163 protein-coding genes, 1 tRNA gene and 1 pseudogene (2 of these 165 cut by a window edge) are annotated in these 230,686 nt (G+C 54.3%); 83 read left to right on the plus strand and 82 right to left on the minus strand.

Annotation, left to right across the window (positions count from 1 at the left end; all coding sequences use genetic code 11):
* Positions 1-1,182, plus strand: partial view of a hypothetical protein gene (locus tag FHS27_RS08515; protein WP_184304147.1) — the 3' portion only. It extends 51 nt beyond the left edge of the window; only the last 1,182 of its 1,233 coding nucleotides appear in the window; its start codon lies beyond the left edge, outside the window; it ends in the stop codon at positions 1,180-1,182.
* A gap of 106 nt (positions 1,183-1,288) precedes the next feature.
* Here the strand turns inward: FHS27_RS08515 and FHS27_RS08520 are convergent, their stop codons facing one another.
* Both FHS27_RS08520 and FHS27_RS08525 read right to left on the minus strand, forming a co-directional pair.
* A complete protein-coding gene (locus tag FHS27_RS08520; protein ID WP_184304149.1) occupies positions 1,289-1,939 on the minus strand; it encodes a hypothetical protein in 651 nt (216 codons plus the stop codon).
* On the minus strand, positions 1,932-2,222 hold the full coding sequence (locus FHS27_RS08525) for a hypothetical protein (RefSeq protein WP_009093957.1): 291 nt from the start codon (positions 2,220-2,222) through the stop codon (positions 1,932-1,934). Before FHS27_RS08525 ends, FHS27_RS08520 begins: the two co-directional genes overlap by 8 nt.
* Before the next feature lie 102 nt (positions 2,223-2,324).
* Between FHS27_RS08525 and FHS27_RS08530 the strand changes: the two genes are divergently transcribed.
* The gene (locus FHS27_RS08530; RefSeq protein WP_184304151.1) at positions 2,325-3,011 is read left to right on the plus strand and encodes an NYN domain-containing protein; all 687 of its coding nucleotides are present in this window, start codon (positions 2,325-2,327) and stop codon (positions 3,009-3,011) included.
* Between the two features lie 139 nt (positions 3,012-3,150).
* Here the strand turns inward: FHS27_RS08530 and FHS27_RS08535 are convergent, their stop codons facing one another.
* Both FHS27_RS08535 and tatC read right to left on the minus strand, forming a co-directional pair.
* Positions 3,151-3,624, minus strand: coding sequence for a hypothetical protein (locus tag FHS27_RS08535; RefSeq protein WP_184304153.1), 474 nt, complete (start codon positions 3,622-3,624; stop codon positions 3,151-3,153).
* Between the two features lie 14 nt (positions 3,625-3,638).
* Positions 3,639-4,811 carry a twin-arginine translocase subunit TatC gene (gene tatC, locus FHS27_RS08540; protein ID WP_184304155.1) on the minus strand — a complete coding sequence of 391 codons (1,173 nt, stop codon included), beginning with the start codon at positions 4,809-4,811 and terminating at the stop codon, positions 3,639-3,641.
* A 157-nt stretch (positions 4,812-4,968) separates the two neighbouring features.
* Between tatC and FHS27_RS08545 the strand changes: the two genes are divergently transcribed.
* Together FHS27_RS08545 and FHS27_RS08550 are read left to right on the plus strand one after the other, a co-directional pair.
* Positions 4,969-5,532, plus strand: a complete 564-nt coding sequence (locus FHS27_RS08545) for a type 1 glutamine amidotransferase domain-containing protein (protein WP_184304157.1) — start codon at positions 4,969-4,971, stop codon at positions 5,530-5,532.
* 94 nt (positions 5,533-5,626) lie between these two features.
* Positions 5,627-6,568, plus strand: a complete 942-nt coding sequence (locus FHS27_RS08550; protein WP_184304159.1) for a hypothetical protein — start codon at positions 5,627-5,629, stop codon at positions 6,566-6,568.
* Between the two features lie 7 nt (positions 6,569-6,575).
* Here the strand turns inward: FHS27_RS08550 and FHS27_RS08555 are convergent, their stop codons facing one another.
* A complete protein-coding gene (locus FHS27_RS08555; RefSeq protein ID WP_184304161.1) occupies positions 6,576-7,397 on the minus strand; it encodes a hypothetical protein in 822 nt (273 codons plus the stop codon).
* Positions 7,398-7,782: 385 nt separating this feature from the next.
* Here FHS27_RS08555 and FHS27_RS08560 point away from each other — a divergent pair, with 385 nt between their 5' ends.
* On the plus strand, positions 7,783-9,927 hold the full coding sequence (locus tag FHS27_RS08560) for a sialate O-acetylesterase (RefSeq protein WP_246419304.1): 2,145 nt from the start codon (positions 7,783-7,785) through the stop codon (positions 9,925-9,927).
* Positions 9,928-9,990: 63 nt separating this feature from the next.
* On the opposite strand, the gene FHS27_RS08565 is transcribed toward FHS27_RS08560, so the two are convergent.
* The 3 genes from FHS27_RS08565 to FHS27_RS08575 all read right to left on the minus strand — a co-directional run bounded on the left by FHS27_RS08565 (position 9,991) and on the right by FHS27_RS08575 (position 16,633).
* The gene (locus tag FHS27_RS08565) at positions 9,991-13,287 is read right to left on the minus strand and encodes an FAD-dependent oxidoreductase (RefSeq protein WP_184304165.1); all 3,297 of its coding nucleotides are present in this window, start codon (positions 13,285-13,287) and stop codon (positions 9,991-9,993) included.
* Between the two features lie 190 nt (positions 13,288-13,477).
* Complete coding sequence (locus FHS27_RS08570; RefSeq protein WP_184304167.1) at positions 13,478-16,099, minus strand: LamG-like jellyroll fold domain-containing protein; 2,622 nt, start codon at positions 16,097-16,099, stop codon at positions 13,478-13,480.
* 3 nt (positions 16,100-16,102) lie between these two features.
* A complete protein-coding gene (locus FHS27_RS08575) occupies positions 16,103-16,633 on the minus strand; it encodes a sigma-70 family RNA polymerase sigma factor (RefSeq protein ID WP_246419307.1) in 531 nt (176 codons plus the stop codon).
* A gap of 450 nt (positions 16,634-17,083) precedes the next feature.
* Between FHS27_RS08575 and FHS27_RS08580 the strand changes: the two genes are divergently transcribed.
* The 7 genes from FHS27_RS08580 to FHS27_RS08610 all read left to right on the plus strand — a co-directional run bounded on the left by FHS27_RS08580 (position 17,084) and on the right by FHS27_RS08610 (position 25,452).
* Positions 17,084-18,343, plus strand: a complete 1,260-nt coding sequence (locus FHS27_RS08580; protein ID WP_184304171.1) for a DUF1559 domain-containing protein — start codon at positions 17,084-17,086, stop codon at positions 18,341-18,343.
* Between the two features lie 135 nt (positions 18,344-18,478).
* Positions 18,479-18,670 carry a hypothetical protein gene (locus tag FHS27_RS08585; RefSeq protein WP_184304173.1) on the plus strand — a complete coding sequence of 64 codons (192 nt, stop codon included), beginning with the start codon at positions 18,479-18,481 and terminating at the stop codon, positions 18,668-18,670.
* A gap of 180 nt (positions 18,671-18,850) precedes the next feature.
* Positions 18,851-20,080 (plus strand): DUF1559 domain-containing protein, encoded by a 1,230-nt coding sequence (locus FHS27_RS08590; protein ID WP_184304175.1) that lies wholly within the window; start codon positions 18,851-18,853, stop codon positions 20,078-20,080.
* Positions 20,081-20,164: 84 nt separating this feature from the next.
* Positions 20,165-20,335 carry a hypothetical protein gene (locus FHS27_RS08595; RefSeq protein ID WP_184304177.1) on the plus strand — a complete coding sequence of 57 codons (171 nt, stop codon included), beginning with the start codon at positions 20,165-20,167 and terminating at the stop codon, positions 20,333-20,335.
* 794 nt (positions 20,336-21,129) lie between these two features.
* Positions 21,130-22,779 (plus strand): cytochrome c3 family protein, encoded by a 1,650-nt coding sequence (locus FHS27_RS08600; RefSeq protein WP_184304179.1) that lies wholly within the window; start codon positions 21,130-21,132, stop codon positions 22,777-22,779.
* Between the two features lie 730 nt (positions 22,780-23,509).
* A complete protein-coding gene (locus tag FHS27_RS08605; protein WP_184304181.1) occupies positions 23,510-24,109 on the plus strand; it encodes a peroxiredoxin-like family protein in 600 nt (199 codons plus the stop codon).
* A 119-nt stretch (positions 24,110-24,228) separates the two neighbouring features.
* Positions 24,229-25,452: an alginate lyase family protein gene (locus FHS27_RS08610; protein WP_246419309.1), complete on the plus strand. Its 1,224-nt coding sequence runs from the start codon at positions 24,229-24,231 to the stop codon at positions 25,450-25,452.
* Between the two features lie 94 nt (positions 25,453-25,546).
* Here FHS27_RS08610 and FHS27_RS08615 read toward each other — a convergent pair whose 3' ends face one another.
* On the minus strand, positions 25,547-26,917 hold the full coding sequence (locus FHS27_RS08615) for an META domain-containing protein (RefSeq protein WP_246419311.1): 1,371 nt from the start codon (positions 26,915-26,917) through the stop codon (positions 25,547-25,549).
* A gap of 182 nt (positions 26,918-27,099) precedes the next feature.
* Between FHS27_RS08615 and FHS27_RS08620 the strand changes: the two genes are divergently transcribed.
* Positions 27,100-27,432, plus strand: coding sequence for a TfoX/Sxy family protein (locus FHS27_RS08620; RefSeq protein ID WP_221224961.1), 333 nt, complete (start codon positions 27,100-27,102; stop codon positions 27,430-27,432).
* Positions 27,433-27,542: 110 nt separating this feature from the next.
* On the opposite strand, the gene FHS27_RS30760 is transcribed toward FHS27_RS08620, so the two are convergent.
* From FHS27_RS30760 to FHS27_RS08660, 10 genes are all read right to left on the minus strand, one after another.
* The gene (locus tag FHS27_RS30760) at positions 27,543-28,466 is read right to left on the minus strand and encodes a sulfatase/phosphatase domain-containing protein (protein WP_221224962.1); all 924 of its coding nucleotides are present in this window, start codon (positions 28,464-28,466) and stop codon (positions 27,543-27,545) included.
* 60 nt (positions 28,467-28,526) lie between these two features.
* Entirely contained in the window at positions 28,527-28,865 is a 339-nt protein-coding gene (locus FHS27_RS30765) for a sulfatase-like hydrolase/transferase (protein ID WP_221224963.1), read from the minus strand.
* A 1-nt stretch (position 28,866) separates the two neighbouring features.
* Entirely contained in the window at positions 28,867-29,034 is a 168-nt protein-coding gene (locus FHS27_RS30770) for a hypothetical protein (protein ID WP_221224964.1), read from the minus strand.
* Between the two features lie 111 nt (positions 29,035-29,145).
* Positions 29,146-29,808, minus strand: a complete 663-nt coding sequence (locus FHS27_RS08630) for a hypothetical protein (protein ID WP_184304187.1) — start codon at positions 29,806-29,808, stop codon at positions 29,146-29,148.
* Between the two features lie 48 nt (positions 29,809-29,856).
* The gene (locus tag FHS27_RS08635) at positions 29,857-31,380 is read right to left on the minus strand and encodes a sulfatase family protein (RefSeq protein WP_184304189.1); all 1,524 of its coding nucleotides are present in this window, start codon (positions 31,378-31,380) and stop codon (positions 29,857-29,859) included.
* Positions 31,381-31,508: 128 nt separating this feature from the next.
* Positions 31,509-32,681 carry a S1 family peptidase gene (locus tag FHS27_RS08640; RefSeq protein WP_184304191.1) on the minus strand — a complete coding sequence of 391 codons (1,173 nt, stop codon included), beginning with the start codon at positions 32,679-32,681 and terminating at the stop codon, positions 31,509-31,511.
* Between the two features lie 153 nt (positions 32,682-32,834).
* On the minus strand, positions 32,835-35,327 hold the full coding sequence (locus tag FHS27_RS08645; protein ID WP_184304193.1) for a beta-propeller fold lactonase family protein: 2,493 nt from the start codon (positions 35,325-35,327) through the stop codon (positions 32,835-32,837).
* Between the two features lies 1 nt (position 35,328).
* Complete coding sequence (locus tag FHS27_RS08650; RefSeq protein WP_184304195.1) at positions 35,329-36,912, minus strand: sulfatase family protein; 1,584 nt, start codon at positions 36,910-36,912, stop codon at positions 35,329-35,331.
* A 174-nt stretch (positions 36,913-37,086) separates the two neighbouring features.
* A complete protein-coding gene (locus FHS27_RS08655) occupies positions 37,087-39,594 on the minus strand; it encodes a DUF1588 domain-containing protein (protein ID WP_246419314.1) in 2,508 nt (835 codons plus the stop codon).
* The gene (locus tag FHS27_RS08660) at positions 39,587-40,870 is read right to left on the minus strand and encodes a DUF1552 domain-containing protein (RefSeq protein ID WP_184304197.1); all 1,284 of its coding nucleotides are present in this window, start codon (positions 40,868-40,870) and stop codon (positions 39,587-39,589) included. The genes FHS27_RS08655 and FHS27_RS08660 overlap by 8 nt, the downstream gene beginning before the upstream one ends.
* A gap of 329 nt (positions 40,871-41,199) precedes the next feature.
* On the opposite strand from FHS27_RS08660, the gene FHS27_RS08665 reads away from it, so the two are divergent.
* From FHS27_RS08665 to FHS27_RS08690, 6 genes are all read left to right on the plus strand, one after another.
* The gene (locus tag FHS27_RS08665) at positions 41,200-41,745 is read left to right on the plus strand and encodes a sigma factor (RefSeq protein WP_184304199.1); all 546 of its coding nucleotides are present in this window, start codon (positions 41,200-41,202) and stop codon (positions 41,743-41,745) included.
* 1 nt (position 41,746) lies between these two features.
* Positions 41,747-43,102 carry a FecR domain-containing protein gene (locus FHS27_RS08670; protein ID WP_184304201.1) on the plus strand — a complete coding sequence of 452 codons (1,356 nt, stop codon included), beginning with the start codon at positions 41,747-41,749 and terminating at the stop codon, positions 43,100-43,102.
* Between the two features lie 201 nt (positions 43,103-43,303).
* Positions 43,304-44,755 (plus strand): sulfatase family protein, encoded by a 1,452-nt coding sequence (locus FHS27_RS08675; protein WP_184304203.1) that lies wholly within the window; start codon positions 43,304-43,306, stop codon positions 44,753-44,755.
* Positions 44,756-44,948: 193 nt separating this feature from the next.
* Entirely contained in the window at positions 44,949-46,085 is a 1,137-nt protein-coding gene (locus FHS27_RS08680; protein WP_184304205.1) for an HlyD family secretion protein, read from the plus strand.
* Positions 46,082-48,343: an ABC transporter permease gene (locus FHS27_RS08685; protein ID WP_184304207.1), complete on the plus strand. Its 2,262-nt coding sequence runs from the start codon at positions 46,082-46,084 to the stop codon at positions 48,341-48,343. Before FHS27_RS08680 ends, FHS27_RS08685 begins: the two co-directional genes overlap by 4 nt.
* A 369-nt stretch (positions 48,344-48,712) precedes the next feature.
* Positions 48,713-49,723: an Acg family FMN-binding oxidoreductase gene (locus FHS27_RS08690; RefSeq protein WP_246419315.1), complete on the plus strand. Its 1,011-nt coding sequence runs from the start codon at positions 48,713-48,715 to the stop codon at positions 49,721-49,723.
* A gap of 219 nt (positions 49,724-49,942) precedes the next feature.
* Here the strand turns inward: FHS27_RS08690 and ppsA are convergent, their stop codons facing one another.
* Both ppsA and FHS27_RS08700 read right to left on the minus strand, forming a co-directional pair.
* Positions 49,943-52,372: a phosphoenolpyruvate synthase gene (ppsA, locus tag FHS27_RS08695; RefSeq protein WP_184304209.1), complete on the minus strand. Its 2,430-nt coding sequence runs from the start codon at positions 52,370-52,372 to the stop codon at positions 49,943-49,945.
* Between the two features lie 377 nt (positions 52,373-52,749).
* Complete coding sequence (locus FHS27_RS08700) at positions 52,750-53,217, minus strand: hypothetical protein (protein ID WP_184304211.1); 468 nt, start codon at positions 53,215-53,217, stop codon at positions 52,750-52,752.
* Between the two features lie 241 nt (positions 53,218-53,458).
* On the opposite strand from FHS27_RS08700, the gene FHS27_RS08705 reads away from it, so the two are divergent.
* From FHS27_RS08705 to FHS27_RS08715, 3 genes are all read left to right on the plus strand, one after another.
* Positions 53,459-53,938: a Crp/Fnr family transcriptional regulator gene (locus FHS27_RS08705; protein WP_184304214.1), complete on the plus strand. Its 480-nt coding sequence runs from the start codon at positions 53,459-53,461 to the stop codon at positions 53,936-53,938.
* On the plus strand, positions 53,935-55,053 hold the full coding sequence (locus FHS27_RS08710) for a 4Fe-4S dicluster domain-containing protein (protein ID WP_315854499.1): 1,119 nt from the start codon (positions 53,935-53,937) through the stop codon (positions 55,051-55,053). Before FHS27_RS08705 ends, FHS27_RS08710 begins: the two co-directional genes overlap by 4 nt.
* A gap of 90 nt (positions 55,054-55,143) precedes the next feature.
* Positions 55,144-55,731, plus strand: a complete 588-nt coding sequence (locus FHS27_RS08715) for a hypothetical protein (protein WP_184304217.1) — start codon at positions 55,144-55,146, stop codon at positions 55,729-55,731.
* Positions 55,732-55,792: 61 nt separating this feature from the next.
* On the opposite strand, the gene FHS27_RS08720 is transcribed toward FHS27_RS08715, so the two are convergent.
* From FHS27_RS08720 to FHS27_RS08730, 3 genes are all read right to left on the minus strand, one after another.
* Entirely contained in the window at positions 55,793-56,824 is a 1,032-nt protein-coding gene (locus FHS27_RS08720) for a potassium channel family protein (RefSeq protein WP_184304219.1), read from the minus strand.
* A gap of 27 nt (positions 56,825-56,851) precedes the next feature.
* A complete protein-coding gene (locus FHS27_RS08725; RefSeq protein ID WP_184304221.1) occupies positions 56,852-58,315 on the minus strand; it encodes a sigma-54-dependent transcriptional regulator in 1,464 nt (487 codons plus the stop codon).
* 425 nt (positions 58,316-58,740) lie between these two features.
* Entirely contained in the window at positions 58,741-59,763 is a 1,023-nt protein-coding gene (locus tag FHS27_RS08730; RefSeq protein ID WP_315854500.1) for a two-component system sensor histidine kinase NtrB, read from the minus strand.
* Positions 59,764-60,208: 445 nt separating this feature from the next.
* Between FHS27_RS08730 and FHS27_RS08735 the strand changes: the two genes are divergently transcribed.
* Positions 60,209-60,901: a flavodoxin domain-containing protein gene (locus FHS27_RS08735; RefSeq protein WP_184304225.1), complete on the plus strand. Its 693-nt coding sequence runs from the start codon at positions 60,209-60,211 to the stop codon at positions 60,899-60,901.
* A 13-nt stretch (positions 60,902-60,914) separates the two neighbouring features.
* On the opposite strand, the gene FHS27_RS08740 is transcribed toward FHS27_RS08735, so the two are convergent.
* Complete coding sequence (locus tag FHS27_RS08740; protein WP_184304227.1) at positions 60,915-62,408, minus strand: ATP-binding protein; 1,494 nt, start codon at positions 62,406-62,408, stop codon at positions 60,915-60,917.
* 335 nt (positions 62,409-62,743) lie between these two features.
* Here FHS27_RS08740 and FHS27_RS08745 point away from each other — a divergent pair, with 335 nt between their 5' ends.
* From FHS27_RS08745 to FHS27_RS08810, 14 genes are all read left to right on the plus strand, one after another.
* The gene (locus FHS27_RS08745; protein ID WP_184304229.1) at positions 62,744-63,664 is read left to right on the plus strand and encodes a universal stress protein; all 921 of its coding nucleotides are present in this window, start codon (positions 62,744-62,746) and stop codon (positions 63,662-63,664) included.
* Positions 63,645-64,490, plus strand: coding sequence for an FAD/NAD(P)-binding protein (locus FHS27_RS08750; RefSeq protein ID WP_184304231.1), 846 nt, complete (start codon positions 63,645-63,647; stop codon positions 64,488-64,490). The genes FHS27_RS08745 and FHS27_RS08750 overlap by 20 nt, the downstream gene beginning before the upstream one ends.
* On the plus strand, positions 64,487-65,281 hold the full coding sequence (locus FHS27_RS08755; protein WP_184304233.1) for an NADH-quinone oxidoreductase subunit B family protein: 795 nt from the start codon (positions 64,487-64,489) through the stop codon (positions 65,279-65,281). The genes FHS27_RS08750 and FHS27_RS08755 overlap by 4 nt, the downstream gene beginning before the upstream one ends.
* The gene (locus tag FHS27_RS08760) at positions 65,278-66,573 is read left to right on the plus strand and encodes a Ni/Fe hydrogenase subunit alpha (RefSeq protein WP_184304235.1); all 1,296 of its coding nucleotides are present in this window, start codon (positions 65,278-65,280) and stop codon (positions 66,571-66,573) included. Before FHS27_RS08755 ends, FHS27_RS08760 begins: the two co-directional genes overlap by 4 nt.
* On the plus strand, positions 66,570-67,031 hold the full coding sequence (locus tag FHS27_RS08765) for a hypothetical protein (RefSeq protein WP_184304237.1): 462 nt from the start codon (positions 66,570-66,572) through the stop codon (positions 67,029-67,031). The genes FHS27_RS08760 and FHS27_RS08765 overlap by 4 nt, the downstream gene beginning before the upstream one ends.
* Positions 67,024-67,389: a hydrogenase maturation nickel metallochaperone HypA/HybF gene (locus FHS27_RS08770; protein ID WP_184304239.1), complete on the plus strand. Its 366-nt coding sequence runs from the start codon at positions 67,024-67,026 to the stop codon at positions 67,387-67,389. Before FHS27_RS08765 ends, FHS27_RS08770 begins: the two co-directional genes overlap by 8 nt.
* A complete protein-coding gene (gene hypB / locus FHS27_RS08775) occupies positions 67,373-68,059 on the plus strand; it encodes a hydrogenase nickel incorporation protein HypB (RefSeq protein WP_184304241.1) in 687 nt (228 codons plus the stop codon). The genes FHS27_RS08770 and hypB overlap by 17 nt, the downstream gene beginning before the upstream one ends.
* A complete protein-coding gene (hypF, locus tag FHS27_RS08780) occupies positions 68,056-70,350 on the plus strand; it encodes a carbamoyltransferase HypF (RefSeq protein ID WP_184304243.1) in 2,295 nt (764 codons plus the stop codon). Before hypB ends, hypF begins: the two co-directional genes overlap by 4 nt.
* Positions 70,341-70,586 carry a HypC/HybG/HupF family hydrogenase formation chaperone gene (locus FHS27_RS08785; RefSeq protein WP_184304245.1) on the plus strand — a complete coding sequence of 82 codons (246 nt, stop codon included), beginning with the start codon at positions 70,341-70,343 and terminating at the stop codon, positions 70,584-70,586. The genes hypF and FHS27_RS08785 overlap by 10 nt, the downstream gene beginning before the upstream one ends.
* Positions 70,573-71,679: a hydrogenase formation protein HypD gene (gene hypD, locus FHS27_RS08790; protein WP_184304247.1), complete on the plus strand. Its 1,107-nt coding sequence runs from the start codon at positions 70,573-70,575 to the stop codon at positions 71,677-71,679. Before FHS27_RS08785 ends, hypD begins: the two co-directional genes overlap by 14 nt.
* Positions 71,676-72,731: a hydrogenase expression/formation protein HypE gene (gene hypE, locus FHS27_RS08795; protein ID WP_184304249.1), complete on the plus strand. Its 1,056-nt coding sequence runs from the start codon at positions 71,676-71,678 to the stop codon at positions 72,729-72,731. The genes hypD and hypE overlap by 4 nt, the downstream gene beginning before the upstream one ends.
* A 278-nt stretch (positions 72,732-73,009) precedes the next feature.
* A complete protein-coding gene (locus FHS27_RS08800; protein WP_221224966.1) occupies positions 73,010-76,888 on the plus strand; it encodes an FG-GAP-like repeat-containing protein in 3,879 nt (1,292 codons plus the stop codon).
* A 256-nt stretch (positions 76,889-77,144) separates the two neighbouring features.
* On the plus strand, positions 77,145-79,913 hold the full coding sequence (locus FHS27_RS08805) for a tetratricopeptide repeat protein (RefSeq protein WP_221224967.1): 2,769 nt from the start codon (positions 77,145-77,147) through the stop codon (positions 79,911-79,913).
* A gap of 65 nt (positions 79,914-79,978) precedes the next feature.
* A complete protein-coding gene (locus tag FHS27_RS08810; protein ID WP_246419317.1) occupies positions 79,979-81,859 on the plus strand; it encodes a CRTAC1 family protein in 1,881 nt (626 codons plus the stop codon).
* 12 nt (positions 81,860-81,871) lie between these two features.
* Here FHS27_RS08810 and FHS27_RS08815 read toward each other — a convergent pair whose 3' ends face one another.
* From FHS27_RS08815 to FHS27_RS08830, 4 genes are all read right to left on the minus strand, one after another.
* On the minus strand, positions 81,872-82,762 hold the full coding sequence (locus FHS27_RS08815; protein WP_246419318.1) for a hypothetical protein: 891 nt from the start codon (positions 82,760-82,762) through the stop codon (positions 81,872-81,874).
* Between the two features lie 316 nt (positions 82,763-83,078).
* Positions 83,079-84,620, minus strand: coding sequence for an NAD(P)/FAD-dependent oxidoreductase (locus FHS27_RS08820; protein WP_184304257.1), 1,542 nt, complete (start codon positions 84,618-84,620; stop codon positions 83,079-83,081).
* Positions 84,620-85,573 (minus strand): radical SAM protein, encoded by a 954-nt coding sequence (locus FHS27_RS08825; protein ID WP_246419319.1) that lies wholly within the window; start codon positions 85,571-85,573, stop codon positions 84,620-84,622. Before FHS27_RS08825 ends, FHS27_RS08820 begins: the two co-directional genes overlap by 1 nt.
* Positions 85,574-85,618: 45 nt before the next feature.
* Entirely contained in the window at positions 85,619-86,956 is a 1,338-nt protein-coding gene (locus tag FHS27_RS08830; RefSeq protein WP_184304261.1) for an asparagine synthase-related protein, read from the minus strand.
* Positions 86,957-87,234: 278 nt separating this feature from the next.
* Between FHS27_RS08830 and FHS27_RS08835 the strand changes: the two genes are divergently transcribed.
* Positions 87,235-88,602: a hypothetical protein gene (locus tag FHS27_RS08835; RefSeq protein WP_246419320.1), complete on the plus strand. Its 1,368-nt coding sequence runs from the start codon at positions 87,235-87,237 to the stop codon at positions 88,600-88,602.
* A 68-nt stretch (positions 88,603-88,670) separates the two neighbouring features.
* On the opposite strand, the gene FHS27_RS08840 is transcribed toward FHS27_RS08835, so the two are convergent.
* Together FHS27_RS08840 and FHS27_RS08845 are read right to left on the minus strand one after the other, a co-directional pair.
* On the minus strand, positions 88,671-89,999 hold the full coding sequence (locus tag FHS27_RS08840; RefSeq protein WP_184304263.1) for a basic secretory protein-like protein: 1,329 nt from the start codon (positions 89,997-89,999) through the stop codon (positions 88,671-88,673).
* A gap of 78 nt (positions 90,000-90,077) precedes the next feature.
* On the minus strand, positions 90,078-93,476 hold the full coding sequence (locus tag FHS27_RS08845) for a beta-L-arabinofuranosidase domain-containing protein (protein ID WP_221224968.1): 3,399 nt from the start codon (positions 93,474-93,476) through the stop codon (positions 90,078-90,080).
* Between the two features lie 485 nt (positions 93,477-93,961).
* On the opposite strand from FHS27_RS08845, the gene FHS27_RS31540 reads away from it, so the two are divergent.
* Positions 93,962-95,518: an FG-GAP repeat domain-containing protein gene (locus FHS27_RS31540; RefSeq protein ID WP_184304267.1), complete on the plus strand. Its 1,557-nt coding sequence runs from the start codon at positions 93,962-93,964 to the stop codon at positions 95,516-95,518.
* Positions 95,519-95,847: 329 nt separating this feature from the next.
* On the opposite strand, the gene FHS27_RS08855 is transcribed toward FHS27_RS31540, so the two are convergent.
* The 4 genes from FHS27_RS08855 to FHS27_RS08870 form a co-directional block, all read right to left on the minus strand.
* Positions 95,848-96,420 (minus strand): hypothetical protein, encoded by a 573-nt coding sequence (locus FHS27_RS08855; RefSeq protein ID WP_184304269.1) that lies wholly within the window; start codon positions 96,418-96,420, stop codon positions 95,848-95,850.
* Positions 96,421-96,951 (minus strand): hypothetical protein, encoded by a 531-nt coding sequence (locus FHS27_RS08860; protein WP_221224969.1) that lies wholly within the window; start codon positions 96,949-96,951, stop codon positions 96,421-96,423.
* Positions 96,952-97,149: 198 nt separating this feature from the next.
* Positions 97,150-97,232: transfer RNA gene (locus FHS27_RS08865), tRNA-Ser, on the minus strand.
* A 92-nt stretch (positions 97,233-97,324) separates the two neighbouring features.
* Positions 97,325-98,566 carry an ATP-binding cassette domain-containing protein gene (locus FHS27_RS08870; RefSeq protein ID WP_390853012.1) on the minus strand — a complete coding sequence of 414 codons (1,242 nt, stop codon included), beginning with the start codon at positions 98,564-98,566 and terminating at the stop codon, positions 97,325-97,327.
* A 182-nt stretch (positions 98,567-98,748) separates the two neighbouring features.
* Between FHS27_RS08870 and FHS27_RS08875 the strand changes: the two genes are divergently transcribed.
* Both FHS27_RS08875 and FHS27_RS08880 read left to right on the plus strand, forming a co-directional pair.
* The gene (locus FHS27_RS08875) at positions 98,749-100,011 is read left to right on the plus strand and encodes an HlyD family efflux transporter periplasmic adaptor subunit (protein WP_184304283.1); all 1,263 of its coding nucleotides are present in this window, start codon (positions 98,749-98,751) and stop codon (positions 100,009-100,011) included.
* 179 nt (positions 100,012-100,190) lie between these two features.
* Positions 100,191-101,276 carry an FtsX-like permease family protein gene (locus tag FHS27_RS08880; RefSeq protein WP_246419321.1) on the plus strand — a complete coding sequence of 362 codons (1,086 nt, stop codon included), beginning with the start codon at positions 100,191-100,193 and terminating at the stop codon, positions 101,274-101,276.
* A 140-nt stretch (positions 101,277-101,416) separates the two neighbouring features.
* On the opposite strand, the gene FHS27_RS08885 is transcribed toward FHS27_RS08880, so the two are convergent.
* From FHS27_RS08885 to FHS27_RS08905, 5 genes are all read right to left on the minus strand, one after another.
* Entirely contained in the window at positions 101,417-102,736 is a 1,320-nt protein-coding gene (locus tag FHS27_RS08885; protein ID WP_184304287.1) for a DUF1501 domain-containing protein, read from the minus strand.
* A gap of 36 nt (positions 102,737-102,772) precedes the next feature.
* Entirely contained in the window at positions 102,773-105,595 is a 2,823-nt protein-coding gene (locus FHS27_RS08890; RefSeq protein ID WP_184304289.1) for a DUF1549 and DUF1553 domain-containing protein, read from the minus strand.
* Between the two features lie 422 nt (positions 105,596-106,017).
* Positions 106,018-106,893 (minus strand): SDR family NAD(P)-dependent oxidoreductase, encoded by an 876-nt coding sequence (locus tag FHS27_RS08895; RefSeq protein ID WP_184304292.1) that lies wholly within the window; start codon positions 106,891-106,893, stop codon positions 106,018-106,020.
* 5 nt (positions 106,894-106,898) lie between these two features.
* Positions 106,899-108,305 (minus strand): GTPase HflX, encoded by a 1,407-nt coding sequence (gene hflX, locus FHS27_RS08900; protein ID WP_184304294.1) that lies wholly within the window; start codon positions 108,303-108,305, stop codon positions 106,899-106,901.
* Between the two features lie 109 nt (positions 108,306-108,414).
* Complete coding sequence (locus FHS27_RS08905) at positions 108,415-109,695, minus strand: excinuclease ABC subunit UvrC (RefSeq protein WP_184304296.1); 1,281 nt, start codon at positions 109,693-109,695, stop codon at positions 108,415-108,417.
* A gap of 583 nt (positions 109,696-110,278) precedes the next feature.
* Here FHS27_RS08905 and FHS27_RS08910 point away from each other — a divergent pair.
* The gene (locus FHS27_RS08910) at positions 110,279-112,924 is read left to right on the plus strand and encodes a diguanylate cyclase (protein WP_184304541.1); all 2,646 of its coding nucleotides are present in this window, start codon (positions 110,279-110,281) and stop codon (positions 112,922-112,924) included.
* A 56-nt stretch (positions 112,925-112,980) separates the two neighbouring features.
* On the opposite strand, the gene FHS27_RS08915 is transcribed toward FHS27_RS08910, so the two are convergent.
* Together FHS27_RS08915 and FHS27_RS08920 are read right to left on the minus strand one after the other, a co-directional pair.
* Positions 112,981-115,119, minus strand: coding sequence for an aspartate aminotransferase family protein (locus tag FHS27_RS08915; protein WP_184304298.1), 2,139 nt, complete (start codon positions 115,117-115,119; stop codon positions 112,981-112,983).
* 41 nt (positions 115,120-115,160) lie between these two features.
* Entirely contained in the window at positions 115,161-116,432 is a 1,272-nt protein-coding gene (locus tag FHS27_RS08920; protein ID WP_184304300.1) for a hypothetical protein, read from the minus strand.
* 77 nt (positions 116,433-116,509) lie between these two features.
* On the opposite strand from FHS27_RS08920, the gene FHS27_RS08925 reads away from it, so the two are divergent.
* Entirely contained in the window at positions 116,510-117,076 is a 567-nt protein-coding gene (locus FHS27_RS08925; protein WP_184304301.1) for a TVP38/TMEM64 family protein, read from the plus strand.
* 63 nt (positions 117,077-117,139) lie between these two features.
* On the opposite strand, the gene FHS27_RS08930 is transcribed toward FHS27_RS08925, so the two are convergent.
* The gene (locus FHS27_RS08930; protein ID WP_184304303.1) at positions 117,140-118,825 is read right to left on the minus strand and encodes a GH3 auxin-responsive promoter family protein; all 1,686 of its coding nucleotides are present in this window, start codon (positions 118,823-118,825) and stop codon (positions 117,140-117,142) included.
* Between the two features lie 197 nt (positions 118,826-119,022).
* Between FHS27_RS08930 and FHS27_RS08935 the strand changes: the two genes are divergently transcribed.
* The 4 genes from FHS27_RS08935 to FHS27_RS08950 are packed head-to-tail and all read left to right on the plus strand — an operon-like array spanning position 119,023 to position 124,550.
* On the plus strand, positions 119,023-121,386 hold the full coding sequence (locus FHS27_RS08935; protein WP_246419323.1) for an efflux RND transporter permease subunit: 2,364 nt from the start codon (positions 119,023-119,025) through the stop codon (positions 121,384-121,386).
* Positions 121,383-122,510, plus strand: a complete 1,128-nt coding sequence (locus FHS27_RS08940) for a ketopantoate reductase family protein (RefSeq protein WP_184304307.1) — start codon at positions 121,383-121,385, stop codon at positions 122,508-122,510. The genes FHS27_RS08935 and FHS27_RS08940 overlap by 4 nt, the downstream gene beginning before the upstream one ends.
* Positions 122,511-122,512: 2 nt before the next feature.
* Positions 122,513-123,694, plus strand: coding sequence for a dipeptide epimerase (locus FHS27_RS08945; RefSeq protein ID WP_246419325.1), 1,182 nt, complete (start codon positions 122,513-122,515; stop codon positions 123,692-123,694).
* A gap of 10 nt (positions 123,695-123,704) precedes the next feature.
* On the plus strand, positions 123,705-124,550 hold the full coding sequence (locus tag FHS27_RS08950) for an alpha/beta fold hydrolase (protein WP_009094091.1): 846 nt from the start codon (positions 123,705-123,707) through the stop codon (positions 124,548-124,550).
* Between the two features lie 49 nt (positions 124,551-124,599).
* Here FHS27_RS08950 and FHS27_RS08955 read toward each other — a convergent pair whose 3' ends face one another.
* From FHS27_RS08955 to FHS27_RS09030, 16 genes are all read right to left on the minus strand, one after another.
* Positions 124,600-126,264, minus strand: coding sequence for a GH3 auxin-responsive promoter family protein (locus FHS27_RS08955; RefSeq protein WP_184304309.1), 1,665 nt, complete (start codon positions 126,262-126,264; stop codon positions 124,600-124,602).
* A 61-nt stretch (positions 126,265-126,325) separates the two neighbouring features.
* On the minus strand, positions 126,326-133,861 hold the full coding sequence (locus FHS27_RS08960; RefSeq protein WP_184304311.1) for a type I polyketide synthase: 7,536 nt from the start codon (positions 133,859-133,861) through the stop codon (positions 126,326-126,328).
* Positions 133,858-136,176, minus strand: a complete 2,319-nt coding sequence (locus tag FHS27_RS08965) for an AMP-binding protein (protein WP_184304312.1) — start codon at positions 136,174-136,176, stop codon at positions 133,858-133,860. Before FHS27_RS08965 ends, FHS27_RS08960 begins: the two co-directional genes overlap by 4 nt.
* A 727-nt stretch (positions 136,177-136,903) precedes the next feature.
* A complete protein-coding gene (locus tag FHS27_RS08970) occupies positions 136,904-138,598 on the minus strand; it encodes a cation:proton antiporter (protein ID WP_184304314.1) in 1,695 nt (564 codons plus the stop codon).
* Positions 138,599-138,949: 351 nt separating this feature from the next.
* Positions 138,950-141,427, minus strand: coding sequence for a sulfatase-like hydrolase/transferase (locus FHS27_RS31030; protein WP_246419327.1), 2,478 nt, complete (start codon positions 141,425-141,427; stop codon positions 138,950-138,952).
* Positions 141,428-141,620: 193 nt separating this feature from the next.
* The gene (locus FHS27_RS31035) at positions 141,621-144,578 is read right to left on the minus strand and encodes a sulfatase-like hydrolase/transferase (RefSeq protein ID WP_246419330.1); all 2,958 of its coding nucleotides are present in this window, start codon (positions 144,576-144,578) and stop codon (positions 141,621-141,623) included.
* The gene (locus tag FHS27_RS08985; RefSeq protein ID WP_184304316.1) at positions 144,575-146,905 is read right to left on the minus strand and encodes a sulfatase-like hydrolase/transferase; all 2,331 of its coding nucleotides are present in this window, start codon (positions 146,903-146,905) and stop codon (positions 144,575-144,577) included. The genes FHS27_RS31035 and FHS27_RS08985 overlap by 4 nt, the downstream gene beginning before the upstream one ends.
* A gap of 55 nt (positions 146,906-146,960) precedes the next feature.
* Positions 146,961-148,634 (minus strand): sulfatase-like hydrolase/transferase, encoded by a 1,674-nt coding sequence (locus FHS27_RS08990; RefSeq protein ID WP_184304318.1) that lies wholly within the window; start codon positions 148,632-148,634, stop codon positions 146,961-146,963.
* A gap of 8 nt (positions 148,635-148,642) precedes the next feature.
* The gene (locus FHS27_RS08995) at positions 148,643-150,277 is read right to left on the minus strand and encodes a DUF5060 domain-containing protein (RefSeq protein ID WP_184304320.1); all 1,635 of its coding nucleotides are present in this window, start codon (positions 150,275-150,277) and stop codon (positions 148,643-148,645) included.
* 186 nt (positions 150,278-150,463) lie between these two features.
* Positions 150,464-152,917 (minus strand): glycoside hydrolase family 2 TIM barrel-domain containing protein, encoded by a 2,454-nt coding sequence (locus tag FHS27_RS09000; protein WP_246419331.1) that lies wholly within the window; start codon positions 152,915-152,917, stop codon positions 150,464-150,466.
* A gap of 194 nt (positions 152,918-153,111) precedes the next feature.
* The gene (locus FHS27_RS09005; protein ID WP_184304324.1) at positions 153,112-155,109 is read right to left on the minus strand and encodes a beta-agarase; all 1,998 of its coding nucleotides are present in this window, start codon (positions 155,107-155,109) and stop codon (positions 153,112-153,114) included.
* A 44-nt stretch (positions 155,110-155,153) separates the two neighbouring features.
* Positions 155,154-156,422 (minus strand): glycoside hydrolase family 117 protein, encoded by a 1,269-nt coding sequence (locus FHS27_RS09010; protein ID WP_184304326.1) that lies wholly within the window; start codon positions 156,420-156,422, stop codon positions 155,154-155,156.
* 223 nt (positions 156,423-156,645) lie between these two features.
* Positions 156,646-158,004 (minus strand): Gfo/Idh/MocA family protein, encoded by a 1,359-nt coding sequence (locus FHS27_RS09015; protein ID WP_184304328.1) that lies wholly within the window; start codon positions 158,002-158,004, stop codon positions 156,646-156,648.
* Between the two features lie 34 nt (positions 158,005-158,038).
* Positions 158,039-159,730 carry a LamG-like jellyroll fold domain-containing protein gene (locus tag FHS27_RS09020; protein ID WP_184304330.1) on the minus strand — a complete coding sequence of 564 codons (1,692 nt, stop codon included), beginning with the start codon at positions 159,728-159,730 and terminating at the stop codon, positions 158,039-158,041.
* A complete protein-coding gene (locus FHS27_RS09025; RefSeq protein ID WP_184304332.1) occupies positions 159,727-160,257 on the minus strand; it encodes a sigma-70 family RNA polymerase sigma factor in 531 nt (176 codons plus the stop codon). Before FHS27_RS09025 ends, FHS27_RS09020 begins: the two co-directional genes overlap by 4 nt.
* Before the next feature lie 307 nt (positions 160,258-160,564).
* The gene (locus tag FHS27_RS09030; protein WP_221224970.1) at positions 160,565-162,118 is read right to left on the minus strand and encodes a sulfatase; all 1,554 of its coding nucleotides are present in this window, start codon (positions 162,116-162,118) and stop codon (positions 160,565-160,567) included.
* Positions 162,119-162,453: 335 nt separating this feature from the next.
* Here FHS27_RS09030 and FHS27_RS09035 point away from each other — a divergent pair, with 335 nt between their 5' ends.
* Entirely contained in the window at positions 162,454-163,821 is a 1,368-nt protein-coding gene (locus FHS27_RS09035) for a GntP family permease (protein WP_315854502.1), read from the plus strand.
* Between the two features lie 31 nt (positions 163,822-163,852).
* On the opposite strand, the gene FHS27_RS09040 is transcribed toward FHS27_RS09035, so the two are convergent.
* From FHS27_RS09040 to FHS27_RS09070, 7 genes are all read right to left on the minus strand, one after another.
* Positions 163,853-164,986, minus strand: a complete 1,134-nt coding sequence (locus tag FHS27_RS09040) for an ABC transporter permease (protein WP_184304334.1) — start codon at positions 164,984-164,986, stop codon at positions 163,853-163,855.
* Between the two features lie 14 nt (positions 164,987-165,000).
* Entirely contained in the window at positions 165,001-165,717 is a 717-nt protein-coding gene (locus FHS27_RS09045) for an ABC transporter ATP-binding protein (protein WP_009094116.1), read from the minus strand.
* On the minus strand, positions 165,717-167,273 hold the full coding sequence (locus FHS27_RS09050) for an efflux RND transporter periplasmic adaptor subunit (protein ID WP_221224971.1): 1,557 nt from the start codon (positions 167,271-167,273) through the stop codon (positions 165,717-165,719). Before FHS27_RS09050 ends, FHS27_RS09045 begins: the two co-directional genes overlap by 1 nt.
* 104 nt (positions 167,274-167,377) lie before the next feature.
* Entirely contained in the window at positions 167,378-167,896 is a 519-nt protein-coding gene (locus FHS27_RS09055; RefSeq protein ID WP_184304336.1) for a hypothetical protein, read from the minus strand.
* 70 nt (positions 167,897-167,966) lie between these two features.
* Positions 167,967-169,121 (minus strand): ABC transporter permease, encoded by a 1,155-nt coding sequence (locus FHS27_RS09060; protein WP_184304339.1) that lies wholly within the window; start codon positions 169,119-169,121, stop codon positions 167,967-167,969.
* A gap of 99 nt (positions 169,122-169,220) precedes the next feature.
* On the minus strand, positions 169,221-169,514 hold the full coding sequence (locus FHS27_RS09065) for a heavy-metal-associated domain-containing protein (RefSeq protein WP_390853071.1): 294 nt from the start codon (positions 169,512-169,514) through the stop codon (positions 169,221-169,223).
* A gap of 249 nt (positions 169,515-169,763) precedes the next feature.
* The gene (locus FHS27_RS09070) at positions 169,764-170,162 is read right to left on the minus strand and encodes a hypothetical protein (RefSeq protein ID WP_184304343.1); all 399 of its coding nucleotides are present in this window, start codon (positions 170,160-170,162) and stop codon (positions 169,764-169,766) included.
* Positions 170,163-170,694: 532 nt separating this feature from the next.
* On the opposite strand from FHS27_RS09070, the gene sbnA reads away from it, so the two are divergent.
* Genes sbnA through FHS27_RS09085 form a run of 3 tightly spaced genes read left to right on the plus strand, consistent with a single transcriptional unit; the run spans position 170,695 to position 175,102 of the window.
* Positions 170,695-171,783: a 2,3-diaminopropionate biosynthesis protein SbnA gene (gene sbnA, locus FHS27_RS09075; protein WP_221224972.1), complete on the plus strand. Its 1,089-nt coding sequence runs from the start codon at positions 170,695-170,697 to the stop codon at positions 171,781-171,783.
* Entirely contained in the window at positions 171,780-173,588 is a 1,809-nt protein-coding gene (locus FHS27_RS09080) for an FAD/NAD(P)-binding protein (RefSeq protein ID WP_246419332.1), read from the plus strand. The genes sbnA and FHS27_RS09080 overlap by 4 nt, the downstream gene beginning before the upstream one ends.
* The gene (locus tag FHS27_RS09085; RefSeq protein ID WP_184304345.1) at positions 173,585-175,102 is read left to right on the plus strand and encodes a Y4yA family PLP-dependent enzyme; all 1,518 of its coding nucleotides are present in this window, start codon (positions 173,585-173,587) and stop codon (positions 175,100-175,102) included. The genes FHS27_RS09080 and FHS27_RS09085 overlap by 4 nt, the downstream gene beginning before the upstream one ends.
* Before the next feature lie 51 nt (positions 175,103-175,153).
* On the opposite strand, the gene FHS27_RS09090 is transcribed toward FHS27_RS09085, so the two are convergent.
* The gene (locus FHS27_RS09090) at positions 175,154-175,732 is read right to left on the minus strand and encodes a DUF421 domain-containing protein (protein ID WP_184304347.1); all 579 of its coding nucleotides are present in this window, start codon (positions 175,730-175,732) and stop codon (positions 175,154-175,156) included.
* 417 nt (positions 175,733-176,149) lie between these two features.
* Here FHS27_RS09090 and FHS27_RS09095 point away from each other — a divergent pair, with 417 nt between their 5' ends.
* Positions 176,150-177,073, plus strand: a complete 924-nt coding sequence (locus FHS27_RS09095) for a sugar phosphate isomerase/epimerase family protein (protein ID WP_184304350.1) — start codon at positions 176,150-176,152, stop codon at positions 177,071-177,073.
* Positions 177,074-177,162: 89 nt separating this feature from the next.
* Here FHS27_RS09095 and FHS27_RS09100 read toward each other — a convergent pair whose 3' ends face one another.
* From FHS27_RS09100 to ylqF, 3 genes are all read right to left on the minus strand, one after another.
* The gene (locus FHS27_RS09100) at positions 177,163-177,705 is read right to left on the minus strand and encodes an AlkZ-related protein (RefSeq protein ID WP_184304352.1); all 543 of its coding nucleotides are present in this window, start codon (positions 177,703-177,705) and stop codon (positions 177,163-177,165) included.
* Positions 177,706-177,818: 113 nt separating this feature from the next.
* Entirely contained in the window at positions 177,819-178,100 is a 282-nt protein-coding gene (locus FHS27_RS09105) for a peptidylprolyl isomerase (RefSeq protein ID WP_009094129.1), read from the minus strand.
* A gap of 227 nt (positions 178,101-178,327) precedes the next feature.
* Positions 178,328-179,287: a ribosome biogenesis GTPase YlqF gene (gene ylqF, locus FHS27_RS09110; RefSeq protein WP_184304354.1), complete on the minus strand. Its 960-nt coding sequence runs from the start codon at positions 179,285-179,287 to the stop codon at positions 178,328-178,330.
* 317 nt (positions 179,288-179,604) lie between these two features.
* On the opposite strand from ylqF, the gene FHS27_RS09115 reads away from it, so the two are divergent.
* Positions 179,605-180,447, plus strand: coding sequence for a transglutaminase-like domain-containing protein (locus FHS27_RS09115; protein WP_184304356.1), 843 nt, complete (start codon positions 179,605-179,607; stop codon positions 180,445-180,447).
* A 406-nt stretch (positions 180,448-180,853) separates the two neighbouring features.
* On the opposite strand, the gene FHS27_RS09120 is transcribed toward FHS27_RS09115, so the two are convergent.
* On the minus strand, positions 180,854-181,159 hold the full coding sequence (locus tag FHS27_RS09120; RefSeq protein WP_184304358.1) for a VF530 family protein: 306 nt from the start codon (positions 181,157-181,159) through the stop codon (positions 180,854-180,856).
* Between the two features lie 489 nt (positions 181,160-181,648).
* Between FHS27_RS09120 and FHS27_RS09125 the strand changes: the two genes are divergently transcribed.
* The 8 genes from FHS27_RS09125 to FHS27_RS09160 all read left to right on the plus strand — a co-directional run bounded on the left by FHS27_RS09125 (position 181,649) and on the right by FHS27_RS09160 (position 192,968).
* Positions 181,649-185,149 (plus strand): PSD1 and planctomycete cytochrome C domain-containing protein, encoded by a 3,501-nt coding sequence (locus tag FHS27_RS09125; RefSeq protein WP_184304360.1) that lies wholly within the window; start codon positions 181,649-181,651, stop codon positions 185,147-185,149.
* Between the two features lie 132 nt (positions 185,150-185,281).
* Positions 185,282-186,733, plus strand: coding sequence for a DUF1501 domain-containing protein (locus FHS27_RS09130; protein WP_184304363.1), 1,452 nt, complete (start codon positions 185,282-185,284; stop codon positions 186,731-186,733).
* A 376-nt stretch (positions 186,734-187,109) separates the two neighbouring features.
* Entirely contained in the window at positions 187,110-187,640 is a 531-nt protein-coding gene (locus FHS27_RS09135; protein ID WP_184304365.1) for a nucleotide exchange factor GrpE, read from the plus strand.
* Positions 187,641-187,655: 15 nt separating this feature from the next.
* Positions 187,656-187,850, plus strand: coding sequence for a hypothetical protein (locus FHS27_RS09140; RefSeq protein WP_184304367.1), 195 nt, complete (start codon positions 187,656-187,658; stop codon positions 187,848-187,850).
* Between the two features lie 343 nt (positions 187,851-188,193).
* Positions 188,194-189,294: a glycosyltransferase family 4 protein gene (locus FHS27_RS09145; RefSeq protein ID WP_184304369.1), complete on the plus strand. Its 1,101-nt coding sequence runs from the start codon at positions 188,194-188,196 to the stop codon at positions 189,292-189,294.
* 231 nt (positions 189,295-189,525) lie between these two features.
* Positions 189,526-191,721: an amylo-alpha-1,6-glucosidase gene (locus FHS27_RS09150; RefSeq protein ID WP_184304371.1), complete on the plus strand. Its 2,196-nt coding sequence runs from the start codon at positions 189,526-189,528 to the stop codon at positions 191,719-191,721.
* 243 nt (positions 191,722-191,964) lie between these two features.
* Positions 191,965-192,399, plus strand: a complete 435-nt coding sequence (locus FHS27_RS09155) for an Hsp20/alpha crystallin family protein (RefSeq protein ID WP_184304373.1) — start codon at positions 191,965-191,967, stop codon at positions 192,397-192,399.
* Between the two features lie 155 nt (positions 192,400-192,554).
* A complete protein-coding gene (locus FHS27_RS09160; RefSeq protein WP_246419333.1) occupies positions 192,555-192,968 on the plus strand; it encodes an Hsp20/alpha crystallin family protein in 414 nt (137 codons plus the stop codon).
* Positions 192,969-193,198: 230 nt separating this feature from the next.
* Here the strand turns inward: FHS27_RS09160 and FHS27_RS09165 are convergent, their stop codons facing one another.
* Positions 193,199-194,860, minus strand: a complete 1,662-nt coding sequence (locus tag FHS27_RS09165) for a sigma 54-interacting transcriptional regulator (protein WP_184304375.1) — start codon at positions 194,858-194,860, stop codon at positions 193,199-193,201.
* Between the two features lie 149 nt (positions 194,861-195,009).
* Here FHS27_RS09165 and FHS27_RS09170 point away from each other — a divergent pair, with 149 nt between their 5' ends.
* From FHS27_RS09170 to FHS27_RS09200, 7 genes are all read left to right on the plus strand, one after another.
* Complete coding sequence (locus FHS27_RS09170; RefSeq protein WP_246419334.1) at positions 195,010-197,517, plus strand: response regulator; 2,508 nt, start codon at positions 195,010-195,012, stop codon at positions 197,515-197,517.
* A 147-nt stretch (positions 197,518-197,664) separates the two neighbouring features.
* The gene (locus FHS27_RS09175) at positions 197,665-198,042 is read left to right on the plus strand and encodes a hypothetical protein (RefSeq protein WP_184304378.1); all 378 of its coding nucleotides are present in this window, start codon (positions 197,665-197,667) and stop codon (positions 198,040-198,042) included.
* 157 nt (positions 198,043-198,199) lie between these two features.
* A complete protein-coding gene (locus FHS27_RS09180; RefSeq protein ID WP_184304380.1) occupies positions 198,200-198,646 on the plus strand; it encodes a hypothetical protein in 447 nt (148 codons plus the stop codon).
* A gap of 30 nt (positions 198,647-198,676) precedes the next feature.
* Positions 198,677-199,498, plus strand: coding sequence for a S1C family serine protease (locus tag FHS27_RS09185; protein WP_184304382.1), 822 nt, complete (start codon positions 198,677-198,679; stop codon positions 199,496-199,498).
* 13 nt (positions 199,499-199,511) lie between these two features.
* The gene (locus FHS27_RS09190) at positions 199,512-199,823 is read left to right on the plus strand and encodes a PF20097 family protein (protein WP_221224973.1); all 312 of its coding nucleotides are present in this window, start codon (positions 199,512-199,514) and stop codon (positions 199,821-199,823) included.
* A gap of 540 nt (positions 199,824-200,363) precedes the next feature.
* Positions 200,364-201,842, plus strand: a complete 1,479-nt coding sequence (locus FHS27_RS09195; protein ID WP_184304384.1) for a sulfatase — start codon at positions 200,364-200,366, stop codon at positions 201,840-201,842.
* Between the two features lie 41 nt (positions 201,843-201,883).
* On the plus strand, positions 201,884-203,302 hold the full coding sequence (locus FHS27_RS09200; protein ID WP_184304386.1) for a sulfatase-like hydrolase/transferase: 1,419 nt from the start codon (positions 201,884-201,886) through the stop codon (positions 203,300-203,302).
* A gap of 119 nt (positions 203,303-203,421) precedes the next feature.
* Here FHS27_RS09200 and FHS27_RS09205 read toward each other — a convergent pair whose 3' ends face one another.
* Complete coding sequence (locus FHS27_RS09205; RefSeq protein WP_390853040.1) at positions 203,422-204,852, minus strand: MATE family efflux transporter; 1,431 nt, start codon at positions 204,850-204,852, stop codon at positions 203,422-203,424.
* A gap of 104 nt (positions 204,853-204,956) precedes the next feature.
* On the opposite strand from FHS27_RS09205, the gene FHS27_RS09210 reads away from it, so the two are divergent.
* The 5 genes from FHS27_RS09210 (at position 204,957) to FHS27_RS09230 (ending at position 209,376) form a co-directional block, all read left to right on the plus strand.
* Positions 204,957-205,142 (plus strand): hypothetical protein, encoded by a 186-nt coding sequence (locus FHS27_RS09210; RefSeq protein WP_184304391.1) that lies wholly within the window; start codon positions 204,957-204,959, stop codon positions 205,140-205,142.
* On the plus strand, positions 205,143-205,844 hold the full coding sequence (locus FHS27_RS09215) for a hypothetical protein (RefSeq protein ID WP_184304393.1): 702 nt from the start codon (positions 205,143-205,145) through the stop codon (positions 205,842-205,844). It abuts the gene before it with no gap.
* A 501-nt stretch (positions 205,845-206,345) separates the two neighbouring features.
* Positions 206,346-207,416, plus strand: coding sequence for a glycosyltransferase family 4 protein (locus FHS27_RS09220; RefSeq protein ID WP_184304395.1), 1,071 nt, complete (start codon positions 206,346-206,348; stop codon positions 207,414-207,416).
* Positions 207,413-208,516 (plus strand): glycosyltransferase, encoded by a 1,104-nt coding sequence (locus tag FHS27_RS09225; RefSeq protein ID WP_184304397.1) that lies wholly within the window; start codon positions 207,413-207,415, stop codon positions 208,514-208,516. The genes FHS27_RS09220 and FHS27_RS09225 overlap by 4 nt, the downstream gene beginning before the upstream one ends.
* 68 nt (positions 208,517-208,584) lie before the next feature.
* Positions 208,585-209,376: a glycosyltransferase family 2 protein gene (locus FHS27_RS09230; protein ID WP_315854505.1), complete on the plus strand. Its 792-nt coding sequence runs from the start codon at positions 208,585-208,587 to the stop codon at positions 209,374-209,376.
* Between the two features lie 242 nt (positions 209,377-209,618).
* On the opposite strand, the gene FHS27_RS09235 is transcribed toward FHS27_RS09230, so the two are convergent.
* From FHS27_RS09235 to FHS27_RS09260, 6 genes are all read right to left on the minus strand, one after another.
* Positions 209,619-210,257: a class I SAM-dependent methyltransferase gene (locus FHS27_RS09235; RefSeq protein ID WP_246419335.1), complete on the minus strand. Its 639-nt coding sequence runs from the start codon at positions 210,255-210,257 to the stop codon at positions 209,619-209,621.
* A 12-nt stretch (positions 210,258-210,269) separates the two neighbouring features.
* On the minus strand, positions 210,270-211,181 hold the full coding sequence (locus FHS27_RS09240) for a YihY/virulence factor BrkB family protein (RefSeq protein ID WP_184304401.1): 912 nt from the start codon (positions 211,179-211,181) through the stop codon (positions 210,270-210,272).
* Positions 211,182-211,467: 286 nt separating this feature from the next.
* Positions 211,468-212,331 carry a DUF1206 domain-containing protein gene (locus FHS27_RS09245; protein WP_184304403.1) on the minus strand — a complete coding sequence of 288 codons (864 nt, stop codon included), beginning with the start codon at positions 212,329-212,331 and terminating at the stop codon, positions 211,468-211,470.
* A gap of 93 nt (positions 212,332-212,424) precedes the next feature.
* On the minus strand, positions 212,425-213,234 hold the full coding sequence (locus tag FHS27_RS09250) for a CDP-alcohol phosphatidyltransferase family protein (RefSeq protein ID WP_184304405.1): 810 nt from the start codon (positions 213,232-213,234) through the stop codon (positions 212,425-212,427).
* Positions 213,235-213,244: 10 nt separating this feature from the next.
* Positions 213,245-214,972: a DUF11 domain-containing protein gene (locus FHS27_RS09255; RefSeq protein ID WP_184304407.1), complete on the minus strand. Its 1,728-nt coding sequence runs from the start codon at positions 214,970-214,972 to the stop codon at positions 213,245-213,247.
* A gap of 108 nt (positions 214,973-215,080) precedes the next feature.
* On the minus strand, positions 215,081-216,295 hold the full coding sequence (locus FHS27_RS09260; RefSeq protein WP_246419336.1) for an AI-2E family transporter: 1,215 nt from the start codon (positions 216,293-216,295) through the stop codon (positions 215,081-215,083).
* A 151-nt stretch (positions 216,296-216,446) separates the two neighbouring features.
* Here FHS27_RS09260 and FHS27_RS09265 point away from each other — a divergent pair, with 151 nt between their 5' ends.
* The 3 genes from FHS27_RS09265 (at position 216,447) to FHS27_RS09275 (ending at position 219,778) form a co-directional block, all read left to right on the plus strand.
* Positions 216,447-217,598: an endonuclease/exonuclease/phosphatase family protein gene (locus FHS27_RS09265; protein WP_184304409.1), complete on the plus strand. Its 1,152-nt coding sequence runs from the start codon at positions 216,447-216,449 to the stop codon at positions 217,596-217,598.
* A 532-nt stretch (positions 217,599-218,130) separates the two neighbouring features.
* Entirely contained in the window at positions 218,131-218,463 is a 333-nt protein-coding gene (locus tag FHS27_RS09270; RefSeq protein WP_184304411.1) for a hypothetical protein, read from the plus strand.
* A 145-nt stretch (positions 218,464-218,608) separates the two neighbouring features.
* Positions 218,609-219,778 (plus strand): App1 family protein, encoded by a 1,170-nt coding sequence (locus FHS27_RS09275; RefSeq protein WP_184304413.1) that lies wholly within the window; start codon positions 218,609-218,611, stop codon positions 219,776-219,778.
* 245 nt (positions 219,779-220,023) lie between these two features.
* Here FHS27_RS09275 and FHS27_RS09280 read toward each other — a convergent pair whose 3' ends face one another.
* A complete protein-coding gene (locus tag FHS27_RS09280) occupies positions 220,024-221,457 on the minus strand; it encodes a vitamin K epoxide reductase family protein (protein WP_246419337.1) in 1,434 nt (477 codons plus the stop codon).
* 449 nt (positions 221,458-221,906) lie between these two features.
* On the opposite strand from FHS27_RS09280, the gene FHS27_RS09285 reads away from it, so the two are divergent.
* The 6 genes and pseudogenes from FHS27_RS09285 to FHS27_RS09310 all read left to right on the plus strand — a co-directional run bounded on the left by FHS27_RS09285 (position 221,907) and on the right by FHS27_RS09310 (position 227,829).
* The gene (locus FHS27_RS09285; protein ID WP_221224975.1) at positions 221,907-223,592 is read left to right on the plus strand and encodes a hypothetical protein; all 1,686 of its coding nucleotides are present in this window, start codon (positions 221,907-221,909) and stop codon (positions 223,590-223,592) included.
* A gap of 204 nt (positions 223,593-223,796) precedes the next feature.
* Complete coding sequence (locus FHS27_RS09290; protein ID WP_184304415.1) at positions 223,797-224,375, plus strand: histidine phosphatase family protein; 579 nt, start codon at positions 223,797-223,799, stop codon at positions 224,373-224,375.
* 496 nt (positions 224,376-224,871) lie between these two features.
* A complete protein-coding gene (locus tag FHS27_RS09295; RefSeq protein WP_184304570.1) occupies positions 224,872-225,858 on the plus strand; it encodes a zinc-dependent alcohol dehydrogenase family protein in 987 nt (328 codons plus the stop codon).
* Between the two features lie 118 nt (positions 225,859-225,976).
* Entirely contained in the window at positions 225,977-226,951 is a 975-nt protein-coding gene (locus tag FHS27_RS09300) for an LLM class oxidoreductase (RefSeq protein ID WP_184304417.1), read from the plus strand.
* A 70-nt stretch (positions 226,952-227,021) separates the two neighbouring features.
* Positions 227,022-227,176, plus strand: a pseudogene (locus tag FHS27_RS09305) (IS256 family transposase); the annotation flags it as partial.
* A 182-nt stretch (positions 227,177-227,358) separates the two neighbouring features.
* Positions 227,359-227,829 carry a transposase family protein gene (locus FHS27_RS09310; RefSeq protein ID WP_184304419.1) on the plus strand — a complete coding sequence of 157 codons (471 nt, stop codon included), beginning with the start codon at positions 227,359-227,361 and terminating at the stop codon, positions 227,827-227,829.
* Positions 227,830-227,980: 151 nt separating this feature from the next.
* Here the strand turns inward: FHS27_RS09310 and FHS27_RS09315 are convergent, their stop codons facing one another.
* Together FHS27_RS09315 and FHS27_RS09320 are read right to left on the minus strand one after the other, a co-directional pair.
* Positions 227,981-229,390 carry a FecR domain-containing protein gene (locus FHS27_RS09315; protein ID WP_184304421.1) on the minus strand — a complete coding sequence of 470 codons (1,410 nt, stop codon included), beginning with the start codon at positions 229,388-229,390 and terminating at the stop codon, positions 227,981-227,983.
* Positions 229,387-229,968: a sigma-70 family RNA polymerase sigma factor gene (locus FHS27_RS09320; RefSeq protein ID WP_184304423.1), complete on the minus strand. Its 582-nt coding sequence runs from the start codon at positions 229,966-229,968 to the stop codon at positions 229,387-229,389. The genes FHS27_RS09315 and FHS27_RS09320 overlap by 4 nt, the downstream gene beginning before the upstream one ends.
* 311 nt (positions 229,969-230,279) lie before the next feature.
* On the opposite strand from FHS27_RS09320, the gene FHS27_RS09325 reads away from it, so the two are divergent.
* Positions 230,280-230,686, plus strand: partial view of a DUF1559 domain-containing protein gene (locus FHS27_RS09325; protein ID WP_184304425.1) — the beginning only. The gene runs 823 nt beyond the window's last position; only the first 407 of its 1,230 coding nucleotides appear in the window; it begins with the start codon at positions 230,280-230,282; its stop codon lies beyond the right edge, outside the window.

Genomic DNA, 230,686 nt, shown 5'->3' on the forward strand with positions numbered 1-230,686 from the left:
ACCGGAGGCGTCAACGCATCGGCGAAAGATCACGATCTGCCGCCCGCAGACCCGTTCGCGTTTGATCCAGATTTTAATTGGTTCGAGCCGATCTATGATGCGGACATCCTGGACATGAAGCCTAAAAAGCGGGCTCATACCGGGTGGTTCTCTACGTACGACCGGATCCATCTTTATGGATCACGGCCCGAACAGATAGACGACATCAACGACAGCAACAAGCTCGACGCTGGCGGTGGTCACCGTTACGAAATCGGCTACATGCGTCCCGATGAAGACACGGGTATGCTGTTCACCTTCCTCGAAAACTCGGCGGTCGGCCGGGACGGTTTGCGAGTCGATGCTCTCAACCGGATTAACGATGAGGATTTGGACGGAGAGCCCGCCTTTGCACTCGGCGATAACCGCTTCGGCCTTCCCGTGTTCCCCGAAGACGGTAACGTCATCGGCTATTCGCGGCGATTCTATGAGGTCGGTTTGACTCTCAATGACATGAGCATGCGTAGCTATGAGTTGAGCAAAACTTGGCGTATGGAACCGTACCATTATGGCGGTATTCTCGAACCGATGCTCGGCCTGCGTGTTATCACTGCGGACGACTCCGGCTCGCTAAGCGTACTCAATCGACCACTCCAGGACGGTGTCGGTTTCGGTACCTCTCCGTATGTCGTTCCACTGCTCGGCGTCGAGTTTGAGAACACTGAAATCCTCGAACAAAGCATTGCCGAAATCGAGAACAACATTTACACCTTGCAAGCCGGCTTCCGCTACTTCAAGTATCAAGAGCGTTTTTGCTACTCAGCAGAGTTCCGCGGCTTCACCGGTATCAACTTGCAATGCTACCGCAGCCAACGACGTGAAACCACGGTTGTCTACGACGGCAACACCACTGGATCCGACGTTCTCTCGAACATCACCGTGACCAACGCGGCACAGTTCCTCGAGAACGAAGAGTTCATGATCGGCTTCGACGCTCGTGCAGAGATCGGTTACCAACTCACCAAGATGATTAACGTACGCTGTGGTATGCAGTTGATCGACCTGGCAACCGGCGTGTGGCGTTCGAGCCGAAACTTGACCGAGCAAACCGGTGGGCTCTTGCAGCCAACGATCGACACCGGCGACCGAAATCAACACTACGTCGCCGTCGGCTACACGTTCGGTATCGAACTGAATCGTTAAGAATATTGGGCGGAGGAAATCCATCGTCCGACCACGAAATGGGTCGGACGATGGAGACTCGATTTAGAACAGAATACAATCGGTTTCGGAAAAACCATTCCACCGATCAGCGATTGCTTCTCGCTCGCTTCGCCGTCAACAACAACAGACGGTTCTCATCTTGAAATTCGGTTACCGTCGCGGTGATCATCCAGTAGTCGTCTTCCGGGTCCTCTTCAATCGCCCGGGAAATTCGATCGAGCATCAAGTTCTCGATGACGACCATCGAATCAAATGCCGGTGCTGTCACAACCGCACGTGACATTTCAGCGCTGGGTTGGCCGAGCCCAGGTGCGACGGCTTCTCCATCGGTATCAGCCGGATTCGCATTTCGATGTCGTCCCAGCAGAGTGTCCTGATCGGGAAGAATCTCACGAGCGATCCCACCCTCGACCCATTCTGACTTACCCAGCTCAGTCGACCGGGTTTGGGATTCAACCAAAAAACTCCATCGTTGCCCACGAACGACAAACCGACCTCGCAGCGGACCGACAAACGTTCCCTCTCGAAGAACGATCTGAATCGCACGTTTGGTCGGGGGTTTGCGTTCGCCGTCGGTTTCGCGTTCCCCGCGCAGCGAATCCCCACGCGAGGATTCCACGGCGCCCGCGAATTGCGCCATTGCTGTCCTGGTGCAGGCAAACGTTCCCACTGCCACACCGCCCGTCACGATACTCGCCGCGAGGACGAGACGCCGTAGAGTCTTGGACTTAACCATTGCGAGGAATCGCCAGTGCATGGAGACTGACGACACTGCCGACTGCAATCATTGCCAGCCCCAACCAACGCGGTGGATGCACCCGTTTGGTCGGCTTCGGATGCACCTGCATCAAGAAAGTGCTAAACGAATCACTCGGCGTTGGCGTGGCGTTGCGAGACATGTTCGCCAGAGCCCGCGTTGTCGGTTCATTCAAAACGAACGAATCGATCATGCGAAACTGTGACCCCAGCAATACCAACAGCACTCCGATCAGAAAGTAGCGGTTGCGATTCATTTCCATTTTGAGAGTTCCAGCAAACATGACGGGCGGTGGTCGACTGCTTCACACACACGATTCTCATCGTCACCGCAGTGCAACGCTCCCCAATTTCGCATTACGAAGATGCTTTGTCACGATTCTTTGGATTGCTGTTATTATGGCGGTTTCACCACAACGCTCGTTCGCAACACTTATTCGCCCTGGAGTCCGCGCGGCATGTCGGTCGTCCTGCTGATCGACGGATACAACGTCATCGCGCCTGTTGCTGCGCCGGGGCGAGGCGGAACAAATGATTGGCTCGCGATCGAACGCCAACGATTGCTCGATCGACTCGTTGAGCATCTCGACGAAATCGTTCGACTTCGCACGACCGTCATCTTTGACGCCAAAGACGCACCGAACAATCTGCCCAGCCGCTACGACTATCACGGAATCGACGTGCAATTCGCGGTCGAACACACCGAAGCGGACGACCTGCTCGAACGTATCATCGGCGACCACCCCAACCCCAAGAGCCTGACCGTGGTGTCATCGGATCATCGCGTCCAGGCCGCCGCGCGCCGCCGACGAGCGGGAGCCTATGACTCAGACATTTGGCTCGATCGGCTGCTCGACGGCCACACCCTGCTGCAGCGATACCCCAAACCCAAACGGAACGCCACATCATCGCCACCTACCCAAATCCCCTCGACCGAACTCCCTCGAAACACACCGCAAAGCAACCGAGAACGAGATCCTATCGACGATGAAATCAAAAACCTGATCAGCGACGAGGCACTCGACGAGATGATTCGCCGACATCAGAAGTAAACGTTCTTTCGGTTGAGCCTCGATCAAATCAGAAAATTGATGCCGTGACGAGGTCCTGCGTTTCCGCGAAGTGCTGCATGACGGCATGTACCTCGACGAGGCTCAACACTCGGTGCACCCAATGGACCTCAACGGAAAACTATTCCGGTGTCACAATCCAGAGGTTCACCGCCCCCGTGAGTCTTGGCAACAATCCGTCGCCGTGAATTTGAATTTCGAGTTCATTGTGATTTGACAACCGATCCGTCACATCGAATCTCATTGACTTCACGTGGTGGTCCGCATCATCAAAGAGAGACTGCGAATTCACTCGCACGTCCTCCAAGCGACCTGTCACCTCGCCCAGTTCCAATTCAACGCGTTCCCCCGATTCAATTCCGCTGGGACGATTGAATCGTCGGACGTAGCTAACACGCTGGACAATCGTCTCAGCAATCTCGCCAGACGATGAAGAGCCATCGAGCGATCCCGCATCGTCACCGGAAAGATCCGGCACGTCGACCTGACTCGTGTTCTCTTCGTTCGGTCCCATCGACGACGCAGAGGTTACTGGCGCCGCAGACGAGTGATCGAGTCGAGTCCAGGGTTTCCGCAGTCGGATACGGTGTGCCATCTTTTCAAATCCGTTTACGCGGGGTCGTATGCACCACTGCCCAAACCGCGTCCGCGCGGCATGTAGAGACACAACCCAATTCCGAGGAAATACAACAGCATCAATGGAATCGCCAACGCGACCATACTCGTCACGTCCGCCGGCGTAACCACCATGGAAATGACAAAGATCACCAACGTCGCAATCCGCCAACTGCTGATGTAATCATTCGTTTGAATCAGATCGATGCGTTGCAGGAACAACATCACCAACGGCAACTGAAATGCGATTCCGAAGCCCAGCGGCAACATCAAAACGAAGTTCACGTAGTAAGACAACCGTGGTTCGATGGCGACGTCCATGCTGCTGTTGAACGCGAGCAAGAAACTCAAAACGTATTGCAACACCAGGAAGAACGCCAGCGAAACCCCCGAAACAAACAACACCACACTGAACGGCAGATAAACGTACACATACCGTCGCTCATGCGAATGCAGTCCCGCCGCCACAAAACTCCACAAATGGTAAAAAATCATCGGAGACGCCAACACTGCTCCGACGATCAGGCCGGCCTTCACCCAAATCATGAAAGTCTCTTCGACTTTCAACGAGCTGACGCCTCGTTCGCTCCGCCGGAACTGAACTGTCGGAACCATCGCATTGGGATCTGGAACCGCTCCGATCGCTGCGATCAAATCCGCCGTATGAATCCGCTGAGTACCGTCGAGGACATCAACTCCGCCCGGCGCTGACTCCTTCTCGGGGTCGGGTGTCGGTTTATCGCTCGTCTTGCTGGGCGTCTCGGTCTCTTTTTTCCCCGACACTTTTTCATCGGCCGGCTCAACGTCAGTTCCCAGCAAAGCTTCCGCCGCCGAGGGCGACAGGGGCGTGGGAAGCGCGTACACCAATTCGGCCACCAGGGCATTTTGTGTCAGAAAGCGGTGGAACTTCTGCGTATCCGGGTCATCCGTATTCGAAATCCCCATCAAGACGAGGTCCCGGTCCGCGTTGTACTTAATGATCGCCTGCTTGAGCGGTTCTTGGACGTATCGCACCACCCGGTTGGCGACCAGCAGCCCGAACGCTAATCCGATGGCGAGCCATATGATCGCCTTTACCAACGCTCCACGGAGTTCCTCGAGGTGTTCCCCCACAGTCATCGTGGAGTTGTCAAACAGATCGTCTTTCGGGCGAGCCAGGGCGTCCACAGCGGTCTTTGTCGAAAAAAGGGGAGGGGAGGGAGGGCGTCAGGGAACGAAACGTGAAATTTCTGAATCGCTCACCTAGATCGTTGTCTAACGAATCTACTAGTTTAACTGTTCCCATCAAAGCCGCACGATCTCTTTGCGAATCAAAAACAATCCGATGAAACCACTGCCGAACACCGATCACGTTTCCCCGATCACGCTCGCCGGATGCCGTGTGCTCGCCTTTGTTGGCGAGATTTATGAGGATTTAGAGCTCTGGTATCCCCGTTTCCGCTTGATCGAGGCCGGCGCAGAGGTCGTGGTGGCAGGCCCCGCAGCGGCAAAGACCTACCAAGGAAAACTCGGTTATCCGTGCGAAAGCGACGCCGCCATCTCAGAAATGAAGAGTGATGAGTTCGACGCACTGCTCGTCCCCGGCGGTTTTATGCCAGACAAGCTTCGCCGTGACCCCGATGTCCTGAGGTTAGTTCAAGAGTTTGACGCTGCGAAAAAGCCGATCGCCGCAATTTGCCACGGTGGATGGATCCCCATCTCCGCAGGCGTCTATCGCGGCGTCCGAGTCACCGGTTCACCGGGCATCAAGGATGATTTGGTCAATGCCGGAGCGATCTTTGAAGACGCCGCCGTGGTGGTGGACGGACATCACGTCTCAAGTCGTCGACCGGACGATTTGCCTGATTTTTGTCGCCAATTCCTGGCCTTGATCGCCGCCGGACGTTGACACGCGGCATCGCGAATTCGTATAGGGACGTTGGTCAATCCCGGTATTTCCGGTCTACATACATTCCGTCGTTGCGAATCACGAAGCCCCCACGATGAAAACCGCGAAAATCGAGAGGCAGAATCGGCAACGATCGCTCTTCCGAATCTCCGCGTTCGTGACGCTCGCAATCCTGCTCGCCGTTCCCGGCTGCGCGATCTGGAATGCCGGCGTGTGGACCGAATCGGTCAATCTGCTTGATTCCACCGATGATAATTCCAAAACAGGCAATAATTCCGCCGTCACGTCGCATCATTCGGTTTCCACGCTGACACATCAGTCACGCGACACGATCTCTTTAGCGGTGGAATTTCGGCACATCCCTTCGTCCGCTCTAGGCGAAACGATGTGGCAATACATTGACGAAACCGCCTTCGATGCTCGCGTTCGAAAGGCCTGGATGGCAAACGGCCTCCGGATCGGTCTTCTCAATTCGATCGAAGACGCTCCCGAAGGAGACGCACAATCCGATGGCAAAATGCGTGACCCGATCAACGAGCTCCTCGCGGGCGCTGAGGTATTGGGCTCTCAATCTGACGGCCGAGAAATCATCCCGTTGCGGCCATCGCGACGACATGAATTGCCGCTCGCGCCCGCCTTGGAAGGTTCACACACCGTTCTGCTGCGGCAGAATACCGGATTAACGGGTCGAGATTTACACTCCCCGCAATTCCTGCTCGCCGTTACGGCAGAAACAGGATCGAGGCGAGGCCAATCGAAACTCGAAATCCGCCCCGAAATTCATCACGGTGCCGTGCGTCAAAAATTTGTCAGCAGTGATACCGCTGTTCGGATTCAGGCAGGCCGCGATCGCTGGGAGTTAGCCGAGTTCGACCTCTCCTGGACGACTCGCCCTGGTGCAACCTTGGTCATCGCACCGGTCGTTCAATCGACCGAAAGTGAACCGACATTCGGGCTCGGCCGACAAATGATGCGTGACCCTGAACATCTCGTCGACGATCAACATATCGTCGCCTTCTTGCAGATCGAAAATTAGGCTGCGGTCATTTCGCGAACGGGTTCGACTGCAACCCGCTCGTCACTGGCTCAGATTTCTTCGGCAGCGATGGATTGTTTTTTGAACAACCGCTCCTGCATCCGCTCGCCGCTGGAACCGGATACGGACTTGATTTCTCTTCCTTGAAAAAGCTGTTGAAGATCCCGTTGGATGAATCGTCCGCGGGCACCAAACTCGGCAACTGTTTCGGGAGACTGGCCGGTTGAGCATCGCCGGCAATGGCAAAACCGTCATCGAACCCGGTGCCTGAAACTTGGGTGATGTCGAATCCTCCAAAGGCGTTCTCCAATCCTTCGCCTTCTTCACCGACGGGCAGGTTCCCTTGCGCCATTGCCAAATCTTTTCGCAGACTCTCAAAGTCAATTTGGTCGAGGTCGCTCGTCTTCGCGATCGCAAAACCTCCCAAAAACAGCACCGTGGCCAACGGCACCGTTCCGACAAGGTTGAATATCCCGTTCAAAAAATACGTCATCAAACCGCGACCAATCCCACACTGACCAACCAACGAAACGATGACCGCATAGGAGCCGATCGATGCCACACCCGCGATCAACCCCGCGACCGGTTCACCGGGCATCGCGAATACGATCGAGAAAGTAACGAACATGCTCATCAGCCCGGTGACCAGCACAACACCGATCGATTTCCAAAACCCGAACCGTCCCACACCCGCGACCAACAGGGCAAACTTCATGGAATAGCCCGCCACTAAAAAGGAGCCAACGCATAAAACAAGTACGAGAAGTGCGATAGGAATTGCTGCCGTTGAAAGCGATTCTTGGACAGCCTGGAGGTTGGATTCATTCATTTTGGTCGTGCAAATTGGAGGCAATAAGGTCGGGGTGGCTATCGCAGGGGAGGGTGCCCCCCGTCGGAAACATAGGTCACCATTGCAACGGATCGAAATTTTTTTGACTCCCGTTTTCTGGTGTCGTCAAATGTCGCTTTTCATCGCAGCGGCCGCGAACACAGTGATTTTTCCCATTCCGCGTTGATTCCACCGCGTCGAGCAAAACCTGGAAACGCAGTCGGAGCAATTGCGAACTCGTCATCGCCACACACCCTATCCCGCTTTGAATCCTCTATACTGCGACCCCATCCGGACGATCACACCGTCCGCCCCACCTACCTTCCTTCCACCCCCAATTGCTATGACACATCTACGATTCCGGCCCCTTTGCTTCCAACTAGCGATGGCTTTTCTCTCTGCGTCATGCGTGTCGGTCGCGTTTGCTGACGTTCGTTTGCCCAGTGTTTTCAGCGACCACATGGTCCTGCAACAACAACAGAAACTTCGCATCTGGGGCTGGGCCGCCCCCGGTGAATCAGTGAACGTTCGCTTCGGTGAAAATTCTGCCACCACACAACCCGATGAATCGGGGCGTTGGCAAGTCGAATTACCCGCCGTCGATGCCAACGCGGAACCACAATCTCTTATCGTCCAAGGAAACAACACCGTCGAAGTCAGTGATGTTCTCGTTGGCGAAGTCTGGCTCTGCTCGGGACAATCCAACATGGAATGGACCGTCGCACGGTCCAGCAATGCAGACGCGGAGATCGCAGCGGCCAACTATCCGCTGATTCGCCACATCGCGATTCCCAAGACACCTGAGTTCCGAGCGCGAAACGATGTGCCCGCCCAATGGCAGGTTTGTTCGCCCGAGACCGCCGGACGATTCACTGCATGCGGCTACTTCATGGCGCGAGAACTGTTTCAAGAACTGAACGTTCCAATCGGCTTGGTTAATTCCTCCTGGGGCGGAACGCGAGTCGAACCGTGGACGCCACCAGTCGGATTCCAACGAGTCGACGCCTTGCAAGACATCTACCAATCGATCGTCGGTCGCACTCCCGGCACCGATGCTTACAATTCAAAACTGTCCGCTCACATTAGCGCGACTCAAATGTGGATTGATGACGCCAAACAATCCCTGCGATCGGAAGACGTACTGAATCCTAATCCGACCTACCCATCCGAACTGACACCGTTCACCAGCCATCAAGATCCCACGATGCTGTTCAATGGAATGATTCATCCTGTTCTGGGTTTCCCGATCCGCGGAGCCATTTGGTACCAAGGCGAATCCAATCACGGTGAAGGGATGCTGTACACGGAAAAGAAAAAAGCCCTGATTGGCGGTTGGCGTGAACGTTGGCAACAAGGCGATTTCCCATTCTATTACGTCCAAATTGCTCCGTACCAATATGGAAACGAAGACCCCGCAATCCTTGCTCGTTTCTGGGAAGCCCAAGCCGCTGTTCAAGAAGAAGTCGACCACACCGGCATGGTCGTGATTAATGACATCGCAACAATCGGCGACATCCATCCTCCAGGCAAACAGGAGGTCGGCAAACGTCTCGCAATGCTCGCTCTCAAGAACGATTACGGTCGATCTGAACTCGTTGCGAACAGCCCCGAGTTTGAATCGCTGGAAGTAGTCGGTCGTCAATTGAAAGTCGTCTTCAACAACACCGCCGGTGGACTCAAGACACGCGACGCGAAAGCACCAACCCACTTCGAGATCATCGGTCCTGGATCCGCTGGCTTCCAAACCGCGACCGCGACAATCGATGGCGATGCCGTGTTACTCTCATCGGATAAAGTAGATACCCCCGTCGCGTTTCGATTCGCGTGGCACAAGCTAGCCGAACCCAATTTGATGGGCAGCACGGGACTTCCAGTCGGCGCGACACGCGGTGGTGAAGTCCCCGCATTCGTTGACACTCTTCCGATCGGCGACGGCTACGAAATCGTCTACGACCTCGACCTTTCCAAACTCGGCGAAGACATCCACTACGATGTCGACAACAGCGACTCGATCGAATCATTCGATCGAATCGGCTATCTGCTCGAATTGGCGAGCGACGATGGAGCCCAACGCACACTGTTTGTATCGATGGACGCATTCACCAATGAAGTCGAAAAGATCGGTATCCCAACGTTCGCTTCCGGTGCTCACTTTCAATGCAGCGTCGGATCACTCGACATTTACTCAAACGTCGATGGCATCACGACCGGCACCGGACTCGAAACCGGCAATATTGAGTTTTGGCCGAACAACTACGGCCCCTCCAATGACTCCAAGATAAAAGGAGCCAGTAACCAACTCTACGATACCGGCGACGCACCAAGCGCCCCTGTCGATGGATACGGAAGCATGCAGGTCCATAACTTTGGAGCGAAACAGACTCTCTTCGCAATCAATAAATGGAACGCAGGTAACAAGGCCGATATCGGAATCGGAAACAGCAACGGCGACACTCGCGACTGGACCTTCACGGGCAACGCGAGTTCCTACGACAGCAAACGATTGCGAGTCTACGTGCGAACGAAGTAGACATCGTCTTTTCATGTTCCGTCGCTCGGCACCATCCGATATGGTGTCGATGCGACCGGACCTTCAGTCCGCGATCAAACGAGTAATGCTGTCTTCAGGCAGCGTGTGCTTGACGCGTGCCGTGATCCGAAGCGTGTCCTCAGTTCCCGACGCATCGGTATCCACAAACTCGAATGCCCAAACGTCGGAATCAACGCCAGATGCCAAACGCAATCCGTGATCGATGAGCGTTCCCGCCCAACTCATCACGTCCCACGATCCCGACCGAATCGTGCCGTGAAAACCCGGTTCGAGGAACGCGTTTTTCTCGAACGTGACGTCTCCTCCCTCGCCACGATACGCGTTCACCTTAATCGATCCGATACCTCGCTGATCAACGATTAGTTTCAGCGTGCTGATCGAGTTCTGGTGCCAAAACCCAGCCCCACGATTGTGCGAACCAATCTCAATCAACGCCGGGCCTGAACCGTCGACCGTAAAGCGTCCCTCTCCATCGGCATGCCCCAGTGTGACTCCCGATTGAGTCTCCAACCCGCCTCCTGAGATGACGAACTCGGCGGTGCCCTCATAATTGGTATTCCCAATATCAAGACTACCGAGCGTCGGCTTGACAGATCGTTTCAGCCTCAGCTTTCCTCCGCTGAGACGAAAAATGCCTTTTGACTGAGCATCCAAACCGATCTGCAACGAATTGAGCGTCACGTCGCCACCACTCTGTTCGACCGTGCCGTGCCCACCGGAAAGCCCCACGCGTGTGTGCCGTGTCGATCGTGCCGTTGCCTCGAGTCTCCCTCCCGTGATCTCCAGTTCCCCCGCCCTGCCAAATTCGGATCCGACATAGATCGCGTTGAGGTTGGGCGAAACTCCTTGCCCGTATTTCACCTTGTTGTCGCCAGTGAGATTGATGAACGCAGAGTCCTGGCTGCTCGGAAGCGAGTTCACAGTCCAGTTTTTTTGGTTGTTCCAATCGTTGTCGCCATCACGATTGCTCCACTCAACATCACGATAGACAGACGTCTGAATCGTGTGTTTCTTCGTATCGCTGCCCCGAGTGAGGACTTGCCCACTCGCCCACAGCAGTTCTCGTAGATCGGAATAGTAGACTTGCTGCACCGAGACATCTGCGTCGATGGCCGAGACGGCCGCGACCGCTGCCGATTGACCGAGAACCATAAATACCGGTTCCATCCGGATGGATCCAAACGCGATGTGCGTCGCCGAAACGCAAACGGGGACCAGCAAGTTCTCACACTCATCCGCCTTCGGAACAATGCTCCGATAGGAGATCGGATACGGTCGCAATCCGTGTTCTTGAACATCACCTTCGTTTCGCGCCGCCCCGCCTTGAACGATGCGTTGGCAGTTGTGTGAATCCATCCCGTACGCCGCCATACCAACCGAGTCGTTGGCGACAACGTTGCCGCGACAGTTGTGCTCGGTCATCACGTAGTCTGATTTCATTCGCCGTGCCTCACGCACATACAACTGATTCGAAAACCCCTGCGTGTCCAAGAACTCATCACGACACGGACCGAATGCTCGAAATTGCGATCGCAGGCTTTCTTGCACACGCGGACTCGTCGACATGAAATACCAGAAACCACGAACGTAATTCTCATGCGTTTGCCAAATTTTCTCCCGCGTGGCGTAATCAGCATCAGGGTATTCGTAGTTTCCGCCGATGAAGTCCGTCGAAATGCCCTGCGAGTTATTGATGTCCGTTTTGAAGTTGGGCATCCAGACTGGATTGCAGAAGTTCTTCATCTTTGGCTCCATGCCCTTCGCAACGATTCTTTCAACCCGCCGGGCCGCCAACTCATAGCGTCCGGGATCGTAGTCATCCGGGGGCAACAACTCCCGCCGGTTCGCAGCAACGTTGGTAAAACAGAGACGAAAGTTGTACGCCTGCACTCGATGATCGGCTTCCCCGGGCGTTCCACCATCCCCGTTTTGAACCAACGGAATCAATCCACTCGACCGGTCGCCAGGAATGACGTACGGATCAACACTATCGTAAATCTGATTCTTAGGCGTTCGATCACGGATGCCGTTGAGTGTCTCGTCGTACTCCGAGTTGGCCTCGCGACCAACGCGATAACTCACACCCGCCATCGCCATCAAATCGCCTTCGTAGGTAGCATCGATAAACATCTTGGCGTGATAAGTTTCGCCAGCATCCGTCTGCAGCGAAAGTATCCTTGTCGCGTCCATCGTGACACGTTCAATACGTTGCTCGCGTTGCACCTCAACACCCGATTCTTGCAATAGCTCTCCGAAAATTTTGTCCGCAACATGAGGCTCGAATGTCCACATCGTTGCACCTGGCCCGCTCACTTCCTGGAGCGTGGTTCGCTTTGACCGAAGCGAGAAAAACTCCTCTCGTGTTTCATGAACCCACGCGGAATCGTCCGCGTAGTGCTCCGCCACACGACGGTAAAACTCTCGACTGAGCCCACCGATCACATCCTTGTTACCAATGTCGGTCGCCCCTAAACCGCCTGATGTCATCCCACCGATATACTTCCCAGGTTCCAAAAGCACAACCGATCGATTCATACGAGCGACTTGCACGGACGCGATCACGCCAGCACTCGTTCCGCCATACACCACAACATCGGCATGGGTTGCACCCTCTTCATGCTCTGGTTTTCGACCATGGTTCAGCAGGAGAGGCCGAACCGCTGAGGCCACATGTTTTGCAATGATCGCGCTGCCTTGCTCGCGTGGATGCACCCCGTCAGGCGACATCCAAATCGGCTCCAACGGGAGCAACGAATTCAGATCAACGACGGGAACCTTCGCATCGCGAGCAACTTCCATCGCGGTCGCTCGATATTCCGTCATCAACTTTGCTAACCCGCCGACCTGATCGAACGTCGCCTTCTCGTGACGTTTGAAATAGGCCGCGTGATCAATAGGAGGCAAAGTACAGATAACGACACGACTGTCATGAGAGCGACACTTTTCGATCATCGTTCGAAGATTCGCCGCATAGTCACTCACCGGGACATGTTTCTTACTGTCCACACGGATATCGTTGGTCCCAAAGAAAATCACCACCACATCGGGATTCTTCTCGATCACATCCCGATTCATTCGGCGAAGCCCTTCCTGCGATGTATGACCAGCAACGCCAGCATTCATCGCCTTCACCCCTAACAACCGTCCCAAAATCTCAGGGAACCCACGTCGCGTAATACTGTCGCCAAAACAAACAACGGTCGTCTTATTTCGCTCGGCTCCCACAGCCTGCCCGACCTGAGATTGCGTCGAGAAACCGAGACCGCACGCCACGATAGCGAGATAGCGAATCCAAAGAAATCGCCCCAAAGCAGAACGAGCCTCCAACGAACAAATCATATGGTTGATCAGAATATGCAGGTAAACGAAACAGCAAAACGCGCAGGGAACCCTCGCGTGCTAGAAACAGAACGAGCCCTCGCCACGCAACAAACGCTTAGATTGCTCGGATCGCTACAGGCAAAACGGGGCGAATTCGATCCGTCATAATGACGCTCGATTCGCAGAAGGCTTTGCTCAAAGAATTGACTTAAGGCTGCGCCGTGATACGCAGCGTATCGGGACTCCCCGACGAATCGGTGTCAACGAAGCTGAAACTCCAAACATCGGTGTCGACGTGAGAAGCAAACTGCAAGCCTTCATCGACTAAATCACCATCCCATTTCAGGATGTCCCATTCTCCGGCACTCGGTGTTGCCTCAAATCCAACATCGAGCAACGCACCATTGGAAAAGTGAACATTGGCTCCGTCGTCGGCAGTCGTTTCATGCACACGAATTTGAGAAACGCCTTCGTCGTCGACGCGCACCTTGAGAGTGCTTCCGGTATTCTGTACCCAAAAGCCGTCGAAGTCTCGGAACGATCCGATGTCAATCCGCGATGCTTTCGACCCGCGGACAAAGAACACGCCCGTGCCGCCGTCTCGGCCGAGAGTCACACCGCGACGCGTCATCAGCGTCCCGCCTGATATTTCCAAGAGGCCACGTCCAAGCTGAGGACCAATTTCCAGGCTACTCATCGTAGCACTGACACCGCGGGACAACAGGAGGTTCCCACCACTCAACTGGTAGGTCCCCTGCGACGACGGATCGAGACCGATTTGAAGTGTGTTGAGGTCGACCTCTCCACCGCTTTGCGTCACGATCCCAACTCCACCTGCAACCCCAACGCGGGTATGACGGTCGGAATTTCGGGTTGCAAACAGACTTCCTCCGGAGATTTCCAATTCTCCAAACCGACCTGTCTTCGATCCAACGATGACCCTGCTGAGAACCTCAGTCGCGCCACTGTCGAAAACGGCTTTTTGCTCGTCCGATGCATCGATGTAAACGTCGTCAGACCGCGTTGGCACGACACCTGCGAACCAATTGCTCGGGTCACTCCAGTTGTTGGCCTTCTGCCCCTTCCAATACGCTGCTTTCAGATCATGGAAAGCGAGAACTTCCGATTGAGAAAATGCCCGGTTGAACATCACGAACTCATCCATCCGGCCATTGAAATTACGCACCGGTGACATCACCTCGTCGCTGCCGCGAGGCGTCCAGTTACCCAACTCCAACTGGCCCGTTCTCAGAAAAGAAGAATCAGGCAATGTTTGAATGAAGTCGTGACTGACCAACTCCCCGTCAATGTACTGACTGCACGTTCGATTGATTCCGTCCCATACAAACGCTAGTTGCATCCATGTTCCCAGGCGTTGAGGACCGATGACCGGGTCGCTTAAGAAATCGCTCACCGAATTATCCCACTCGGCCGAACGACGCGCCAATCGCAATCGCCCCATCGGATTATCAGCGCCTGTTCGCGAAATTTTCCACTGCAACTCGCCTTCTACCGCATCGCCCGACATCAGCAGTGAACTGAACGTTCGGTCAATCGACCCGACACGGATGGAAGTGATGCAAGTCAAAGATTCGTGCTCCCCGTCGACCGAAAACAGCACTCGATCGGAAACATTTTTGAAATCCAACGCACGCTTGCCCGTCCAACGCCCACTCGTCCAATCGCAGCCTACGATAATTCCATTCCCGTTACCTTCTGCATCGCGAGCGTGATTGCGGACAATCGTATCCTGATTCCCTCTCAGCCCGTCGTTCGTTCTTTCAAAGTCAAAATAAACGAGACACGAGGGGTCATTGGAAATGGCCTTACGACGTTGCTTCCACGATTGACGCATTTCATTGATAACAGCCCGCGTTCTTGAGTTGATCTCGGCTGTCGAAGGGAATGATTCCGAGGCCGCGGGAATGTTATTGAAGATACCGTCTGTCGCGACGCCGACTGCTTCCCCTTCGCGAAGCTCTCGCATCGGCAAGTCAACCACTTGAGAACTTAACTCCACCAGCCCATCGATGACGTGGACTTCCGCCGTCGTGTCGCCACGGACATCCATCGCAAATGCCGTCCCACGATCAACGACTTTCACCAAAGGCGTGTGCACGAGGAACCCTTGCGCCGGCGGTGGAACATCGACGCTCAGCCGGCCTTTCTCACAGCGTATTTCCATATCGCTGATCACTTCTAAATCGGCCGGACCCTTCAGAACAATCCGAGCGCCGCGGTTGGTCTGAATTTCAATCAAGCCGTTTTCAAACTGAATTCGCCGAGCTTTCATCGGCTCTCCCACGCTCGGTGCGTTCAATGGATTCTTCCATTCGACGTCAACTGCTTTCCTCAGCACAGCGACCCAAACGTCACGCAGTCCGTCGACAGGACGCTCATCATCCACCGACGACGATTGCCCTCCATCGAGAGAACTCTCATTGGACGCGTTCATGTCGGAAGAATTCAGTGCGACCTGATCACGCGTGCCAACGCGTCCGCCATCACGCAGAATCCAACTTCCGACCATCGCCAACATCAAACTTGCCGCGAGCCCAGCGACAATCCATTTCAATATCGGTTTGGCCTGACGCGACTCCGACACCGTCGGCAACTTGTCTCCACCTTCGCCGTCCTGCCCCAACACTTTAACGCCCCAGGCCTCCTGCCCGTGCTGACGCAAATGAGCATTTAGTTCGGCACGCTGCCAGAAAAACTCTCGAGCCTTCGGATTTGCGAGCAGCATCTCTTCCAATTCGCGTTTCGTCTCCGAATCGAGCCCTTCGTCGAGGTAGAGGTCGAGCAGTCTTGCAAGTCGATCAATATCCATCTCTTAGCCCACCGCCTTCAAATGAGTGGTGATGCATTTTTGAAGCGCAGTCCTCGCCCGGGACAACACAACGTAAACCGAGTCAGTGGACCATCCCAGCAATTTGGCAATTTCCGCGGCGCTGTGGGCACGGGAATAACGCAACTCAACAGCACGTCGAGTGTGAGGAGCGAGCGCGTCCATACAGTCTTTTAACGCGGCCAGACGTCCTTCTTCTTCATCCGGCGTCATCGGCGAGTGCGACACACAAACCGCCTCGATCACATCAGGGGACAACATCAACGATGTTTTTTGATTTCGGTTGCACTCTTCAAGCACCTTGTATCGAGCGATCGTGCACGCCCAAGCGACGAAGTTCGTTTCCCTCTCGTAATCCTCCGCCTTTGCGGTAATCGTCAGAAAGGTTTCCTGCATCACATCGTCGGCCCGGCTCATATTCGGCAACAGACTGAGAATGAACCCTCGAATACGAGGCGAGTGCAACACGAAAAGTGCGTTCACGTGATCGCGATGGGTCGGGGCGGTCGAATTCAAATCATTGGCTCCAAACAACATATCAATACGCGGGCACGTGCCTCTTATACCTCGGAGCAATGAGCGACGCAGCTCATTCCTTAACAACAAAACCACGCCTTCAAGGTGTTTTTTGCGATCTAAATGACGAAACCGCTCAGACTTCCCGCCACACGAATCTTCGGCAACAAAGCATGGGCAACCTGCGTCCGCAATGCGAACTCATCCGCTTCGTTTACGGCCAAACAAGCCCCCCCCCATATTAGCCAAAACCCACTGGCCTGGCAACGACGCGGTAAACCCATCGAAGCTCCCGAAGTTTCGCGCTTCAAAATGAATTTTAAAAAGAAATTCGGCGAAAGATTGTTAAGAACCCAACTCAGTTCTCCATAGATCCACGGGCAGTGGTCCCCAAGCGTCCGTTAACCGGTTCCACGGATGCTTTATTAAGCAATCTTTAACGAGGGAAAAATGATTAAGCCACAGAAAAAACTGGGGTTCACGCTAGTTGAGCTCCTCGTCGTGATCGCCATCATTGGTGTTTTAGTGGGGTTGCTACTCCCCGCTGTGCAGGCAGCTCGCGAAGCAGCTCGCCGCATGAGCTGCAGCAACAATTTCAAGCAAATCGGCTTGGCGATTCACAATTACCACTCTTCGTACAACCAAATCCCGACTTGGTGTGCAGGAACATTCGAAAATGGTGGCGACTCAAGGAACCCGCCGACGGCGAACAACCTTTTCAACTTGAGCCACATTCCTGCGATCATGCCGTTCATGGAACAGCAGGCCCTTTGGGAGCTGATTTCCAACCCGTATGACACGGGAGGCTCCGGCAATCCCAATGAAATGATCCAGCCATTTGGGCCTTACCCCGATTTGACTCTCGCACATCACGCCGCCTTCGGTGGGTATGAGCCGTTCCTGACCAACATTCCGACATTGCGTTGCCCGAGCGATCCAGGCGTAGGCCTTCCTGCTCAGGGACGCACGAACTATGGCGCGTCGTTGGGTGACTCGTTCCTGCGGGCGGACGGTAGCGGACTGGATCGTAAGGGCGAGGTTCCCTTCTCCGGCGGCAGATCCCGCGAGTCATGGACGAGGCAGCAAGAGGGTGCCGGTCGAGGTTTCTTTAACGCTCGATTTACCGGAAGAGCGTTCCGGGATATTACCGACGGCTTGGCCAACACGATCTGCATGGCCGAGATCATCACCGACCTGGGCGATAACGATAAGCGATCGACACCGGCAGGCGACTCCGCCGGCCCCGGCTCGCGACGCAGTGGTGCCAACGTACTCGGCGGCAACCACAACAAGTGCAAGTCTCTGATTGATCCCGAACGTCCACAATTTTACGACTTCTCACTTTCGAGTGGCACGATCGGCCGCGTCGGCGGTGCTGAACACGGGCGTGGTTACAAATGGGCCGCAGGCATCAGCCTCTACACCGGCGTGATCGAAATGTTCCCGCCCAACAGTGAGCTTTGCATTTCCAAAGATGCTCTCGGTACCGGACTGTTGCCTGCTGCCAGCCGTCACCAAGGTGGCTGCCACATTCTCATGGCTGATGGTGCTGTGAAGTTTGTCACTGATTCAATCGACACCGGCAACTCGCAGGACCCCAACGCTCGCGTTGTTGGAAACGGCGTGGATATCGGATCTGAAAGCCCCTTCGGTATCTGGGGCGCCATGGGCTCCTGCAAAGGTGCTGAAGTTATCGACGAAGAGTTCTAATCAAACCCGGACCGGCCGATACCAAACGCTCTCTCGCGATTCAGCGAGAGGGCTCTGTGGGCAGCGTCTTTACAACGTTCCTCACACCACTCTCCCGACAAATATCCATTCCTCTTTTATAAGTGTTAAACGAACATGACGCGTTTTTTCATTTTGTTTTCAGCTGTGCTATGCGTCGCGAGCCTCTCAATTTCAGGATGCGGCGGTAGTGGTGCAACCGCTCCATCAGGCGACGAAATCTCGAACTTTGTTGCCGACAATCCAGAGATGATGGAAGAGACCAAGCGGTATCAAGCAGATCCCCTTGATGACACAACCGACGATTAACCAATCAGGCGATGGATTTCCATCGCTCAAAGAATTTGAGACGCGAGCGTCTCAGACGCTCGCGTTAACGACACGATTCTGAAGAACATTTTCATTCGGCAACCCCGAACGATGTCTCACATTGCCGGAACCTCACCCCGGTTCCGCTTTTTCAATTTTAAATTTTCTGAAGGTAATTTGATGAAAGCTTCTAGAACGAAGAAAGGTTTCACACTGGTGGAACTATTAGTGGTCATCGCCATCATTGGTGTATTGGTAGGGCTTCTCCTGCCGGCTGTTCAAGCAGCCCGCGAGGCGGCACGCCGGATGAGCTGCAGCAACAATTTCAAACAAATCGGTTTGGCAATCCACAACTACCACTCCGCATACAAGCAACTTCCCACGCACGGTGGCGGCACCATGGGAACGACAGAATCGTCGCCCATTAACTATGTCCACCGCTACCAGACCGTCAGCGCTGGTAACGGGACTGCTCACAATAATTCTCAGTTGAGCATGCTCGTTGGGATTACGCCATTCATCGAACAACAAGCGATTTGGGAGCAAATCTCGAACCCAAGCAACGTTGGAGGCACTTGGCCTGCCATGGATCCAACGCCTGACACGCCCGCATACGAACCTTGGGCCACGACCATTCCAGCGTTTCGATGCCCGAGCGACCCCGGTAAATCTCTTCCTGGACGCGGAACAACGAACTTTGCTTTAGGAAGAACCAACTACGCGGCATGCCTGGGTGATTCGACTTGGATGTGTTCAATGTTTGCCCATGCAGACATCACCGGCGGAACGGCCAGCGAAGCGGCTCAGCACAACCGAGCCGCACAACGAGGCTTTTTCAAAATGTTCAATAACAAAGGCAGGTTCCGCGATTGCTTGGACGGCCTCTCAAACACCATCGCGATGGGCGAGATCATCACCTATCTGCGAGACAAGGACATCCGAGGCAGCATCCGTCGAAGCTCAGGTGGTAACGATGATAGCATCTCGAGCCTTCGCGATAATCCTCAGCTGTGCCGCGGAAACATCAACCCCAACAAACCGCAGTTCTGGAGTGCAAACCCAGACAGAGACACTCGCTCACGCGGATTCCGTTGGGCCGACGTCAGCGTGATGTTCAGCGGTGCTCACACGATCCTGCCGCCGAACAAAGAACTCTGTGGCCGCTCGAACTTTGATGACTTGGTCGCGATGGGCACCATGTCCAGCCAACACCAAGGTGGTTGTCACGTCTTGATGGGTGACGGCGCTGTCAAGTTCATCACCGATTCGATTGAAGCGGGCAATTCACAAGCTGGCAACGTATGGCTCAACGGCACCGGCGCTCAAGCTCCAGGGTCGAAAAGCCCCTATGGTCTCTGGGGATCCCTCGGAACTTGTGCTAGCAAAGAAACCATTGAAGAAGACTTTTAGTTTCTGACGCGCCGTCGGATCAATCATCGCAGGGCGCTATAACGCCCTGCGATATTTTTTTACGTATCTTAAATCGAGTTTAGCATGAAAATTTTGACAGTTCTGTTTCTGGTGTCCTTGGGCTGTTCAGTCATCACTGGTTGTGGAGGCGGAGGAGAACCGACCGTGGCAACGGAAAACCTAACCGATGCTGATCTTGCAGCGTATGAAGCAGAGAACAGAAGACTGGAAGAAGAAACGACGGCTGGTGAATAACGCTAGGTAGCGTCTTCCAAATTGAACTCTTTTGACATGCCAGCAAACCGCTGGCTGTCTCGTTCGTCCCTTCTGCCGTCAAATACAATCGTCTTGAAGCGGCGTCGTTCTTTGGCTTGATCACGTTGCCTCATTCAAGGCAGCCCTGCAAACGCAACGCCACTCTCAGTAAACCTGATTTCTGCACACATCAGAATGCGACGCATTGGAGTTGGAGATCTCAAAATTCCGGAGTGTTTGCAGCACGGGCTTTGTGCGACCCGCTAGCCCCTCGAAGTACACCGTAGCTTCCTCGGAATGCACTGCTTGCAGAGACCGACACACCTTTGGTTGCCTGCATCGCAAGCAATCGTCGGTGTTACCAATGGGCCAAATTGATCGCGTCAGGAAAGCTCATGCGCCAAGCGGAAAACCGTTGCGATGCACCTAACGTCAGCAGACGGGGCGTCGGGCCCAGGGCAACGAGTCGAAGGCTTATGCTGCGAGGCATCATCGCGGCAATCGTCATCGTAGTGACGTTGAACCTCATTGCTGCGGCGAGCGTGAGAATGGCAACAGACCCAATTGAATCGCACCGATTTTCGAAGCCACGGGCTCAGGCGTTTTCTTACAAGTCTGGATCTTTGACTGCATGGTGGACCCCGGTGACAGAACCGCCCGGCCCCTCTGTCAAACCCGTAAACTCATCGCCACGAGACAGCAACATCCATCCCGGCGATTATGTGGGACCGGACTCCTGCAAGGAATGCCATGCTCGAAACCATGAGTCCTGGTCCACGCACTCACACCGATTCATGAACGCCTACGCGAACGAGTCAACTGTTAAAGGTGACTTCTCAGGCAACGCGTCGATCAACTACTTCGGAGGACTTGGTGAATTTCAACTGGTAGGTAGTGAATATCGGATGAAGCTGACTCGTGGCAACATCACGCGTGTCTATCGCATCAACCAAACAATCGGCTCACGATTCACTCAGTACTATGTGGGAAAAATGATCAAAGGGCCCGAACACGCTGGTCATGACTTTTACAAAACGGATCATGTGTTGCCATTCGGCTACTGGCTTGACGAACAACAATGGATCCCAATTGTGCACGTGCATCAAATTGTCGATGAAGATGCACAGACGCAAAAGGATGAAGACGAATGGCCTTCGGACCAGCGACTCGATCCGTTCTCGAATCCTGGATTCGTGCCATACAGTGTGTGCAATGACTGCCATACGACGTTCCCACTCGCTGACTTATTCGTTAAGAGCCCTGACATTCTTGGCATGCATTTCCCGCACAAAGCCAACTTCTCCGTTTCTGATTACTTAAGAAGCGAGCGTCCCACGTTTCGTAGACGGGACCAGCGCCCATCGGTTCATTCGCGAAAGGAAATCATGAACCTGATCGAAACAACAAGAGAATGGGAAGCTCCAGACATGGCAGTGAATCTAGGCATCAGTTGCGAAGCCTGTCATATGGGTAGCAAAGCACATGCGGAAGACAAACACCAAAAGCTGGACTTTTTCGCGAAGAGTCCGCACCTGCGTCTGGAAGGATTGAAAGAAAAGGACTTTGGTCGCAATCAAACCAACGTCAATTACATGTGCGGTCGGTGCCATGCCGGAGGCCGCCCCGTGTATGCGAACGAGATTTCAACCTGGAATTCGACCGAATACACCGACGCAACACTGGGAAGTTGTTACTCTGAATTGAAATGCATCGATTGCCATGATCCGCATTCCGGCATCGGCAAAAAGTGGGCCGCGACTCCGACGCAAGACGATCAATCGTGTATCCGCTGCCACGATCAATTTACTGAACCTGCTGCGATTCAAGCACACACACATCACAAACCGAACACCGCCGGATCACGCTGCATGAATTGCCACATGCCGCGGATCAATGAAGGGCTACAGGACATCGTACGTACGCACGCGATTTTTTCTCCCACCGACCGCAACATGATCGAGAAAAACCATCCGAACGCATGCAACATGTGCCACACCGAAAAGCCGATCGACTGGACGTTGACTCACCTGAATGAATGGTACGGGAAAACCTATTCAGAAAACCTGCTGGCCAAGTCCTATCCCAATCGCAGTGCCCCGGTTGCCCAAAATTGGCTTGCGAGCCGAAAATCTTCCGTTCGTTTGATCGGAGCGGATTCGCTAATGAGAACCGAATCTCACTGGGCGATTGACGATCTACTCGATTCGTTAGACGACCCGTTTCTAATCAATCGACAATTCGCCAGCAGAGGTTTAGAACAGATGCTGGATATTGACCTCGAGAACTTTGGATATCAGTTTTATATGACAATTGACGAGCGAAAAGAACCACTCAAAAAGTTACGTCAGAAAGTTGGAGCCCCCGCCTCAATGAACGGGACGACAGATAGGCATCGTGGATCCAACAAAAATAACGCCCTGAATTCCAAAAAACCTGTTAATTGATGCTAAGACATAGGCGTTCTCCTACATCACATTTCAGATGAACGTTTCAGTCCAAAGTCTGGCAGTATTCCACAGGTAAGTTACCAGCGACTGAATCCGAATGAATTTTGGTTGGCAATAAGCAAGACCAGGAGTGATCACTGCGGATAGCAGCACGACAAATACCAACATCTACACCGAAAAACACATCTAGTTCAGTGCACAAAGTGCCAGAAATTCCTAAGCGTAACGCCTGACTTTGAGCAGAAGCAGCCTCGTGCGATAGTCATACAAAAGCACCATTCATTATCAGCGTCTTTCATCAATCAGCATCTTGCTAGTCAGACAAACTATCCAATCATGCCGCGTTCACACATCACGTATCGTTAGCGACGTCCAAAACTCAGTTCTAGACGCTTTCGCAAAAAGCAATCATTCCCTTTCGATTTCTCACGCTAGAAAAAAGCTCAGCCGATCGCTTCTTCTATCAAGCTTTTATTGCCACATAGAAAATGAGAAGAGAACACACCAAATTACAATGACTCGTTCCGTTCCACTTTTCAAATTAGTATGCGAGATAAACTGGCTGCATATCGCGCAGTTCATCGCGTTTCCTAAATCGCAGTTCAACGCCACCCCTAAATTTTGCAATCGTCAGTAATAACAATCTGAACAGAACGCGTAAGGAACAGCGGGGTTGAAATCTAGCCTCCACCCAATGTTCCGAGACAAAAAGAAAAACAGAGCCCCCATGCGAATTCGAACTGAAACCGTCGGCATCTTCTTGTTGCTTTCAATCGCAACATTCTCCACGCCCGCCTTCGCCCAAGGCCGTCGTCAAGCACAGCCCGGGAAGGAACCGCCTCATCCACCGAAGGTCGGCGAACAAGCTCCCGATTTTGAACTGAAAACGCTTGGCGGAGATATCGTTTCGCTAGAGAAATTGACGGAAGACTCTCCGGTGGTGATTCTGGTGCTGCGTGGTTGGCCTGGGTATCAATGCCCCATTTGCAATCGTCAGGTCGGAGAGTTCCTTAACAAGCAATCTGACTTCGCCGACGTTCAACTGGTCATGATCTATCCCGGGCCTGCAGACCTCCTCGCGGAACACGCAAAAGAGTTCCAAGGTGCCAAATCGTTCCCCGACAACTTTCACTACGTCATCGACCCAGACTACAAGTTCACCAACGCTTGGGGATTACGATGGGAAGCCACCCGGGAAACCGCGTATCCCTCGACTTTCGTCATTGGAAGAGATCGTAAGATTCTCTTTGGACAGACCGTCGTGTCTCATCGAGACCGTGTGAACGCGAGCACCGTGCTGGAAGTTTTAGCGAAGCCTGAGCCGTAACATCCGCCCCCCCCTGTGTACCGGCGACCATGTTTTCAAATGTTCGAAAGACATGGCATGAAACAACCCATTGGTCCGCTCGACGGATCCCGATTCACATCCTCAGACATCTAGCCCCCATGAAAAGCCTTCTTCTCATTCTGCTGACCTTTGGTTCGTCGATTACCGTTCTCGCTGAGGAAAACCTAAATCCTCAGGAAGCAGAAAAAGCATTCGTCCATCCCGGGGTGCTTCACAGTCGAGCAGAATTGGAATTCATCAAGCAGAAACTCGAGGCGGGCGAGGAACCCTGGATCACCGCATGGAAAGAACTCCAGTCACCCACGACGCAAAAATCGAGATCGAGAAGGCGGTCGAGGTCAGACAGACGCTCTTCTCGATTCGTGAACGTTTCAAGTCTCGATTACAAGCCCAGTCCCCTCGCCGACGTGGTTCGCGGAGCCAGCAACAACCCCAACATCGGCAGCTCCGATTTTTCAAACGACTCCACTGCAGCCTACTCACATGCACTGCAGTGGTGCATGACGGGACAGCCCGCTCATGCGGAGAAGGCGATTGAGATTTTGAATGCATGGTCTGAAACACTCGAAACGGTTTCAGGACACGACGCAAGATTGTTGATTGGGATGGCGGGGATGGGCTACTGCAACGCAGCAGAGCTTCTTCGCCACACCGACGCCGGATGGAAAGCGAACGACCAAGATCAATTCACTCGAATGCTTCGAGAGATCTTTTATCCCGTGATCGAGGATTTCTATCCGTCCGCCAACGGCAATTGGGACGCATCGATGATCCAAACGATGATGGCAATGGGGGTCTATTTGGACGACCGCGAAATGTTCGACCGTGCCGTTAACTACTTCCGAAACGGCGAAGGCAACGGTGCGATCGAAAACTATTTCAACGAATTTGGTGAGTGCCAAGAAAGCGGACGCGACCAAGCACACACTCAAATGGGAATAGGGTTCTTAGCCTGCGCATGTGAAATCGCGTGGAAACAAGGCGTCGACCTTTACAGTGCAGCCGACAATCGTCTTGCCTTAGGGTTTGAGTACACGGCCAAATTCAACCTTGGCAACGATGTTCCATACGAACCCTACACGAGTTTTGAAAGCCGGTACCACTACCCGAAAATTTCGACAAACTCACGAGGGCGGTTCTCCCCGATCTACGAACGAATCGTTCATCACTACCGCGACAGAATGGGCCTCGAAATGCCATATAGCTTTCAGGTCGCAGAAGAACGCCGCCCGGAAGGCTTTTCAACGACGCATATCCCGTGGGGCACTCTGATGTTTTACGGCTTGCCTCGCGGTTTGAATCCGATCGAGATCAAACCGTAGACCACACTGTTGCACTGCGTCCGACTTTCCGTTTCCGCAACAGGGACCGGCCCGCCGGTTTAAAAACCGCAAAACGATTCGGTGCGTCGCATCGCTATTCTCCTAACCTCGAAAATCGCAACACGTCGTTGCCGTCACCATCGGTCAGATACAGCAAATCATGTTCGTCAATTCGAAAACTAGTGACGCGAGAGAAGGCCTCGGTGAATCGCGACTCCTGCTCCATCATCGCGGGAGGGCCTGCGCGTCGGGTTGTAATCAACGGTCCAAAACTGATCGCGTTACCGTCAATGGTTGCCTGACCACGGTAACGATTGACTGAGGTACTGCCCCCGACGGCCCCATCGGGTTCAATCTCCAGCGTTGATTGCGCTCGATCAAGAACGCCTTTTCCTGCGATGTCCTCCGCCAGCCATTTTCCGAACAACCCACGCGGATCATCGGCATTGCTGGCCGCATCAGGGTTCGACCAAATCTGATTCCAGTCCCTCTTCATATCAACAACCGTCCACCCACGCGCTGCCGCGGCCTCAAGAGCGGTGGTCAACTTTCCGGACGCTGGCGGTTTTTCGTCGTAGGCGTACTCGCGTTCCGCATCCGTGTGATGCACAATCAGCCCAAAGCTCGGGTGCGGATTCCCAATCGTGGTGTACTCCAACATCGCTTGGTCACCGTCGCTGTTTCCAAAACATGCGATCGGGCGGCGGCCGATAAATTGGTGGATCCCCACCGGTTTTCCCTCCTTGTCATCGACGAAAAGCTGATCGAGCGTTTTGATGAGAACGGGTTTGCCGTCGCGCATCTCGTACCTCACCTGCGCTGTTGAACCTACGACGTTCTGCGGCGGGATTTCGTAAACACGCTCCGACCAAACTCGCATGAAGTCAGCTCCTCCGCCCGATACGATGAAGCACTCGAATTGGTGGGACCGTAAGTAGTCCAGCAACTCTTGCATTGGTTGATACGTCAACTCCAGGTACGGTCGTTTGAATCGCGGATGTGACGCAGATTCAGCCCATTGATTTACACGCCGATCAAATTCATCAGTGGTCATGCCGGCGTGAGTTAACGCCAATATTCTCATCAGTCCGTCATGGTGTTTTCCCTCAAGTAATTTCCCGATGTCGCCGTCGAGCATCGCTTTAACCATGGGATCAGCTGCAAGTGCCGGCTCGGTAGGCACACGGCGTTTGACTTCATCGAATGCGAAGGCCGCCTGAAAAGGAAGCGGTGCTTCGCTCCACAACGTCCCGTCATTATCGAAAACGGCGATGCGTTCACTCGGGGGCACAAAGCCCGGTGAACCTTCCTCAGTAACGTTCTCAACGAATTCGATAATCGCACGTTTCGTGGCTCCCTCATTCCACGAGGGCAAATGATCGGCGGCAACCGACGACAGTGTCATCGCCATCATTCCGATGATGGTCAAACTGAGAACGACTAACATCTTTACTCGTTTTTTCATATCCAGACTCCAGCCTGATGTGCGTGAGGAAGCTCGCTACCAGGATAGTGAGTTCGTTCGCGCGTACAATGACCGACAGGAGATCCGCTCGATTCGTGGATCGTCGACGCACTTCTACGAACCGAGAATCTGCCACGCCCCCAAAATCGTCTGCCATTTAACATCGGCAATGAGGAAATGCAATGACTGAAGAAGATGAGCTATTGGCCTCCCGGATTCGGCCACTCATGAAGCGACGGAAAGGATGCACCGAACAAAAAATGTTCGGCGGCGTGTGCTTCATGATCAACGGAAACATGTGCGTTGGTCCATGGAAAGGCTCACTCATCGTTCGCTTGGCAAAAGAAGATCACGAGAAAACCCATTCGCTTCCGCACGCCAAACCGATGGATCTCACCGGAAGAGTGATGAAGGGTTGGGCAAGAATCGACCCCGCCGGAATCTCCAACGACGATGATCTTAAGACTTGGATTGACCGAGCCGCCAAGCACGCACGCTCGCTTCCTGCCAAGTAAACATCCCACCAAGTAAACACGGCTCGGAGGTCCGAGTCCGCGCATGTGGTCTGCGTGTCAGGCAATAAAAAATCAGCAAACGTAGGCGGCAAATTCGAGTTACCGACCAACTACCGCGATGGCATTTCCTGCGAGAACTTAGCATTCGTTCGTTTTAACTCGGCAAGCGATTTCGCACGCATGGTTTTCAACAACTCCAGATATCTGGGGTCAACAGCCAAATTCTGCAACTCCTCGGGATCGGACTCCAGGTCATCGATTTCTTCGGGTTCCCCCGCAATCAAAGTGCGAGTGTAATTGTAGCGGCCGTCGCGGAGTAAGACATACCAAGGAATTCCACCGACTTCGTACATCGGGCCGTCTGTTGGAATCGGGTAGGTATCATCACCATCTTTTCGTCCCGTATGCGTCATCAACATGGGCAAATCCCAATCGATCGTCTCCGGGTTCTGCATGAGAGGTTGAATATCCCGGCCATCGGTTCGCCACGGCAGAGTCACTTCCGCGACGTTGCAAAACCAACGAACTAAATCTGGCGCATTGACGGGGTGCCGGCAGACTTTGCCTTGTGCCAGCACACCTGGATGCGAAACAATCAACGGCGATGCGATCGCGGCATCGTAGGCGGCAACTTTCTTATTGAGCCCGTGTTCACCCAAACTGAACTCTTGATCCGCAGTAAACACGACCAACGTGTTTTCGAGTTGCCCGGACTCACGGAGGGCAGCCATCACGCGGCCTACGCCTTCATCGATTGCCATCACGCATTCGTTGGTTTGTTGCACCCAATCGTCCAACGATTGACCGACCGTGTTCGTGTTGAAGTTTGTCGCATCTGCTTTCCTCTTTCGCCGCCGAATCGTCCCGTTCTGATCACGGCCCCACGCTGCGACGTTTGGCAAATAAGAGGGTTTGTCTGGCCACCGTCCCGTAATATCAGCGGGCACATCCGCTTTGTTTCCAGCAAGTTTCCCGTCGTGTCGATCGGCCGGTGTGGTAGGCCCGTGCACGGCTCCGTACACAGCCACAAACACCAAGGCTTTTCCGCGTCGCGATGTTTCCCCTTCACATATTCGACGGCCCAGTTGGTGTAGTTATCCGTTGAAACTGATTATCTGATCGTAGAAATAGTTTCTCGCGTTCTCAGGATGCGCAGGTCGATTCCAAACGATTTGATGATCCCAATCGCGTCCATGACCGGTATCGGTTCCCGTGTGCCACTTGCCAATATGTGCAGTGTGATACCCCTGTTCGCGAAACACCGATGGCCAGAAGCGACATTCCTGCGGATCGTATGCAATGCCTGGATACTCGCCCTCCATCCGCATCGATTGCACGCCATGCTGAAGATGCCCGGTAAGAAAACTGGCGCGGTAAGGCATGCACCAAGCACCAAAATAGCCACGTCGAAATCGAATCCCACGCTTCGCCAAATCATCGATGTGAGGGGTACTTACCCAAATCAGGCGACTCGGGGTAACAAGACAGCGTTTTGTAGTTCAGGTCATCGGTAAAGATGAACAGAATATTCGGACGATCAGCGGCAGCGGACTTCATTGCCGCCACGATCAAGAACAAAACGATCACTCGGTAGGTTTTCACGTACATCTCTGCCAAGGGAGTGCCGAAAGAAAAAGAAAACAATCGCTTCGCCCGGCGCGGATTTCCGCATCATCAGTCGATCAAAGCGATCACCAAACGTCCGTGAATCAACTATCGCACCGACATTCGATAATCCCGAACAGCGAGTTTTCCGTGTGCGAATGTCAGCGTGATCGCCGATTTGTCGCGTACGAACGCTGCATGCTGAACACGGTGTTCAAAATCACCAATTGCCAGAACCGCGTTCTCACCACGAATGTCTAAACTCAGTCGCACCCATTGGTCCTGAATCGCAGGCAAATCAGGAAGCCCTTCCGGCTTGATCGTGTCGCCCTTGTTCTGCTTGGACGACTTTGTTTTCCATGCGATCAACCTAGTCGGAACGCGTGACGGGCCTGCTTTGCACGCGTCGGTCTCATCCGCCAATGTGACTCGAAAGATGTGGCCATCGCCGTTTAACGTGAAAACAACACGCTGACAGTCGGTCGCTTTCATTTCGAATTCGACATGACCTTCTTTAAACGTTACGGGCCAACTCAAAATCGGTCCGTGGTTGTGGTGCTCCACATACCGTTCCGGATCACATACCACCGTTGCGACATTATCACGATACATCCACTGACCTCGATCAGCATTGTCGACGCGCCCGTCGAGATGCGACGACGAAAAGTCGTCAATAAACACGCCGTCGTCGAACGCATTTTCATTGTCCGCGAAACACGGTGTAACCAGAATCGCCCCAAAAGCGACCATTAAAATGCATCTGCTAACCATGATCATGTGCCTTCCAAAATCAATATGATCTGTCTATTCGGATGAGAATCAATACTTTCCGTTCGTACCGAACATTTCTTTCTTTGACGGTCGAGGTCGAACACGAACACGATGGTCAGGCTCGCCGGTGATCCGGTCAAATTCATCTGGAGTCCGTTTGCTCGGGAGATAGTCACCGGTCGTCGACGTCCAATCGTCCAATGCTGACTTCAGACGCTTCGTGACTGACGCATAAGCAGGATCGTCAATTCGATTATTCAATTCGCCTGGATCCCGTTGCAAATCGTATAACTCCCATCGAGGTCGCGGCGAACGGAAACACGTTTGCTGCTCCTCGGTCAGACTTCCTTTCTCTTGCAGCCTCAACATCGCCTGCCAACTCAATCCGCGCCCCGCATCAGCCGACGGTGTCGAAGGCAAATCAACGTAGTCATTTCGAACCAATTTGAACCGGCCATCGACGACGCAACGAGCATGGTCTTCGTAGTCGTGCCAGTGATCTTCGCCGAACGCGAATTCACGATGCGCGAGTGTCGGATCGCGCAACACCTCTGCAAAACTGCGGCCTTCGGACGCAATGGCATCTGCCTCGCCACCGGCCAACTGCAGGAACGTGGGCGCTATATCCACTGCGCTGACCAACGCGTCCGTCGTCACACCGGCGGCAATTTGAGCAGGCCAACGAACAATCCACGGCGTACGAATTCCACCATCGTACAGAGTCGTCTTATCCCTCGGGAACGGACGCCCATTGTCGCTGATGAATAACACAATCGTGTTTTCGGCCACGCCCTGTGATTCCAGTTTCGACAATACTTTGCCCACATAGGTGTCCAGTCGCCCAATCTCGTCATAGTAAAGTCGCAGGTCCTCTCGAACCGCAGGGGTGTCCGGCAGGTGCGGCGGCACGATGACGTCGGCGGTATGATGAGGTGGATCGAGAGCCCCGTCGGTGTACTCACGGTGTGGATCTAATGCCGCCAACCAAAGGAAGAACGGCTTATCGAGATCACGCTCTCCGAGCGCACGTTCCCAATCCTCGCAACCACTGGGTTGTTTGGCGACCATTTTGGGCGGCTCGCCGTCTTTCCCCGAAGGCAAGACAAAACCTGCCGTGGACGCTTCGTAGATTTTGTCGAACGAATCGCGAACCGCATCGCCCATATGCCATTTCCCCGCGGCGGCCGTGTAATATCCCAGCTTCTTAAGCTCCTGTGGAAACGTGGGCATCTCCGATGGTATGGGCCAATGCAGTTGTTCGGCACCGGTGTTATGCGGGTACCTTCCCGTGATCATGCTCGCCCGCGAAGGGCTACATGAATTCGTCGTCAAATACGCGTGTTGGAACTTCAGCCCATCCCGGGCGAGGCTATCAATGTGCGGCGTCCGAATGGCGGGATGACCATACGCACCACAATCATCCCAGTTCATGTCATCAGCGATCATTAACACGATGTTGGGAGGTGCCGATTGGCGACTTAGCGATTGGGCAAACGCGGACTGTGACACTAACGTGCCGACAATGATGGCCACCGACCATCGCAAACAATTGTCAAAAGTAGCTGAGTTCATTTTAGATAACATCTCTGCGAATAAAGTGGCAACTGAGTGCCTACTCAGCACTGTTACGGATAGAAACCAATCTGCAATCGTGTGCAATCTACCCCGACTCGGGAAATCTTCATCAAACGACCACACCCTCACGGTGCGTATTTTGATGGAAACAACGATCGGATGGCGGGTAATGGAACGGCGTGCCTGACGACGAGTTCAAACCCATCGGCGCCAAAATCCTCCGATTCATCCCACAGAAGTGATTCGGCTTCGCTTTCAACCTCCGGCTCAAGCTCGCCCAAACCATGTCCTAACTTAGCCAACGAGGGACCGTCTCCCAGCATCACGATCGAAACCAAACCAACTAATTCGTGATCTTGATTGAAGATGCCACAACCGCTGCCACCGGGACCAAACTTCAACGAAACCTCCATCCATTGCTTCCCTTCAATCCATGGATTCCGCATCAGGTAGCCTCGGTCATAGGTGTAAAAACGATTCTCGGTGTGATGAATCATCACAAGATCGTCACCAACCTTAGGCGGAGTTTTGGCTACCGCGACAAACGGAAACTCATCCCCATGGAGACGTAACAATGCGATATCTTTGAGACGATCTCCGGCAAGAAATTCAACGACGCGATAGTTTCGTCCGTCGCTCGTCAATGCCGTCAGTCCGAGCTCAAACGCTTCGGCGACATGAAAGTTCGTCAACAACAGACCATTCGAACTGATCAAGACGCCGCCACTGGTGAAGTAGTCGTCACCCTGACCGCCGGCAATGATCACCGTCGCCTGCATCAGGTCTTCGACGGTCGCCTTCGCTGACTCCGCACTCGAAAGATGCAGCGAACACGTTTCAGGCACGTTTTCAATTTGAACCGACTTAACGGTTCGCATGTCATTGAGTGCATCAAGGTGCCGATGATAAACCGCTCCGTCGATCAAGGCATCGTCAATTCCATCGGTCAGCGAACGCAGCGGCACGTACGTCTCTCCTGGATCTTCCGGCTCGTCAACGAGTTCGGAGTCGAGTTGCTCAATCACTTCGCCCAATTCCTTCAGTTCGTCGACATCGAGCAATTGGTCTTCGTTCGCATCGAGAAATCGGAAAAGTCGACGTGCCGGCAACTGATATTCCGGATACGAATCACGCAGAAAGCGTCTCAGTGCCTTTTGATCACACGTTCCATCCGGCGCCAGTATCTTCAAACGCTCGTCCCATTCGGCATTCGCCACTCCCGCATCTTCTGGTGGGTCATCCGCATGACCACCCCCACTGATCAAGACGCAGACAGCCGCCATCAAGGGAAGCGCCATCCAAGATTGCCGTCTCGTGGGACAAGACTTCGTTTCGCAAGCACACATCAAAACACTTTCCTCTCGTTTCCTCATTGCATCACATCGTCGATGCGCTATCGCACGTGAGCGATCATATTCTCTCCGCGACACCCCGCCAACGTCGCCACACGATTACTCACTCTCAGGAAACGAGACACGATGGAGTTCCATCCCCCGGTCGTCAAAGAACGTCACCTCCATCATGTCTCCCGCTTTCACCTGCAAAAAACCACCACTCGGTGTCGCGGACGTGTATGGTTGCCGGACCAACGAATCAGGATCCGATCCAAAATCAGCCCCGGGTGGGACACCCATTCTCGAATTTTCATCGTTCAACGCACCACACGAAAATTCGTGTATTCCTGACGCGTGAATGCTGTGATACTGCCAATGTCGATCACCACAGACGAGGAAGAGATTGTCCATTTGGTTTGTCTCAACCCATTCGAAAAATGAATCGGCCTCGTGTCGAAAGCCATCCAGATTTGCGTGGTTGTCTTTTTTATAGGCGTCATCGGGGCCAACCATCGGAGTTGGGCTGATCAGCAACTTCCACTTCGCGTCACTCGCCGCGAGGGTCTTTTTCAACCAGTCGCGTTGCTCGACACCCCACAACGTTTTCTCAGGGCCATCGGGTGCGTTGTTTTTGGAACGATAGTCGCGTCCCTCCGTCAGCCAAATCTGCACATCACGACTCACCCGGATCGTGCGATACGTTCGGGGATCAGAGTCCTCAAATGACGCGATGGGCAGTTGTTCGCGAAAAAGGTGAATCCCCGTCGCCGCAGACGGTTCCTTCGTTGAATGCGGATCCGAATCATTGAATCGAAAATCATGATCGTCCTTTGACCAATACGCGGGAACGTCACGAAAAAACTCGATCATTCGCGGGAAGCGAAACTGTTCATGCCAGCAGCGTCTGAGTTCTTCGACCGTTTTGGCAACCCGGAACGGGTTGTCATAGTAAACAACATCACCCGTGCCAACGAAAAACTCAGGATCTAGCTGCCTCATTGCCTCGAAGGCGGGAAAGCCCAAACGCTTGTCCTCCTTCGTCGCGGTTAATGGTCCACTTGCGTTTCCCGCTCTGCCGTGCATGAATTTGACATAGTTCATGCAACTGCCAATGATGAACCTCACCGGACGATCGATCTCCTTGCCGGGCACGGTCTGAAACGAACAAACGGGTCCTCCGCTGAGTTGATCGCTCGACTCACCAAAGAGCGTGCGATAGTAGTACTTGGTGTCGGGCGTTAAACCGGACAGCAACGACCGCACGATATGATCGCGTTCAGGTGTGGCCAACTGGAGCGGCGACCGGAACCCTGCCGTGAAATCCTCGCTAGCTGACCATTCGAAACAAGCGATACCGGGATAGCCGAGCAAGTCTCCGTGGGAGTTCAGCGTCGTGCCTTGCGTAAGCCGAGTTTGCAGTAAAACCGAAGACTCGGTCACCTCCCCCGACATCGTTCCTTGCCCCAACGAGAGACCACGATGCTGCGATACCGATGTGTTCGGCTCGTTCGATTGTTCATGCATCGGCGAGAAAGAAACCCACCATGGCGTTTTCCCCGTGTCGACTGAATCCGTCTCGATCAACTTTCCATCCTGCCTGATCGCATAGCAGACCAGTTTATTTGAGCGTTGTCCCGCAACCACCGCATACCGCCCACCCGGCGACAAACTAAAGGATCGAGGAACCGTAACCGTTGACTTCCGCTGTAAAAGCGAAAGTTCACCCGTCGTATCGGAAATCGCAAAGACCGCGATGCTGCCGTGCCCTCGATTGCCGACGTACACAAAATCCCCCGATGGATGCACTTCCACATGCGAGGTTGACGCCTTACCGTCGACATCTCCAGAGGTAGTGTTGATCGTCAGTCGAAGAGAGAGTGTCCCCGAGTCCGAATCGAAGCCATAGGCACTCACACTTCTCCCTTTCTCATTACTGCCATAAACCAAATCAGCGGTTGGGTGAAACCATACGTGCCTCGGCCCGACATCATCATCCCGCTGCAACTTTGCCGGCGCGTTCGGCGTCAACTGTCCGGTCTGCGTATCCATCCGAAATTGCGAGATACAGTTGGGACGCGTGTGCGAGACGAATACAAACTCACCGCTGCGATCGATTGCGATCCCATGTGTCCTTTCATCGAGTTGCAATGTCTGCACAGGTTGATCCGACAATCGACCTTCGCCAACGATACGATGGACCGTGACTTGTCCAGTCGAGTAATAACATGCGATCAGAAAATTGCCTGACGGCGTTATCAACAAATAACTAGGGCTGGCAGGCACCCTGACATTCTGCAGTGGGCTCAATGAAGCGGATTCAACACGGAACACCGACACAGAATTCGGTTCTCCACCGCCAACATAGAGATGGCGACCGACATGATCAAAACACGATGCCCCTGGTTTCGAATCCACGGGCGTTTGCGACTCGCGGGTCAACTTCCCGCCGGTTTCGATCGCGTAGATGTCCAACCGCCGTTCGTTGCGGACAGAGACGACCGCACGCGGTCCATCGGCCGTCACGGACGTGGCAACGCACACGCAGGATAGGCAAAGCAATATGAGCGTGAGAGCACGAACGCTGCCTCCAAACATTGAAAGAGACGACATTTTAACGTGCGGCCTTTGCGGGTGCTTTCTTCTTTTTTGGTTTCTCATTCGCGATAACAGGACGTTCCATCTTCGAATCAGTCGAACGAAACACCCATGGTTCCCAGGCCGCGCGTGCCTTCTGCCACTCAACGAGTGTTCGAGTCGGATACCAGGATGGCCATCCGACCACATTGAAATCATACTCTGTTTGATTCGCCGTGACCCAATCATCAACAGTCGACATCGGGCAGTGACCGGGGAACACGCCGACGGCACGAAATTCGTCACTGATACCTTCATCATCAATCACTTCCTTCCGCCAATTTTCTAATTCAGCGAGCATCGACTCTTTGACAGCGGCATATTCCGGTTCATCGGCGACGTTATGAACCTCATGCGGATCACGACGCAGGTCAAACAACTCAACGGGCGGCTTGCTAGACGCAAAGAACAGTGCCTGCTCGGGGGTTAGTTTCCCCAACAGATTGAGCACGTTCATTTCCGCCAGCGCCGGATACGCACCCTCTTTGTATCGGTTGTACTGGCACCATGGGCGTTCGGGCATGAGGTTCAGGATTAGCTTGTAATCCTTCGACCGAATGGAACGCATCGCGTCATGGGTTTCATCCATCTTGTCTCGCGCCGCGAAGACATATTCGCGTTTGCTCACTTCGTCACCGAGCAGACTTGAACCGTGCAATGGAACCGGAGAAGCAATCCCAGCGGCATCCAAAATCGTTGCACAGATATCGATCGACATTACCATCGAATCGTTCACTTGCCCCGGATCGACGCGTCCTGGCCAACGCATGATCATCGGGATGCGAATGCCACCGTCGTAAAGAAACTGTTTGCCGCGAATATGGCACCGACCATGGTCCCCGATGAAAAACACGATCGTGTTCTTGGCCAACCCTTCGTCCTCTAGTCTTTTCAATAGAGCCCCAACCTCGCGATCCACCAACTGCATTTGCTCGAGACCGTTGGCCCAATCGCGACGGATGAACGGAGTGTCGGCGTAGTAGGGTGGTAACTCGACGTCAGCAATATCGACCGGCCGCTCGGGATCACGATTCCATGTTCTGTGCGTCCCGCCGAACGTGATTCGTGCAAAAAAAGGTTGACCGGGCTTTCGCTCGCTCCAGTCTTCGCCTTCGAACAATTCGTTTTTCTTTGTTGGCAAAAAATTGCAATCCGTTTTCCAACTCATCAACGCCGTAAAATAGCCAGCCTCCTTGAGCAAATGCGGAATCGGCTTGATGCCATGTGGCAAAGGTTGCTTGTTGTGTTCGCGGTGTTGATTGGCCCGAATGTAGTTCTGATGAAACCCGGTCATCATTGCCGAACGAGACGTCGAACAAACCGGCGACGTCGTGAACGCACGTTCGTACCGAATTCCCTCCGATGCGAGCTGATCGACATGCGGTGTTTGCAAGCCCTTGGTGCCATAGCACGAGAGGTCCGGCGACCAATCCTCAATCGTGATCCACAGGACATTGGGCCGGACGTCTTTTCCATCAGCCCCGACACACGAAACGGTTGCGAAAACCGAAATGATCAAAGTCGTGGTGCTGCAGATTTTTCGAACGATAGGATTCAGCATATTCTCGTTGCGTTAAAAAGGCGTAAGAGCAATAAAATGAAAGAGGAAATCTCCACCAAGGCCGGGACATTTCTTCGTCCGAACCTTGGGCGAGTAAAACAGAAAAAACGCGACAGATGACTCACTCCAAACGGCGTCGAAACGCATTGAGTGGGATCGTCAACGAGCCCCGTATCAGGGCTCCCGAAACAGAGGGCTGTCGACCACCACGGCGATCGTGTCAACGATCCGGTAATCGTTCTCGGCCGACTTCAAAACGATTTCCTCAACGGCAGCGGTATCTTCGGGCTCAACTCCGTTGGCATAGACCAGCAGTTTCTTAACGAAGCACCGTACAAATTGCTTCTGATTCGCTTCGTCCCTCATCAGGCCACGGAAACCAACGATATCGTCATAGCTGTTCCCATTCCGAAACGTCGCTGAGGCATCGATCGGAAGTTCGAACTGCTTTTCGACCGATTTCTTTCGCTTCGGCACCTTGGCCTCTGAAACGGGTTCACTGACGCTGACCTGCACGTACGCGTCGCGCCACGCCCCCATGGGGTCAAAGTTCTCGAACGCATATCCATACGGATCGATGCTTCGATGACACGACGCACACGTTTCTTCAGCAATGTGAGCGGCTAGGATTTCCTTGATCGTTTTGGCTTGGCGAACATCGGGTTCCTGTATCTCGACATCGCCCGGAGGTGGCGAGGGCTTGATTCCCATAAAATTCTCTAACACGTAGACCGCGCGGTGAATCGGTGAGGTTCCCAAACTGTCAGCGGTGAGCGTCAGGAAAGCCCCCATTCCCAACATTCCCCCGCGACGCTGGTCAGTGAACTCGTATCGCCGCAAGATCGAATCTTCCGGCACATCGTCGACGCCGTACACCTCCGCCAAATCGGCATTGATGAACGAGAAGTTCGCGGTCAACATTTCGGGTAACGGCATGTTCGTTTCGATAGCATGACGAAAAAAGCGTTTCGCTTCGGCAATCATGTCATCACTGACACCTTTTCGGTGATAGTGCGCAAAGTGATCTGGATCCGGAGCCATGAAATTGATCCGATCTAACTGCAACCACCCCTGCGGAAATTCATCGAGGAACTCATCGCCGCGATTGCTGGTGAAGTATTCCACGATGGCATTGCGAACCGATGGATAGTCATCGAGTTTTCCCGCCCGAACAAAATCACGCAACGCGTCGCTGGGCAGAGTGCTTTGCAAAAAGAAGGACAGCTTTGTTGCGAACCGGTCCGGATGTGAGGCCCCTTCTGGATTGATCAATAGAAAGGAAGGCGACACGAAAATCGCAACAATCCCTTCCTTGATCGCTTCCAAATCACCGAGTTCTTTCTGACGCATCGATACTAAACGCACCAACGGATCGAGTTCACCGTCACGCACCTCGCGTCGCCATGCTCGCTCAGCAATCGGTTTGAGTATTTCCTCCGCGTTGTGAGCGTTCGGCGACTCACCGACAAGGGCAACCTGCCGTTCGGGTGGCCAGGACTTGTAGATCGGGCCTTCGACATCTGCACTGAAAACGCGTGGACGTGGACCGCGCCAATAATCCACCCAATAACTCCAGTGATTGACACGCAAGTTCCTTCCACCGGCCTTCTTAGGACGAATTTTGGAAACGACTTTCTCGTACAACTCGGGATCATTTTCCTTGATATGGTCATGGGCGATTGATTGTTGAAACTTGAAGTTCCCGTTGCCTCTTTTTCGAAGACCATCGGTAGGATAGGAAAGCTCGATGCGGGTTCCCTTTGCCAACCATTCCGTCAATTCAATTTCCTTCACCTCATTGTCTGGCAATTCGTACGTGCGGACGCGATCGCCAAAGTGAATCGACAATCGGATCGGGTCCCCATCGTAGACACCGGTCTGCTCCGAATCGTAGTAACCACGGTCAACACCAGTGGCTCGGATCTTGATGCGATAATATCCCGTAGTGGGCACTTCCTTGAAGTTCTCGAACGACATTTGCAAACGCATGTCGCGAAATTCCAAACTGTCGCTATTCCGGCCCGCGGATTGACGACGTGTCGTTCGCTGATTCAGTGACGACATTTGCAGCAACGCCGAAGGGACCTCGTAGCGTTGGGAAGGCGTTCGCTCACCCGTCAGAACAATCGCGTCAACGATTTCCCGCACCGTATCGACATATTGCTCGAGGTGATATTCACTGATGCCGAGCACGTCACCGTTGGTATCGAACCCATCATGCAACGTATCACCGAGAAGATTGCCGAGCGGAAAATGCGTCCCGGGATCTTCAATCCCCAACGCGTCGCTGATGCTGTTGGCAAACTCCCGATTGTTCAGGCGACGGGTCGGAATTTGGTAGTCGGCTGCCACATCGGCATCACGAGCCAAGACAACGTCGCGAATGTATTCTGCGATCTGTTGACGTTCCGTTTCCGTAACTTTCGAATCTTCGCTCGGCGGCATGTCGCCGAGCGAAACATATTCCATACTCGACTGCCAATATTCTCGGCTGTCACGGGTAACACCACCACCGAGCATGTCAAGATGAAAGCCTCCCTCGGGTTCATCACCCGTGTGACATTTAGAACAATGCCGCTGCAAAATAGCGTGCTCCACCGCATGCGATGCGGGACAGAGCAAGACTGATGTCGATGCCACCAATAAAACAGCAATACCGAACAGACGATGAAGGCTACGCATGATCAAGCGAGAAACTCCCGGTGCTGAGATTGAAGCTATCCCGTTCGATTCCGAATCGCTGCATCAAAGTGACGTAGAGATTGCACAACGGCATATTTTTGCCTGCCGCACTGCGGGTGTCGACGTGACCGAGGTGTTTGAACCCGCCACCGGCAACGAGAATGGGAAGATTGCGGTTTGAGTGAGTTCCCCCATACCCCATTCCGCTACCGAACAAGATCACCGTGTGATCCAGCATCGATCCGTTCGCATTGGGCTCGTCGATTTCATCGAGTCGCTTCATGAACCTCGACAACTGCTCGATCTGGAACGACTCAATCGCAACCAACTCCGACACGACCTGTTCGTCCTTGCCGTTGTGTGTGCAAGCGTGATACCCACGATTAACGCCATTGACGTCGGTGTACCCCAACTCGTTGGGAAACGCGATAGTGGCGACGCGTGTGAGGTCGGTCTGAAACGCGTAGGCGACCATATCAAACATCGCGTTGTAGCGATTAATAATGCTGGCCTCGCCTTCGAGGTGATGCGAGATATCGAATTCCGGTTTATCACGACCGACCCATTCTTCACGCGTTTTAAGACGATTTTCTAATTCGCGAATCGACGTGCCGAATTGATCCAATCGCTCTCGGTCGGCCACCCCGGCCTTCGCCTTCACTCCAGCAAATTGTTCACGGACGGCATCGAGAATACTGCCGTTACGTTGGATCGTCGTCAATTGATGGCGTTTTTCCTGCTCACTCAGATTCAAGAACAGATGTTCGAACAATCGTTGCGGGTCGGTGAACGGCTTCAGCTCGACACCGTTCGCATTCCACACCATCCGTATGCCGGTTTGCAGTGAAGCATGAATGGAAGGGTACCGAACGTCACTTCCGATATGCCTGGCGATCAGTTGATCGATCGACATGTTCTTTTCCGGGAACGCGTGGCTCGTCTCGGGCAACACTCCGCTGAGAAAAGCGAGTTCGCGACCATGGCCGCTTTTCATTCCATGATCGGTGTGCGAGAAAACGGTAAACCGATCCTTCGCCCACTCCAAAGGCTGTAGCGTTCGCGACATCGTGTAATCACGACCGAAATCCTTTGGAAAAAAATTCGGCGGGTGCATCCCCAGTGGATTGCCGACCACCAAGAATCGAAGCGTTCCTGCTGGCCGATGCGATTGGCTACCTGCAGACGGCTTTTCTGCCGCTTGGGCAATCGATTCGAGTTTTGGCAAAGCGATGGCTCCGCCGAAACCTTGCAAAATAGAGCGACGCGAAAAGGGCATGGGGACTTACTCTTGATACGATCAGGTGGGGCGGGCGGGACATCGATTTTAACGCCTTTGCGTGGTCAACTGTGAACTTATCTATCGTGTCCCCTCGACCTGCCTCTCGTTTTACATTTTTCTCGAAAGTCCGCCTCGCTCCTTCCGTTGACCAATGCGATGACTGGCCCCGAATCAACCGCGACGAACGTTAAACCGTAACGCCGGCCGCAGCATACTTTCACACGACCGAGCAAAATCCATAGACGAGTGACCGTTTTTTTCTCCGAAAGTATGCTTCCTTTCCCACAAACCGTGGCAGGTTCCGGCAACTGATCAGATAAGACACCATGGAACATTCCGAACCCTCACCGGCATCACCGACCTTAGCTGATTTCATGCCGCTGTTTCTTAGCCACGAAACCGCCCTTCGAACGTACGCACGGGCCATCCTTCCCGATTGGGGATCGGTCGACGACGCCCTGCAAGAAGCCAGTGTGACAATGCTGGAAAAGTTTGACCAACTTCATACCGTGGACGGTTTCCTCCCGTGGGCCAAAGTGATCTTACGTTTTAAGTGCTTCGCGGTCGCGGCGGCCAACCGACGTCATCGCCCGATCCTCAGCGAGGAGGTTCTCAGGTTGATTGCCGACGAAGCGGAACCGTTGTCTCAGCAAACGCTCCTTGACTCGAGAGCCGCGCTGGATGCTTGCATGCAACGATTCTCTGACTCGCACCAAACACTGCTTCTCGCACCCTATGCCGGTGACGGCGAAGTGAAACGGACTGCCGAACAAGCGGGCAAAACGGCAAACGCCTTGTACAAACTGATTGGGCGTCTCCGAGAGAAATTGAGCGAATGCGTTGAAGTCAAACTGCAGCAGGAGATGACCTAAGATGGATCCATCCACACTCATGCATCGCTATCTTCTCGGACGTGTCAATGCCGACGAGGTCCGAGAACTCGATCAGCGACTGACGAACGATCCGGAATTCCGTGCTCGGTTCGTGAAGGCCGCCACGCTCGATGCTGGGCTGCGAGAGATCGCGATCGAACGTGGCACCGAACCACAATCGTTCGGCGTCGGGCAGTCACCACAAGTCAATCGGAACAATTCTCATTGGTTAGTTCCCATGGCGCTAGCAGCATTAGCGGCGATCCTCCTCGTCGTCATTGGGTTGCAGCCAAGCACTACGGGGACAGCCACAATTGCCACGCTGGTGTCGAGCGAAGCCGCGGCGTGGGAGAGCACTCTGCCGACCACACCAGGCTCGCATCTCGCAGCGGGCACCATGAACTTGCGAGCCGGCGTTGCCACCATCCGATTTCGCTCCGGTGCTGAAGTCCTGCTGGAAGCCCCGGCAGAATTGCTCTTGGTTACGCCAATGCGAGGTAAGCTTGCTTCTGGCGCCGCAGTCGTCGATGTGCCTGAATCGGCATATGGATTCATATTGGAAACCCCCGATGGTTACGCCGTGGACTACGGCACCCGTTTTGCCGTCCGAGTGGATCCGACGAAACAGCAATCCGACTTTGAACTCGTCGAAGGTGAAATCGCGGTCCATCAACCGACGACCGGCCGGGAGATTCGGTTGGTCGATGAAGGAGAGGTTGCAACCATTCAGGACAGTTCGTTCGTAACGGGAACACAGGAGGTTATCGATACGGGCATGCCGAGCAGTCCTCTCATCACTCGCGTGGGAACAAACGGACGATCCGATTCGGTACTTCCTAACAACAAGCGGCACAAGTTTATCGACCGCGAGATACTGAGCGTCAAACATCATCGACGTGAAAAGTGGGACTATCGATCGTTTTTCGCATTCGATCTCTCAACCGTCAATCTGGATTCTGCCAAAGAAGCTCGCCTCCGATTGAATCTCGTTCCGAGTGTTCGCGGCTTTGCATCGCGTCTACCAGAAATCAATCGGTTCGGTGTTTATGGGATGACGAATGACGCGAAACAAAATTGGCAAATCGGTGGTACCTGGGAAGATGCCCCCGCTCCCGACGACGGCGTGTTGCTAGGCACCTTCGAAATCCCTCGCAGCACCCAGCGTGGAACATTTGGAATCGCGAACGAGGAGCTCTTGAATTTTGTGAAAGAGCGATCCGACCGGTCGGTGACGTTTCTCTTGATCCGTCTCACTTCACAAATCGAAGGCAACGTTGCCGGCCTGACTCACGCCTTCGCAAGCGACTATCACCCCGAATCGGTCGGCCCGTTGCTGGAGTTTACTTTTGACGAGTAGCCCAATCGCCCCGACTCACTTACGTTTCAACAGCCTGACCGCCAGCGATGACATAAGACCTCCCGATCAACGCGCCAACTTCGACCCGTTTTCACGGTCAATCTCCCTCCAAAGGCCGCTTTGGTAAAGCAACTCCCGATCGGGTTTCTGATAAGATGAGTTGTTTTCAGCAGCGTGTCTTCTCACCCTTGAAATTCGATCATGCGACAAGTCCTCACACTGACTCTTCTGGTTTTATCGAGCCTAACCTCAACAGGCACACTCGCCGCTGCTGACACCAAACCAACACGCCCCAATGTGGTACTTTTCGTTACCGATGACCACGGTCTCGATGCGTTGGGATGCTATGGCAATCCGGTAATCCAGACACCGCATATGGACCAATTGGCGACGGACGGTGTTCGTTTTACTCGGGCCTATTGCACGAGTGCGAGCTGCGCCGCGAGTCGGAGCGTCATCCTGACCGGACAGTACGGACACGCGACCGGATCGTACGGCCACGTCCACGACTACCATCACTTCAGTACGTTTGACTCGGTTGAGTCACTCCCGGTACTGTTGGAAAACGAGGGTTATCAAACGACGCGCATTGGCAAGTATCATCTCGCTCCTGATTCGGTTTACCGGTTCAACACCGTCCTCGATGTCGACCCTCGCAGCACCGTCGAGATGGCGGACGCTTGTAAAGAGACGATCACCTCGAAAAAGCCGTTCTTTCTCTACTTCTGCCCCGATGACCCTCATCGTGGTCACCCCTTCACGCCAGCAGTTTGGAGCGATCCCAATTCATTCGGCAATCGTCCAGAGGGCTACCCCGGTGTCGAGACCGTCACCTACCCTCCATCTGACGTGCGGGTGCCTGCATTCTTACCAGACTCCGAGGAGTGTCGTGAAGAGTTGGCTCAATACTACCAGTCGGTTTCACGAATCGATCAGGGATTGGGACGACTACTGGACTTGATCGCGGACGCGGGCAAGTCCGACGACACCATCGTCATCTATCTGTCCGATAACGGCATCGCCTTTCCGGGTGCGAAAACAACGGTATACGAACCCGGCATCCATCTTCCACTCATCGTAAAGGACCCTCGTTCGAAAACATCCGGAACGGTCAACGATGCCCTGGTTACATGGGCAGATCTCACACCGACAATCCTCGACATGACGGGGACCATCGTCGACTCGAAACGATTCCAAGGTCGCAGCTTTGCCGGTATTCTCGGTCAAACATCTCCGAAGGGATGGAATGAAATCTACGCCGCTCACAACTTTCACGAATTGACGATGTACTACCCCATGCGAGTCATACGGGAAGGCGATCACAAATTGATCTGGAACATCGCGTACGGATTGAGCTACCCGTTTGCCTCGGACCTGTGGGCGTCCTCCACATGGCAAGGAATCCATCGTGCGGAAGAAACGCATTTCGGCAACCGGTTGGTGAAGGACTATCTCTTTCGGCCTGAGTTCGAACTCTACGATCTCAAAATGGATCCGCACGAACTTAAAAACCTAGCTACGGACGATGCCCATTTAAAACTGCTCGACCGGCTAAAAGAGAAGTTAAAAGCGTTTCAAATCGAAACCAAAGATCCATGGCAGATCATGTGGGACAATGAAAGTCAGGTTCAGGGAACCGGAGTAGGGCTCTGACGCTGCACACACTTCCGTAACATTTTTAATAACGTGATGACGCGTCTTCCTATCCATCGTCCCCGTCGATCGAGGAATTGCGATCGAGTATTCTGAAATGAACGTGTGACAGCCATATGGGCTGCGTACCGGCCTCGATTCAGCAGCCAATTCAAGAAACTTAGACTCAAAGCCTCGTTCGAGATGCAAGCTCATGACGACGCGAATCGTTCCTCTAACTGCATTTGTCTGCTTGTTGCTAGGACTGACCGCGTACAGCAAGTGGCATCGCGATCCGATCCATGTCTCCGGTTTTATCGAAGCCGACGAGGTTCGTCTCGGATCGCGTATCGGTGGCAGGGTCGCCCGGGTGAACGTTCAGGAAGGGCAATCCGTTGACGCAGGCATGGTTCTCGTCGAACTCGAACCGTACGACCTGATTGAACGCGAGTCGGAACTCGAGTTGACACTCGCAGCTCATGAAGCCGACTACCAACGCGTGATCGCTGGCTATCGCCCCGAGGAGATCGGTCAAGCCCAAGCAAAGCTCGACCAACTCCAAGCACGCCTCGATCTCCTACGCGCCGGACCTCGCCAACAGGAAATCGAAGCCGCTCGAGCACGTCTCTCGCTCGCCAAGGCGGAACAAACACTCGCCGAGGAAACAACACAACGCCTGAGCCGACTCGCCCAATCAAACGCGACGTCGGAACAAGAACTCGATGCCGCCCGAGAACGTTACGAAGCGTCGTTGGCCAATGTTGCCGTCCGTCAACAGGAACTCGCATTGTTGGAAGCAGGTACCCGAGAAGAAGAACTGCGTGAAGCAATCGCTCGAGCCAAGGAAGCCGAGCAGGCTTTGCTGTTGATGCAGAACGGTAATCGCGCCGAGGAAATCGAACGAACCAAAGCGTCTCGGGACGCCGCCCAAGCGGCACTCGATGCGATTCGAAAACAAAAGGAGGAACTGCAAATTAAGTGCCCTACCGACGGCACGGTCGAAGCCCTCGATCTGCAACCCGGTGACATGATCGCACCAGGAGCCCCCGTTCTTTCGATTTTAGATCGCGAAAATCTCTGGGTACGCACCTACCTACCGCAAAATCGCGTTGGCATGAACGTCGGTCAAACATTGCCGCTGCGTGTGGACAGCTTTCCCAACGAAATCTTCGAAGGAACGATTGCCTTCATCGCCAGGCAATCTGAATTCACCCCTAGTAACGTGCAAACGCCTGAAGAAAGATCCCAACAGGTTTTCCGAACCAAAATCACGATTCACGACGACCAAAACCGATTGCGGCCGGGAATGACTGTGGACGTGTGGTTGGATCAAACCGGCACGGCTGAATGAACTCGCCCATCATCGACGTCCGATCACTCTCACGTTCGTTCGGTCCGTTGACTGCGGTCCAAGACGTCTCGTTCCAAGTCCATCGCGGATCGATATTTGGATTACTGGGCCCCAACGGCAGCGGCAAGTCGACCATCATCCGCATGCTGCTCGGCATCCTGCCGCCGAGCAATGGCGATGCTAGCGTTTTGGGGATGAACGTTCGCACGGATGCCGAATGGATCAAACCACGCATCGGCTACATGTCGCAGCAGTTCAGCTTGTACGCGGACCTCTCCGTCCAGGAAAACATTGACTTCTACGGGCGCATCTATGGGCTTGAACGCCAACGTTTGTCTCAGCGAAGAGCGACCGTGCTCACCCTCACCGGACTCAGCGATCGAACGGGACAACTCGCGGGAACGTTATCGGGCGGATGGAAACAACGGCTCGCTCTCGCGTGTTCTTTAATCCATGAGCCCGACGTCCTATTTCTTGATGAGCCCACCGCTGGCATTGATCCGGTCGCCCGTCGAGATCTATGGGACCTGCTGTTCGAGTTATCTGGACGCGGTGTGACGTTGTTTGTCACCACGCACTACATGGATGAAGCGGAACGTTGTAGTGATGTGGGCTATCTTTTCGAGTCTCGTCTGTTGGTCCTCGGCAAACCACATCAACTGAAAGAGCTTCCCGAGGTCAATCCAAACGGCACCAAGCGTTACGAAATTCGAATCCCGAATCCCGCTCGCCATATCTCGGCGATGAGGACACTTCCCGCAGTTCGCGATGCGACGCTGTTTGGTGAAACGATTCATTTGCTGCTCGACTCGACACGCTCGCCCGCCGGTGTGCTCGACGATCTCGGACTCTCACTCCAAACCAACGTGCGCGAGATCGCCCCCAGTCTCGAAGACGTGTTCGTCACGCTCACCCGCAACGCAGAGGAACGCGACAAAGATTCGGCGCCGATCCAATGTTCGAACGTTGTTGAAACGGAGGCTAGCGAAACAACGGAGGCTGATGCCCCAAAGAAGGACTCTCCCCGCGACACCGCATCTGATTCAGTTCAACCTGAATCACTCATCGCATCGTCTTTGTCCCGGAAAAAGAAACCGAGACGTGGCACCTGGAGTGGACTCGGAGCGATTCTGATCAAAGAACTGGTGCACATCCGCCGGCAACCCACGACGCTCTTTTTCATGCTTGTGGTACCCGTGATCCAAACCATTATTTTCGGTTACGCGATTGATACCCAAATCGAGCATATTCCAACGGTGGTTTTCAATATGGACGGGCGACAGTTGTCCCGCGAATTGACTGCTGCGTTTGAAAACACACGACGATTCCAACTGATTGGGCACGTGTGGGACGAAGAATCCTTTCAGCGTGCCCTGTCATCCGGACGGGCGAAAGTTGGCGTGAGGATACCACCCAATTATGCCGATCGAATTTTGAGGAGCGAGCAAACCACGCTCCAAGTACTAATCGACGGCAGTGACTCGCAAGTCGCGACCACGGCACAAAGCACCGCTCAACTGCTCGGGACCAACCTATCGATTCAAATGGCGACCACCAAAGGTGAATCATTACAACTCGCGCCCGCGCGAACCGCCTCGGGCGCCGCGTCGCTGCCGATCGAGGTGCGTACGCGAATGCTTTACAATCCCGATCTGGATAGTTCGCACTTCTTCGTACCGGGTCTCGTCGGAATCATCCTGCAATTGGTCACCCTTTTCTTAACTTCGTTTGCCGTCGTGCGTGAACGAGAACTGGGGACGCTCGAGCAGTTGTTTGTCACGCCGGTCGGACGCACCGGATTGCTACTCGGCAAACTCTTGCCCTACGCACTCGTCGGCTTCATTGCATTGTTGACGGTCCTTGTGGTCATGATTTACATCTTCCATGTTGAGATCCGGGGGAGTGTCACGTTGCTGTTTGCATTATCAATGCTTTTCATGGTTTGTTCGCTCGGACTGGGATTATTCGTCTCCACACTCGCAAAAACACAACTCGAGGCAGTGCAATTTGCATTTGTGATCATGCTGCCATCGGTGTTGTTGTCCGGCTTCGTCTTCCCTCGCAGTGAAATGCCGTTGCCGATTTATCTGGTCACGTTCAGCATCCCTGCCACCTACTACATCGAAATCCTCCGTGGTGTCGTTTTGCGTGGTGCCGACACGATCGATCTTATCCCATGGATCACCGGACTAACGATTTGCGGCATCCTTGTCATCGCACTGAGCGTCTTCCGATTTCAGAAACGTCTCCACGTGTAGCCGGCAGAACCGTGTAGCCGGCTGAACACAGCGAGAAAAGACCACCGGTTGAGTGGACGCTGCGAGAAAAACTTCGCCGCTCCGTTCTCACCGGCAGTTAATCGGAACGTTCCCGCACAACGTGGACAAACCACGGCAACGTATGATTTGCTGGCATTGAGGTAGTTTGCATCGAATGGGCCCAATACGCCACAGCTCCTCCTGCTCCGCACGCACGTAATAACACACATCGTGCGTTGGTGCCCGCTCTGCGACCTCGATCGCATGCTCTCTTCGCACTTTTAGGCTCAATTTGCGATCGGCATGATCATTGCAACTCTTCGCATCAAACTTCCGATTTGAGCACACAAACGTAAAGGGAGTCATGCGATGACACTCACCTATAACAGCGCTGCCATGCAGCAACGCACCAGCGGTCTGAAGAAACGACTGCGATTGGCGATCGAGTTCGCCGTGATGGCTCCTTCAGGACACAACGCACAACCATGGAAGTTTCATATTGTCCGAGATGGCGTTGAACTATTCGCCGACCGGACTCGTGCCTTACATGTCGTCGATCCCACCGATCGAGAATTGACAATCAGTTGCGGCGCGGCTCTTTATCAATTGCGTCTCGCACTCAACTGCGACGCTCTGGCAACGCTCGTCCATATTTTGCCAGATCCAGCTCGTCCCGATCTGCTAGCAAAACTCCGGATCAGTGGTCCTCACACTCCCGGCGAGGAAGAACTGGAGCAGTTTCGCGCGATCTCGCAGCGCCGAACGAACCGCAAACCTTTCGATACCAAGCCCGTCCCCGCATCCATTTTTGACGAGTGGTACTTGGATTCGAAATCCGAGAACTGTTGGTTGCAACTGATTGACGAGTTTACTCAAAAACACCTGATCGCCGATCTCGTGATTGAAGGCGACCGAATCCAAGGCAGTGACAAGGCATTCCGACGTGAACTCGCGAAATGGGTACACGCAAATCGAAGCACCCGTCGCGATGGCATGCCAGGATATGCCCACGGCGTTGGCAACATAGCCTCCTACCTGGGACCGCTTCTCGTCCGCACGTTTGACTGGGGTGAAGGTCAGGCAGCGAAAGACAAGCAGTTGGCGGAGGGTTCTCCGTTGCTGGCGATTCTTGGCACCGAAGAGGATACCCCTGCAGCCTGGATCGCATGCGGACAAGCACTCGCGAAGTTGTTGCTCCTCGGCACCGCGAGAGGCTTATCAGCATCGTTCCTTAACCAACCCATCGAAGTCTCGTCACTACGTCCGCAATTAGGCGAATATTGCGATAACGAAGGTTTTCCGCAAATCCTGTTGCGTTGGGGCTATGGTCGTGAAGTCCAACCGACACCTCGCCGTGCGATCGAAGATGTTCTGATTTAGTCAGACAGGAACAGCAGTCGCCGTCTTCGGTTGGCGTGTCATCAAGCTCCATAACTGCACGTCAAAACCGCAACCATACCGCCATACTCGCTTTTCAGTGCGCGACGTCCTTTCGAGGGTGGCGTCACTATTGCCTTCCGAATTGCCATTGAACAAAACGTTCCCCCGTTCGTTGACGGAGGAACGCTTTTAGCGTTTGCGTTCACTAACCGACTCGCCCTAAGACGATGACGCCACCAGATCGTCTTCCACATGCAACACGTGCATGGTGGTTTTCAAAACGGCATCCGGTGTCAGCGAAATGCTATCGATGCCTTCTTCGACGAGAAACTGTGCAAAGTCAGGGTAGTCACTCGGGGCTTGGCCACAGATACCAATTTTGGTTCCGCTTGCTTTTGCGGATCGAATAACGCTGCGGATCATTCGCTTCACCGCTTCGTCGCGCTCGTTGAACACATGAGCAACGATTTCGGAGTCGCGATCGACACCCAACGTTAACTGAGTCAGGTCATTCGATCCGATCGAAAATCCATCGAAGATTTCCGCAAACTGATCCGCGAGAATGACGTTGCTCGGGATCTCACACATGACATAAATCTCAAGTCCATCTTGACCGCGAACGAGTCCATATTTCGCCATTTCCTGTTGCACCAATTGTCCTTCTTCGATCGTACGACAGAACGGGATCATCAGTTTCAAATTCACCAGCCCCATTTCCTGCCGAACCTTCTGAACCGCCCGACATTCGAGGCCAAACGCCTCTTGATAACGAGGGTGATAGTAGCGTGACGCCCCGCGAAATCCGATCATTGGGTTGGCCTCTGTCGGTTCAAAACCTCTCCCTCCGATCAACCCTGCGTACTCATTCGTCTTGAAATCACTCAAACGGACGATCACTTCCTTCGGATAGAACGCCGCACAGATCATCGCGATCCCTTCGGCGAGCTTGTCGACATAGAATTGAGGTTTGTCGCCGTAACCGCGAGTGACCTTTTCGATCTCGGCACGAGTCACTTCGTCGAGGTCATCGAAACAAAGCAATGCTTGCGGATGAATCTTGACGTAGTTGCTGATAATGAACTCTTCCCGTGCTAGTCCGACACCGTCTTGAGGAATCATCGAAAACGCGAATGCTTCATCGGGCGATGCGACGTTCATCATGATTTTTGTCTTCGGGCGCCGGAGCGTGCCCAAATCAATCGTTTCGACCTCGAAGGGAAGGATCCCTTCATAAACATTTCCGGCATCCCCTTCGGCGCAACTGATCGTGACCAGATCACCGCACCTGAGTTCATCGGTCGCGTTGCCAGTTCCGACGATCGCCGGCACTCCGAGTTCACGACTGACGATTGCCGCGTGACAAGTGCGACCGCCACGATTGGTAACGATTCCGGCGGCCCTTTTCATAATCGGTTCCCAATCAGGGTCGGTTTTGTCCGTGACCAAGATTTCACCCGATTGAAACATTGCCAATTCATGCACGTCTCGAATCAGTCGAACTGGACCGGACGCGATCTTCTCACCGATCGAGCGTCCCGTCAGCAACAACTTCCCACGTTCCTTCAGATGGAACCTTTCGAGTGTGCTAACGGATCGGCGTGACTGAACCGTTTCCGGCCTCGCCTGCACGATAAACAACTCGCCGGTGTTACCATCCTTTGCCCATTCCATGTCCATAGGACAATGGGAGCCTTTACGCGTGCTGTAGTGCTCTTCGATTGCGCACGCCCATCGAGCGAGCTGCAAAATATCGTCATCCGAGATCGCGTACTTCGCCGATTGTTCAGGTGTCACGGGGATATTTTTGGTCATCTTGCTTCCGCCAACATCGTAAACCAGTTTCATTGATTTCGAACCGAGACTCTTTTTGAGAATCGGGCGACGTCCTTGCCGCAACGTTGGCTTGAACACGTAGTACTCATCTGGGTTGACGCTCCCTTGCACCACATTTTCGCCCAATCCATAGGCGGCGTTGATTAGCACTGCGTCGCGAAAACCGCTCTCGGTATCAATCGAGAACATCACCCCCGACGTTGCCAAATCAGATCGAACCATTTTCTGCACACCAATCGACAGCGCGACTTGCATATGGTCGTACCCGTGCTGATACCGATAGGAGATGGCACGATCCGTGAAGAGCGATGCGTAACACCGTCGGCAGGCGTCGAGCAAGAATGCTTGGCCTCGAACATTCAGATACGTTTCCTGCTGTCCGGCAAAACTGGCATCTGGTAAGTCTTCCGCCGTCGCGCTGCTTCGGACAGCAACATCTGCCAACTGATGATTGTGCGCATCGCACAGATGGTGATAGGCCGTCACGATCGAGTGACTCAGCGAATCAGGCAACGGCGCATCAAGAATCATGTGCCGAATAATCATCGCATGATGCTGCAGATTCCCAACATCCTCCACGTCGATCCCGCTGAGTATCTCAGGAATTTCCTTATCCAAACCTGACTCGCGTAGGAAGACGCGATAACCATGCGCGGTGGTTGCGAAGCCGTTGGGAACACGAATTCCCTGGGGCGTCAGTTCGCGGTACATTTCGCCCAGCGACGCGTTCTTACCGCCAACGACGGCCACATCGTCCATACTGATTTGGTCGAACCAGCGTACGAGATCCAAGGTGTTTTCTGTCGCAACGCTCATCGCTAGAACTCCCGTGAAAGTAACTAAACCCAATCTAAACTTCAGAACGCCCGATGGTGCTCTTTACCTAATTCACACCAGTGAGTGAACGCCGGAAATCATCAATCACTCAATCCTATGAGAGTATTCGCTGGCACCAAAACTCTCTCTAAGGACCAACTGCATTCTGCATCAACACAATGAAGAGGATGAACGCAAGAATGCCTGCAGCAATCCAAAACAGCGTTTCGTGACGCGAACGCGGCAAACGTTGATCAGACATGTCAAATCTCCCCTTACGAATTTGCTTTTCGACAATCGTAGAAAAGGCACGTTTCGTGAACTACCAAAGGCACCGCGAAAATCGGTGCCCCCTCGCGACGTCGCCACCGCGAACGCTAGCGGATTGCGGCGTTTTTTCCCTCCGACGAAACTGCCCGTTGTTCGTCGAAGTCAGATTCCCGGATTGATTGATGACACCGAACACAACTGACCGTGAGTTGGTGATAGGCCAACGTCACACCATCGATGTTCTCCTTCCGTGCTTGTCGCATTAACTCTTCGGTGACGCGTTCGAACGCCCGAACGTGTCCGCGGTATCCCTCGTGCCGACTGCGAACAAACCCTTCGATCTTGTTCAGCAATCGCATTTGATTCGCATTCATCTCAATCAGGTCAAAGTCGCCCATCGAGAGCCCACGCAAAATGCCTCCGGAATAGTCGAGTTTCTTTTGCATCCAGAAGTCGAGCGGTTGCTCCGCCGTTTCGCTCGGAACAATCTCACCGTCAGGAAACTCGCCCTCATCCTGAGCAGCCAACGGTGACGCAAGAAACACCACCATTAAAACCAATTGAATTTGACGCATGACAATTCTCCCGGGCAGATATCAGACGATTGGAAACTCTGACATGAATGGGATGGCAAAGCCTGTGCCACCAATCAAACGAGCCAAACCTATCCGTCTGAATGCGCATAAAAGCACGACGTGCGTATTCGCTCGCACGCTCACGTCCCAAACGGACCATTTACCGAGCGTTTTAGCCTTCGCGGTGACCAACGGATGATGGAACGACGATTGCGACGCAAAGGTGTGGAGGGTTCTACTGATGCATGACAAAGCCACGCCACAGATGCTTCGAGAGTTGCAAGTCGGAAACGATCTACCCGAAACCGACCAGATCGAATTGGCTAGTATCGCCAACGTTGTCAGTTTCAATGCTGACGAGCGCGTATTCCGCGAAGGCGACAAACACTCGTTCATCTACTGGCTGCTCGACGGGAGCATTTCACTCGAAATGAGTTCCGGCGTCCCCGCCGCGAAGGCTCTGTTGACGCTCGGCCACGGCGACATCCTGGCATGGTCGGCATTCCTGGCAGGCGGACGCATGACCGCGACAGCGCGAGTCGCGGAACCGACACGATTGGTGCGGTTGGACATCCAGGAACTGCGGAACTTGTGTCAAGCAAACCACGAAATCGGCTTTCGCGTGATGGAACACCTGGCATCACAACTCGCTCAAAGACTACTGGCAACGCGTTTGCAATTGTTAGATCTCTTTCATTCCCCTAACGGGAGCAACGAGTGAATACGAACGTGAACCAACCTGAAGGCTTTATGCAACGCGATGAACTTCAAACACTGCTCGATCTGCTAGGGCAGCAGGGGTACGAAACCATCGGCCCCACCATCCAACAGGACGCGATCGTTTACAGAAGCATTCAGTCAACCAAAGAATTACCGCTGGGATGGACTGACGAACAAACCCCGGCCGTCTATGAACTTCACCGTGATGACCATCAATCCGTCTTTCGGTTCAACTCGAGCCCCGACTCTTGGAAACGTTTCCTATTTCCTGCGTCTCTCGAGATCGGAACGGCAAAGTTGACCGACAACGGTTGGGAATTTGACGCGCCGAACGAACCAACGCCCCGCTATGCATTGTTCGGCGTTCGCGCATGCGACCTCGCCGCGATCGCCGTTCAAGATCGTGTTTTTCAAGAGAACGCGTACGTCGATCCCGCCTATCAACGACGACGGAAGGCTGCCTTCATTGTGGCCGTCAATTGTGTGACGGCCGCATCGACATGTTTTTGTCGTGCGATGAATACGGGGCCCGAATGCGATTCCGGATTCGACCTCCTGCTGACCGAGATTACCGACGGATTCATCGTCCGCTCCGGATCCGCCTCCGGTCAAGCGATACTGGCCGAACTCAACCTCGAACCGCCAACCTCCCTCCAGATCAACGAGGCCGAATCCGAAGTTGCCAACGCGAGCGACCAACAAACCAAACGTTTCGATAAAGAGGGCGTTCACGATCTTCTAGCGAAGAATCTCGAAAATGCTCACTGGACCGACGTAGCGGAACGATGCCTGTCCTGTGGAAATTGCACCATGGTTTGCCCCACCTGCTTCTGTTCCACCGTAGGAGACGAATCCAACCTTGCCAACACCGAAGTCAAAAGAGTTCGCCGGTGGGACAGTTGCTTCAACATTGACTTCAGTCATACCGCCGGTGGCGTGGTGCGCAACGACATTCGCAGTCGATACCGACAATGGCTCGTTCACAAATTGGCGACCTGGGAAGACCAATTTTCGGTAACAGGCTGCGTCGGCTGCGGACGCTGCATCACATGGTGTCCCGTCGGCATTGATCTCACCGAAGAAGTGGCCGCAATACGCAAAACGAATGCAACGTAAAACGATTGCGACGAGACCGAACAAACATTGAAACCGCTCACCAACGCAGTGATCTGCCCGCCCATCCCCCTCCACTCGGAGACGAATACCATGACGAAATACAACGAGAATTCGACATTAGCTCGCCGCGCCCAACTGGGTTCGTTCTTTGAAGAACTGGAGGATCGAATCGTTCAAAAGCTGCGAACCGAAGCCAGCAGTGAGGAAGGTCGAGCCGAATTGTTGCGAAGCACCGGTCTGCATGACGAAGTGTTGCTGAATGAGTTGAGTAGTCTAGGAATCCCCGCTGATGGCTTGATGGCACTGCGTTTATTCCCACTGATTCTCGTCGCGTGGGCCGAAGACGATGCAGATGCGAAGGAACGCACCGAGGTGCTCTCCCAAGCACTGAAGATCGGTATTCGCCAAGACACCACGGCGTGGATTTTGCTCACCCAGTGGCTCTCGAAGAAGCCACCGGGGCTCGGCGTGGACGCTTGGAAGCGTTACGTACACGAGATCTTTGCATCAATGTCGGATGTTGCGAAATCGCGGCTTATTCAACTCACTGAATCCCAAATGCTACACGTTGCCAAAGCATCGGGCGGTCACTTCGGGTTCGGAAAGGTATCGAAAAAAGAAGCCGCAATCATTCGTCAGATCACCACGGCAATGCGGCAGCAAACGTTGATGCGATAGAGGATCATGCGATCGACACCGCTCCACGGGGCTTTGATCTGCGAGTTCCCTGTCGGTCTCTTCACACGGACTCAACCGGTTGGTTGAATTTCTCTCGAAACGCTTGAATGTCTCCGATGTGCCCCATTAGGATCAATGTGTCGCCGACCTGGATCACCTGAGACGCGTTCGGGTTGAATAGCAATTTCCCCTCTCGAGATTGAATCGCAACGATAAGCAGTTTGTGGCCACGATGAGCATCGGTCGCACCAACGGACATCCCGGTCAATAGGCTCGATTCGGCGACACGCAATTCATCCAGTTCCAAGTCGGAGAATTCACGTTGCGAGACCAATTCCATCAAATCCGCCGTCGTTGGACGTGTGATCACGCGAGCCATCTGTCGCGATCCAACCACTGTCGGCATCACGACACGGTCGGCTCCCGCTTGGCGCAATTTCTTCTCGGTGCTGCGTAGTTCCGCTCGCGCGACAATCTGAATTTTGGAATTGAGATTACGTGCCGTGAGTGTCAAGAATACGTTTTCGGCGTCTCCGGAAAGCGCCGCCACGAGAGTTCGTGCCCGAACGATCCCGACTGACTCCAGCGTGTTTTCTTCGGTCGCGTCTCCCGTCAAACACGCGAAGCCAAGAACATCCGCCTCGCGGATTCGGTCTGCGTTCAATTCAATAATGACGACAACGCGTCCCTGCGACCGCAAGTCTTCTGCCAAACTCTGGCCCATCCGTCCAAAGCCACAGATAATGACGTGATCCTTCATGTTTGCAATTTCAGCGGTCATTCGACGTAATCCGATAAGGCGATCGATCTCTCCCGCCAAGAGTAACTGAATCAACCCGCCGAATGTATACGCAGCCGCAGACATTCCGATAAGGATCACCAACACCGTATACAGTTGCAGCCCTGGTGAAAGCGAACTCGATTCGCTGTAGCCAACCGTGGAGATCGTGATCACTACCATCCAAACGGATTCTAGCCATCCATAGTCACCAAGATAGCGATAACCCGCAACCGCGATGGCAAACACAAACAGCAGCAACACACCGCCACTGGCGATGCGTTGGACCGGCGTCCTCGAAGCATGCGTCCTCACTCGCGGCCCACCCGAACAAAAGGACGATCAAACGGCTGATCCACACGACGATACGAATTCACGACATTCGCCGTTCGTCTCCTTGTTTGCGTTCGCGTTGTTTTGGAATCGATCGAGCAAACGATACAATTTTCGTCGATGAATCCCCAATCGCCGGGCCGTACTGGCTTTGTTTCCATGTTCCTTCGCCAAGACCTCTTCGACGTGAACACGGACAACATCATCGAGTTTAAATCTCGCGTCGCCGAGCATCTCACTGTATGGGGAAGCATTGGACGGGGCATGAAGGCTATCGGTACTTTCGGTTCTGGAACGCCCTGGCAAAGCCTGATTGTAGTTCACGATCTCGCACGGCAAATCGTCCAACATAATATCAAAATTCTCCGCCAGGATCGTGGCTCGTTCGATGACATTAATGAGTTGCCGGATGTTGCCCGGCCATGGATATCGGTTCAGAGCGTCTCGGGCGTCCTGTTCAATTCGGAACGAGCGTGGCAGAAAGTGATCGATCAATCGGTCGACGTCGCCTTCGCGTTCACGCAACGTCGGCAACTGAATCGAGAAAACGTTGATTCGATAGAATAGATCTTCTCGGAAACGTCCCGCATCGACTTCCTGTTGCAGGTCACGATTCGTGGCCGCGATGATTCGCACTTTCACTCGACGTTCTCGATGGCACCCCACCCGGCGCATGGTTCCGTCTTCGAGGACGCGCAACAGTTTGGGCTGCAACGAGAGCGGCAATTCGCCAACCTCGTCGATGAACAACGTGCCTTCATCTGCAATCTCAAACAACCCTGGCTTGTCGGCCGTTGCTCCGGTAAACGATCCCTTCAAATGACCAAACAATTCACTCTCAACGAGGTTCTCAGGGAACGCAGCGCAGTTAACGGTCACAAACGGATTTTCCGCGAAGTGACTCGCCTGTTGAATCGCCTGTGCGACGACCTCTTTACCGGTTCCACTCTCGCCTTGCAAAAGCACGGGCTTATTCGTCGGCCCGACTTTTTCGATCATTTTGACAACTTGCATGAGCGACGGCGATTCACCGATCAGGGACGCCGCCGGGCGTGCGCGTGAGATCACCGCCTTGAGTTGCTTGTTTTCCTTCTTGAGCTGGCGTCGCTCGCGTGCGCGGAAACAATGATGTTCGAGATCGCCCAAAGAGCACGGCTTCCTCAAATAGTCACACGCTCCCATCTTCATAGCCGAGACTGCGGTTTCCACCGTTCCCTGTCCCGTCAACATGATCACTTCAATGTCCAATTTCTCTTGATGGACGCGTTGCAACAACTCGAGACCAGACATTCCCGGCATGTTCATGTCAAAGATGCCGACATCGAAAGTCTCTCGCTGAATCAGACTGAGAGCCTCGGCCGCGTTGGATACATCGGTAACCTCGTGTCCCTTGCGTTGCATCCACTTCGCCGCCGAACGGCGCGAATCCTCTTCGTCGTCAACGAGCAACAGCTTAATAGGAGTTTCGGACATCACGTTTCCTCACGGGAGTGATTTGGAGGTCAAAGTCTCCCCGCCGCAAAGTCGATCCACGATCATGTATCCCCGCAGCACGGTGGTCGAACCTGCTGCGAATGACGTTCCGCAGCCCACGACAGCACAAACCGCTACACAATGCCCCAATCTCACGTGCATCGCCGCACAGATGGTCGCCGATGCACGCTTTTGACGTGTCTCACTTTTGCCTACGGTGGCGGACCGAATTCACTCGGTGCGATGTCGAATTAGCCGGTAAAAGCGTTGGCTAGCTTCGGTTTTCGTTTCGTTTCATGAGGCAGTTCGCAGTCAATTCATGTGAGAGCATTTCAAATGATGACGTATCCAATACCGCAACCGGACTCACAAAATCCAGTCTCACGAAGTCTGGCGACATCGGCTGTATCTCCTTGGAAATTGCTTTAGTTTGCATAAAGCTGCGGAAAACGAATCCGAACCACGGTTCCGCCGCCGGGATGGTTCGACGCGTCAATATTCCCTTCGTGTGCCTCGATGATGCGACGGCACACCGCTAATCCCAGACCCGTGCCCTGTTGCTTGGTCGTAAAGAACGGTTCGAACAAACACCGCTTCACGGCTTCATCGAGGCCAGAACCGTGATCTCGCACGCAGATCTGTAGCATTCCCGTTCCAGAGTCCAAACGCCGGCATCGAATCTCGATCGTTTGATAGACAGAACTCGCCTGTAACGCGTTTTCAAGAAGGTGACGTAGCACGACACCAAACCGGTCAACATCAAGACTCACCGAATCACAGAAGGCGTCGCACTCGATATGTAATTTCGGCGTTTCGCCCCTACGTTCCCGCGACCATTGGTCGGTCACCGCCCTTATCAGCCAACGCAGGTCGACGGAAGAACGCTTCAGGATAATCGGTGCGGCGTACTCGCGGACGTCTTCGTATGTCCGATGAATACTGTGCAAGGCCTCTCGAATACGGTTCGTCAATTGATGCGTCTCAGAATCCTCGACGAGATCCATTTCCAGCAAATCGAGACAGGATTCTGCTCGTTGCATCGCATTGCGAGATTCATGCGAGAGCCCCGATACCATTTGCGATACCGCGGCCAAACGTTCACGCTGAACATGCTTCTCCGTGCGAGACTCGTGATCAGAAAGCTTGACAACATTCGCCAATCGCATCTCACCGTCTATCGTGGTTATCGGATGCAGCGTGACTTTTGCAAGAAAGTCTGTTCCGTTTCGACGTCGGGCCGACAACCACCACTCCTTGCCGGGTTCTGGGGCGCGCAGATGTGACAAGAAGCACAGATACTGTGACATATTGTCACTGGAGGCGTCCTCGGGAAAGAGTTGCTCCAGCTGCCTCCCTGCTAATTCTGATTCCTCGTATCCGAACCATCGTTCGGCGACAGGATTCACCACATGGATAATCCCGGCTGGACTCGAAACAAAAATTGCCACCGGAGAGGTTTCAAGGAGGAAGTTTGCCAACCTATTGTTTCGTACCGTGGGAATAGTCTGCATGGTGCTTCTGACGCTCAAGAGTTCTTTCAAACCAGCGTCACCGAATACGCAACCGGGATGCCACATCCCAATCGAGCACGCACAAATTTGCTCCGACTTCGGCACAACGTTCGCTCCGAATGAAACCGCCAACCAGAAGTCGTGTTAGAAATAACGATCATTTTGATGGTCGTCACCGTTACGGGCATCATGAACGATCCGGATTCCTTTCCTCACCCCACTTTCAGACCCCACATCGCGTCCCAAACCACTAGGGTGCTATGAACGCAATTGTTAAAAACAATTTTCGGATCTGAACATTAGCCAGGAGGAATCGGATAGGATCGAAAGTAGGCGATCTCTACAAAACTGCCGTGACTGTCCTTCAATCGGAGTCAATACCATGCGTGCGATCGTCATCTTTGCTTCCTGTGAAGGCCAAACCCTTCGCATCGCACATCGGATTGCACAGACGATGGGCAAACACGGCGTGCCCACGGATACGTTCGACGTCGCCAAACAATCCGTCACCGAAATCGCATTAAAGACTTACGACGCCGTTGTGTTGGGTTCGTCATTACACTACGGAGAACATGATCGTCGGATTGAGTGGTGCATCCGAGAACACCAGCGATACTTAGCGAAAATTCCGACGGCTTTCTTTTCGGTTTGTCTCGGCATCCTTAGCAAAAATGAACAAGACCGACATGCAGCTGAAGACGTGACCGACGAACTTCTTTCACGCAACATCTTTAACCCGTCACGGCGGACGGCATTCGCCGGAGCGCTGCGCTACTCAGAGTACGGCTGGCTCAAGAAACGCATCATGCGTCACTTCGCTGAGATTTCAGGGTACGCCACCGAGTTAGCGCAAGACTATGAATACACGGACTGGCAAGCCGTTGAGGCATTCGCAGTCGATTTCGCCGAATATGTACTGAGGTGCCGCCACCCCGATCCGATTGGACCATGGCCAGCCGATGCGACTCGGCGTCATCAATGTCATCGCCAATGCGTCAAGGAGAGATCCACGCAACTTGGCAACGATACAGTCATCGCGGGTGACGCCCAAACCGAAAACGCGAACGTTGAGTGAGCGGTCGCTTACGTCAAATTTGAACCGGCTCCCTGTGCAGTGACGAATGACAACAGTCGCTGTTGCCTTGACTGTGCTTCGCGATTCGGATGACGAATTTCGCACCACGGCCGTTCGAGTTCCCGACTTTAATACTCCCACCATGGGCTTCGATAATCCGTTGGACGATCGACATGCCTAACCCGGTTCCACGGACTTTCGTAGTGTAGAAGGGCTCAAAGAGTTTCTCACGCTGCTCGCTCGATAACCCCGGTCCGTTATCCTGGACTTCCAACCAAATCCAATCCGGTCCATCACATTTACAATCGATGGTGATCTGAGTTGGGTCTTCGCATGCGGCCAGTGAATTTTCAAAAAGGTTACGAAAAACACGCTCTAGACGCATCTCATCAACCTCGACGACGAGAGCGCACCCACAGAGTTTTTCTACGATTTTTGCATCACGATCCCCACGTGATGACGCGAGATAGCCCCACACTCGACGCCATAGCTCGGGCAGATCGACTGGTTCGCGATGCAGTTGAAGGGGTGCCGCGTATTGGCGCACCTCTTCGAGCGTTTCTTTCAATTCGTTCGATGCCCGATAGATCGAATCGACTTCCTCTCGAAGATCCGATTCCAGTGGGATGTCAAGCTGCAGAATATCAACGCTCGCCTGAATCCTCTGCAACGCATTACGACTTTCATGAGCGATACGCGTGACGGTTTGACCAATCGCGGCCAATCGCTGAGATTGAACCGAGTTCCGTTGGGCTGCGATCAAGTCGGTGACGTCAACACCAATCGCCAAAATCGATTTCACCTGGTCATGATCGTCTTTTAAAGTCGTGTTGGACCAACGAATTTGTCGCTCTCGCCCGTCTGTCATCAACACGGAATTCACCACACCTGCGCTTTGCACATTGTGCGCGACACCTAAGAAAACATCACATACCCGCTCTCGGTCATCGGCCGGGATGCATTTGGTAAACCAATTGCAACCGAGCAGGTCCTCTAATTTCCAACCGGTAATTTGAGTGAAATACTGATTGAAACGCTGGATCGTTCCGTCCGGGGCCAGCACAAGGATGACGGCCTCGGCGGTCTTGAGTACTTCAGCGGCGAATTGATGTTCTTCGCACAACTGGTTTTCGATGCGCCGCTGGCGAATGATGCGAGCGACGCTCGCACGAATCACATCGGCATGAAACGGTTTGCAGATATAGTCGACGACCCCCAATTTCAACGCCGCAATGGAATGCTCCAGATCCGCGTACGCGGTCACGATGACAAACTCTGCGTTGGGCAACAATTCTTTCAGTTCAGGCAGCACCTCTTCCGCCTGCCCGTCGGGGAGCTGGCGATCGAGCATCACCAATGCGATATGAGGTTGCAGGCCGGCAGCGCGGACCTGTGCGAAATTTTCTGCAATTCGAACGTGATGTCCGTCTTGCTGCAAAATCTGCGTCAGGTTAGTCAAACTGTCCGAATCGTCTTCGACGAGCAACACCTCTAACTCATCGTTCATCTTATCTTCCCATCAAGGAAAAGAACGCCACGGTACCAACACGATCAATACAAATCATGGAGTTTCCGCTGGCTCTATCGTAACAAACGCCTGATTCACTGGTAACCGTTTCGTTTCAGATGCCTAGTGACTGTTTGTCGCAATTGGGAGCATTTCATTGGCACTCCGCACGCTTGCGTGCTAGAGCGCGCACCCCTGCACGTTCTGGGATGGAATTTGTGCACAGGGTGCCCCAACGATTCGGAAAACCATCCTCTTCGGCCTTTGGTACGCAAACTGCAATTGGTTCGATTCGTTCAACGCCCCAAACGATCGACAAACGAGGAGACCTGACAATGAAAATCTTGTTGGCAACAGATGGCTCTTCCCCCTCCCAGAACGCTACCAAATTCGTGGCAAAATTGGCGAAAAACTGCTCTGTCGATGCTGTGGTTTTGACCGTTTCGTTCGATCCCGAACACTATCCGATGCATCCCTGGAGTCCTCACTGGACGGAGCATGAGAGCGACCGCACTCAGCCTATCCTGGACCAAGCAAAATCGGCTTTGGAAGACGTTTGTGAATCAGTGACGTTGGCTCACGGTTCGGGGTCCGCCGCACCATGCATTTTAGAACAGGCGAAAAAATCAAAGGTCGATTTAATCGTGCTCGGCGCCAAAGGCCATTCGGCTTTCCGACGCGTCCTGCTGGGCAGCGTCTCAGACAGCGTCGCGGCGAGTGCAGAGTGCTCGGTCGTTGTAGTGCGAGGCGACGAACAGCAAGACGTTGATCTAAAGAGAATCGTCATCGGATTCGATCAATCGGTGGCGTCTCGCGAAGCGGTCTGGGAACTGATGCAGTGGAACCTGGAGCCCAGCTGCGAAGTCAACGTGGTCAGTGTCGCCTTGCAACCCTACGTGTTTGTTGGCGAAGGCTACACGGGACCTCCTATCACGATCGACCCGGCCCTCGTCAGCAAAATCGATGAGGCGGCCGAACGCATCGCGAGCCAGATCGCAGACCGTTTCCCTCACACCGATGCTCAGACCCCCGTGTCAGACCACATTGGCGACTCGATCGTCAACGTGGCGGAGGAAACCAACGCAAACTTGATTGTGGTTGGTGATACCGGGCACAGCCTACTCAGTCGGTTTCTGCTAGGCAGCACTTCCAAGTACGTTTTGCGACATGCGCCTTGTAGCGTTTGGATCTCGCGTCGCCACTGGAACGCGACTCCCACACCGAATGAGGTGGGCGATGCGGTTGCAACAACCTGACCCTTGGACGGTATCGGCGGCACGTCTGCGTGATGTGAAGTTGGAAACGCCTGGCGTGCAGACTTACTGGATTGAACTAACGAACCGGGAAGATCGCCAAAACTATCATGCCCGGCCCGGTCAATTCAACATGCTCTTCATGCCCGGCATTGGTGAAGCAGCCATTTCACTCAGTCACCTGCCGTCGCCGGGCGATTGTTTGGTTCACACGGTTCGTTCGGTCGGCAATGTAACGCGAGCGTTAGCGGCCACCGATCCGGGCGGCACGCTCGGCGTCCGTGGGCCCTTCGGATCGCACTGGCCGATCGAGCAAGCTCATAACAAAGACATCATCCTCGTTGCGGGCGGGATTGGGCTCGCGCCGATGCGTCCGTTGATTGATCAAATCGTCTTGAGTCGTCAAATGTTCGGTCGCGTCAGCCTTCTTATCGGCGCCCGCACACCGGCAGACCTTCTTTACACCGACGACTACGATCAATGGCGGGCGTTTGAAATCGAAGTCCAATCGACGGTCGATCGTGCGGCGGCCGATTGGTCGGGCAACGTGGGTGTCGTCACGTTGTTAATCAATCGTTTAGGAATCCAGTCACCAAAACGCACCATGGTATTCTCCTGCGGTCCGGAGGTGATGATGACCTATGCGATTCGAACCGTTCGTGAACGAGGCGTCCCTCGCGAGAATCTTTGGGTTTCACTCGAGCGAAATATGAACTGCGCCATCGGCCTATGTGGTCATTGCCAACTCGGTCCTCATTTCATTTGCAAAGAAGGCCCTGTGCTGCGGTATGACCAAGTGAAAGACTGGATGCATGTGGATTCGCTATGAATAATAAAAAGCGACTCGGTGTTTTTAAGTTCGCCTCCTGCGATGGTTGCCAACTCCAACTGCTGTCGTGCGAAGACGAACTGCTAGAGCTCGCCGAAACGATCGAAATCGCTCACTTTTTGGAAGCGAGCAGTTTTGTCCAGGAAGGTCCGTTTGACATTGCACTCGTCGAAGGATCCCTCTCAACATCGGTCGATGTGGACCGCATCCACAAGATCCGGTCCTCATCAAAAACTCTTGTCGCAATCGGTGCCTGCGCGACGTCAGGAGGCGTCCAAGCGTTACGCAACTGGGGCGATCACGACGAGTTCGTCGCGGCCGTCTACGCAAGCCCTCAATACGTCGACTCTTTGTCGACGAGCACTGCGATCGCGGATCACGTGCCCGTGGATTTTGAACTTCGTGGATGCCCGATCGACAAACGCCAACTGTTAGAGGTCATCGGTGCCTTGATCGCGGATCGAAAAACGAGAACACCACGACACAGCGTATGCATCGATTGCAAACGGCGAGGGACCGTGTGCCTCGCCGTTACGCGACAACAGCCTTGTTTGGGACCGATAACTCAAACGGGATGTGGAGCCATTTGCCCTGCCTATGATCGGCCGTGCTACGGGTGCTTCGGTCCCGCTGCTCAGGTAAATTGCCCTGCGTTGTCCGAACACTATCTCGCGGGTGATACAACAGAGACGACTCTTCTACACGCTCTTCGCAACGTCTCCGCTGCAGCCAACGTTTTTCAAATCGAAAGCGATCGAATCGAATCCGCCCATCCGGAGTCGACTCAGTGAGTTCCACGCGTAAGATTACCGTCAACGCATTGACGCGTGTCGAAGGAGAAGGGGCGCTGCACATCCGGATCCGGGACGAATTGATTGAAAGCGTACGACTCGCGATCTATGAGCCACCACGTTTTTTCGAATCGTTCTTGCGTGGACGAGCGATCGAGGAGGTGCCCGATCTCACCGCTCGCATCTGTGGGATCTGTCCGGTGGCCTATCAGATGACGTCCGTGCACGCGATCGAAAACTCGCTTGCGATCGCGATCGATCCCGAAATCCGTCGACTTCGGCGGTTGCTCGTCTGTGGCGAGTGGATCGAGAGTCATGTGTTGCACATCTTCCTGCTCAATGCCCCTGACTTTTTTGGTTGCCACAGCGGCATCGAATTGGCTGAACGGTTTCCCGATCAGATCAACACCGGACTGCGCATTAAAAAAATTGGCAATCGATTGCTCGAAGTGCTCGGCGGCCGGGCCGTCCATCCGGTCAACGTCCGGGTCGGGGGTTTCCATCATCTGCCTTCCAAAGATGAACTGAAAACGTTGTTGCCAGACCTGCGTTGGAGCCTCGAAGCCGCTATCGAATCGACACGGTGGATCGCGGGTTTTGATTTCCCTGATTTCGACCTCGACTGTGAGTTGATCAGTTTACAAAACAACGACGAATACCCATTCAATGAAGGCGTTATTGCATCGACTTGTTGTCCGTCGATCAACGTCAACGAATACGAACAGCATTTCGGCGAAAACCAAGTCGAATACAGTACCGCGTTGCAGTCCTCTCGACGGGACAGTTCGGCGCCGTATCTCCTCGGACCACTTGCACGAGTTGCGTTGAACTCGCGCCAGCTATCTCCGTCTACGAAGCATTTGATCGAAACGGCATGTCCACCATTGCCGCTGACGAACCGTTTCCAAGCGATTATCGCTCGAAGCCTCGAAGTCGTTCACGCATTGGAGGAAGCGATCGATGTGATCGAGAACTATTCTCCACCGTATCACGCATTCACCAACTATCGCCCACACGAGTCGGCAGGTTGTGCCGCCACGGAGGCACCTCGTGGCATGATCTACCATCACTACGGGATCGATTCACGCGGAATGGTTGCCTCCGCCAACATCGTCCCTCCAACATCCCAGAACCAATTACAAATTGAATCAGACTTGCGGGAATTTTTACCGCAATGGTTGAACGATTCCGACGAAACGATCGCATCCGAGGCCGAAAAACTGATACGCACCTACGACCCGTGCATCAGTTGTTCGACTCACTTCCTGAAGTTAACGATCGATCGATCATGAACAGCCAAACGTGCCTAATCGGACTCGGCAGCCCTCACGGTGACGATCAGTTCGGGTGGGCAGTTATAGATCGACTTGCCACGATGGGACTATCGCACGTTACGCTAACCAAATCGGAACACCCGGTTGATATCCTCGGTATGCTCGACGCCAACGAGCGAGTGATCGTCGTGGATGCGGCGGAAGGTTTGCCGCCGGACGAGCCGATTCGCAAACTCCAAATCGCCAATGCAATCGACATCCGGATCTTCCGCGAGACTCCCCACCGGGGCACCCATGACATGGGTCTCGAGTCTGTTTTTCGCCTAGCCCGTTCGCTTAAAAAGCCCACCGATCATGTTACGCTCTGGGTAGGAAAAGGCGAACAATTCGAACCATTCAGTCTCATGTCGGCCACCACCCAATCTAACTCTGTCCGGTGTGCAGAATTGATTGCGAGCGAGGTGAGCGATGCATGAAATATCACTCGTTAGAAGCCTCGTTCGTCAAGTCGACCAGATCGCCACGGACCACGATGCCAATGCGGATGCGGTCCAGGACATTACCATCGAGATCGGTCCGCTTTCGGGAGTCGAACCGGAATTGGTACGAATGGCTTATGATCAACTCTGTAATCAAGAACGTCGTCCGCCTGCCACCTTAACGATCGAGCTATCCTCGCTTCAGGTGAGCTGCCTTGATTGCGAGAGCGATACCGAACTTCAAGATTTCACATTTCGTTGTGGGCAATGTCATTCTGGACGCGTTCGAGTCATCAGCGGCGATGAGTTCCGTTTACTCTCAATCACTTTCGAAGAAGGTGCCACTCTTGCCTAGTAAAACCCTTCTCATCAATCGCGACATTCAATCCGAAAACCGTGCCGCGGCCCAGCGACTGCGTCTCGCGTTCACGCAGACGGGAACCTTCGTCGTGAATCTCGTTTCATCGCCGGGAGCAGGCAAAACCAGCTTGCTCGAAGCGACCTGCCGGTGGTGGAAGAACAAATGGAAAACCGCGGTTTTGGTCGGCGACTTAGCGACCGAACGCGACGCCGATCGTCTCCGTCCTTTTGTACCGGTGCAGCAGTTAACGACGGGTGGCGGATGTCATCTGGAGTTACCACTCGTCGAAAAAGGTCTCGCCAAACTGCCGAACGAACGCTTTGATTTCTTGTTCATCGAAAACGTAGGAAACTTAGTTTGCCCCGCCTCTCACGATCTCTCAGAACATCTTCGCGTTGTGTTGCTCAGCACGACCGAAGGCGATGACAAACCGGGCAAGTACCCGAAGATGTTCCGCACCAGCGACGTGATGATCGTCACCAAAATGGATCTGGCACCCCACGTTCCATTCAACGTCGAGCAAGCCACCCTCGACACACGTCGTATTCGCGAATCCATTGATGTGATTGAAGTCAGCTCGCTTCATGACCAGGGAATTTCACATTGGTGCCGAATGCTCGAGCAACGTCGAAATACCATGCTGTCCGAAAGAGCAATCCCATGAGGGACACGTTGCCCGACACCGTCGCGCGATCAACATTCCTGTTACGAGGTTTGGTGCAGGGACAAGGCGTCCGTCCAACGATTGCCAACCTTGCCTCAGACCTTGGCATCCGCGGGACAGTCCGCAATTGTAGCCGAGGAGTAGAGATCGACGCATTTGCCCCCCCCTCATCACTGGCCTCATTCGCAAAGGCATTAGCATCAACGTTTGCAAACGCCACCTTGCAATCGAATACCGCGAATCGCAATTGCCAATCGAAACCTTCCCGTTTCCGAATTATCGAAACTCTCGCTGGAGATCGCGTCCAAACCACCGTACCGTTGGATTTAGCAATTTGTCAGGATTGCCTCGCGGAAGTGCGATCGAAATCGAACCGACGTTTCGGATATCCGTTCAACACCTGCACACGCTGTGGGCCACGTTATTCCATAATCACAGCGATGCCATTCGACCGCGACTTGACAAGCATGTCGGCGTTCCCGATGTGCTCTCAATGCGAAGCCGAATATCGCAACCCGAATGACCGACGATTTCACGCACAAACGATATCCTGTCCCGATTGTGGCCCCAGATGCTGGGTCACGGATCGACTAGGAAACGTTCTCGCCAGCGGTCGCGATGCCGTCATTTTCGTCGCCGAAGAAATCCTGGCAGGTCAAATCGCGGCGGTTAAGGGTATCGGTGGTTACCAGCTAATTTCCGACGCAACCAATGACGATGCTGTTGGGCGACTTCGGCTTCGAAAACAACGCCCGAGCAAACCGTTGCCAGTTATGGTCGGTGACACCGACGCGGTCGCGGCCATTGCAAACGCACGCGAACACGAAAACGCAGCATTGCAAAGTCACGTCAATCCGATCGTCTTACTGACGTCACTGAGCAGGCGGATCGTTTCACCACAAGTGGCAGGCTCGCTGAACACGATCGGTGTTATGCTGCCGAGTTCGGCATTGCACGCGATGATTACCGATGCGGTCGGCCGGCCGATCGTCGTGACCAGTGGCAACCGACACGGATCGCCGATCATTTTTGAAAATTCCGTCGCCGCATCCGATCTGGCCAGCGTCGCGGACGTGATTCTGCATCATGATCGAGACATCCTGCATCCTGTTGATGACAGCGTCGTGCAATGCGTTGACGATTTCACGATGACGATCCGAGGCGGCCGTGGTATCACCCCGCTGACCTTCTCGACATCCGATCAAAATCGCATCCTGGCCGTCGGCGGACATCAAAAACTCGCCCCTGCAATCCAAACGGGAGAAAGTCTCGTTCTCCTTCCACACATTGGCGACATGACAACCGAAGCGTGTCGCATTCGGTTTCAAGAGTCACTGGATCAATGCCGGACGCTCTATCAGCTTGACTTCGATTCCGTCACACACGATCAACATCCGAACTATTTCACAACCCAGTGGGCACAACAAAACACAACACCAGCGATCTCAGTCCAACATCATCACGCGCACATCGCTGCGTCGATGTTCGAGCACAACCTGGACGACCAAACGGTTCTCGGTATCACATTTGACGGCACGGGCTTTGGACAAGGGACCATTTGGGGAGGAGAGGTCCTCGAGGCAACGACAACATCCTACCAACGTGTCGCTCATCTCCGTCCGTTTCGATTGCCCGGCGGTGAATTCTCGATCAAACAACCGTGGCGTATAGCGGCTTCGCTCAACTCACAACTGCCTGGCTTCGCACCCATCGATCCCTGCCTGCAATTCGCAATCGATCGAGGACCACTGACGTCCAGCATGGGACGATTGTTCGATGCCGTCGCATCCATCGTGCTCGGTATCGACACGGTTGATTTCGAAGGCGAAGCCGCCATGCGACTCGAGGCAGAGTGTGACCGTCTCGAGGCTGAAACTTATCGGTTCGAGATCACCGATAACGAGCCACTGCAAATGGATTGGGGTCCAGTCCTGCGACAGATCGACGAAGACAAGAAACTCATTTCGGCTGCGAAAATTGCGATGCGTTTTCATCACGCTGTTGCGAATCTAATCGTGGATATCGCGGCGAGATATCGAGACATCCCGTGCGTTTTATCCGGCGGTGTTTTCCAGAATCGCACCCTCTTGGAAGTGACGTCGCGTCTCGCTAGGCAACAATCACTTGACATCCGATTTCCTCGGGTGCTCCCAATTAACGACGGCGGCTTGGCAATCGGTCAACTCGTCGTTGCGTCGGCGACCATCAGTCGCAACTCGCACTCACGTCGCGACACATCCGACCGACTTCCTTGTGCACCATCGACCATGGGAGGTCACCCATGTGCTTAGGGGTTCCAGGAAGAGTGGTCCGTTGGATCAATCGCGAGTCGAACTTTGCGAAAGCGGAGGTGGAGTTTTCTGGCGTCCGTCGCGAGATTCACATGGCCTGCGTGACCGATGCCAATCTGGGTGACTACGTCATCGTGCACGCGGGTATTGCAATCTGTCTCGTCGACGAGGTGGAAGCGGAACAGACATTGGCGGAACTCAAATCGCTGGGCGAGAATTCTGATGAAACACCTTGACGAATACCGTGACGCGGCGGCATCGCAATCGTTAATCACCGACATCCGTGCGAGAGCAACACGTCCTTGGGTACTGATGGATGTCTGCGGCGGGCAAACCCACAACCTCGTCCGGTATGGCATCGAACGAGAATTGGCTGACTGTGTTGAACTGATTCATGGTCCTGGGTGCCCCGTCTGCGTCACCGCCACCGAACTAATTGACTTTGCCGTGGCACTTGCACTTCGCCCGAACACAATCGTCGCGAGTTTCGGTGACATGCTTCGCGTCCCAGGCAGTAGCCAGTCGTTGATGCAGGCACGTGAACGCGGCGGGAGAATCCAAATTGTCTACTCACCTCTCGATGCGTTAGCTCTTGCTCGCCAACACCCGAACGCTGAAATCGTTTTCCTGGCGGTGGGCTTTGAGACGACGGCCCCCGCGACTGCACTGGCGGTGATTCAAGCAACGAAGCTCAGCCTCAACAATTTTTCGATCGTTCCCGCTCACGTGCGTGTGCTTCCGGCCATGGAAACCATCATGCGAATGCCAGACAACCGCGTCGAGGGTTTTCTGGCCGCCGGTCACGTTTGCTGCATCACCGGTTTCGAAGCCTACCAACCTTTTGCGTCGCGGTTTCGCGTGCCTATCGTGATCACTGGTTTTGAACCGATTGATCTGCTGCGAGGAATTTTGAAAACAGTCGAACTTTTGGAAACAGGACAGGCCATCGTAAAAAACCAGTACAGTCGAACCGTTCAACGTCAAGGCAACCTAGCCGCACAATCGATCATCGACCAAGTATACGAAGTCGACGATCGAGATTGGCGCGGGTTCGGAACGATCTCGGGTGGAGGCTACCGACTGCGAGCGGAATACAGCCTCATGAACGCACGACAAAAGTTCGCCGACGTCCTACCGCCAAAGGGTCGGGGCGATGTCGATTGCCGCGGCGCCGACGTGATGTCGGGGAAAATCAAACCCAAACAATGCCCCGCCTTCGCAACCACGTGCACGCCGCAATCACCACTCGGCGCCCCCATGGTATCAAGTGAGGGTGCCTGTGCGGCGTACTATCGATTTGAACCATTGCCGATCAAGGTGCCATCATGAACGCTCCCATGTCACCACTCGCGTGTCCTCGTCCAACAACATCAGATCAAACCATCACTCTGGCCCACGGTGAAGGCGGCAAGATGATGCGGAATCTGATTCGTGACCGCATCGTCTCGAAGCTCGGAGAAACGAACGTTCAAAGGTTCAGCGATGCCGCCTGCGTGGGAACGATCAAAGGCAACGTCGCGATCTCGACGGACAGCTATGTCGTTTCCCCGCTGTTTTTCCCGGGAGGCGATATCGGAACTCTCGCGGTCCACGGCACCATCAATGACTTAGCCATGGCGGGTGCCTCACCTCTCTTCCTCACACTATCACTGATTTTGGAAGAGGGGCTCCCTTTTGAAGTCTTCGACCGAGTCATCGACAGCATCGCCGAGACCGCGAACACCTGCGGGGTCCCAATCGTTGCCGGCGACACCAAAGTGGTTACCAAGGGAGCCGCCGACGGGATGTTCCTCAACACGACGGGCGTTGGAGTCCATCACGACGATCAACGCATGTCCGCGAAGCAAATTCAGCCAGGTGACACGTTAGTTGTGTCGGGACCGATCGCGCGGCACGGGATTGCTGTCCTCGCCGCTCGCGAATCGCTCGAATTCATGCCACCACCAGCATCCGATTCTGCCGCACTCCACCGAGTGGCAGCAGACTTACAAAGCGCACTTGGCAACGATCTGAGAACCATGCGTGACGCAACACGTGGCGGTGTTGCCGCGGTGCTTCATGAGTGGGCCGAAGAATCCACTCTCGCGATGTGGGTCGACGAAGCCCAACTTCCGCTGCTCCCTGAAACACGCGGCGTCTGTGAACTACTCGGTTTGGACCCGATGTTCGTCGCCAACGAAGGCACCTTTGTCGCGGCAATTGCTTCCCACCGGACAGAAGACGCCATTTCGGTGATGAAAACTCATTCCAGTTGCGGCGATCCCGCACCGATCGGATACGCTCGTCGACGTGAAATTTCTCCGGTTTTGGTCTCTCGAGGCATGGGTGGTGACCAACCACTCGATGAACCCATCGCCGCAATGCTGCCCCGAATCTGCTGATCGAGTTTCAACAACGACGCACTCCGCTGCGTTAGACTTACGTCAGGATCCTAGCTTCGAAATTGCATGACGCGAAACTGAAAAACGCGTGCCGTTCTGGTTCGCTACGATGCTTGCAATTCGGGCCCACTCTGCCACCATAGGCAAATCAGCGTCGAGCATTTATTTGCGACGCTGTGTCCGCACGAAACAAGAACCTTAGACGTTCAAGACGTGGGCCACCGGTGCCGCCAATCCCAACGGCACGCCGACGCAATCGCTATTTTTCCGAGGAACGGATGCGCAAAAAGAAATTCAACCAGAGCGGTAAACCCTCCCGTGACGCTCACACGCCCTCTGAACAAAACACGGATCAATCTGCAGTTCAACCTCAATCGCGGCGGATCATTTTTAGCGCCGTCGGCGTTGTCGCGTTAGCATTGATCACGGCATTCGTGATGCTGCAAACCAAAGACAAGGAACCGCAAACAGCCGATTCGAACGATACCGAGACCTCAGCCAGTGACGGACAACTCGAACGAACACGGCTCGCATTAGCGGAAACCGAAAACCTCAATTTGGTCAGCGCGGACGCGAACTGGAGCACACTCCATCAGCAATCGCCCGAAGATGCCTCGATCGCATTGAACCGGGCGCTCAATCGTGTTTTGAGAGTGGACACGCTTTCATCTCAGGCGACCAACGCGGCTCTCGACGGAGACGAGAAAAAGGCAGCACGATCAAAGCTTCCTGACGCCATTTCGGATGCCCGAATTGCGATTGATGCGTATGCAAAGGTCTCGAAGGATCCGATCACTTCACAGTGGCTCAGCTCGGAAGTCGACCTTCACGAAGCATCGCTACTGCCCGGTTCGATGACCAAATCGATTCGGCGAGAGGTTTACGAACGATTATCGAAGACGATTCAAAGCGATCTCGGAAAGGACTCTCGTTCGATGATCCTCGGTGGCGTGATGGCGAAAGTCGTCGACCAGATGGAAGATCCGATCGACGGGCTGCCCCAAAAAGTTCTGGCGGACGCAGGCAAAGCGTTTGCGGCGTTGTCTGACCACCATCCCGACAACCTGTTTTTTGCATTGAGGGCCGCACGACTCAACATCGAAGACCGCAACCAGCGAGCGGCCGTGTACATCAAACGCTCACGCGAACTCACCTCCGCGATCGAACCCCTGATCAGTGCCGACACCCAAACGATCGGCATGACTCCGGGAGAACTCGTCGAAGAGATCGTTTCCGCGATCAAATCTGAAGACTGGCAAACGGCCGAGAATCGCAATCTGTTGTGGTTCAATGTTCTCAACAGCAGCGAGATCATGAAAACCGACCGTCGCCGCGCCATGCCTCACCCGTTGGACCGGCTAAATTTTGACTCTCTTCGTGAACTTTCCGCGAAAGCTGCCGAGCAATCTCCGATCGCGAAGGGTTCTTCGAAAATTCAATATGAAAGCGTCCCACTCGCCGATTCATCGATGAGTCGAATCGTTCAAGCGATCGACTTTGATCTTGATCTTGACTCTGACCTCGTGAGTTCGGACGACGGAGGAACAGTGGTACTCTGGCAAAATGACGAAAAAAGTTGGCAGAAAGCCGGACAGGTTGTACTAGACATCGTCCCGTCCGAAATCTTCGTTGCCGACCTGTTCATCGTCGACAGCAGCTCTCCGGGACGCTTGCGAGCCGATCGCGCAAACTCCGATGACAGCGAGCGGATATCGAGTTCACGTCACGACACATTCCTGCATTTGATTGCCTGCGGCGACGAAGGCGTGCGTGTGATTCGCATCGATGGCCGAACGACCGCAACCGATCAAACCCGCCTACAAGTCGTCGAACAGGATCTTGGACTTGGGGACATTCAAGGAGTCACGGCATCCGTTGCGGGAGATTTAGAAGCCGACGGTGACCTCGATCTTGTCTTCGCGACGAAAGAAAGCGGCGTCCGCATTTTTATCAATCGCGGCAATCGCACGTTCTTTGAACACCCGGATTCCGGTGAACAATTCGGGACCGACGACCCAATTTCATCGCTCGCGATCGCCGACCTCGATCGTGACTTGGACCTCGACATCGTGACAACACACGCATCGTCCGGTCGCGTCGGGATTTTGGAAAACATGCTGCACCTACAATTTCGTGGGCGATACTTCGATGACATCCCCAAGATTGACGGCGCAGGGTCACTCGCGATTGAAGACATCGACGGGAACGTCTCTTGGGACCTTGTCATCGGCGGAACTTCGACCTCAGCAATCGTGTTTTCACACACAGCCGACGCCGGCGCCTGGGTCGTCGACCGAGTAGAAACGAGCGAACACGGTTCGGAAAATGCAGTTGTTGTCGATATCGACAACGATTCATGGATGGAAACGATCGCGAATGGCGAGTTTTCACGAATGGGCCCATGGGGGTGGTCGTCATGGGAACCAATTGACGCATTCAATCCGTCACGAGATCTTACACACGCGGACTTCAACAAAGACGGGAGCATCGACCTGGCATCGGCATCCGACGAAGACATCGTGGTGATGAACAATCGCAGTACTCCGATCGGGCACTACATCAATTTACGGTTCAAGGGCATCGACGATAACGCGAGCGGACGAGTGAATCACTACGCGATCGGCAGCGTTCTGGAAGCCCGATTTGGCCCGCACTACCGCGCCAGAATCGTCACGTCGCCGTCAACGCATTTCGGCCTCGATGGGCTCGATCAAGCAGGGAGCGTGCGGGCGATCTTGCCGAACGGACTGACCCAAACGATCGCAAATCCTCCAATCGATTCACTCGTCGAAGAAGAACAGACGCTCAAGGGTTCGTGCCCCTATTTGTATGCTTGGGACGGAGAAGGATTCGCCTTTGTCACTGATTGTCTGTGGGCTGCGCCACTCGGACTGCAGGTCGCTCACGGCGTTGTTGCCAAAGACCGACCGTGGGAATACCTCAAACTCGACGGAAGAAACATTCGTCCCAAAGACGGCAAGTACGAACTGCGGATCACCGAGGAACTGTGGGAGGTTGCCTACTTTGACGAAGTGCAACTCAGCGCGGTCGATCACCCAACCGATGTCGATGTCTGGACCAACGAAAAAGTCGGCCCCGGCAACATTGCCACCCCAACCACGTTCGCCTTCGCACCGAGTGATCGACATCCCGTTCGACATGCAGTGGACACGTCCGGCAACGACGTGACAGCAAAGCTCACTAGAATCGATCAAGACTTCGTTCAAGGTTTCGATCGTCGTCTTCGACAAGGTTTGTGCGAACCGCATTGGATCGACCTCGATTTCGGTGACAAACTCATCGAAGAAACGATCGCTTCTCGTGAGGATTCATCAACCTCGATCTACCTGATCCTTACTGGATGGATCATGCCGACGGACGCGTCTTTGAACATTCAAATCGATCAGAATCCCGAGTTGGCGCCGATTGAATTTCCATCAGTCTGGGTTCCCGACAATTCGAGCGATTCCGGATGGAAGAAAGCGATTCCCTTCATGGGTTTCCCGGGTGGAAAAACCAAGACGATTGTGGTCGACGTCACCGACATTGTGAACGCGAAGGATCCCCGATTCCGCGTGCGCACTTCCGCGCAAATCTACTGGGACGGGGCCGAGGTGGTGACGCAATCTCAAACCACTGACACGGTGACACAAGACTGTGAACTGCTATCAGCGAACATCGCGTTTCACGGCTTTTCACGCCGCATCAAAGAGGGACCTCGTCAACCGGAAGTCTACGACTACCACGACGCGTCGCCTGCGTCGCGTTGGCCTCCGTTACGAGGCAAGCTTTCTCGTGAGGGCGACTGCATGGAGTTAGTGAACAAATGGGACGATCAGATGGCGGTGATCAGTGGCGGAGACGAGATCAGACTCGAGTTCGCAGTTCCACCAAACGATCCGCCGGTAGGCTGGACGCGTGATTTCATCCTGCACAGCGTTGGATGGGACAAGGACGCCGATCTGAACACGCTCACCGGGCAACAGATCGGGCCGCTTCCATTTCGTGAAATGAAACAGTATCCTCCGGGAGTGAATCAACACCCCAAGTCCGTCGTGGTCAACCAACTCAACCAAGGTCATCTCGGGCGAGAACAAACGTTCCGGTCATTCTGGTACCGCGAACAGAAGGCACCCGCGATGCGATTCGCGAAATAGCATTTCCCGTCCGCAAATCAACATATTGGCATTCAGAAATCGACTAGAATATGGAGCATCCAATTCGAATCCCCCAATGCATGCAAAGCATCAACATTTTCTGTCGCGCGGTCTCGCACACGCGCCATTGACCTACAACGGGAGTTGCCCCGCAACTCAATAATCGTTCCCGCCATTTCAAATGAGTTCGGACGCCCCGCGTCACGCGACTGATACGCAACGGTTCATCGCCAATCATCAAAAGCAACCAAATTCAATGCCAACTGTTTCCTCGTCGAAGCCACCCGTTCGCCCGGTCACCCCCAGACTACGAGTCGTGTTGCACTTGGTGTTGATTCTATTCGGCGTTTTGCTAGCCAACGGACTCTATCTCACTTCGATTACGTGGCTGCAACACTTCACGGGCCGAATTTACGAAGACCACTTCTACCAACTGATGTTTTTGGTGCACCTCGCGTTGGGGTTGTTGCTGATCGTCCCGACGATCGGTTTTGGCCTGCTACACATGGTCCGCAGTCGCAAGCGACGAAACCGTCGGGCGGTAAAAATTGGTTACGCGTTGTTCGCCGTCGCAATCGCGATCTTAGTCACAGGACTGCTTCTAATGCGGGTGGGATCGATCGCGATCGTGGACCCCACGAGCCGGAGTTTTGTTTATTGGGCTCACCTGATTGCCCCATTGGCCGTCATCTGGCTCTATTGGCTGCATCGCCTAGTCGGTCCTCGAATCAAGTGGAATGTCGGCAAGCGTGTTGTGCTCGCGATCACGGTCATCGTCGCTGCGATGGTCGCGTTCCAAGCGTCCGACCCTCGCATCAGCGGCAACAAAGCACCTTTGCAAGGCGAGAAATATTTTGAACCGTCACTCGCTCGCACCGCGACAGGGAAATTCATCGCTGCTGAAACGCTGATGAATGACGACTACTGCCTTCGCTGCCATGAGGATCTGTCGAATTCGGCGTTCCATAGCGCCCACCGATTGAGCAGTTTCAACAACCCTGCCTATCGAGCATCCGTCCGAGAAACGCGTCGAGTGTCGCTCGAACGCATGGGATCCGTCCAGGCCTCGCGTTGGTGTGCCGGTTGCCACGACCCCGTGCCGTTTTTCTCGGGTGAGTTCGATGACCCAAATTACGACGATGTCGAAAATCCGACCGCACACGCGGGGCTGACCTGCGTCGCCTGCCATTCAATTCAGTCCGTCAACAGCAACGTCGGCAACGCGGACTACACCATTGCCGAACCTCAACATTACCCGTTTGCCTACAGCGAAAACCCACTGCTGCAAGAATTGAATTCGTTGATGGTGAAAGCCAAACCGAGGTTTCACAAACACGAAATGTTGAAACCGTTTCATAAGGAAGCAGAATTCTGCAGCGTATGCCATAAAGTTTCGCTCCCCGGTGAAGTAACCAACTACAAGGAATTTCTCCGCGGGCAGAATCACTACGACAGCTACTTACTGTCGGGCGTTTCGGGACACGGGGCGAGAAGTTTTTACTACCCCCCCAAAGCTCAAACCAATTGCAACGAGTGCCACATGCCCGCTCTCGCCACCGATGAATTCGGGGCGAAATACATGGACGAACTCGGTCGCCTTGGTGTTCACAGTCACTTTTTCCCTAGTGCCAATACGGCGCTCGCGTATTGGATGGGTGACACGGAAGGCGTTCAGAGACATCGCGATTACCTACAGGGAACCCTGCGTGTGGACCTCTTTGGACTGCGTAAGGGAGGTTCAGTGAACGGCGAACTCATCGCGCCCTTAGGCGATCGCACCAAAGTGGATCCAGGTGAAACCTATCTCATCGAGACCGTACTTCGGACGCTAACGCTCGGTCACCACTTCACTCAAGGAACAACGGACTCGAACGAGATATGGATCGAGTTAACGGCGACGCAGGCGGGCAATGTGATCGGACGCAGCGGTCACCGAGACGATCGCGAGGCCGTCGAACCCGACTCTCATTTCGTTAATACGTTCATGCTGGACCGAGATGGAAATCGAATCAATCGTCGTAACGCCCAGGATATCTTCACTCCTCTGTACAGCCACCAAATCCCGCCCGGGGCAGGCCAGACCGTTCACTACCGTTTGACCACACCTACCGATTCGACCGAACCGATCGAGATCTCTGCTAGATTGCTTTATCGCAAGTTTGACACGGAATATCTCGACTACATTCGCCGCGATCGCGACCCGAAACGTGACAAACTGGAGCTCGGTCGCCCTGGAGATCCGAACGACTTACCAATCATCGAGATCGCCAGCGACAAACTCGTTCTGGATTTCGGCGACGTGAACAACGAACCAAAAACCAAGACCGAACCTGACGCATTTCCGCTTTGGCAACGATGGAACGACTACGGAATCGGGATGCTCCTAAAAGGCAAAGCCGAACTGAGGCAGGCCGCCGACGCGTTTCGTCACGTCGAGGAACTCGGCCGCTTCGACGGCCCGCTTAACCTCGCACGCGTGCAATTCACCGAAGGCGATCTCGATGGAGCGACCGAATCGCTTCATCGCGCTGCCACGATGGAACCACTCCCACCGTCATGGACACACAGCTGGCTCAGTGGGATTGTGAACCGACAGCAAGGGAATCTCGACGCCGCCGCTGAATCACTCCGAAACGTTCTCGAAACCAAAATCGTGGAACGTGGCTTTGATTTTTCGCTCGATTACGAAGTGCGAAACCAACTCGGCTTAACGCTCGTAGATCTATTTCAGCGTGCGGAGGTCCAAGGCGACAGCGACGCCTCTGAGCGTTTGCTCGCCGAAGCCGAAATGCACTTTGAGAAAGTCTTGGAAGTCGATTCCGAAAACGTCACTGCCCACGCCAACCTCGCTGAAATCTTTGCTTGGAGCGGCGACACTGAAAAAGCGGAACATCACCGAATGCTTCACGCGAAATACAAACCCGATGATAACGCCGCCGAAGTCGCCATTCCTGCCGCGCGAAGACGATATCCCGCGGCAAATCACGCGGCCGAAGATCTCGTGATCTACGATTTGACCCCGTGATCCTCAACGTCACCTTGATCCAGACGCGCAAACGCACCCCCGATTGATCGAAACGCATGACTAAGATGCCATCCTCTACCGAGTACGTCGACGAACACCCCGACGTTGAAAATGATGCGGTGATCGGCTCCGCGCTACGCGGGTCACTGACCCTCTTTGCCGTTTTGGGATTACCCGTAATTGCGATTGTTCTTTTTCTGAAATTGAACCAAGAAACGCAACAGTCCATTGAAACGGAAGTCACGTTACCAGAGGTCCGTGAAATCGGTGACGCAACGATGCCATCGCTCGTGATGACCGAAGTCAGTCAACAGAGCGGAATCGATTTTACACATCAATCGGGGCGTTACGGCGAACGATTGCTACCAGAGACGATGGGAAGCGGTGTTGCGGTACTCGATTACAACAACGATGGGAACCAAGACCTCCTGTTAGTCAACTCTTGCTATTGGCCGTGGGATGAACGCCACGCGACACCCTCGCCATGCCAACTGCTGGAAGGAGACGGTAATTTTCACTTCAACGACGTCTCTGAACAAACGGGGCTCGACGTCACTCTCTATGGAATGGGCGTCGCGGTAGGTGACTATGACAACGACGGTGACAGCGATGTCTTCCTCTCCGCCGTTGGCACGAACCGCATGTACCGAAACGACAACGGCGTCTTCCGCGACGTGACCGTCGAGACGGGTGTCGGGGGCGCCGAGGACGCGTGGAGCACGAGTTGCGGATTCTTTGACTACAACAACGACGGCCTTTTGGATCTCTTCGTCTGCAATTATGTGTCATGGAGCAAAGAGAACGATCTCAGTCAGGATTTCACTCTCGATGGCGAAACACGCGCGTATGGGCCTCCCCGCGCGTTCGCGGGTTCCTTTTCATATCTGTACAAGAACCGAGGAGACGGTTCGTTCGAGGACGTCTCCGCGTCGGCTGGCATCCAAATGCGCAATGACGACACCAACGTTCCGCTCGGCAAAGCGATGGGGCTGGCACCGGTTGACGTCAATCGCGACGGCTGGATGGACATCCTGGTCGCAAACGATACCGTCCGAAATTTCTTATTCGAAAACAACAAGGACGGAACGTTTTCCGAAATCGGACGGTTGTCGGGAATTGCATTCGACCGTAGCACCGGCAACGCACGCGGCGCGATGGGAATCGACACAGCCGCCTTCCGTGACGACGGAACACTCGCAATCGGAATCGGCAACTTCGCCAACGAAGCGAGTGCTCTTTACATGGCCCGTCCCGAACGCAGCCAATTCATCGACGCGGCGATGTACACCGGATTTGGGCCTCCGACGCGAAAGGGGCTCACGTTCGGGCTGTTCTTTTTTGACGTCGATTTAGACGGCCGACTCGATGTGCTCGGTGCGAACGGACACCTCGAAGAGGAAATCGCAAAAACGCAAGCGACGCAGCGTTATGAACAGTCGCCGCAACTGTTTTGGAACGCGGGCCGCGAAGCCAAAACGGAATTGGTCCTCGTGGAGGAATCCAACGTCGGCGAGGCGTTCTACCAACCCATCGTCGGCCGAGGTGCCGCCTTCGCCGACTTTGACAGTGATGGCGACGAAGATGTCGTCATTGCAACGAGCCATTCACGTCCGGCTGTCTTTCGTAACGACCAACAGACCCAACATCACTTCCTTCGGGTCAAACTAGAGGGAACTCAATGCAACCGTGACGCGATCGGCGCAATCGCAGAATTGTCCCTCGAAAATCGCACCCTCACACGGACGGTCATGCCAACACGAAGTTACCTCAGTCAGTGCGAAAAAACACTAACGTTTGGGCTCGGTGCGTCGCCGGCCGTCGACTCAATCGTCGTCACCTGGCCTGGTGGCGTTTCCGAACGGTTCGATGTCAATGCCATCGATCAAACGATCACACTCATCCAAGGCACGGGAACGGACGCGACTGCCGACGACGTGGAGCCGTAGTGCAAAATCGTCCTACAGGCGAGTCTTGTACTCTTTCGAATCGCGATCAAATTGAAACACCTGCTTCTGCTTGGGATCCGCGACGAACAAGGAATCTTCCGTAAGGGCGATTCCAACGGGTCCAACCAACGGTTCGCCTTCGTACCACTTTTCACTTTTCCCGTCGGCGGTGAATGTCCAAATGCATTTGCCGTATCCGTCCGTTACGTAACCGTGGTCTCCCGCCCAACAGATTCCGTTGGGGTATTGAAAAGGACGACCAGTAACAATTTCTTCGACTTCCTTCGTCTCGACGTTGATACGAACGATCGCAACTGCATCAGGAGTCACCGCCCACAGATTGCCGTCGGCGTCGAAGGCTAACCCTCGCGCGTTCACCCGGGCGACCAACTCTGGTTTGCCCCCGTCGATCGGCAGGCGGAATGTTGCACGCTTTTCGGCATCGCCGACGTAGAGCATTTTGCCGGCGGCATCGATCGCGAGTGCCATCGGGATCCCGATGTGACCATCGGTCAATCCGATCGGCTCAGAATTCACGCCATCGATTTTGTAGACTTCTCGTGTTGCCGAATCGCCCACCAAGACACCTCCACCTGGATGCATCACGATGCACCGTGGCCGATTCATGGGCTTGCGAAGAAAACGACTGCCACGGCAAAACAGTTCGCGCGAACTGCCCGCCATCCACACTCCCGGCAAATCGAGATCCACGCAGTAGATATCGTCGCCGTCGACCGCAACGGCCAACGGGTATGCGGGGTCCGTTTTCTCCTGTTCCTGCGGTGCCTCAGCCTCCGCTTTTTGAGCAGCACCGCTCTCTTCGGAAACGACCTTCTCCTGTGCGTTCAGGTTGGCCCCCGAAGAAATGAATGCTGTGATCCCAATCACGAAAAAGACTGCCATCGTGAAACGGTTCGCGATTGCCCGATCCAAGAACCCCAAGTCGCGGCACGTTGGAGTAGTAAAAAACTTCGTCATTTCAGGAACTGCAGTAAAAATACAAAAGAAGATGCTTAGGAACGAGGTTGGTGCGACGTCACCGGCTCGAATCGATCCGGCCTTCGCGACCAACGGCTATAATAACCTCCCCGCGGTCGACAGGGTGCTCCACAAGGCAACATCTGAAATTTACGCATCGATTGGTGCCACACATCAAGCCACGCAGCGCAAAGAACGCCTCCAAAACACGAAAGCTTTTGACTCATCAAAGCACCATCACCTAGACGGTCTTGTCGCTCGGCGCGGTATGTCGATAAAGATTCCGCTTGGCGGGGTCCATCAGCCCCACACGATTGTAAGGTTCGACGCGTTCGCGAATCCAAGCGATCGCAGTACAAATTTCGTCATCGGAGATCACACCATGATCGTGCCTGCGTCGCAGTTCTCGAACGCGAGCAGACACCTGGCCGACACATTCGACGAGCTCGAGATTTCTAACGCTGAGGAAACCGTCACTCTCATCGCGCTCCGCCGTTGTCACGACAACGAAGTAGGTCATGGTTGCAGTGGCAAATAACGAAAAATCGAACATCGCCGAATAGCACATAGAAACGAGTTCGTCGATCCACAAAATTTCAGCATGTACCTGCGTCCCGTAATCCAACAGACTTTCATGCGTGGGGAACTCAACGCGACCTTTGCACTGCGAGAACATCTCCGCAATCTGTTCAACCGCCGCCAGCGTATGGGCGATCCCCGTACTGTGCAGCGGATCGACGAAACCGACCGCTGAAGGTAGAGCAAGCCACCCCTCGCCGGCCCCAGGCATTCGCAAGTGTTGAAGACGCTCCTTGGCAGCGAGACGGGAGGGCGTGACCAATTGCGCTTTCGCGAACTGAGTTTCTAACGAAGGATACTTTCGCAGGATCCGACGCCAATTCGATTCGGCATTTTCCTCGTTGATCGCAACTCCGTCCGCTTGCGTTTGATCGAAAACGACACCGCAGCTCGTCACCCCGTTGTCAAATTTGAGCTGCCATACCCAACCTTCCTCGATCAAATGATGGACTGCCGCATAATGACACACGTAGGGATGCGCATGATGCTCACCTCCGCACCCAATATAAACGTCGTTCCAATCCTTTACGTCGCAAAAGTGGCCAAAAATCGCTCCCGTGTTGGTTTTCAATTCACCACTCATATCACGTTGATGGGCAACGTCGGCGAGCACTGCACCCGCACCGCTGGCATCAATAATGAACGAACTGGTCAACTCCAATGGACCTCCAACATCATCATGACCAGCCCCTCCCTGACACGTGCCCCGCACTAACCAGCAATCATTCCCCTTCGTGATTTTTTCAATCGAAAAACCTTCAATCAGCTTTACGTCCGCGTTGGCTAACTGGCGAGCGATGTAATGATCAACCGTCGATCGCAACCAATGAGTATCCGAGATAGAGTCCGACGTACTCGCGGCCACCAACAGTTCTGAAGCATGGTTCCCGCAAGGCTCAAAAGCGGTTTCACGAGCGTGGTGGAAATAACTGAACCCGCGTTTCAAACCAACCGTCACCTCGGGCGCAAGGCTTTGTGCCGTTCCGTACGCACTCAGCGGAGCCAACCAATCCAATTCCAACCGAGCTGCAAGGCGTTTCAAAATCCGGTCGGCCAAAGGAGTCGACGATTCACCAATGGCGAATCGTGGGTGTGTCACCTTGTCGACCACGCAAACTCGATAGCCCAGTTTGCGGAGGGAAAGCGCCGTCAAACAACCACCGAAACCCGAGCCAATAATCAAAACGTCTGAATCAATCTTCATCAAACCGGCTCGACCTCACCGCAGTGACACTGCACTGGCGACGGCACCGTCTGTGTCAGATTCATCTGGCCAATTCGCTCAATTCGGGCCGCCATGCATTCATTGCAGGATGAAAACTTTTCTGCATCCCAGAGATCCGCAAAAACACGATATGTCTTTGGCCCTGCGAGTGACTGCTCAAGAACAGATTCCAGAGACCGCAATTGGGGAGGAGAATAATCGCCACGCTCAGCCAATAACTCAATGGCTCCGTTTCCCGGCCGGGTCGGGATCACTGCAACGCACGAGACCCCGCATCCGACTGCGAATTCAACCGATTTCACTGCCCATTCGATACCTTCTCTCTCATTGAGATACGGAGGCTTTAGCAAAACGAAAGCGCGAACAGAAATATCGTTTACACAAAGAAACTCAGTCGCGTGTCGAAAACCGTCCAACGTCATCTGCTTGTTGAGCAAAGGCAAAACTTCGGGGTGAACCGTTTCCAACCCCATCGCAATCTCCAACTTTCCATCGAGCCGATCTTTAAACTCAATGCATTGCTGATTGCAGAGGCTCGGATGATTTTCGACGACGACCGTTTCGAAACGTCTGCAGAGCGTCGCAATTTCGATTCGATCTCGACGAGGAATCGCCTTAGCGTCAAAGAAATTACCACTGTTGTAGAGTTTCAGCCGTTTCGCATCGGGCATCCGCTCGAGCGCGTATCGCATCTGCTCGACGATATCACCATCCCGCACCGGCACGTCGAGCGTATTCTTCCATAAGTCACACATCAGACAACGATAAGGGCACTCCCTGTTCGTCAGAAAGATGGTCGCGACATCAACCACGTTGCCGTATTCAGCCAACTCGGGCTCAACTAAAAACGCATAAGGCTTGGTCGGCGAGACGATATTTTTTTGCCCGCGAAGCCGAAGAATCTCTTCGGTCGTTAATGTGGTTCGACCCATTTCGCGTGTGTTGAAAGCCATCGATTGCCGAGCGTTTACAAACCGCTAGTTGCTGAAAACTTCCGCGAACGCCTGCCGATACGCCAACGGAGAATCAGGAAACACCGCTGCGAAATCGGACTCGGACGTTGCCCCGCGTTGGAAGCGATTTTTCTCGAACACGGGCATCATCATTCCGGTAATCGCATGAACACCGGCACGCGTCACATTGCCTTTGAGTGAATAAAGTTTTTCGTGATCCCAATCCGTCAACTCGATAAACGGAATTTTCTCCGCAACTTCAATTACCTCGGATGTGGCGAATGGACTGAAACCTTCGAAGCCATACTTGGCTGCCGTGGCATAGGTGCGAACGTGGCCTCGGCTTTGTCCACCCGAATACGTCTGCGAATGTTTGATTTTATCCACGCCCCATCCTTCGTGATAGAAAAACGGGTTCCCTAAGACGCTTCGGATCGTCAGCTCGGGATTCTCTTCAATCGGGTAATCACGCAAATTTTCATCACCGCCATCACCATCGAGCAAGTACTTCCATTCCGGATATCGATGCCGAACTTCCTTCAATACCGCAATCGCCATTGTCGCCGCTTGAACATCGAGAGGCTTGTAGTCTTCGATCGTGCGGATCGCATCTTTGTAATCGAGACTCGATGCATCCACCTGAATCGGCTCCAACAAATAATCGATGTCTAACGTTTTTAGAAACTCAGACGCCTGATCCAAATCACTTCCGTTCTCATTCACAGATAACGTAAACGCTTTAAGCCGCTGTGCGTTCTGACCTCGCTTCAGCAGCGAGTGATACGCGAGCGTCAATACCGCCCCGCTGTCGACACCGCCTGAAAATAGAACACCGATCGGTTCTTTCTCAGGAATCGAATCGATCCACGAATCAATTTCGTTCGCCAGAGCGCCAATATACGCTTTACCGATCGCGTCGATATCCGCGGGTAACTCGTTGGCGTGCTGCGTCAAAAAACGCGTGTAGACAGGATTCGGATCAGGACACCCCACGAGCGACAGTTCGGTCACATAGTGGGCCGGAACCATTCGAGTGTACGACGGATGAAACTGATCGGCGATTCCTTCCTTCTCCAAATGATCGCGGATCTCATCCATTCGTTCGGCAATAATCAAGACAGGGCCGGCCGCCTGCTTGGCGAGGAAGTAACGCATCGGTCGGCCAATCGAACGAGCCAAACGCACGATCTTTCCGTTTTTGTGCACTAACGCGAACTGCCCATCGATCTCGCGCACCTTCTCAGGCTCACCTGTCCCGACCCGTTCGATCGCCTCATCAATTGCCATGTTGAACAGAACATTCGAATCGGGGTCCAACAAATTAACCAGGCGTTCAACGGTCGCGAACTTTTGATTTGACATCGACATTCTCTAGGTGACGGACTTCTAAAACTCACAACGAAATAGGGGGCGATGCAATCGCGTGCGTACTCCCCGTCGAGCGAAAACTCATTCTCTCATGATGCCGCCCAACTCGCAACGTACGGACGCATGCTGATTCATGCGATTCCGCCGCAGCCCCCGCCTTCACGAGATCCGTCTCGACCGTGCTCGATGATGACCATGCTATGATAATGTGACTTGTTTCGTCGCTTTCCCTTCGTCACACCCACCTTCCTCCATTGCTGCACTGCATTACGATGATTCGCTACCTTTTGCCGTTCTTGGTGATTGCACCTGCGTTTGTCTACGCGGAGCCTCCCTTTCGCATCGAAATTGTTGACGCAGAGAACGGTTGGCCAGTCCCCCTCGTTCAACTCGAAACGAACCATCACGTTCGGTTTGTCTCAGACAATGCAGGCGTCATCGCATTCGATCTCCCTGAGTTGATGAACACAGAAACGTGGTTCTCAATCAGTGGCCATGGTTACGGTGTCAAGCCCGATGGATTCGGCTACATGGGGGTCCGATTAACGCCTCAACCTGGAAAAAGCCACGTCATCGAAGTCAAACGCCAATTGCCCGCACAACGCCTGGGCCGCGTGACGGGCACCGGGCTCTTTGCCGAATCTCAAAAATGTGGCGAGCATCTCGACTGGACCGATCAAAACATACTCGGCTGCGACAGCGTTCAGAACGCAACATGGGGCGACCGAAAATTCTGGCTTTGGGGAGACACGACGCTCGCCGGATACCCGCTGGGCCGATACCACACGACCGGAGCGACCACGTCACCTCGCCCCTTCTTGAAACTCGTGCCACCGATCGAGCTTCGTTACAACTACTTCACCGATCCCCAGAACATCCCACGCAACATCGCCCAAATGCCTGGCCAGGGCCCCACTTGGCTTTTCGGACTGGTCAACCTTACCGATCGACACGGACGCGAGCGTCTCGGTGCGACTTATTCAAAGATCGAGGGAATGTTAACGGAGTACGAGAAAGGGCTCTGTTCTTGGAATCAAGAGCTCCAACAATTTGAACATTTCAAGACGATTTGGACGAAAGACGCCGAGCATCCGCTGGCCCCGCTGATGCCTCATGGACACGCGATCCACTACACCGATCCAGACCATCAGAATTGGATCCTATTTGGTGCCCCTTTTCCGAGACTGCGGTGCCGAGCGACGTTTGAAGATTGGGCATCACCGGGGAAATGGGAAACCATCGACGCGAACAATGCCGTTGAAGTGCACGGTTCCAAGCAAACCATTACCCCGCATCGAGGCACCATTGCGTGGAACGAATACCGTAATAAATGGATTACCATCTTCACGCAGAAAGGCGGCAGACCATCTGAACTCGGTGAAATTTGGTATGCCGAGGCAGAGTCTCCGTTTGGCCCCTGGCGAAACGCGATCCCGATCGTCACACACGACAATTACACTTTCTACAATCCGCAAATTCACAGCGACATGGTCACCAAGGGGTCACCAGTACTACTTTTCGAAGGTACGTTTACCGCAACGTTCGCGAAAAACGCGACAAAGACACCTCGCTACGACTACAACCAAATCCTTTACCGACTGGACCTCGACAAACCGCCGTTTTCAAAAACGGATCTTTGAATCTCAGTGACGAATTGACGCTGGTCTTCGGGTGCACACCGTACTGGACGTTACTTTTGACATCACGTCTATCCCGCGTTCTGGCAATCGTCCCATAGTTCTTCTGCTGTTTTCCCGAACCACTCCTTCCATAGCCCAGAATGAAAACGCCCAAACCGTAGTGCGTTATTGAGTCGCGAGATAGCGTCGCGATCGTGATTAACAATCACATGGTTGAGGAATGTCGCAGACGCAAAGTAACCGTCATCGTAATTCACGATTCGTAAATCCAAGTGACGTCGGCGATCCTCGGGTTCGTATTGGAACCAACGAATATGGTCCGCGATGCCTTCCACCAACCAAGACGGCCTTTCCCCCAAGGGGGCCCCCCGGTTTCCTCTAGGTGATCGGTACTGCTGGACAACATGAACCAACTCGTGAACGACTGCCCCAACGCCCTCTCCGTGCTTATTTTTCACGAACCAGTCTCGAGCACAGAAAACATCTTTCCCGGCCGTATACGCGACGCCACGCATATTCTGTCGAAACGTAACGGAAAACTCAGTGGGTGGTTCGAAATAATCGCTCGGAAGAGCAGCGACGATTTTGGGATACCATTGCTCGCAAATCGGCATCAAATCGTTGCGAACCCACGTGCGAAGCTCGGGGACCTCGGTTGTATCAAATGAGATGCTGTACTTGTTTTCAATGACGAGAACATCAACCGCTTCCTCATTTTGCTTCCGCTGAAGTGGCGGGTAGGACTTCCCATCGAGAAAATCGATTTCCGAGAAAAACGTCTGAGCGAAAGCACGATTGGTCCCCGTCGGTTCAACATGCATCAAAACAAACCGCACGGTGCCGAGTTGAGCAGAGTCGGAGCCTTGAATGCCAACGGCGATCTGAGTTGCCTGCTCATTACCTGTCTTTCGACTATCAACATCTGCGACGTGCCGCCATCCGGCTTCCATCAATCCGGCATGATTCTGAAGAGTCTGCGTTGCAATCTTCTCACTATTCGTGGTGTAAATCCGATAGACTTGCGGAGCACGGGAACTCGGATGCCAGGAATACGTATTGATCTGCTGAAGATCAATGGGCCTTCCAAAATCAAACAGCAATCGACCAGGATTCCGACCGGAAAAGAAAAAGTTCGACTTCGGTGCATCCTGACTTGCAGGGACAACCCCGTCATTGAGAGCGGCAATGCCAGCCGAATTTGCATCAATCGTTCCAGCAACAACCTTTACTTTGGCAAGGTTACCCGCGTCCAATGCTGATGGCGTGGCGACTGATTCAAAACGAAAATTTTCGTTAGCGTTCTCTTCGGAATTCTGGTCGACCCGCACCTGAGTGTCTGCAATCCCGCACACACAAACCAACGCAAAGACGGGCAGAAGCATCAAACGTAACAACATCGAGTTCTCCTTCAAGCGGAATGCCGATCGATCATCTATAAACCTCGCAGAGTGGAAGAGCCACTGTCGAAAACGGGATCAACGTATGCTGGTTCCGGACTGGTCGATCAAGAGCGAGTTTGAAACATCATTTCCAAAGTCGTCGTGGCGATCGAGCACCCAAACGACCTGCTTAGTATCCGGAATAACTTCAACGAGAATCGGCTGCCCTGCTCCCGCATGGCAGTTCCCAAGAACGACGTTGCCGTTTTCCAACAATTCCAAGGTGGTGACCCAGCCAAGACGAATGCCGGGTAGATCATCCTGGTGAAGTTGCCACACGATTTCTTTTTCCGGAGTGACCTCGATCACGCTATGGCCATTGCCAGTAGAGATCCAAGTGTTTCCATTGGGATGACGCATGGCGCAGAACAAACGGTTCCCAAACGCATCAGGACCGTGGCCGCCCTTGGGCTCCTTACCGAACATGGGAACGGCAAAGTCCCAAACAACGTCTCCCGATCCAGAATCATATTCTCGAACCATCCCATCGGCTTCATGAGCAACTAAGTAGTTGCCGTTCTCCAGTTGCCGCACTAACCGCGTGTCGCTGTGCGAATCCGAATGATCCAGAGTAAGCTTCGTTTCGCGGAGGAGCTTACCCTGCCGGTCCACTTCAATGATCCGACCAGCGCCCGATTCCGCAATCATCACGTTGCCGTTGTTAAGTAATTGAGCGGAATGAATTTCGAAATGCCTGTCGTCGGGGCGATTTTGCGTTGAGGCGTCATAACGCCACACGACCTGCCGCGTCGAAGGATTAATCTCGACCACGCGTGTTGGCCCATCAAGCGTGAGAACATTCCCGTTCTCGAGCAGTTGCAGATCGTGAATTCCGCTCCATGGCATTTCCCATGCGACTTCTCCGGTTCGCTCAACGATCGCCAAACGACCGTTCCCTCCAAGGAGAACCCGATGTGACGCAGGTGGCTTTTCCGATATCGCCGCAGTGGTTTCCGATTGCGGTACAGCTCCCACTTTCCATTCGAGTATTCCGCCCGATACGCCGGAACGAAGCTGAACTTCCACTCGCAACGCATCGGTTGAAACGGATGCGAACGAAAGTGTGTCCCATCCATCTTTTCGTGCCGCCTTTGGTTCGCCGATGAGCACAGGCTTCCAAATTTGTCCGTCTCGGTAAAGTAATCTCCAAGATTGTGGAACGCGACATTCCCCCACTCCTGTATCGTCGAACCAGTAGAGAGAAACACTCGAAACATCACGCGGTTCTGGAAAGTCATATTGCACCCACTCACGTGTTCCCTTGTGATCCCACCACGTAAATCGCGGAATGCTGTGATCGCCAGAGGAAACCGGGACTAACCCGTCATCAATCGCGGCATGCGAATCCATATGAAAACGATGCGATGACGTAATGACGAAATCTGACTCGCGTGGCTTCGGCAACGCCTTCCACTCATTCGCCTGCTCGTCCGCTCCGATCACAGGAAACGCCGAGATCCGAAGTCGAGCCGCCCCCATTGGGACCAAGGAAACGGACTCACTGGGTTGGTCGCTGCGAACCGGACTGTCTTGCAATACCGCACACAATCCATGGTTGTCGAGTGTCCATTCCGGAATGACCTTTGCCGTCGTTGACATCGTGATCGGAGCGGACTCCTGAGTGAATGGGAAGTCATCAGCGGGCCACGGATGTCGATGCACTTCGAAACCAGATGCAGGATCATCTTGATCAAGAATCAATCCGTAGTTCCACTTGGTACTTGGGTGAATCTCATACGACGGCCACTGCTTTTGATCAACGCCTGGCTGCCAGCTAGAATCGCCGATCGCGGTCTCTTTGCTGTCTTTGCGATCGTACCGCTCACCGATTTTGAGTGAAAAGGTGAGCGGCCCAAAATTCACACTGACACTATTGTGGTTTTTCGCCCAGGTTTGCAGCGACGTTTGCATCGGCAGGTCGAGCGTGACGGTGTCTCCATCGTGCCACTCTCGTTCAATACGAACGTATTTCCCGTGTGCGTTTGCCAATTGCTCCAAGTCACCAGCGACGTCGAGCGACGCCACTTCACACCACTTGGGAACACGCATGTAGAGCGGGAACGTCACCGGTTCATCGGTTTGAATGGTCAACGCAATCTTCTCATCAAACGGATAGCGAGTTGTTTCGCGTATCTGCACCTGCTTTCCATCACCAACTTTTGCATTAACTTCAGACGCACTGTACATGGCGGCGCACAGACCGTTGTCCGGGGTCGCCATCCAAAGATGCTTGGCGAAATAAGGCCAACCATGCGAATGGTTGTGTTGACAGCAGCGAGAACTAAATGGATTCATCACCAAGAACGGCCCGCTGTTGTCAATTCCCGGCGCGTGATTGGCCGCGTCACTGAGAACCATGTTGGGGGCAGTGAGGTAACGCAACGACTTGAAATCGGGCATGACCGCCGCGGGATAGCTATTGAACGCCACGTTTTCACAATGATCAGCCCAGAAGGGATCACCGGTAATTTGGAGCATGATCTCGTCTGACAACATCTGTTCCACGAAACCACATGTCTCGGTCGCTTGACGCGGGTCGTCAAAGCCGACTCGGCAGTTCTCGTCACCACCAAACATGCCACCAGGCACTTGGCCAAAACGCTTCCGGACCTCATGAAAATTCGCATAAGCCGCCTGCAGATGCCCACTATCGCGTGATTGCAAATAATACGTTGCGGGCTCGCGAAAACATTCCGCAATATTGACGTTGTGCCAATTCGGTAGGTCATTCGGCAAAGTCCAATTCGCCGTGCAACGATGCAGCTTCTCCGCAACCTCTAACAACTCCTCATCTCCGGTTCGGTTGTAGAGCCAATAGATGGATTGCAGATTGTCCCCACCTCTCATTTTCTGCCAGTAACCGGTCAACATCTCGTCGTCGGGAACAGTTGCTTGATACCGGAAGTATCGCGTCATCAATTCCAAAACACGGTTGTCCGCCTCACCTCGACTTTCACCGTACTCGTAATAGGACTGCAAACAGTAAAGCATCACCATGTTGGCCCAATAGTCGCGAGTTCCATCTCCAAGCCGTTGGTCGGGTCCAAAATCACCGTCCGCACGCTGGCTCGCTAAAACACCCTCGATCCAAAATTCACTTTCGGCGATCATGTCAGGGTCGTCCATCAAGTAGGCCAGCTCGATGTACCCTTTGAGCCAATAGGGCAGCTCCTCCCAGCCGTATTTCCCCTTTCCATCGCGGCTTAACCAAGCATTGCCTTCTTTGGTCAGCCAGGCACTGATCTCGCCTAAGTGACCGGTCAATCCGTCACGCTGCCGACGGAGCATTTCGGCGAGCCATCCCTGTGGGGTCACGGCGCCGGGCGGCAACGCGATCAAGCGACTGGGTACCAACGGCAATCGGTTGGAAACGTAGTTCCCATTGCGGGCTGAGTCGTCTTGCGATTCCAACGCCGGTGCGACGACGATCGACACGCGATTTCTCGGTTCTGATCGCGCACCGGTTTCGCCGCACATTCCAACACTCTGGTTGGACATCCAAAACAAAATAACAGTGAGCAATACGATACAAACGCGGACGAATAGCATTAGAGAAACAGTTGAGTTGAAACGGGTTGGGGGAGTACCGATCGTTAGGAAGTCTGCATTGTCGCACTTCATCGAGCCATGCGATCTTCCGCAAAAACCATGCATTTTTGCGCACCTAGAACAATCTGCCTCAACCTCTCTATCGTGCCTACGGTATTGCGATGTGTCGCACGATATATCAGTTTGTATGACACAGCACGGGAGATTCGTCGCACCGTTCTGCTGACTCAAACTCCTCTTTCAAATCAGACTTCGTTCATATTCGGAGACGTATCGTGCGGTTATGGACGACGTTCATATCTCGGTTCCGATGGCACGCGTGTGTCATCAGTTTTCTATTCGTCTCGGCACCACTCGTAGGCTGCCACCGTGTGTCAGAGCCTGAACCGCCGAGCGAATCAACCTTGCGAGAAGCAGCGCAGGCAGAGGCCGATGCGAAAGCTGACTTTGCCGAGACGGTTGAAAACTTTTGCGGCGCATGCCATGGCGTTCCGCGGCCGAGCAGCTTTGCGAAAAGCAATTGGCCTGAAGAAGTGGACCAGGGCTTTCGACTGTTCTTTAAGTCGGGCAGAAACGACTTGCGGATCCCGCGTCCCAAAGATGCAGTGCTGCGTTATTTCCAAGACTCCGCACCGGACGAACTCACGATCCCTCCGCCTAACAATACAGACGCGAAGGCTCCGATAGAATTCGCCCGGCAAGAATTCCCACTCGTCATCGAAGACAGACCGATGACCATCTCCAACCTACGATGGCTGCCCGAAACAATCGTAACGCCGACTACCTCGTCCGACACAACTCGTCCGAGCGACTTGCCAGATGTGTTGCGTGACGTAGCAGGTTTATACGCATGTGAGATGCGGCGAGGCTACCTTGCGCGGCTGCCTTTGGACGTGTCGACGGCATCACAGACTGACGGCGAATTGCCTTACGAAGTACTCGAGAAATTTCACAACATCGCGTTCGTGGAACCCGTTGACCTAGATGGCAACGGCGGGATCGAGTTCCTAGTCGCCGACCTTGGTTCCTTTCAACCCTCAGACCATCACAAGGGTAAGGTCTATCATCTAAAAAGAGACGACCAAGGCAATTGGATGAAAGAAATTCTGCTACGCAACGTGGGCCGCGTTGCAATGCTGGAGACTGGAGATTTCGACTCGGACTCACGCATCGATATTTTGGTGTCGGAGTTCGGATGGCGTGAGACGGGAAGCCTAACCATTCTAAGAAATAAAACGAGCGAAGATGGAATCGCTAAATTCGAAGCCGAGATTTTGGACGAGCGATCGGGTGCGATTCAAATTCAAAAATGCGATCTCAACGTTGACGGAAAGCTCGACTTTGTCACCGTCTTCAGCCAGGAGCATGAGCAAGTGGTGGCGTTCTTAAACACCGGGAACGGGACGTTTGAACGAAAACTCGTTTGGGAACCCGGCTATCCTTCATACGGGTCCAGCGGAATCGAACTCGTTGACCTCGATGGTGACAACGACATGGACGTTTTGTATTCGAACGGCGATTCATTCGACGACCATCTGCTCAAACCCTACCATTCGATTCAGTGGTTGGAGAATCGAGGTCAGTTCCCGTTTGTCCATCACGAAATCACCAAAATGCCAGGCGTCAGCCGAGCCCTCCCCGGCGATTTCGATGGCGACGGAGATTTAGACATCATCGCCGTCTCGTTGTTGCCGAGTAAGATCGAAAACCCAGCCGACTTTGAACTCGATAGCGTAATCTTTCTCGAACAATCAGGTGGGCAGTTCATTCGCTACCCGATCGAGACGGGTGCGACGTCGCGAGCGGCTCTCGAAGTCGGGGATTTCGATCAAGACGGTGATCTGGACTTCGCGGTCGGCGAATTCATGCACAACGAAGATCGCTCGTCCGTCGTCCTTTGGTGGAACCAACTTAAACAACCGCAATAAAGCGCGTCGCATCTATGTCAGAGCCCAGTGCGATCACAACGCCCCGTGCATCCGTGTAGTCCCTCAAAATGCAGGCTAGAGATTTCTGCCTTTGAGTAATTTTTTTAGGAGCCGCTGCGTTCGCCAAGACACGGCCCACCGTCTCACGACGGTGGCTACGACAAGATGAAAATGCTCTGGATCAGAACGATTGCCTGCACATGAATTTGAGTGAAGCACACACTTGCAGCGACAAACAATCCTCAACGGCAAATCGGTTTTCGTCGGCAAACCGCCGTGTGGCAACGTCTGCGTGACCACTAACTGACACCAAACGCTTTCGGATTAACCTACAAAACACCATCGCCAGATGCGTCGTCTTTTCCCCTATCCACCAACTCGTCGATGACCTGCTGAGCCTGAGCGGCGAAGGGATGCGTTTTCGATTCTGGCGTGATCGACTTTAGGTCAGCCACTGCGGCGGAAATCGCTTCACGCTCTCCATCTTCGTCACCTTGCCGCCGATTAACGTCAGCGAGACTTCGGTACAGCAACGCTCGCCAGCATCGATGGGGCATGCTGTCTGGCGATGAATCGACCAAAGACGACTGGATGGCAATCGCATTTTTCAATCGGTCCCGTTCGAGTGCGAGGTCGTCATCGAGACGTTCAAGACTCAATAGTTCGTGCAGAATGTGCACATCGGAGACTGCGAACAATTGAGTTTTTGGATTGATAGACCGAAGAGGCTGCAACTCGGAAAGCGCTTCATTCAATCGCTCGTCCACCTCATGAATCAATTGTCGTGAACCAAACTGACGTCGTAAACTGACGCTGGCGAGAACCTCAACCAAAGCAAACCGAACGCGAGAATCGTTTGGGGTTTGAGTCAGGCGTTCACGCAAAATCTCGGTGGCTGACAATTATTCTAACTGTCGAATGACTAGCCGCGTCGCCCGACACGAATCCGCAAGATGAATCCGCGCTCGCAGCACGGCAACCTCACTGGCGTCGCGTGGCGAAGGTTCCAATTCGCTCAGCATGGTCTTGGATGCAGACAAACGCTCTCGAGCGATGCGAGACTCAACCGGCAATTTCGTTTGGTCACGGTGACGCTGAGGAGGCAGGTCACCGAGCGAAACTAACACGAACGCCAGCTGTACCTTAAACGGATCGACGAGAGCGGCGAAGCGTCCAGTACGTGGGACGAGATCGACTACACCGGCAGTGCATCGGCCACCGGCCAGGCTTCTCAAACTTGGGGACACAAATCCAACGAGTCGACCGGCCACAGCAAGGGTGAGTATACGCTGGATAAGGTTTACGACACCGATCACGACTACAGCTACGTAAGCGGCCAGTACGGTGGAGAGGGCAACGGCAGTTCCCATTCGCAGATCCATCAAACCGAGGCCTGGGAATCGACGACCTCGCACGCCGACTGGATCACGCACGCTCACCAGGGAGGCGTTGGTGAATGGCAACGATGGCGATGCACCCAAACCAGAAAAGCACAATGCGAAGACAACGACCTTGCGAAAGCCAGCTAACGGCAGCGAGTCAGTGCCAAAACTACGATCTTGGCACAAAGCGGTGTACCAATAAAAAAGCACCGTCTGAAAAAGTGGTTTCAGACGGTGCTTTTGAAAGAGCGGAGGACACGGGACTCGAACCCGCAACTCCTTACGGAGCAATTGATTTCGAATCAACCTGCTTGCCAATTCGCTTATCCTCCTTGGTCGCCAACCGGTTCCGGTTGGGAGCATCGTATTTTGACGCCGTCTTCGTAATCGTCAAGATGGGGCGACCGTCTTCTGCAAAACATCACTATTCCGAGAAGACACTGCTTCGGACTTCCTCTTCGAGCGATTTCTGCCCCGCTTTGACTTCCTTGAATGTCGCCGCGTCGAGGCTGTAGGTCACCGTGTCGGTCGTCGCGTCGACGTGAGCGTTCCGAGTGTCCCCAGTCAGCAGCGCTGTTTCGCCAAAAAAATCGCCTTCGGTGAGTCGTGCGACTTCCGTGAATTCCTGACTCTCGATACTGGCCGGATCCGTCGGCAACGGTGGTCGGCGGACCACGACTTCTCCTTCGCGGATCAAGTAAAAACGGTCCCCGACGTCTCCATAGGTAACGATTCGATCGCCTGGAGCGTGCTCTTCTCGCTTCATTTTGCGAGCGATCGTGGTCAACGTACCTACCGACACGAGTGAAAACAGATCGCAGCGATGCAGCATTTTACCGAGCAGTGCGGCTTCATCGAGGTTCGTATCCTGAGCGATATTTCCGAAGTCCATTTTGACGATTCGGTCGGCGACATCGAGGATTCGGTTGTCGTGCGTGACGATGACGATCGCCGTGCCCCGTTCTCGAGCTTCCTTTTGGAACAACTCAACGACTTGGCGTACCGAATCTTTGTCCAGTGCCGCGGTCGGTTCGTCTGCCAACAGGATTTCGGGTTGGTGGACGAGGCCTCGGGCAACCGCCACCCTTTGTTTCTGCCCCCCCGATAGACTTTTGGGCTTGTAGTGGATTCGTTCGCCCAGACCGACCGCGACTAGCATTTCTTCGCAGCGGCGATTCTGTTCGCTGCGCGGCATTCCGTCGGCCTGCAGCTCCAACGCCATTCGTACGTTTTGCAGAGCGGTCAGCGACCCGAAAAGGTTGTGAGCCTGAAAAATAAAGCCGAGACGCTTGCGAATGGAGTTAATTTTCGCCGAACTGGCGTCCTTCATCGGCTCGCCGAGAATGTGGATCTGGCCTTCCTGGATCCGCCGTATCGTGCCAATGAGCGTTAAAAGCGTGGTTTTTCCCGAGCCGCTCTGCCCGGTCATGATCACGATCTCGCCAGGCTGGACCTGCAGATTGTTGTCGTAGAGCACCTGTTTCCGGGCGTCGCCGCTGCCGAAAAAGTGGTTGATGCCACAAACGTCAATGAGCGCGGACCCGTCAAAACTGCGATCTGCCTCGACACTTTTTGATTTAAAGCGTTGAAAAAGCTTGCCAGTCGCCGAATCGCGGGCCGATCGAACAGTATCAGCGGCTCTCGTTTTGCCGTTTTCGCGGTTCACGCTGTCTTTCATGTAACGGGAGATAGTAAAAAGCGTTGCGACTACGTTAACTTACCTTAGGTCGTGCGGGTACAGACTTTTCGTCATTTTCTGCCGCGTGTCCCCATTCTGAATTACTCTATCTGGTCAGGTATGGGCTTTTTCTGATTCCACTCGTTTTTCTTTCGGTTCACTGAGTATCCATGCGGTTTCCCATCATCCACAGGTCCCTGCTGATCGGCCCGCTACTCGCCGTGTCCTGCGGTTTGACGCACGTTGGTTGCGATGTCCGGTTGCCCAACTCCCTTTCCGGCAAATCGTCGGCCGACGGGTCCTCCGGCGCCGGTAACGATGCCCCGGCAGTGCTCACCCAAGTAGTCGCCCAGGGCCAACTCGAGCCTCTCGGCGGAGTGCTTTCGGTCATCGCGCCGCCCGGCGACCGAGTCGTCGAGATCCCCGTTCGCGAAGGTGACGTTGTTTCGGCAGGCGACCTGCTCGTGCAGTTGGAAAGCCTCAAAGTCAAGACGATCGAACTGGACGTCGCCGAAACTAAACTCGAGGAAGGAAAATCTCGGCTCGCGGCGGAGAAAGCGGCCGCTCAAGCTCGTCTGAAGGTTGCCCAGACGAAGCTCAGACAAGCGAAAAACCAACTGGAACAATCTCGCACCAAACTCGACATCGCCGAAAGCCCTGGCGGCAGTTTGGACCTGCTGCGAAGAGCCGCCGAATTGGGTGAACGCAAACTCAGCCGCCTGCGAAACGCGTCGGACAACCCATCGACCCAACGTCTGGTGTCTGAAAACAAACTCGAAGAAGAGTCGCTGAAAATCAGCGAAACGCGAGCCCAATACGAAGCCGCCCGCATCGACGCTCGTAACGCAATCGAAACAGCAGACTTGGCCGTCCAAGCTGCGACGCAGGAGATTGTTGCCGCGGAAAAATCCATCCTCGCGGCCGAAGCGTCAGCATCGTTGTCGTCGCTCGAAAAACAAATCGAACTGTTGCGATTGAATATCGAGACGGCCAAGCTGGTCAGTCCGATCTCGGGGCGTATTCTCAAAATCGATACGATGCCCGGTCAAGCCACCACGACGATGCCGTTGATGCACATGGCCGACACCGGCCAAATGGTCTGCATCGCGGAAGTCAACGTGGCCGACTTAGGACGTATTGAGGTTGGCCAATCCGCCGAAATCAGCAGCCCTGGACTGGCCAATCAACTGCACGGCACGGTACGACAGATTCATCATTTGATCGCCTCGCCGAGTATGCCGAGTCCGTTCCCGATGGAGCCCGTGGATCGACACACCGCCGAGGTGACCATCCAAATCTCACCGGAAGACAACGCGATCGCGGCAGAGCGAATCCGCATGCAAGTCGAAGTGACGATCTTTACCGACGCGTCCGATTCGGCCAAACGGACGTCCACTTCGGCTCCGGCAACTGATGACGCGACGTCGACATGAGTGCGGGTGCGTCTCCGAAACTTTCGCGTGAATCAAGTCTCCAGTCCTCGGCGACTTCCGAGAGCAAAACGTTCCGCGGAAGACCCGCTCGGAGGACTTCGCTGGCGTGGAAGAATCTAACCGACGCTCCAATTCGCACCGCGGTCTCACTCGGCGGGATCGGGTTCTCGATTCTGTTAATGTTCATGCAACTCGGTTTTCTCGGCAGCGTGGGTGATACCGCGACCGTTGTGCTGAGCCGGATGAATTGCGACATCCTTGTGCAGTCTCAAGACTATCTCAACGTCTACGATCCGACGACGCTCCCGGGTGATCTACCTCAGTGGCTCGAGGGCATCCCCGAAGTTCGCGCTGCGGTTCCGCTGGATATCGGTGTGACGGTTTGGCAAAGCCCGGTCGATGATTCCTTTCGAGCGATCGCGTTGATGGGAATTGATCTCGATGATCCCGCGTTCGAACTCCCTGAGCTGACACCAACCGTTCGCGCTCAATTGCGGCCCCCCGGGGCTGTTTTAATCGATGACGCGAGCAATAAGAGTTTCGGTCCGCGTAACGGCGAAAAATTCACTTCCGCAGATATCGGCACGACCACCGACGTGGCCGGCAGTCCCGCGACGATCAAAGGGACCTTCGAGATGGGGACGGGCTTGGCGGCCAATGGTGCCTTGTTGGGTTCTCGAAAAACGTTCGACGAACTCACGCCAGGACCACGAGGCAATCGCGTTTCGCTGATCCTGGTGTCGCTGACCAACCCTGAGAAACTCGACGAAGGATTGCATGCGATTGAGCAACGGTTGAAATCGCTCGGCGGCCCGGCATCGCAAGCGGTTCCGATGACACTCGACGAAGCAATGAGTCGCGAACGTGGCCGATGGTACTTTGAAACTCCGATCGGGATGATTTTCGGAATCGGAGTCGTGCTCGGCGTGGTCGTTGGTGGCGTGATCAGTTACATGGTGTTGGCGTCCGATGTGATGGCTCACCTGAGTGAATACGCGACGCTAAAAGCGATCGGATACAGCAACGCGTACCTCGTCAAAACACTGCTGACTCAATCAACGCTGTTAGCGTTACTCGCATTTCCTCCGTCTTTACTTCTCGCCTGCGTTCTGTACTACGCAACGTCGCACTACTCGAGCATTCCGATCCGAATGACGTCAACGTGGATCGTGTTGGTGCTCGTACTGACACTCTTCATGTGTAACGCCGCGGGCGTGTTCGCGTTGCGGAAGCTTCTCAAAGCCGAACCGGCGAGTCTCTTTTAACAAGCCGGCGGAGGCCGCCGATGTCGATTCGAAGACAGCACCGCTAAACACCTCCCCATGCATCCAACGAAAAAACCGCCGGACCAAATTCTGATCCGGCGGTTTGAGTTCACCGCGACATTGCAAAGCAATCGTGTTGGTTACGAGAACAAAGCGTCGACGACCTTACCGTTACGGACCAACGTAATCGGCCGTCCGGTATCCGAGTTAAACTCTTTTGTCGGGTCGATTCCGAGGTTGTGGTAGAAACTCGCGGCGACGTCATCCGGTGTGATTGCGTCGTGTCGCGGCGCCGCGGCGGTATCGTCGCTCTCGCCGATCACTTGCCCACCGCGAACATCGCCGCCTGCCATCAGCATGAACATGCATCGCGGGTAGTGATCGCGACCGCCCTCTTGGCTACGAGTATTGATTTTTGGTGTCCGGCCGAATTCACCGGTGACCATGACTGCCGTCGAATCCAACAGACCACGTTGTTCCAAACCGGTGAGCAACCCGCTGAGACCGTAATCGAGCTTCGGAAGAAGGTCCGTCTTCAACTTGGTGAAGTTGTCTTGGTGAGTATCCCAACCGCCCAATTGCAGCGAGACAAAGTTCACGCCCGACTCGACTAAACGAAGACTCAGCAAACAACTCTGACCGAACGCGTCTTCACCGAACTGAGAACGAAAGCTCTCGGGCTCTTTACTGATATCAAACGCTTTGCGGGCCCGCGGTGACGTGATCATCGCGTAAGCTTGGTCACCGAACCGCGACAAGCCCTGCAACAACTGATCGTCTTCTTCGAGTTCGGCGAAACGTCGGTCGAGTCGTTTGAGCAAATCCTGACGCCGCGAAACTTCATCGACCGTCAGATCGCCCGGCAGTGAGATCCCACGAACCGAAAACGGTTTCCCAAATTGAGGAGCGGCCTTGGTTTCCAGCGCCGCATTCTGCAGTCCGAGAAACCCCGGACCGTGTCCCGCTCTGGGAATCGCAACGTGCGGTGGGATATTGATGTCGGAGGAGCGTTCCGCTGAGACAACGGATCCGAAACTCGGGAACGATAAGGCTGGAATCGGGCGACTCCCCGAATTCACGTATTCACGGCCGAGTTGGTGAGCGGCCAATGTGTGCGACACACCGCGAAGGATCGCGAACTTGTCCGCCACATTCGCGAGCCGAGGCAAATGCTCCGAGATACGGACGCCGGGTACGTTCGTCTCGATGGGCCGAAACGCACCACGCACCGCATCAGGAGCGTCCGGTTTCAAGTCGAACGTGTCCATGTGCGACGGACCACCGACGAGTTCGATAAAGATCGCCCGCCGAGCGTGATTGGGCCTGACCTCGCCCGCCGCGGCCATTTGTAACCAGTTAGGCAATGTGAGTCCGCCGATCCCGACCGCGCCGGTTCCGAGCGTGCCCATTCGAAGAATGTCGCGGCGTCGAACGCCATCACAGGTTTTGTGCAATCGCATATTTGATCTGAGGGGTTGCAAGGTAAGGACGGGGAATTAGTGCGTGATGATGAACTCTTTGGTGTTCACCAACGCCCACATGACCGATGAAAGACCATCGGCGACGGAATCGGAATCGTTGATGTACTGCATCGCAATCTCGAGTTCTTCACGATCAGGTGTTCGCGAGAGCGCCCGGAGATAAGCGTCCTCGACAATTGACTCGAGAGAGTCCGAGGCTTCTTTCGCGTTCGCATTGCCAGTCGAAACGAGTTGCCACGCATCGGGATCGGCAAGAATCGCGGACAGTGAGGGCGTTTCATAACCAAACTGTTTAAAACGTTTTCGCATGGCCTTATACGATTCCTCGAACTTCTCACGTTGCCCGGCACGGCGGTTCGGATTGAGTGCGAGGTAACGTTTGACACGAGCGATCATTTGAACTCGGTTTTGTTCTGCCTTACGAGCGATTTGGTCCTTTTGCGGATTGGATGCCTGCCCGGGGCCGGCTTCACCGAGACTCGCACATGCTTGGGCAACCCACCCATTTTTGGAGGCGAGCTGTTGATACATTTCCATGTCATTACGGAGATAAATGGATTGCAACAAACTCGGCGAATCGCTCCGGTCACAATCACAATTGCTCTCCCGCGCGGACTGTCCAAACACCTGCAACGCGAAATCACGTTGATTGCGGTTTTGAGGCACGTCGGCGGCAATCGCCATGTCTGACATCGTCGATCGCATTTTCTGCGTCTGAACGGTCGACTGCGTTGCCAATAACACCGCGTCGCGAATCACCTCGGCGGGCAAACGCCGTGGTACATGCCGACTGAAGTTCAGTCGATCATGCGAATTGCTGGCGTTGGTGATTGTGCTCCGCTGATAAGCATCGCTCGTCACGATCTCTCGGTGCAGCCAATGCAGATCAAATCCATGCTCGCGAAAACCATCCGACAGATATTTCAGCAGAGGCTGGTTGCTCGCCGGGTTAGCAAGATTCATGTCATCGGTTGGATTGATGATCCCGACACCGAAATAGTTCGACCAAACTCGGTTCACGATCGCAGGTGCAAAAAACGAATTCGCAGGATCACGCATCCACTGCATCAATTCCGCTCGTGGGTCGTCATCCAACTCGATCGGTTCGGCTTGACCGAGCACGTATCCCTTAGGCACCTCGATTGCGACCGCACTGCCTTTGCGTTTCTTATTTTGCTTCGCCGCCTTTTGACGTGCCGCAGCAGAGCGATTGACATAGATCAATTCCGGAAACGGAACGATTGCCCCTTCGTTGGCTCGTCGATAGATCAGCTTGCGTAATTCCCCGTTGTTCAGTTTCTTCCCACCGGTGATGTTGTCGAGCAACTCCTTGCGAATCGGATTGGCCTCTTTCGAAACCGTATTTCCTCTCGCGTTGATGCTCGCAAAGATCTTGGAAAACTGATCGAAGTCATCCTTGGACCACTGATCGAACGGGTGTTTGTGACACTGAGCACATTCGATCCGAATCCCCAAAAATGCGTAGGCAAAGCCGATGGCCCGTTCTTCAGGTTTTTGAAAATTGCGACGTGCCCAGAACAGCGGCATGCCGTCGCGAGCGGCGAACAGATTTTCGTTTCCAGGTTTGCACGCCTCGGTCATCGACTCGCAATATTCGCGATAGTCTTCCCCTTCCTGACGGCTCTGCGCGGTAACGATCCCTTCCACGATCTCATCATAAGGAACGTTGTCGTCGAGACGCACTCGGAGCCATTCGTACCACAGTCGCGACGCAGCACCTCGCATCGGCAAGACGTTGTTGAGTTCCTGTTCATTGTTGCCCGTCCAATCCGCAAATCGAGTCGCCCACCATGCGGCATACCCCGGCGCATCGAGCAAGTCATCGATCAACTCCTTTCGTTTATTTGGGTTTTCGTTCGCCAGAAAGATCCGGACCTCCTCGGCCGCGGGCAACGTTCCCGTAATGTCCAAACTGGCACGGCGAATAAACTCTGTGTCCGTGCAAATCGGCGAAGGGATAATTCCGAGTTTCGCATGTTTGGCAGCGATGAGTCGATCGACCGGATGACTCGATCCGGGCGGGGCGTCGATGTCGGCATCAACCTGCACACGGCGGGTTACGGCAATTGGCACCACGGCTCGGTCGTATGAGACGACCACGTGAGTGTCTCCCGACAACCCGCTGGCCACGAGACCGGATTCGTCGATCGCAGCTACCGCGTCATCGTTGCTCGCAAATCGACAGAGCGCCGTGACGTCCTCTTTCGAACCGTCGGCCCAATGTGCAATCGCCGTCAGTTGCTGCTGCTGATCGTCCGTGTTGAACTGAATTTCGGCAGGTTGAATCTCCAGTCGTTCCAAAGTCTGAATCGCTCTCTCGGTCGCCGCTCCCGATGCGATCCACCGGTGCAGCGTGTTGTACTGCCAACTGCCCTCGTCGAGTCTCTTTCCGCCCTCGTGCATGTCAGCGTCGATCGGCTTGGCCAAAATCAAACTCTCGGCAACATCATCAACGTCGACTCGGCCAGAGTTCTCATCCAACAAGGCCTCGTGGTCCGCCTTGAAGTCATAGCCAAACAGCGACAACTGGAATCCACCACGGCCTTGAAACGATCCGTGGCAAGACCGTCCGTTGCAACCGAGTCGTCCCAATAAAGGCATCACGTGCCGCTGAAAGTCAGGCACTTCAGCCGTTTCCGCATCAGCAAACCGCTGGGGCAGAGGTTTGAGAACCTTGGGAAAGCTGTCTAGTTTCACACCGGACGGCCGAGCTTTCGCGGGTGCCGGTTCCGAATTCGCGTCACCCGAAAAAGCGAGTGTCAGAACGAAAAAGGCGAGGACAATCAATCGGGGAGCAAACGACTGCGCAGGTCTCATCGCAACACTACCTATTTTTCTTATGAAAGATTGAGCCAGCTCGTTTCACTCGATGCGAGGCATCATGAAGACCGGCTCGGACAACGGGGGGCGAGGAAGGACAAAAACAGCTTCCGGGGGATTAAACACCCTCACGGGCCGTTTATACCCGAGTAAACCACAATCTCATAGAAAAGTTTTGTATTTTGTATGAACCATCAGTCGGATCGGCCCTCGAAGTAGCGATCTCCGCCTGCAAAATGCCGTCAACGAACAATGGGAACGCGTTACACATCTAGCCGTTGCAGCGAAAAAACGGCTGCGACGAACGATTTTGAAGCGGCATCACAATCACAAACCGCTCAACTTGAGCAGGTAAGGTCTTTGAGTGCTCTGCTTTGCAACTCGACGCGTCTCCGAACGGCGGTTTGGCAACGTCCGCTTCAGTCGGCGTTTTCGATTGTCCGCGCGAGGATGGCGTTGACCAAGGGCGGCGTGAGGCGGTCTGAGTATACGAGAGCCTTGCCACCCAAACTGAGTATCACCTCGGATCGACATGCCACGATTGCAGCGTACGCGGCGCGGGCAACACGGTCGGCCGGCCAACTGCCGAAGCTCTTGGATTTTTGCCCCGCCTCCGTTCCAACAAGTGAATCGAAAAACTCGCTCTTCGTGGTGCTCGGGCTAACCAACACGACGGCGATACCATCGGACGTCAGTTCCGCGCGAATCGAATCGCTCCATCCATGCAAGGCGAATTTGCTCGCACAATACTCGCTCTTCTCAGGAACCGCACGGTGCCCCAGAACACTACCGATGTTGCAAATCACGGGCGTACATTGCCGTGTCGGGAAATCGTTCGCTGCATTTCGCAACATCTCCATCGCTCCGCGGGTCCACTCCACCGGGGCGTGGAAATTGACCTCCATGATCTGACGCATTCTTTCCGGATCGGCATCCATGAACCGGCCTATCCCACCCACTCCCGCGTTATTGACGAGTAAGTCGAGCTTTCCCTCACCAAGCACGCGTACCTGCTCGAGTGCCTGATCCCGGACCGACATGTCGGTGACGTCGCCAACGATCGGAATGACTTCTGCCTTCGGTGACAAACGTTTTGCCTCGGCGACTAGTTCCTCGAGTCGTTCCCGCCGACGCGCCACCGCAATCACTCGGCACCCTTTGCCCGCGAGCAGCAGCGTGAGTTCTCGGCCGATCCCACTGCTGGCACCGGTCACGACCGCGAGACTCCCTTCGGGTCGCCATCTTCGGCGTCGGTTGGTCCACGGCGCCGGTTTCGATTTCGAGGGCGCAGCCATTGGTTCTACGCCACTTCACTCGAAGGAGTATCAGCGTCGTGGGCATCCGCCTGAGCACTCTGCGTATCTGACACCGCCTCAACCTCCGGTTTAGCGAGTTCGTCGGCGAGCTTCAAATGGGTCGGCGTGATACGCATTGCCGAACGATTGACTTCGCCCATCGCGGCGGCGGGCATTCGAACACGGACAGTAACGTGCGAATCGTGAAATTTGCGAGACTCGACCTTCCCCTTCGCGGACAGGTACGCGAGGAGTTTGCCATCATGGTGCGACACGTCGACCTCCACATCGAGAAATTCACGCGACAAGGCCTCGCCGACCGCTTCGCAAAGCGGGATCAATCCTTTCCCGGTCTTCGCACTCACGGGGATCGCATGGGGATATCGATCGAGAACCCGGTTGAGAATCCGCGGGCTTTGGATCGAGTCGATCTTGTTGAGAATCAGCAACGTGTCTTTCTCTTGGATGCCGAGTTCCTCGAGCACCTGAAAGACCGCGGTGATTTGCTCGAAAACGTTGGGGCTACTCGCGTCGGCGACGTGCATCAACAAATCAGCTTGACGCGTCTCTTCGAGTGTTGACTTAAAACTCGCAACGAGAGAGTGAGGCAGGTCGCGAATGAATCCGACCGTGTCACTCAATAGCACGTGTCCCCAATTAGGAAGGTGCCATCGTCGCGTTCTCGTTTCGAGCGTTGCGAACAATTTGTCTTGCGCAAGAACGCCCGCCTCAGTTAACGCGTTCATCAACGTGCTCTTGCCGGCGTTGGTATATCCGACCAAGGAGATCGTTGGCAATTCGTCGCGTCCGGCAACCTGCCGCTCACGACGCGATTCCACTTTCTCGAGTTCCATCTTTAAATCGTGGATTCGTTTCTGCGCCAACCGCCGGTCGACCTCGAGTTGCTTCTCACCAGGACCACGCATGCCCACGCCCATCGATTGCCGCGACAGGTGAGTCCACATTCGCTTCAGCCGCGGCAACGAATACTCGAGCTGAGCGAGTTCAACGGCGAGCCGCGATTCATGTGTCCGCGCCCCGGCGGCAAAGATATCGAGAATCAACTCGGTCCGGTCAATCACTTTCGCGTTGGTTGCTTTTTCGAGGTTGCGAACCTGCGCCGGTGAGAGATCGTTGTCGAAGAAGATCACGTGCGCTTCATGGCGTTCCACCATCAATCGCAACTCTTCCACTTTGCCTTTACCGAGATACGTCGAGTGATCTGGGGTTCCTCGGCGCTGCGTCAATTCATCGACGACTTCGGTGCCAGCGGTGGTCGCAAGACCGTGAAGTTCCTCCAGCGGGTCGTCCTCGACGACCGAACCGGGCAGGATAAGACGCGCTAGGATGCTGCGTTCGGGACCGTCATCGACTAGAGAGATCAAGTCCGAAGATTTGTGTTGATGAGACACGAGGTGGATTGGGACTCCGAAAGAGAGGTTTGAGCGACGCCGGGTGCGTCCACGAGGCTGCAGGTTACCATTTTAATCCCACAAGGGACATTCTGCCGCCGGGAAAGGTTCAACGTTCGAAAGTAGATTTATTACGTAATATGTGGTGGTAGTGTTGGGCAAATCGGTGCGATTCGTCCCGAACATACTGCAATAATCGCAGCGCAAACGCACTTTTGCTCAGTCGCAGCGGCTCCGAATTCCCCGGACGAAAAATCTCCTCATCGCGTTTGGCCAGCGAGATCACCGTCGGTGGCGTGATTTCCTGATCGCGAAAAGCCGCCATGGCGGCACTGAGTTGCCCCTTCCCGCCGTCGATCAAAAGAATGTCGGGAAAGGGATCCCCGGCATCGCTGAGCCGGCGGAACCGACGTGAGACTACCTCGTAGATGCTGCGAAAGTCATCGATGCCTTTGACGTCCTGGATCTTGTACCGGCGGTAGCCCGGTTTGAACGGGAGCCCATCAATGAACTGCACCAACGAAGCAACGGTTTCGTTCCCTCCCAGATGCGCGATGTCGACGCCTTCGATGATCCGCGGAGTCTCGCTGAGATTCAAAACCTTTTTCAAACCCGTCAGTCCCTTCTTCGGGTCGATGTAGAAAACCTCTGGTTGTGCGTGAGTGTCAAGTTCGCCGCGTTCGCTGAGTCGTTCGAGCATCTTGATTTCGTCACGTAGTACCGCGGCGCGTTCGAAATCCAACTCTTTGCTCGCGGCGGTCATTTCCGCGTTTAACTCTCTCAGCAGTTTCGTCTTCCCGCCATCGAGAAACGTCTGCAGCCTCTTGATGTCGCGACGATAGTCTTCTTTGCTGATACGGAAATTACACGGCGCCGTGCATTGATCGATACTGGCCAACAAACAGGGACGAAACCATTTCCACTTTTCATCCGATTCGCTGATGTCGAGTGTGCAAGTGCGGAACTTAAAGATCCGCTGCATCACCTGAATCGCACCTCGGAGTGCCCCGGCGCTCGTGAAGGGCCCGTACAGTTTGACTCCCGAGGTCTTGGGTTCGCGTGTGATTTCCACACGAGGGAATTCCTCTCGCGTCGTAATCATCAGGTACGGAAACGTCTTATCGTCTTTGAGGTCTTTGTTGTTGCGAGGCTGGATGTCTTTGATCAACCGTGATTCCATCAACAACGCATCGACTTCACTCTCGCACTGAACAAAATCAATATCAGCAATGTCGCTGATCCAGTCCGCCGTGCGGGCGTCTTCGGAAGCCGCTTTGAGAAAATAGCTGCTCGCGCGACTTCTTAGATTTTTCGCCTTTCCCACATAGATCACCACCCCCGCGGCATCCTTCATGAGGTACACGCCTGGTTCCTGAGGGAACGTCTTCACCTTGGCTGCCGCGTGGGCATTGCCCTTGAACTCGAACGTCGCACCCCCAGCTACTCCTTCGGAGAGTTCCGAAGGGGATTCGGGAGTTGGTTCAACAGTATTTTTGGGGTCGGGTCGGTTGATCTGAGGTCCGTCCTTGGGGATTGGGATGTTCGGGGCAGCGTGATCACGCCGGTAATCCGGTTCCCAACGATGTGACCGGTCGTCCTCGTTCTACCGAGCAGTGGGGAGCCGACACAGATAGGTTACCGAATCGTCTAGCCTCGGAAATGGGCCACCCCAATTGGTCTGACCGGAATGATCGGCACAAAACACGTTCGCCAATCCACTCAAAGGATTGGAAGACCATGCATTTTACGCAAACGCACAATTGTGACCAAGAGTTTGCCAGATATTCTCAACTGGATTCAGGGATTGTTGGCGGACAATCCACTCAGGCGATCGACAGCCCACCCGGGTTTCGATGGCCGAAAGTACCGAATCAGTGCGGGAAGTCGCCTCAACTAACCGTCTTCGATCGTTCTTTCGTACAAAACTTTTGTTCAAAGCAGTCCTCGCATCGCTCCGACTTGCGTTCGCACTTGTGTGCGTCGGAATCGGACTGATACTCGGTGCTCAGTGGTTCGGATTCATCCCCGATTCACGCATCGAGCAGGAAATTGCGCGCCGAAAGACCTGTCAAAATATCGCCATCAGCACGCTCGATGACATCCGAAATCAGCGTTGGCCGATTCTCGATTCGATGCTTCGCACGATCGTCAACAAAGACGACCAATTGCTCTCAATTGGCATTCGGACGGACGTGGGCGTTCTGCGCATTGCGACCGACAATCACACGCGGTGCTGGCATTCTCCGGAGGCAGCCAGAAAACTCAACGCCCCCGACGGTTCCAAACCGATCGTGGTTGACGACGTTCCGGAATGGGTTCGAAGTGGACAATCGGCATCGAAAAAGACGAACGCACCTTCCAGCCGTTCGGGTCTGAGTTTCACCGAAGACGGTCGTGCAAAGATCCGCTCGCTCGCAAAGAAATTTACCGGTGCCGGGCAGACCGACGAGGCTGCCACTGCCAGCGCACCGTCGGATCCGGCAACACAGACCAACGACAACCTGTGTTTAGAAATCCCGATCATGTTGAAGAATCAACACTGGGGCAACTTGGAATTTTGCTTCCGGAACCCACCGACCGGACTGTTCGGTGGCGTGCTCGACGCGGGAATCACCAAATTCATTATCTTCTTCGTCGCGTGTGGGATGGGCTCCTACACACTGCTGATGATGCGAATCATGGGTGTGTTCTCGCGCACCCAAGTCGTTCCGGATCGTGTTCGTCAAGCTCTCGACACGCTTGCGGAAGGCCTGCTAGTCCTCGACGGATCCGAGAAAATCGTCCTCGCTAACGAAAACTTCCTGACCATCAATGGTTTCGAGATGGAAGAACTGATCGACCGATTGGCGTCGGACCTGCCGTGGTTCTTCCCTGGAAACGCGACCGGAGACTCTTCGCCCAAACGGGTCTTCCCATGGAGCCGCGCGATTCAAGAACGTCAAAGCGTCACCGCGGAAATCCTCCGTATGACCGGACGTGATGGCGTGCACCGTGTGTTCAGCGTCAACGCGGGGCCGATCGGCGAAGACAACAAGCAAAAGGGTGCACTGGTCACTTTCCAAGACGTCACCCACGTTGAAAAACACCGGGTCGAACTTGAAAACATGTTGACGATGCTCCGCAAGAGCAAAGACGAAATCCAAAAGAAGAACCAAGAACTGGAAATCCTGGCCACCCGCGATGCGTTGACGGGTTGTTTGAACCGTCGCGCGTTCTTTGAGCGGATGGAACCGATGCTCGAACAGTTCCGCCGCGAAGGCCGTCCGCTGTCGTGCTTCATGGTCGACGTCGATCACTTCAAGAGCGTGAACGACACTTACGGTCACCACACTGGTGACGAAGTGCTTCGTTCGGTTTCGGCGGTCCTACGTCAAATGTTCGAAGAACAACACATCGTTTGTCGTTACGGCGGCGAAGAGTTCTGCGTCATGCTGCCTGGATTTGATCTTGATCAGGCGTTCGATGAGGCGGAACGAACACGCCTGGCGATTATGAATGTTCGCCTAGCCGACCCGGAAGCACTCCGTTTGACCGCGTCAATCGGAGTTAGCGAAACCCGATTCGGCGCCGCCGAAACCCAAGACCTGATCAACCAGGCCGATGAGTGTTTGTATGTCGCCAAACGTGGCGGACGAAACCAAAGTGTGGTGTATGACCCCGAGCGTGTATCGGTGCTCGGTGAAGAAGAACCTCAAACCACCGACATCGCCGATCCTGATCTGGCGAAGCTACCGTTCCACGCGGTCACCGCGTTGGTATCGGCTCTGGCCTACCGAGACCCGGCAACGGCCGAACACAGTCGACGGGTTGCCGACCTTTGCGTGAAAGCATCGGACGGATTGCTCTGCCAGAGAGAAACCTACGTGCTCGAGATCGCCGCATTGCTGCACGACATCGGCAAAATCGGCGTTCCAGACACCGTACTGCATAAGCCAGGACCGCTCGACGAGAGCGAGTGGAAGATCATGCGTCGACACAACACCGTCGGCCTCGATATCATCGCCGGAACATTCCACTGCGACGAACTCGAAAACGTCATCCGCAGTCACCACAGCATGTCACGCGACCGTGGGTCGAACCGACCGATCGATTTCAAGAGCATGTCGATTTCGGCGCGACTGCTCAAAATCGCGGACACGTACGACTCGATCACATCCGACCGAACCTATCGTAAGGGGCGCAGCAGCGAAGAAGCCGTTCTCGAACTGCGTCGTTGTGCAGGAACTCAGTTCGACACCGAATTGGTCGAACACTTCCTCAAACGGACCGTGCTCGGAAACGACGACATGGCGCTCGGGTACCCAACCTCCCGAGGAATCGCACTCGCGGTACCGAAGCACCTCGCACTGAAAATCGGACAACAGATCGAACAACTTGCCGACGCGATCGACGCCCAAGACATTGAAGGTCTACAAAAACTCGCCGCTGAATTAGCCGAAATTGCGGAAGAGAACTACCTGATGCCCATCGTTGATTCCGCGGCACGAATCGGAATCGTCGCGCAAGAGTCCGAAGAGGACATGCAGTGGATCAATCTCTTCAAAGAAACTCAGATTCTGATGGACCTCTGCCGGGCCACCCAGAACGCTCACCTCGCCGAATCGAGTCACTCGCACTAAGCGGTCAATGCTGTTGTCTCGGCATTACCGAATAGGGATGACGCGCAGGGCCTGACCTAAAAGCGTCCGATTTTAGAGTTCACCGTATTGACGACAATCGGTTTTAGCAGCCCAACAAAACCGCTCCGAAGTGCTCGAACAAACGTGTCGATGACCGCATCAATCTCGTCAATCGTGATGCAGAGGGGAGGAACAAAACGGATCAAGAATGGCTTGTCGGGATTGAACGCAACCAAGACGGGTTGTCGCGCATCGTTGACGCAGCGTGATGCAATCAAACCGCCGAACGAGCCCCGGAGCAATCGCGGCAGTTTTGATTCCTCAAACTCGATCCCAATCATCAGCCCTTCACCGCGAACTTCTTTGACAAACTTTAGATCACCCGACTTCGCTCTCAAACGCTTCAAAAAATGCTCTCCAGCGACTTTGGCATGATCAGCGAGCCCGAGCGTTTCCCCCGCTTCGATCGCGTGGAGCGCCATGTGGGCGCCGAACTGACAACGATACATGTTTGCATATCGTTCCACCGCAGCGGCGTTGGTTTCGCTCGCTCGCTGGTAGACTTGGTCGGTCACCAAAGTTGCCGAAACCGGAAACACGTTATCGCTCATCGCCTTGCCCATCAAGACGATGTCCGTTTCCGCGATCTTGCCTTGATGATTTAGAAAACGTCCGGTTCGGTACATTCCCGTTTGAATTTCGTCGATGGCGATGAAGAATCCATGCTCCTTCTTTTGCGTGACTAAGAAATCCAAGAATTCTTGCGGGCACGCTTTGACGCCGCCCTCTCCTTGAACGGTTTCCAAAATAACCACTGCAACGTCGTCCGTTGCGAGCAGATCGAGCAACTCCTTTTTGCCTTGGTCACCAAACGGGTCCACATAATGGATGTGTGGATACAGCGGCCCGAACGGGATTTTGAAACGATCGCGTGACGTTGCGATTAACGAAATCAGGGTCTTACCACCGAATCCGCCCTTCAACGCAACGATCTTTTTCTTGGGAGCCGACGCGAGCAACGCCATCGTTAACGCAGCTTCCGTCGACGTCGCACCACTGACGGCGGGAATGACATGTGCAAACCCGGTCTTCTCTTGGACACGCGTTTGCAGATCCGCCCAGTAGTCATGGTTCTCATCGTGATCGTTCATCACCGCGTCGACGACGTCCGCCGGATTGTGTCCGTGCAGGTTGACGCCGTACGTCCCGGATGCGTCGATCACACTCTCGTCGCCTCGTCTCGTCGCCGTCGTGATCCGTGCCCCGTACGCCGAACGGATGTTTTTGTTGAGGCCACTGATGTTTAACATCGTCGCCATTTTGGGGCTGCAGTGCGTTTCATACAACTTTGTGGCCGCCGGATGCGATTCAACCGCCTGTTGCATTGAGTCCGCGACCGAACGCGGCAGATCCGCAAACCCTGGAGTCGACTGCAAGTAAGTCAACATCGTCGAGAGACTCGCACTGTTGCCGCCCCACGTGTTGCTGTGCAGGTTGTAGTCTTTGACGTTATCCCACACCTTAAAGATCGGCTTCGACATCAAGAAGCAACCGGCCGGGATCTTGTGATCGGCTAGGTTCTCGCCAAATGCGATCACATTCGGCAAACACTTCAAACGCGACGCGACAGGTCCGCCGGCCGACAAATCGGTGGTCGACTCATCAAGAATCGTAAAGATTTCATTCTCTGCCGCGTGGCGGATGACGTCGTTGAGCGAATCGCTGGATATCTGGTCCGCGTACCGGATCAGAAGACTCGATGGCGATTGCTCTCTTGCGTAAGCACAGAAACGATCGAAATCGTCGAAGTAAACCAACCCGGGCACGAGAGCTTCGTCCACACCGAAAGAGAACGGGTCGAACATCTGCTGCAGCCAATGGGTCGGATCGTAGACCGCCGTCACGAGAGGCTGGTTCGGCCGGCGAACAAAATGGTTGTGGCGAACCACTTTCAACGCCCCGGAAATGGACTCCGATGTCGAACTGCAAAAGAACGCATGAAAGGCCTGAGGATCAGGACGATTGCCGTTCACCAACGCGTGCAACAGGCACGCCGCACGAGCCTCGAACGATGAAATCTGCATGCGAACGTAAAACGGCACCCGCTCGCGAACATGAGTTTTCAAACGCTCCACATCACCCGCGCCAAAGCCATTGGATAAAAAATTGTATTGCGAGGCAGTATCCATCGTCATGTTTGACCGAAAGGGCGAGAGCGAAAAGGAGACGGGGAACGTTATGACAAAATCGAGTGTATTTCCTCGATCGTCTCTTGAGGCATGTCGTCAATTATTTTCGCAGCAGAATGCGGCAATGAATAGTTGTCGACCGTGCCTTTGGCAAGATCTCGAGCCGAACGCGGGTTAGCGAGCAATAACAAAATGACAGCCGTCGCGGGGACCAGACTCAAAAGGTCCTCACTCGGCCGTGTCATCTCACTTTCGCAGCCATCACGGCGAGTCCAATGATGCAGCAACTTTTTGACTAATTGTGTCCGCGATGCACCGTTGTAGGCGTCGGCAATCATCACGATAAAACCGTTATGGCTCAGCACACCTGGCTGAACGTCAGGCATGCGGTTAACGTGCTCGCCCACCGATATTCGCACTGTCGCTTCACACAGATTCACGCCGCCCACCAAGGCATTGAATGATTCGCCGATCCGAGGATTGCATTCGATGTAAAACGGCTGCTGCGTTTCAGCCTCGTAGAAGTATTCCAACGAAAGCGGCCCGTGCCAGTTCAACGCACTCCCGAACCGCTGGACGTGCTCTAACACAGGTGCGTGAATCGCAGTTCGACGCAGTGCCGGACCTCCTCCGATCCCCGTTGCGAGAACATCCGCACAAGCGGCCCCGACTAGCCTTCCGTCCTGAAAAACCGCACTGACTTCGGCTTGCCTGCCCGGGGCGGGTTGTTGGATCACGATCGGCAATCCTTCCTTCCACACTCCGGCGTGCTCGAAACGCTCGACGGTGTCGCGGAGTTCCGTCAGGTCCCCGACCCGCTCGACGCCCAAACTCGCGGTGCTGTGAGCGACCTTCACAAAACAAGGGAAGTTCTCGTGAGCGAATAGTTCCGATTTGGTTTCGACGATTCGTGACACCGGTGTCGGCAGTGTGAGTTCGTTCATCAAAGTGGCAAACTCTGCCTTGCTCTGAACTCGCTGGATCGCATTGAAATCCGGAACCGCTAGCCCGACGTGCTTTTGCAGTTGATCACGAAAACGCGAAAACGCATAAACCTGTTCATGGGTCGGGAATAAAACATCGTACCCGTCCTGGCGAACGCGATCCGCGACGAAGCGAATGTAGCCGATCGGGTCTTTGGCGATTTGAGGACAAGCGATCCGTCGCGACACTCGCGTCGAAAAACGGCATTGGCACCACATGGACGGATCGAGGATATCAACCGAGTAGTTACGCGGCAGGCCGTAGAGCGTTTGCCTAGCAGAATTGCTCGAACCTTCCGAAAGGAGAATGCGAGGATTTTCGACGGTTCGATTCATCTCGATGGTGGGTTCCGTATACGAACGGTAGAATGGCGATGGTTTGGTTCAGAATCCCTTCTTGCTCGTGCGAACACATGTCCTCTCCGCGTCGGTTTTCGACACGCTTGATTCGATCACCGGTCTTCTACACGATTCTCGTTATTCTCGTTGCCGGCTGGTTTACCATGCAGTGGTTAGCGGAGAACGACATTGAACAAATTCGACAAACGTATGGTTTGAATGCGGTCGCCATTTTGCTTCCCACGCATGTGTTGATGGCGTTGACTCCGTTTCCTTCCGATCTCTTTTCGATCGCAAACGGAGCACTCTATGGCGTCACCATCGGTACCGGATTGAGTTGGATCGGCTGGTATATCGCCGCGTTGATTCAGTTCGGACTCGGACGGCGGGCACGAAAGGACTTTGACTTGGAACAAGAGGTAAACCGCATTCCGAGTTGGCTCCGTGGCGTGCCCGTCGAGCATCCATTGTATTTGATTGGTATTCGTCAGGTCCCGTGGCTAGGAATGCATATCGGCTCGTTCGTGCCGGGTGCGGCCGGCGTGAACTGGCGGAGGTTTCTGTGGTGTTCCGCCATCGGCACGTTCCCCGGTTCGTTGTTAATGACCGCGATCGGGGCGGGCATTGTCCATTGGTCTTAAGGGTCCATTGGTCGTAAAGCCCCTTGGTCATAAGGCGTCCATTGGCCACCAGTCACTTGTTCATCAATCGGACGCTGCGGTGTCCGATAATGCCCGAAACTTTTCCGCCAATTCTTGCTTCGCCGCGAGAAACGGATGTTTGTACGCGTAGGTATCGTTTCCTTCACCTGACGTTTGTATTTGACGATGCTCAGCCCAGGTTCCCTCTGGCACACGGACCACCGTCACGCCAGCCATACGGTGGCCCTGCAAACGATCATCGTACTCGCAATTCACCTCACTGAGACGCTGATCGACGCGAGCGGCAATCTCGCGAACTTTCTCCGCGTCGAACCGTTCCTCGATGAGCAGTCGATAATAGGCAGGATCCCCCGGCACGGGCACCAAGCTGTAATGGTCGATGAGGACCCCACAATCTTGAAATGCTTGCCCGACCGCTTGTGTAACCTGCAACTCACTGAGCTTCTCGCCCGTCATGCTGGAATAGTGAGCGCCTTTGTTTAGGAAGGTCAACCGCGGGCATTGTCCGAGGAAACCGTCGCAGCGGACGACGTCGTGAATGTCATAGCGATACAGACCACTGAGCGTTGACATCAGCAAAAAGTATTCTTGCCCCTCTTCCAGCTCGTGAGCTTCCAACACCGTGGGATTGGGTGTTCCGTGTTCTTCGGTAGGAATGAACTCAAAAAAATGACTCTCGTAGTCGAGCAATCCCGCACACGATTCGTCCTGCATCGGCGAGGTCATGTGCCCTTCACTGGCAGACAACCCATGATCTCGCAGCGGCGCGCCGCCAAAGTACTGTCGAACGCTCGGTAGGTACGCAGCCACCGATCCACCCATCCAAACAGACACGACCGAAAGGCCCGGCCAAAAGTCTTTGGGGTACAGGTGACCGGTTCGTTCGACCACCGCGTCGAGTTCCTTGGCTCGTTTTCGATTCGGCCCTTTGCCGCGTTGCTTCAGCACGGCTCGCACGTCCGCCGGCACGTCCACGTGATCAGAAAGAGTCCCATCGTGAACGTCTCGAATCAGCCGCTCTTTTTGCTCGTCGGCCATCCGGGCGAGATGCATTAACGTCAACGGGTTCGCGGTCACAATCATGCCAACGCGAGGTGACTCAATGGCCACGCGCAAGGAGGCATACTGTTTGTTCTCGGTGCCTTTGACCTTGAGGAGTGCGTTGGGCAGGATAAAAAGCGAATTCGTGATCCGAGGCCGAGTCTCCGCCGCCAATCCACTGATGCTGCCGCACGGGATACCGCCGGCGGTCCGAAACTGATCCCAATCGCTCGCCAGTGTCAACGTATGTTTGGAGAGCAGGTCGTTGTGATCCCGGTAGGTCGCCAATCCCCAGTAATTCCAACTCCGTCGATACTCTTCGAAGAAATGGTTGGTGATCGGCACGTATTTCGACTCGCTCGTCGTTCCCGACGTCATCGAGAACATCAGCACTTTGGTGTCAGGGCCGAACAACGCGCCCGGATTGCCGTTCTTGACCTGCTCGATGTACGGGCGGTAGGTCTCGTAATTTGCGATCGGCACGCGGGCGCGAAAATCCTCTACGCTGCGGATCTTTTCAAACCCGTGTTCCCGTCCGAATTGGCTGTCTTGATTGAGCCGAATTTTCTCCATCAACCGCCCCCGCTGAACGGCCTGACAATCAGCCGTGCCATGGAGATATCGCTTCAGCCGCCGAAGCCGCCATTGGAGATACCCGAGGCGAACGTAATGGGAGATGGAATGCATGAATTCAGTCGTGAGAGGAAATCCAGAACGGGTCGTATCGTAATCCCCTTGGGCTGTCGTACAAGGACGCTATGACGTAACATTCCGACTCCCTCAGGAGCGTGAAATGGGGCCCAAAATCCGGCGATTGCGGGACCATTGCTGACATCGCGTCGGCCCCCACGCGGCGACGTCACGATTCGACGAAAATAGCGGAAATGACTGAGAAACAGCCCGACCTAGGCGACCCGAGTTTGTTCAGCTCGACATACGTGCGTTTGGCCGCTCTAGCGGTACTGGGACTCCTGGTATCGGCGCCCTTCGTCGTCCACGGTTCAGACAGCGGTTTGTTGTCGATGTTCAACGCTCCGCTGATGTGGGTCGATCGGGATGCCAGCGCCCGTCGCGAATTCAACGAGTTCATCGACCTCTTCGGTGCTCATGACATGATCGTCGTCACCTGGCAGGGTTGCGAAGTCGACGACGAACGTCTGAGGGAAGCCGCCAACGCGATCGAGAAAGTCCAATCCGATCGCGCCGCATCCAATCAAGAACGCCTGTTCAACAATGTGTTCTCGGGCAAGACGCTGCTCGACTCTTTAACATCGATGCCGATCGATCTGTCTCGACAGGTCGCGTTGGACCGTCTCAACGGAGTCCTCGTGGGACAGGACGATAAGACCAGCGGCCTCGTCGTCGAACTAACCGAATATGGAGCCGTTCAGCGACGTGAAACGATCCCGTTGATCAAACAAACGATCACGAACGCGATCGGCATTCCCGAGGACGAATTGATCATCACCGGGCCGGCGATTGACGGCATGGCGATCGACGACGAAAGCAGCCGCTCGATCCAGCAATACAGTATCCCGTCGATCTTGATCTCGCTCGTCCTGTGCGTGGTCTGCCTGCGATCCATTTGGCTGACGATCCCAATTCTGGCCGTTGGCGCGTGGGCGCAAGGCTTCATGCTCGCGTCGGTGTACTACGGCGGCGAAACGATGAACGCGATCCTGATCGTTCTCCCCGCACTCGTGTTTGTCCTTGCTGTCAGTGTCGGCATCCACCTCGCCAACTACTTCCTTGAGGAGATCGACGCGGGGGAAGGCAGCAACGCGCCTCGGCGTGCGATTCGCAAGGCAACCGGCCCCTGTGTCCTAGCGGCACTGACCACTGCCATCGGGCTCGCTTCACTTTGCATCAGCGACGTCGAACCGATACGCCAATTCGGTTTCTTGGGAGCGATCGGTGTCCTCGTTTGCGTCGGATTGCTGTTCTTGATGCTGCCCGGCTTCATGGTGATTTGGTTGAAGGTGTCGCACGGACGTTACATACCGCGAACACGTCACCACTCATCTGGTAACGCTGATGGAGCTTCCGCGTCCGATTGGCTTTCCTTTGCCAGCGTCTCGGGATGGATCGCTCGATACAGTCTTGTGATACGAACACTGTGCATTACCGCGATGATCGTGTGCGGGTTCGGCTTGGTCCGCTTACGAACCACGATCGATGTCGTCTCGTTGCTTTCCGAAGACAACCGTGCGGTCAAAGACTTTCATTGGGTCGAAGAGAACATTTGCCCGTTGGTCCCCATCGAGGTAGTCATCTACTTTGATCGCGACAGCAACGTTGACCCGATCGACCGGCTGAGAATCGTCGCCGCGATTCAGAATCAAATCTCACAAATCGAAGTCTTAGAAGGAACGATGTCCGCCGTGACGTTTGTCCCGAGCTTCCCGCGGCTAACAGGACTCGGCTCCACGATCCGCAAAACCGTATTCCTGCGACAGATCGACCAGAGTCGTGACGATCTGATCGAATCACATTTTCTTGCCGAGAGTGAACGAGGCGACGCTTGGCGGATCAGCGCGAGAGTGAAGGGGCAGGCGCATTTCGACTACGGGCAGTTTCTCGACCGGTTACAAACCGAAGTTGATTTTGTTCTCTCCAAAGCGGAGGAAGCGGGCTACCACGGCATCTCGTCTTCCAGTACCGGCGTCTTGGTACTGGTTTACCGCATCCAAAAAATGTTGCTCGCGGATCTGTTTTACAGTTTTCTAACCGCACTCGCTCTCGTCGCCGTCGTAATGATGGTCGCCCTTCGCAGCATCCCGGCGGGACTGCTCGCGATGCTGCCAAATGTCTTCCCGACACTGGTTCTCTTCGGCACGATGGGATGGTTTGAACACGCCATCGACATCGGTACCGTCATGACCGCCAGCGTCGCTCTCGGTATCGCCGTCGATGGAACCTTCCATTTCCTGAAATGGTTCATTCAATCACTCAATGATGGTGAATCGAAAGAGTCAGCGATTAAAATTGCCTACGAACGGTGCGGCGGTGCCTTGATTCAGACAACGATTATTTGTGCATGCGGGCTCATGATCTATTCCTTCAGCGGCTTCTTACCGGTACGCCATTTTTCATGGATTTTGCTGATGATGCTGGTCGCGGCACTTTTTGGCGACCTCGTCTTATTGCCGGCTTTGTTAGCGGGCAAACTGGGCGACCTGCTTGGAAACGTCAATCCGTCGTCACCTGACACAACACTCCCGCCCGCCAGTACCGAGTTGCCCAAGTGACCGCCACATCGACAGCGTCCACACTATCGACCGTGCCATCGGCGAACGCGAAGTCGGCAGCGAACGATACCGCAGTGAAAAAAATCAGCGTCATCGGGGCAGGTGCGATCGGAGCGATGTTCGGCGGGTTAATTAAACGTAACAACCCCGATATCGACGTCGTCATGATCGCACGCGGCGACCATTTAGAAACGATGCAGGAACGGGGCTACGTTGAACTGCGAGGCGACTGGGGCAACGTTAACGCACAAGTGACGGCATCGTCCGAACCGTCCGCGATTGAAGGCTCCGATCTCGTTCTCTTCACCGTCAAGACTCAAGACACCGCGACAACCGCCCAAAGGTTCGCCGAATCGATCGGCGACGCAACGGTGGTTTCGCTTCAAAACGGGATCAACCAACACATCCTATCGCAGACGATTCGCAAAGATCGGTTGCTGGTGGGGATGACGGCTACCAACATGGCAATCGTTGCTCCCGGTGTGATCGAGTGTGCAAGGCGTGGCGTGAGTGTGATCGGTCCAGCATCGAAGGACGTCACCCCCGAGGTGGTTGAAAACGCTCGCCGACTGCTCGACTCATCGGGATTGCCCGTCGAAGCCTCCGAGCAAATCCTCGGCGTGCAGTACAACAAACTGTTATTCAACACGATGGGATATGCGTCCGTGTTGTCCGCGACCGACTTTTTAAGCGGTGGGATCTTCAATCGCAATTGGCGCAACAGCGTTGCATTACCGATCCTGCAGGAGGGCTTTCGCGTGTTGTCCGCCGCCGGGATTCCGTTGCAAAAAGCCAGCGGCGGATCCGACGTTCTGCGGTTTCATCGATTGATGCGAATCCTCAACGTGCCCGGGCTCGATTCGCTGGTTCGGTTGGTCGCACAAGGACCGCTGCATCCACCACGTTTGGTGTTCTCGGTCTATCAAGATCTCATGCGAGATCGACCGACAGAAATTGATTACGTCAACGGAGAGATCGCCCGACTCGCGAGCGAAAGCGGAGTCCCCGCACCGTACAACTCGGAAGTGGTCCGCATGGTGCACAAGATGGAAAAATCCAAAGAGAAGCATTTCATGAGCCGCGAAGAAATCGCTCAGCACTTCCGATCACTCGGAGCGAAATAGCGATGCGTGTAGCAGAATTGACGGGCATGATCGTCCGACTTCAATTGAAGAAGGAATTCAAACACGCATCGTTTTCTCGATCTTACAGCGACAACTTCATTGTCCGGTGCCAACTCACCGACGGAACCGTCGGATGGGGCGAAGGAATCCCACGGACGTACGTCACGGGTGAATCTCCCGAAGGCGCCATGGAGCAACTCGCCTCCACGGATCTGTCACAACAACTCGGCGCGGACTGCGGCGATTGGCACGACGTGATGCAGATGTGCGGCGACTATTGCCCCAATGTCGGCACGGACAATCCTCGTGATTGCCTCGCGAACGCTCATCGATGCGCGGTCGAATTGAGCATCCTTGACGCGTTCGGCAATCTCTTCCAATCTCCTCTGAGCGAAGTGACAAAAACACTTGCCGTCGCGTCACCCATCTACAAATCATCCGATCGAGTTCAGTACTCCAGCGCGATCAGCACTGGTAGCCCGCGGAAAGAAACACTGAGTTCATTGGCAATGCGGATCTACGGCTTCGGGCATTGCAAAGTGAAAGTCGCGATGCACCCCGATCTCGACGCGGCGCGACTCAAACGCATGCGACGATTTGTAGGCAAACGCATGGACCTGCGAGTCGATGCGAACGAAGCGTGGAGCCCCAATGAGGCGGCCAAACGCATCGAAGAACTCGAGCCCTACGCAATCACCTGCGCCGAACAACCAGTCCACCACGATCACGTACGGTCATTGGCAACCGTACGCAGGAACGTGCGAACGCCAATCATGCTCGATGAGTCACTCACGAGCGAACACGATGCCGCGTGCGCGATTGAAGACGAAACCTGCGACCTATTCAATATCCGTCTTTCCAAGTGCGGCGGATTCCTCAATAGCTTGAACCTCGCAATCATGGCCCATCAAGCCGGACTCGGATATCAACTCGGCTGCCATCCCGGTGAGTCGGGAATTTTATCCGCCGCTGGACGACACTTTGCCTCATCCGTCAATGCGATCCGCTATCGAGAAGGTTCCGCCGATCGACATCTTCTCAAAGATTCAATCATTAACGAATCAATCACCTTTGGCCGTGGCGGATGGGCTCCCGCGTTGCACCAGCCCGGCCTGGGAATCACCGTCAACGAACCTGAACTCTCACGATTTGTGTTGCAGTCTCGAACCTTCCCAATCTCGTGAGACGCCTGTCATGATTCATCCCAAACTCGAGTACTACACCGGTCACGATTCACGCCGTCTCGCCGCACGGGTCTGGAATACCGAGGCCCCGATTGCGGATGTCGTTTGTCTTCACGGAATCGTCAGCCACGGAGGTTGGTATGAATCCAGCAGCGCGAGCCTCGCCGAAAACGGGATGGACGTGCACTTTCTCGAACGTCGAGGTTCGGGATTGAATGTCGATTCCCCCGGAGATGTCGACGATTGGCAAACCTGGGTTTCGGATTTCGTTGTCTATCTACGAAAACTCCCAAACAACCGTCCAAAGATTTTGCTGGGGATCAGCTGGGGAGGAATCCTCGCGACATATATTGCCAAGCAGCATCCGGAATTGGTAAACGGTTTGGCCTTGATTTGCCCTGGGCTTTACTCGAGCAAGGCGGCCAATCGTTTCCAACGCATCGCCCTCCGCGTTGCCCGTTCGGTTGGCGTTCTCAACAAACGGGTTCAGGTCCCGTTGCAGGATCCAGCACTCTTCACTCATTCGCCAGTTTGGCAGGAATACATCAAGACCGACCCGCTAGCACTGCGTGAAATCACGATCCGATTCGCAATCAACAACCTCAAACTGCTCAGCGAAGCGACAACCGCCCCCGAGAAGATTCAGACGCCCGTGCTGCTGATGCTGGCGTCGACCGATCCGATCACCGACAACAATGCGACTCGCCGATTCGTGCAACGCTTTGGCACCTCCGACAAAACCGTCATCGAGTACGAAGGGGCCTCCCATACGCTGGAATTCGAAGACGATCCGTCTTCCTACTTTCACGACCTTGCGAAATGGTGCCAAAAGGTGGCGTCGGCTTCAACGACTTAACGGTCGCCCGTCGAATCGAAACGGTAACTCACGCCATCAGTCGCAAGAATCATCTACCGCGGGCGAGCGATCCAAGATTCAGTTGGTCGAGAATCGCGTCCGACGAACCGAGGAACGTGTGTTTGTACTGTTCCTGAGTGCCACCGCGATCGGCAATCTTTTCATTACGCAATCGCGTCCAGGTACCAGACGGAACCGTCTTGGGAAGAATGGGTAACAACCGTTTCGTTTTCAAACGGTTTTCGTATTCGCAATTGAGATTTGCTAATCGGGCATCGATGGCCTCGGCCAACCGCTCGACGCCGTGATCGGCCTGCGATTCGATCAATAACATGTATCGAGGCACACGCTCCATGACAGGCACCAGCATTACCGTCTCAACGGTGCGTCCGGAATCCACGAACGCCTCACGGACGGCGGTCGCGACTTGGTACTCGGTCAGTTTTTCGCCCGTCATGTTACTGCAGTGCACGCCTTTATGCAGGAACGTCAATAGTGGCGTCTGCCCTTCAAACCCGACGCACTGAACCACATCATGAATGTTGTACCGGAACAAACCGCCTGAGTTGGTCAACAAGATGTAGTACGACTGCCCCTCTTCGAGTTCATGCGACTCTAGGATGGTCGGATCGTCGGTACCGAACTCGGCAACCGGAATAAATTCGTAGTAATTGGAGGTGTAGTCCAACAACCCCGCATTGGATTCATCCTGCATCGGAATCGTCATTCGACCTTCGCTCGCAGAAAGCCCGTGATCGCGAAACGCAGATTCACCATAGAGTTTTCGAACATCCGGAATGAACGCGCCGACGGAACCGCCCATCCACACGCCTACGACGGACAATTCAGGCCAGAAATCACGAGGCAGTAAGTGCCCGGTGCGATTCACGATCTCTTCCAGTTCATCACAGCGGCGTTTACTGACACGGCCAACACGTTGACCGAATGACGCATCACCTGACTTTTTCTCGCCATCGGGCATGCTAATCGTTCCGTCACGCATGTCCCTGAGCAACGTTTCCTTATGCTGGTCGGCGAGGTTTGCCAAACTGATCAACGTTAACGGGTTCGCGGTAATGATCATGCCCACGCGTCGCGATGGAAGTGCCAATCGCAACGTCATGTACTGCCGACTCGTCCAATCGCTGATTTTTCCCACCTGAGGTGGAACGATGAAAGGACGACGTACGATCGGCGGACGGGTCTCAGCGGCTAGTCCGCTGATGCTACCGCACCAAACCCCCGATTCCGTTTGGCTCTCCTGCCAATCACCGGCGAGATGCACGTAGTCTTTGCGTGCCAAGTCCATATGATCCATATGGGCTTTGAGCCCCCAGATTTTCCATCCCCGTTTGTAGCTTTTTACAAAATCGTCAGTGACAGGAATCAGCTTGGGTTTCTCGGTCGTCCCTGACGTCAATGCGAACATCAACAAACGAGTCTGAGGTCCGAACATCGCTCGCGGATTACCGTTGCGAACCTCATCCATGTACGGCCGAAGATACTCGAAATCCGTAATCGGAAGTTGCCGACGGAAATCTTCCGCGGTTCGAATCGACTTCAATCCATGCTCACGTCCGAACCGGCTTTCGGCGCATAGCTGGATCTTTTTCCTCATGACCTGCTGCTGGATCTCACGCGATCGCACATTGTTCGCCAACATCCGCTTGACGATCATGGACTGCAATCGGATATACGCCCAACGAGCATTCATAAACTAGTCTCAGGAGATATTTTCAGAGTCCGAGGCGTGTCGGTGCGAACGATCTCGCGAATCACAGGGAGGGCAGGCTAGGCTGAGCAAGCAGGTCGCTGATTTTTTCGGCCATCGCAGAAACATTCGGCGGGGTCATCATCGTGAAGTGATGCCCTGAGACTTGGTGCAGCCGGAGTTGCACCAATTTGCCCCAACCGAGATCCTCATCAAAGGAATGCCCGGTCGCGTGTGAAAGCAAGCCGGTGACCTCTGGCCTCAACATCTCCACCGACAAGTCACTCGGCGGTGGTTCATAACCCTGCAGAATCTTAACGTGTTGCTTGCAAACGTTGATCAAACGCTCGAGATACATCGCCGTCGTTTTCGCGGGCAAGATACCATGATCAATCGACAACCGCAGCACGTAATCGAGCGCGTCTTTTTCGCTCAATTGATGGAGTGATTCGTACGTAATTTCCATCGAGGTACCAGCGAAATAGTTGGCAAACTCCACCAAATCGACCAGAAACATTGCGTTGTCGCCGAGATCCACGCTCTCAAAGACAACAGGCAACGGTGAATCAATCATGATCAGCGACTGCACCGTTTCATCATTTTCCTGCAGTCGCCTTGCGATTTCATAGGCAAACACACCGCCGGTCGACCAACCGACGAGGCTATAAGGCCCACTGGGTTGAGTCTTGCGAATGATCTCGGTGTAGTCGGTAACCAAGGCGTCCATGGTTTCATGGGCGGTCGATCCTGCCTGCAACCCCTGAGCTCGCAAACCATAGACCGGACGATCCTTGATCGCGCGAGCGAGTGAGTCGTAACAACGAAGGTCGCCGCCAACGGGATGCAAACAGAACAACGGTGCATGATCACCCTGTGAACCGCCCAATGCGACGATCCCCGGCTTCGATCGCGACTCGGTGCGAGGACGCGCAGGTGTGTCTGTCTTTTCAGCAATCGGTGTTGCTTTACTCTCCGCCGTCTCCTCACTCAACCGACCCGCTGCACCCTCGAACGCCTCCCCCGCGACTCGCGCGAGCGACACGACACTGGGGTCATCAAACAAAGCTGACATCGGCAACTCGATTCCCAACCGGGACTCGAGCTTCGATCGCAACTCCATCCCCATCAACGAATCGAGTCCGAGCGACGCCAACGGTTGATCCGCCTCGATCGCATCCTCGTCGGTGCCCATCACGTCGGCCAGTTCGGACGCGACAAACGACTGCAATTGCTGCAAGCGTTCCTCTGCCGATGCCGCCATCAAACGGGCGACCAATTTTTCATCGCGAGCACCGCCCGAGTTCGATTTCTCGGTCGACGCCGTTGCCGAGCGAAACTCACTCATCAAACTCGATCCGCCGCCCACCATCTTACCGAGCATCACGTTCCAATTGACGTCCATCACCGCGAACGGCGTCACGCGATTCTGGATAGCGAGATCGAGCAAATGCATTGCCGTACTCGGCTGCAATGGACTCATGCCGCGTTCTGCCAATTGACGCCGCACTTCAGGTGTCGCCGCCATCCCTTCCGCATCCCAAGGGCCCCACGCGATCGATGTTGCCGGTAACCCAAGCCCGCGACGGTAATTCGCCAATGCATCTAGGAATGCATTCCCGGCCGCATAGTTTGCTTGTCCCGGTGAACCAATCGTTCCCGCAACGGACGAGAACATGACGAAGAAATCGAGTTGGTCATCGAAAACATCGTGCAGATTCCACGCGCCATGAGTCTTCGGCGACATCGCTTGATCGAGTTGATCCAGTTCCATGGTCTGCATCAAACCGTCGCGAAGCACTCCCGCAGCATGAAACACGCCGCGAATAGCAGGATACGACGACGGCAGTTGGCGAACAGCGGCAACGAGACTTTCTCGATCACTCACGTCACCCTGCAGAACAGCAACCGAAGCACCGCACTCCTGCATCGATGCCAGTTCTTCCTTCACGTCATCGCTACTGCGACGAGTGAGAATGGCCAAGTGCGTGGCCCCCTGGGTAACGGCGTACTGCGCGACTTGGCGGCCGATCGCTCCCAATCCGCCGGTGATGAGGACGGTGCCATTTCCGAACGACAGCGTGTCAACCGAATCATGCGATGCAACGCTCGTCGCCGGTGCAGCCTCGTGCGTCTTTTTCGATTGGCGATCGGGATAAGCCACGACAACCTTACCGATGTTTTTCCGTTGCGACATGTATCGAAACGCATCCACAATGGCTTCGGGTCCGAACGTCGTCAACGGCAGTGGGCGGTACACGCCCTGATCAAACAGCGGTCCGATCTCGGCATACAACCGCCGGATGTCATCGGGTCGCTGACGCAGCATGCGGTCAAGATCGATCGCGTGGTACGACAGGTTGTCTTGGAAAGGCCATAGGCCGATGCGGCGGTTCTGATAGATATCGGTCTTCCCGATTTCCAAGAATCGTCCGTATGCCGCGAGAATCGAGAGACTCTTCGTAATCGCTTCGCCAGGCAAACTGTTGAGCACTACATCGACGCCATATCCCGACGTGATCTCGAGAATCTCGTCGGCGAAATCGAGTGACCGCGAATCCATGACATGCTGCACGCCGAGCGAACGCAAGAATTCTCGCTTCAAATCGCTGCCAGCGGTTGCAAATATTTCAGCACCAACGGCCTGTGCAATCTGAATCGCTGCCTGACCGACTCCCCCCGCACCGGCATGAATGAGAACCCGCTCGTTTTTGCTTAACCTAGCCAACGAACACAACGCGTGATGTGCGGTCAGAAAAGTAATCGGGATGGTCGCTGCGTCTTCGTCAGAAAGGTTCTCGGGAGTCGCAACGATCGCATAATCCGCCGTCGTCGTGTGCGATCCAAAACTGTACGGTGCGACCCCCATCACTCGTTGACCGGGGCGGAACGCATCAACGGCCTCGCCGACACGCGAAACCACCCCTGCACATTCAATCCCCAAAGGCACGATTTCGTCTTTGACGCCTGGGTACAGACCGAGGGCTTTGAGCACGTCGCTGAAATTCAATCCGGCGCTGCGTACTTCGATCTCAACTTCGTTCGGCTCGAGCTTCTTCGATCCAACCGGAACGTAATGCAGTTCGTCAAAACTGGGCGAGTCACCCAATCGCAGACTGAAACGTTCCGAGGCAGGCAAACTTTGACGCGACGCGCCTTCGGTTCGCAGAAGATCCGCCGCTTTTTCCAACCGTGCCACATATCGTTCACCCGCCCGGAAGGCGACGTGGTCTTCGCTCGAAGCATCTTCGCCAACGAGTCGCGTCAGTTCGGCTTGCACTCCATCCACGCAAGACTCGATCGACTGCGACGGATCGAGGTCCAGGAATGTCATCGACAGATGAGGCATCTCGACCATGGCAGTGCGACCAAGCCCCCATAACGCAGCCTGCGACGGCGATACATCGTCGGTATCAGCGATCGCATTCGCACCACGCGTGACAAAGGTCGTGTGTGCAATCGGCAACGAAGAATTCTTCGCGAGCGTGCTGAGCAACAACAACGCGTGCGAACATTCACGATGAGCGAACTCGGCCGGGTTGTTTCCGTTCTCCGATTCGTTTCCGATTGCCCAAAGATCAATGATGGATGTCGGTCGGTCAGATTCACCACTTAGGCTACCGAGCAACTTCTCGTAGTTGTCTCGTTTGTCCGGGTCGAGGTGACACGTCGAAAGGCCGGGTGTTTCGTCGGATGGTTCGAAACGGAATGCCTCTCCCTGATGCACGACGCAAACCTCGTCACCCGACTCAATAACGCGTGCGATAAAGTCTTTCGCTATTCCGGTCCTGTCGGCAAAGACGACCCAGCGGTGGGATTGTTTCTCACTCTGATCACTCGAAACCAACGCCTGACGGTGCCATCGTGTTTGATAGAGCAATTCGTCTGGTTTGGTCTGGCCTGACGAGCGTTGCTTCGAGACACGCTGGACGCGAGCGCCGGTGATTTCAGCAATGACCGATCCGTCGTCAGCAAACAAAATGATATCGGCGTCGAAGGTGTCCGTTGCCGTCGAGGAACTCGCGTTACGGGTGTAAACCCATAGCGGACCGCTAGGAACATCACGAAAAACACGAACCCGTTCCGCGTGTGTTGGCAGAACCAAATCAGTGACCGAATCATCACTGGGATCAATCACAACGCCTGCGATCGATTGCAGACAACCGTCCATGACGGCCGGATGAAGCACATAGTCTTGCAGTTCATTCTGCAACGGTTGCGGCAACTGTATTTCGCACAGGCACTCGCCATCGCCCGCCCGTAGGTCTGAGACGACTTGGAACATCGGCCCATACTGCAATCCGCATGCGGCCATTCGCTGATAGAATGATTCACCACCGATTTGATGGCTCATGCGTTTCTGGATCTCGGATCGATTCAACGCGTCCGGAACGGCGTCACTATCCAAAATTCCGTTGAGCGTTCCCGATGCGTGCAGTGTCCACGTTTCGTTCGTAGTCTCGTCATCTGAATCGGGACGACTGTAAATCTCAATCGATCGTTCACCTCGCAAATCAGGCCCAACGCTCAGTTGAACCACACGGCGACTTTCACCGGCGAGAACCAATGGTTGTTCGATTGCTAGGTTGCAGAGCGAGTGATTCCCGGAACCAAACAACTCATTTGCGATCGTCAGAGACTGTTCCATGTAGGCCGCCGCGGGCACCACCGGAGTTTGATCGAGCCGATGGTCATTCAAGAACGCGGGATGATGGGCATCGAGCGATTGCTGAAAAACGACCTTCTCACCCGCCATCGGCAACCGAACACCGACAAGAGCATGCGTGGCACGATTGGACGCATGTGGCAATGGACTGATATGTATGTCGCGTCGTCGCGTCATGTCGTACCAGTGCCGTTGCAAGTCGAACGGATAGGTCGGCAACACCACACGTTTCCGACGATACGGTTGATCGAAAGCCATCCAATCGACAGTCACGCCGCGGACGAACAATTCAGAAAGGCTTTCGTTGATCACGTCCCAATCGCTTCGCCCGTTTCGCAGCGATGGCAACCACGCGATCGGCTCGCTACTCCAGAGTCGGCTTGCGAGCCCACACAACGTCGTGCCGGGGCCAACTTCGATCGCTGCCTCGAGCGGAAAGGATTCGAGCGTGCGTGATGCGTCGACAAAGCAAACGGTATGTCGCAGATGATTTCGCCAGTACGCCGGCGAGCAAACTCGATCGTCGAGTTTCTTTCCGTCGTGACTGGAAATCAAAGTGATCTTCGGCGAATGAAATGTCATCTCGCCCGCCAACCGCTCGAACTCATCGAGAATCGGATCCAACAAGGGCGAATGCATCGCGTGGGAGACTTCGAGCGCACGTGTTTTCACGCCCGCGGATTCAAACTGATTCAACAGATCCGCCACCACATCACTGCGTCCGGCGATCACGACGCTCTCAGTACCGTTATGGGCGGCCAGCGACACATCGCTCTCGTACGGCAGGATCAGATCAGTAACTCGATCTCGATCAGCAAACACGACCGCCATCGATCCATCACGCGGCAGACTTTGCACCAACCGCCCACGGTGAGCGATCAGTGTCAATCCGTCACGCAGCGAGAACACACCGGCCTCGCACGCGGCGACATAGTCACCAATACTGTGACCGAGCATGACGGTCGGTTCGATTCCGAACGAACGCCACAACCGCGACATCGCATACTCGATCGCAAAGAGCGCCGGTTGCGTGTACTGAGTTTGGTGAATCAGCGGTTCGTCAGAATTGTCTTCAAATAAAACATGCAGCAACCGATGAGGCAGCAGGTCGGCGAGTATCTCATCACACGCATCCAACGCGTCACGAAAAACGGGATGGGTCTGATACAGTTCGCGCCCCATTCCCGGGGTTTGTGCACCCTGTCCAGGAAACAGGAACGCGATCTTACGACGCCGATCGCCCTTGACCGCACCATGCTTGACTCGCTTGGGTGTCTCGCCGCTGGCGAACGATTCGAGCATCTCTTTGAGTTTACCCGCATCGCCCGTTGAGATCGCGAGACGATGTTTGAATGCGGCACGGCCTACCGCAGCGGTGTAACAGGCATCGGCGAGCGGATAGCTTTGAGGATCCGCAATCGATTCGCCCAAACGTCCTGCGAGTTCCTGCAACTGCTTAGGCGACTTCGCGGATAACGTCATCAGATGCTTCGGACGATCCGGCCGAACATCTGCGGACGTCGCTGGCATCTTTGACGATTCGTTAGCACTCGCGGCTTGGGCCCCCTCGAGGATGAGGTGCGAGTTCGTGCCTCCAAAACCGAAGCTGCTAATGCCGGCGATCGCCTTGCCTTTCACCCCGTCCCAGGGCATCATTTTTTGGCAAACTTGCAGCCGACTGTTCTCAATCTCCGCGTGCGGATTGATCTTTTGAAAATGAGTTTGGCCCGGAATGGTTTGATGATTGAGCATCAGGACTGTTTTGATCAGCGACGCCATCCCGGCGGCTGTTTCCGTGTGCCCAATGTTCGCTTTGACGGACCCCAAAAAGACTGGCTGTGCCTCTTCGCCTTTACGGTTACGAAACACTTCAGCCAACGCACCGAGTTCGATCGGATCCCCTAGCGGCGTGGCCGTTCCGTGTGCTTCGACGTACGAAACATCATCGGGGCTACATCGTGCGTCTCGCAACGCACGCCGGATCACTTCAACCTGAGCCGTTCCTCGCGGGGCAGTGATTCCTGAGGTCAATCCGTCTTGGTTGACCGCGCTTCCTCGGATTGTCGCGAGAACCATGTCGCCGTTGCTGACCGCATCGGACAAACGTTTCAGCACGACCGCACCGCAACCTTCACCGCGCACGTACCCGTTCGCCTGATCGTCAAACGGACGGCACTTTCCATCCGGAGACAACATGTGCGCTTGCGAAAATGCGAGCGTAGTTTCCGGAGTCAAAATCGCATTGACGCCACCAACAATCGCCGCGTCACACTCGTTGCTGCGCAGGCTTCGGATCGCCAAGTGTGCCGCAACCAGCGATGACGAACACGCGGTATCGATCGCCAAACTCGGGCCTCGCAAATCCAGCGTATACGAGAGCCGGTTCGCCGCGATGCTTAACGCATTGCCTGTTCCGGAATAAGCAGTGATTTGCTCAAAGTAATTATCGAGCTGCACAGGAATGCGAGAGTAATCCGTCCCACCGACGCCGACAAAGACGCCCGTCGACGATTCGCGAAGACTCGTCGGTGCAATCCCGCCGTACTCGAGAGCCTCCCAAACGACCTGCAGCAACAATCGATGCTGAGCATCCATCTTCTCTGCTTCACGCGGCGAGATACCGAAGAACGCAGCGTCGAAACGATCAATGTCGTCGAGGAATCCCCCCCAACGCGTTGTCATCTTCCCCGGTGTCTTGCCAGTGGGGTCATAGAACGACTCGAGATCCCATCGCGACGTGGGGATTTCCCCGGTCATGTCGAGGCCGTCTTGGATCAACTTCCAATACTCGGCAATGTTCGACGCACCCGCGAACCGACACCCCAACCCGACCACGGCGATCGGTTCGGCAATGCGATCGGTCTCGCCCATCGCTTTTTTAAGGAGTGCTAATTTCTCGGGAGATAACTTTGCCATTCGCTCCGAGGTCGAACTCATTGACGGGGCTCCGTCTGATCTTGTGCAGCGAGCATCGCGGCGGCAGCACTGTCCGGCATTTGTTCGAGTTCGGCTAGCAACTGATCGAACTGATGTTCGCTAAGATCGTCCATTCCGTCTTCTGAAGTATCTACATTCAGCTCTGACTCGTTCTCCGAATCATCGACATTGCGACGAACGATCATGTGCGACAAATGGCGAGCCAGCGTCGATGGACTCGGATACGTCCACGCGATCGTTGGCGACAATTTGAGATTCAGACCACTTTCGAGTTGGGCAATCAATTCCATCGACGCGAGCGAGTCGAGACCGTAGTCCGCAAAAGGTCGGTGCGGATCAAAGTCGCTGTCATGATCATCCGCTTCTTGACGCAACCAACGCGTCAACAACGTTTCGATCTCTTCAGCCATCGTTTCCGCGTCATCGATCTCTGCGACCTCAAACCACTGTGTCAGATCACTGATCGTCGGCTGACCGTTACTCTCACTTTGCGGTTTCGCGTCGCCTGCGGACGCCGCAAATGACCATCGACAAACACTCTGAAGCTCGCCGAGCCGGTATTGCTCACGGATGTCCGCGTAGCGAACTTTCCCGCTCGTCGTTCGCGGCAAGGATCCCATCCGCAGCAAAATCACTTCGTGAACGAATACATCATGTTCAGCCGTCACATTGCGGCGGATCTCAGGAATAATCGCTTCGCGTTCAGAAGCCGACGCGGCACGATCCACCTCCTGCACAAGGACGAGTTGATTCTCGCCATCGTTTTCGACCAGGAAGGCACCACCGCCGCCAGGAATTAACATCTCGTGAGAACTCTGAACCGTCGCCTCTAAATCATGTGGGTAATGATTGCGTCCGCGGATAATCAGCAACTCTTTGCGACGGCCTGTCACGTAGAGCGATCCGTTTCGAATGAATCCGAGATCACCGCTCCGCAGATAACCGCCCTCATCGGAATTCGCGAGCTGTCCGTTGAACGTGGCCGCCGTATCCTCGGGGCGATTGTGATAGCCTCGAGCCACATGCGGACCACGGATCCAAATCTCACCGACTTGATTCTCGCCACATGGCAATCGAGTGTCAGGATCAACGATCACAACCTCTTCGTTCATTGGTGGGCGCCCACAGTTCACCAATTCAATCGGATGACTTCGGTGGCCGCCATCGAACGAGTGTTCCGATGATTCGATCGGCTGCGCGTCGACTGTCGTGACATGCCCATGCTTCTGCAAATCATCCGGATCGACCGAACAAGTGGCAAGCTTGCCAGGACCGTGACCGCCGGCAACCAACAACGTCGCCTCGGCGAGTCCATAGCACGGATAAAATGACGAGTCCGAAAAACCATACTGCCCGAACTTCGCCGCGAACCGACGCATCGTCGACGATCGGATCGGTTCAGCACCCGAGAAGGCCACCCGCCAACTGCTTAGATCGACGCCATCGATCTCGGCAGGCTTGATCTTTTTCAAACACAATTCATAAGCGAAATTAGGTGCACCGCTGACAACCGCTCGGTATTCGCTAATCGTCCGCAACCATCTCGCGGGTCGCTGCAAGAACGACAACGGCGACATCAGCACGGTCGTGCCGCCTACAAAAATTGATTCCAGAATCCCACCGATCAATCCCATGTCATGATACGCCGGCAACCAAGAAACGCCGACCTGTGCCGTCTCGCACGAAAGGCCGAATCCCTTGCGAATCATCTCGAGGTTGTGGGTGATGTTCCCATGACTGACCACGACGCCTCGCGGATCTTTCGTCGAACCCGATGTGTATTGGAGGAATGCGGTACTCGATGCTCCCAACTCAGGCATCTGCCACTGCGACGCCGACGCGGACTCGAGTTCGCAGATACTGAGCCACGTTTGGTTGCCGAGCCGTCCCGCCGTTTCGGAATCTGCCAACAACTCAACGACACGTTGTGTCGCCAACATTGCTCCCGGTTGAGCGTCCTCGACGATCGCGGACAACCTCGCCGACGGTCGTCGCGGTTTAGGGTAGGTCGCCGGAATCGCGAGCACACCCGCGTACGCACAACCTAGAAATGCTTTGATGAAGTCCAGCCCGGGTGGAAAAACCAATGCAACGCTGTCACCTGGATTCACTCGCTGGAGCAACCCGGCGGCAATCTGACGCGCCGCATGATCCAACTCTTGGTAGGTCAGCGTCGACGATTCATTCTCATCTTCCAAAAACCGAAACGCTAAACGCTCAGGATACGAACGACTGCGAGACATCAAAATGTCGACCAAAGTCATTCCATCGTGCCCCTCAGAACGGGGAGAATTATCTGGCGGAACAATATTCATCGCATAAAGGTTCTTGGAAAGTTCAAACAGCTAATGACAGGTGACCAATCGACCACCCTCCCGGTCAAAATGACCGCAAATTTATGGAGGCCGAGGCCCCAAATATCTCTTGCATTCGTCTTATTCTCACCAACAGCACAACACCCCCTAGCTTATGTACTTTAACATTCTAGTCCAGACATTCACCGTCAAAATGAGTTTTTGCCGACTTCAGAGCGTAAACGTTCCCCCCACAAGAGTTTATCGTTGTAATCAATCTGACGCTTTATTCCGAGAGGCCGGAAAATGCCAGCAAAATGGTGCCGCCTTGGTCATATTTCAAGACTAACAAGTCTTTGATGTCAAAATAGCGATACCCCCTGACATCTCGACATTAGGTGACAGTAAACCTCATCCCCCCGAACAGTTGAATCGGCGGCGATTTTGCCTACCCGAAGGCGCCGTGGTGCAACCTTGACCGACTCCACCGGCGGCGAACGCCCCCCACCACGTGCGAAACCCACCCGTCCCAAAAGGCTCGGTTTTCCCGCGGATCATCGCACCTTGCGTCTCCGGCGACTGATCTAGCCCCCGGTCGCCGGCCACGCGAGCGGGAATGCGTCCGTGACCGAAAAAATCCGACGCCGGATCAATGGGGCCGACCTCGCGGGACCGAACCGATCGCCCCGGTGAGCTTCAATCGATTGAGACCAAATTTTTTTTGCGGAGCCAATCAAGACTCGCTGAATCAAGCCGGGATGCCGGCCTCCACGTGATCGATACTTCCATTCTCGTCGGCCAAATGGTTGTCGCGTCCTTCGACCCACTCAATCAAATTCGCCGCAAGACTCTCGCCAACTTTTTGCTCATCCCCGGTCACCACGTGGGCTCCCGCGGAAACAAAGTCGCCCGTGTGGAGTTCGTAGCGAGTTCGCACAATCACGTGTGCGTTCGGTGCTTCTTTTCGGACATGCTCGAGAATCATCAATGCCGATTCAGGATGGGGCACCGTGATCACCACCGCTTTGCATTCATGCAGCCTCGCGTGCTCGAGCACTTCTGACTGCGTGGCATCACCGACCTGACCGCCAAACCCCAGTGCTCGTGCTTTTCGAGCACCTTCTTGATTCAGATCAATGACGATGACCCTGAGACCGTGATCGACCAGCGGCCACGACGCGATTTGACCGGCGGGACCGAAACCAATGATCAACACATCCGGCGACTCCACGATTTTGACACCGTCATCATTCGGTCGAAAATCGGATCGCATCCGTTGAGCGACCCAGTTTCCAATCTTCGACGCTGCCGGTACGAGAAACGCGCTCAGGAAGAACGAAGCAATCGCAACCGAGACCACCAGTGCATAGACGTCCTCGGACACCACTCCGCTGGCACGCCCGATACTCCCAAGGACAAACGCGAATTCACCAACCTGAGCCAAACAAACACCAGTCGCCACGGCAACCCGAGTCGACTGACCGAGCATTTGAAAGCTGGCCCAGGTCACGACCAGTTTACCAATCGTGATCACCGCCACCGCCGTCGCGACGACATACCAATTTCGGATGATCCATATCGGATCGGCTACCATCCCCGCAGCACCGAAAAACAGAGTCAGCAACACGATACGAAGCGGTGACACGTCGGCGCGAATCTGGGTCGCGAACGCCGAACTGCCCAACATCATTCCCGCCACAAACGCCCCCAGCGCAGGCGACATGCCCGCGAAGTGAGACGCCCACGCGGCCCCCAACGCTGCAACGACCGCGAACACAACCGTCAACTCGCGGTTGCGTTGCAATGTCAATGTTCCCAATGCGACCACGGCGATCTTATTGAGCAGGAACAAACCTAACACCAGACCGCCGGCCATCGTCAATAATTTGCAGACGTCCCACGCGATCTGGGACGCGGAACCTTCGCCACCAAGGACCGTCATCAACAACGCGAGCGGCACGACAGCGATATCCTGAGTCAGCAACACGCCCAAACTGTTACGACCATGAGGCATCTCGACCTCGCCTCGTTCCATCAAGATTCGCAACACCACGGCCGTGCTGCTGAGTGCGATCATCGCGCCAAAGGCAACGGCCTCTCGAAGAGCCAACCCGAACGGATAGGCCGCCGCAGCAGCCAATGCGACGGTGAGCACAACCTGCACGACACCACCAAGGAGCGGCGTCGAACCGAGCTTCTTGAGTCGATCAAACGAAAACTCAAGACCGAGACTGAACAGCAACAGCGCGACTCCCAGTTCCGCGATCGCTTCGATCTCGTGCTCGGAACTGACCGCGTGAATGCTGCCGGGTCCACCGAGCATCATCCCAGCCAACAGATAGCCCACCAGCGGGCTTTGTCCGAATCGTGAAAACAAACCTCCGACCAACAACGACGCCCCCAACAAGATGACGACGTTTCCGAGTATGGTCCAAAGCTCCATCAAAAATTCCTGAGTAAGTGACGCCGCACACCGCAGTCCGATAACCTTCGGCTGCCGGTGCGGACAGCAACATAGAGTTACCGCCCGAGTCACACATACTCAAGGTGGCAGACGTTCGCATCGCCGCGATTGTCTCCGAAAGGCGGCAGAACTCGAATGTTCCGATCGCTCAAGCGACTCAACGCCCCCTAACAATGCCACCTCGCGTGACGGCCATTGCCGAACGTTCAAGCAAAGCACTCTGTTAATTCAGTCGCCGCGCATCGGGCGAAACACGCCGTTTCTCAACTGGATCGATCGCCCGCAAATCGACCGGTCGGGCCAAACCAATTTCCGAGACCGTGCCAAACGCTACTTCTCGACAACCCAAACGTTTCGGTATTGGACAGGGTTGCCGTGGCTCTGGAAGTAAATCGGCCCGCGAGGAACCTCCGCCCGAGGACCGCTCGGCCCACCACCAGTTCCCTCGGGTAGAGTCACATCATCATGGATCAGCACGCCATTTTGGTGGACCGTCATCTTCGCGTCCGTCACCTTCTTGTCACCGTCAAATCGAGCCGCGGTGAAATCAATGGCAAACGTCTGCCACGTTAGCGGCGGCAAACACATGTTGATGTCTGCCGCTCGGATGCCATAGATGCCGCCACACCAAGTATCAGGATGCTTCAGAACTCGATCGATCTTCCAACGTTCCGGTGAGAAATCGACGCCGAACGTGTCGCAGACCTGAACTTCATAGGCTCCCACCGCGAACACGCCGCTGTTCCCTCGTCCGGGATGCGCCAGCGGAAGTTCGGGCTTGAGCGGAATCAAACATTCATAATGCAACTGAAAGTCTTGGAACTCTCGCTTCGTTTTCGCCCCCGCTTGCAACAACCCATCTTTGATCTTGCCGAACGCCCAATGCTCCATTCCCGAACCATCAAACAACACGATGGCATCACGGGGGGGAGCAGTAAATTCGAACTCCGACGAACGATCCACTTTCACGTATCCCTGCAAACGTTCTGCGATCGCATCTGCGTCCAACCATTCATGCCCAATCACACCACGATTCCATCCATCGCCCGGCAGTCCGCCCTGATAAATCGAAAGATAAAACTGTCCCTCACAAGGCACGACTTGCATCGCCTCGTCACCACGAACGTACTCACCTAGAAACGCAAACCCGGAAAACTCCTGAGCCGCCGTCTTCGCGTCTGTCCAAACAGGTGTGTCTCCTTCCGGTTTGATCACGTTCGCGTGCGGTGTTACGACGTCCGCCGATCGAGGAGTCGTCCGCACACGTGAGTTGAGAATCTCGAGATAGTCTTTCCGCATCTGCTCGACACGTGTCTTGTGCTCAGGCGATTTCACAAAGTTAAATTGCTTCGCCTCCCGCGGATTATCCGCCAGATTGAACAATGCGATCGGGTCGAATTTCGAAAGCTGCAGATTGCTTTGCAGGATCAGTTTCCACGTTCCTTTGCGGTAGTAGACTTCTTTTCCGGACCCTGCTTGCTGCACGATAAAATCACGCTGTTTGAATTGGCCTTCTCCCGTCCACAGCGGCAACAGGTTGTTGGAATCCAAAGCCTGCCCATCGGGAACCTTCGTCCCCACCAACGCCGCAAACGTCGCCAGCATATCCTGGTTGAGCGCAGGTTCGTCAGTCACACCAGGAGCAATGTGGTCTTTCCAAACGGCGAAAAACGGAGTGCGGTGTCCTCCCTCGAGAGGCGAGTTTTTCGACCCCGCGTATCCACCGCTAACACGATGACCGCTCGCACGAGTCGCTTTATCAACCGCCAAACCGCCATTGTCTGACGTGAATACGATCAGGGTATTGTCGTAAACACCTTTGGCCTTCAACGTTTTGATAATCCGGTTCACTTGCTGATCGAGATCCAAAACCATGTCGAGATGACGCGAAGGTGTCGCCCCTTCAATCTTCTTGCCGTCGAACTCTGCCGGCGGACAATGCGGGACGTGGCACATCGGCGAACAGTAATACAGAAAGAACGGTTTATCCTTTCCCGCGTTGGCCTCGATGAAGTCAACCGCTTTTGAGGAAATCAGTTTGCCGATTTCGCGTGCATCCCATCCTGAATCGCCCATTCCCTCACCTTTCGACGTCAGATCTTTGGGATGGATCGCGTTGTTCTTATTCAGAAACACAATCTCAGAGTCGTCCCTCATCGGATACCAAGAGTTGTTTTCGTACGCGGTATAGATGGGACCTTGAATGCCGCATGGAAGCGTGAAGTCATAGTCAAATCCCCAATCTCGCGGACCGTTTGCAATCCATTTGGTGAGATCGACCGTCCCGGTAATGTCTTCGTTTCGATCATTCGCACGATAGATCCCGCCATTGCTGAGATCGCGAAAGTCACCTCCCAAGTGCCACTTGCCGATAAAACCAGTGAAATAACCCGCGTCCTTCACCACGCTTCCCAGCGTGACGTCACCCTTCTTGAACGCGGTCTCGCGAAACGTTCCCCAAACACCCCATGGCGCATTGGAACGATAGTTGTTGTTGCCGCTCATCACGCAGTATCGAGTCGGCGAACAAAGAGCGGTCGCGGAATGACCGTCGGTAAACCATAAACTCTCGCGAGCAATAGAATCGATCGCCGGTGTTTCGATCACCGGCTCTTTTTTCATCTGCGTGCGAACGTGGTGACTGACGTCACCTAAACCAAGATCGTCAGCCATGATCAACACGATATTGGGGCGACCTTGGTTACTTGCCTCCGCCGCAGCAACGTGCCCACTAACGTGATCGCCAACGATACAGACAGTGAAACAGACGATGAGACGGACGGCAAAAGCAAAATATGGGGGGTTCATGACTCGCGTTCTAAAAACGTGTAACTCTGCAGAGCAATCGCAGCTCTGCAAAGGAAGTTTGAATTGAAATGGATCATTGCTCTTCGAACAGATATCCGCCGATCGACAAACGTGATTCGAAGCCGAACCCGCGATTTGTATTTCACTCGCATCGAGCCTTGCACCAATGGCCCCAATGCTTCTCATCGAAAATTCAAGGTTTCGAATCAAACGTGATCACCAGCGGGATTTGAATATTGAATGAGTGACGCACATTGTTTTCATCGATCGTGTCGGCCGCGCAGAGCAACGCCACCGGCACTCCGTTCTCAACATAGACCTGAGGACGTTCGAGATGATCGAATTGCTGAACCTCACCATCTTCCCACTCGATGATTCGTTGTGATATCTCATGATGTTTCGCAGGCTGCCAATCCAAACCGTCAACCGAATCGTAGTGCACTAACGAAAAGACCCGTTTCCGTCCTTCGTGTTTGATGCGTTTAACAATCGCTCGATACTTCCCTTCTTGGAACCAGATGTAAGGGTCTTCAGCCGGGAAGTGTTCGCCTTCGAAAACGAAAACCAATCGATCTTGTTTGACAAAAGGTCCCGTTGGGCTTTCGGAGGTGGCGACACAATGCACGACGGGCCCACCACTCGGCAAGGGACGCTCCTGGCCGACGCCTTTGTAAACCATCAGATAACCACCATCGGGACGCTGACAAACCGATGGGTTTGATGTGACCAATGAGTCCGCTGCGGAGCGGTCCTCGCTAACGTCAACGAGAGGAACATCGCTCCGAGTCCATGGACCGTTCGGGCTGTCGGCGACGGCAACACCGATGCGTTGGTTGTTCCGATGTTGCCAATTCAGCAACTGCTTCCCCGGATAACCGACGATCTCACCGTCGCCGGTATTCCCCATGTGATAAAGATAGTACTTGTCCCCAAACCGATGCACTGTCGGATTGTGGGTGCACCAACCGTCCCAGAATTCTTTTCCTCGCCGAGGCAGTGCCACGTCTCGAAATTCGAACGGACCAAACGGGCTGTCCGCTACCGCATGAGCAATTTCTGAATCGGTCACCCACGCCCACCCCAACTTTCGCGGCCATCGCGAATAGAACAGGTGGTACACGCCCGCATCGTCACGAACGAGCGAAGCCCCCCATATACTCATTTCGTCACTGCGAAAGACCGATTCTCGATCGACCTTTCCAAATTCAATCTTCATGTCCGGCGGCGATTCAGTGACGTTGCCCACCGACGCAGACGCTTCGATCGCGGGAACGCAACCCGCAGGAATGTCCAACCGTTTGTCATCACTTCCGGCGGCAAAGTCACTGATATCGAATTCGTTTTCCTGCTTCCAGTTCACTTCTAATCGGCGATCCCCCAACACGATATTGCCGAGTTTGTTGCGTAAGAAATCGACCAACGCTTGATAACGCTCCTCTCCTGCGACATTAAATCGTTCACCAGGATCTGATCGCAAATCGAAGAGAGCCATTTCAATGTCTTCGCGAGGCGAGTCCAGTGCCCAGCGAACCTCTTGATTGGGCGCATATCCAGCCCCGAGTTTGCCATTCTTAAACCGAGTACGCATCGAAAACGCAAAATCATCCGAGCGAATGTACGCTCGAGGTCCGTAGACATGATTCATCTCACCGAGAACATATTCCCGCGGGGTCACGCTGCCGGCGACGGTCGCCTGCAAAGGCCTCCCATCGAGATGAGCAAACTCAGGTCGCGAAACGTCCAAACCCGCAGCCGTGTAGAACGTCGACGCGAAATCAACAAACTCAACGAAGTCATCGCACACCGTGCCCGACGGAAACGCATTCTTATCTGACGACACGACGATCACAGCGTTGTGATTGGAATGATCATACGGACCGAACTTTGATTCGATGCCCTGTTCGCCCAAATGCCAACTGTGGTCTCCACACACATAGACGATCAAGTATTCGCGTTCCTGCTTTTTGCTGAACGACTTGAACTCATCCACGGTTTTCCCAACCATCGCGTCGCCAAAAGTACAGAACGCGTAGTAATCACGAATCGCCTGCTGCTTTCCATCATGCGAAAGATCGTCGAACCGATTTTTCGCATGCAGTGTTCTTAGCTGAGGCGGAAGTCGTTCGAGTTCCGCAATGTCAAACTCCGGAACGCGATACGTTTTCCCGACAAACAAGTCACGATATTCTTGAGGTGGCATCACTGGCGTGTGTGGGAAATGAAACCCCACGTTTAAGAACGCGGGTCTGTCCAATGACGCACCCGATGTCACGAGTCCATAACCGGTCTGGTATTCCCTGCCCGCATTGGCGAGAAAACGGCTGAACTCCGCGACCGTGTATCCATCGAGTGTCTTGTCCGACGGTTGCGAACTGCGACCGCCAATGATGTGTGCCGCTCCCGATTTCGAATAAAGCAGATCGAGTTCCTCTTCGACCGCATTCTTTTTGGCTCGTTCTTGCTCGTCGATTTCATCCCCGACGAGAAACGAAGTGTACGTCCCGTCAGAATGATAAAAGCGGTCCTCCGTCCCCACGACGATGTTCTTGCCGTTTGCTTTTTGGCGACGCTTCTCGCGGAACCAATCGGTCAAGCCGTTTCGCTGCAAGTCGTTTTTGGCATCAACATCGAAATCCCAGAAACCCACATCGTTCCATGTCAGTCCTGATCCCCAATCGAAGATGTAGTAACCCGACTTTCCAAAGAGTGCCGTGTGGTAGCCTTGATCACGCATGACCTGCGGCACAACGGGTTCGAACGTAGAGACGGCGTTGTGCGTCTGTTCGAATCCGTAGATCCCATTTCGAAACGGGTACCGACCCGTGATCATCGACCCACGCGATGGAGCGCATCCCGGCGAATTGCAATACGCTCGAGTGAAGAGAACGCCCTCGGACGCGAGTTGATCAACATGCGGTGACGAGACGAACCCGAGCGGGCTTTCGGTCGTCCCTCGGACCGCCTGGTTGTAACACGCTAACGAATCCGGACGCTGATCGTCCGTGATGATCCACAAAACATTCGGAGCCCGACTCGCCTCTTTCGCGTGCAACACAGAACTAGACGCCAACAGTGTCATTACCACGACGAGGCCCACAATCGCTGAAGTCACTCGCCCAATAGGAGAGCCGATACTCGTTGAACTTCTCATCGTGCTGTCTCCGTCTCGTTCGCAAAGACCTTAATGTTGTCGAAATCGATCGTGGCTCCGTTGACGGTGAAACCGAACTTGGTCTTCGTCGGATGAGCAAATCCCGGTGACTGCAGAGATACGACCTCCTCGCCGTCCAACGTCACGTTCATGATGTCATCCTGGATACGAACCCGAAGACGGTGCCATTCCCCACGTTTGATGGCGATCGCCGCTGACGAGTGCGTTCGGGCGAGCACGTTTGCCAGATTCAACTTTTCAGCCTCCGACAAGGTTGCTTTCTGCCGTAATTTTCGGACTTTCAGATTCATGCCTCCTGTCTTGTCGTCACCGATCGTCAGCCGTTTCGGCGAAATCGAGACGCGACAAATGTGCCCCGCGTGCACCGATTTCTCGTTCTTATCATCCATCACCAAATTAAAGCGAGTTCCGCCATTGAAGCGAAAATCAAATTCCAGATCGATGTCATCAAAAGGCAATTGCGTGCGAATCACAGCGCCATGGTCGTCATAAGTCTGCATCCCGATTAATGCACCGTCAACCAACGTCCACGCGTCCTTCGTTGCACGAGCGGTGTCGTAGCGAGGTCCAAGGTCCGAGCGTCCTTCAAAGTCGTCCGCAAAACGAGTGGGGCGTGTTTTGCTCGATGAGGATGCATCTACCGTTGGTGCGTTCGGCTGGACATTCGCACCTGTTTTTTTCTTTTTCGATGCACTCGCATTTGCTCCATTCGACGTGGTGGCCGAAGACAGATCGACACCCGGCGCATCGTGCTCGGTTGCGTGCAAATCGAACCGAGGCAACACGTCGAGCAACCGATCACGTTCAGCACGATGTTCCTCCGAAACATAATCCCAATCTGTAATTTGCTGAAAACTGATCAGGTCGTCAGGCGTCTCGGAAACGTCCCACCATCGACCGGGACCATCTCTCATCACCTTTTCGCCGCGAATCATTTGCTGTTCGCGACTATACGCATAGATCCAATCGCGGTGTTTCGGTTTGTCCGTGAACAAGAATGGCACGAGGCTCTCCCCGTTGACTTCGTAGTCTTTGGGGATTTCAACACCCGCTAAATCCGCAACCGTCGGCAACATGTCCGACATATTGACCAACACGTCCTGCGCTCCCTTTTTCGCCATCCCGGGGGCATAGATGATCAACGGAACATGTGTCCCTTTCTGTCGATCGGAACTGTTCTTCCCGTACCCACCGGTTCCGTTATCGGCACAGAAAATCACAACCGTATTGTCCTCAATCCCCATTTCCTTCAGTTTGTTGCGATACAACCACATTTGGTAATCCAAATACTTCAAATGCGAATGAATCCCGGGTTCACTCACCGTACCATGAGTGTCGTAAACACCTTTGTCACCCGTGATGTGGGGCGTTGTCCGCGTATATCCTTTGCCGTCCCAAGTCAGTTTGGGCGTCCCCGGCCAACTGCTTTCCGACGTAGGGTCCAACCAATCGAATGCGTCGTGCCCGAGGTGCGTGGTGTGATAGACAAAGAACGGTCGATCTTGGCCATGTTGCCGCTCCATGAAATCAAAAATGAAGTCCAGTTCCACATCGGGGCCATACGTCCCCGGGCCGAACTCTTCGATTGATTTTGGCGTGTTCGGCCACCACTGGAAATTTTTGCGATCGTGGTTCATCAACCGCACATGAGGATAGAAGTACCATCCGTGCTGTTGGTAAGTATCGAGCGGTTCGATGGTGTCAGAATTCAACAACACCCTTTTGCCGTCGACCTTCTTGTAGTGCATCTTGAAATCGGTGAACGGATTATCGGTATCCGACAGATTCCCAGGTGTAAAACAACCTTGGTCGAAACCGAACTCACGAAGGTCACCCGCCATTTGCGTTTTGCCGGCCCAATACGTTCCGTAGCCGCCTTGTTGGGCCACATGGCCGATTAACATCGGCGAACTCAGGTACAACGGCCATGTTAGTGCCTTTCCGTTTTCATCGATGTACCGCCCTTTGTCCTTGTTGTTCCACCACTTGTGCAAGTGTGCGTATCGTCCGGTCATCATCATCGCCCGGCTCGGAGAACAAACCACCGAAGCCCATGCCGTCTTTACCCAACAACCTTCGGCGGCCATTTGGTCGAGAACCGGTGTTTCCGCAAGGAATTTCACGTCTGTCGTATCGCCGCGAGTGGGTGGACTCCACACGGACGATCCATACAAAGGCAATTCGCGTGCGCTAATATCGTCGGCATACACCAAAATGATGTTCGGCTTCTCGGCCGCCGACACCGCGGCTGAGAAGCTAGCTCCTACGGTCACTAGCATCATTAAAAAACAGACAACTCGGTTCATCGTTTTACTTCTCGCTGCATGGATTTCGTCGAAAAAAACGCTTCGTCATCTTTCGCTAACGCGACTGACACTCTTTCAACTTCCGCTCGAGTTCACTGGTTTCGGTGTAACGGAGGACTTTGGGAAGCTCGGTACCGCGGGCCATTTTCAATTTCTTCTTCCAAAGCGCACGCATCCGGCTCAATTGATCCTTCAGGCTCGGATCGTCAATCAGATTCCGCAACTCATGCGGATCATCCGCGACGTAATACAACTCTTCGTAGATCGGTTTCTCTCCCTCCAACGGCGACTCGACATAATGGCGGTAAACCGCGATGTTTTCGTCCGCGACCGTGTAGAGCATTTTGGTGAGAGGAATCCCCATTTCCTTTGCGGTTCGGATTTTGATTGACGCCGGAAAACTGTTATTGGCGTAGTAGCGGATGTACTTCCATTCCTTATCCTGCACCGCTTCAATCGGTGGATTACCGAAATGCGTCGCCCACAAATTCTCGGTAAAGATGGCGTCGTGTACCGGAGCATTCCCCCCATCCACGAGACCGCGAATGCTCTTGCCTTGAAACGCCTCAGGGGAATCAATTCCGGCATAGTCAAGCATCATCGGCGCGATGTCGATACTTTGCACGAAGTCGTCACATCGCCGCCCACGTGCGGACTCACTTGCGTTCGGGTTGTACACGATGAAAGGCACGTGCGTTGTCTGTTCATAGCACAACGCCTTCCCACCCAAACCCTGCTCACCGGTAAAGAGACCGTGGTCGGACGTGAAGATGATGATAGTGTTTTTGTCGAGGCCGTTGGCCTCCAACTTTTCACGAACCCTGCCGACCATCCGATCAATTCCAGTCATCGCCTGCATTCGCCGAATGATCCGCTGGATCGCCGCATCGGGCTCATCCGAATAGTCATATCCGGTCTGGCGTTCGCTCGTTTTCAATACGTGAGGTGGCAGTTTCGGTGTCTGGACGTCTGCTTTGGCCACGTAGTTTTTCGGAAGCGGAATTTCAATGTCCCGGTAGAGAGACTTGTAAATTTCATCATCGCTTTCGCGTGATGCCATCGTCCCTGCACCGGCATCATGAGGAAGATTGAAACAAACACTCAAACAAAACGGCTTGCCCTGAGGCCGTGATTCGAGAAAGCGAATCGCTCCCTCGAGCCGATGTTCATTGGATAAAAAATCATCAACCCCCTCCTGAATGATTTCGACCTGGGTATCCGACTTTGCTGCCTGAAAGATTTCGTGGAGATCCTTGGGATAGAAACGGATATGCCCGTGTCCGGCATAAAAATAGTCGAACGACCGGTCCATCAGTCCGCTGCCATAGCCACCATATCCAATCGGTGAATGGTTCTTGCCAACGTAGCCGGTGTAGTATCCGTGATCTCGCATCACGACCGGATAGGAATCCGCCCACGCTTCCGGAGAGACACTGGTTCCGGAATTGAAATTCACCCCGTGTTTGCGTTCAAACTGACTGAGCAGAATGGAAATCCGACTCGGCGTGCAGATCGCGCTGGTGATGTAGGCCCGATCAAAAAACACGCCGTCCTTTGCGAGTTGGTCGATATGGGGCGTCTGCGTCAATTCATTACCATCACATCCCATCATTCCGTACGATTGGTCATCAGTGAGGATGAACACAAAATTAGGACGCTCGTCGGCCACTCCCACACCGGTGCCCAACAACAACAGCACGCAACTCGTTAGATCGCGAACAAGACGCATTGAATACTTCACTTTCCGGTCCTCGTTTCTTCGGATTCGACTTTGACGATTAAAATTGCGAAGTGCTCTCCGTCCGGCTTATCGAAACTCGGCCACTGAGTAATTTTCTTCTTGATGGGTTTGCTAAATTTTCCCGTCATGGGATCAAACCACGTCCCCTTCATTTGCCCGCCCGACATGGTTTTCGGCATCCGAACACCGATATTGATATTTTCTTTGGGAACGTAAAAGAGATAAAGATCGTTGTCGTTGTGAAGGCAAAAACCACTGCTGCTCTTCTTGTCTCCCGCTTTGAGTTGGGACAGGTCGAATCGTTCGATTAGTGTCCGCATGTGTTGGTAGTATTCCAAACGTGGGCGTGTAGAAGGATCCATCGCTTCGATATCAGGGAAGACCACGTTCCAGGCCGCCCCCTGCCAGTAATGCGTTGGATAGGTTCCCGCGAACACGCACTGATAGGCACGTTCGAGACACACCTCCGGCGACGTGTAACTGCCGGTGAACACGACATAGGGGCCTCTTTCGTATCCGCCGTGTTCGATATTTAGAATCGGCTTGCCTGGAAACTGCGAGATCACATTTCGCATCACACTGTAAAGCTCAGAGGACCAAATCTGCACCGAAATGAAGTCGACCTTCTTTGGAAATCTTGAGCAATAACCGTAGTCGTGCACGGTCACCAAACGCTCGCAAGCATCGAGTTTCCGCAATCGATCGATCCGACCGCTGATATAACCGACATCGTTGTGCCCATACCCGAGAGCTTCTTTGGAGATGTCCCAAACAAGGTTCGGGAACGCCTGGTAGCGTCGCACCACGTAATCAAAGTAGCGATTGTCAGCCTCGGAATCGGCGTCAGGCCAATTAACCTCCTTATTCCAAACGTAGATCATGAGGTGCGCAGCAATTCCCTTCTGGTCGAGACAGTCGATCACCCGATCAAGCCGTTGAAAGTACTCCGTGTTCAGTTGCGAATGATCGGGTTCGGCATTACTACCACCGAACGGGAACGCGTCTGGCGAGCCGTAATCGTATTGATCGTCGAGGCGATCGTCTTTTGCCCATTTCACGTCATACGCGAACACGTTCATCACGACCTGGTTGAACCCTGCGTCGGCAAGCGTGTCAACAAACTTTCGCGTGTCGGGGATACCATCCGGATTGTTTACATCCAATGCAAACAACCAATCGGATTCGATCGCGATGGGGTAGTAACTGCTGCCATCTTCGTAGACGAAGTTGCGAGCATTGTTAGGATCCTGATTCAAACCACCTCGACGTCCCTCGCGTGGCGGCTGCGCCGTCAAAAGTCCTTTTTGCCCGTTGAGACCTGCGATCGTTGAGTGAGTCACGTATGACCAATCTCCCGATGTCGGTGGTGTGAAGCGGATGACGTACTCCGCATCACCGTTGTAGAAACCGGGTACTTCCATCGTTCGCCCGTCTGAATGTCGCAGAGTTGCCGAGAACTCGACGTCAACGGGCTGACTCGGGATTTGCTCGACATGAAATGAGAGATCGTGTACGTCCCATTGTCGACAGGTAACGAGAGGGTTCTTTGCGGTCTCATTCGCCGAAATTGGGACAACCGAAGTCATCATGGCGACCATCACAACGACAACAGTCGCAATTGGAGATCTCATCAATTTCTCACAGAAGTTAGTTCACAGAACAAAGGTGCCAATACGTGCACCGGATCAACGCATCCTTCGACCAACGCGCCAACACGTGCAAAAGCAACCGCGTAAAGGAAAGCTGATTCGCTCGCCCTCGCAGCGAGGTCAAATACGCCTCGATCAGCTCCGGGCGTTTGCAACACAAATTTGCATCTACTTCACATCGAGCGAAGTGACATCGGATTTCAATCCATCCGACTCGGCAAGAACCTTAATTTCGCCAACTTGGTTACCCGATTTCACGATCAGCATGCAAAGCCCGTTGAAGGCCTCTCGGTGATCAGCGATGAAGGGTGCCGTTGTCGCGGCATTCCCGTTACCAACAGCTGCGATCGATCCTTCTCCTTCAACCTTGAATCGAACGAGATTGGATGCCAGCGGGCAGAAATTGCCCTCGGCATCCTCGATTCTCACGGTCACGTACGACAGGTCGCTGCTATCGGCGGATAGTTCGCTCCGGTCGGGAACCAATTTGATCTGGGCCGGCGTTCCCGCGGTTTTGATTTCCTTCTCGGGAACCGGTTGGCCGTCGTTGTAGCCGACCACTCGGAGGGATCCCGGTGCGAACGGCACCTCCCACGACAATCGATATTTCGACATGAGATGATCACTCTCGTATCGATTGAATTTGACCAAGATTTTGGTCAGGTCCTTGCCTTTGACTCGCCGTCCGGCTGACTCACCGTTGACGAACAACTCGACTTCTTCACAGTTGGTGTAGGCGTACACGGGAATCATTTCGTGCCCTGTGTTCTCCCAATTCCAATGAGGCAACACGTGAACCATCGGCTCATCAGTCCACTGGCTCTGATACAGATAGAAACGATCTTTTGGAAAACCACACAGGTCGACCGCACCGAAATACGAACTCCGTGACGGCCAGTCGGCGTTCCAATAACCATTGGTGCTATTGTCTTTGCCGCCGTAAGGTGTCGGCTCGCCGAGGTAATCGAATCCCGTCCAAATGTATTCGCCGAGAACTTCCGGATGTTTTTCCAATGCATCGAATTCGATGTCGGGTGGGTACGCCCATGGAGGTCCGATCAGATCGTAACTGGTGACCTGTTTTGACTCGTGCGTTTGGTATTTTTCAATCGGCAAATGATAGACGCCTCGGCTGCTGGTGCAGGACGACGTCTCGGATCCAACAACAGGATTATTGGGCAGGTAACCGTTAACCGGCTCACCATACGCCAGCGGTTTGTAATTCATCCCTGCAATATCGACCTGTCCGGCCATCCCGGTCGCATAAGGACCTGGGTACCAGTTGAATCCACAGGTGGTCGGACGGGTGGTGTCGAGCGACTTTACGTAGTCATTGAGCTGCTTGGCGATGCGGTTGCCGTCTTCTTTGCTGGACTGTTCCAGGATTTCGTTTCCGATACTCCACATGAAGACCGATGGGTGATTGCGGTCGCGACGGACCATGTCTTTAATGTCGCGTTCGGCCCACTCTTCGAAGAACTTGTTGTAACCATTGGGCACTTTGGCCTTCATCCAAACATCAAACGCTTCGACTTGCACGAGAAGTCCCAATTTGTCGCAGAATTCGAGCAATTCATTGGACGGTGGGTTGTGGCTGGTGCGAATCGAATTGACACCCATCTGCTTCATGATTTGCAGTTTGCGTTCGATCGCTCGGCGATTGACAACCGAACCGAGCGGTCCGTTGTCGTGGTGCAAACACACGCCCTGAATTCGAGTGTGTTTTCCATTGAGCGAGAAGCCTTTCTCTTTGGAAAATTCCAATGTGCGAATTCCGAACGTGGTGTTTACGCCATCGACAGCGTTATCGCCATCAAGAACCGTTGTGGTCAATCGATATAAGTTCGGCGAATCGATATCCCATAATTGTGGCCCGCGAACGGTCAATTCCGTTGAGGTTTCGGTTTCGCCCTTCGTTGTCGCTGATGCCACTTTCGCACCTGACGGATCAAACACGTCATATCGCAACTGCACGTTTCGGCTTCCGAGATTTCCCGTGAGGGTTGTTTCGACAGAAATAGTCGCTTTATCCTCACCCACCTTCGGTGTCGTCACGAATGTTCCCCACTGAGCAACACGAATGGGATTGCGGACATCGATCCACACGTTTCGGTAGATCCCCGCACCGGGATACCAACGCGACGAAAGATCTTCGGGAATCAACCTTACCGCGATCGTGTTCGAACCGTCCTCGTTGAGGTACTTGCTGATATCGAATTGAAATTCGATATACCCGTATGGACGATTCCCTACGAATTGTCCGTTGACCCAGACGTGAGCGTCATACATCGCGCCATCGAAGGTAATCAGAACCGCCTTCCCCTTGGCATTCTCCGGCGTCTCGAATGTCTTTCGATACCACCCCGTACCATGAAACGGCAATCCACCGGCGCGGGCGTTGTACTTCACATCAAACGGCCCCTCGATCGCCCAATCGTGCGGCAACTGCTGGGGTCGCCATCCTGAATCGTCAAAGTCCGCCGCCTCGGCTCCCGGTGCATCGCCGTTATGGAACAACCAACCATCGTTAAACGATTGCCGGTAGTCACCGCGTGCATCGGCCGCAATGGCCAGGATCGCCATCGCGAGGGTCAAACAAAACATCATCTTCAGGCGGATCATGGGGGGCATCCTTTTCAATACAACTTCGTGCCAGGTGGCAATTCGGGAACTCAAGAGAGGGTTTCGTTAGGCTTCAGTTTTGTTGTCGATTTCATGTTGCGGAAACGCCGACGCCACCCATCGCTTTGACGAACTGACGGTCAACACAACCTGCGTTCGCGAGGAATTGATGCCTCACGTCAACATTCCGATTTTCACGGAGTTTCCTTCACGGCCACACGAATCACGACGCTGCCAACGGCACCGTCCGATCCGTCCGCGAACGATACGGAAACCGTGTTTGCAGCTTTGATCAACGTGGGGTCGAGTGGAATCAATTTCGTCATCGCATATTCACGATCCACAAAACGCTCCGCGCAGTCCTCCATCGGAACGTCGAGAACGATGCCGTTGAATCGCACCACCGGCGTTTTCAAAGCGTCGGGTGATCGAGTGACACCGATTCGCAATTGGGCATAATTGATAGGCTCGTTTTGAGGCACATGAACCGAAAAAGTTGCGTCCTGCATCGGTTGCACCACCTTGTCGCCGTAACAGACCAACTCGTTCACGACACGCTTTTGCTGAATCGGTTCATCCGCCTCAGCGACAATCATCACCGATTCGCGTCCCGCCAACGTCAGCGTTTCGGGTGTGGGAATCGTGTCTTCGGAATAGAACGCGGTGAAATCCGTGTTCCGGCCCAATCGGCGCACCTCCACGTTCTCGGTGGAAATGCCACTCAGATCAACGGTCTCCGATTCGAAGCTCTGATTGTTGATGGCCAGAAACAGTTTGTTCCTGTCAACGAACGCCCGCACCTGCAAATCGGGATCATCACAGAGTGCCTTCACGCGACGCCCCCCCAGACCTCGAAAATACTTGAAGTACATCATCAGGTCCGTTTCGACCCAACGCGTCTTATCCTCGTAGTCATGAGCAACGTACAACTGTGCGTAATACTTTGGCCCCCAAGCCCATGTATTGGGCAATAGAAATGGGACCGTCTTCTGAACGCAATGCGGATGCTCGATGAATGCCAACGTGTTCGCCACGATACTGCTGACGTGTCCGAAGTTAACGATCGATCGTTTCTTCATCTCGTAGTCCCACGAAGCAGGGTCAGCGTCGGGATATTGCTCCGCCATGATCTCACCGGCGACGAATTCCCCGTCGTACTCGCCTTTGGGGTCGCTGCCGATGTAACCGCCCTGTTCACTGACGACCACGTCGATTTCTTTTCCGTACGTGTTCACCGTGTAGTTCTGCACCAGATCAAGCGTTCCTTCGAGAGCAAGCCCGGACTGGATACGCCCCTTGAAATCCCCCTCACGCCAACGCAAATAGTCGTAGGTGTGGAACGAATAGAAGTCCATCTTGGCATCCGTTCGCTCGATAAACTCCGTCAGACCGTCGAATGCTTTGTATTCGTTGCGGTAGAAATAGCAGACCGGAAGACACGGTCCGCCAACCTTGACACCCGGCGTTGCACGATGCACAAACTCCATCGTTTTGAGATGCCAATCGGCGAGGTGCTGAGTCTTTGGAAACGACCAATGCGGTTCATTGACGGGCTCGTAATATTGCGGCCGATCGAAGTCGTTGAAACCAAACCGCAGAACCGCCGCCGACAGAAACGCTGCGGCATCGAGGTTTTTGGGCAGGTACTGCGAATGTTTCGGGTCCTGTACCGATTCGCTCGTCTCGAACCGCCCCATGTACTCGGGGAACGCGTTGTGATGACCGTGCGCGGCCACGTTAAGATTCGCTCCAAAGTCCTTCCGCATCCGCTCGGATGGTTCCACCGCCTTCTTATTTCTCAGACGCGAAATATCTGGGTACCCGGGTCGATTCGGATCTTCGCTTAACGTTTGTGCGGGATGCTTGACCACACCCAAACGACGACCGAACGAAATCCCCAATTCCTTAACGAGGTAGTCGTACATCGCATCGTCTTTGACCTGATTTTCAAATCCCGTTCCAGGATCACACACGTTGAAATAACGTTTGCGTTCGACGTCGGTAATCCCCTGGATCGCACGGGTCATCTCAGGCTCCACCACGATCGACGATCGGCGGCTACCGGAGGTCTGCTCTGCGACGATGCCGCCTTTCTGGTCTGCAACCGCATGCTGCGATACGAGCAAATTGGTCACCAACACGACGACACTGCATCGAATCAATCGCATTTTGAAAACTTGTTTTGCACTCATGTTTCTTTAGCCAATTTTGTCTCGCACGCTAGCGTGCAATGCGCCTATTGATTGTTCGCGTGCTCGCGGATCTTCCGATTGGATTCCTCAATTCGCTTTCGTTGCGTCTGACCGAGTCCTTGTTGGTAATAGATCTCAGGTTTCAGATACAAACCGGTGCGTTTCATCACCGGATCATTGAGGTCCAAACTCAAATCGCAATCAAAGCGTGTTAAAACCGCGTGGTTCTGGTCCCATGTCGTCGCATTGGTGAAGTGAGAGATTCCCCACGTGATTCCCCGGCCGTCTTTGGTATCGGTAAAGGCGTCTGGAATGAACGGACCGCCCGCGGTGGGCATCAGGTTGGTGATCGACGCGATCTCGAAGTTAACACCGTCTTCGGCAAACTGAACGGTAGAATGTTCGTTTCCATCGCGAATCACGAGCGCGGCGATTCCTTTTCGGAATGGAAACAGTGTCGTTTCGTGCCCCGAGTTGATGACCGGGTTGAGAGGGTGTTTTTCAAACGGTCCCAAAGGATTGTCCGCAATCGCGAGCCCCTGCATGCGAACCAAATTCGGTTCGCCGTCGAAGTCCGATTTGTAGTAGAGATAAATTCGGCCTTTGTACACCAATGGATACGGATCATGAATTGAATACTGATCCCAATCTCCGGAGCCCCCATTGGGAATCACGACCTGATTGTGAGGAGTCCAGGGTCCATCGGGTGAGTCGGCATACGAGACAGCAACCGGACAATCGTCCCCACGTTTCCCGCTCGCTTCCATGAATCCCTGATAGTAGAGGTAATACTTTCCTTTCCACTGCAGGATGTCAGTCGTGGAAACGGAACGCCATCCGACGTTCGGTTTCGGTGGACGCGGAACCGCCACGCCTTGTTCCTGCCATGTGAAGCCGTCTTCACTGGTCGCGTACCAGATATCACAGAGGTCCCAATCGCTCGACGGAATCGTATCGGTCGATGCGGCGGCGCCCTTCGGTGGCGTCGGAGTGTCGCGTTTGGTGTACCAAACGTAGTACTTCCCATTGGCAAAGATCACTTTCGATGGGTCGCGTCGCGAGACCGTGCCGTCCTGGTCGTGGTAATCAAATCCCTTGAGCTTCGTGTACTTGAACTGCGAATACAGTTCGTTGTGTTCAGGTCGCGGTGCCGACCACTGCGAGTAGTTCCGCGACATCGCCGCACTCATCGGACGATCCGGCTTTGACTCGGGAAGGACAAACGGAAATCCAGACTCCTGGGCGTTCGCGGAAGCCATCCAAACGACCAACAACAGGGGACTTACTAACAATGTGACTTTCGTGGTGTTCATATTTTCAAGAGTGACCTACGGATTCGAGCGGGCTCTCGCCATTGCTAACTGTCAACAATAACGCACGTGAATTGAGATTCTATTCCCCTTTAAAGGCGTTTGCAGTAGCCGATCTGCCCTTCCTCGCATCTCTGGCCGAAATATAGACTTCGGCACAAACAAAACACCGGACCGCGAGGCACTTCTACCTCGCGAACGGCGTCTGCTGATTCAATCCGCCGCACTACAGCGCGTAATACTGCTCCCAGCCCTTGCGCGGCGTATCCTTGAGCAGTGAGTTCGCCAATTCGTTGTTCGTGATCTGTTTGGTTTCACGATCAAACTCCAACTCGCCGCCGAGACGTTGTGCGAGACATCCGAGTACCAGAACCTGCGACAGAGGTCCTGAGACCGAGAACGGCGATCGAGTCTCTTCATCGCCCCGGCAGGCAAGCAAAAAGTTGGCGTAGTGGTCAGAGTTTTTTCCGAAGTCCGTTTGCATCCGTCCGGTTGATTGGAGATTGTTTCGCTTTTCCTCAGACAGGATCTCCAATTTCGATGAATGGCTGCCGCCCTGGAAAACGTAGTCACCCGAGTAAATGAACTTGCCAGGAATTTTAGCATCGAGTTTGCGACCCTCGAAATCATCAGGCAACGGCGGCAGGTTATCGGTACCGTCGTACCAATCAATGTCCATCGGTGGCATTGCGCCACGTCGTGGAAACTGAAAGTTAATCGTCGATGCGAGTGGGTAAATGAGATCGTTCGGCTGCACTAATTTGGTCGCCGAAATCTTTTCGGGCATGCCTAGGTCGAGGAAGCGATGGATCGTATCGAGAATGTGCGCCCCCCAGTCGCCAAAACATCCCGTTCCGTGCTGGTACCAACCACGCCAGTTCCCAGGATGAAACTTTTCGCTAAACGCATGAGTCGGCGTCGTGCTGTGCCATAGGTTCCAATCCAACGATTTCGGCGCCGTCTCGCCGGTTGGCATGGCCTGAATATCACCCCACGGATGCCACCGACGCCACTTATTCATGTACGCATCGACGTGCGTGACATTGTTGATAATGCCTGCGTCCTGCCACGCTTTGAACTGAAAATAGTTGTCGCCGGAATGACCTTGGTTGCCCATCTGGGTTGCGACACCGTATTTCTTCTCCGCGGCCATCAACAATTCGATCTCTTCGAACGTGCGGGCGAGTGGTTTTTCGGTATAGACGTGTTTGCCCGCCGCCATGGCCGCCATGCTGATGGGAAAATGAGAATGATCGGGCACCAGCACGACCACCGCATCAATCTCCTTGCCCATCTTGTCTAGCATCACCCGCCAATCCTGGAACACTTTCGCATCGGGAAATTTTTCCTTCGTCGCATTCATATGCGGGTTCTCGGGATCGACGTCACAGAACGCAACGAAATTCGCAATCCCCGCTCGCTCAAAGTTTTCAATAATCCGAGGGCCACGCCCGCCAACGCCGCACCAAGCAATGTTGACTTTTTCATTGGCGCCGAGAACGCCCCCCTGAGCACGGCTAGGCAGACAGTTTGCAGCGGCAGCGGCACAACCGCTCAATAGTGCGGTACGTCGATTAAGTTTCATCGTTTAAAAGTCCATCAAAAAGCGTTTGTGTTTGTTAACGGCCCACATCGTAGATTTCACGTATCGCATCGGCATCGAGCACCGACCGCAACAACATGAACTCGTCGATCCTGCCATCCAAATTTCGAATCGGTTCATCGCCCGTTTTCCGAGGGCGGAGCCAGTTGCCGATTTCAGCGGCACCGATGTGCAGCGGTTCGGCACGTGGTAACTCGTTCCATGCGGCCTGCTCACCGTTGACATAGTGACGAACCAATTTGGAATCCGCGTCATAGGTCGTCGCCAGATGCGTCCAACGCCCCAGAGGCGACAAACTCGCGAGATGCTTTGATCCGCTGCGCATCTGCCGGCGCTGCGCCCGCGTCGATTGACCGATCCCCAGTTTTAAATCGCCCTCTTTTGCAATTTGCCAGTGCGGTCGCCAATCATCAAAGTCATCAGTCAACAACAATGCCTGGTTCACCCCCTTGAGTTCATCGATGCGAACCCAACACGCGAACGTGAGGTGCGGAAAACGCCCAGGCACACGAATCCGAATCCGATCGGCGGTGTTGTAAAACCCCAACGCCCGTTTCTGCGGCCATCGTCCATCTAGTAATTCACATCCCACAACGGTCGCCTTCACATTTTCTCGCTGCGACGCCGCAAGATTGGCGAGCCCTTCCCGTGCCAGCATTTGCTTGTTTTTGCCTTCGAAATTGAAGTACAGCAACAGGTCGCTGCGTTTAGAAAACGCTTCACTCCAACTCCGCCATCGTTGATATTGATCTGACACGGATCGATCGATCGCAGATGCCGACGGAAAACCATCGAGGTCGAGCGTCGTCTCTCTCATTTCGAATTCCGGACTGATCTCGACGCTTTCGCCTTCGAGCACCGCTTTGCGTCGAGACTCAACCGCTAATTCGCTCGCCCCTTTCGGATACAAATCGACCAACCCGTCAATCACATGAACACTCGAAACACCGTCGCCGGTTGACGCGATCGCGAACTCGGTGCCTCGGTCCACGAGCCGAACCGATTCCGTCGTCACGGTATAACCTTCAGCGCCGTCAGGAACGATCGCGCGCAGTTTGCCGTTACGCAAATGGGTTTGATCCAGCGACACCAAATTGAGATCGACGGGCCCCTCCAAATACAAAGTCACCCCGTTGTAGACGCGTATCTCCGCAAACCCCGACTCCAGACGCAATCGACCAGGGCTCAACTGCATCGGCGGAGTTTCCCCGTCCTGCCACACGTCACCGGAGGCCTGGGTCAGCATTGCAATGGCATCATTCGCGGTGAAGGAAACCGCTACCGCGTCCATCACCGAGCCCCGTTCGACCGCTCGCCGCTGCCAAGTCGCCATGAACAAAACTACGACAGCCACCCCGGCAGCCAACCCAAAGCTCCATCGCTGATCACGCCACCGCGTCCCTCCTTCGCCTGCTCTGCTCCGTTTCGTTGGCTGCTCTGCGACGGCTTTGTGTACGCAACTACTATCCGAGTCACCTTCATCGACCTGACAGACCAAATCGACCAAGTCGACGATCGCAGTGCCATCGAGCTCCTCACTCAGCATCGAATCCAATCGAAAGTAATCGACCCAAACTTCTAATTTTGCCGGATCGCGCCGTACCATCTCTTGAACACGCATAGCCTGCTCGCGCGTCAGGGTCCCCTCGAGTGCGAGTTGCAGAAGCTGATCAAACTCGTTGTCTTCTCGTTTGCCTTCGCTTGTCATTCTTGCGTCCCCAATCGCGATTCGATGCATTGCATCAACAATCCCCGGATCCGATAGAGCGTTTGCCGGATCGAACCGGACGGCCGACTCATTTCTTGAGCGATTCGGCCGATGGCAAGATTTTGCGTGTACCGCATCTCAAGCAGCGTGCGCTGTGCCGGCGGCAAACGTTCCAAGCATCCTCGCAACGCCGATCGCTCGTCATCGAAGCCCGCTGATCGTTCGGATGCCAAGTCAGCGATCTCAAGAATGAACGACTCATCGAAAACCAATCGATCTCGCGAATATTTCCGAATACGCTCCATCACCTTGAATCGTGCCACTTGGCTAGACCATGCCCAGAAATCAGTCCCAATTTCGAAGTCGCCGGCCTTCTTCCACAACACCATATTGACCTCCTGGAGAAGATCATCGACGTCATCGTGCCCAGTCAGCAAAGATCGCAAAAACCCACGCAACCGCGATTGGTGCTGAGCGATCAGCCCAACAACTTCGGACTGCGGATCTTTCGGCTCTGGCGTGTTCAAGTGATTTTTTCATTGCCGGTCATTGAGCGGTTCGCGATACGTATTTCAATCGCAGGCGACGGGCTCCGATGCGTCCGTCAAACGGCTAATGACGCAGCCGCCTCGACCGTCAACAAGAAACATGCAATTTTTTGTCGCTGCCGCCGGATCGGCACCCAATGCAACATTTTGCCAACCTTCCAATCGAAATCCTCATCAAAACGAAATTCGATTCAGGGAAATACGTGACGTCTGCATCCGTCGAACAGAATGAACATCCCTGGACCGAACGGCCAACACCGACGGATCCCGTCATCACGATGGCCGATCAATCGACATCGCTGCCCCACCATCCCGACTTGCTTCCCGGCGTCCAGGAATCCTTCAAGAAGTCAGCATGCTGCGTTTCGAGCTTTTGCATTCGGCGGGTTCTGAGCGCCTCAATCTTGGCGTCAAATTTCTCTTGCGTGAATCGAGGATCCGGCTGAGGGAAATTTGCCCCGGTCTCCGCCAACCACTGATCGAGACGCTTGCGCAGTGCCGACGTTCTCTCGGGATGGACCGACGCGACGTCGTTCGTTTCTCCGATGTCAGCAGTCAGATCATAGAGTTCGTTTCGCCCATCTTCGTGGTAATAAATCAGTTTCCAATTTCCCGCACGAATGATGGATGACGGTTCTCCACCCTGGTTTCCGTAATGAGGATAGTGCCAGAAAAGATCGCGTTCAGGAATTTTGTCCCCTTTCAATACGGGAACCAAACTCACGCCATCAACATGTTGGTTCGGCATCAACGGCAGTCCGGCGAGTTCGAGCATCGTTGGATAGAAATCCATTCCAATTACCGGAACATCTGAAGCGGTACCTGACGCAGTCATGCCGGGAACGTGAATGATGTATGGCTCGTGAATGCCGCCCTCCCACTGCCGACCTTTGCCGCCACGAAACGGCAACAAACTCGTTGAGAATGCGTCACCGGAAGAGACACCACCGTTGTCCGACGTAAAGATAACAACCGTGTTTTTGTCCAGACCGGTCGCTTTCAATTTTTCCATCACGATACCAACGGCGGTATCCATCGATTCCACCATCCCGGCGTAAATTGGATTGTCTTGCACCTGACGGACTGCGAGCCGACGATCGAATTTGAACCGCGGAGCATTCCCCGTTAGTCCCATCGCTTCGGCTTTGTCACGATACTTCTGCCACAGTTCCTTCGTCGTTTGGATCGGTCCGTGAACGGTGTAAAACGAAAGGTAGGCGAGAAACGGACGATCTTGATTCGACTCAATAAACGACGCGGTTTCATTTGCCAGTCGCAAGGTCAACAACTCACCGTCGGGTCCGTTCTCTAATCGAGGATTCACCCACGGGGCAAAGTACCCTCCGGCGGGAGATCCCTTATCCCATCCGCCCTTGTTGATCATGAACCCATGATCTTCCGGCCACGAGCCCTCTTCACCGAGATGCCATTTTCCGGAAAAAAATGTCGTGTAGCCCGCGTCACGCAAGGCTTCAGCGATCGTAATTTCCTCTTGAGGCAAATGGTGAACATACTCCGCCGGCAGCACGGGATCGTCACGATCCCACCGAGTCCCGTGAGCAGCACCGATCCAATCGGTGATTCCATGTCGAGCCGTTGCCTTGCCCGTCATGATGCTTGCCCGCGAAGGACTGCACACGCGACATGCCGCATAACCCTGATCGAATCTCATCCCCGAGGCCGCCAACGCGTCCACATTTGGGGTCTCGTAAAACGTACTGCCGTTGTACCCCAGATCTCCAAAACCGAGATCATCGACGAGGATGAACACGAAGTTGCGTTGCCCGGCCTCGGCCGCGCAAGCAAACACGCACAGGAGAACAATTAAGAGGTATCTCATTGAAATTTCTTTAATTACTTGCTGATGTGGGGTCAGTGAAATCATCGTGTAAACCTGTCCCTCTGGTCGCCGGCACGTTCGCAACATGTTGTGACGACCGTCCGCAACCGAAAACGCACGATGGCTTCACAGCATAGCGACCACGACCACCGTCATCAAAAGAGTTCTCAATTCCGCATGCGCTGCCGCCACCAAACCCGTTCTATAGAAATCGGAAGCGAGTCGGCTTAGGATCTTGCTGGCATCAACTCCGACTGCGTTCGCGTTTTCATTATGAACGCTCGGTCGTGCCGCCGGACAACACGCGTCGGCACGCTCTGCTGTGCCACCATGACGTGCACCATTCTTCATTGAACGCCAGCAATCAAACATTCATACAACTGCTAATCCTCCTGCTGTGCGTCGTTCTCCTCCTGCTGTCGATCAGCCGGTGGAACGTTCACCCTTTCCTCGCGTTGCTGGCCGTGGGCTTGCTTTTCGGCATCGGCAGCGGACTCGGGGCGGTGAACTCCGTTGATCTTCTAATGGAAGGATTCGCCAAAACGCTGAAGTGGATTGGCGTCATCATGATTCTCGGCGCCATGATCGGAGAGATTGCCAACGAGACCGGTGGGGCGGAGCAAATCGCACGGTCGACTCTCAAATTATCGGGTGAAAAACGCCTGCCCTTTGCGATGGGTTTGACCGGTTACGTCATCTCAATCCCGGTATTCGTTGACGTCGCCTACATCATGATGCAAACCGTGACCGAAGCCCTCGCTGCCAAAAGTAAACAAAACATTCTCGGTGTGGGGCTCTCGCTCGCGACCGGATTAACGGCAACCCACGCGTTGATGCCGCCCACACCAGGCCCCTTGGCGGTTGCGGGAATCCTTGATGGACAATTGGGCCGAATCATTCTGATTAACACCTTTGTGGCTTTCTCAGCCATGGCGGGCGGGTTAGCGTGGGCGATGTTTTACTGCCGTAACGTCGAACTCCCTTATGACTCCGAAATCCGAAAGAAGTATGCCGGCACAGGAAGCCGCGAGACCGAAGACGAAAGGAGTGGGCCCACATGGTTGGCGCTGCTGCCGATTTTCGTACCACTTGTGTTGATCGCGATCAACTCCTTCGTCAACAAAGATCAATCCGGAACATGGATTGTTTGTGTGAGATTTTTGGGGACGCCGTTGGTCGCACTTTCGATCGGAGTCCTTCTGGCGATGCTGCAGTACGGACGCAACTTCAGCATGACCAAAATTTCCAACGTGGCAGAACGTTCGATCGAGAAAGCCGCTTTGGTCATCATGATCACGGGTGCCGGCGGCGCGTTCGGACACGTCATCAAAAACTCGGGTGTCACCGAAACCATATCCGTTTACGCGAGCGACATCGGTGCAGTCGGCTTCCTCTTTCCATTCGTGCTGGCGTCAATCTTCACGACCACAACCGGGTCGCTCACCGTCTCCATGATCACGACCGCATCGATCGTGGGACCGCTGATGCCGTCGCTCGGCATTTCCGCGGAAATGACTGCCGCGTTGATCGGCAGCGGCTCGTTTTGCGTCTTCCACGTCAACTCCAGCTTCTTCTGGTTGTTGAACCGTTTGCACAGCGCGCCGCCCGCGATCCTTCTGAAAACGTTCACCGTGCAATCACTCTGCATGGGACTGGGAGGACTGGCCGCGGTGCTGGTGTTGAAACTTTGCGGACTCAAATAACCACACCGAGGCACCGCAGTTCATCGAACCACTACGCCTGACGCAGCGCGTTCACGATCGGAACCGTGGCCGCTTGAACGGCCGGAGCTAACCCCGCAGCAATCCCCACGATGACAGAAACCAGGGTTCCCGAAATCGCCAAACCAAACGACGGCCGGAATGCAATGGTGGCTCCCTCGGCGCCGATCGCAAAACCACCCACACCGAGCAACACGAGCGCCAACAGGGTGCCGCCCACGCCTCCGACCAAACACAACAGCGTACTCTCGGCCAACACCAATCGCATCGTGCGAGCGGGCCGCACTCCGATTGTTTGCAACACCGCATATTCTTTGATTCGATCCTGGACACTCATCACTGTCGTGGTCGCGACCAACGACAAGACGAGCCCGACACAGGCGTAACCGAGCCAGTGGGCAAACCCGATTAAGTCGACGAGATCCGACAACGTGCTCGCCTGAAACGCGCCCTTGCGCCGCGTCTTGGTCGCGACCGACCCGGCACGCAAAGCCGCGTCAATCTCGGATGCCACTCGATCAGGATCGGCGTCATCGGTCAGCATGACTTCGTGTTGGGTCACCAATCCGGCCGCGTCGAGTCCACGCGTGTACTGCAAAAACGCGAGACTTGTGTAAATCAGATTCTCTTCTGAGGGCACCGTCGATTCAAAAATCCCCGCTACTTTTACCGAGAGGTCACCAATGGAAAACTGGTCGCCTGTCTTCAGACCACGCCGCTGTGCAACGTTGCGTCCCACGATGGCGGCATCGCGCTGTGACGAAAACTGCCCCCAATCGCCATCGACTAATTTGAGCGGACGTGAATTCTGGATTTGCCTCGGATCAGCCCCGTTGAAAACAACAATATCCAAACTCGCGCGGCAGTTGTTCGTCCAGACTTGGATCGGCATCACATCACGAACACCGGAAATTTCTTTGATCTTCCGAGCGTAGTCTTCTGGTAATCGGCTGCTCGTCGGGCAAAACCGATTCTCTTGAAAAACGATCAAGCTACGATCCGCGTCGGCCCCCGACGTGAGTCGATGCAGCCCCTCCTGAACAGACCCGACGAAGCAGAACACGAACATCGCCACCGCCGCTCCAGTGACGGTTAACAGTGTGCGTGTTCGGTGCCGCCAAAGCGTTTTCAAAACGTAGGTATTCATAATGCACTTAGCAATCAGTTTGCGTGCTGAATTTTGCGAGACACGCCGGAATGTGAATCTCGTTCTAGGAACCGTCCTCGATCGAGCACCAATTGCCTCGACGCGATGCCCGCGGCCTCGGCATCGTGAGTCACCATCAACAACGTAATATCGAGTTCCTTATTGAGGCGTTGCAGCAAGACCTGTACCTGTTCACTGGTTTCCGTATCGAGGCTCCCGGTAGGTTCATCAGCGACAACGACTTTGGGGTGCGCCACGATTGCTCGAGCGATTCCGACACGTTGTTCCTGACCGCCGGAAAGCTGTCGCGGATAGTGATCCGCACGATCGCTCAGCCCCACGGCTTCTAACGCCAATTCGACACGTTGGCGTCGTTGAGTTGACGATAACTTCAGCAGCAACGTGGGAAGCTCGACGTTTTCATACGCAGTCAGAACAGGGATCAAGTTATGCGTCTGAAAGATGTATCCCAAATTAGCCGCTCTCCAATCCGCTAATTTACTTCGCGATAACTTCGTGACCTCTGTTCCGGCAACGACAATCGATCCCGCATCAACACGATCAATCCCACTCACTAGATTTAGCAGTGTGCTTTTGCCAGTACCGCTCGGCCCCATCAACGAAACGAACTCCCCCGACTCAATATCCAAATCGACATTGTCCAATGGCGTAATCGTCTCGTCGCCTTTGCGAAAACTCTTTGAAACGCCGCGTAATTCTACAAGTGCCATTAATTCACCCCAATAGTTTGATCGTCACCGCTGACATGGACTGCGTTCCCCTCGGTCAGCCCATCCATGCCGGACGCGATTAGTTTGTCCGTCACATTCAATCCTGTCACAATCTCAACCAACGTGTCGTTCACTTTGGCGCCCGGCACGACTCTGCGTTTATGCGCAACCTCGTCCGCGTCGACCACCCACACGAATGCACCTGAGTCGTCCGCTTGAACGAACTGACTGGGCACGAACACCCGTTCTGTCTCCGTCGTTTCGTTTCGGCTTCGCTCCACAACCGGAGCCAAAAACGTTGCCGTTACCAGCATCTCGGGACTCACCGTCGGCGGCGGGTCGATTAATTCCACTTTCACTTCCAAAGTGTTCTTTTGGATGTTCGCGGAACTCGTCGTCTGCAGCACTCGTCCTTGAATGATCATGGTGGAAGACGCCGTTTCGATTTCGACGGGTTGCCCGCGTGTCACCATCGGAACGTCTTCGAGCCGCACGTCGGCGCGTACTTGAAGACGATTGGGATCGTACATTTCGACAACCGTGCTGGAACTTTGCCCCGCCGACGTCCCCATCCCAGCAACGCGTGTTCCCGGCGATGCCACAATTCGCAAAATCCGCCCATCCATGGATGCCCGCACCACGTTTCGCTCAAGTGCCAGTTCCGCCAAACGGACTTGCAATTGGGCCTCTTCGCGTAGTGCCATGGCCGACTGCACTTTCGCTTTCGCTTCCTGCACCTGTCGCGTTTCTTCGACCAATAATTCGAGCTGGCGTTTGAGCGCGTTCACTTTATCAATCATCGCGTCGACCTCACGTTGCAGGTTCGGCCTACGTTGCTGCAATTCAGCCAAGGTCGCCTGCGAAGCTGCGTAGTCGCTTTCGGCGCGGGCGATGATTCGGCCAGAGATTGCCCCCTTGGCCGACTGCTTTCCTTCCATGCTGTTGAGTGCGTATTGCATGTTTGCTTGGGCCGCTTCGATCAAATACGGCAACTTGGCGAGTTCCGTCTGTGCTTTCGCCAACGTGCTCTGCGCATCGGCCAACTGAACTTCCAAGTGCACCGGATTTTCAAAACGTACTTTCGCCGCAGTGAGCTCAGCATTCGCCCGTCCCAGTTCGCCCTCTCGAATCGAAAGGGAGTTTTTCGCTTGCTCGACCATCAGTTCGGCGTCAATGGATATCAGCCGCGCGATCGGTTCACCTTGCTTGACCTGCTGACCTTCAACCACCAACAGGTTTTCGATTACACCGGGAGCCAATGCGGCAACACGAATCGCCGTCGGCCGCGGTTCGATCCATCCGGGCGATTGAAACAATGTGGTTCCCGCCTGCTGCACTTCTGCCCGTTTCACCACGACCGGGACGACCGTGACTGATGGCATCGGCATCAACCGTCGGCCTGCCGCCGCTAAAAACAAAACGAGGAACCCTGCCAATATCCCAAACGGCAACAGATATCGAGTAATCCATCGGCGACGGCGCGCGGGCAGGGTCTTCGTTTCACTAGGAGGTGAACGATCGAGCGCGAGTTGGCTGAGGTCGAACGGAGTAGACATAATGACAGACTAAAATCAAAGCAAAAAAGGAAGAGAGCAGGGCCGCGGCGGGATCACCTTCACGATTCCCGCGACGCGTGCCTCTCCTTCATTTACTTGCCGAGTTAGTTACCCTTCACAAAAACTTGATTGGCCGAAACGGTCAAGTTGCCTTGGTCGTCACGGTTGGCAGTTCCCTTGACCACCACGGTCGACAATTCCCTTACCGCGAGAAGTTCTCGGGCGTCCTTTGCAACCGGGCTCCCCGATCCATCGACAACCTTGATCGTCGCGATGTTCTCTTTGACTTGGTCTTGCGTGCAGCAGTAGTCCCAAGGTGTCGGGCATCCTTCGTCGGCGGCGCAATACGGCACCTTCGGATCAACAATCGTGAACGCAGCGAGCCCGTCGACGAACGGCTCCGTCGAACCGCCAATCAATCCGACCAACGTCACTTCCTGTCCGTCTTCGCTCGATTGTCGAGCCTCACCAACAGGAACCGCGTCCGCGGGTTCGCTCGCGGCCAAATACTGTGCTGAGTCCCCTGTCGCCCCACCCTCAGTAGCGGTGGTGGACTGCGATGATCCACAACCAACGGCCACGACACCCAACCCTAACAACGCCATACTATAAAACATCTTCATTTCAATCTCCTTGAACTAAGTAACGAAACGCGGTGCACCGACACGAAGTCGCGGTGTTCCGCTCTGACCATCAAACAGCTTTTAAACTCGTCGCGACTTCGGCTCGCAACGCTTTCAGTGCCGGGGGCAACGCCCCCACAACACCCAACAACAACCCCACGCCGCAACCGATTAAGATCGCGACACTATCAATACGCAGCGTGAACGCCCCCATCGTGAATCGCACGGCCATTCCATTAAGCATCGTCAACGCGATGACGCCAGACAGCAGCGATCCGGCCGCAGCCAACAACACGCCTTCCTGAACTAAACTGATCAAAATCGCACGCCGACGAAATCCGATCGCCTGCAACGTGGCTATCTCACGAATGCGCCCGGCAACGGCTCCATACATCATGTTCAGTCCAGCGAAAATGCCCGCTGCCGATACCAAAACGACAACAAACCATGCCAACAATCGAACCGGACGATAATGCTGTTGCAACGACGCGTAATAGTCCGTTTCACGAATCGCACGTAGTTCCAGATCGGTGCGTTCCTTACAAAACAGCGACACTTCGGCGGCTGATCCCGTTGCCGACAATAACATCGAGACCAAACTCAGGTCTTGGCGTTTGGTCGCCGCCTGAAAATCGCCGAGGCGACACCAAATTTCCGACTCGTACGCTGCCCCACCTGCGGCGAAACGGCCACTGATTTGCCACTCTTCACCCTCGAACTCGAGCGACTTGCCGATTGCCATCTCCTCATCCGAACTGCCTAATTTGGCCGCAGCCAATCGTCCCACGAGGATCTCACCCTCGGCTGGCCATCGCCCCTCAATGAGACGCACGGATCGGCGGACGAGTGGTGCCGTCAACGTCACCCCTCGCACCAATCCCAACCCGCCGTCACCACCCTGCGTCTTCACCCGCGTACCGAGGTACAGTTCCGGCGAAACATGGGTGACGCCGAAGCGTTTCACCGTGCCACCGACACTCGCCGTTAACAACGCGGGTGTCCGGGCAGGGATCGACGAATTTTCGATGTTCTCTTCCGAGTTTACGGAATAGATCAACACAACGTTCGCATCACCACTCACGGACAACGATTGCTCGAGCCCACGAATGAATCCCACAACCACGAACACCAACATGACCACCGTTGCCAGAGCAACGAGCGTCAACGCGGTTCGCACCGGGCGGCGTGCTAAGTTGCGCACACCATATTCCCACGGGAGTAGCATGATCAGAGAAAGTGGCAAGAGTTACGAGTGAAAAAACAGGGTGAGATTCAAAATCTCGAAGATGCAGCACGACTGCCCAGGACCGTTGCCGCCCGGGACCTAAAACTTCGGCTTGGATGTGAACGTGCCATCGGGCGTGACCATCTTTTTGGGCGTTTTGCCGATGCCTTCCATGATCTCCCAAATGCCCTTCGGGCTCAGGCGAACGTTATCGCGAGGGACCAGCGTCACCGACTTCTTCTCGATGCTACAGTCGACTTTCGCGACCTCGTCGACATCATCAAACCGTTTGGTGATTTTCTTCACGCATCCGCCACACATTTCACCGACCGTCATCATGATGTTTTGACTCTTCGGCTCCGCGGCTCGTGCCGACGAGAACGGCCCCAACATCGCTCCTAACAACAAGACACCCGACAAACACGTTACCGTTTTTGACATACTCGACATCAACTCAATCCTTTTTCGAAGACACAACACTTCGCCACTGGAACAAACACGCCCCATGCGCGCAGCACCCAACAACGGGAAACGAAAACAGACAGAAACCAAAAACAGAAATGGACTCAAACGAATGAACGCGCGCAACCATCGTCATGCATTCAAACGAACCATTATCAATAGCAATCGATTGCTAGCGGCTCAGATCAGCCACGATTGATTGGCAACGCGCACATCGCGTCCCGAGAGAAGTTGCCCACCCAACGCATCCAACATTTGCGAACGAAATTCGCTCGGCTGAAACGCAGTATTGGCAGCGAACCGGACGATCGGAAGAACACCAACGAACGCGTCCGTTTCCGGCAGCTCAATATCGCTTTCAACAACGGCGCCTTCGCAGATGCAATTTTGACAATCGCACTCGTCGTCACACGGTTTCGGATGCTCTGACTGCGGAGTCTGATCGCTATGCGAGCAGCAATGACATCCGGCCGAAATAGATTGCTCTCCCGCCGCCGAATTCGTTTCGCACGAAAGACAACGCACTGGACACGCCAACAAATTGACGATCAACAGCAGGGCAAGCAAAGGGGACTTCATGCCCGCATTCTATCTGGGACGGCAACCTCTCACAAGCTCATTCCGCGCGTAGCGGGTCTCGTGCCTGACCTTTCAAACGACGTCGAACTTCAGTGAAGACGCCGCAGCCGGCGACATTGATGGGTCAACAACCAACTGGTCGTGCACGAACCATTGAAAAGCCTTGCTCGCGTTCGCAGCTGAATTGGCGATGTCATGAACGCCCTCAATTCCCCTTGACTCACGCACATTGCAAACCATGGCACGGCGTTTGCGTTTGCCCAAGCTTGCCATCTACGAAACCCGCGACCGACAAACCGAGCTCTGAAAGCCTCCGCCTGTAAATGCACGGACTCGCTTAAACCTAGCATCACAGAAATGGTTGTCGACTCGTGGCATGACTGAACTCACCAATAACCAAACCAATCTACGAAGCGCGAGAAGACACGATGAGCGAATTAGACGAGGGATCGCGAACGAACAATCGAGGCCGATCACACAACCGCACAATCCCATTGCGGGAACATCGCATCGCAGCGGAAGGGCCTCGCAAATGATCACCACTACCGATCACAATTTCACCTATAACACACCTGCGACGGTCACACGTATCGCGAAACCTCGCCTCCCTATCGACAGTGCCTCCGGCATTCTCGACTGCGTCGGTCAAACACCGCTCGTTCATCTGTCGCGTTACCTCGACGATTGTTCGATCGAGCTTCACGCCAAACTCGAAGCCGCCAATCCGGGCGGCAGTGCGAAAGACCGACCGGCGCTCCGAATGCTGGAACACGCTCTGGAAACCGGCGAACTTGCTCCCGGCGATACCGTCGTGGAATCATCATCAGGTAACATGGGAATCGGTTTGGCGCAAACATGCCGTTTCCACCAAATGCGATTCATCTGTGTCGTCGACCCACACGCTCAACCACAAAATATTGCAATCATGCAAGCATTGGGCGCAGAGGTCGTTCGCGTCGAAACTCCTGTTGACGGCAGCTTTCTCGCCGCCCGACTCCAGCGAGTTCAGCAAATACTCAGTGACGTGCCGAACAGTTTTTGGCCTAACCAATACGCCAATCGCCAAAATCCAATCGCGCATCACGAAGGCACCATCCGTGAGATCGATGAAGCCACCGGTGGCGACCTGGACTACCTCTTCGTCGCAACCAGCAGCACTGGGACCGCTCAAGGTTGCCGAGACTATTTGCGAAAACACAACCGACATACCCAAGTCGTTGCCGTTGACGCCAATGGCAGCGTCCTGTTCGGCGGTTCCCCCGGCAAACGCCTGATCCCTGGGATCGGTGCGGGGCACCTTCCAGCACTCGCGAAAGACCAAACGTTCGACAAAATCGTTCGCGTCTCAGATGTGGATTGTGTCGTCGGGTGCCGCCGTGCCTCAGCACGCGAAGCGATGCTAGTTGGCGGTTCCGCCGGGGGAGTTCTAGAGGTCGTTCGCTCTCTCGAAAACGAACTGAGTGGAAAACGCTGTGTCGCGATCCTCCACGATTCCGGAACGCGTTATCTTGACACCGTCTTCAACGACGATTGGGTCGAATCCTCACTCGGCGTTACTGCGGCTACGGTGAACCAACGCACGTCTGCCCCCGCTCTTCAATCGGTCCGTAACGCATCATGATCGACACAGAAATTGAACCTTCTCGTCATGATGACGTCGAAACCAACACCCCCGACACCCGCTTCGCTACGCCAAACGCGCAACCCGCAGCAAGCGAGTCAGAACCTCCACCCCAACTAGCAGCATCATCGCCACTGGGTAGGGAGTACCGAATTGGAATCGTCGGTTGTGGGCCACGTGGTCTGTATTGCTTGCAATCTCTCGCGGACGAATTGCAGAATTGTGAATCATTGCCCCCGTTGGCAATCGTCATTTTTGAACCGTCCGATTTCCCTGGAGCGGGGAACGTCTACGATCCGCGACAACCTCGTTTTCTCAAGATGAACTTCGCGGCCAAACACATTGACGCTTGGCCGCGATATGACGAGCGTTGCCGAAGACGGCTGAATCTTGTCGACTGGCTTAATCATGACGGGGGCTGCAATACTGACCCCAACTCGTTCGTCAGCCGTGCCGCGGTAGGACAATACCTTCATCACTGCTACCAACACGTCACCAAGCAACTCGAACAAATTGCGAACGTGTCTGTTTTGCAGGAAGAGGTCACCTCGATCGGGCAACTCACCGAAGCCTGGCAAGTTCGCACGGATCGCACCTTGTTTAACTTTGATGAGTTACTCTTGACCGTCGGTCATGGCAGATGGCCAGAACCGCCCGAGAAATGTGTTTGTGAAACATCTGCGTTCATTCCAACTTTTCCGGTCAGCGAGAACCTGACACAAGAGCGTATCCCTAGCAAGTGCGATGTTGCGATCCGCGGGTTTGGATTAACATGGATTGACGCGACGCTCGCGCTGACCGAGGGTCGTGAAGGAGAATTTCACCAAAGCGGTCAAGATTGGACCTACCACCCCAGCGGACATGAACCCGCGTGTGTGTACCCTTTTTCGAGAACCGGCAGGCCGATGCTGGCCAAACCAGACGAATCGCTCTTCAATCAACCCGCCGAACTAGACGACATCTGGGCGAGCGGGAGAGAAGCGATTGAGGCGATTGCACGTCCCATCACCGCCCAAACGCTCTCTTACGAACTGTGGCCAATCATCACTGACACGGCCGCGTCTGCCATTAATTGCAGCACCGACTCTTCCGCCACCACGTCAGAAACGGTTCAAGCCTGGTTTAAAAATTGGTGCGACGCGACGATGGACGCCGATGAGTCACTGCGTGCGATGAAACGTTCGTACAACGTCGCGACCGGCCACGCGAAACCGGACATCGCATGGGCATTGGGAGCCGCGTGGCGGAACTTGTATCCTGCACTCGTGCAAAGTGTCAGCTACGGCGGCCTCGCTTCCGACCCTTGGCCGAAATTCCGTAACATCGCGAGCGAAATGGAACGAATCGCGTTCGGCCCACCGGCCGAAAACGTAGGCAAAATGCTGGCGCTGATCGAGCAGGGAATAGTTAACCTCCAGTTCATCTCAGGCTCAATCGAACAAAAGCCAAGCGGCAGCGAAGAACTTCTTTTTCTCAAAAACGCGGTAAAAACACACACTGTTGATCGATGCATCGACGCCGTCTTGCGATCACCTAAAGAGTGCACAACACTAGGACCGTTCCAATCGCTGGTCGATGAAAAAGCAGTCGAACATCTTCCTGGCGCTGAAACCTTGCACATTGACAATCAAGGACGCCCCGTTAAACGAATCGGTAATACGCCGGACGGAATCGCGATCATCGGTCGCGCAACGGAAGGCTGCGTCCTCGGCAATGACACATTGAGCCGAACGCTTCACGATCACCCTCAACGGTGGGCGGCCTTCGTCGTCAAACGAATACAAAACGCTGAGATATTGAAATGAGTGTCGTGGACCAATCTCCCGATCTTTCAAACCGAGCACAACTTGACGATTTACGTCAGAGTTGCCGAGGCATACTCCCCCTCGATGCGATATGGGACGAATGGATGGTCGACATACTTTCCAATCATCCCTCGAAGCTTCATAAACTCGTCGAACAGAACGGATCGCCACTCAACGTCATCGCCACGACGCCACTGAAGCGAAATCTTCACGAACTCGTCGACGTCGCTGCTGAACGCGGACTTTGGTTCCAGCCATTCTTGGCGCGAAAAGCCAACAAATGCTTAGCGTTCGTCGAGGCAGCCAACGAAGTGAACGCGGGAATCGACGTTGCCAGCGAACCAGAGTGCCAGCAAACACTCGATCTCGGCGTCACAGGTGACAACATCATTTGCACCGCAGCGATTAAGTCATCGACGCTCATCCATCTGTGTGCCCGACGTGGCGTTACGGTTGCAGTTGACAACATTGACGAACTAAGACAAATCACTCGGATCGCTACGTCGCTCGATGCTCCCGTCGATATTGCGATTCGAATCAGCGGATTTCATCACGATGGGTCGAAACTTCACTCGCGTTTCGGATTTGATGTCGATGAAATCACAGAGGTCATCAAAACGTTTAATCTTTTGACCTCACCAGACACGTTACGCATTCGCGGAATTCACTTTCACCTCGATGGATACTGTGGCGAACAACGCGTTTCCGCGATTCAGCAATGTCTCCCGATTGTTGATTACATGCGCAATCGTGGCCACGACATCAAGTTTTTAGATATCGGCGGGGGACTGCCGATGAGCTATCTAGAACACCAATCGCAATGGAAGCAATTCTGGTCAACTCATCGAGAGGCGTTGCTAGGGGCCCATACGCCGATCACTTACCGCAACCACGGGATCGGTTTCACGCGCGTCGGCGATCAAATTCACGGCGAGCGAAACACTTACCCATACCATCAGTCACCGACACGTGCCACTTGGCTCGCAAATGTGCTCGACGCTCAATCTGGCGAAGGCCATTCAATCGCATCCGCACTGCGAGACCGTTCCTTGCAACTTCGCTGCGAACCCGGACGCAGCAGTCTTGATGGTTGTGGCATGACCGTCGCCCGAGTCGAATACACGAAACAACACCACAGCGGCGATTGGTACATCGGATTGGCAATGAACCGAACACAGTGTCGAACCGGGAGCGATGACTTCCTCGTCGACCCTATCGTGATTCCTCAGTCGGTTCTACCTCATGGCGCTAAACACTCAACCGCAAACCAGCAGTCTATCGATGGCTATCTGGTCGGAGCCTACTGCACCGAATCCGAATTGATCCAGCTCCGCAAACTCCATTTCCCTACTGGGATCCAAAGTGGTGATCTGGTTGTTTTCCCGAACACGGCTGGCTACTTCATGCATTTCCTCGAGAGCCGATCCCATCAATTCCCTCTCGCCAAAAATTTCGTCTACCAAACAAACCAACTGGCGACGTTTCATCCCGATGCCGTCGACGCATTGTGTTAAAAGAGAGCGACAGACGGCGTAATCGAGGCGATCGATGCGATGCGACATCGATCACTTTTTGGCCGCAGACCGCTGTCCGCTAAAGAGTCTCTCGTGCCCAATTACATCGCCAACGATGTCAGGATCAATGACGGCATCGTCGCGTTCACTGTGAATGACTGAAATGTCACCGGTCGTTTCGAAGACAACAGCGAGAATTTGATCGTAACTGAAAGCATTTGATTCCCGCAGTTTCCCGTAGATGTCTGAGCGTGTGACGTTGGCTTTGCGAAGGTTCTCTTCAATCATCTCGCCACCGACCATTAGTAGGAGCGGCTCGTTGTCGATGAGTTGACTTAGCCAAGGTATCTGTTGACGCAGGATCGCGAGCCCCCACTGCCCGGCGAACAAACATCCTATTGCAGCAATCCCGATAAAAAGCGTCGGCGTGGACGACGAAATGGTCGAGGCAAAGAGTGATCCCACCGCAACGGTCATCGCGAAATCAGACGCCGACATTTTGGAAAAGCTCCGCAGCCCGCTTAAACGCGTGTACAAGAGGATCACCGCGTAGGTCACAATCGAAGAAAGCACGACCATCGTGATCTCGTCGAATGAGGCAAATGTCCATTTTTCAAATGTGTCGTTCATCTAAGCTTCCTTCGCTAGTAAAAAAATTTTCAACGCAAGCCATGCGAACGTCGCCGACGCATCACCCAGGACGCTCAATCGGCGATTAGGATCATTCGGTCAGCGATCATTCAGAACCGTACTGACACGGGGCCCTGACTCACGGACCGTTCGGTTTGGCAAACCATCCCGGCGGTCAGAACATCGCAAACCCCGTACCACTAAAATGAAGGCTGAATCGCCCAACGTTTCTTCCACCTATCAGTGTTCCGGCCGCCCTTTGCGACCACTCTGTAATAAGACAACCGACTAGCACCAACGCCGACGAAGCCTGTCAGCTAAAGTATGATCGCTGCCGGGCCCCTCGATTCGTGACCCAAGCTCGCGCAATTGATACCGAACACGTCTCACGCCCCTGAAACAATCGGACGAAGACACATGCATTTCACTCCCCGCCGTCGTTTCCTCCAAGCCGCCGTCGCAACCTCATTGATCACGTCGACGACACCATCGTTTGGACTCGATCGATTCCATCGAATCAATCCACGCATCAAGGGGATCTCCTTGAGTGCGTTTTCGATGAGGCCTCACATGCGTTGGTGGAAAGGAAGTCGCACCGACGCCAACTTGGATCTAGTCGGGTTTCTCGAATACTGCGCCGAACTAGGACTCGACGGGGCAGAGATGACGTCCTACTTCTTTCCTGATCCGCTCGACCGTTCGTACGTCAATCAACTCAAACGACGTGCCCATTTGCTCGGAATCGATATCACCGGCGGGGCGATGGGAAACAACTTCGCTAACGCCCCCGGCAGTGAGTCAACGCGTAAAGAGATGGAATACTTTCGGTCGTGGATCGACCACTTTGCGGATCTCGGTGCCCCCGCGGTCCGCATCTTTGCCAGTCGCGGAAAGCCGAAAAACACAGACGCCCAACAAATCACCGCAAACGTCATCGCGAACCTCGAACAAGCGTTGCCCTACGCTGAGAAACGCGGCGTCATGCTGGGGCTTGAAAATCATGACATCATGACCAATGTCGATGACCTAATTCGGGTCGTCGACAATTTCGAATCACCGTGGCTCGGTGTGACATGGGACTCCGCCAATCTTGCCCCGACGCCCGATCCCTACGCTGAACTCGCCAAAATCGCGCCATACGCGATCACGGCTCAACTGAAAGTAATGACCCACATCAACGGCGAACCGGCCCCCGCTGACTTGCCGAGGATGCTCGCGATACTCACGGACGCTCAGTTCGGAGGATACGTTGTTCTCGAATACGAAGAGAAAGAGGATCCCTACGCCGCCATTCCCAAATTCGTCGGGGAAGTCCGAAACGCGTTATCGACGATCAACTGACGCTGCTCAGTGAATCGGCTACGAGTTCGCACTACCGGATCGTTCGACGCATCTCTTATCGCGCACAACGCCGGCTCTACCGTCACCGATTACAATTCGTGCCTACTGACGATCTCAAAGTGAACTTCTCGCATCGGCAGCCAGAAATCGTTCTTGTGATTTGGATCGTTTGAACGAACGATGTTCAAACTCACTTGCAGTTTCTTCAGCGCCGTGTCGAATTGGCTCTTCGTACAAGCCACTTTCTCGATCGCCCGCTTTCGAAGCGGGCCAGTATACATCGGTTCGCCCCGAATCAGATCGTAGACTTCTTGGGACAGAGGATCCAACTCCATCACATGCTGATAAGCACTCGGATAATGAACACATTGAAAGTGATTCATCTCCATCAGAACCGCATCGCCCCCGGGGACCTTTCCATAAAAAATCGTTTCCGGATACGTCTGCGGTAGACGCGTTTTCCAATCCCAAACGGCCATCACCTTGGGGCTCCACCCGCCCTCCTTGGGTTTCTCTTCGGAAAGCCCGGTGTTGTCCCACAACGATGCGTACGCAGAGCCCTTGCTACCAAAGACAGTGCAAACCTTCTGGTCCAACACAAATTGATACGCTTCGTCAAACGTCGTCAGCATCAGATTACACCGTCAAAGAGCAATACCGCCATACTTCGCGACACGAATCGGTCGCGACTCAAATCATCCACTCACGCATCGTAATCGATCGTGATGAAGGCGGCTGATGAGACTCAGTCGACTCGTTTGGTGATTTCAATCAGGTGATAACCAAACTGAGTTTTGACAGGTCCGTGAACCTTGTTCAATTCGCCGGTGAAGACGACATCGTCAAATTCCTTCACCATTTGACCGGGGCTGAACGTCCCCAACGCCCCACCGGATTTTCCTGACGGGCAAGACGAAAATTCAGCGGCGACTTCTCCAAAGTCTTTTCCGCCTTCGATCTGTTCTTTCAAGTCCAAGCAGACTTCTTCTAGTTCAACGAGGATGTGTCGTGCGCTTGCGGTTGCCATCTCAATCTCAGGGTTGCAATCGGTGTTTTTGTAGTGACGCGGCCACATTCGCCGCGTCAGGGAAGCCGACATCCTCCCCTGCAAACTCATTTTCGAAAACCCCGGCTCCGACCAAAACACGAACGCGATTTGAGCAATAAAATGCGAAAGCACTCGTTTTTTCAACGATTTCAGTCGCGTTCGCTTCCGCCACGTGGATAACGTTTCATTGCAACGCCCCTCTTCGCCTAGCCCCGCATCTCACGGGACTTCTTTTGCGCCCGCTGTTTGTCGCGAAATCGCTTCTTGCGTTTTGCTTCCTTCTCTTTGTCCTTCTCCGCTTTTTCAGCGATCAGATCAGCCGTTCGGGCTATTTCTCGCTCCATGATCTGAGGCGTCTCAAACGTCAATCGGCCGAGACCGCCGGAACGTATTTCGGTGACGAAGATCTTCGACGCCCGATCAATGTCGACCTGATTGTTCCGCCCTAAACAACCGCGTTTGCGTCCGATCGCCTCAAGCAACGGCAGTTCGCTCGACGGCACGGATTCCAACTCAAACCGAGTCGCGATTCGTTCGGGATAGTTTTCGATCAAGTAGCGTGCGCCAAAGAAGGCCACGTCGCCGTAGTCCATCGCGGTGTCTTTGATCGAACCGAGCAACGCGAGTCGGTAGCTGCTGTTCACATTGTGAACGTTCGGCCAGAGCACACCAGGCGTATCGAGTAGGGTGATACCATCGCCAATGTTGACGCTTTGCTGCTGTTTGGTGATGGCGGGTGTGTTGCCCGTTTTGGCGATCTTCCGCCCCGCCAAAACATTAATGATCGTCGACTTCCCTACATTGGGAATCCCAACAATCATCGTCTTGATGGTCTTCCCTTCTTTATGCGGCACCATTCTCGCCGCGGCGTATTTCAGCTTTCGGATGGTCGGAATGTCTTCGGTCGTCACGGCGCGAGCCCGCACGCCTGCGACTGCGCCGAGATACTCTTGCCACTGAGTGGTCATTTCTTCGTCAGCCAAGTCGCTCTTGGCGAGCACTTTCAGACAGGGCTTGTCACCTCGCAGTTCCGCGAGCATCGGGTTCTCGCTCGAGTACGGAATCCGCGCATCCAAGACTTCGATAACGACATCCACTTTGGGCAAAACCGCTTGAATCTCAAGCCGAGCCTTGTGCATGTGGCCGGGGAACCATTGAATTTGCATGTCGTCGTCGGTCGTCAGAACGTTTCGAGGCGAGAGAAAAGGCGTGACCAGCCCAGAAAGCTTGCCCTGCAATCATGAAAAAGCCGTCTAAAACGCACTTGCAACGGTCTTTCACGTATCGACTATTGAAACACGCCCACAGGAGCAACGATAGGCCGCGCTCTGTTTTTTGCCCGCGGCAGGCCCTTGGAGGATGACGAGTTTCGAATGAAGGAAATTCGAATTGCATTGAAATCGGTGTCCCACTGGCTACTCAAATCATCCGCCTAGCCTAGGATAAAAGAGGTATCGCATCGACTCCTTCAAAAAGTCCCGCTATGAGCATCATTGACGTTGGCTGCCGCCTGAACTATCTCGTGCGATCACCTGCGGTGTTCCTCTTGAACCTATCGGCAGCACAGAACGTTCACCAAATCGTGAACGCAGAATCGCTCGACGTATCCCCCACTCAATCAGTTGAAGAGTGTGCCGTCGGTCCACTGGGAAATCGCATCGTTCGACTTAATGCACCGCCTGGCGAGTTGGCAATCAATTATCACGCCACCGTCGAACTTCATGCCGATTCGGTGGACTCCAACAACCTTTGCGAAACCAGTTACGAACAGTTGCCCGCCGACGTCCTCGCCTACCTCAACCCCAGTCGGTATTGCGAATCGGACAAACTGTATCGATTCGCCTTTGAAGAATTTGGCCAACTGTTGCCTGGCTATTCACGCGTCACCGCGATCTGCAACTGGACCTTCAAACAACTCACCTACACGCCTGGCAGCACGGGGCCAACCACAACCGCGTGTGACGTTCTGCTGCAACGCACGGGAGTCTGCCGGGACTACGCACACGTCGCGATCAGCCTTTGCCGTGCGATGGGAATTCCCGCACGCTATGTTTCTGGTTACGCCGTCAATCTCCAACCACCCGACTTTCACGGTTTCTTCGAAGCCTATCTGGACAAACGATGGTTTTTGTTTGACGCCACGCGACTGGCACCGGTGGGAGGATTTGTGCGTATCGGGACAGGCCGCGATGCCGCGGACGTCGCATTTGCAACAATTCGTGGCGACGCACAAAGCACGGGAATCGACGTTTGGGCGATCGACACCAATCCCGACGGAGGGGCCTCTGGCCCTGATAATGTGCGGACTGGAGTCAGCTCCGCATAATATATTGCACCCGCGGACTAAATCATGATCGACCGCTTTGAGATTGCGTTAGGGAGAAACGGTGGTACGTTGCGGCGTTGGCCTGCGTGAAACGTTCAAAAAAGCCCCTGCTGATTCGATACCTTTGTAGCAGTTAATCCCTGGCTTTTCGTACCCCGCCTTTTGCTGCCGTCAAAGTCTTTCTTCGGCCGTCGGGCAACGTACCGAAGGACCGTATCATGAACTGGATGCCAGGCAAAAACCAACGGTCGCTCGTCCAAGCGAAAGTGAAACGCACTTGGGACGCATCAATAAAGCTGACCTTGTGTTGATGATGGGGAGCGGGAATCCTTCGCGAGAGATCTCTCACATCATTCTCGCGACAAGGCCGCGGAAGCCGAATGCAAGCTTGACGTTCGAAGCTTGCTCACTTCTTTCGAGCTTGATCCCAAACGCTTGCCAGGTCGATTTTGCGTTCTTCTTCGGCCTCTTGTTTGGCACCATGTCGTTGATCGAAACTGATTGAGTTCAAGTAGAGCCGCTCTACTTTGGCGCGGGCCCAATCCGTCTTTCGCAGAAATTTGAGGCTGCTATTGATGCTCGGTTCGAACGCGAAGCAGTTAATCTGAATGCGGTCCGCCAACTCATCCCAGCCATATTCGTTGACCAAGTATTCCATCATCGCCTTCAGCGTGACTCCGTGGAGCGGATTGTTCGGCTGCGACTGATTCATAGGCGAAAGCGTGACTTCTGATAGAACAATTTGAGAAAAAGGGGGGCGTTCCAACAGACTAAATGCGTTTGAAGCGAATGCCAATCGCCATCGACCATTTTGTCGACTGACGCGTCAAACAACGTCATTTTAAATCCCCCCCAAAAAGAGAAATCGAGCATATTACACGCCCCCTGACTAATGCCTTCCCGCTACTCCATGAATCGGGCGATTTCCACGGTGAGTGAAAACATGCCCTTGATCTCCAAAATTCAGCTAGAATGAACCAACATCTTGAAACCAGTCGTTACCTGGACGCTCAAGATTCCCGCCAAAACTCCGAAGTCTGTTGCCTCTGACCACCGAGGCGAACGCTTTGCCCACCTTGCCCGCCCTCCAGGAGGAGATGCACGAATCGTGTTTTCTCAACCCGTTTCTTGCCGTTCCCACGGTAGCACGCCGATCGTCGTAAATCGCAAACGACGCCTCGACCTAAACGCTCAATCAAGGATGCCCAATGCCTTGATCGCAACGATCAGCGTGATCGCATGGTTTTCGTTCTCACCACAGTTGTATGGTCAGCCGACACCACCGCAAGCACTTGTTGGCACCAGCGAACTCGAATCGTTTTTCGAGTCGAAAATTCGCCCCTTGCTGCTTCAACACTGCGTGGAATGTCATGGTCCCCATGATCAATCCGGCGAATTGAGACTCGATCGGCAAGATCATTTTAAGCAAGGTGGTGGTTCGGGGCCTCTTGTCGTGGAAGGAGAACCCGACCGCAGCCGATTGCTCCGCGCCGTCGGCTATCAAGACAACGAACTACAAATGCCACCGAACAGCAAACTGCCCGATGACGCGATTGCCGATCTCACGCATTGGGTCCGTTCGGGCGCATTTTGGCCGGATGATAAGTCGCAAGCCGATACGTCCCCAGAAACGCGTTCACCGGCTGAACAAATTGACGAGATGCGGCAAACCCATTGGTCCTTTCGTCCATTAACTTCGCCCAATCTCCCCCCGGTAAACTCAGCGATAACGCCGGTCACCACAAAAGAAGCAGACGCCGAAGCTCAGTCCGAATCGGCAATTGACGCCTTCATCGGCAACCGTCTGCACGAGGCGGGGCTGACACCCAATCCTCGCGCGGATCGTCGCACCCTCATCCACCGTGCCTACTTCACACTGCTCGGGTTGCCTCCTTCTTATGAGGAGGTTCAGGCATTTTTAAACGACGACGATCCGAACGCATTTGCGAGACTGGTCGATCGACTGCTCGATAACCCGCACTACGGCGAACGATGGGCTCGCCACTGGCTCGACATTGCACGCTACGGAGACACCAAAGGATATTTGGCCGGCAGCCTGGAGACTCGCTACCCGTACGCATACACCTATCGTGACTACGTGATCGATGCGTTTAACAGTGATAAATCCTTCGATCAGTTCATCATTGAACAGATTGCGGCCGATCAACTCGAGCCAACCGGTGACCAACGAAAGATCCTCGCGGCGATGGGATTCCTTACCGTCGGACGTCGATTCATGAACCGACAACACGATATCATTGACGACCAAATCGATGTCGTCACGCGTGGGTTCCTGGGTCTCAGTGTTGCGTGTGCACGCTGCCATGATCACAAATATGATCCGATTCCCACCGCGGATTACTACTCACTCTACGGTGTCTTCGCCAGCTCTCAGGAACCCGCGGAATTGCCAATGCTGGGGGAACCTCACGCATCGGACGATTACGATGCGTTCGTGAAAGAGAAGGCCGCAAAACAAGAGACCGTCGACCAATGGTTGGAAGAACGCCGTGTTGCAACGGAGCACGAACTTCGCTCTCGCGTTGCCGACTACCTTGTCCATGTTGCTCAAAACCTGCCTCAATACAAACAAGGAAAAATCCCGCTGCAGGGCGAGCGTGGGGCACTGCGCCGTGCAGCCGTTCAACGATGGCAGCGATTTCTTTCCAACTCGGAAACAACGTCTGGTCCGATTTGGACGCTGTGGCGCCGTCTTGTCGCAATTCCGGCGGATGAATTCGCGTTGCAGTCCACCGCGATTCTCGATGAAGCTGCCGCCGTAACCAATCCTCAGCTCAAAATCCCGCAGCCGTTGATTGATGCCCTGCGTGAGGCGAATCCGCAATCGATGCTCGACGCGGCAAAGACCTTCGGCACATGCCTCGAAGAAGCCGACACGCAATGGGTCCGCGAGCACAAAGCGAACAAAGACCTCGAAGGTCTAACAGACGACAATTTCGAGCAGCTTCGTCGGGTGCTGTACGCGTCAGATATCCCGACCATACTCGACACCGCTCAAATGATCGCACACCTCGATCAAGGTGAACGCAATCAATACAACTCGCAGCTTAGCAAAGTCAACGAAGTCGACGTCACGCATCCCGGTGCGCCGCCGCGAGCGATGGTCATGACAGATCGAGCCAATCCGATCGAACCAGTCATCTTCCGTCGGGGAGTTGCCGGTAATCGCGGAGACCAGGTTCCTCGCAGATTCCTGCAAGTCCTCTCGCACGTCGATGGGGGCACCCCCTTTCAACACGGCAGCGGACGACTGGAATTGGCCCGCGCCATTGCGAGTCCGAACAACCCACTAACCGCCCGAGTGATCGTCAATCGCATCTGGCAACACCAATTCGGTGAAGGTTTGGTTCGCACATCAAGTGACTTCGGTTTCCGTGGGGAAGCCCCCACGCACCCTGAACTGCTCGATCACCTGGCGAACGAGTTCGTCGCGGATGGTTGGTCCATCAAACGACTGCAACGACGCATCATGTTGTCCTCCGCGTGGCAACAATCGAGTGACCTGCGTCAGGACGCGGTCTTAATCGACGCCGAAAATCGCCTACTTTGGCACATGCCACGACGACGAATGGAATTCGAACCGCTCCGCGATCGATTGCTGGTGGCGGCAGGACGGCTTGATCAACGTATCGGCGGTCGGTCCGTGATGATTCATCAGGACGCAACTCGCCGAGGACTCTACGCCTACATCGATCGTGAAGATCTCCCTGGACTGCTGGCGAGTTTTGACTTGCCTAGTCCCGACGCGAGTCGTGCCAAACGAACAGAAACAACCGTTCCACAACAAGCTCTCTACTTGATGAACTCTCGCTTCGTCATCGAACAGGCCGAAGCGCTTGCCGCGAGAACACTGCCCGGTTACGATCCAAACACGCATCAGGACGTATCCGGATCCGTCTCGCCACCAAACGATCAAGAACGCGTTGACAATCTCTATCGCCTCGCTCTATCTCGTGATCCAGACGACGTGGAATTAGAAGCCGCGTTGAATTTTGTAGCCCCTGCATCCGTAGAGGAATTTCGGCAGCAACAAGAACGCAGTGAAGATGACACCTCGGATCCATGGCGTGCAGGGTACGGTTATTTCAATGTCAACGAATCCAAAACTGTGTTCACTCCATTTCCTTATTTCGACGGGCAGTCTTGGCAGGCATCCGAACTATTCCCAGATCCCAAACTGCACTATCTGCGGATCTCTGCCGATGGCGGTCACCCTGGATCAGACAATCAACATAGTGCAATCCGCCGTTGGACTTCCCCGCTAACGGGCATTGTCAAAATCAACGGACGGTTACATCACGCGTCTGAAAAAGGAGACGGTGTACGAGCGTTGGTCGTCCATTCTCGCTTCGCACTCCAAGGCGAATGGACAGCCCGAGGGGGTGACGCGGAAACACGCACCGACGAGATCCAAGTGCAACCGGGTGACACGATTGATTTCATTGTTGACTGCCTCGAAAATTCGAGTTTCGATAGTTTTCAATGGTCACCCTCGATCGAAGCAACGCATGTCACAGCGTCGGGCGATGGCAACTCGTCCACACAGACTTGGAGCGCGAACGCAAATTTCATCACGACCGGCAAAGCTCGCTATGCCAAAGAAAACCAACAAACACCCGATCCCTGGACGCAGCTAGCGCAAGTACTTCTGCTGTGCAATGAATTTGCGTTTGTCGATTAACTCAACAACGCAGCCCAAATCACCCGTGCAGCCTAAGATGCCGACCAACACGCGGCACTCGAAATTCGCCGCGGGACACTGATTCCAATCCTTGCTCATCGTCTCACACGTTCACCATTTGAAGAGTCACCGATGACTGATTTCCTTCCACGACACCTGTGCTCGGTTCCCTCCACGCGTCGTGAATTCCTCCGTCGCAGTGGTATCGGACTTGGAGCACTCGGACTCGCTGGAGTGATGGCTGATGATACGTCAAATCAATTGACAGCCGCAGAAAACTCGAACCCGATGTTTCCCAAATCGCCACATTTCGCCCCGAAAGCGAAAGCGGTGATTCATCTCTTCCTCAACGGTGGCCCGTCACAGGTCGACACGTTTGATCCCAAGCCGGCCTTGGACAAATATCACGGGCAACCGATCCCGATGAATTTGCGCACCGAACGGGAAACCGGTGCAGCCTACCGGTCTCCATTCAAGTTTAAAAAGTATGGCGAAAGCGGTATCGAAGTCAGTGAACTTTTCTCACACGTCGGCGAGATGATTGACGATGTTTGCGTGGTCCGATCCATGCATGCCGATGTTCCTAACCACGAACCCTCGTTGATGCTGATGAATTGCGGGCACGCGCAGTTTGTCCGACCGTCGGTCGGGTCCTGGGTCACCTACGGCCTCGGTAGCGAGAACCAAAACCTTCCCGGTTTCATTTCCATGTGTCCGAGCGGTTACCCGATCAAGGGTGCCGAAAATTGGCAGGCAGGGTTCCTGCCCGGTGCCTATCAAGCGACTTACATCGATAGCAAGCATCAAGAAATTGAACGGCTGCTCGAGAACATCCGCAACGCCTCGGGCCTCGGACGCAATGAGCAACGACGCCAACTCGACCTCCTTCAAAATCTAAACCAACGTCACCTGCAAGCTCGACAAGAAGACGCCGATTTGGAATCGCGTGTGCAAAGTTTTGAACTGGCGTATCGAATGCAGATGGAAGCAACCGACGCCTTCGATATCAGCCGCGAACCTCAGTCGATTCGCGAAATGTACGGTGATTCAATCCAAGCCAGGCAAATCCTGATCGCCCGACGCCTCGTCGAACGTGGAGTTCGATACATCCAACTTTGGCACGGCGCGGGTCAACCCTGGGATAGTCACGACAAGATCGAACAGAATCATCGCCGACTCGCCGGAGAATGCTCGCAAGCCATTGGTGCGTTGCTAAAAGATCTCAAACAACGTTCGTTACTTGAAGACACTCTTGTCGTTTGGGGCGGGGAATTCGGACGCACGCCAACCGTTGAACTCCCCAAACCGGGAGCCAACGCAGGCACGAACAGCGGGCGGGATCATAACCATTACGGTTTTACCATGTGGTTAGCGGGCGGCGGAGTGAAGGGCGGCCATGTCCACGGCGCAACCGACGAGTTCGGATTCCAAGCGGTCGAAAATCGCGTCCACGTGCATGATTTGCACGCCACGATCCTCCACCTACTCGGGTTTGATCACGAACGTCTCACGTATCGGTACGCAGGCCGCGACTTTCGGTTAACCGATGTTCACGGGCGTGTGGTCAGTGAACTGATCGCATAAACCGAGCAACCGATAGCGAGCCCAGTAACGCAATAAAGCCGACCACAGTCTTCATGACAACCTGTCACCGGGTCGGACAATTTGTCGCCCTTAATCCATGCTGTACTTTTACACAGCGGTTCAGTCCATTCGATGTTCCGAATCGTTTCGTACTTCTACGATCGCTCGTTGCTTCCCCAACAACAGGTGTCGATAGGCACAACGTTTGCATCGCGTCACCTTCATTGTTTGTTTGTATTCGGCTCTCCGATTCCACATAATGAGAAACGGCGGTCGGCGCATTCAATCGTTTGTTTGCGTTTGTGAGTAACATCAAAAGGCGATGAGCCAATCACGGATGTCTTCGGCTTGTTGCTGATTCAGCGGAGACAAGACGATGAACAAGAACGTACTGCACGACACTCAGGACCAGTTTCAAACAGGCTACCGAAACCAACGCCCCGAGACCTCCAGTAGTGAGATAGCAACCCAACGGCGTGACAGCGGTTCGCACGATCACTCGCCACACGCGTCTCAATGCGACTCGAATCTTCAAGTCCTCCATCCTCCCATCGACGACGAGAACCTTTCCGCGTTTGAGTTGATGAAGGACCTTCTTCCGGTGATGGACAATCTCGAGCGTGCCATCCTGACCGGTCAACACAGCGGCGATTTTGATGGATTCATGGAGGCGGTCGAAGTAGTGCGTAATCAATTTTTCGACACGCTAACCAATCATGGTCTCCAAGAGGTCTCGGGATCGTGGAGCCCCTTCAATTCAACCCAACATGTGGCCGTCGGACATGAGGACGACGACGGACATCCACATGGATCCGTCATGGACGTCGTTGAACAAGGCTACCGTCTACGTGAACGCGTGCTTCGTCCTTCTAAGGTGATCGTTTCTCGCAACAGGTCCATTCATTGATTAAGGAGAAAACCGATGAGCTACTATGTCATTGTCGAAACCGATTTTGGGTACACCATCGTTGGCGTCCCGGAAGGATCCAATGCGGACACGGCGGCAAAGGAAGCGGGCGGTTTGCTAATCGATGACGCTCGTTATCAATCATTCGAAGAAGCTCAGGACGTCCTCGCCGCATTGCCGAGTCCCTTCCCCGAAAAGGCCATGGAGTAGGTAACACTCAGGCGAATTCGTCAGAGCATCTAGCAACGCCGCGAGCGCCATTGCTTGCTGCGCGTGTGATGAATCATTGCACGCGTGATTGACCAGTGCATGTATAGGTTCACGCGTGCCGGTTCGCCTCCCCCTCGCCACGAGTCAGTTTGTCAGTTGAGGCATTGACACCCCGGTTTGGCACGTTCGTTGCAATCGCGAGCCAATCCCGTTGTTCATCCTGACACCAGCCCACGACGCCAATCGCATCACCGATGCAGGGCGTCGGACGCGAGACGATTGTCACTCCGCGGATGGGCGGATGTGAATGGAATTCGAGGCAAATACAAAAGGAATCCAATCGATGAAAATCGCTCAGGTTGCCCCTCTCATTGAAACGGTCCCGCCCAAAACATACGGTGGCACCGAAAGAGTCGTCCACTATCTCACCGAGGAACTCGTGGCACAGGGACACGACGTCACACTTTTTGCCAGCGGCGACTCACTCACTAACGCTCATCACGTTGCCGTTGTACCAGAATCACTCCGGTGCAGTAACTTGCATCGCGACCCGGCATTGTGGCACCAACGGCAATTGATGGAAGTTCTTCGGATGGCCAACCAATTCGACATCATCCACTTTCATACCGACTTCAGTCATTTCAGTGTCATGCGGCATTGGGATACGCCACACGTCACCACCCTTCACGGACGACTCGACCTGCCGGATTTTCAGATCGTGTTTGATGAATTCACCGACATGCCAGTAGTTTCCATCAGTGAGTCTCAACGCAAACCGATCCAGAATGCGAATTGGGTAGGCACCGTGTACAACGGAACGCCCAGAGAAAACTACGTTTACCAACCGTCACCCGCCCCCAATCAATACTTCGCGTTCCTTGGCCGATTTTCTCCAGAGAAAGGCCCCGAGCGTGCGATCGAAATAGCGAAGCGATTGGGCGTGAAGCTCAAGATGGCCGCCAAAATCGATGCCGTTGACGAAGCCTATTTTGCAGAGCGAATCCAACCACACCTCGAACACCCGCTCATCGAATACATCGGCGAGGTCAACGACTCTCAGAAGAACCGCCTTCTCGGCGGCGCCAGGGCCTTGCTATTCCCGATCGATTGGCCCGAACCCTTCGGACTCGTCATGACCGAGTCGATGGCCTGCGGTACGCCAGTCATCGCGTTCCGCAACGGGAGCGTCGACGAAGTCATGAAGGACGGGGTGACTGGCTTCATCGTTGAAAGCATTGACGAAGCCGTCGAGGCGGCTCGCAAGATCGATACGATATCGCGTCGTGGTTGTCGCATCTATTTCCAAAATCACTTCTCCGCCGAGGCGATGGCGAACGGATATGTCCGCGTGTACGAACAACTGCTCAGTCCACAAGCGACCATCCGAATTCCGTCGCGGCGATCGATTGCGAAGTCGAGTGAATCATCGGCAACGGCGAGCTAACGCACGGCGCCCGATTCCTTTCTCCCACCTATGTCATGCGTCACCGGTTACGGCCTATTGAAGTTCATCATCGACGACGCCTCCTTAACGGAAAAGATGCGGCGAACACACTTCGCCGGTCGCCGCTTGATTGATTAATTACTCAAACGCACCGTTGCCGGCACATGAGCACGGCTCTTTCTAAGTCGCAGATCACTCCGATTGACAACACCGTCTCAAACGTAAATTCAGATGAGCACGTCACCTCTCACCAAAGTTGAAAACAGCACCACGGATTGGGATATTCAATCACAAGTTCATCGTGCCCCGGCAGATATCCAAGTACTGAAGCAGGGCGACACCTTTGCAATATTTGACAAATTCGGCGAGATCGGAACCGCAGGCGATTGCGAGCAGGGCCTCTACCATCTCGGCACACGCTTTCTGTCGAACTGGGAACTGCTCATCAACGAAAAGCGGCCGCTCCTGTTGAACTCCACCGCGAAAGAAGACAACAGTTCCTTCGTCGTTCAGATGACGACTGCGGAGCTGCCTCAATCGTCACACATTCTCCCGCAAGGGACACTTCATGTTTTTCGCAGCATGCTGCTCGACGGCGGAGCATTCTACGAACACCTTCGGCTCAAAAACTATTCACAACGCCCCATCGAACTGGAAATCGAGTACCGATATCTCGCGGATTTCCATGACATTTTCGAAGTCCGCGGCGAACGACGTGTGCAGCGCGGTGAATTGCTCGACACGGAAATTGCGGCCTCTGACGTGAGGCTCGCCTACCGCGGCCTCGACGACCAGTTAAGACAAGTTGAAATCGCGTTCGATGGTGAAATCAAAAGCATTGACGCTCGCAGGTGCGTTCTCAAGGTACAACTCAACGGGGGCGCCGAAACGACTCTGCATGCAACCGCGAAATGCCGAACCGAGAAACCGGGACACGTTCGCAAATCAGATCCACCGCCACGCAATCACGCCGAAGCGATCGTCGGATGGAACAACCGAATCCGGGAAACGGAATCCGAACGAACCGAAATATTCACATCCAATGAAGAGTTCAACGGCTGGCTCAATCGCAGTAACGCCGACTTGGACATGTTGGTAACGGACACGATTCACGGGCGATATCCGTACGCGGGTGTTCCTTGGTTCGCGACCCCGTTCGGACGTGACGGAATCATCACCGCGTTAGAGACGCTCTGGGTGCGCCCGAAATTGGCACGGGGCGTTTTGAGTTTCTTGGCCGCGACTCAGGCGACCGAAGTGGATCCGTCCATCGAAGCCGAACCTGGGAAAATCATTCACGAAATGCGTGATGGCGAGATGGCGGCGTTAGGTGAGATCCCCTTCAAACATTACTACGGGACCGTGGATGCAACGCCCTTGTTCGTCATCCTCGCGGGTTACTACTACCGCCGCACCAATGACCGTGAATTCATTGAGTACATCTGGCACAACCTTCGCCGTGCGATCGAGTGGATCGACAACTACGGGGACGTCGACAACGACGGATTCGTGGAGTACCAGTCGCATAATGACCGTGGCCTCACGCATCAATGCTGGAAGGACAGCAACAACTCCATTTTTCACAGCGATGGGCGAGATGCCCGGGGCGCCATCGCAGTCAGCGAGGTTCAAGGCTATGTGTACGAGGCAAAGCTGATCGCGGCTGACCTCGCCGAAGTCATGAATGCGAACGATTGGGCGGAACAATTGCGTGACCAAGCAACTGAACTCAAACGGAAATTCAACGAACAATTTTGGGTTCCATCCCTGGGCACGTACGCGATCGCTTTGGACGGCGACAAGAATCCCTGCAAGGTTCGCAACAGTAACGCGGGGCATCTCCTGTGGTCCGGAATTGTGGACGAGGCGAACGCCGCTTCAGTCGCCTCCTCGCTGACGGATTCACACGCGTTCAACGGATGGGGCATTCGCACCATCAGCGAAGGCGAAGCAAGATTCAATCCGATGTCCTACCACAACGGATCGGTATGGCCACACGACACGACGATCTGCGCCGCCGGGTTGGCTCGTTACGGGTTTCGCGACGAGTGTGCTCGTGTGACCGCGGGTCTGTTCGATGCATCGCTCTTCAATGACCTGCATCGCCTCCCAGAGCTATTTTGCGGATTTGATCGGATGCCCGGCCACGCCCCCACTTTGTACCCGGTTGCCTGTTCACCGCAGGCCTGGGCTGCCGGTGCAGTGTTCCTGTTACTGCAGAGCGTTCTTGGGCTCGCCTTTGCTCCCTCCAAACCACAGGTGCGATTCGAAAATCCACGACTTCCTGACTTCCTAAACTGGGTTCGAATCCGCAATCTACGCGTCGGAAATGGCGTCGTGGATATCGCCGTTCATCGCCACCCGCGTGACGTTGGCTTGAACGTGGAACGCAAGGAAGGCGACATACAAATCGTCGTCCTAGGCTAAGCGTTCATCAAAAGCGATGGTCCCGCTGGATTCGAGCGACAGCGGCCACCGATGACCTGCATTAATCGTTATTGACGTTCGATTCGTTTCTCTCAAATAGCGAGGCAAATCGAAAATTCCATCTTAAAAAATGTGATTGGTACGGCCGTTGCTTTTTCTTGGCTCACGGCAGTTAAGACTGCCAAAAATGCAAAAGACCAAATCAAACAATCTTCTTTTGGCCCCGCTTGAAAGGAGCAAAAAATGTTAGCCACACGATGGGAACCCTGGACCGAACTGAATCGATTGAGCCGCGAGATGGATCGCCTTTTTAGCCGCGGCGGAAATGCCATCAACAGCGTCACAGGCGTCGGGACTTTTCCGGCTCTGAACGTATGGGGAGACAACGACAACCTCTACGCCGAAGCCGAACTGCCTGGATTCGCTCTCGATGATTTGGAGATCTACGTCATCGGCAACCAACTCACGATCAAAGGCGAACGACGGCCGCCCGAACATGATGGTGGAACGTGGCATCGTCAGGAACGTGGGTACGGGAAGTTTAGCCGAATGATTGAATTGCCCGGCGACATCGACGCCGATCGAGTATCAGCCGAACTGAACAATGGCGTCTTGCACGTCACTCTACCTAAGTGCGAAGCGGTTAAACCACGCCGCATTGAGGTTACCTCGAACTGATAAGACGCCCCGGCGGGCGTTTTCGAAGAAAGCCATGCACGCCTGACGCACAACGCATGAATGTGCGTCCTCCGGCGTGCATGCTCTCTGCGTTCGAACCGCCGGCCCCGTCTATCTCATTGGCACTTGAATGAACTTTCCAAAGGAGAAATCAAATGAGCAGCACAACCATGACCACGGCGAATCAAGACGTTAACAAGCAAACCGAACGTTCCGAAATGTCCAACGGACAATCGCACCGACCCACTTTTCAACCTCGTTTTGACATTTGGGAAGGTGACGAAGAACTCGTCCTGTATGGAGACATTCCCGGCGTGAAGAGCGACGATCTTGAGATCAACTTCGAGAATCGCCAACTAACCATTCACGGGAAAGTTGGACGTCACCACGATGGCGAAGGCTACCTGTACAGCGAGTACGGCGTTGGCGATTTCCAGCGAACGTTCACGATCGGCGAGGCCATCAACAGCGAAGCCATCTCGGCCGAACTGCATGACGGAGTCCTTACACTGCATCTGCCAAAATCGGATGCCGCGAAGCCTCGTCGAATCGAAGTAAAAACGAGCTAATTTGTCAGTGATGGCACCTTCCCCACCTCACGGTTGCGATAGCAAGGTGCCCAGACGGTCCGTGCCACGTATCCGCTGATACGCGACACGGACTTCTTTTGACTTGGCCGACAATCTCAAGCCATTCCGGGGGAAAAGCAGATGAATGACATCAAAATGCAACGTCGCATCATGTGCATTACAGATGCGTCTGAGTGCTTAGAACGCCTGGATTGCTAACGCCTGAAATTTCAGAGTTCCTTAACCCGTCGCTGCAACGTTCGGGTACTAATTCCCAACTGTTCCGCGGCCGCTTTCCGACAACCATCAAACCGGTCAAGTGCCCGGCGAATCGCCTCACGTTCAATGTCGGCCATCGTCATCCCACGGACGAACAAAGGCTCGTCCGCTTCTCGCTCTTCAGTCGGATCGACATCGAGCATTTTCTGCGAGATCCGACTACGCAACTGTGTTGGATTGATTCCGAGACGCTGTACCGCCTGCTCCTTATCGTTGCCTGTTCGCCTGAGAACTTCTTCAACGAGTTGCACTTCCACGGATTCGATGACGTCGTCGTAGAGACACGTAGAATCGAAATCCAACGGAGGAAACGAAAGGTCGGCTCCTCCCATCGGTGAAACATTTCTCGGGTGACTGTCATCACCGTTGGTGTCTTGCAAATCAGGCAGTAATTGAGGCGAAATTGGATCTCGTGAATCGATTTCTTGAACCTGGGCAAGCCTCCCCTTTTCGAAAACGGTGTGCGGCAAAAACTCGGGAAGAATCACAGGGCCTGCCGCTTTCAGCACCGCTTGCCTCATCACGTTCTGAAGCTCGCGGATATTTCCCGGCCAATGATATTTCCGGAGTGCTTGCATCGCATCAGGCGAAACCACGCGAGCGTCTTTGTGTAGCTCTAAGCCTGCCAAGCGGCGAAAATACTCCACCAGTAAATCGATGTCTTTACCTCGGTCTCGCAGCGGAGGAAGGTGAATCGCAAACCCATTGAGCCGGTAGTACAAATCAGCCCGAAACTCCCCATCGCTCACCATCTGTTCGAGGTGGCGGTGCGTCGCCGCGATCACTCGCACGTTGCAATTAATCGTCTCGTTCCCGCCGACACGCTCAAACTGCCGTTCTTGCAGCACTCGCAGCAACTTGCTCTGCAGTACCGGAGACATGTCGCCAATCTCATCGAGGAACAGGGTACCGCCGCTGCACTGCTCAAATTTGCCGATCCGTTTGCGGTCCGCGCCGGTAAACGCCCCCTTTTCGTGGCCAAACAGTTCACTTTCGAGCAACGTCTCGGGGATTGCCGCACAATTGACCGCGAGAAACGGTCCCTGACCCCTTTCGCTGAATTGATAGAGAGCCCGTGCGACCAATTCTTTCCCCGTACCACTTTCCCCTCGAATCAAGACAGTGACATCTTGAGCGGCGACAATCCCGATCGACTTGTACACTTCCTGCATCGCGGGACACCGGCCGATGATCGAACGAACATCGTTCGATCCTTGATCAACGTTCATTTCGACCGGAGTATTGATCAGTCGTCGAATTTCAATCGCTCGAGCCACCCCATTTCGAAGTTCCGAGACATTAATTGGTTTGAGCAAATAGTCCAACGCGCCCATCTTCATCGCACAGATCGCATTTTTCGATTCGCTACCCGATGTCACAAAAATGACAGGCAGTTGAGCATCGATCTCGCGGATCTTGCTCAACACGTCTAACCCGTCACCATCAGGCAGCATCACGTCCAACACAACGACATCAAACGCGCGATGCCGCAGCAGCCTCAACGCCTCCTTGGCACACTGAGCGGTTTCGACATCGTGGTCTTTTTTTTGCAGGGCATGCCGGACCAAATTGAGATCTGCGGGCTCATCATCAACGACAAGAATACGGGACATCGCGGTACTCTGACCTCAATTTCGTAGTACTAAAACTCCCCACTTCGCGACGAGGCGATTGGTCGACAAAGTCAAATTGGCAGCAGATTTGCATGTCGAAAACGGTCGCAAGCAGTGTGCCAATTTGTCGTCCCCCTTTGCTGAAAGTGATGGCTACAAAAGCGTTTCAAATCAGGTTGCCTGAAAACCAATCCCCCACTCAGACGAGTTCCGACCCGATCAACGCGGACACTCAAGCGGCGGCTGACCGCGACGATCTGGAAACCCTGTCATTGGTGGTCAGTCGTGCCAGCAACGCGATCCTCATCATGGACTCCGCCGGGCTCATCGAGTGGACGAATGACGCGTTCAGCAATCTCAGCGGCTACGCATCTGCCGAAGCGGTCGGACACAAACTCAGTGATCTGGTCTTCGGGCCGAGTACCGACGCCGAAACACGCAAGGCGATCTCCCGGACCCTCAATACCGGCGAGGAATTAACGACCGACGTACTGCAATATCGACACGACGGCACCACACTTTGGGTTGAGTGCAAACTAATTCCGGTCAACGATGACGTGGGCCGATTGTCTCGATGGATCGTGATCGAAAGCGATGTCACTCGTCGCCGACAAACCGAAGAAGCCTTATTGGTGGCAAAAAAATCAGCGGAAGCCAATAGTCGAAGCAAGAGCGAATTCCTGGCCAACATGAGCCACGAAATTCGAACGCCGCTCAACGCGATCCTGGGAATGACGGAACTCGCGTTGACGACTGACCTGTCGCGTGAACAACGAGATTACTTGCAGACCGTCCAGACGTCAGCAGACGCATTGCTGGAACTGCTCAACGATGTTCTGGACATTTCCAAAATCGAAGCAGGGAAGATGGAAATCGACGAAGTCGAGTTTAACCTAGCCGAAATCATTCGCGAGACCACCAAGGCTTTGGCCGTCCGTGCCCACGAGAAAGGACTGGAACTCGCCGTACACATGCCCATGACGCTGCCGCAGGAATTGCGAGGCGATCCGACTCGCATCCGGCAAATCCTATTCAACCTCATCGGCAACGCGATCAAGTTCACCGAAACAGGCGAAGTGGTGATCGATGTCGAAGAGCAATGGCAAACCGATTCCGAAGTTTGCATGCACTTCTCAGTAAAAGATACTGGAGTAGGAATCCCCAAAGACCGACTGAACAAAATCTTTGAGGCCTTCACCCAGGTCGACTCCTCCATGGCTCGTCGCTTCGGAGGCAGCGGTTTGGGACTGACAATCACCTCCCAGCTCGTTCGTTTGATGAATGGCAAACTGTGGGTGCAAAGCAGCGAAGGAAAAGGCAGCACCTTCCATTTCACCTTGACCATGAAACTCGCCACAAACAACTCCGAAACGTCCGATCCGATGTTGTTGTCAACCTCCGACACGAAACATGCGAACAGATCGACCAGACCCGGACATCCTTCGCTGAACGACCGCCGGGTACTAATCATTGACGACAATGCCACCAACCGACGCATCCTCAATGAGATGCTCACACACTGGGGAATGGCGGCGACACTTTGCGACAGCGCCGCCAGAGCCTTGATGGAACTCGAGACGGCGGCTCGTAAAGACGAACCGTTCGATCTTGTCGTTTTGGATGCCATGATGCCAGTGGTCGACGGATTTCAATTGGCCAAAATGATCCGGAAACGCCGCGACCTGAAACCCGGAACGGTGCTGATGTTGTCATCCGCCGATCACCTAAATTCACAAACCCGATGCGACGAATTGGGCATCGACAACTATCTCGTCAAGCCCGTCTCCGCCTCGACGTTGCACGCCGCTGTGGTCTCCGTGTTCGATCGATCAGACAGCGACGTTGAGTCGTCCGAAACGGTTTCTCGCGATGGCACGTTTTCACGTCCGTCGTCTCCCCGTCTCCGCATACTCGTTGTCGATGATCATCAGCCCAACCGCAAACTCGTGGAATCCATTTTGCGTCGTCGCGGGCACGACGTGCGTTGTGAATGTGATGGCGATGCCGCCGTCGCAGCCTACCGGCACGATCGATTCGATGCGGTATTGATGGAAGTGCAGATGCCCAATCGCGACGGGTTCTCGGCCACCCAAGAGATCCGCGCGATCGAAACAGCGTCTGGATCCCATACGCCGATTATCGCTTTGACCGCTCACGCCCTCCAAGGCGATCGCGAGAAATGCCTTGCCGCAGGGATGGATTGCTATCTGCCCAAACCCATTCATGCCGCCGATCTCCTGAACCTCGTGGAACAAGTCGCGGGTGGAAACGTCGCCATCAATTCCGAATCATCAGAAACCCTGGCGGAGCAAACGACAGGATCATTCAATATCGCCTCCGCACTGCATCGGATGGGTGGCGAAGTCGATCTGCTGAAAGAGCACATCGGCTATGTCCTCAACGACATGCCCCAATTGTTGGAAATGATGTCGGAGGCGATCGAACGCGAAGACGCCCGCCAATTGCAAATCGCCGCCCACCGTTTGAAAAGCCTCGTGAGCAGTTATGACCACGAGGAGGCGCGCGATATCGCACAAAAGATCGAAATTGACGCTCAGCGAGATCGAATCAGTGAGGCCGCCGCTCGCATCGAAACACTCCGGCCGCTTTTGAAAACGTTTGCCCAAGCCGTTGACGAGTACCTACAGACAAAATAATTCTGCGACAATTTGACGTTCCTTTGACAGTTTATCACCTATAATTGCCGAAATAGGTGACGGCACGTTTCGTGCACATCCGTTCTATCGTGTTTTCATGCATGAGCAGTGTGTCAGGGTAACTTGCAACCTTTTCAAGGTGATCCAATGGACTATGTCGGATTAGTACTGACGCGAGCAGGCGAATGGTTCGAACATTGGCTTGCATCGATCTCAACCACCGAAGATGACTTCGTCGACGAAGTCGCAATTGTGGACTTTGTTGGAGGCCCGCTCGACGGTTATCAGCACGCTGTCGACGTCTCAAGGCTCTACCACCTTCCTCCGTCGATCCTCATCCCGATCAGCGTCGCGATGATCACGCGTCTAAGCGACACGCTCGAAGACGGTCTCTCACGAGATGCTGGCAACGATTGCGACGTGCCACGCAGCGTTGCGAGTTACGATCTCGTTCCACACGGTCCGCGGTGGTGCTACGAGTTCAACGGACAATTTGTCACCGACGACGACAATCTGTCGGCCTGACACCGTGTCGACTCAAGATGTCCGCAACGCCTAACTGTCGTGGCAAAGTCAGCGTTTGTACGCATTGGAAAACCATCCTCTGTTGACGAAATTGGCACACATTCTGCATTGATCGCGGAAATCACTTCGCTGCCTTTTGTCAACGGAGGATTCGATCATGACCGTGCATCTAAAAACCGCTCAACACAACACGCCGGAACCGCAACCGGCGGACCGTCGCTCACCGAAACGCGATCGCCGACATCATGCGATCAAACGTCCGGCCCGCAATCGAGAACAGGGCGAGGGCCAGCCCTCAACGTCCAATTCCTCCCCAACATTCGCGACGTCAAATTCCGCGACCCAGCTCGATGGATATCCGATACCGCGACGTCCCACCCGCCGGCGTCCACGGCTCGTGCGGTTCTTCAGCGACTTCACGATTGAAAAAGCGTTCACGTTGATATCGCTTGTCGGCTCGATCGCTCTGATCATCCTTTGCACGCTCGACCTCACCACATCATGGCCGTGGATGCGGGCCAGTCCGCTATTCGATTGGTTCTACCTTGCAATCGGCATTGCGCTGTTTTGCCTAACGATTAACGTGTTTCTCGATCAGTCGTAAACTCAAACTCTGCCCAAAGGAGGCACCCAAATGAAAACTCAGCTCTACAACCTGTTTGCCGCCCTGTTAACGCTCGTATTGGCGGCCCCCGCCTACAGCGAGAACGCCGCATCGAACGTCACCCAATCGGAACCTACCGAAGCAAGTCTTGGGATCGCGATTTCGTCACTTCCCGAAACGCTCGCCAGTCATCTGCCGGACGTGATCGTCGATGGACGTGGCGTGTTAGTATCCGACGTTTTGGAAGGTTCCGCAGCCGAGAAAGCCGGTATCCAACGCCACGACATACTCGTTCGATACAACAACCAAGATTTGTACTCAAGCGAGCAATTGATCAAACAAGTCCGCAACGACAAACCGGGATCAACGGTCGAATTGGAATACGTGCGTGCTGGCAAACTCCAATCCACCAGCGTCACGCTGGACAAAACGCCCAAACGCAATCGGATTCACACCAATGATTGGTCCGGGATGACACCGCCATTCAATTTCCCATGGTCATCCATGCGTCCAAACTTTCTCACCGAAACGCAGGATGCCACGCACGATGGAACCGAATGGAGCGAGTTCGTGTCACTGAGCGTTGTCAAAGAAGCCGACGGCACCTACACCGCGCGCATCACGTTCAACGACCCTAACAAGGAAACGGTCTCTCATGAATTCAAAGGGACACGACAAGAGGTTCGCGAGGCCATCAATGCAGACGAATCGCTGCCCGACAATCGGAAACAACAGTTGCTAAGGACTCTCGATGATCGCGTCAGCGGATTCAACGGCGAGTTCAGGTTCAATGCGCCTGCGTGGAACGATTGGCGGCGCGGAAGATTTCAATGGCCAAATGCACCATTCTGAACGGAGACGAACAATGAACCAACCACGATGTCCGAGTTGTAACACGAGTATGCAGGAAGGCTTCCTGCTCGACCAATTTGGTGACTACCGCAAAGACAATCTGTTCTGGGTCAGCGGCACGTTCAGCTCCTTCATGATGGGACACGAAAATGTGTTGCCTGTGGTCAGTTGTCGATGCCCATCATGTGGCCTGCTATCGAATTATGCGTTTGACCAAACTCAAACGGCTCAACGCAGCAGCCGTCGGCAAAACGAAGAGCACCGCCGTCGCCGTAATGAACTCCCAGACTGCGAACCGGTTTCGACCGCGACAACAGTGGCATAAACATGTCGTCAAAAACGGGTGTCTGAGGCGAACGTCTTTGACGCCGACGCTCACCCGGATTGCACTTAGCGAACGAACGCCAGCCCATCTGCCGGAGACGAATGTGACACCAAATCACATTCCCTCCGGTATTTTCATCGAGTTCCTCGGGTACGGGCAGGCATTGTGAAATGAACGCTCATTGCCAACCGCTCTCCTCACGATGAGTGTCGCTCACTTCCGAATACGACACGCAATCGAAAACGATATGACGATCGCCTCGTTGGGAACCCGCCGCTAACGAAACTCGATATTTCACGTCGATATCGGCTCTCTTCTACCGTAGTGCAATACAGCGGCAATCCCCATCCGACCCAAGCCACTGCTATCTCAATCGACCTATCGTGATCGCAAGTGATCCCCTTTTCCGATCGACCGACGATTGCACGAGCCCTCGATCGCTCAGCGGCAGTACAATGTGTTCGGACGAGGTAAACCTTGGCATTTACCGCACCCGCCCGCCTCCTCTCCCCCGCCCCAACTCCATCCCACCGAAATCGAATGCGTTCTTGTTTGGTCCTGTTTGTTTTACTCGGCATCCAAGGTTTAACCGCGGCCGACGAGGTTCAGCGTCCTAATATGTTGTTCATCGCCATCGATGATTTGAATGACTACATTTCGCCGCTAGACAATCATCCGGGAATTCAAACACCCAACTTTGATCGCTTGGCCGAGCGATCGGTCAATTTCACGAACGCTCATTGCGCCGCCCCCGCCTGCCACCCGTCGCGGGTGTCTGTGATGACGGGAGTACACCCGGCAACATCGGGAATCTATCGCAATTTATTTGGTGCCCACGGCCCCCGTTGGCGACATGAATCCCCAGTGCTCCAAAACGCGATAGTTCTTTCGCAGCATTTCCGCAACCACGGCTACCGCGCAGTCGGAGGAGGAAAGATTTTCCATACGTTGCAGTGGACGGCTGGCGACTCTCAGAACGATCCCCATGCCTGGGACGACTATCGCGGCGATCCGCTCAATCCGATCGCGCCGGATTGGCCACGTGCCAAGCGTATTCCGGACGCCAAGACAGGGTTAACGAAGGGGCGTCCTCTTAACGCCCAACTGTTCGGAACGGCAGTGATCGATGCCCCCGAGGACAGTTACGGCGATCACCTCGTTGCCGATTGGGCGATCGAACAACTCCAGGCCGAACACACGCAGCCCCTGTTTCTCGCCGTCGGATTGTTTCGCCCCCACATCCCATGGGAAGTGTCCCAGCGATGGTTCGATCTGTACGCCGATGCGGACGTGCAACTCCCGCCGCACCAGACCAATGATTTGGACGACGCGCACGATCACGGGCGGACACATTGGCATCAATGGGTCACCCAAAACAAACAGTGGCCCAAATTCATGCGAGGCTATCTGGCCAGCATCAGCTACGTCGATCATCAGCTCGGTCGCATTCTCAACGCTTTAGATGAATCCCCCATGAAAGACAACACGATCCTGGTCTTGTGGAGCGACCATGGCTTTCACATCGGCGAAAAAGAAAACTGGGAGAAGTTTGCGTTGTGGGACCAAACCACCCATGTCCCTCTATTCATCCACGCTCCCGGTGTTAGCCAAGATGGACAATCGAGCCAACAAGCCGTCACGCTAACCGACGTCTACCCGACTCTCTGTGACCTCGCACAGATACCGACTCCCGACCAATGCGACGGCACCACGTTGGTACCGCAACTTCGTGACGTTGATGCCAAACGTGAGCGTCTATCGCTTACATCGTTCCAATTCACGAACGAACCGATCGCCTCGCACGCGGTAAGTGACACGCGTTACCGCTACATTCGATACGGTAATGGTTTCGAAGAACTCTACGATCTCGATTCGGACCCCAATGAGTTCAATAATCTCGCGGGCACCGCCGGACACGCTCAAATTCAAGCGAGACTCGCTGCCCATATCCCTATGTCCGCAGCTCCCGATCGCACGGTCCCGAAAGACTCTCCCTACAATCGCAAAAAGAACCAATAAAGTCGATCATCCGCAACTCACTGAAAGACTCTGGCAATATCATGGCGGCCCACTCCCTGCTGTTTCGATTGTTCACCCTCGCGATTGCGTGCATGAGCATGTTGTCACAGAACTACATTGACGCTCAAACACCGAACATCGTTGTCATCATGGCCGATGACCTCGGTTGGAATTCCGTCGGCTGGCACACCTCCGACGTCTCGACTCCCAATCTCGATCAACTTTGTCGAGACGGAGTCGAATTCGATAATTTCTACGTGTCTCCGATGTGCAGCCCAACACGAGCGGGATTCATGACGGGACGTTATCCGATTCGATTTGGCCTCGCACGGGCCGTAATCCCACCATGGCGAGACTATGGCTTGCCAATTACTGAAACGACAATCGCCAACGTGCTCGCGGACGCCGGTTACGAACGACGTGGAATTTTCGGAAAATGGCATCTCGGCCATGCTCGGAAAAAATGGCTGCCCAACAACCGAGGCTTTACCGATTTCCTTGGCTGTTACAACGGAGCCATCGATTACTTCACTCATGAACGTGAAGGCGAGCTCGACTGGCATCACAACGACCATCCGGCGCACCAGAATGGTTACGCAACAACGCTCATTGGCCAAGCCGCATCGCAATTCATTGCAGACTCCGCAACCCAAGATGTTCCCTTCTTCTGCTATATTCCCTTCAATGCCCCACACTCACCATTCCAAGCCTCCGACGCCGATCTCAAACGCTATCCCGCGATAAAGGACCGAAAAAAGAGAACGTACTACGCAATGATCAGCGTGATGGATGACGAAGTGGGACGAATTCTTCAAACCATCGATGACAATGGAATCCGCGACGACACCGTCGTCTGGTTCTTCAGTGACAACGGCGGCGTGGGAGGCATCCGAGACTCAAACCGGCCTTTGCGCGGATCCAAATTAACCGCCTACGAAGGCGGTGTGCGTGCGGCAGCCTGCGTCCGATACCCCAAACAATTTCCCGGAGGTCGAAAACTCACTGAACAGACCATGTTCATTGACGTCTTGCCCACCGTCATGAATCTTGCGGGTGCCGATCCTCAATCATTGCCAAACGAATTAGATGGAGTAAACCTGACGGCACTACTGTCGGGCGATGAAGATCGGTTGCCTCCCCGTGACCTGTTCTTCTACCACGGCCAACAAGGCGAATCCGCCGAACCGATCGCAGTAATCTCGGGCAATTGGAAACTCGTCGTCAACGGACCACGCATTACGGGGTCAATCACCGATTCCCACCGTGTCGAGCTTTTTCATATCTCGACGGATCCAAACGAAACCCAAAACGTAACGGCAAATCATCCGGAGAAAGTTACCGAACTGTTCGAAAAGCTGCGTGAGTTCCGCTCACTACAACCGACGGAAAGTATTCCTCCGTACAAGTTCGGCAACCAAGACTTCCGCGCGCCGCCGAAATGGAAGATCGAGCGAGATTGATCCGCGAACTCCTCTGGGACGTTCGTCGTCGCAATTTCGCCTCTGTGCACTTCCTGTCCGCTAAAGTCCAACCGACACGTTCGCGAGCAAGATGGACCTAGCACCAATCGGGCTCGCCGTCAGCGACTGCCACCTCTCTCACCAACAGCTGTCTCGCGTGGGACAACGCGATGCGTGGCAACAAAGAACAATTGCACCACGCCGGCACCAATGATGCCCGTTTGTGCCATCGCCCAAACGACCAGCACGGACCACCAGTGGGTCACCGCGGTATCTCCCTCGGGCGCAAACCAGATTCCAAATCCAATCGACAAGGCACCTGGGATTGCCGTCGCGACCAAGATAATCACGGTCTTCCCAACCGCTTTCACCGACGCCCCCATCAACATGCTGGCAACATCAAAGACACCATAGACGGCCGCGTAGCCAAGCAGGGTGACCGCCACCGGTTCGATATCAGCCTGTTGTTGCGGTTCGAGCCCTCCGAGCGGAATGCGTAGCAGTTCCGTCGGGAAGCCGATCAGCAACACGGCAAGCACCCCGACACCAACCGCGCCAATGGACAACCCGCGTCGTACGACGTTGGCCGCCAACGTGATTCCCCCCGATGAAAAGCCTTGCCCCGTCACGACCGTCACTGCGGTCGCCAAACCGATCGCCGGAATCGACAGCAACTGATAGAGACTCAGTGCTGCGGACGTTGCCGCGAGGCCCGTTACCGAAGCGGTTCCGATCATGAGCAAAACAAAACTGAACAGACTCGAGCGAATGAGTTGCTGAATTCCTAAAGCAGATCCGGGAATCACAATTTCACGAATGATGGACGAGTTGGGTCGCCATGCCTCCGCAAAGTGACGTCCGAAAGACCTCACTCTCGCCAACAAAATTGCGAACACGATGACTTTGCCCCACATCGAGATCGCCGTCGCCAACGCCGCACCGAACACGCCCATCGCGGGCAGCCCCAACCCTCCAAAGATCAACCAGAAATCAAGAAATACATTCAAAATCGCCGACGCGATGTTCGTTCGCAAGATCGGCCTGGTTATCCGGCGTCCAACGAAAAACGCAGTCAGCCCGGCTTCGAGCATGGCCGCCGGGGCGACAATCAACAAGGTTCGAAAATACCGAGCCTCCTCGCGCGCGAGCAGTGTCTCGTGACCGAACGCTTCGAAAACCCGTGGACTCAACCATCCGACCAATATGAGCAGCGGGATGCTCGCGAAAGTTAGCCAAATGCACTGCCAAACGAGTGACCAGACACGTTGAGTCACCGCTCCACGCCCGCGACGCCGACCTAGCGTCATCGCAATTAGTGGCGTCACAAACCCCATCGCTGTGACGGGAATACAAACGACCGCCCAATACAAGTTTCCGGCCGAGACGGACGCCGCCGACGACGTCGGCCCGTACCACATCAATAGCGTTCGGTCAGTAAACAACGTGATCGAAAAACAACCGACCGTCGCCGCCAAAGGAATGGCGACCGACAAAAGAGCGCGATAACCAAACGCTTGATCGTTCTTTTCGGTTCGTTCGAGGGCAGGCAAGAGACTCAATCAAATTTAGAGAGAACGTTTGGCTCGCGAAATGCAATAAGAACGGTAGTGGTCTCGAAAAACATCCGACACACTCCCGTATTTGGTAAATTTGCATGTCTGCAACTTCCGCACCGACTGGTTTTCATCGATTGACATCCTATCCTTGGGTGACTTTCCGACACCTTCTCCACCGTTTTGCGTTACTGATCAACGAATCGGATCGCCGGATGCAACGTGCGGGAGTGGTCGTCGCGCAGGCAGAACGCGGATCACTCATTCCCGCCAAAACGAAAGTATAGATGTCTGTTAATCACTCTTCAGATTACCTGACTCATCAATGGGTGGTTGCGGGCATCGTTTCATCTTCGTCACGATTCATTCCGGTTCCCTTCATCGATGACCTCGTCCGTGACCAGTGCCGACGATTTGTGGTGTCTCAGACACTGGAAGCGAATCGAGCGAACGCCAACGTCACCCTGGACGCACTGAAACCTTACTACGCAGACAATGGAGGATGCCTTGCCGGATGCGTCGGTGCAATCGCAAAGGCACCACTCAAACTGCTCCTGTTCCCAATCCGAAAAGTCCTGGCGGTCGTCACCTCTGTCCGGGGTGTTCCGCTCGAAATCATGCGGATGGTTCTCCTCGGCCGAACGTTGCAGCGATATTTAAGTGACGACTCGCTGGAAATCGACGCGGTATTTGCCGCGAGAATGCGAACCGCTTTCGATCAGTCGTACTCCGGCATGGACTTTCGTGTCGCAAAGGCTGCAATGAACGATGCGCTTTCACACGTGAGTGGTTGGAAAACGTCCGCGATGGAAACCGCTCGCCAGGTTGCCGCCCCAGATGAAAACGTTAAGGACGATCTTGAGCCTTCTCAAGAAGTCGAAACGGGTGCTGAGAAAGTCCAACAGGTTTTAGACCGCCCTGACATCGTTAGCCTGTTTGCTGAGTTTGATCGTCGATTCGACGCTCAGATGAAGCAAACGCTGCTCTAAACGTTCGGTCCCACCCCGTTCGCCGGGCCCGTGAGTGGACGCGGCGATTGCTGCTGCCGCCATATTCGCTGAAACGCCCCGGTTGCGCGCCTCAAGGGCGCATGATCTAAGACCATTGTCGGTTCGATTCGTCCTGGGTTCCAACGATTGCCCAGTTCATCCGGGATGTGTAGCAAACACTCCACGCGAAAAATTAGAAACATTATCGACCAATCTGGCCCAGAGACTTCCCTTCGTCGGACTGAACTTTTTCGCGCCCTCATCTAAGGCAATCAACACACCTTCCTCAGTATTCTTCTAACACGTGTGTCACCTTTCATTTTGCCAGCAAAGGTTTGGCACACCCGTTGCTAATTCGGCTTCTCGTTGTGAGCTCGCTTACATCGAACATCAAACAACAACGTACAAGACCATGCAGTAAACAACGTGACTTGCACGGACATGTTTGCAAAACCTAGCCGTAAAACTTGACAATAACATTCGCAAGATGGGGACAACGTGATGAAGATTGGGATCATAGGACACTTAAAATACCCCATCGCAAAACCATATGCGGGTGGCCTCGAAAGTTTCACCGACGCATACGTCCGAAACCTCGTTAAACGAGGACACGACGTTACCCTGTTCGCCTCAGGCGATTCTGATCCTTCTCTACCACTCACGCCCATCATCGATCGAGCAACCATTCCCGATAGCCGCCGTCGATTAGGACGCATTCACAACGAGTGGGTCGAAAGCGTTGAAGACGAAGCTTACGAACATCTCATGACCGCGCTCGGGCAGCAGTCCTTCGATGTCATTCACAACCACTCACTAAGCCCGATCCCGCTTCGCTTCGCGGGCATCGTCGCAACGCCGATGCTAACCACCCTTCATGCTCCGCCGTTGGAAAGAATGGTTGCGGAACTGAATGCACGGAGTTGCTTCCGGTGCGGGCAGTTTGTCAACATCTCAAACGCGAATGCGGACGCTTGGAAATCACACATTCAAAACCAATCCGTAATCTATAACGGCGTCGACACCGGATTTTGGAACCAGGCCGGTGTCGCGCGATGCAAGCGAGCCATTTGGTTCGGCCGCATCTTGCCGGACAAAGGCACACACCTCGCCATTGACGCGGCGCGACGTGCGAGACTTCCTATCGATATCGTTGGCCCAGTGTGTGACGACGATTACTTTCAGCGAGAAGTTTTACCACGTTTAGATCGCGAAACTTGCTACCTGGGACATCAACGGCACGAGGACCTTTGCCGGTTGATCGCGAGATCGGCCGTCGCAATCGTAACACCTTGTTGGGATGAACCGTTTGGGCTGGTAGTTGCCGAATCGTTAGCCTGCGGGACACCGGTGGCTGGCTTTGCCCGCGGTGCGCTCCCCGAGATCATCGACAAATCAGTAGGAAGTCTGGCCGCTCCTGGAGATGTGTGGCAACTCGCTGATGCAGTGCGTGAATGCTTAACGCTGTCTTCTCAACGATGCCGACTCGTCGCACAGCAGCGATTTAGCTTTGACCGCATGGTCGACCATTACGAGGCGATGTACGAACGCACCCGAGCAGAGGTTGCCGCATGATCGGCCCACGCGTCGGATTTTACGTTCACTACCATGGAATGGGACATAAACATCGCACGGAAGCAATTTTGCAGCATCTGACGATTCCTGCATCCGTCGTCACCAGCCGAATCGACACTCTCGAATGGTCAGGGCATACGTTGACGGAATTGATCGGATTGGATTGCGACAACGACAACCTCAGTCCAGACGGACTGCGGCATGCGTCGGATGTCCCATCACTGCACTTCGCCCCATTGTGGTCACAGAACATCTCCAATCGTGTTGCCAAATACACAACTTGGCTCGCCAAATCGAAACCCGATTTGATGGTTATTGATGTGTCAGTAGAAATATCGATGCTGACTCGTCTTGCCTCAGTTCCTCAGATTGTGATGCGTCAGCACGGCGACAGGAGCGACCCGGCCCACTTGGGCGCCTACGCCGCTGCTCACTCGCTGCTGGCTCCTTTTCCAGAAATGATGGAAGACGAAATCACGCCCGATTGGGTGCGAGCAAAAACAGTGTACCTTGACGGTTTCTGTCGTAATCACGCAACAGGCCCGTCCAACTCCGCCGCAGACACCAGTGACGTTGCTACCATCGTATTCATGTTTGGCCGTGGCGGTTCAGGGGACGTTCACAAACGTATCCGCGCAGCTGCCGAACTGCTTCCCGAATACCAAATCATCGTTATCGGGAAAGAAGCTGACGAGATGAAGGCCTATGATCCACCCAACCTTCGCTATCTAGGTTGGATCGACAACGCCACCAAATACACGACAACTGCAGACGTCGTTGTGACCGCCGCGGGCCATAACAGTGTCATGGAACTCGGTAACGCGAGGTGCAAATTCATCGCAGTCGCGCAACCGAGACCCTTCGCCGAACAGTTTCGGAAGGTCGAAATTCTTCAGCGTGAAGGCCTTGCGATCGGACTCGACCAGTGGCCTGCCGATGAAGCCTGGCCATCGCTCATCCAACGGGCAACCAACCTCGATCCGTCACGGTGGGATTCCGTGTTTGCCCGAGACGGCGCAAAACAGGCAGCTGACCATATCCACGAAGTCGCCGCTTGGTCCCACCAGAAACGAGAGCAATCCGCAAAGGTATCGATATGAAAATAGCTGCCCTGACAATCGTTCGCGGTCGCCAACGTCATCTTCAAAATCAAGCGCGCGGTTGGTCAATGTCAAACCGTAAACCCGACTGCTGGGTCATCGTTGGCATGGATGAGGACGTTCATCCGCCCAAACCATGCGATTCAATCGAAATCATCACCGATCGCGTTGACGGTACCGGAGACTCACTCCCTCTTGCCGAAGCTCGAAATCACGCGGCGCAATTGAGTCCATGCAATGCGATGGTGTTTTTAGACGTGGATTGCATTCCGTCCCCGACAATGCTCACCGAATTCGAAAACGCGTTCGGTCAACCGGATCACTTGTGGATGGGCAGTCCACGGTACCTCCCGCAGAACAAGACCGCCGGGGATTGGACGATGGACGATCTCGCTCAATCAGCAATATCGCATCCCATCCAACCCGCGATCGACATCGGACAACGGCAATCTTCGACCGAATACGAAAAGTTCTGGTCGTTGTGCTTCGCGGTTAACAAACAAACCTTTGGCAAAATCGGAGGCTTCAATGAGGGCTTTGCCGGCTACGGAGCCGAAGACACTGATTTTGCTTTTGCAGCACGTGATGCAGGTGTCCCATTCGGATTCGCTGGCGCGATTGCCTATCATCAACATCACGCAGTCTGCAAACCACCACTGAACCATTTCGATGCGATTGTCCGCAATGCGGAACAATTCCGGCGGCGATGGAAAACCTGGCCGATGGAATCGTGGCTGAATGCGTTTGCAGAGGGTGGGTTTATTAAATTTGCCCGCGAATCAGAATCGATCGAGGTGCTAGCTCGACCAACGCGGCAACAAATCGAAGCAGCTACCGTTTGCACGCCCGCCGGGTTCTAACAAACGTCTACTATGCGAACTTGCCCTCAGACTCTTCGAATCCCGCATTGGACGTGGACGATACGATCGCAATGAGTAACAGTGGACCTATAACCGCAGAAACGCTCTTACTCTCGCCCAGTGTTTTCCTAAGATACGGAGCCGGGTTCAAACGAAAGCCGCCTTCGTCAAATCGGCCTCCACTGTTTTGAGATAAAGTGATTTCGTTTGAAGATGCGCGCCTTCCGGTTTGCCGCTTCTCACTACGTGTTGATCGCGACATGTGGCTTCGCGTGTTCCGGAGTCTCGACTTTTTCCCAGGTGTGAATTTGCAGCGGCGGAAGATTCAATGCCACCGTTTTCGTCGTAGGAGGCCCGAATAAGGGCCGGGCATAGTCACAGACGTCGGGTCGAAATTGGTAGGCAACGAGATGTCCCCCTGGCAACAACACTCGGTGAATCGATTGCATAATCTGCTTGGCAACTGGTTGAGGCAATGAACTGAAAGGGATCCCTGAGACGACGACATCCACCGATGAAACGCCATGCTGGACGATCACATCGACGAGGTCCTGGGCGTCAGCATGCTCGACTCGGAGCCGCGGATCGTCAATCTCCGCAGTAGCCGCCGCTAACTCCGATGTTTTTTCGATCGCAATTAACTTGCTCTCGGGCATCATCTGCTCGAGTAGTGCGAGTGTTGTACCACCGGCACCGGGGCCGAGTTCCACGACCGTGTTAGCTCGGCGAACACAATCGCGGTCCGAGATCGCTTGAGTCAAGTACGGCGAACTAGGGCAGACTGTCGCCACTTGCATGGGCTCTCGCATCCACGCCCGCAGCACCCAGCCAGCTCGACGCAAGTAGGAAGATGAATTCGTTCGTCGCATTGCATAAGACATGAGTGTTTCTCCCTAAGTTGTCGGTTCAACGTTGCGTTTAATCTTTTCGACGACACGAACCGCGTCGCGTTCAGGCCGAATGCCACTGCCATAACGAACAGCATAAGTCTGTGTTGCTTCGGCTCCCAAGAGCACAATCACTGCGGTGTAATAGACCCAAACCAACAGTACCGCCAACGACGCCGCGGCAGCACCGAGCTGTGCGCCCGGTTCGCTGTACATGAAATAGATCTGCAAGAGAAAACGTCCGGCCAGGAACAACGCCGTGGTCAACGCGGCACCCACCAAGACATCTTTCCACTCGACAATAGCGTCGGGCATGTATTTGAAAATCCCGGCAAAGACGATCAGCACGACCACCGCTTGCACGGCAAAATTAACGACGCCCCCGAGCAAACCTGATACGCCAATCCATTCGCTGAATCCCTGGAGGACGGAAGAGACCACCAATGATACGAGCAACAAAAACCCGAGTCCCAAAATCATCCCAAACGACAAAAGCCGCTTCCCGAGCATGTCGGTCCATCCGGTTTCTTCCGGATCAGGCTTCACTTCCCAAACTTGGTTCAGGGCGGACTGTAGCGCCGCTACGACACCCGTAGCACCGACGATGATTCCCGCAAAACTAAGAAGCGTTTTCCACCATTTTCCTTCGGCGTTCTTATTGTTTTCAAGGATCGTCGCGATCTCCTCGCTGGCCGCCTGATTTCCAATCATTTGCGACGCCTGACTATGCAAAATGCCTTCTGCTTTCGCCTCCGCGTCCTCGCTGTCGTACATCACCGAAAGTCCAAAGGTCAGGATCGACAGAAGAAGATACAGCATCGGCGGCAGCGCGAAGGCGGTGTAATACGCAAGCGCCGCCGCTAACGTGGTACAGCGGTCCTTGGAAAATTCAGCAAAAGTTTGTTTTATAAAATTCATCGTTCAGTATTGAGAGGCAAGCGAATGACAGTTCAGGGGACTTCGTATTGAGCGGAGCCACCTCCGTTACAACATTCACGCAAACGCAAACCCCGTGCCTGAACCTCATCGATCATTTTCTCTCCACCTTAAAACGGGGGATTTCACATCGATACGCGGAAAAAGTGACGCGCAGCCAGCCCCCGGAAACGTACAAAAAAACGCTTTCCACTACAGTGAAAAGCGTTTCAGATAGGCGACCAATGTCACGTCCTAATCTCGCGAACTTCGATCCGTGACGCCGGGATCACGCCACGTTGAACCGTCGATAGCGTGCCATCAAAAACATGTGAACGGCGTAGCACATCAAACCGAAGCCAGTAATGCCGATCAATATTTTCCCGTACTCCTGAGCTGCGATCATCGCAAGTGCATCGCTCATGCCAGCGATCTCACCGTCGGCTGTCCCGCGAAGTGCCGACACAAAGATAAACCCGCCGATGATCGCAAACGCGACCGCCCGCGTACTCAAACCGATTCGACCGGCGTTCAATGCAACCTTCCGAGCGGTATCGTTCATCTCGCCCAAACGGTACTTCGTCATGAACGATGCCAAGTACGCTTTGTAGACGAAGTACAACGCAACACCGACCGTGACAATCCCCGCAACGACCAAAACGACACGCCCCAAACTCGAATCCAGCAGCACACTACCCGATGATCCGCTAGATGATCCACCAAATCCGAGAGCACGCGACCCGGCGAAACAACCGAGGGAAAGATAAGCGGCTCCGCTTACGGCATATCCAAGACGCTTGCAGATGCCTTTTGCATCCGTGCCTGCACCCTCGGTATCTCGTATCGCCTGAACCCAACGCCATGCGGTATACCCGAGCAAGCCGGTGGCCACCAATCCCAGCAGCAACCTCCCGAAGGGCTGCTGACCAATTTCGCGTATCGCTTCACGAGATCCGGAAAGCTCGCCGCCGGCACCAATGGCTAGTTGGAAGGCGAGAAAACCGATGATGAAATAGACGACGCCTTTGGCAACGTGTCCGAATCGTCCGAGTGATTCAATCCAAGACGGCACCTCAGGCATCGACCGCGCCTTAAATCCGTGCCACGTGATATCTGGGTTTCCGCGTTTAGCGCCGGCGTGCGTCGTTGACATGTCATTTGCTCCAAGGAATGCGAGATTGTTTCCGAATCAAATCAATCGCAATTCCTATGCCAGCAGTCATGGCTCACTCACGACATCGTTCACTCAATTCATCGAGCGAACATGCACGACCGAAACAATGACGTAATACAGCGGATACGCGAGCGATCCGTAAACCAACCACAAAGGCGAACGCGGATAGTCCATCAACAGCATTGCGATCAGGCATAACGTCCACAAAATACCGCCTATGAAAATCGCCCCCTTAAATCGCTTTGGTGCGAGATTCGGATACAGCACCCAAACAGGCGAAACCGTTAGAACGCTGAGCCCCCATAGCGTGATCGCAGTCAACCATGGGCTCACTTGAGTGCTGAACACACCAGCGTAAATGGCGAATAAATTCCAATACGAAGGAAACCCGCGGAAAACGCCCCGTGACTCGGACTTGGCCTCACGGTGAGCAAAACCCAAAAGGCTCGCGCCCATCGCGATCATCACGGTAAAACCAAGACGGCCCGGCATCCAGTCCATCCGCCAAATCAACATCAACGGGATGAACGCAAACGTCAAATAGTCCAACAGGTCGTCAATCACGCGACCATCGAGTGACGGGGCATTCCGCTTCACTTCGAATCGGCGTGCTAACGGTCCGTCGATCGAATCGATCAATGTTGTGACCAGCAGACATGCAAAAACGATCCTGGGATCGCAATCGGGCTGCAACATTTCGTGCATCGCGAGCGCCGCAGGAACAATGCCGGACGCCGTCAACAAATGAACGAGATAAGCTGCTCTCGCCACGAAGTATTGATCCCGTCGAAGCTTTGACAAATTCACTCTTGCCGCACGAAAGAAACCTCGCCAGGCATCCTGACGAGGTTTCGGGTGTCGAAACAGATTCAGTTGATCCAACTTTCCACCTTTAGTTCGTTTCCGAACCAAACAGACGAGTTGGCTCTTCACCGACCACCTCTTGTTGCAACATCTTGCTAGTTAATGCTGCCTCGAAGCGTGCGTTCCCGGTACCTGTCGGCTTGGCAGTGATCGTGTATTCCACACGCTCACCCGGCCGCATTGTCTTGATCGGGTCAAAGGTAATCTTGCTGCCGTCGTTCTTCATTTCGGTTGGCCCGTCTGCCGAATCAAACTTCAAGTTCTTGGGTAACATGGCGACCAAGCGTACATTCTGATCGGGCGCGTCACCCTCGTTCCATACTTCAATCGTGTACTCGACTTTCGAGTCTTTCCTAACTGGATCTTCCGCATCAAAAACTGCCAATTGGAGTGCTGCCAACCGAACGACTTCGGCAGTGGCCATCGACGTCACGGTAGTCTTCGCCGTCGACTCCGCCCTGTCTTCGGCCGCGTCGACAGTACAGACGTGACGAGCGCGAACCTTCGTACGGATCTTGTCGAGATTACCGGTACGGATCGCGTACGTGAACTCCGCAGTGTGTCCCGGGTCCAGCCGATCGATTACGAAAGATTCACTCTGCATTTTTGCGTCGCCGCTCGGTCCATTCTTCGACTTCGCGTCGTCGGACTTTGCGTTCTCTTCCGCCGGTGCCGGTTCACCATTGCGGCTTTGCGTTGATGCCTTGCTCTTGCGAATCTTATAGTCACTCAAATCAGCCAAGTTCGCTTCCGAAGGCCAATCGACGGTTACGTTCACCGACTCTGCTGCAACATTTCCGGTATTGGTGATCGTTGCAGTGAACGTTGCCAGGTCGTCAGCATAAATTCGCGACGGCCCATCTACCTGCGCGGTCAGGTCTGCCGCGACAACCTCGGTCGTCGTCTTTTTGCTGCGGCTCTTGAGCTCACTGTCATCGGCACTCGCAATTGCACGACTGCTGAAGGTGCCCGGCTTCTTCGCATAAACACGAGCGACGAATTCGCGGGTTTCTCCTGTGGCTAACTCATCGACGGGAAATGACAACTCACTTTCACCGTCAATTGTCATCAGACCCTCGCCAAGTGAATCGGTGATCGTGAACTTGCCAACGTCACCACTCCCGCCGTTCTTGACTTTGTAATTCAACTCAATGACGTTGCATCGATTGGCTCTCTTGGGAGTCATCTTGGTCAACTCCAGCTCAGGTTTGACAATCTCGCTGGCCAAACACAAGGCCGGTGTATAGCTGGAAATCTCCAGACAACTGCGGAACTGTCCATCTTCATCACCAGAGGCTTTTACGGTAAACGTGCGAGATTCACCCGGTTCGAGTTTCTCGATGACCATCATCCGCTTTGAAGATTCAGATCGATCTTTCTCGTCTCCTTGGTTTGCCCTCGATTTGTCGGACGCGTTTTTCTCGGACTTCCCTTGTTGGCCGGACGCTGTGGCGTTGTGCTCGGACTGGTCGTTTTGACCATGCATCGAAACGGATTCAATCGTAAACCCTTTCGCCTTTCGCTGTTTCAGTTTGACATTGTGGAGGACTGTATTGTCCGATGTGTTAACCACTTCGACGTCGTAAGAAAACTCTTCACCGACGCGAGCGGTCTCAGGCATTGCGGCTTTCACCATCAGCAAACCATCACCGGTTTGAATGGAATCTTGGGTCGCCGCATCGCCGATACTTGTCGCTGCAGTCACCATCGCAGTGCAAGCGATCAGCCGCAGAGAGCGACAGAAGTTCAATGGCATCGTGTACTCGTCGTACTCTAGGTAAGAATCGAAAATCAGATGGGCCCTCCATCCGTTCATGCCCATCGGTCTTCGCAACATCCATGCCAAGTACATCACTCTGAGGAGTCACACCGACTCTGCTATCGCTTCATCCTGTTTAAGAGGTTCGCAATCGTCGCCAGGTCGACAGGGGTCTTCACCTAAGACAACTGCGATCGCATACGTCTCATCGAAACTGGCAAAGACTTGCCGCATCACGATTAGCAAGGGAACCGACAACAACACGCCCGCCATGCCCCACATGAATCCCCAAAACGCAACCGACACGAGCACGATCAAACTTCCGACTTTCAGTGTCGTCCCCAAGATTGCCGGTGTGACGAATTGTCCTTCCACCGCGGTGGTTACCCAGAACGCAGCAGCAGTCAACAGGGAACGACCAAAAGAATCGAACGTCGTTCCGGCTGCTACCAAGACAACCAGTGTGCCCGCAATCGGACCAAGGTATGGAACAAAATTGAACAGCGCTGCCATCGCTCCCCAAAGATACGGCGTCGGCATGCCGACGGCCCACATCACGATCGTGACCGCCACGCCGAGCCCCGCGTTGATGATCGTGATTTGCCCGAGGTAGGTACCAACACTGTTTTGAATTTCAGCAATCGTTTCGAGCACGCTTTCGCGACGGCCGCCTCGAGGCAAAACGTTCAAGATGCGATTGAGCACGTCATCACCGTTGGTCAACATAAAGAACGTGAGCACGCCGATCGCACCAACAAACGCGAGCAAGTGCCCGGTTTGATTGATCAAGTACGCAGGGTCGATCACGCTCGGCTTTTTCACCGAGACGGTCACCTCCGTCGGCTCATTTCTCACGCCTTCAGTGGCTTGGCTAAGCTGTTCTTCCGCTCGATCGACCGTCGCCAATGGTTCAGCGACTCTGTCGAACTTCTCTCGCAGTCGATTGACACTTTCCGGCGCTTCGGCAAGCCAACTTTGCAACGGGCTATATAGTAAGGACGTCACGAGAGCGGCAATCGAAAAGAACACCAGTATCACAACCGCGGTCGCGGTCACTTGGTTCAATCCCAAACGACACAACCGCGCGACCAGCGGCCTCAATGTCAGATAAGCGATCAACGAAACAGCCAAAGGCACAAAAAGACTGCTGGCGACATACAAAACGCCTAGAATTAGCACAAATGCGATGCAAACCACCCATGGCGATGTTGAATCACGACGAGTCCAATGCGGGCCATGGACGCGAAGCGAATCCGCGGCGAAACCGGATTGACGACGCCCGTTTGACATTCTGGCCGGTCTGTCTCGCGTAGTTGCCATGGTTTTTCCCGGATTGGTTTCAGCTCTCCGATTGATCGGATCGCGAACATTTGTTCAACACTCGCTCACGCAGCGGACGCAAACCGCGTTCCGGCGCGATTGTTGCAACCATGTTCCGTTGGAAGTGCCGCGAATTTCATGAAGGACCACCATGCTCATAACAATGCTCGACTATTTGCTGTTACTCATCCAGGTGTTCCTGGTGAGCGGCTCGCTACTCAACCTCAGTTCGAACCCGCATTGGTTCATCCGAGGTTGGGACTTCCCGCGCGTGCAAATTATCGTCATTGGTTGGGCAATCGTGCTCTGCCATGTCGCCGTTCACTCCGCCGTCGGAGGAGAATCGCCCATTCCATTCTGGTTACTCGTCACGCTCGCCGTGGGGCTCACCCTGTGGCACGGATTCCGCATCATTCCCTACACTCTCGTATTCCCACGACAAGCAAAGCCGACGGCTCGGGAGCATCGCCGGAGCGAGGATCCAGCCACGGTGCGGATGGTGGTCTCCAACGTCGAAGAGGAAAACGACCAGTACGAACGATGGCTCAAAGTCGTCCAGGACGCTGATCCAGATATTCTCGTCGCCCTCGAAATCGATGAACATTGGGTCGACGCGGTTTCCTCGACCCTGTTTGAACGGTACCCACACCGCATCGTCCAACCGCAAGACAACTGGTACGGCATGATGTTGTTGTCCCGCCTGCCCATCATCGATCACAAACTGCGTTTTCTCGTTCAGGACGATATTCCGTCGATTGACGCCCATATTCAACTCGATAATGGGCAGCAGATCCGCGTCATCGCGGTGCACCCACGCCCACCGGAGCCGTGGCGAGGAAATGACGCCACCGCCCGCGACGCCGAGCTTACAATTTGGGGGCAAGAACTGGCTGATGAGACTGGACCGACCATCATTGGAGGCGACCTTAATGACGTAGCCTGGTCGGCAACGACGCGTTTGTTCCTACGTACCAGTGGCATGTTGGACCCGCGACGTGGCAGGGGATTCTTCAACACATTTCATGCCGATCACTGGTATTGCCGGTACCCGCTCGACCATATCTTCCATTCCCCCCACTTCACCGTCAGTGACATTCACCGATTGCCACACATCGGCTCGGACCATTTCCCAATGATGATCGACCTGCGACTCGAACCGGAACGCAAAAAAGAGCATGAGGTCCTCGAGGAAAAACCGGACGACCAGGAAGAAGTCGACCTTCGCATCGAACGGGCTCGTGAAGACGAAGAGATTAATGGCGAAGCGGTCCAACGAGAACCCGAACACGCCATCCGCGATTGAATCCGACGACGAGTTGCGACGAAGCCGCGCAAGCAGCGAGCCCAGCCGATCGTTGATCATTTCTATTGAAGCCTTATCGTCGATCGATGATCGCCCAAGGGTGTCGATTTCTCTCCAAATCGAACGCACTCTCCGTGCGCCGCCGATTAACAAACGCTACGAATCAAAAACAATCGTTCGCTTGGCCGGGATCACGGGTCGTCACCATCCAGACGACTACCGCCACGACTTTCGAGAACCTCAGTGCAACGGCGAGAATCATACGGTCGCGTTCCGTATCTAACGCTGCCCAACCAGCGGAGCAGATTTTGTCGAGTGCAAAACTCAGTCGCTGAAACCACCGTAAACGTGAATGCAAGACGCTCGCGGACGGATCGCTGAAGGCAGCTGCAATTCAGATTCGCGTTTCAACAAAATTCGGCGTGACTTTGGCACGACGATTGCCTTTCCTTCATCCAGTTCAACTTCGAATCCTGACGCCGCCTGCGACCGTCGCGAGGCGGCGAATTGCCACCAACAGACAGGTACAAAAATGAAGACTTTACTTAGTGTCTTGACTCTCGCTCTCGGTTTGACTTTCGTCGGTTGCGATGACTCCGTATATGACGAGCGAGCCGAAGATGTCCGTGACACCACTCAGCAGTACGCTGACGACGTTCGCGAAAACTACGACAACGCAGCGGAAAACATCGAAGACCGATACGAATCCGCTCGCCCTGCCTGGGAAGATCAGGCTGAAGAAAAAGCTGACAACCTGGAAGACCGCGGCGAACAAATCGCTGATCAAATCGAGGCAGAAGGCGAACAACGTGCCGACCAACTCGAAGAGATGGACGATAACGAAACCGTCCAGGAAGTCGAATAAATCGCTGAGTTGACGAGCGTTCATGCGACGCGAGTCCTATCGAGCGGCCTCGACACTGTCGAGTTAGGAAGCCGCCAAATTAAATTTCCCGAACAGCCGATCTCATGATCGGCTGTTTTTGTACCCAAATCCAAGGACTGATTCCGTGAGTGTCGCCGATAACCATGAATGGCAACAGCACTTCAAGAGCTGGTTGACTCGTACCGCTTCGGCGGCCGATGACATCACCGACTCCGGCATTCGACGAATCAGGCGTCGCTTTGGTCGAGAAGGCGTACCGAAGATTCAGCCATACATGGGATACGCATCAACTGACTTCATTCATCTGCACGGGAGGGTCCTTACCAATCCACCAATCAGTGCCGACTATCAGAGCGACCGCTGGTGGCGAAACCTAAGCAACGCAATCCAGCGTTTCGTAAGCGATGAGGTTCCTGGCGTCACCGTAGAAGCGACATTGGACGGTCAAAGAGCAACCACGACCTCCGACGCCGAAGGTTACTTCCATCTCGAACTTCCCCGATCCGAAAGCCGCGATCACGTCTTTTGGGATATCGCAACGTTGCGAATCCTCAACCACCCGCGGGCGCGACGTCAGAGCGACCGGGCATCGTGCGGCGTGTTATCGGTTCCCCCTGACGCCCGTTATGCGATCATCAGCGACGTCGACGACACGATCCTGCACACCGGTGCGACCGACATTGCCACCATGGCAAAGCTCACCTTCTTCGGCAATGCGCGTACGCGTGCTCCTCTCGATGGAGTCGCTGAACTGTACGAACATCTGCAGCGGGATACCCACGGTGTCCCCACCAATCCGATCTTCTACGTTTCGAGTTCGCCATGGAATCTCTACGATCTACTCGAAGACTTTTTGGAACTCAACGCCATCCCTCGAGGTCCGCTGTTGCTGCGTGACCTTGGATTTGATGAAAACAAGTTCTTGAAGTCAGGGCACGACCACAAACTCGATAAAGCTCGACGCTTGATCAAGACTTTTGATCAGCTTCCGTTTCTCCTCTTTGGCGACTCCGGACAGGAGGACGCGAGACTGTACGCGGCCGCCGCTGCGGAGTTCCCCAAACGCATTCATGGCATCTTCATTCGTGACATCGATCCAGATTTGGTGAGCAACCACGATGCGAAAGTGGATCAATACGTTCGCAAATCGGCAGAGGTGGGCGTACCGATGTACTTGGTCAAAGACAGCACGCAAGCGGCTGAGATTGCGATCGAACACGGCTGGCTCACTCCCGAGGCGATTACCCCGATCCAAAACGCAACGCGTCGAGACGTCAAACGTCCCGAAGCATAATCAAGCTCCTGAAGTCGCAAATAAAAACTTCGAGGCTCAGGCTGTGGTTAACCCAAACCTTGAAGGCAACTTGCTCAATCACTTCTTGATTTGAGCGGAGGCTGTTGTTTTTCCGGCTCAGCACCCAACGCACCCTCCCATGGCGTATCCACTGGCAGGAATGAGTTAATGCTCATTCGTACTTCTAGCCCGGCTTGCGTCTCATCCGCCTTCAAATAGGCGTGAATAAGCCGCCACAAACGTGTCTATCGATTCCGATTGATCAAATCAATCATTGCTTGAGCCGAATCCACAGCACCTACCGTGGTTGTTCGCGAGAACAACAGTTTTGGAATCTTTCCCGATCCAGCCTGCTGATACAACTGAACGTGTCGTTGAATGTATTCACTCGGAACCGAGCCACTCAAGACATCAGTCAGTTTTGCCTTATCGACAAGAGAAGACGCGTGATTCAACGCGTCGGCATAAGACGGCGTGGACTCAAAGAGATAGTCATGAAACTCCGCGAACTTCTGACGATCGACCATCCACACTGCAACTGAGAGCTTGGCAATCTCACATGCCTCGGAATGACTCGCATGCGTCGATCGAACGGTTGGGTTGCATTTCCCGTCGAGCGGCACAGGCAACGCGATCACGGCCAAGCGTTCGCCAAACTTTTCACGAGCCGCGTCCAACGATTTGTGCGTCTGTTGGCAATGCGGGCACGTGTAATCAAACATTTCAACGAAGACGATGTCGGCATCGGGATCCCCTACGACCGGCCAATCTTTCGTCGAAAGCTTTACCCCGCCAAGCACCTGGACAGTCTTGAACGGCTCCTGAGACGCCGCACTCACTTCGCCATAAAGTAATGACGCAGGATTGATGATCACCGACGCAAACTTCGCTGCGCTTCCAATCCCGAGATCAGACAACCCGAGTTGTGCAAAATTTTCGTGAATCGCTGTGCTCGTACTCACCGACGCAGGTGGGGCGAAAAATGTCCCATCGGCATCTGCTCCCGCGTTAGTCCCTGATTCAATGGAGGCCGGAACAGAGTTGTATTCAATCGTCTGGTAGGTGACTGGAGGTTCGGAGGTCGCCTGCAGCGTGATCAAAACCGCTAACGCGCCTACCCCACCGGCACCAATCCACCGAAACGCTTTTCGATCGACGGGATGGTTCCACAAAAACGTTCCAGCGAGAACCAACCCTGCTGCGTGAGCGACGAGGCAGTAAGGGCAAAGATGCCCGAGAGCAAACACCTGCAAACCGATAAACCAAACCGCCGCGCCCCCCGCGGCCACGCTTGCCAATCCGATCACGCCCCAACGAAGTTGCCGCAAACGCGTGCTCACCGGATTGACCAACAACAGACTACTCACGGTTGCGTGCGTCAGCAGCGCGGGGATGCTCACCGGCACCGACAAAACCTTTGACCAACGGCTGTGCAAAACATGTTCGCAATCGAATACGCTGCCGCCACTGCAACCGGCGACCGGCGATAACGTCATCGCAGACCAAGCCAAATAAGCACTCGTGATAAACGCCGTTACACTGCACGCGAGCATCACACCCCACGCGGCAGTCGACATTTCAAACAAACCGTTGCCAGTCGTCGTCTTAGGACTCAGTGGTCGTGAGTGCCACCCCGAGAGAGTGTGGGAAAGCGGGCGTTGCAGATCGACAGTGGACATGGGTGACTCCGATGACAGGTAAGATTCTCTTGGTGCTTCACCCCATCAACGCAGTTTGCATGCCAAGTCAAATCGGATCGGGTCCGCATCTAACGTTGGGACGATTCTGGTCCCTTCCACGGGCATTTTGGCAAACCATCGATTCCAGTAGGAAACACTGGACGCAAATCGACCAACCCTAACTTGTCTTTGTCGACACGCATCGCGATCCAGACGATGGCATCGGTCCGCGTGATTCACCGTCGGAAGGCGTGCTTACTCCATCCGACACTCCCATTTCCACCTAAAGCGGCCACGTTTCACCGTAAATGCCTGTCTCATCAGTTGCTCTCCGCTACAACTAGACGCTTCACCCCAGAAACGTATTTCTCTCGACGCCACCGATCAAATTGATAGACACGGTTGATTTGATCGCCCACCTGCCACCGCCTTCCTGCAAGAGTCGATCCATGCTGAAAACTCGTTCAGACATATGGGGAGTCCTCCCAATATTCTTTTCCGTCGTGATCATCGCATTCGCTACTGCGTCCGCCGGAGACACCACGTCTAAACCTGACACGTCGTCTCATACTGAAACAGATTCGAAACCGACTCCCGTCGAGACGGCGGGTTATTTGCTCGTCCCGCATGAGAAGCTCTCGGAAAAATACGACGCCGGTTTTTCGCTCTATGTCTCTGCCTGGCCGCTCCTCGACAAATACCCGGGAAACCGATTCCAAACGGGGCTCTTCGGAACATGGATGTTTGCGAAGACCGATGAAAAACGGTCGATGGAAACCTACAGCGACATCGAGGGCGGTTTGGGATGGTGGCGTGACACCCGATTCGCCACCGAAACACCCAAATTCATCATGGGCGGCGTGGCCAAGAGTTTCAGCGAATGGGCGAACGGCCCGGGGGCGGGCAAGGGTCGCGATTGGTCGAAACCTCAAGGCAAGTACGGCATCGCACAACTAAGCCCGCATGTCGTATGGCCACCGGACGGTTTGAATCTGGAACAAGGAACCTGCAGTCAACTCTTTGGCTACGGCTACCTACCACTCCCGCTTACCGACGCCAAACAAACGACCGCGGGCGCCGACGTTCCCACCGGCGACCAATCCTGGACGCTGTTTCTCAACACGGGAAATTTCAAAGGCCCCGTCGCCTTCTTCACGCCTTACTTCTTTTCTAAACCGAGCGTCAAAGAGCCATCGTACAGCGGCATGTTTCTGGACAGCCGCCCGGCCAACCCGAACAAGGCGATCCAGATGGAAACGCAGTACATCCCCGCCTTTCAATCAACCGACTCCAAAGGCGTGACCTACACCCGCGTCGCTCCAACGTCGTTCCCACGTGACGCGAAAGGAACCTCGCCCGTCGTGCACCAAGCCACCGCGTATACGAGAGCCGCACTTTGGGATTCGGTCCAGGAATGGTTCGGCGGTGGCGAACCAGTCGATGGCACCGTCGACACCGCCGCGTCGCAAGTGCATTCCTTTGCACCGGCGGGCGGTTCGACGTGGAGGCTTTATCCGCGGGCCACGCCCAAGGAAGACAAGCGTCCGATCCGCTGGAACGCATTCGCAACCCCCGTAACACTCGGCCCGACGACCTATGGATATCGTTGGGACGAACGACTCACCACCGAAACAGAAACCGAACAAGGCTCGCTCGTCACACTGCCGCAGTACTATCGCTTGGACGAAAACACCGCATCGAAATCCGAATGGGTTGCCGTCACGCCCGACGAGGTTCCCTCCGACACGGGTCTCGCCGACGTCGAATTCGTCAGCCCCCAACGCAAGCCATCGGAAGCCTACGTGACTCCCGACGAACCCGACAGTTGTTGGAAAACGCCCGGTCCGTCCGCCGGCCCCTTCACCACCAAACTCGGTGACGGAAGCCTGCTGACCTATTACTGGTATCGCTTCGCCGACCAACCCGCACTGCTGAATGCTGACCTTACCGATGCCGAGCGTGAAGAAATGCAAACGAAAGTGGAGAAACTGCACCGCACATGGAAAAAGGATCAGGAATACTTACCGCCACCGAGAGAAGGTGAATTGGCGAGACTCGACGCGGGCGTCCTCGTCACACCGCCCGCCGGCATGGAACTTGGCTACGTACCGATCGCAACACGTCAAGAGAAGTAAACATCCACCGTAAGTCTTCTGACCTAGACGAGGCAGACATGCCCCGTGCGTTGGTGTTATCAAACGAACTCGTGTTCATGTACAGCGACACTAATGATTCCCCAGTGCATTCGCCCTCTCAAGGTGCAAGCAGAATCGTCATGTTCCTGCTATCGTGGCGTCACGCTCACGCAACAGGCACCGATCGAGTAAGAACGCAACGAAATGAATACGCACACGCTGCAAAATCGCTTCTACGTTCTACGACACGGTCAAAGCACCGCGAACGAGCAATCGCTTATCGCAAGCTCTCCGGCGGTAGCAATCAATGACTATGGATTGACCGCTGCGGGACGCGAGCAAGTTCGGCGATCCATCGCATCCAACCGCGATAACCTCGGCACAATCACTCGCGTCGTCACTTCCGATTTCTGCCGAACACGACAAACAGCAGAGATTGCATCGGATCTGCTGAACGCCCCGATTCAATCGGCCCGCGAACTCAGAGAACGGTTTTTCGGGAGTTGGGACGAGCAGTCAAATGCGAACTACCAAACCGTTTGGGATGCCGATGCCCAGGATGCCTCACACCAACTTTGGGGCGTTGAAAGCGTTCAATCCGTCTCCAAACGAATGCTCGGCTTCCTTCGCGAGATCGATCTCGCGAGCGAAGGTAAGACTTATCTGTTCGTGTCGCACGGCGATCCGCTACAAATTTTGATCACGGCATTCGCGGGCAAAGACCTGCGGCACCACCAACAAATCCGGTCACTAGAAACCGCGGAAATCCGCTCGCTAGCCTGACTCCCCAGCGTAAGTCGACGCTGCAATCAGACCATCCAGCGAGTCGTGCTCAACCGAAGGTGACATCGGACAGCCTGCATAGGTTCCCATCTTGTACCTATGGGTCTTAAAAGTGCGTTCTTGCCGAATGTCGCGATACTCATACCATGACGCTGTACTCGCGAAAGTGACGATTCAGTCTCAATCACATCGAAGGGATGCTGTTTCGAAACCTGCAATCCAAAAGCTCGAGTCGATTAGGTCACGCAAACGAAACGTACATGCATCATTCGACCTACCGACGGACGAGGCACTCAGAGCAGAAGCCTATTGGTTTTGTCTCGCAACCAATGAAACAACCGCGAGCATGCGTTTTGCCATTGCCGATGAAGAAGGCTTGCATAACGAATTAAACAACAATTTCAACTGGAACGATCTCGTAATCACGGATCAAAACGTTCAATTGCGACCGACTCACCTTTTTTCACTTTTGACTCCGACAACCGAGGACCACACGATGCAAGCGATGCTAATCAAAGCGTATGGCGAAAACGCAGAATTTGAAGCTAGCGAGGTCGTCAAGCCCGAACCTCAATCCGGACACGTGCTCGTCAAAATTGCGGCCTCCAGCGTCAACACGGTGGACACGATGATCCGCAAGATGGGCAAAGACCTCCCGCTTTCTCCCGACACACCCGCGATTCTCGGAATGGATTTTGCCGGGACCGTCGAATCGGTAGGCGAGGGAGTCAGCGACTACGCCGTCGGCGACGATGTCTACGGCTGCGCGGGTGGTCTGGCCGACCTGCCAGGTTCATTGGCGGAATACATGGTTGCTGACAGCAAACTGATTGCCCACAAGCCAAAGAACCTTTCGATGAAAGAGGCCGCCGCGTTACCACTCGTTGCGATCACTGCCTACGAAGGACTCGTCAGAGCGCAAATTCATAAAGGGCAAAAAGTGCTCGTCCATGGCGGTTCCGGCGGCGTCGGCCACGTGGCGATTCAACTGGCAAAGCACTTCGGTGCCGAAGTCTATTCCACCGGTGGTGGCGAAAAACAACTGGCCCTGATCGAGGAATTAGGCGCAATCGGAATCAACTACAAAACGGAATCAGTTGAACAGTATGTGAACAAGCACACCGACGGAGCAGGTTTTGACTTGGTCTATGATTCTGTCGGTGGTGCCAACCTAACGAAATCGTTTGAGGCTGCCGCTCTGAACGCTCACGTCGCGACCACGGTTTCGATGTGTGAACTGGATTTAACTCCGGCGCACTTTAAAGGTTTATCACTACACGTTGTTTTCATGCTGATTCCGATGCTCCACAACCACAAACGAGAAGAACACGGCGAGATCCTGAGCAAAATCGCCGAGATCTCTGAGTCGGGTGGCTTAAAACCGGTACTCGATGAGCAGACATTTTCGTTAGCGAACGTGGGCGAGGCCTACGCACGATTGGAGAGCGGCAAAGGAATGGGCAAGGTCGTTATCGAAAATTAGGCACGAACACGGACAGCAGTCTCAATCCTGAACTCGTCTCAGACACTTTTGAGACACCGCTGAATCATCGCGTGAGCACTCGTGACCACCGTTCTCGTCAACGTCAATGAAAAGAAAGATGTCGTCAACAACCACCTTCGACACAATCGAATTTCAAACGATCAATCGTGGCTACAACACGGTATTCCATGCGAACCGTTTGAGCCTAGGATTGGTGGTGCCGATTGAGAACTATGACAGAAGTCCCGTTCCTGAGATGGACCGTCATGTTGAACGCGTTCAACTCGCCGAACGACTCGGATACTCCGCCGTATGGTTGCGTGACGTGCCTTTCAATGTTCCATCTTTTGGCGATGCAGGGCAAACCTACGATCCGTTCGTGTATCTAGGGTTGCTCGCCGGCAAAACCGAACGGATTGCGTTGGGTGTCGCGAGTGTCATCTTGCCTTTACGCCATCCTGCACACGTTGCCAAAGCGGCCGCGACTGTGGATGTCTTTTCGGGCGGTCGGTTGATCCTCGGCATCGCGTCGGGCGACCGTCCGGAAGAATACCCCGCCTTGCGAGTCCCATTTGCTGACCGTGGCGCCCTGTTCCGAGAGAGCTACGACTATATCAGAAAGATGAGTCAAACACGTCCCGAGACTGAAAGCGACTTTGGTCAAACGCGAGGTGATATCGATCTACTCCCCAAACCGGTATCGGCAAAGCTGCCTTTGTTGATTACCGGAGGCAGTCAACAATCACCTGAATGGCTCGCCAAGCACGGTGACGGCTGGATGACCTATCCACGACCGTTGACCGTGCAGGCTCTCTCGATCAACGATTGGCGACGGCGACTCGAAGAAGTTAGTCGCCCGAATCAGCCGGTCATGCAGCCACTGTACGTTGACATTACCGAAGATCCAAAGACGCCGCCGCAGCCCATTCACCTGGGTTTCCGCATCGGAACGCATCATCTCCGCGAATATCTCAGGGCACGCCAAGAGATTGGCGTCAATCACGTAGCATTAAACCTACGATTCAACCGAGCCAATATCGAATCAACGATGAAACGCATCGCCGACGAAGTGCTACCTGACTTCAGCGAATAATTTGGTGCGAACATGGATGCCTCACCGACAGACAAACGTCCACAACCACCCGATAGGAAACGCCCCATTATTGCTGAACGTTGTAAGGTGGTCCCCCGAAGAGCAGACTCTGCCTCCGCAACTTTCCACTTTTCGTAGGGTGCAATCGACGGGGAGACCATCATGAACGAAGTCAGTTTTTTAGAATCCCTGGGGCAATTTTCTGCCTCAGAAACCGAACCGGTCAGGCCTTAGAAGGCAAAGACCTAGCTCAGAGAATGTGAGTTGTGATGAGTGGTCTAATTTGGGGCTCATCCGACTGACGGGTGCGCAAGGCTGAGTGCGATCGAAAGCTCGGCACATGGTAGTAAAAGTGTGGACATGCCATCTTTCAAGGAGATTTCTCACGTCTTCTTTGAAAAACCCACATGTCCACCACCTTGTTGTATCAGTCCTTTGGCATCCGTGGCTACCGGCAGCCCCGGATCGAGTTCACCGGAGGTGTCACACGATTTCATGTCGAGCCACGTGAAAAGACGGTTTGCTGTCCAATGTGCGGCAGTCGAAACGTGATCCGTCTAGGGTTCAAGCAACGAGAATTTCGGGCTTCTCCGATCGGCCTGAAACAAACCGTCGTCGTCGCCGCCTTACCTCGTGTGCAGTGTCATGATTGCGGGACCGTTCGCCAAATCAAAATTGATTTTGCCGAAATCCGCCGAAGCTACACCAAGGGCTGGGCCAAATGCGCTTTGCAGTTGACCCGCAGCATAACGATTAAGGACGTCGCAGACCTGCCTGGCGTTACCTGGGACGTGATCAAAGAAATCAAAAAGAAGGACCTCCAGCGACGTTTCGCCAACCCCGTCGCTGAAGGACGTCCGGCGAATCACCATCGATGAAATCTGCATTGGCAAAGGCCACCGCTATGTGACGCTTGTAATGGACCTGGACAGCGGTGCAATTACCTTCGTGGGAGAAGGCAAATCGGCCGATTCGCTGGCATTTTCTTGGAAGCGACTGGGGCGTCGGCGACATTCACAGAGGTCTCGGCTACCCAACCAAGTCTTGTGGTTTACCTCGGCTTACCCAAATGCGTTCCACCGACAGTCCAAGGTCGTCGCCGAGTGTACTGAATTGAATAAAAAACGGAACAAGCTCTTCCATTCGCGGGTAACGTGATCGCGTTTCAAATTCTGGCCAAGTCCCATCGGAATTCGCAATGCTGTGCCGGAACACTGTGAAAGGGATGCTGACGGTATGCCAGCCGTCATCCTGCATCCAGTCCGCGTGCGTCTCTTGATACTCATGATTGGGAATGACCCCTTTGAAATCAGTCCGCCGGGATTCAAACAGCACCTGATAAAAGCCTGACTTTTTCATGCGAATTCGAAAGTTCAAATAGCTGTCATTATGAATTCGAAACAAGCCATCTGTGTAGTCCACATTGGAAGTAATCGTGTAGTTCAGACCCCAGCGATTTGAAACGGGAACTGCAGTAACCGCTCCAGGTGAGGACTTGAGTATCTCACCTGCAATCCAACTCTCCGGGAGTCCGTTCTCAAGGTTCGCTTCCCAAGTATCTGGAAGTTGGGAAACTTGTTCCGCAAGCATTTCGACACTGGATGAGACGGTTGCTTTTTGATTCGCTTTAACATCAACTTGGTTTCCGTCTTCGATCCGGCGCATCACCACATGCCCATGATTGACCCGAAGTTTCGTCGTTATCGAATCGGCGGTAATTGCCAATTCGGTTCCGAGCACCTCAAGCACTGCCTTCGGGGTGACTACCAGGAGCGGCTTACCAGCTGGTTGCGGCTTAACAGAGAGCAGCAAGTTTCCATTCTCCGACTCCACTTTTTTTTGGCCATCCTGGACGCTGCAAACAACCTCCGCGGGCCCAAACATTTTGACCGCAGTGCCATCAAGGAACTCAATCTCGATTGAACCCGCCATCGCTTCGATCGAAAACGACTGATGAGAGTGAACGGCCATTCCAAGCTTAACTCTATTGTCAAGAGCCGCGAGCCGACCTTCGGCCATCGTAACCTTGCCGATCACCTGTCTTGTAGCTTCCAGCCCCGAAGGATTCGTATCCGATGCGGTACCCTTCGTGATCGCTTCAGCCACACGTAAGTCTTTCGAAAACGTGCGAGGATATCTCAGAAAACTCCAGCACCCCAAAGCAAACAAAGCCGACGCTGCCATCACGACCAACGCAACCCTCCAGGTTGGCAAGGACGCAGGTGTCGTTGCAAGACTTGGCACCACTTTGCTCGATGGCAGACGATCATTCAATCCCAGTTCATAGCAGGAAACATGATCTACCAAATGTTCGGCCAACAGCCGACTAAATTCGCGATCTGCCAGCCTGCTCTGAAATTCAGCAAACTGGCTATCATCCAAGTCCTCGTCCAGATAGCGTGAAATAAGCTCTTGAGAGATCATGTCTTTTTCATTCATGATACAGATCCTGCTTCCGCATTCAACGCTAACTTACGTTCGATGCACTCCCGCAACGCGGTGCGGCCTCGATACAAAGCTTTGCGAATCGTCTCCGTTGGCTGCCCCACCGACTCAGCGACATCCGCCAAGCTGAGCTGTTTGGAATACCGCAGGTGGATGAGCCGCGTCAAGAGCGGGCTCAAGTGCCCAAGGCATTCAACCAATGCTCTCTTCCTTGGTTCCGGTTCGTTGGCCGATTGCAACTGCTCAAAACCGTCAACCAATTGGTCAATTTGCTCGTCGCTCAGCGTTTGCCCACTTCGAGATCGAGTTCGCCAATACGCCGCAATGCGACGCCGTGCAATCGAACGCGCCCAAGCACCAAAGTTGGAACCCAGCTCAAACGTGTCGGCATTTTCCCATATCGCCACACTAACATCCTGCAAAGTGTCTTCTGCAGCATCGAAGTCACGCATCACAGCGAAAATGAACGCCAGCAAAGACGATCGGTGTTTGATCAGTAGTCGCGCGACGTGCTCAGGGTGTTCTTGCGCACTGCTTTCATCGTTACCACATACGGCAGAATCGTTAGTCATTGTTTCAGGCATCGAAGGTGTAAAATCCAGCGTTCGGGCTGGCTCGCTATGCGCATGATTGCCAAGGAAGCTCAATCGCCATTTCGGGACAAAAACGCCAGCATTACGTACAAAAAACACCCTAGTGTTGTCTATCGCCCCCGAAAAGCCATCTCCGGGGGCTTTACTTGAAAAAAAACGGAGGAGTTTTTGTCCCGATCCAGCCAACCAACTGCCTTGGCGTACAACCAGCCCAATCTTCATTGGGAATATTTAAGGTTTCTTTCTGTGGCATTCTTTACAATGGGAGTGATGACTAAATGAGAGTTCAAATGAGACAGGTTCACCGCGGTTTTACACTGGTTGAATTGCTAGTTGTGATTGCGATCATCGGCGTTTTGGTTGGCCTGCTGTTGCCGGCAGTTCAAGCTGCTCGCGAGGCGGCTCGTCGCATGTCGTGCAGCAATAACTTCAAGCAAATTGGATTGGGGCTGCACAACTACCACGCGGCCTACAATCAACTGCCCGTGCATAGCGGTGGAACCAACAGCCTAGGTGGTGGTGCGTCCGGTGGCAACGGCACGACTGGAGGCGGTAACAATGAAATGCGGCTCAGTTATTTGGTAGGCATGTTGCCGTTTATCGAACAACAAGCGTTGTGGGAGCAGGTATCCAATGGCAGTCGCCGAAATGCCGACCCTGCCGTAACGATGACTGGTTCTTGGAGTCCGATGGGGCC

The sequence above is a fragment of the Aporhodopirellula rubra genome (assembly GCF_014192335.1).
GTDB lineage: Bacteria > Planctomycetota > Planctomycetia > Pirellulales > Pirellulaceae > Rhodopirellula > Rhodopirellula rubra.

Excerpts from the sequence above, each read along its gene's own strand:
- FHS27_RS08520 (WP_184304149.1), bottom strand. The coding sequence starts at position 1,939 with ATGGTTAAGTCCAAGACTCTACGGCGTCTCGTCCTCGCGGCGAGTATC.
- FHS27_RS08525 (WP_009093957.1), bottom strand. The coding sequence starts at position 2,222 with ATGGAAATGAATCGCAACCGCTACTTTCTGATCGGAGTGCTGTTGGTA.
- FHS27_RS08530 (WP_184304151.1), top strand. The coding sequence starts at position 2,325 with ATGCTTTGTCACGATTCTTTGGATTGCTGTTATTATGGCGGTTTCACC.
- FHS27_RS08535 (WP_184304153.1), bottom strand. The coding sequence starts at position 3,624 with ATGGCACACCGTATCCGACTGCGGAAACCCTGGACTCGACTCGATCAC.
- FHS27_RS08545 (WP_184304157.1), top strand. The coding sequence starts at position 4,969 with ATGAAACCACTGCCGAACACCGATCACGTTTCCCCGATCACGCTCGCC.
- FHS27_RS08550 (WP_184304159.1), top strand. The coding sequence starts at position 5,627 with ATGAAAACCGCGAAAATCGAGAGGCAGAATCGGCAACGATCGCTCTTC.
- FHS27_RS08555 (WP_184304161.1), bottom strand. The coding sequence starts at position 7,397 with ATGAATGAATCCAACCTCCAGGCTGTCCAAGAATCGCTTTCAACGGCA.
- FHS27_RS08560 (WP_246419304.1), top strand. The coding sequence starts at position 7,783 with ATGGCTTTTCTCTCTGCGTCATGCGTGTCGGTCGCGTTTGCTGACGTT.
- FHS27_RS08565 (WP_184304165.1), bottom strand. The coding sequence starts at position 13,287 with ATGATTTGTTCGTTGGAGGCTCGTTCTGCTTTGGGGCGATTTCTTTGG.
- FHS27_RS08570 (WP_184304167.1), bottom strand. The coding sequence starts at position 16,099 with ATGGATATTGATCGACTTGCAAGACTGCTCGACCTCTACCTCGACGAA.
- FHS27_RS08580 (WP_184304171.1), top strand. The coding sequence starts at position 17,084 with ATGATTAAGCCACAGAAAAAACTGGGGTTCACGCTAGTTGAGCTCCTC.
- FHS27_RS08585 (WP_184304173.1), top strand. The coding sequence starts at position 18,479 with ATGACGCGTTTTTTCATTTTGTTTTCAGCTGTGCTATGCGTCGCGAGC.
- FHS27_RS08590 (WP_184304175.1), top strand. The coding sequence starts at position 18,851 with ATGAAAGCTTCTAGAACGAAGAAAGGTTTCACACTGGTGGAACTATTA.
- FHS27_RS08595 (WP_184304177.1), top strand. The coding sequence starts at position 20,165 with ATGAAAATTTTGACAGTTCTGTTTCTGGTGTCCTTGGGCTGTTCAGTC.
- FHS27_RS08600 (WP_184304179.1), top strand. The coding sequence starts at position 21,130 with ATGAACGCCTACGCGAACGAGTCAACTGTTAAAGGTGACTTCTCAGGC.
- FHS27_RS08605 (WP_184304181.1), top strand. The coding sequence starts at position 23,510 with ATGCGAATTCGAACTGAAACCGTCGGCATCTTCTTGTTGCTTTCAATC.
- FHS27_RS08610 (WP_246419309.1), top strand. The coding sequence starts at position 24,229 with ATGAAAAGCCTTCTTCTCATTCTGCTGACCTTTGGTTCGTCGATTACC.
- FHS27_RS08615 (WP_246419311.1), bottom strand. The coding sequence starts at position 26,917 with ATGAAAAAACGAGTAAAGATGTTAGTCGTTCTCAGTTTGACCATCATC.
- FHS27_RS08620 (WP_221224961.1), top strand. The coding sequence starts at position 27,100 with ATGACTGAAGAAGATGAGCTATTGGCCTCCCGGATTCGGCCACTCATG.
- FHS27_RS08630 (WP_184304187.1), bottom strand. The coding sequence starts at position 29,808 with ATGGTTAGCAGATGCATTTTAATGGTCGCTTTTGGGGCGATTCTGGTT.
- FHS27_RS08635 (WP_184304189.1), bottom strand. The coding sequence starts at position 31,380 with ATGAACTCAGCTACTTTTGACAATTGTTTGCGATGGTCGGTGGCCATC.
- FHS27_RS08640 (WP_184304191.1), bottom strand. The coding sequence starts at position 32,681 with ATGGCGCTTCCCTTGATGGCGGCTGTCTGCGTCTTGATCAGTGGGGGT.
- FHS27_RS08645 (WP_184304193.1), bottom strand. The coding sequence starts at position 35,327 with ATGTCGTCTCTTTCAATGTTTGGAGGCAGCGTTCGTGCTCTCACGCTC.
- FHS27_RS08650 (WP_184304195.1), bottom strand. The coding sequence starts at position 36,912 with ATGCTGAATCCTATCGTTCGAAAAATCTGCAGCACCACGACTTTGATC.
- FHS27_RS08655 (WP_246419314.1), bottom strand. The coding sequence starts at position 39,594 with ATGCGTAGCCTTCATCGTCTGTTCGGTATTGCTGTTTTATTGGTGGCA.
- FHS27_RS08660 (WP_184304197.1), bottom strand. The coding sequence starts at position 40,870 with ATGCCCTTTTCGCGTCGCTCTATTTTGCAAGGTTTCGGCGGAGCCATC.
- FHS27_RS08665 (WP_184304199.1), top strand. The coding sequence starts at position 41,200 with ATGGAACATTCCGAACCCTCACCGGCATCACCGACCTTAGCTGATTTC.
- FHS27_RS08670 (WP_184304201.1), top strand. The coding sequence starts at position 41,747 with ATGGATCCATCCACACTCATGCATCGCTATCTTCTCGGACGTGTCAAT.
- FHS27_RS08675 (WP_184304203.1), top strand. The coding sequence starts at position 43,304 with ATGCGACAAGTCCTCACACTGACTCTTCTGGTTTTATCGAGCCTAACC.
- FHS27_RS08680 (WP_184304205.1), top strand. The coding sequence starts at position 44,949 with ATGACGACGCGAATCGTTCCTCTAACTGCATTTGTCTGCTTGTTGCTA.
- FHS27_RS08685 (WP_184304207.1), top strand. The coding sequence starts at position 46,082 with ATGAACTCGCCCATCATCGACGTCCGATCACTCTCACGTTCGTTCGGT.
- FHS27_RS08690 (WP_246419315.1), top strand. The coding sequence starts at position 48,713 with ATGACACTCACCTATAACAGCGCTGCCATGCAGCAACGCACCAGCGGT.
- ppsA (WP_184304209.1), bottom strand. The coding sequence starts at position 52,372 with ATGAGCGTTGCGACAGAAAACACCTTGGATCTCGTACGCTGGTTCGAC.
- FHS27_RS08700 (WP_184304211.1), bottom strand. The coding sequence starts at position 53,217 with ATGCGTCAAATTCAATTGGTTTTAATGGTGGTGTTTCTTGCGTCACCG.
- FHS27_RS08705 (WP_184304214.1), top strand. The coding sequence starts at position 53,459 with ATGCATGACAAAGCCACGCCACAGATGCTTCGAGAGTTGCAAGTCGGA.
- FHS27_RS08715 (WP_184304217.1), top strand. The coding sequence starts at position 55,144 with ATGACGAAATACAACGAGAATTCGACATTAGCTCGCCGCGCCCAACTG.
- FHS27_RS08725 (WP_184304221.1), bottom strand. The coding sequence starts at position 58,315 with ATGTCCGAAACTCCTATTAAGCTGTTGCTCGTTGACGACGAAGAGGAT.
- FHS27_RS08735 (WP_184304225.1), top strand. The coding sequence starts at position 60,209 with ATGCGTGCGATCGTCATCTTTGCTTCCTGTGAAGGCCAAACCCTTCGC.
- FHS27_RS08740 (WP_184304227.1), bottom strand. The coding sequence starts at position 62,408 with ATGAACGATGAGTTAGAGGTGTTGCTCGTCGAAGACGATTCGGACAGT.
- FHS27_RS08745 (WP_184304229.1), top strand. The coding sequence starts at position 62,744 with ATGAAAATCTTGTTGGCAACAGATGGCTCTTCCCCCTCCCAGAACGCT.
- FHS27_RS08750 (WP_184304231.1), top strand. The coding sequence starts at position 63,645 with ATGCGGTTGCAACAACCTGACCCTTGGACGGTATCGGCGGCACGTCTG.
- FHS27_RS08755 (WP_184304233.1), top strand. The coding sequence starts at position 64,487 with ATGAATAATAAAAAGCGACTCGGTGTTTTTAAGTTCGCCTCCTGCGAT.
- FHS27_RS08765 (WP_184304237.1), top strand. The coding sequence starts at position 66,570 with ATGAACAGCCAAACGTGCCTAATCGGACTCGGCAGCCCTCACGGTGAC.
- FHS27_RS08770 (WP_184304239.1), top strand. The coding sequence starts at position 67,024 with ATGCATGAAATATCACTCGTTAGAAGCCTCGTTCGTCAAGTCGACCAG.
- hypF (WP_184304243.1), top strand. The coding sequence starts at position 68,056 with ATGAGGGACACGTTGCCCGACACCGTCGCGCGATCAACATTCCTGTTA.
- FHS27_RS08785 (WP_184304245.1), top strand. The coding sequence starts at position 70,341 with ATGTGCTTAGGGGTTCCAGGAAGAGTGGTCCGTTGGATCAATCGCGAG.
- hypD (WP_184304247.1), top strand. The coding sequence starts at position 70,573 with ATGAAACACCTTGACGAATACCGTGACGCGGCGGCATCGCAATCGTTA.
- hypE (WP_184304249.1), top strand. The coding sequence starts at position 71,676 with ATGAACGCTCCCATGTCACCACTCGCGTGTCCTCGTCCAACAACATCA.
- FHS27_RS08800 (WP_221224966.1), top strand. The coding sequence starts at position 73,010 with ATGCGCAAAAAGAAATTCAACCAGAGCGGTAAACCCTCCCGTGACGCT.
- FHS27_RS08805 (WP_221224967.1), top strand. The coding sequence starts at position 77,145 with ATGCCAACTGTTTCCTCGTCGAAGCCACCCGTTCGCCCGGTCACCCCC.
- FHS27_RS08810 (WP_246419317.1), top strand. The coding sequence starts at position 79,979 with ATGCCATCCTCTACCGAGTACGTCGACGAACACCCCGACGTTGAAAAT.
- FHS27_RS08815 (WP_246419318.1), bottom strand. The coding sequence starts at position 82,762 with ATGGCAGTCTTTTTCGTGATTGGGATCACAGCATTCATTTCTTCGGGG.
- FHS27_RS08820 (WP_184304257.1), bottom strand. The coding sequence starts at position 84,620 with ATGAAGATTGATTCAGACGTTTTGATTATTGGCTCGGGTTTCGGTGGT.
- FHS27_RS08825 (WP_246419319.1), bottom strand. The coding sequence starts at position 85,573 with ATGGGTCGAACCACATTAACGACCGAAGAGATTCTTCGGCTTCGCGGG.
- FHS27_RS08830 (WP_184304261.1), bottom strand. The coding sequence starts at position 86,956 with ATGTCAAATCAAAAGTTCGCGACCGTTGAACGCCTGGTTAATTTGTTG.
- FHS27_RS08835 (WP_246419320.1), top strand. The coding sequence starts at position 87,235 with ATGATTCGCTACCTTTTGCCGTTCTTGGTGATTGCACCTGCGTTTGTC.
- FHS27_RS08840 (WP_184304263.1), bottom strand. The coding sequence starts at position 89,999 with ATGTTGTTACGTTTGATGCTTCTGCCCGTCTTTGCGTTGGTTTGTGTG.
- FHS27_RS08875 (WP_184304283.1), top strand. The coding sequence starts at position 98,749 with ATGCGGTTTCCCATCATCCACAGGTCCCTGCTGATCGGCCCGCTACTC.
- FHS27_RS08880 (WP_246419321.1), top strand. The coding sequence starts at position 100,191 with ATGTTCATGCAACTCGGTTTTCTCGGCAGCGTGGGTGATACCGCGACC.
- FHS27_RS08885 (WP_184304287.1), bottom strand. The coding sequence starts at position 102,736 with ATGCGATTGCACAAAACCTGTGATGGCGTTCGACGCCGCGACATTCTT.
- FHS27_RS08890 (WP_184304289.1), bottom strand. The coding sequence starts at position 105,595 with ATGAGACCTGCGCAGTCGTTTGCTCCCCGATTGATTGTCCTCGCCTTT.
- FHS27_RS08895 (WP_184304292.1), bottom strand. The coding sequence starts at position 106,893 with ATGGCTGCGCCCTCGAAATCGAAACCGGCGCCGTGGACCAACCGACGC.
- FHS27_RS08915 (WP_184304298.1), bottom strand. The coding sequence starts at position 115,119 with ATGACGATGGATACTGCCTCGCAATACAATTTTTTATCCAATGGCTTT.
- FHS27_RS08920 (WP_184304300.1), bottom strand. The coding sequence starts at position 116,432 with ATGAATCGAACCGTCGAAAATCCTCGCATTCTCCTTTCGGAAGGTTCG.
- FHS27_RS08925 (WP_184304301.1), top strand. The coding sequence starts at position 116,510 with ATGTCCTCTCCGCGTCGGTTTTCGACACGCTTGATTCGATCACCGGTC.
- FHS27_RS08930 (WP_184304303.1), bottom strand. The coding sequence starts at position 118,825 with ATGCATTCCATCTCCCATTACGTTCGCCTCGGGTATCTCCAATGGCGG.
- FHS27_RS08935 (WP_246419323.1), top strand. The coding sequence starts at position 119,023 with ATGACTGAGAAACAGCCCGACCTAGGCGACCCGAGTTTGTTCAGCTCG.
- FHS27_RS08945 (WP_246419325.1), top strand. The coding sequence starts at position 122,513 with ATGCGTGTAGCAGAATTGACGGGCATGATCGTCCGACTTCAATTGAAG.
- FHS27_RS08950 (WP_009094091.1), top strand. The coding sequence starts at position 123,705 with ATGATTCATCCCAAACTCGAGTACTACACCGGTCACGATTCACGCCGT.
- FHS27_RS08955 (WP_184304309.1), bottom strand. The coding sequence starts at position 126,264 with ATGAATGCTCGTTGGGCGTATATCCGATTGCAGTCCATGATCGTCAAG.
- FHS27_RS08960 (WP_184304311.1), bottom strand. The coding sequence starts at position 133,861 with ATGAGTTCGACCTCGGAGCGAATGGCAAAGTTATCTCCCGAGAAATTA.
- FHS27_RS08965 (WP_184304312.1), bottom strand. The coding sequence starts at position 136,176 with ATGAATATTGTTCCGCCAGATAATTCTCCCCGTTCTGAGGGGCACGAT.
- FHS27_RS08970 (WP_184304314.1), bottom strand. The coding sequence starts at position 138,598 with ATGGAGCTTTGGACCATACTCGGAAACGTCGTCATCTTGTTGGGGGCG.
- FHS27_RS31030 (WP_246419327.1), bottom strand. The coding sequence starts at position 141,427 with ATGAACCCCCCATATTTTGCTTTTGCCGTCCGTCTCATCGTCTGTTTC.
- FHS27_RS31035 (WP_246419330.1), bottom strand. The coding sequence starts at position 144,578 with ATGAGAAGTTCAACGAGTATCGGCTCTCCTATTGGGCGAGTGACTTCA.
- FHS27_RS08985 (WP_184304316.1), bottom strand. The coding sequence starts at position 146,905 with ATGAACCGAGTTGTCTGTTTTTTAATGATGCTAGTGACCGTAGGAGCT.
- FHS27_RS08990 (WP_184304318.1), bottom strand. The coding sequence starts at position 148,634 with ATGCGTCTTGTTCGCGATCTAACGAGTTGCGTGCTGTTGTTGTTGGGC.
- FHS27_RS08995 (WP_184304320.1), bottom strand. The coding sequence starts at position 150,277 with ATGAGATCTCCAATTGCGACTGTTGTCGTTGTGATGGTCGCCATGATG.
- FHS27_RS09000 (WP_246419331.1), bottom strand. The coding sequence starts at position 152,917 with ATGATCCGCCTGAAGATGATGTTTTGTTTGACCCTCGCGATGGCGATC.
- FHS27_RS09005 (WP_184304324.1), bottom strand. The coding sequence starts at position 155,109 with ATGAGTGCAAAACAAGTTTTCAAAATGCGATTGATTCGATGCAGTGTC.
- FHS27_RS09010 (WP_184304326.1), bottom strand. The coding sequence starts at position 156,422 with ATGAACACCACGAAAGTCACATTGTTAGTAAGTCCCCTGTTGTTGGTC.
- FHS27_RS09015 (WP_184304328.1), bottom strand. The coding sequence starts at position 158,004 with ATGAAACTTAATCGACGTACCGCACTATTGAGCGGTTGTGCCGCTGCC.
- FHS27_RS09020 (WP_184304330.1), bottom strand. The coding sequence starts at position 159,730 with ATGACAAGCGAAGGCAAACGAGAAGACAACGAGTTTGATCAGCTTCTG.
- FHS27_RS09030 (WP_221224970.1), bottom strand. The coding sequence starts at position 162,118 with ATGAGATACCTCTTAATTGTTCTCCTGTGCGTGTTTGCTTGCGCGGCC.
- FHS27_RS09040 (WP_184304334.1), bottom strand. The coding sequence starts at position 164,986 with ATGAATACCTACGTTTTGAAAACGCTTTGGCGGCACCGAACACGCACA.
- FHS27_RS09045 (WP_009094116.1), bottom strand. The coding sequence starts at position 165,717 with ATGGCACTTGTAGAATTACGCGGCGTTTCAAAGAGTTTTCGCAAAGGC.
- FHS27_RS09050 (WP_221224971.1), bottom strand. The coding sequence starts at position 167,273 with ATGTCTACTCCGTTCGACCTCAGCCAACTCGCGCTCGATCGTTCACCT.
- FHS27_RS09055 (WP_184304336.1), bottom strand. The coding sequence starts at position 167,896 with ATGAAGATGTTTTATAGTATGGCGTTGTTAGGGTTGGGTGTCGTGGCC.
- FHS27_RS09060 (WP_184304339.1), bottom strand. The coding sequence starts at position 169,121 with ATGCTACTCCCGTGGGAATATGGTGTGCGCAACTTAGCACGCCGCCCG.
- FHS27_RS09065 (WP_390853071.1), bottom strand. The coding sequence starts at position 169,514 with ATGTTGGGGCCGTTCTCGTCGGCACGAGCCGCGGAGCCGAAGAGTCAA.
- FHS27_RS09070 (WP_184304343.1), bottom strand. The coding sequence starts at position 170,162 with ATGAAGTCCCCTTTGCTTGCCCTGCTGTTGATCGTCAATTTGTTGGCG.
- sbnA (WP_221224972.1), top strand. The coding sequence starts at position 170,695 with ATGATCACCACTACCGATCACAATTTCACCTATAACACACCTGCGACG.
- FHS27_RS09080 (WP_246419332.1), top strand. The coding sequence starts at position 171,780 with ATGATCGACACAGAAATTGAACCTTCTCGTCATGATGACGTCGAAACC.
- FHS27_RS09085 (WP_184304345.1), top strand. The coding sequence starts at position 173,585 with ATGAGTGTCGTGGACCAATCTCCCGATCTTTCAAACCGAGCACAACTT.
- FHS27_RS09090 (WP_184304347.1), bottom strand. The coding sequence starts at position 175,732 with ATGAACGACACATTTGAAAAATGGACATTTGCCTCATTCGACGAGATC.
- FHS27_RS09095 (WP_184304350.1), top strand. The coding sequence starts at position 176,150 with ATGCATTTCACTCCCCGCCGTCGTTTCCTCCAAGCCGCCGTCGCAACC.
- FHS27_RS09100 (WP_184304352.1), bottom strand. The coding sequence starts at position 177,705 with ATGCTGACGACGTTTGACGAAGCGTATCAATTTGTGTTGGACCAGAAG.
- FHS27_RS09105 (WP_009094129.1), bottom strand. The coding sequence starts at position 178,100 with ATGGCAACCGCAAGCGCACGACACATCCTCGTTGAACTAGAAGAAGTC.
- ylqF (WP_184304354.1), bottom strand. The coding sequence starts at position 179,287 with ATGCAAATTCAATGGTTCCCCGGCCACATGCACAAGGCTCGGCTTGAG.
- FHS27_RS09115 (WP_184304356.1), top strand. The coding sequence starts at position 179,605 with ATGAGCATCATTGACGTTGGCTGCCGCCTGAACTATCTCGTGCGATCA.
- FHS27_RS09120 (WP_184304358.1), bottom strand. The coding sequence starts at position 181,159 with ATGAATCAGTCGCAGCCGAACAATCCGCTCCACGGAGTCACGCTGAAG.
- FHS27_RS09125 (WP_184304360.1), top strand. The coding sequence starts at position 181,649 with ATGCCCAATGCCTTGATCGCAACGATCAGCGTGATCGCATGGTTTTCG.
- FHS27_RS09130 (WP_184304363.1), top strand. The coding sequence starts at position 185,282 with ATGACTGATTTCCTTCCACGACACCTGTGCTCGGTTCCCTCCACGCGT.
- FHS27_RS09135 (WP_184304365.1), top strand. The coding sequence starts at position 187,110 with ATGAACAAGAACGTACTGCACGACACTCAGGACCAGTTTCAAACAGGC.
- FHS27_RS09140 (WP_184304367.1), top strand. The coding sequence starts at position 187,656 with ATGAGCTACTATGTCATTGTCGAAACCGATTTTGGGTACACCATCGTT.
- FHS27_RS09145 (WP_184304369.1), top strand. The coding sequence starts at position 188,194 with ATGAAAATCGCTCAGGTTGCCCCTCTCATTGAAACGGTCCCGCCCAAA.
- FHS27_RS09150 (WP_184304371.1), top strand. The coding sequence starts at position 189,526 with ATGAGCACGTCACCTCTCACCAAAGTTGAAAACAGCACCACGGATTGG.
- FHS27_RS09155 (WP_184304373.1), top strand. The coding sequence starts at position 191,965 with ATGTTAGCCACACGATGGGAACCCTGGACCGAACTGAATCGATTGAGC.
- FHS27_RS09160 (WP_246419333.1), top strand. The coding sequence starts at position 192,555 with ATGAGCAGCACAACCATGACCACGGCGAATCAAGACGTTAACAAGCAA.
- FHS27_RS09165 (WP_184304375.1), bottom strand. The coding sequence starts at position 194,860 with ATGTCCCGTATTCTTGTCGTTGATGATGAGCCCGCAGATCTCAATTTG.
- FHS27_RS09170 (WP_246419334.1), top strand. The coding sequence starts at position 195,010 with ATGGCTACAAAAGCGTTTCAAATCAGGTTGCCTGAAAACCAATCCCCC.
- FHS27_RS09175 (WP_184304378.1), top strand. The coding sequence starts at position 197,665 with ATGGACTATGTCGGATTAGTACTGACGCGAGCAGGCGAATGGTTCGAA.
- FHS27_RS09180 (WP_184304380.1), top strand. The coding sequence starts at position 198,200 with ATGACCGTGCATCTAAAAACCGCTCAACACAACACGCCGGAACCGCAA.
- FHS27_RS09185 (WP_184304382.1), top strand. The coding sequence starts at position 198,677 with ATGAAAACTCAGCTCTACAACCTGTTTGCCGCCCTGTTAACGCTCGTA.
- FHS27_RS09190 (WP_221224973.1), top strand. The coding sequence starts at position 199,512 with ATGAACCAACCACGATGTCCGAGTTGTAACACGAGTATGCAGGAAGGC.
- FHS27_RS09195 (WP_184304384.1), top strand. The coding sequence starts at position 200,364 with ATGCGTTCTTGTTTGGTCCTGTTTGTTTTACTCGGCATCCAAGGTTTA.
- FHS27_RS09200 (WP_184304386.1), top strand. The coding sequence starts at position 201,884 with ATGGCGGCCCACTCCCTGCTGTTTCGATTGTTCACCCTCGCGATTGCG.
- FHS27_RS09210 (WP_184304391.1), top strand. The coding sequence starts at position 204,957 with ATGTCTGCAACTTCCGCACCGACTGGTTTTCATCGATTGACATCCTAT.
- FHS27_RS09215 (WP_184304393.1), top strand. The coding sequence starts at position 205,143 with ATGTCTGTTAATCACTCTTCAGATTACCTGACTCATCAATGGGTGGTT.
- FHS27_RS09220 (WP_184304395.1), top strand. The coding sequence starts at position 206,346 with ATGAAGATTGGGATCATAGGACACTTAAAATACCCCATCGCAAAACCA.
- FHS27_RS09225 (WP_184304397.1), top strand. The coding sequence starts at position 207,413 with ATGATCGGCCCACGCGTCGGATTTTACGTTCACTACCATGGAATGGGA.
- FHS27_RS09230 (WP_315854505.1), top strand. The coding sequence starts at position 208,585 with ATGTCAAACCGTAAACCCGACTGCTGGGTCATCGTTGGCATGGATGAG.
- FHS27_RS09235 (WP_246419335.1), bottom strand. The coding sequence starts at position 210,257 with ATGTCTTATGCAATGCGACGAACGAATTCATCTTCCTACTTGCGTCGA.
- FHS27_RS09240 (WP_184304401.1), bottom strand. The coding sequence starts at position 211,181 with ATGAATTTTATAAAACAAACTTTTGCTGAATTTTCCAAGGACCGCTGT.
- FHS27_RS09245 (WP_184304403.1), bottom strand. The coding sequence starts at position 212,331 with ATGTCAACGACGCACGCCGGCGCTAAACGCGGAAACCCAGATATCACG.
- FHS27_RS09255 (WP_184304407.1), bottom strand. The coding sequence starts at position 214,972 with ATGCCATTGAACTTCTGTCGCTCTCTGCGGCTGATCGCTTGCACTGCG.
- FHS27_RS09260 (WP_246419336.1), bottom strand. The coding sequence starts at position 216,295 with ATGGCAACTACGCGAGACAGACCGGCCAGAATGTCAAACGGGCGTCGT.
- FHS27_RS09265 (WP_184304409.1), top strand. The coding sequence starts at position 216,447 with ATGCTCATAACAATGCTCGACTATTTGCTGTTACTCATCCAGGTGTTC.
- FHS27_RS09270 (WP_184304411.1), top strand. The coding sequence starts at position 218,131 with ATGAAGACTTTACTTAGTGTCTTGACTCTCGCTCTCGGTTTGACTTTC.
- FHS27_RS09280 (WP_246419337.1), bottom strand. The coding sequence starts at position 221,457 with ATGTCCACTGTCGATCTGCAACGCCCGCTTTCCCACACTCTCTCGGGG.
- FHS27_RS09285 (WP_221224975.1), top strand. The coding sequence starts at position 221,907 with ATGCTGAAAACTCGTTCAGACATATGGGGAGTCCTCCCAATATTCTTT.
- FHS27_RS09290 (WP_184304415.1), top strand. The coding sequence starts at position 223,797 with ATGAATACGCACACGCTGCAAAATCGCTTCTACGTTCTACGACACGGT.
- FHS27_RS09295 (WP_184304570.1), top strand. The coding sequence starts at position 224,872 with ATGCAAGCGATGCTAATCAAAGCGTATGGCGAAAACGCAGAATTTGAA.
- FHS27_RS09300 (WP_184304417.1), top strand. The coding sequence starts at position 225,977 with ATGTCGTCAACAACCACCTTCGACACAATCGAATTTCAAACGATCAAT.
- FHS27_RS09310 (WP_184304419.1), top strand. The coding sequence starts at position 227,359 with ATGTCCACCACCTTGTTGTATCAGTCCTTTGGCATCCGTGGCTACCGG.
- FHS27_RS09315 (WP_184304421.1), bottom strand. The coding sequence starts at position 229,390 with ATGAATGAAAAAGACATGATCTCTCAAGAGCTTATTTCACGCTATCTG.
- FHS27_RS09320 (WP_184304423.1), bottom strand. The coding sequence starts at position 229,968 with ATGACTAACGATTCTGCCGTATGTGGTAACGATGAAAGCAGTGCGCAA.